At 40.9% G+C, this 230686-nt stretch carries 177 protein-coding genes and 1 pseudogene (2 of these 178 only partly in view); 28 read left to right on the plus strand and 150 right to left on the minus strand.

Annotated elements, in window-relative coordinates; translation table 11 throughout:
- The 10 genes from B1K71_RS15695 to B1K71_RS15745 form a co-directional block, all read right to left on the minus strand.
- Window positions 1-663, minus strand: the start of a protein-coding gene (locus tag B1K71_RS15695) for an NPCBM/NEW2 domain-containing protein (RefSeq protein WP_139343342.1). It extends 1248 nt beyond the left edge of the window; only the first 663 of its 1911 coding nucleotides appear in the window; it begins with the start codon at window positions 661-663; the stop codon falls past the left edge of the window.
- A gap of 111 nt (window positions 664-774) precedes the next feature.
- Window positions 775-4854: an endo-alpha-N-acetylgalactosaminidase family protein gene (locus tag B1K71_RS15700; protein ID WP_245799314.1), complete on the minus strand. Its 4080-nt coding sequence runs from the start codon at window positions 4852-4854 to the stop codon at window positions 775-777.
- A 373-nt stretch (window positions 4855-5227) separates the two neighbouring features.
- Window positions 5228-5701 carry a hypothetical protein gene (locus B1K71_RS15710; RefSeq protein WP_077328696.1) on the minus strand — a complete coding sequence of 158 codons (474 nt, stop codon included), beginning with the start codon at window positions 5699-5701 and terminating at the stop codon, window positions 5228-5230.
- A gap of 190 nt (window positions 5702-5891) precedes the next feature.
- Entirely contained in the window at window positions 5892-8105 is a 2214-nt protein-coding gene (locus B1K71_RS15715) for a hypothetical protein (protein ID WP_077328698.1), read from the minus strand.
- Between the two features lie 292 nt (window positions 8106-8397).
- Window positions 8398-9345 carry a class II fructose-bisphosphatase gene (gene glpX, locus B1K71_RS15720; RefSeq protein ID WP_139343343.1) on the minus strand — a complete coding sequence of 316 codons (948 nt, stop codon included), beginning with the start codon at window positions 9343-9345 and terminating at the stop codon, window positions 8398-8400.
- A 17-nt stretch (window positions 9346-9362) separates the two neighbouring features.
- Window positions 9363-9845, minus strand: a complete 483-nt coding sequence (gene rpiB / locus B1K71_RS15725) for a ribose 5-phosphate isomerase B (RefSeq protein ID WP_077328700.1) — start codon at window positions 9843-9845, stop codon at window positions 9363-9365.
- A 186-nt stretch (window positions 9846-10031) separates the two neighbouring features.
- On the minus strand, window positions 10032-10694 hold the full coding sequence (gene dhaL, locus B1K71_RS15730; RefSeq protein WP_077328702.1) for a dihydroxyacetone kinase subunit DhaL: 663 nt from the start codon (window positions 10692-10694) through the stop codon (window positions 10032-10034).
- A 12-nt stretch (window positions 10695-10706) separates the two neighbouring features.
- Window positions 10707-11711, minus strand: coding sequence for a dihydroxyacetone kinase subunit DhaK (locus B1K71_RS15735; protein WP_077328704.1), 1005 nt, complete (start codon window positions 11709-11711; stop codon window positions 10707-10709).
- A gap of 91 nt (window positions 11712-11802) precedes the next feature.
- The gene (locus B1K71_RS15740; protein WP_077328706.1) at window positions 11803-13095 is read right to left on the minus strand and encodes an MFS transporter; all 1293 of its coding nucleotides are present in this window, start codon (window positions 13093-13095) and stop codon (window positions 11803-11805) included.
- A gap of 28 nt (window positions 13096-13123) precedes the next feature.
- On the minus strand, window positions 13124-14233 hold the full coding sequence (locus B1K71_RS15745; RefSeq protein WP_077328708.1) for an MDR/zinc-dependent alcohol dehydrogenase-like family protein: 1110 nt from the start codon (window positions 14231-14233) through the stop codon (window positions 13124-13126).
- A gap of 406 nt (window positions 14234-14639) precedes the next feature.
- Between B1K71_RS15745 and B1K71_RS15750 the strand changes: the two genes are divergently transcribed.
- Window positions 14640-15413: a DeoR/GlpR family DNA-binding transcription regulator gene (locus tag B1K71_RS15750; protein ID WP_077328710.1), complete on the plus strand. Its 774-nt coding sequence runs from the start codon at window positions 14640-14642 to the stop codon at window positions 15411-15413.
- A gap of 108 nt (window positions 15414-15521) precedes the next feature.
- On the opposite strand, the gene B1K71_RS15755 is transcribed toward B1K71_RS15750, so the two are convergent.
- The gene (locus B1K71_RS15755) at window positions 15522-16628 is read right to left on the minus strand and encodes a M24 family metallopeptidase (RefSeq protein ID WP_077328712.1); all 1107 of its coding nucleotides are present in this window, start codon (window positions 16626-16628) and stop codon (window positions 15522-15524) included.
- A 288-nt stretch (window positions 16629-16916) separates the two neighbouring features.
- Here B1K71_RS15755 and B1K71_RS15760 point away from each other — a divergent pair, with 288 nt between their 5' ends.
- Window positions 16917-18158 carry a helix-turn-helix domain-containing protein gene (locus B1K71_RS15760; RefSeq protein WP_077328714.1) on the plus strand — a complete coding sequence of 414 codons (1242 nt, stop codon included), beginning with the start codon at window positions 16917-16919 and terminating at the stop codon, window positions 18156-18158.
- A 52-nt stretch (window positions 18159-18210) separates the two neighbouring features.
- Here B1K71_RS15760 and B1K71_RS15765 read toward each other — a convergent pair whose 3' ends face one another.
- Both B1K71_RS15765 and sipW read right to left on the minus strand, forming a co-directional pair.
- Window positions 18211-18813, minus strand: a complete 603-nt coding sequence (locus tag B1K71_RS15765; protein WP_077328716.1) for a TasA family protein — start codon at window positions 18811-18813, stop codon at window positions 18211-18213.
- 65 nt (window positions 18814-18878) lie between these two features.
- Window positions 18879-19433: a signal peptidase I SipW gene (gene sipW / locus B1K71_RS15770; RefSeq protein ID WP_077328718.1), complete on the minus strand. Its 555-nt coding sequence runs from the start codon at window positions 19431-19433 to the stop codon at window positions 18879-18881.
- Window positions 19434-19663: 230 nt separating this feature from the next.
- Between sipW and B1K71_RS15775 the strand changes: the two genes are divergently transcribed.
- Window positions 19664-21457, plus strand: coding sequence for a M4 family metallopeptidase (locus B1K71_RS15775; RefSeq protein WP_077328720.1), 1794 nt, complete (start codon window positions 19664-19666; stop codon window positions 21455-21457).
- Between the two features lie 135 nt (window positions 21458-21592).
- Here the strand turns inward: B1K71_RS15775 and B1K71_RS15780 are convergent, their stop codons facing one another.
- Window positions 21593-22117, minus strand: coding sequence for a LysM peptidoglycan-binding domain-containing protein (locus B1K71_RS15780; protein ID WP_077328722.1), 525 nt, complete (start codon window positions 22115-22117; stop codon window positions 21593-21595).
- 543 nt (window positions 22118-22660) lie between these two features.
- Between B1K71_RS15780 and B1K71_RS15785 the strand changes: the two genes are divergently transcribed.
- The 3 genes from B1K71_RS15785 (at window position 22661) to B1K71_RS15795 (ending at window position 26541) form a co-directional block, all read left to right on the plus strand.
- Entirely contained in the window at window positions 22661-24412 is a 1752-nt protein-coding gene (locus tag B1K71_RS15785; RefSeq protein ID WP_077328724.1) for an alkaline phosphatase D family protein, read from the plus strand.
- A gap of 33 nt (window positions 24413-24445) precedes the next feature.
- The gene (locus tag B1K71_RS15790) at window positions 24446-24637 is read left to right on the plus strand and encodes a twin-arginine translocase TatA/TatE family subunit (RefSeq protein ID WP_077328725.1); all 192 of its coding nucleotides are present in this window, start codon (window positions 24446-24448) and stop codon (window positions 24635-24637) included.
- A gap of 605 nt (window positions 24638-25242) precedes the next feature.
- A complete protein-coding gene (locus B1K71_RS15795) occupies window positions 25243-26541 on the plus strand; it encodes a hypothetical protein (protein WP_077328727.1) in 1299 nt (432 codons plus the stop codon).
- Window positions 26542-26817: 276 nt separating this feature from the next.
- On the opposite strand, the gene B1K71_RS15800 is transcribed toward B1K71_RS15795, so the two are convergent.
- From B1K71_RS15800 to B1K71_RS19995, 16 genes and pseudogenes are all read right to left on the minus strand, one after another.
- The gene (locus B1K71_RS15800; protein ID WP_077328729.1) at window positions 26818-27672 is read right to left on the minus strand and encodes an alpha/beta fold hydrolase; all 855 of its coding nucleotides are present in this window, start codon (window positions 27670-27672) and stop codon (window positions 26818-26820) included.
- A 5-nt stretch (window positions 27673-27677) separates the two neighbouring features.
- Window positions 27678-29474 carry a S9 family peptidase gene (locus B1K71_RS15805; RefSeq protein ID WP_139343345.1) on the minus strand — a complete coding sequence of 599 codons (1797 nt, stop codon included), beginning with the start codon at window positions 29472-29474 and terminating at the stop codon, window positions 27678-27680.
- A 14-nt stretch (window positions 29475-29488) separates the two neighbouring features.
- On the minus strand, window positions 29489-29872 hold the full coding sequence (locus B1K71_RS15810; protein WP_175631930.1) for a DUF3899 domain-containing protein: 384 nt from the start codon (window positions 29870-29872) through the stop codon (window positions 29489-29491).
- A gap of 75 nt (window positions 29873-29947) precedes the next feature.
- On the minus strand, window positions 29948-31579 hold the full coding sequence (locus B1K71_RS15815) for a peptide ABC transporter substrate-binding protein (RefSeq protein ID WP_077328734.1): 1632 nt from the start codon (window positions 31577-31579) through the stop codon (window positions 29948-29950).
- Window positions 31580-31633: 54 nt separating this feature from the next.
- On the minus strand, window positions 31634-32584 hold the full coding sequence (locus tag B1K71_RS15820; protein ID WP_077328735.1) for an ABC transporter ATP-binding protein: 951 nt from the start codon (window positions 32582-32584) through the stop codon (window positions 31634-31636).
- Entirely contained in the window at window positions 32581-33600 is a 1020-nt protein-coding gene (locus B1K71_RS15825) for an ABC transporter ATP-binding protein (protein WP_077328737.1), read from the minus strand. The genes B1K71_RS15820 and B1K71_RS15825 overlap by 4 nt, the downstream gene beginning before the upstream one ends.
- Before the next feature lie 12 nt (window positions 33601-33612).
- Entirely contained in the window at window positions 33613-34551 is a 939-nt protein-coding gene (locus B1K71_RS15830) for an ABC transporter permease (protein ID WP_077328739.1), read from the minus strand.
- Between the two features lie 3 nt (window positions 34552-34554).
- Window positions 34555-35481: an ABC transporter permease gene (locus B1K71_RS15835; protein ID WP_077328740.1), complete on the minus strand. Its 927-nt coding sequence runs from the start codon at window positions 35479-35481 to the stop codon at window positions 34555-34557.
- Window positions 35482-35956: 475 nt separating this feature from the next.
- Window positions 35957-38005, minus strand: a complete 2049-nt coding sequence (locus tag B1K71_RS15840; protein WP_077328742.1) for a CocE/NonD family hydrolase — start codon at window positions 38003-38005, stop codon at window positions 35957-35959.
- Between the two features lie 36 nt (window positions 38006-38041).
- Window positions 38042-38743, minus strand: a complete 702-nt coding sequence (locus B1K71_RS15845) for a TetR/AcrR family transcriptional regulator (protein WP_077328744.1) — start codon at window positions 38741-38743, stop codon at window positions 38042-38044.
- The gene (locus tag B1K71_RS15850) at window positions 38740-40290 is read right to left on the minus strand and encodes a BCCT family transporter (protein WP_077328746.1); all 1551 of its coding nucleotides are present in this window, start codon (window positions 40288-40290) and stop codon (window positions 38740-38742) included. The genes B1K71_RS15845 and B1K71_RS15850 overlap by 4 nt, the downstream gene beginning before the upstream one ends.
- 340 nt (window positions 40291-40630) lie before the next feature.
- Window positions 40631-42091: a CoA-acylating methylmalonate-semialdehyde dehydrogenase gene (locus B1K71_RS15855; RefSeq protein WP_077328748.1), complete on the minus strand. Its 1461-nt coding sequence runs from the start codon at window positions 42089-42091 to the stop codon at window positions 40631-40633.
- Between the two features lie 25 nt (window positions 42092-42116).
- Complete coding sequence (locus B1K71_RS15860) at window positions 42117-43460, minus strand: aspartate aminotransferase family protein (protein ID WP_077328750.1); 1344 nt, start codon at window positions 43458-43460, stop codon at window positions 42117-42119.
- A gap of 143 nt (window positions 43461-43603) precedes the next feature.
- Window positions 43604-44095 carry a hypothetical protein gene (locus tag B1K71_RS15865; protein WP_077328752.1) on the minus strand — a complete coding sequence of 164 codons (492 nt, stop codon included), beginning with the start codon at window positions 44093-44095 and terminating at the stop codon, window positions 43604-43606.
- Window positions 44096-44100: 5 nt separating this feature from the next.
- A pseudogene (locus B1K71_RS15870) lies at window positions 44101-45662 on the minus strand (sodium/proline symporter).
- The gene (locus tag B1K71_RS19995) at window positions 45662-45814 is read right to left on the minus strand and encodes a hypothetical protein (RefSeq protein WP_175631931.1); all 153 of its coding nucleotides are present in this window, start codon (window positions 45812-45814) and stop codon (window positions 45662-45664) included. Before B1K71_RS19995 ends, B1K71_RS15870 begins: the two are co-directional and overlap by 1 nt.
- Window positions 45815-46019: 205 nt before the next feature.
- On the opposite strand from B1K71_RS19995, the gene B1K71_RS15875 reads away from it, so the two are divergent.
- Entirely contained in the window at window positions 46020-47612 is a 1593-nt protein-coding gene (locus tag B1K71_RS15875; protein ID WP_175631932.1) for a PucR family transcriptional regulator, read from the plus strand.
- A gap of 124 nt (window positions 47613-47736) precedes the next feature.
- Here the strand turns inward: B1K71_RS15875 and B1K71_RS15880 are convergent, their stop codons facing one another.
- The 17 genes from B1K71_RS15880 to B1K71_RS15955 form a co-directional block, all read right to left on the minus strand.
- Entirely contained in the window at window positions 47737-48969 is a 1233-nt protein-coding gene (locus B1K71_RS15880) for a Zn-dependent hydrolase (protein WP_077330313.1), read from the minus strand.
- 39 nt (window positions 48970-49008) lie between these two features.
- Window positions 49009-49218 carry a hypothetical protein gene (locus tag B1K71_RS15885; RefSeq protein ID WP_077328755.1) on the minus strand — a complete coding sequence of 70 codons (210 nt, stop codon included), beginning with the start codon at window positions 49216-49218 and terminating at the stop codon, window positions 49009-49011.
- Window positions 49219-49236: 18 nt separating this feature from the next.
- Window positions 49237-50706 (minus strand): NCS1 family transporter, encoded by a 1470-nt coding sequence (locus B1K71_RS15890; protein ID WP_077328757.1) that lies wholly within the window; start codon window positions 50704-50706, stop codon window positions 49237-49239.
- Between the two features lie 114 nt (window positions 50707-50820).
- The gene (gene preA, locus B1K71_RS15895) at window positions 50821-52089 is read right to left on the minus strand and encodes an NAD-dependent dihydropyrimidine dehydrogenase subunit PreA (RefSeq protein WP_077328759.1); all 1269 of its coding nucleotides are present in this window, start codon (window positions 52087-52089) and stop codon (window positions 50821-50823) included.
- 24 nt (window positions 52090-52113) lie between these two features.
- Window positions 52114-53484, minus strand: coding sequence for an NAD(P)-dependent oxidoreductase (locus tag B1K71_RS15900; protein ID WP_077328761.1), 1371 nt, complete (start codon window positions 53482-53484; stop codon window positions 52114-52116).
- A 369-nt stretch (window positions 53485-53853) separates the two neighbouring features.
- On the minus strand, window positions 53854-55272 hold the full coding sequence (gene hydA, locus B1K71_RS15905; RefSeq protein ID WP_077328763.1) for a dihydropyrimidinase: 1419 nt from the start codon (window positions 55270-55272) through the stop codon (window positions 53854-53856).
- Window positions 55273-55303: 31 nt separating this feature from the next.
- Window positions 55304-55477, minus strand: a complete 174-nt coding sequence (locus tag B1K71_RS20000; protein ID WP_175631933.1) for a hypothetical protein — start codon at window positions 55475-55477, stop codon at window positions 55304-55306.
- Window positions 55478-55836: 359 nt separating this feature from the next.
- The gene (locus B1K71_RS15910) at window positions 55837-56697 is read right to left on the minus strand and encodes an MBL fold metallo-hydrolase (RefSeq protein WP_077328764.1); all 861 of its coding nucleotides are present in this window, start codon (window positions 56695-56697) and stop codon (window positions 55837-55839) included.
- A 1-nt stretch (window position 56698) separates the two neighbouring features.
- The gene (gene nhaC / locus B1K71_RS15915; RefSeq protein ID WP_077328766.1) at window positions 56699-58117 is read right to left on the minus strand and encodes a Na+/H+ antiporter NhaC; all 1419 of its coding nucleotides are present in this window, start codon (window positions 58115-58117) and stop codon (window positions 56699-56701) included.
- Window positions 58118-58309: 192 nt separating this feature from the next.
- On the minus strand, window positions 58310-59335 hold the full coding sequence (locus B1K71_RS15920; protein ID WP_077328768.1) for an asparaginase: 1026 nt from the start codon (window positions 59333-59335) through the stop codon (window positions 58310-58312).
- A gap of 29 nt (window positions 59336-59364) precedes the next feature.
- On the minus strand, window positions 59365-60330 hold the full coding sequence (locus B1K71_RS15925; RefSeq protein WP_077328770.1) for an ABC transporter ATP-binding protein: 966 nt from the start codon (window positions 60328-60330) through the stop codon (window positions 59365-59367).
- A complete protein-coding gene (locus tag B1K71_RS15930; RefSeq protein WP_077328771.1) occupies window positions 60311-61324 on the minus strand; it encodes an ABC transporter ATP-binding protein in 1014 nt (337 codons plus the stop codon). The genes B1K71_RS15925 and B1K71_RS15930 overlap by 20 nt, the downstream gene beginning before the upstream one ends.
- Window positions 61325-61343: 19 nt before the next feature.
- Window positions 61344-62231, minus strand: coding sequence for an ABC transporter permease subunit (locus tag B1K71_RS15935; RefSeq protein ID WP_077330315.1), 888 nt, complete (start codon window positions 62229-62231; stop codon window positions 61344-61346).
- Window positions 62232-62263: 32 nt separating this feature from the next.
- Entirely contained in the window at window positions 62264-63184 is a 921-nt protein-coding gene (gene nikB / locus B1K71_RS15940) for a nickel ABC transporter permease (protein WP_077330317.1), read from the minus strand.
- A gap of 56 nt (window positions 63185-63240) precedes the next feature.
- Window positions 63241-64833, minus strand: a complete 1593-nt coding sequence (locus B1K71_RS15945) for a glutathione ABC transporter substrate-binding protein (RefSeq protein WP_077328773.1) — start codon at window positions 64831-64833, stop codon at window positions 63241-63243.
- Window positions 64834-65317: 484 nt separating this feature from the next.
- Window positions 65318-67390, minus strand: coding sequence for a sigma-54 interaction domain-containing protein (locus tag B1K71_RS15950; protein ID WP_077328775.1), 2073 nt, complete (start codon window positions 67388-67390; stop codon window positions 65318-65320).
- A 135-nt stretch (window positions 67391-67525) separates the two neighbouring features.
- Entirely contained in the window at window positions 67526-69961 is a 2436-nt protein-coding gene (locus tag B1K71_RS15955; protein WP_077328777.1) for a M14 family zinc carboxypeptidase, read from the minus strand.
- A gap of 546 nt (window positions 69962-70507) precedes the next feature.
- Here B1K71_RS15955 and B1K71_RS15960 point away from each other — a divergent pair.
- Window positions 70508-71614, plus strand: coding sequence for a DUF1646 family protein (locus tag B1K71_RS15960; protein ID WP_077328779.1), 1107 nt, complete (start codon window positions 70508-70510; stop codon window positions 71612-71614).
- A 120-nt stretch (window positions 71615-71734) separates the two neighbouring features.
- On the opposite strand, the gene pdxA is transcribed toward B1K71_RS15960, so the two are convergent.
- The 4 genes from pdxA to B1K71_RS15980 form a co-directional block, all read right to left on the minus strand.
- Window positions 71735-72730 (minus strand): 4-hydroxythreonine-4-phosphate dehydrogenase PdxA, encoded by a 996-nt coding sequence (gene pdxA, locus B1K71_RS15965; protein ID WP_077328781.1) that lies wholly within the window; start codon window positions 72728-72730, stop codon window positions 71735-71737.
- Entirely contained in the window at window positions 72723-74021 is a 1299-nt protein-coding gene (locus tag B1K71_RS15970; RefSeq protein ID WP_077328783.1) for a four-carbon acid sugar kinase family protein, read from the minus strand. The genes pdxA and B1K71_RS15970 overlap by 8 nt, the downstream gene beginning before the upstream one ends.
- Before the next feature lie 45 nt (window positions 74022-74066).
- Window positions 74067-75050 carry a 2-keto-3-deoxygluconate permease gene (locus tag B1K71_RS15975; protein WP_077328785.1) on the minus strand — a complete coding sequence of 328 codons (984 nt, stop codon included), beginning with the start codon at window positions 75048-75050 and terminating at the stop codon, window positions 74067-74069.
- Window positions 75051-75250: 200 nt separating this feature from the next.
- Complete coding sequence (locus B1K71_RS15980) at window positions 75251-76996, minus strand: PrpR N-terminal domain-containing protein (RefSeq protein ID WP_175631935.1); 1746 nt, start codon at window positions 76994-76996, stop codon at window positions 75251-75253.
- Between the two features lie 452 nt (window positions 76997-77448).
- On the opposite strand from B1K71_RS15980, the gene putP reads away from it, so the two are divergent.
- Window positions 77449-78921: a sodium/proline symporter PutP gene (putP, locus tag B1K71_RS15985; RefSeq protein WP_077328789.1), complete on the plus strand. Its 1473-nt coding sequence runs from the start codon at window positions 77449-77451 to the stop codon at window positions 78919-78921.
- 261 nt (window positions 78922-79182) lie between these two features.
- Here the strand turns inward: putP and B1K71_RS15990 are convergent, their stop codons facing one another.
- Entirely contained in the window at window positions 79183-79734 is a 552-nt protein-coding gene (locus tag B1K71_RS15990; RefSeq protein ID WP_077328791.1) for a sigma-70 family RNA polymerase sigma factor, read from the minus strand.
- A 525-nt stretch (window positions 79735-80259) separates the two neighbouring features.
- On the opposite strand from B1K71_RS15990, the gene B1K71_RS15995 reads away from it, so the two are divergent.
- The 5 genes from B1K71_RS15995 to B1K71_RS16015 all read left to right on the plus strand — a co-directional run bounded on the left by B1K71_RS15995 (window position 80260) and on the right by B1K71_RS16015 (window position 84626).
- Window positions 80260-80835, plus strand: a complete 576-nt coding sequence (locus B1K71_RS15995) for a biotin transporter BioY (protein WP_077328793.1) — start codon at window positions 80260-80262, stop codon at window positions 80833-80835.
- Window positions 80836-82296, plus strand: a complete 1461-nt coding sequence (locus B1K71_RS16000) for an AMP-binding protein (RefSeq protein WP_077328795.1) — start codon at window positions 80836-80838, stop codon at window positions 82294-82296. It begins immediately after the preceding gene.
- Window positions 82296-83435, plus strand: coding sequence for a thiolase family protein (locus tag B1K71_RS16005; protein ID WP_077328797.1), 1140 nt, complete (start codon window positions 82296-82298; stop codon window positions 83433-83435). Before B1K71_RS16000 ends, B1K71_RS16005 begins: the two co-directional genes overlap by 1 nt.
- A 4-nt stretch (window positions 83436-83439) precedes the next feature.
- On the plus strand, window positions 83440-83859 hold the full coding sequence (locus tag B1K71_RS16010) for an FAS1-like dehydratase domain-containing protein (protein ID WP_077328799.1): 420 nt from the start codon (window positions 83440-83442) through the stop codon (window positions 83857-83859).
- 377 nt (window positions 83860-84236) lie between these two features.
- Window positions 84237-84626: a MaoC family dehydratase gene (locus tag B1K71_RS16015; RefSeq protein ID WP_217697241.1), complete on the plus strand. Its 390-nt coding sequence runs from the start codon at window positions 84237-84239 to the stop codon at window positions 84624-84626.
- Window positions 84627-84706: 80 nt separating this feature from the next.
- Here the strand turns inward: B1K71_RS16015 and B1K71_RS16020 are convergent, their stop codons facing one another.
- The 10 genes from B1K71_RS16020 to B1K71_RS16065 all read right to left on the minus strand — a co-directional run bounded on the left by B1K71_RS16020 (window position 84707) and on the right by B1K71_RS16065 (window position 93719).
- A complete protein-coding gene (locus B1K71_RS16020; RefSeq protein WP_077328803.1) occupies window positions 84707-85642 on the minus strand; it encodes an LCP family glycopolymer transferase in 936 nt (311 codons plus the stop codon).
- 148 nt (window positions 85643-85790) lie between these two features.
- The gene (locus B1K71_RS16025; protein WP_077328804.1) at window positions 85791-86783 is read right to left on the minus strand and encodes a tagatose 1,6-diphosphate aldolase; all 993 of its coding nucleotides are present in this window, start codon (window positions 86781-86783) and stop codon (window positions 85791-85793) included.
- 169 nt (window positions 86784-86952) lie between these two features.
- On the minus strand, window positions 86953-87882 hold the full coding sequence (locus tag B1K71_RS16030) for a hexose kinase (RefSeq protein ID WP_077330319.1): 930 nt from the start codon (window positions 87880-87882) through the stop codon (window positions 86953-86955).
- A gap of 17 nt (window positions 87883-87899) precedes the next feature.
- A complete protein-coding gene (gene nagA / locus B1K71_RS16035) occupies window positions 87900-89048 on the minus strand; it encodes an N-acetylglucosamine-6-phosphate deacetylase (protein WP_077328806.1) in 1149 nt (382 codons plus the stop codon).
- Between the two features lie 18 nt (window positions 89049-89066).
- Window positions 89067-89483 (minus strand): PTS sugar transporter subunit IIA, encoded by a 417-nt coding sequence (locus B1K71_RS16040; RefSeq protein ID WP_077328808.1) that lies wholly within the window; start codon window positions 89481-89483, stop codon window positions 89067-89069.
- A 76-nt stretch (window positions 89484-89559) separates the two neighbouring features.
- On the minus strand, window positions 89560-90375 hold the full coding sequence (locus tag B1K71_RS16045; protein WP_077328809.1) for a PTS system mannose/fructose/sorbose family transporter subunit IID: 816 nt from the start codon (window positions 90373-90375) through the stop codon (window positions 89560-89562).
- On the minus strand, window positions 90365-91141 hold the full coding sequence (gene agaW / locus B1K71_RS16050; protein WP_077328811.1) for a PTS N-acetylgalactosamine transporter subunit IIC: 777 nt from the start codon (window positions 91139-91141) through the stop codon (window positions 90365-90367). The genes B1K71_RS16045 and agaW overlap by 11 nt, the downstream gene beginning before the upstream one ends.
- A gap of 41 nt (window positions 91142-91182) precedes the next feature.
- A complete protein-coding gene (gene agaV, locus B1K71_RS16055; RefSeq protein WP_077328812.1) occupies window positions 91183-91662 on the minus strand; it encodes a PTS N-acetylgalactosamine transporter subunit IIB in 480 nt (159 codons plus the stop codon).
- A 44-nt stretch (window positions 91663-91706) separates the two neighbouring features.
- Window positions 91707-92870 (minus strand): SIS domain-containing protein, encoded by a 1164-nt coding sequence (locus tag B1K71_RS16060; protein ID WP_077328814.1) that lies wholly within the window; start codon window positions 92868-92870, stop codon window positions 91707-91709.
- A gap of 132 nt (window positions 92871-93002) precedes the next feature.
- Complete coding sequence (locus B1K71_RS16065; RefSeq protein WP_245799317.1) at window positions 93003-93719, minus strand: GntR family transcriptional regulator; 717 nt, start codon at window positions 93717-93719, stop codon at window positions 93003-93005.
- A gap of 272 nt (window positions 93720-93991) precedes the next feature.
- Between B1K71_RS16065 and B1K71_RS16070 the strand changes: the two genes are divergently transcribed.
- The gene (locus tag B1K71_RS16070; protein ID WP_077328816.1) at window positions 93992-95446 is read left to right on the plus strand and encodes an NADP-dependent glyceraldehyde-3-phosphate dehydrogenase; all 1455 of its coding nucleotides are present in this window, start codon (window positions 93992-93994) and stop codon (window positions 95444-95446) included.
- A gap of 194 nt (window positions 95447-95640) precedes the next feature.
- Here the strand turns inward: B1K71_RS16070 and B1K71_RS16075 are convergent, their stop codons facing one another.
- The 3 genes from B1K71_RS16075 to B1K71_RS16085 form a co-directional block, all read right to left on the minus strand.
- Window positions 95641-98967 (minus strand): NPCBM/NEW2 domain-containing protein, encoded by a 3327-nt coding sequence (locus B1K71_RS16075; RefSeq protein ID WP_175631936.1) that lies wholly within the window; start codon window positions 98965-98967, stop codon window positions 95641-95643.
- 68 nt (window positions 98968-99035) lie between these two features.
- Entirely contained in the window at window positions 99036-102068 is a 3033-nt protein-coding gene (locus tag B1K71_RS16080; protein WP_077328820.1) for an NPCBM/NEW2 domain-containing protein, read from the minus strand.
- 414 nt (window positions 102069-102482) lie between these two features.
- Window positions 102483-103214 (minus strand): GntR family transcriptional regulator, encoded by a 732-nt coding sequence (locus B1K71_RS16085; protein ID WP_077328822.1) that lies wholly within the window; start codon window positions 103212-103214, stop codon window positions 102483-102485.
- A gap of 432 nt (window positions 103215-103646) precedes the next feature.
- Between B1K71_RS16085 and B1K71_RS16090 the strand changes: the two genes are divergently transcribed.
- Window positions 103647-104309: a YrrS family protein gene (locus tag B1K71_RS16090; RefSeq protein ID WP_175631937.1), complete on the plus strand. Its 663-nt coding sequence runs from the start codon at window positions 103647-103649 to the stop codon at window positions 104307-104309.
- A gap of 79 nt (window positions 104310-104388) precedes the next feature.
- On the opposite strand, the gene B1K71_RS16095 is transcribed toward B1K71_RS16090, so the two are convergent.
- The 9 genes from B1K71_RS16095 to B1K71_RS16135 form a co-directional block, all read right to left on the minus strand.
- Window positions 104389-106056, minus strand: a complete 1668-nt coding sequence (locus tag B1K71_RS16095) for an aryl-sulfate sulfotransferase (RefSeq protein WP_139343346.1) — start codon at window positions 106054-106056, stop codon at window positions 104389-104391.
- Window positions 106057-106256: 200 nt separating this feature from the next.
- Entirely contained in the window at window positions 106257-107054 is a 798-nt protein-coding gene (locus B1K71_RS16100; protein ID WP_077328825.1) for a Cof-type HAD-IIB family hydrolase, read from the minus strand.
- Between the two features lie 118 nt (window positions 107055-107172).
- Complete coding sequence (locus tag B1K71_RS16105) at window positions 107173-108102, minus strand: 3-hydroxyacyl-CoA dehydrogenase family protein (protein WP_175631938.1); 930 nt, start codon at window positions 108100-108102, stop codon at window positions 107173-107175.
- 172 nt (window positions 108103-108274) lie between these two features.
- The gene (gene rbsB / locus B1K71_RS16110) at window positions 108275-109216 is read right to left on the minus strand and encodes a ribose ABC transporter substrate-binding protein RbsB (RefSeq protein WP_077328829.1); all 942 of its coding nucleotides are present in this window, start codon (window positions 109214-109216) and stop codon (window positions 108275-108277) included.
- Between the two features lie 18 nt (window positions 109217-109234).
- Window positions 109235-110170: an ABC transporter permease subunit gene (locus B1K71_RS16115; protein ID WP_281250354.1), complete on the minus strand. Its 936-nt coding sequence runs from the start codon at window positions 110168-110170 to the stop codon at window positions 109235-109237.
- 1 nt (window position 110171) lies between these two features.
- Window positions 110172-111671 carry a sugar ABC transporter ATP-binding protein gene (locus B1K71_RS16120; protein WP_428848863.1) on the minus strand — a complete coding sequence of 500 codons (1500 nt, stop codon included), beginning with the start codon at window positions 111669-111671 and terminating at the stop codon, window positions 110172-110174.
- Window positions 111672-111689: 18 nt separating this feature from the next.
- On the minus strand, window positions 111690-112085 hold the full coding sequence (gene rbsD / locus B1K71_RS16125; RefSeq protein ID WP_077328832.1) for a D-ribose pyranase: 396 nt from the start codon (window positions 112083-112085) through the stop codon (window positions 111690-111692).
- Window positions 112082-112975 (minus strand): ribokinase, encoded by an 894-nt coding sequence (gene rbsK / locus B1K71_RS16130; protein WP_077328834.1) that lies wholly within the window; start codon window positions 112973-112975, stop codon window positions 112082-112084. The genes rbsD and rbsK overlap by 4 nt, the downstream gene beginning before the upstream one ends.
- Entirely contained in the window at window positions 112965-113966 is a 1002-nt protein-coding gene (locus tag B1K71_RS16135; RefSeq protein ID WP_077328835.1) for a LacI family DNA-binding transcriptional regulator, read from the minus strand. The genes rbsK and B1K71_RS16135 overlap by 11 nt, the downstream gene beginning before the upstream one ends.
- A gap of 500 nt (window positions 113967-114466) precedes the next feature.
- Between B1K71_RS16135 and B1K71_RS20005 the strand changes: the two genes are divergently transcribed.
- From B1K71_RS20005 to B1K71_RS16145, 3 genes are all read left to right on the plus strand, one after another.
- On the plus strand, window positions 114467-114616 hold the full coding sequence (locus B1K71_RS20005) for a hypothetical protein (protein WP_175631939.1): 150 nt from the start codon (window positions 114467-114469) through the stop codon (window positions 114614-114616).
- Between the two features lie 102 nt (window positions 114617-114718).
- Window positions 114719-116650, plus strand: a complete 1932-nt coding sequence (locus B1K71_RS16140; protein WP_077328837.1) for a BglG family transcription antiterminator — start codon at window positions 114719-114721, stop codon at window positions 116648-116650.
- 95 nt (window positions 116651-116745) lie between these two features.
- Window positions 116746-118713 carry a PTS fructose transporter subunit IIABC gene (locus tag B1K71_RS16145; protein WP_077328838.1) on the plus strand — a complete coding sequence of 656 codons (1968 nt, stop codon included), beginning with the start codon at window positions 116746-116748 and terminating at the stop codon, window positions 118711-118713.
- A 115-nt stretch (window positions 118714-118828) separates the two neighbouring features.
- Here the strand turns inward: B1K71_RS16145 and B1K71_RS16150 are convergent, their stop codons facing one another.
- The 23 genes from B1K71_RS16150 to B1K71_RS16260 all read right to left on the minus strand — a co-directional run bounded on the left by B1K71_RS16150 (window position 118829) and on the right by B1K71_RS16260 (window position 146390).
- Window positions 118829-119752 (minus strand): DMT family transporter, encoded by a 924-nt coding sequence (locus B1K71_RS16150; protein ID WP_245799399.1) that lies wholly within the window; start codon window positions 119750-119752, stop codon window positions 118829-118831.
- Between the two features lie 149 nt (window positions 119753-119901).
- Window positions 119902-120321, minus strand: coding sequence for a MarR family winged helix-turn-helix transcriptional regulator (locus tag B1K71_RS16155; RefSeq protein ID WP_077328842.1), 420 nt, complete (start codon window positions 120319-120321; stop codon window positions 119902-119904).
- Window positions 120322-120389: 68 nt separating this feature from the next.
- Window positions 120390-121124, minus strand: coding sequence for an SDR family NAD(P)-dependent oxidoreductase (locus B1K71_RS16160; protein WP_077328843.1), 735 nt, complete (start codon window positions 121122-121124; stop codon window positions 120390-120392).
- A 12-nt stretch (window positions 121125-121136) separates the two neighbouring features.
- Window positions 121137-121886 (minus strand): SDR family NAD(P)-dependent oxidoreductase, encoded by a 750-nt coding sequence (locus tag B1K71_RS16165; protein WP_077328845.1) that lies wholly within the window; start codon window positions 121884-121886, stop codon window positions 121137-121139.
- Between the two features lie 120 nt (window positions 121887-122006).
- Window positions 122007-123281 carry an MFS transporter gene (locus B1K71_RS16170; protein ID WP_077328847.1) on the minus strand — a complete coding sequence of 425 codons (1275 nt, stop codon included), beginning with the start codon at window positions 123279-123281 and terminating at the stop codon, window positions 122007-122009.
- Window positions 123282-123587: 306 nt separating this feature from the next.
- A complete protein-coding gene (locus B1K71_RS16175) occupies window positions 123588-124004 on the minus strand; it encodes a hypothetical protein (RefSeq protein WP_077328849.1) in 417 nt (138 codons plus the stop codon).
- Window positions 124005-124011: 7 nt separating this feature from the next.
- On the minus strand, window positions 124012-125550 hold the full coding sequence (locus tag B1K71_RS16180) for an arylsulfatase (protein ID WP_077328851.1): 1539 nt from the start codon (window positions 125548-125550) through the stop codon (window positions 124012-124014).
- A gap of 24 nt (window positions 125551-125574) precedes the next feature.
- On the minus strand, window positions 125575-128052 hold the full coding sequence (locus tag B1K71_RS16185) for a family 43 glycosylhydrolase (protein WP_077328853.1): 2478 nt from the start codon (window positions 128050-128052) through the stop codon (window positions 125575-125577).
- A gap of 22 nt (window positions 128053-128074) precedes the next feature.
- Window positions 128075-128716: a YesL family protein gene (locus tag B1K71_RS16190; RefSeq protein ID WP_077328855.1), complete on the minus strand. Its 642-nt coding sequence runs from the start codon at window positions 128714-128716 to the stop codon at window positions 128075-128077.
- Between the two features lie 176 nt (window positions 128717-128892).
- Window positions 128893-130656, minus strand: a complete 1764-nt coding sequence (locus tag B1K71_RS16195; RefSeq protein ID WP_077328856.1) for a glycoside hydrolase family 2 — start codon at window positions 130654-130656, stop codon at window positions 128893-128895.
- Between the two features lie 41 nt (window positions 130657-130697).
- Window positions 130698-131612, minus strand: coding sequence for a carbohydrate ABC transporter permease (locus tag B1K71_RS16200; protein WP_077328858.1), 915 nt, complete (start codon window positions 131610-131612; stop codon window positions 130698-130700).
- A 2-nt stretch (window positions 131613-131614) separates the two neighbouring features.
- Entirely contained in the window at window positions 131615-132496 is an 882-nt protein-coding gene (locus B1K71_RS16205) for a carbohydrate ABC transporter permease (RefSeq protein WP_077328860.1), read from the minus strand.
- Between the two features lie 24 nt (window positions 132497-132520).
- Window positions 132521-133816, minus strand: a complete 1296-nt coding sequence (locus tag B1K71_RS16210) for an ABC transporter substrate-binding protein (protein WP_077328862.1) — start codon at window positions 133814-133816, stop codon at window positions 132521-132523.
- Window positions 133817-134110: 294 nt separating this feature from the next.
- Window positions 134111-135031: an ArsR/SmtB family transcription factor gene (locus B1K71_RS16215; protein ID WP_077328863.1), complete on the minus strand. Its 921-nt coding sequence runs from the start codon at window positions 135029-135031 to the stop codon at window positions 134111-134113.
- Window positions 135032-135222: 191 nt separating this feature from the next.
- Window positions 135223-136593 carry a YjiH family protein gene (locus B1K71_RS16220; RefSeq protein WP_077328865.1) on the minus strand — a complete coding sequence of 457 codons (1371 nt, stop codon included), beginning with the start codon at window positions 136591-136593 and terminating at the stop codon, window positions 135223-135225.
- Window positions 136594-136909: 316 nt separating this feature from the next.
- Window positions 136910-137866 (minus strand): acetamidase/formamidase family protein, encoded by a 957-nt coding sequence (locus B1K71_RS16225; protein ID WP_077328867.1) that lies wholly within the window; start codon window positions 137864-137866, stop codon window positions 136910-136912.
- Window positions 137867-137891: 25 nt separating this feature from the next.
- Window positions 137892-139250, minus strand: coding sequence for an APC family permease (locus tag B1K71_RS16230; protein ID WP_077328869.1), 1359 nt, complete (start codon window positions 139248-139250; stop codon window positions 137892-137894).
- Window positions 139251-139315: 65 nt separating this feature from the next.
- Window positions 139316-140617, minus strand: coding sequence for an Nramp family divalent metal transporter (locus tag B1K71_RS16235; protein WP_245799321.1), 1302 nt, complete (start codon window positions 140615-140617; stop codon window positions 139316-139318).
- Between the two features lie 266 nt (window positions 140618-140883).
- Window positions 140884-141864, minus strand: coding sequence for an ABC transporter ATP-binding protein (locus B1K71_RS16240; protein ID WP_077328873.1), 981 nt, complete (start codon window positions 141862-141864; stop codon window positions 140884-140886).
- On the minus strand, window positions 141824-142855 hold the full coding sequence (locus tag B1K71_RS16245; protein ID WP_077328875.1) for an ABC transporter ATP-binding protein: 1032 nt from the start codon (window positions 142853-142855) through the stop codon (window positions 141824-141826). Before B1K71_RS16245 ends, B1K71_RS16240 begins: the two co-directional genes overlap by 41 nt.
- A 55-nt stretch (window positions 142856-142910) precedes the next feature.
- On the minus strand, window positions 142911-143804 hold the full coding sequence (locus B1K71_RS16250; RefSeq protein WP_077328877.1) for an ABC transporter permease: 894 nt from the start codon (window positions 143802-143804) through the stop codon (window positions 142911-142913).
- Window positions 143804-144760 (minus strand): nickel ABC transporter permease, encoded by a 957-nt coding sequence (gene nikB / locus B1K71_RS16255; RefSeq protein ID WP_175631940.1) that lies wholly within the window; start codon window positions 144758-144760, stop codon window positions 143804-143806. Before nikB (B1K71_RS16255) ends, B1K71_RS16250 begins: the two co-directional genes overlap by 1 nt.
- Before the next feature lie 73 nt (window positions 144761-144833).
- Entirely contained in the window at window positions 144834-146390 is a 1557-nt protein-coding gene (locus B1K71_RS16260) for an ABC transporter substrate-binding protein (protein WP_077328878.1), read from the minus strand.
- A 271-nt stretch (window positions 146391-146661) separates the two neighbouring features.
- Between B1K71_RS16260 and B1K71_RS16265 the strand changes: the two genes are divergently transcribed.
- Together B1K71_RS16265 and B1K71_RS16270 are read left to right on the plus strand one after the other, a co-directional pair.
- Window positions 146662-147111, plus strand: coding sequence for an Lrp/AsnC family transcriptional regulator (locus B1K71_RS16265; RefSeq protein WP_077328880.1), 450 nt, complete (start codon window positions 146662-146664; stop codon window positions 147109-147111).
- A gap of 243 nt (window positions 147112-147354) precedes the next feature.
- On the plus strand, window positions 147355-147792 hold the full coding sequence (locus tag B1K71_RS16270) for a DUF2663 family protein (protein WP_077328882.1): 438 nt from the start codon (window positions 147355-147357) through the stop codon (window positions 147790-147792).
- 172 nt (window positions 147793-147964) lie between these two features.
- Here B1K71_RS16270 and B1K71_RS16275 read toward each other — a convergent pair whose 3' ends face one another.
- Entirely contained in the window at window positions 147965-149146 is a 1182-nt protein-coding gene (locus B1K71_RS16275) for a NupC/NupG family nucleoside CNT transporter (RefSeq protein ID WP_077328884.1), read from the minus strand.
- 930 nt (window positions 149147-150076) lie between these two features.
- Here B1K71_RS16275 and B1K71_RS16280 point away from each other — a divergent pair.
- From B1K71_RS16280 to B1K71_RS16295, 4 genes are all read left to right on the plus strand, one after another.
- Complete coding sequence (locus B1K71_RS16280) at window positions 150077-152251, plus strand: M6 family metalloprotease domain-containing protein (RefSeq protein WP_077328885.1); 2175 nt, start codon at window positions 150077-150079, stop codon at window positions 152249-152251.
- A 92-nt stretch (window positions 152252-152343) separates the two neighbouring features.
- Window positions 152344-154464, plus strand: coding sequence for a Xaa-Pro dipeptidyl-peptidase (locus B1K71_RS16285; protein ID WP_077328887.1), 2121 nt, complete (start codon window positions 152344-152346; stop codon window positions 154462-154464).
- Window positions 154465-154532: 68 nt separating this feature from the next.
- On the plus strand, window positions 154533-156674 hold the full coding sequence (locus B1K71_RS16290) for a Xaa-Pro dipeptidyl-peptidase (protein ID WP_139343391.1): 2142 nt from the start codon (window positions 154533-154535) through the stop codon (window positions 156672-156674).
- Between the two features lie 40 nt (window positions 156675-156714).
- A complete protein-coding gene (locus B1K71_RS16295) occupies window positions 156715-157302 on the plus strand; it encodes a CalY family protein (RefSeq protein ID WP_077328891.1) in 588 nt (195 codons plus the stop codon).
- A 121-nt stretch (window positions 157303-157423) separates the two neighbouring features.
- Here the strand turns inward: B1K71_RS16295 and B1K71_RS16300 are convergent, their stop codons facing one another.
- The 26 genes from B1K71_RS16300 to xylE all read right to left on the minus strand — a co-directional run bounded on the left by B1K71_RS16300 (window position 157424) and on the right by xylE (window position 191806).
- Complete coding sequence (locus B1K71_RS16300; RefSeq protein WP_077328892.1) at window positions 157424-157948, minus strand: GNAT family N-acetyltransferase; 525 nt, start codon at window positions 157946-157948, stop codon at window positions 157424-157426.
- 87 nt (window positions 157949-158035) lie between these two features.
- On the minus strand, window positions 158036-159679 hold the full coding sequence (locus tag B1K71_RS16305; RefSeq protein WP_175631941.1) for an alpha-L-fucosidase: 1644 nt from the start codon (window positions 159677-159679) through the stop codon (window positions 158036-158038).
- Between the two features lie 68 nt (window positions 159680-159747).
- Complete coding sequence (locus B1K71_RS16310) at window positions 159748-161214, minus strand: M81 family metallopeptidase (protein WP_077328896.1); 1467 nt, start codon at window positions 161212-161214, stop codon at window positions 159748-159750.
- A 47-nt stretch (window positions 161215-161261) separates the two neighbouring features.
- Window positions 161262-162230 (minus strand): ABC transporter ATP-binding protein, encoded by a 969-nt coding sequence (locus B1K71_RS16315; protein WP_245799323.1) that lies wholly within the window; start codon window positions 162228-162230, stop codon window positions 161262-161264.
- Entirely contained in the window at window positions 162220-163218 is a 999-nt protein-coding gene (locus B1K71_RS16320; RefSeq protein ID WP_077328899.1) for an ABC transporter ATP-binding protein, read from the minus strand. Before B1K71_RS16320 ends, B1K71_RS16315 begins: the two co-directional genes overlap by 11 nt.
- 15 nt (window positions 163219-163233) lie before the next feature.
- On the minus strand, window positions 163234-164127 hold the full coding sequence (locus B1K71_RS16325) for an ABC transporter permease (protein WP_077328901.1): 894 nt from the start codon (window positions 164125-164127) through the stop codon (window positions 163234-163236).
- Between the two features lie 58 nt (window positions 164128-164185).
- Entirely contained in the window at window positions 164186-165106 is a 921-nt protein-coding gene (locus tag B1K71_RS16330; protein ID WP_077328903.1) for an ABC transporter permease, read from the minus strand.
- Window positions 165107-165467: 361 nt separating this feature from the next.
- Window positions 165468-167030: an ABC transporter substrate-binding protein gene (locus B1K71_RS16335; protein WP_077328905.1), complete on the minus strand. Its 1563-nt coding sequence runs from the start codon at window positions 167028-167030 to the stop codon at window positions 165468-165470.
- A 106-nt stretch (window positions 167031-167136) separates the two neighbouring features.
- On the minus strand, window positions 167137-168309 hold the full coding sequence (locus B1K71_RS16340; protein ID WP_175631942.1) for an ROK family transcriptional regulator: 1173 nt from the start codon (window positions 168307-168309) through the stop codon (window positions 167137-167139).
- A 313-nt stretch (window positions 168310-168622) separates the two neighbouring features.
- The gene (locus B1K71_RS16345) at window positions 168623-169852 is read right to left on the minus strand and encodes a threonine synthase (RefSeq protein ID WP_077328909.1); all 1230 of its coding nucleotides are present in this window, start codon (window positions 169850-169852) and stop codon (window positions 168623-168625) included.
- 45 nt (window positions 169853-169897) lie between these two features.
- Complete coding sequence (locus B1K71_RS16350; RefSeq protein ID WP_077328911.1) at window positions 169898-171106, minus strand: Gfo/Idh/MocA family protein; 1209 nt, start codon at window positions 171104-171106, stop codon at window positions 169898-169900.
- 20 nt (window positions 171107-171126) lie between these two features.
- Window positions 171127-171852, minus strand: coding sequence for a GntR family transcriptional regulator (locus B1K71_RS20295; RefSeq protein ID WP_077328912.1), 726 nt, complete (start codon window positions 171850-171852; stop codon window positions 171127-171129).
- Entirely contained in the window at window positions 171849-173003 is a 1155-nt protein-coding gene (locus tag B1K71_RS16360; RefSeq protein WP_077328914.1) for a diphosphate--fructose-6-phosphate 1-phosphotransferase, read from the minus strand. Before B1K71_RS16360 ends, B1K71_RS20295 begins: the two co-directional genes overlap by 4 nt.
- A gap of 18 nt (window positions 173004-173021) precedes the next feature.
- Window positions 173022-174362 (minus strand): sulfoquinovose isomerase, encoded by a 1341-nt coding sequence (gene sftI, locus B1K71_RS16365; protein ID WP_077328916.1) that lies wholly within the window; start codon window positions 174360-174362, stop codon window positions 173022-173024.
- Window positions 174363-174394: 32 nt separating this feature from the next.
- Window positions 174395-175204 carry a carbohydrate ABC transporter permease gene (locus B1K71_RS16370; protein WP_077328918.1) on the minus strand — a complete coding sequence of 270 codons (810 nt, stop codon included), beginning with the start codon at window positions 175202-175204 and terminating at the stop codon, window positions 174395-174397.
- A gap of 16 nt (window positions 175205-175220) precedes the next feature.
- The gene (locus B1K71_RS16375) at window positions 175221-176096 is read right to left on the minus strand and encodes a carbohydrate ABC transporter permease (protein WP_077328920.1); all 876 of its coding nucleotides are present in this window, start codon (window positions 176094-176096) and stop codon (window positions 175221-175223) included.
- Between the two features lie 49 nt (window positions 176097-176145).
- Window positions 176146-177423, minus strand: coding sequence for an ABC transporter substrate-binding protein (locus tag B1K71_RS16380; protein ID WP_077328922.1), 1278 nt, complete (start codon window positions 177421-177423; stop codon window positions 176146-176148).
- A gap of 370 nt (window positions 177424-177793) precedes the next feature.
- Entirely contained in the window at window positions 177794-179455 is a 1662-nt protein-coding gene (locus tag B1K71_RS16385) for an amidohydrolase (protein WP_077328924.1), read from the minus strand.
- A 33-nt stretch (window positions 179456-179488) separates the two neighbouring features.
- Window positions 179489-180943 carry a sodium:solute symporter family protein gene (locus tag B1K71_RS16390; protein WP_077328925.1) on the minus strand — a complete coding sequence of 485 codons (1455 nt, stop codon included), beginning with the start codon at window positions 180941-180943 and terminating at the stop codon, window positions 179489-179491.
- Between the two features lie 58 nt (window positions 180944-181001).
- Window positions 181002-182324, minus strand: a complete 1323-nt coding sequence (locus B1K71_RS16395) for an MFS transporter (RefSeq protein WP_245799324.1) — start codon at window positions 182322-182324, stop codon at window positions 181002-181004.
- Window positions 182325-182751: 427 nt separating this feature from the next.
- The gene (gene xsc, locus B1K71_RS16400; RefSeq protein ID WP_077328929.1) at window positions 182752-184527 is read right to left on the minus strand and encodes a sulfoacetaldehyde acetyltransferase; all 1776 of its coding nucleotides are present in this window, start codon (window positions 184525-184527) and stop codon (window positions 182752-182754) included.
- A 21-nt stretch (window positions 184528-184548) separates the two neighbouring features.
- The gene (locus B1K71_RS16405; RefSeq protein ID WP_077328932.1) at window positions 184549-185733 is read right to left on the minus strand and encodes an iron-containing alcohol dehydrogenase; all 1185 of its coding nucleotides are present in this window, start codon (window positions 185731-185733) and stop codon (window positions 184549-184551) included.
- 195 nt (window positions 185734-185928) lie between these two features.
- Window positions 185929-186651: a GntR family transcriptional regulator gene (locus tag B1K71_RS16410; RefSeq protein WP_077328934.1), complete on the minus strand. Its 723-nt coding sequence runs from the start codon at window positions 186649-186651 to the stop codon at window positions 185929-185931.
- A gap of 277 nt (window positions 186652-186928) precedes the next feature.
- The gene (xylB, locus tag B1K71_RS16415) at window positions 186929-188428 is read right to left on the minus strand and encodes a xylulokinase (RefSeq protein WP_077328936.1); all 1500 of its coding nucleotides are present in this window, start codon (window positions 188426-188428) and stop codon (window positions 186929-186931) included.
- Between the two features lie 4 nt (window positions 188429-188432).
- A complete protein-coding gene (gene xylA, locus B1K71_RS16420; RefSeq protein ID WP_077328937.1) occupies window positions 188433-189758 on the minus strand; it encodes a xylose isomerase in 1326 nt (441 codons plus the stop codon).
- A gap of 617 nt (window positions 189759-190375) precedes the next feature.
- Window positions 190376-191806, minus strand: coding sequence for a D-xylose transporter XylE (gene xylE, locus B1K71_RS16425; RefSeq protein WP_077330329.1), 1431 nt, complete (start codon window positions 191804-191806; stop codon window positions 190376-190378).
- A 656-nt stretch (window positions 191807-192462) separates the two neighbouring features.
- Between xylE and gtfA the strand changes: the two genes are divergently transcribed.
- Window positions 192463-193932, plus strand: a complete 1470-nt coding sequence (gene gtfA, locus B1K71_RS16430; RefSeq protein WP_077328939.1) for a sucrose phosphorylase — start codon at window positions 192463-192465, stop codon at window positions 193930-193932.
- A 48-nt stretch (window positions 193933-193980) separates the two neighbouring features.
- Here the strand turns inward: gtfA and B1K71_RS16435 are convergent, their stop codons facing one another.
- From B1K71_RS16435 to B1K71_RS16545, 23 genes are all read right to left on the minus strand, one after another.
- A complete protein-coding gene (locus B1K71_RS16435; RefSeq protein ID WP_077328941.1) occupies window positions 193981-195864 on the minus strand; it encodes a beta-N-acetylhexosaminidase in 1884 nt (627 codons plus the stop codon).
- A gap of 28 nt (window positions 195865-195892) precedes the next feature.
- A complete protein-coding gene (locus B1K71_RS16440) occupies window positions 195893-196657 on the minus strand; it encodes a carbon-nitrogen hydrolase family protein (RefSeq protein WP_077328943.1) in 765 nt (254 codons plus the stop codon).
- A gap of 210 nt (window positions 196658-196867) precedes the next feature.
- Window positions 196868-198331 (minus strand): choline-sulfatase, encoded by a 1464-nt coding sequence (gene betC / locus B1K71_RS16445; protein WP_175631943.1) that lies wholly within the window; start codon window positions 198329-198331, stop codon window positions 196868-196870.
- Between the two features lie 44 nt (window positions 198332-198375).
- Entirely contained in the window at window positions 198376-198990 is a 615-nt protein-coding gene (locus tag B1K71_RS16450; protein ID WP_077328947.1) for a YesL family protein, read from the minus strand.
- A gap of 29 nt (window positions 198991-199019) precedes the next feature.
- Window positions 199020-199850: a sugar phosphate isomerase/epimerase family protein gene (locus B1K71_RS16455; RefSeq protein WP_077328949.1), complete on the minus strand. Its 831-nt coding sequence runs from the start codon at window positions 199848-199850 to the stop codon at window positions 199020-199022.
- 22 nt (window positions 199851-199872) lie between these two features.
- Complete coding sequence (locus B1K71_RS16460; protein WP_077328951.1) at window positions 199873-202011, minus strand: Sip1-related alpha-galactosidase; 2139 nt, start codon at window positions 202009-202011, stop codon at window positions 199873-199875.
- The gene (locus B1K71_RS16465; protein ID WP_139343348.1) at window positions 202004-203299 is read right to left on the minus strand and encodes an amidohydrolase family protein; all 1296 of its coding nucleotides are present in this window, start codon (window positions 203297-203299) and stop codon (window positions 202004-202006) included. The genes B1K71_RS16460 and B1K71_RS16465 overlap by 8 nt, the downstream gene beginning before the upstream one ends.
- 55 nt (window positions 203300-203354) lie before the next feature.
- The gene (locus B1K71_RS16470) at window positions 203355-204656 is read right to left on the minus strand and encodes an ABC transporter substrate-binding protein (protein WP_077328955.1); all 1302 of its coding nucleotides are present in this window, start codon (window positions 204654-204656) and stop codon (window positions 203355-203357) included.
- A gap of 89 nt (window positions 204657-204745) precedes the next feature.
- Window positions 204746-205633, minus strand: a complete 888-nt coding sequence (locus tag B1K71_RS16475) for a carbohydrate ABC transporter permease (protein ID WP_245799326.1) — start codon at window positions 205631-205633, stop codon at window positions 204746-204748.
- 3 nt (window positions 205634-205636) lie between these two features.
- A complete protein-coding gene (locus B1K71_RS16480; protein WP_077328957.1) occupies window positions 205637-206524 on the minus strand; it encodes a carbohydrate ABC transporter permease in 888 nt (295 codons plus the stop codon).
- A 21-nt stretch (window positions 206525-206545) separates the two neighbouring features.
- A complete protein-coding gene (locus B1K71_RS16485; RefSeq protein ID WP_077328959.1) occupies window positions 206546-207550 on the minus strand; it encodes a LacI family DNA-binding transcriptional regulator in 1005 nt (334 codons plus the stop codon).
- Between the two features lie 379 nt (window positions 207551-207929).
- Entirely contained in the window at window positions 207930-210353 is a 2424-nt protein-coding gene (locus tag B1K71_RS16490; RefSeq protein ID WP_077328961.1) for an alpha-mannosidase, read from the minus strand.
- Between the two features lie 23 nt (window positions 210354-210376).
- Window positions 210377-213526 (minus strand): FAD-dependent oxidoreductase, encoded by a 3150-nt coding sequence (locus B1K71_RS16495; protein ID WP_175631944.1) that lies wholly within the window; start codon window positions 213524-213526, stop codon window positions 210377-210379.
- A gap of 33 nt (window positions 213527-213559) precedes the next feature.
- Window positions 213560-214312 carry a sugar phosphate isomerase/epimerase family protein gene (locus B1K71_RS16500; RefSeq protein WP_077328965.1) on the minus strand — a complete coding sequence of 251 codons (753 nt, stop codon included), beginning with the start codon at window positions 214310-214312 and terminating at the stop codon, window positions 213560-213562.
- A 15-nt stretch (window positions 214313-214327) separates the two neighbouring features.
- Window positions 214328-215401, minus strand: a complete 1074-nt coding sequence (locus B1K71_RS16505) for a Gfo/Idh/MocA family protein (RefSeq protein ID WP_077328967.1) — start codon at window positions 215399-215401, stop codon at window positions 214328-214330.
- Window positions 215402-215422: 21 nt separating this feature from the next.
- On the minus strand, window positions 215423-216583 hold the full coding sequence (locus B1K71_RS16510) for a Gfo/Idh/MocA family protein (protein ID WP_077328969.1): 1161 nt from the start codon (window positions 216581-216583) through the stop codon (window positions 215423-215425).
- 23 nt (window positions 216584-216606) lie between these two features.
- Window positions 216607-217599: an ROK family protein gene (locus B1K71_RS16515; protein ID WP_077328971.1), complete on the minus strand. Its 993-nt coding sequence runs from the start codon at window positions 217597-217599 to the stop codon at window positions 216607-216609.
- Complete coding sequence (locus tag B1K71_RS16520; RefSeq protein WP_077328973.1) at window positions 217596-218231, minus strand: D-sedoheptulose-7-phosphate isomerase; 636 nt, start codon at window positions 218229-218231, stop codon at window positions 217596-217598. Before B1K71_RS16520 ends, B1K71_RS16515 begins: the two co-directional genes overlap by 4 nt.
- On the minus strand, window positions 218215-219570 hold the full coding sequence (locus B1K71_RS16525) for a four-carbon acid sugar kinase family protein (RefSeq protein ID WP_077328975.1): 1356 nt from the start codon (window positions 219568-219570) through the stop codon (window positions 218215-218217). The genes B1K71_RS16520 and B1K71_RS16525 overlap by 17 nt, the downstream gene beginning before the upstream one ends.
- Complete coding sequence (locus B1K71_RS16530) at window positions 219567-220229, minus strand: class II aldolase/adducin family protein (protein ID WP_077328977.1); 663 nt, start codon at window positions 220227-220229, stop codon at window positions 219567-219569. Before B1K71_RS16530 ends, B1K71_RS16525 begins: the two co-directional genes overlap by 4 nt.
- A 58-nt stretch (window positions 220230-220287) precedes the next feature.
- On the minus strand, window positions 220288-221205 hold the full coding sequence (locus tag B1K71_RS16535) for a class II fructose-bisphosphate aldolase (RefSeq protein WP_077328979.1): 918 nt from the start codon (window positions 221203-221205) through the stop codon (window positions 220288-220290).
- A gap of 40 nt (window positions 221206-221245) precedes the next feature.
- Entirely contained in the window at window positions 221246-222739 is a 1494-nt protein-coding gene (locus B1K71_RS16540) for an FGGY-family carbohydrate kinase (protein WP_077328981.1), read from the minus strand.
- The gene (locus B1K71_RS16545; protein WP_077328982.1) at window positions 222739-223410 is read right to left on the minus strand and encodes an aspartate/glutamate racemase family protein; all 672 of its coding nucleotides are present in this window, start codon (window positions 223408-223410) and stop codon (window positions 222739-222741) included. Before B1K71_RS16545 ends, B1K71_RS16540 begins: the two co-directional genes overlap by 1 nt.
- A 353-nt stretch (window positions 223411-223763) precedes the next feature.
- Between B1K71_RS16545 and B1K71_RS16550 the strand changes: the two genes are divergently transcribed.
- Window positions 223764-224567, plus strand: coding sequence for a DeoR/GlpR family DNA-binding transcription regulator (locus tag B1K71_RS16550; protein WP_077328984.1), 804 nt, complete (start codon window positions 223764-223766; stop codon window positions 224565-224567).
- Between the two features lie 96 nt (window positions 224568-224663).
- Here the strand turns inward: B1K71_RS16550 and B1K71_RS16555 are convergent, their stop codons facing one another.
- Entirely contained in the window at window positions 224664-225734 is a 1071-nt protein-coding gene (locus tag B1K71_RS16555) for a Gfo/Idh/MocA family protein (protein WP_077328986.1), read from the minus strand.
- A gap of 81 nt (window positions 225735-225815) precedes the next feature.
- A complete protein-coding gene (locus B1K71_RS16560) occupies window positions 225816-227990 on the minus strand; it encodes a glycoside hydrolase family 3 C-terminal domain-containing protein (RefSeq protein ID WP_077328988.1) in 2175 nt (724 codons plus the stop codon).
- A 166-nt stretch (window positions 227991-228156) separates the two neighbouring features.
- On the opposite strand from B1K71_RS16560, the gene B1K71_RS16565 reads away from it, so the two are divergent.
- On the plus strand, window positions 228157-228954 hold the full coding sequence (locus tag B1K71_RS16565) for a helix-turn-helix transcriptional regulator (RefSeq protein WP_077328989.1): 798 nt from the start codon (window positions 228157-228159) through the stop codon (window positions 228952-228954).
- An 861-nt stretch (window positions 228955-229815) separates the two neighbouring features.
- Here the strand turns inward: B1K71_RS16565 and B1K71_RS16570 are convergent.
- A protein-coding gene (locus tag B1K71_RS16570) for an aldehyde dehydrogenase family protein (RefSeq protein ID WP_077328991.1) crosses the window boundary here: on the minus strand, window positions 229816-230686 show its 3' portion. 572 nt of this gene lie beyond the right edge of the window; only the last 871 of its 1443 coding nucleotides appear in the window; its start codon lies off the right edge, out of view; the stop codon is at window positions 229816-229818.

Here is a 230686-nt window from a genome sequence, read left to right on the forward strand (position 1 = left end):
ACCGCCGTCTTTACTGTAGATATAGGAAACAGTACTTTTCGCCCATCCGGCAGTAGTTAAATAAATCGGCACAACCAGTGCTCCATTCGACATTTGAAATCCATGACCAGGCCCCATCCCTGCTCCTGCAAGATTCGGGAAATATTCGGGACTGTCCGGATTTGTATAGACATCCAGCACAGAAGTAATATTTCTTGTTTCACCCCATGTCGCACCATTGTCCGTACTTGTTCTGATAAAATATTCGCAATTCCCCCATTCCCAGCGACTCCACAATAAATGGACCGTGCTGCCGGTATCCTCTGCAAGAAGCATCGGATTCATCTCTGCATTTCCATTAGCTACACCAGGGGCAAGAATGACCTGTTCCGAAAACGTTTTTCCACCATCCGTACTTCTTCTTAAAACAAGGTCTGTCGGGGTTTGGTCACCACCGGTCCTTGCTTCCGCCACCGCAAGGATAGTGCCGTTGGCTGTAACAGAAATACTTGGAATACGGTATTGTACATATCCTTTACCATCGTTAATATTAAATAATTCTTTTTCTTTATAAAAACCATCTTTAACACCATTTCCCGAAGCATATGCAGTGTTGTCTAATCCCATACCGCTGATAATAACAAAAAGCCCAAGCAGCATACATAAAATTCCTTTGATTTTCAAATATATCACCCATTTCTGCTAAATATTCCAGCGGCAAATCAGGAATTTACCGCCGGTTTTTGAATTTACAATTTCTTATTTGCAATAACTTGTTTAATAAGTTTTATTGGATCACTGCTGCCATTCATTCATCAAGGTGCTTGTAGAATCCATAAGAGATTTATAGGCCAAATTGGTCATAAACCCCTCTTCTTTTTTCTGATTTAGAAGTTCCTTATATTTTTTTAAATGTTTCACTACCTTATCAGCTAGTTCATTTTTCTCCAATTGTTTAATTGGTCTTAAATGGACCTTCAGCGCATGAACTGTTTTGTCGTTATTGAATGCACCGTCCTTATCCAATTCATTGATTATGGATATGATGTCGGATACATCTGATACCCCTGTTTCTTCAATACGCAAATTATCCAAAATAAATGTACCTTTTCCGGTATGCATATTAACCTGTGTTCCATCATTAAAAATCCCGATATAGGTTTGGCCGTTTTCAGAACCGGTAATCATGAATGACGCTGTTTTTGTTTTCGTTGAAGATGACAGCAATTCATTCGATGTAAGGCCTTCCGCATTCTCGATTTGATGCACATCAATTGCCTGATCGCCGGAAATGAACCTGTATGAATCGGCTGTAGTCTGATAGTCAAAACTAACTTTGTAGGTCACACCCGGCTCAAAATGGAAATGCTGTGGTATAGTCCGGTACACCAAACCGTTTGCTCCGGTATTTACCTTCAACGACCAATTTCCATCGATAACGTCATCCACCAGTTTTCCTGCCCAGCCTTTTTGCGTATATGGTGCATGCAATTCCGATAGATGAATCCGGTTATCCTGCACACCTTCCGTATTTCCGATTACGAACGGATAAATGCCTTGGACAACCGTTTCGAAATCTTGCTGGAAAACATCTTCCGAGACATGATTATCAAGTGACTTTTGGACAATTCGAATGTCATCAAATTCCGTACTGCCTTCACCAGCTTCTCTGCTCAACGTCAGTTTCGCGTTTTTGCCTGTGGCTGTAAAACTTACCTGCATCCGCTGCATTTTACTGTTGTAACCATCATTTGTCGCATGTGAATCAGCCTTCACGTAATTTTTTTGCAGACTTCGCAAAGTAAAGTTGCTCACACGTTCTCTTCCGCTTTTAACGGAAATGGAAGCTTTTGCATCACTTTTATTCTCAACATATACTTCGGCAACATAATCTTTGCCATGCTCCAAATCAGTCAGTTTTCTAGTTACAGTCGTTTTCTCTGACGGGCTGTCAATATTCAAATAGTAGTCACCGCTGCTTAAATTGCGGGCATCACCGTTTTTACTGGTGCGCTTCACATCAACGGCTTCTTTATCCCCTTTAATATTTGTGAATCTGTCGTCCACTGTTCCGGTGTTAAACCCGGAATCATGAACATGGTTGCCTGTACTCCATTTATCAACCTCAGGACCGTCATTGCCTTCCTTTACTACAACATACGGTGTCTCAGCTTCAGCATTCAATGTAATTTGATTATTAACCACGTCAACTTCCTGCATATCTGTTCTGCCTTGATCAGTCAGTTTATACACCTTCAGACTGTCAACACCTTTATATTCATCAGGCAGTGTCCAAGTTGACTCTCCACCCGCTGCATTCCAATGGTATAACTTATTGGATTCAGGTGTCGGTGTTTCAAAATCCTGTTCTATCCATGGAATCAGGTATTTATGACCATCAAGTACAACATTGCCGTTCAACGTAATAATCCGCTCACGAGAATTGTCTTTTCTTGTAACAACTACTTTATCCCCATTGCTTGGATCTTTTAACGTAATCTGCTTCGAAAGGTTCGTTTCCGTTGGGTCACCTTCAACCTTTTCCCAATCGGTGATATAGTATTTTTGTAAAAACTTCGTCGGTAAATTAACGTTAAATGTCTTGCGGATGAAATGGTCATAATTTTTATCCGACTGCCAGCCTTCGAAGCCTGCAAGCTGGAATCCGCCAAGCAGCGGATGATCCGCAGTGCCGCCTGCTTCAGGCCAATTCAGTACCCAAGAATCTTTCTGATGGTTGCTGATAAACCGCAATACCGTTGAGTTAATTCCCTTGCTCGCCGGTCCGCCGTAATTTTTATCAACCGCCCAATGCTGCCATGTCGAATAATTTGGTATGGATGTGCCGAATTCCGTCGTTACTCTCCAGCCTCTTTCCATAATCTGTTCTGCTACCCGATTGGACTCCCATTGATCTTGATACCAAACATCAAGATAGATAAAATCAAGGCCTGGTGCAGCGGCTTTTAATTTATCCATTCGTTCAGCCCGTGAACCGGAAGCCAAATCCCAAATCTTATCAATCGTATATGCCTGATCCAGCCAGCCCCAGCCTTTTGCCTGCGGGCTGTTGATTAGTTTTTCACTGAACGCATCCGCTTCCGGATATGCTTCCTGCGCATTAATATGAACACCAATCGATGTATTAAAATTGTGTGCTTCCCGGATGAGCGTATTTAAATCTTCTTTACCTCCCATGCGCTCGCCGACATCGCCGTAATCGGGATGGGCACTGTCATGTCCCTCACTTGCATATCCTTTTAAAAGAACAGCTTGTCCCAATCCATCTGTCGAAAGTGCAACCTTTTTAATATTATCGAGGGTCTTTAAAAATGGTTGTTGTGCCTGCGAACCAAAATTCATCGCAATCCGGTAGCCGATAAGATTATTGACTTTTTCCCAGCCTTTTATATCCTGCATAATATCGCGATATTCAATGGCACTATCTTGCCAGTCAACCGTATTGTCATTGTTAATATCCTTGGCAATTGCAATCTTAACGACAGGTTTATTAGACGATGGCTTCGGCATAAATTCCCTGTGATAGAATAAAGAATTTGATCCAATTCCGATTGCTTTGTCACCATTTTCATTTGTATATCGGCTGGCAATCAATTTATGATAGCCATTCACCTCCGAACTTGACCATACACCTGCACTTAAACCATCCGTGGACAAAAAGGCAGTATAGTATCCTTTGGAAGAGCCGATGTTCTTCATGGATTCGTCTACTTTCACACTGACATCTCCCGGTTTGGTCACGTCACTGCTCAAATTCGTGAGTTTAGCCTTTGCACCGGACTGCGATGCATTAACAGATATAAAATTCATATCGGCGAATTGAATCTTCTCAATCACGGCATCGCCATTGTTTGTAATTTCATCGAAACTGTAAATAACATGGTTGCCGTCCACTTGTAACGAAAGCGTAAATTCAGCATCAAGACCGGCGAATTCATCTTTAACTTTTAATGTATATATCGCCTCCTGATCACTGACTTTTTCAAATTCAACTTCCGGGTAATACAGCATATTATTAACTTTCAAACCATACACAGGAGTCGTTTGTCCATTCATGACCCGGTTGCCGACTGTGTAGTTCATGACCCTTGGAAAAACTTCATCGATCGTGACATCCATATAGTCCGAGCTTAACGTACTTTTTACCGGATCTGTTTCAGGGGGTTCCGGCGGGGTGTATTCTGAGATGCTGACATTTGATATGGTAATATTTGCTGCTCCGCGGCTTTTCTCAAGTCCGATTAAGCCTGCCTCATCCACGCCCCCTGACTGCGACCAGGAACCCATCTTTTCATCATTAATGTACAGAGTTGCTGAATTATCGATAAAACGGACACGCAAATGGTATGTTTGACCAGCCTTCAATGGAGTTCCCTTTGTCATAGAAGTCCATTTATTATTCGGTCCAAAAATCTCATGGAAATACTGATTGTTCCTGTCTCCTGTTCCAACATAGGAATATGCGGAAGAATCTTGCACACGATAAATGACACCAAATCGATTCAAGTCCGTATCCGGTTTTATATCTGTCTCAAAGGTGCCATTCTTAATTTCATCTGTGTTCTGGTAAACAATTTTATTTTTGCCGGACGATGTAACGCCAAAAGTAACCGATCCATCATCATGATATGTGAGTGTTCCATCACCTTGAATAATTTTAAAATCGCCCTCTTCCAGATTATCGTCTGTAATTTTCTTCTGGTAACTTCCCTGCGTTTCCTTCCCAGTAGTAGTTTCTGTCTCATCATTGCCGGTTGCATGTGCTGAAGGAATAACGTTCGTAAACGAATAGGGTATCAATAACATACATGCCAGTAATACAATTGATGCTTTTCGCATAATTTTTTTAGCCACGCTCTTAAAACCTCCTTTTATTTATTAGCTTCGAATACAGGAAAGAACAGATTATGCTTATTTCACCTCCTGCTGGCCAAATAGCTCACAATTTTTTGTCTGATCTTGCTCTTTCCTGTTGTGATTACACACCAAGATTATCGTTTGCTGAAGCGTTTTCACAATATAGATATTGCTGATTTTTTTAGAATCATTGCTCATTGTTTGACTTTTCAATAAATTGGTTAATTTGTTCCGTTTCTTTAGACCCAAATAGCTGATTAATGATAGAACAAAAGGCCGGGGAATTATCCCCGGCCTTTTAAATCTTATAAAATATCCACCCGAACCCATCCACCCAACCAGTTCATCATTAATATAGGGCGAAAAACCGTTACAACAGATACTTTTTTCCCAACACAGTCTGTATGCAATCATCACAAATGTATTTCCCGTAAATCGATGTCATTGTTAAATCTGTACTTTCGCAAAAGGTACACACTTGTTTATTTCCTCGAAAACAAAAATATACGGAATTTGTGTACATCTCAATATAATCCTGATGTTCCCAATTCATGTTTCTTCGGAATTCCGCTGGTATACTTAATCTGCCTTGACCGTTGATTTCCCGCACCTGACCAGTTGAACCGGCAGTGTCGGATATTCGCAGATAAATCATAGCGTTTTTGTAAAATAATTTGACACGCTTGTCTTCCAGCCCATATTGTTTTCGAATATCTTTCGGAATCAGGACGCGCCCATCCGGAGATGTTTTAACAAAACCTAGAAGTTGCATCGCGATCACCATACCTTCGGGGTGCTCGCGTCCAGAATTCCAAATAGATTTGATTACTACCAAAAATCCCAAATGACAATGCTCTTACAATTAACGTTTTGAATGTATTGCCATATGTCATTTATCTCCCTCTCCTTCTTCATTTTTCGGTAACGGGAAGAAGGAAAATTTGATAAATGGTCATTTGCAATAACTCAAATAGAGTCATCATAAATGAAACGCCATTATTTTTCATGATTTTTCTCCCCTTCTTCCCAAATTATTATAAATGAGAAGAAGAAGGCTTTGGAGGATCTTCCAATGGTCTTTCTTTGACTTGATCTATTAGCAAATACGCTTCATTGAATGCTTCCATCATGAATCTCTGCACATCCCCGGTCCATTCCACCAATCCATTGATTGCACCGAAAGCCGATGAAGACCCCGCAGACCCTTGAGCACTTTGACTTGGGGAAGCATGGACCATCTTATACAATGTGTATTTCAAATCGTCCGTTTTTTTCGGTTTCGTTGTATTGCTTTGGACTAAAGCAGCATCCTTATCCGTTATTGCTGATGGCATCATCTGATTGCTATTTTTCTGTTCCAAATATTTTTCATGCACCTTTCCAACCGATTGATGCTTGCTGGCAATAAGAAAATGCGGTTCTTGAATAGCTGCTGATTTCCGGTTTCGGTTATCGGGACGGAACGACTGCTGCTCCACAATATTTATGGAAGCATCAGTGGAATCAACTGGTATATAATCATTGTTTTCCGAATCATCGGTATTGGTTTGATGGTCAGCCTGATAACCCGGATCATTAACCGCATAACCAATATCAGCGGTTACTTGTTTGGTAGTAGTTGTTATAGAATCAAGAATGGTGCTTCCTGTTTGTCCGGTTTTTTCAGCAATTGCACCAACGCTTTGATGCACATCGTCACTTGTGGCTTGGAGTCCGAAACCAATTTCATCGATAAGCTTTTGGGTGCTCTTTAACGTATCGTTTATCCCTTGTTCCAATCCCCCGGTTTCCACCAGACCCAACGTTAGGGAGTCCGCCAAATCAAATGTTTCTTGTGCAGATGCTTGAGCCGCGGTCACTACAGCGGAATATGTTCCAGACAATCCAGTCGTTACATGGTCAACTATCTCCGGAACAGGTGCAGTGAGATTTTTCACGATCATTCCGGTATGTTTCAATGTATTCTCCACAGGACTGGAAACAGCCTTAACCGCTTTTCCGGACTCCTTTATGATACGTCCCAATGTATCTCTCGAATGTTCCTCAATTTTTTCAGGCTGAACAATTTTACTTGTACGTTCACCTGATTTATTTGTGTTTGGATAAAATGCTGACTCCACCTGGGCAAGTGCCCCATTAACTGTATTGGTGGTTTCTTTAAGGATTGTCCCAATTAAACCTCCATGTTGATTTTTAGAAGGCATGTATGGAGAACCCTTTTGATCAGAGACGTCTTTATGCGTTTTTGAAGCGGACTGATTGTTTCCCGCCTTGCCAAACACCATTTGTCCAGCACTTTCCACGGTTTCCGAAACTGCATTAGTAGTTTGGCTCAGAACTTTGTTTTTTTGATGATCATTTTTATTGGAAGATGTTTTTGATGTACGCTTTAGTTTTACAGTCTTTTCCTGATCTGCAGTGTTTTTTTCATTCAAATCCCCCACATCGGCGTGCACCGAAATCAATTTACCAGCATCATGAACTGTTTCAGTAACTTTAGTTGCGGTTTCGTCGATGACTTTGCCGATAAGATTTTGATTATTATTGGATGATGCTGTCACATCCGCATCATTTTTTTCAGTTTTTGAAGATTTTGTATGATTGATTTTTTTCGGATGGACTTGAGCTGGTTCTCCATTTTTTGCTTGATCATTCGTTGTGGTGGAAATACTAAGACTTTTCTCTTCCGTGTGCCTGCCAATCTTTTTAGGGTTTTTTCCTGAAGAGAGTTGTGTGTGATCTCCTGAGGCTATCCATTTGGAGGTTTTATTGACATGCTGATTTTTCACAACAACAGTAGCCAACTTCTCCTTGTCTGCCGATTGTGACGTATTGGATGAAGTATTACTTTCTCGTTTCAAGTCTAGTTGCTGATGTCGCTTTTCGTTTTCTTTAGTATTACTTTTCACTCCATTTTTTGGGGAAAGCCTTTTTTCAGCCGAACCTTCACCTTTTTGAAGCGCTTGACCATTCTTATCTGTAACGTCAGTCCCTTCATTCGCTTTACCCTTTTCAGATTTTGAATCCTTTTGACTTTGTTTGAAGGAGCCGTCTCCGGACATACTTTTTGAATGAGAATCAAGCTTGTCAGATACTTTCTTTACATGCTTTGACGCTTTTTTCACCGTATCTTCCAGCGCATCAATCACATTATCATTCGCCGCCACTGTCGTCGGCATGATGTTAAAAAACAGAAAAATGATAACCAAAAGAAAAAGATTCCGATTAAAGTTCTTATCCTTTCTCATGTTCCACCTCCTTGTGTTTACCAGTATTTGACCTTTAACGTAGAGTGGAAGATTTTTCTGAATAATAACACAATCCTTAAGGCTCGTCAATTGACATACAGCACAATGACCGGATTTCTTTCAAAATTAAAAACAGAGGCTGGGACAAAAGTGTATGATCCAAAGAAGGCCCGAACTTTAAATGGGTAAATGGAGCATATAACCGCTCCGGAAATATACTTCGCTAGTTACCAGATTGTTCGTCTTTCGAATCACACTTTTTGATATTTCCCAGCCTTTTCATTTCACATCATCACACCGTCATTACCGATGGATGGTTACTTTCTATAAAGCTTAGTCTTTTCTCCATCCCATTTAACAAAATGGAATGTGTCCTGTATTTTCCGTCAGCCGATTTCATACCGTTTATTAATAAACTATCCGTCACCCCGGTTGCAGCAAAAATACATTCATCTGTACCTACCAATTGATTATGTCTTAATACTGTCTCCGGATTACTTAAACCCATCTCCAAACACCTGTTATGCTCAATATCATTTTGCGGAAGAAGTTTGGCTTGCATTTCTCCGCCTAGACATTTCACAGCTACAGAAGCCAGAACCCCTTCAGGTGCCCCGCCAATCCCGAAAAACATGTCGATATCCGGATTATTCATACAGGTTGCAGTTGCATAAATAACATCACCATCACGAAAAAGATGCACATTTGCTCCCGCTTTATTAATTATATTAACATATTTTCGGTGTCTCGGACGATCTTGAATAGCAACAGTCAGTTCTTCTATCCGTTTATTGTTTGCCTTGGCAACTGCTCTCAGATTATCCTCCAGTGGATCATCAATATCGATCGTTCCTTTTGCATTTGAATTAACAGCTATTTTTTTCATATACATGTCAGGGGCATGAAGCAGTGTTCCTTTTGGAGCAACAGCTATGACAGTAATAGCATTGTCTTGATTATTGGCAACCGGGGTTGTACCCTCGATTGGATCAACTGCAATATCAACAGATGGCCCATATTCCGTACCCAATTCCTCACCTATATAAAGCATTGGCGCCTCGTCAATTTCCCCTTCCCCGATAACAACGGTTCCAGACATGTTCATTTGGTTTAATTTTAAGCGCATTGCATTTGTGGCAGCTGAATCTGCAGCTATTTTATCCCTTTTGCCAATGTAAGGATATGACGCCATCGCTGCCGCTTCCGTTACTCCTAAAATATCTGGTATCAATGATTTCACCAGACCATTCCTCCCTATCAACTGCATTTAGGTGTTGACCCTGAAAAGTCAATCCCAGTAAACTCTTTTTCCTTTTCGGTAATTTTATCCACCTTGCGTTTAGAACCTTCCGCCCATGAAACGTTTAAATATGCTTCAACAACTTTTTTCCCAACTTCAACCCCAATAATTTGAGATCCCATTGCAATGATTTGGGCGTTATTACTTAACTGAGCCCTTTCTGCCGAATACGTATCATGACAAGTTGCTGCACGAATTCCAGGATATTTATTGGCTGCAATGGCAACACCTAAACCCGTTCCGCAAATCAGGATTCCCCGTTCCAGTTCCCCATCCGTTATTGCCTTCGAAACCTTGAACGCGACATCCGGATAATCAATTGTATCACACGAATGACATCCATAGTCCACGACTTCCTGATTCATTGTTTCTTGAATAAACTTTTTAATCTGTTCCTTTAATTCATAACCATTATGGTCCGCACCGATACCAATTTTCATGATGATAGCCTCCCATAAATACACTTTTATTTATTTTCACTTTGTCATAAATTTAATGACAGGTAATTTCACTTACTTTCACTTTGATTAGATCCCCGCTATTTTTATCAAAAAAAGAAATCAGAATTACAGGATTCTGACCCCTTCTTTTGCGATTTCATACATAAAAGTAAATAAAAATAGACCTTAAATAGTTGATTCGCTTATTTTTTTACTTTTCGATTCCACAAAGTCATAAAATGCTGCTAAAATTAAATATGCCGAAGTTGCCCCCGGATCCTGCACACCAATTGATCTGTCTCCGAGACGGCTGGAACGACCTTTTTTTGAGATGAGTTCTTTTGTGTGGTTCATACCTTCTTCTGCAGAAACAACCGCTTTTTGAAATACATGCAAAAAATCCTCTTCCCTTCCTGTTTCAAGTGCATCCACAAAAGGGACAAAGGTATCAACCATCGTTTTATCACCTTTTTTCGCCTGCCCACGTTCCTGAACACCTTTTCCAAAAGCAATCCAATAATCAATTAACGCCCGGTCATCCACAACAGTTTTTCCCTTTATTATTTTTGCTCCCCTCATAAATCCGGTTGCATATAATGGTCCAACAGATGAACCAACCGCATTTAAGAAAGTTTTCCCGACAATCATATTAATTTTCCCGCAATCTTCTTCGTTAACCAATTCGCCTTTCAGTTTTTCATCCACAGCTTGCCAGCCGATTGACATTGTAACGCCGTGATCCCCATCACCTAATTTTCGATCCAGTTCACATAGGTAATCCTTATTATCCTCCATTTTATCTGCCACGCTGTTAAAAAAATGTATGAATTCGCATGCTGAAAATTCCATATTAATCCTCCCCTATTTTTGAACAAACATTGGACAATCTACCGGATGATCGATTGTTTTCCTTAGTTCATCGTCCAGCTTCATTAACGTAACAGAACACCCGCTCATTTCGAGTGATGTAATATAGTCACCAACATATGAGCGGTAAATTTTAATACCACGTTCGGTTAATATTTCTTCCACTCTTCTGAATACAATATATAATTCCATTCTTGGGGTTGAGCCAAGTCCATTTACCAGAACAGCAACTTCATCATCCTTTTTCAGTTCGATATCAGCCTGAATATCATTGACGAGACGGTCTGCCACCTTATCCGCTGTTTCCAGAGGTCCCTTCTCAATACCTGGCTCACCGTGATGACCCAATCCAATCTCCATCTCACTTTCACCCAATTCAAAACTCGGTTCACCAGTTTGCGGCAATGAACAAGGGGAAAGACCGACGCCCATGGATCGAGTGTTTTCATTAGCCTTTTTTGCTACCCGGGTCACTTCCTCAAGATTATACCCGAAATCAGACGCAGCGCCTGCAGCCTTATATACAAAAAGTTCCCCGGCAATACCTCTGCGTTCCTCTTTCTTCTCTTTTGGAGCAGAAGCAACATCGTCTTTTGCAACGACAGATTCTATTTGGATATCCTCTTCCAAGTCTGCCATTTCAGCCGCCATCCCAAAATTCATAATATCCCCGGCATAGTTTCCATATAGATAGACCACTCCTGCCCCTTTGTCAATCGCCTTTGTAGTCTCCAAAATAGGATCCGGGGAAGGTGAAGCAAAAATGTTGCCGACCGCTGCCCCATCAGCCATGCCGTCGCCGACGTACCCCATGAAGGCTGGTTCATGACCGGAACCGCCGCCAATCAATATCCCTACCTTATTTTCCCTGGTTTTTCTGACCGTCACCAAAGACCTGTCATTTTCGTTCAGTTGTTTGATATATTCCGGATGTGCTTTGGCGTATCCATCAACCATTTCTTCAACTACATTTCTTGAGTCGTTTATTAATTTTTTCATTCCTAATCCCACTCCCTGTAATTACTGTAACCGCAAGCGAATATCATAAGAAAGAACAGCAGGCTTTATGCCATGCTGTTCTTTCCCAAATTCAAACAGATGGACTTGCCTTTTCTTTTATTTCTGTATTCACAATTTCTTCTTCCGGCATCTTTAAAACTCTTGTTAATATGGCGGCTACAAAATATAAACCTGCCAAAATCCATATCAACCCCTGTGTTCCGACAAAGCCATAGAACATCGTAACAATTGCCGGACCGACAAATACACATAATCCGGCACCGAGATTTAAAATGGACATTGCGGCACCCTTATCACCGTCACCCACCAGTGATGGCGTTAGGGCAGATAAAGGTACAAATCCTGCAAGACATGCTCCCCACAATATGCCGATGATACTGACAAGAACAACATTGCCTGTAAATACTGCCGGTGTATAGAACAACATAATGGTAAATACTCCACATCCTACAGATCCGAACCATGTTACCGTATTTCTCCAGCCGAATTTATCGCCGACATAACCAAATATCAGGTTGAATGCGATATTGGAAACAAAAATGGTTCCCCAAATGTTCAACCATACTGTTGTACTTATCCCCTGATCAGCCAGATAGATTGGCAGAAATAAAGGGAAAGCATATTGTGAAGCCTGATTGATAATGCGGACGATGCCTGCAATAGTCACTTTTGGTTCTCTTTTTAATATCGTTATCCCATTCAATAATTCCTTAAATTTGAATGCAGCTTTTGTTTTATCACGTTGTTCCTTAATTTCAAATTTATCACGATTCACCACAAGTGCGAAAAAGGCGCCAATTAACACCCATACAATAGCAAACCATAATGTCTGGATGTGACCGAAAAGTTGAATCGACCAACTGGAAAAATAGGAACCAAGAACACTTAACCCGCCCGTGAAAACAAACCAAAACCAGCCTACTGCCGTCCCCAGTTGATGCTTTGGAGTTCTGTATGTTATCCAAACCAAAAACGCATAGGCAAATAACGGATACCCAAACCCACGGAGCGCATAGGTTGGAATCATAAGCGCGTAATTCAGTTTAGGTATCGCCAATCCAACAAACAGACAATGTCCAATGATATACAAGACCAGCCCCATAAGCATTGTTTTTCTAGGACCGATTGCCTCCACTAATACACCTGAAAACCATGCTGCAATAGCAATTGTTACACCATAAGCGGTCGTAAGGAATGCAGCTTGTTGAACAGAAAGCCCCTGATCAACAAGATAAGGACTGATCCAGGCAAGTTCCAGCCCATCCCCCATCATAAAAATCAATACACCAAGATAACCCCATGCCAGGTGTGAAGGGATACCGATTTTATCCAAAAAGCTTCCACCATGTGCCAGATTTGTCATATAAATTTCCCCACCCTTTTTATACAAATTATGGCTTTAACACAATTTTCAACGACCGGTCACCTTTTTTCATAAGCTCAAATCCCTTTTCAAATTCCTCTAATTTCAATTGGTGTGTCACCACTCCTTCAGTCGGCAAATCTCCTTTTGAAATCCCATCAATGACCAGGTCATAGCAATACGGTCCTAAGTGTGAACCAAGCAGATCAAGTTCTTTCCGGTCACTAATTATACTCCAGTCCACTGTTACAGGGTCACCAAATACACTAAACTCTACAAACCGGCCCAATTTCCGGATCATGTGCAATCCCTGCTCTACTGATTTCGGATGTCCCGTCGCTTCAATATAAGTATCACACCCGTAGCCGTCCGTCATATCTTTAATTTTTTGAACAACATCAACTTCAGCGGGGTTCATGACAATATCGGCTCCAAACTTTTTGGCCAATTCCAGACGATCCTCTTTTAAATCAAGAACGATTAACTTTTGCGGTCCTGACTTTTTGATGGCGCCAACCATGCCAAGCCCAAGTGTGCCTGCACCTGATAACACCACAAAATCCCCCAATTGAACCTGTGCTCTCTGTACAGCGTGCATACTGCAGGCATATGGCTCGATTAAAATTGCTTTTTCAAGCGGAAGATCTTCCGGCACCTTGTAATTGATTGCCTCCTTCGTAAATTTCATGTATTCCGCCATACCACCGTTTACATTGTTTTGAAATCCGTAAAGATCATGTTTTTCACACATCCAATATTGACCTCTGTTACAAAAACGACAATCCCAGCACGGCACAATTTGTTCGGAAATAACCCGATCCCCCACTTCATAATCAGTTACTTCATCACCTTTTTGAACAATTCGTCCAATAAATTCATGCCCTGGAATCATCGGTGCCTTTATATAAGCGGGTTGCGTTTCATCCCCCCAAAAACTTGGCGCACCATCATATGCTTTAATATCGCCCGCACAAATTCCACAGCCTTCCACTTCAATAATAATTTCCTTGTCATTTTCCAGGTTTGGTGTTTGAACTTCTTCCAATCTATAATCCTGTGGTCCGTATGCGACAATGGCCCTCATTGTTTCAGGCACAACAGCTACCTTTTGGTCCTCTTTCTCAAATGTTTTATCCATTTTCCATTCTCCCTTTCCTAAATTTTTTTAATTAACAAATAATTCATGATGTATTTGCACCCATCATAATAGCGTAAGAATCTGCTAATCGCTGTAATCGCTTTCAAATATAATTATATTTTATCATTCATTTTCGTTATGTCAATATTATTTTCGAATTGTTTTTCATTTATTGTTATTATTATCAGATTGACATCGAAACAAAAGTTATCAATACATATTGATAACTATCGTGACAGATATACGTTTGATGTATGAAGCAAGGTACCAAGGCGCTTTCAGTTTACTTTCATTTTCAAGGACTTCAACCACAAATAATAAGAAACGATAAAAGGGCAAGTATTGATAATTACAAGTAAATGACTTATGATTATTGATAGCATAGTAAATATAAGGGTGAAAACACATGAAAATGTTCGCTACCGAAAGACGAAACAAAATCATAAATCTTTTATACAACCAAAAACGAATAACCGTGAAAGAATTAGCATCACAAATCGGAGTATCTGAGGCTACATTACGGACTGATTTAACAAAAATGGAAAATGACGGCCTGCTGACAAGAACACATGGCGGGGCAGTTCTGAATGAGGATGAAAACAACGATACAAGCTTTTCTGTACGGAAAAGAAAAAATAAAAAGGAAAAAATGCAAATAGCCATACAAGCTTATAAAGAAATTGAGGAAAAACAATGTATCATGCTGGATGCCAGTTCAACCGCACTGGAACTGGCCCGCTATTTGAAAAGTAAACCTATACGTTTAACCGTCCTGACCAGCGGAATCCAAACCGCACTGGAGCTGAGTGATAATCCGGATATAACAGTAATAATGATTGGTGGAGTAGTGACAAATAAGTCCACTTCGATTGAAGGGAAGCTAGGAATTGATATTTTAAACCATGTAAATATTGATATAATGTTTACCTCGGCGAACGGTTTTTCGCCTGAAAATGGACTGACTGACTTCAATTTGTATGAGGTGGAATTGAAAAAAGAGGTACTGCAACGATCAAAAAAAGTAATCGCCATCATTGATTCTTCCAAAATTGGCACAACATCCAGCGGAGTCTTTGCAAGGACGGAACAAATCAATACGTTAATTACCGATAAACCGGTTGAAAATAATATAACCGAGGAACTTGCAAAACGCGGCATTGAAATAATCTTTCCTGAATGAAATTGACTTGCTTCTTGTGTTACATAATACTACTCTCTATTTTCAACGGTTTTATTACTAGGCTAAGACCGATTTCCCCGGTCTTAGCCTAAAACATTCACTCCATTTTTACAAAACCTGCAATTCTCTCGGGAAAGTCGTTAATACTTCTGCTTCGCCATCTTCATTAATATACACTTCATCTTCAATCCGAACACCGCCAAACTGCGGGATATAGATTCCAGGTTCTATCGTGAAAAACAGCCCTTTTTCTGCCGATTGTTCATTATTCGAATGAACGGAAGGCTCTTCATGCACATCAATGCCAAGCCCGTGTCCGACACGATTATTAAAGTATTCTCCATAACCACTGTTTTCAATAACATTTCTTGCGGCCAGATCAAAGCTTTTTAACGGACTGCCTGCTTTTACAGCACGAATCCCTGCCTGGTTAGATTCCAACACAAAATTGTAGATTTCCTTTTGTTTTTCTGATGCTTCCCCAATCACAAATGTTCTCGTAATATCAGAGCAATAGCCGTTTTTCGTTTTTACGCCAAAATCAATTAAAAGAAAATCTCCCGTTTGCAATTTGCGGTCATTCGGTACACCATGCGGCAATGCCGCTTTTTCACCTGACAGTACAATTGTGGAGAATGATGGTCCGACAGCTCCGAACTTTTTCATCAAATACTCCAATTCAGCTGCCAGTTCCGCCTCTGTCATTCCTGCTTTTACCTTCTTCGTTCCTTCTTCAAGCACCTTCTCAATGATATCCACAGCTTCCTGAAGATACTCAATTTCACTTCTTGATTTTTTCAACCGCTGCTTATTGATTTCCGATTGAATGTCCGTGTAAGAAGCATCCGGGAACACTGTTTGTAACTGTTGGTGACGATACATGCTTACTTCTTTCATTTCCAGTCCTATTGCTGTAATACCATCACCCATTTCCCCTTGTAATACCTGAAAAGGATCCTCATCATCGGCTACCGGAATAATGGTTTTCACAATGGATGCATCATTCGCTATTTCCAGATCCAGTGCAGGAACAAATAACGTAAATTCATCTGTTTTTCCGTTCCAGGCCAGTGCCATAAACCTTTCATGCGGATCGGAATTAAATCCCGTGTAATAAAAGACATTGGACGGATTACTAATCAAGGCAAGAGAGAAATGGTTATCTTTGAACCCTTTTCGTAATTGATTCAATCTGTTCTGGTAATCCATTGACATATTTTAATCCTCCTAGTTAAATAAACAGCCGTACCCTGCATCAGATACTTCGCTGATAAGCTTCAATGCCTGTTATATTACCATCGACATACAGATTGTCAACCATGGTCCTTTCTGTTACTACATATAAATGCCCGAAACTTGTATGATGCAATCGATTTACCAATCGTATCGAATTCGGCTGTTTCTTGATTTCTTTTCATGTTTTACATAAGATTGGAAATATATCAGTCATCGCAAAGAATATTATCTCAACGTACGTCATCTTAACGGAGGGGAATGCGTGAAATGTTAGAAGGAGAGATTATTCGCTTTTATCGAAAAAAAGCTGGATTAACCCAGGAACAGCTTGGGGAGGGTATCTGTACGACCACACATGTCAGCAAAATTGAAAGAGGAAAAACACCTTATTCCTCAGATATTATTAACCTGTTCTCGGAACGTTTGGGTATTTGTTTACAACAGGAAATGGATGCGCTTCAAAATATCGAATCCAGACTTCGCCAATGGCATACTTCCATCATCAGGCAGCGAAAGAAAGAGATTGAAGAACAGAAAAGGGTCTTGGAAGATATCCCTTTTATACAAGATTCAAAACATGCGGCACATTACCAACTATTAAGAGCGCGATATCACCTCTTCAATTTGGATGATAAAAGAGCAAATCAGATCATTAAACAGCTGCAAAGGGATTTCCCAAGTCTCTCCCCCTATGAACATAATCTTTTATTACATGTAAAAGGAATTTATTATATTGGAAATAAATTAAACAATCCGGAACATCAACAGAAACCTTTCTATTATTTAAAGCAAGTTAATATGGATATCTATGGTAACAAGGAATATTATTATCATTTGGCAGTGGCTTATCACATGATTGGATCTAAGGTTATGGCATATTTTTATGGGGATAAAGCACTTCAACATTTCAAAGAAACAAACAATTATTTCCGATCTATCAATGCTGAATCCGTTATGCTTTTGCAAATAAGCGGGGATGACTGTTTTGATTTTCAAAAGCTGGTGGAACGATATGAAGATCTGATATACGACTGTGACCTATTAGGCCTTGATGATAAAAAGGGGCTGCTTTTAAATAACCTTGGCACAGAGTATTTCAACATGGGCGATTATGCTAAATCACTGGAATGCTTAAAACAGGCGCTCCCACTGGCGGACAAATCGTCATATATCCACCTTCAACGACTCCTGAATTATGTAGATGCGGGTTTAAACGGAAAACTATTAAGGAAAGCGATTCTTTTGAAAAGAATTAAAGAAGGAATCTCTTTGTCTAAAAGGTTAAACAGCGAGTTGTATTTAACATTATTTCTTCTTTTAAAGGTCCAAGCGGAGGAACAAATAGAAGAGTATTTTAGGTTGATTGAAAACAAGGCACTGCCACTCTTTATAACAAGTAGACATGTTTCACTAATCAAACGATATGGAAAGCTTTTATACGAATATTTTGTAGAAACAAACCAACATTATAAGGCACTTGAAACTTCCAAATTGTTAGTTAAGTTCTAGAAAAGAAGCTGACCCAAGATGTATTGTAATCTTTGGGTCAGCTTCCTCTAAACTACTCTTCGGTATCATTGTCGTTAAGCGTTCCTTCTGTCTGCGAAGCATTAAACTTCCAATTAACTTGTAAGGCATCTCCCTGAAATTCGTTTTGTTCCTCCCCATTGTCAACAAATTCGAACAGTGCAATTATTTTTTCCTGCTCACCCGGTTTGAGACCATCTGGCAGCTGATTGTCGAATTGATCAATCGCTGTCAGATCTGGAGTTTTCTCGGATAATTCTTTTAATGTTGTCTCCATAACTTCTACTGTTGCGTTAGCCTGATTGTATAGGATGGTAACTTTAATATGTTCACCGAAATCACCCGTATTATCACCCTTTGCATCGTCAACTGTATAGTTCGTTTCCAACAACACCTGATGAATATCCAATGTTCCGTTATTGCCAAGTTTAAATTCACGGGAAATTTGATCTCCAGGTTTAAGATTATCTACGTTTACGATAGTTTCCGGATCTACCGACAAATCTAGTGTACCTGCTGCAAACGTATTTGCTGTGGCCTCACTATCACTAAAGTAGGCATATGTACCTCCCCCCATTAACGAAAATCCGAGTGCAGCTGTTAACAGCCCCTTACTCACCTTTTTTGTGATACTCATCATTTTTCCTCCCTTTGTTTTCATATATGTTTTAAACCCTTGTCCCGTATTAGCAGACAAGAGAATCAACCAACTGAATGAACATTGTTTTTTTCCAGTTCCTTAACTGCCCGGAAAATAGAAAATGCCGATGACAAAACCAAGAGTAATCCCGGTATAAATAACAATAAGGCAGAACCTATTTTGGAAGTCGCATAGGATACGATATAGCCTGCTTTTGGTATAGTTATCCCTGTATATTTTCCAACAATATTATCCGGTTGGACATATCCGTTATCAGGGGCATTGTTGTGATCCCCTTTTGTCTTGTAAAGTTTTTTTCCATTTGCTTCATGAACACCTATAATTCGGTGCGTAATTAACCTTCCATCAGACTGAAATGTGATAATATCACCTTTTTGATATGCTTGGTGTTTCGATGGCAGTTCCGTTACAATAATAGAACCTGTATAAAAAACGGGCTCCATTGAACCGGATAACACCGTTTTGACCTGGTAACCGAATATTGTCGGTTCCCCTCCAGAGGCCTTTGAGGAAAGTACAATAAAAACCAGCATGCACAGAAGAACAATTCCGATAATGCTGCCCGCCTTCTGGATAACGCGAAATAATTGTTTCACTTTGTTTCGCCCCCTTCACTATTTCGCTTGCTATAAATCTATCTTATTCATTCTCACGAAAGTTGTAAATTGGGTTATTTTTCTGATGAAAATTGTCGAAATAAGTCTATTTATACCATCTTTTTACTAAGAATAGCCTGGGAACAACTTTCAAAATAACCCAATTGACTGTTACCGCCCGATTCAGAATAATTGAAGGTGAACAAAAAATTATCAGAGAGGTGATTTGATTGAAATCTAACAGACTACGAAAAAAAGCTCTTCCAGTAGTCCTTGCAACAACACTTGCCGTTTCCGGATTTGCATCATCCGCAAATTATGTTCTGGCTAGTGATCAGGCAAAGTTGAATCAGAAGATTGAGAGTCCCCCATATTTAATGAAAGCTTGGGATTCACCTGAGGGGTTAACAAAAAAAGAGGCTATGTATGCATTTCTGGAGTCTAAAGTTCTTCAGCCAAAAGCGAAATCTTTTTCATCTGCCAATGTGCAAAAGCAATTTAAAATCATAGAAAAAAAGGCTGACAAAAAAACAAATTCATATCATTTTAGAACTGTTCAACAAATCAATGACATTCCAGTCTACGGTTCTGAACAAACAATCACACTTGATGGAGCTAATGATGTTACTGCTTATTTTGGAAAAGTGACACAATCGCCTTCACGATCCACTGTCGATACAAAAGCAAAACTAACCAAAGATGATGCCGTTGAAATAGCAAAATCCAATATTGAAGAAAAGATTGGTAACGTAAAAAATTATGATGGGATTGAATCAAAACTCCTTTTATACCCAACGAATGGAGATTTAAAACTAGCTTATCTCATAAAAGCATCCACCTCAGTACCAGCACCAGGTTATTGGCATTACTTCATTGATGCGAAGTCCGGAAAAGTTATAAAGCACTTCAATAAAATGCATGAATTATCACCTGTAATGGAGACAACAGAAAACAGTTATACACCAACAAGTGATACAGAAGTCTCTCCTACAGAACTTCCAAATGAAGCCGAACCTGTGACTGCCAAAGGAATGGACATTTTCGGAAACATTAAAAAGTTTAATGCTGTTAAAGACATTGAAACCGGACAACGTTATTTATATGACGGTACTAGAGCAAAAGGGATTCATACATTTGAAGCAAAACGGATAGATGAATTTCTTTTCCTTGTATTCTCTGCACTTTTCGGATTTACCGGTTATGAAGTTACCAGCTCATCCAACTTTTTCTATGATCCGGCTGCAATATCTGCCCATATCAACGCCGGAAAAGTTTACGACTATTATAAAGAAACATTTAATCGGAATTCCCTTGATAACGATGGGATGAAGCTGATCTCAACCGTCCATATCGGAAGCAAGTGGAATAATGCAGGCTGGAACGGAGAACAAATGCTTTATGGAGATGGTGATGGTAATACAATGATTTCTCTTTCCGGATCCATGGATGTAATCGGCCACGAAATGACTCACGGTGTTATTACCAATACTGCAGACCTGGTATATGAAGGAGAATCAGGTGCCCTAAATGAATCAATTGCGGATATAATGGGTGCATTTATCGAAGACAAAAATGGTGAAGCACTTTGGACCCTTGGGGAAGATATTTATACACCAAATATCCCGGGTGACGGACTTCGCAATATGAAAGATCCTTCTTCCGTTTATATCGGTGAAGAATATACTGAATCAGGGTACTATCCGGACCATTATAGTGAACTTTATACCGGCGAACTGGATAATGGCGGTGTTCATGTCAACAGCAGCATTAACAACAAAGCAGCATATCTTATCACAGAAGGTGGAACACATTACGGGGTAACGGTCAGCGGTATTGGAAAAGACAAGGCAGAAAAAATCTACTATCGTGCTTTAACTTTATACCTTACTGCATCATCAGACTTTAGTGATATGCGACAAGCAGCAATACAGGCAGCCAGTGATCTGTACCCTGGTCAAAACGGTGAACCATCACCCGAAGTTCACTCCGTCATGGCAGCTTATGATGCTGTAGGCGTACATTAATATTAAAGGGCCATGAAATTATCGTTCCATGGCCCTTTTTATTCGGAATCTTGTATTCTACTAAAATCTTTCACCCATCAGCACTATAATTACTAATGCTTGCGTTATTTCCGATAATACAAGCTGGTGACTGCCTTAATCCCACACTTTAACCTGCAATTCCTGAACCCCAAACCGCAGTGCATCGTCTAAATCTCTCATATAAATATCCAGGTCACCATTTGTAATCGAACTTCCGCGGTCTTCGCAAACATATGTCTCATCCCACTTGATAATATGTATTTTCGTTCCAAAATCGAGCGCCTGTGGACATGCAATCGTGCGCCCTTCTTCAACCACTGTTCCAGAAGCAGTTATGCCGTAACCGGGATCCCCTGGATGTTTTCCGGTAGATTCATAGCCTGCTGTATACGCTGTAATCGTAAACGGCGAACCGTTTTCATCCGGTATCATAATTACTTGTCCGGGCTTAATATAATTCGGATTTGTAATAGCAGCATTTGCTGCTATTAATGTATCCGCATCAACTTGATAGCTTCGGGCTATGCTGTATATCGTATCACCTTTTTCCACTTTATAATTAATTTCAGCAAAAGCCGTTCCCGAAAAAAGCGTCATACCCAAGATACCTGCTACAACCCACATAACGTATTTTTTCATTACATTACCCCTTCCTGTTGTCAAATTGCCATTTATAATCACCTACTTACCCTATCCGCTCCAGCCTTCAAACTAGATTTATAATAATTCATACACAAGTCCTGCTTCCCAATTTTGTATTAATAGTTTTGCGCACGAAAAAAGACTCACCGATAATGCGGAAATGACAAAAGTGCGGGCGGAAGTTTAATGCACCAATCGACAGTTTTTAAACTAACACTCTTGAATCGGGATGAACTGCTAAATGTGAACTTTGGCGTTTGGACTCCCGGTCAACACTATCATTAAATTTTCGTAAATATCATGTAAAAAAATACGGTAACAAAAGAGCAGTAAAAAAGAATGAATCTATCATAAATCCCCCCTAATTTTTCAAAAATAACCGCAAAACTTGCATAACCCATTCTATTATCCTATTTACTTAATCCCCCTTGCTCCACCGTTGCATATTGTCCTCTTTACAATTTTTAACATGTAATTAATAATCACCTTTTATAATAGAAATTGAACAAGAACACAGTACAGGGAAAGGGGTAAGATAGTATGTCCTATGAAAGATCGCTGGATGAAATGATTCAAAAATTAAACGAGGAAACGCTGCAAAGAAATGTTGACAGACGGGGTTTTATTCAAGGCGCCGGAAAAATTGCCGGTATCTCATTAGGTATGCTGATTGCACAATCCATGACCGGAGTTAAGGTCGATGCCGAAACAAAATTCGCTGATTATCCGTTTTCACTTGGAGTTGCTTCAGGAGATCCGCTTCCTGACAGTGTCGTTCTATGGACCAGATTGGCTCCAAAACCGCTCGAGGGCGGAGGAGCACCCGCCCGCAATATTCCTGTGCATTGGGAGCTTGCAAGTGATGACGATTTTCACAATATTGTACAGCGTGGAACCGCAATAGCAAGACCGGAATTGGCGCATTCCGTACATGTGGAAGTTGGGCGTTTACAGCCTGATACCGTTTATTTCTATCGTTTTAAAGCAGGACATGAATACAGCCAGGCCGGAAGAACGAAAACAATTCCTACATACAGTTCAAGTGTGTCCAGTCTGACCTTCGCCTTTGCCTCATGCCAGCAATATGAACACGGCTACTATACAGCATACAAGCATATGGCCAATGAAGACCTTGACCTTGTTTTCCATCTTGGGGATTACATATACGAATATGGTCCGGATGAATATGTATCCGGCAGTGGGAATGTAAGAACCCACAGCGGACCGGAAATTATGACACTGGATGATTACCGTAACAGGCATGCTCAATATCGAACCGATGAAAATTTACAAGCCGCTCATGCCACCTTTCCCTGGGTAGTAACCTGGGATGACCATGAAGTGGAGAACAACTATGCGAATACTATTCCGGAAAAAGAGCAATCCGTTGAAGAATTTGTACAGCGGCGCATCGCTGCCTATCAGGCTTATTATGAACATATGCCACTTCGAAAATCGTCGATGCCCCACGGAACCGGCATGCAGTTATATCGCGATTTCGCTTATGGAAACCTGGCTAACTTCTTTGTACTTGATACACGTCAGTACCGTTCCGATCAGGCAAACGGGGATAAAAGCTCCCCGCAAACCCCGGAATCGATGGACCCATCCCGTACGCTGCTTGGCGAACAGCAAGAAGAATGGCTGCTTGATAACCTTAACTATTCACAATCACATTGGAATGTGCTGGCACAACAAATCTTTTTCTCAGAGCGGAACTATGGACCAAGTCCCGAGGAGCCATTATACAGCATGGATGCGTGGGACGGGTACACACCTGCCCGGCGGCGGATTACGAACTTTGCAGCGAATAAAGGCATGGATAACCTGATTGTCCTGACAGGTGATGTCCATGCCAGCTGGGCATCCAATCTGATGGCAGACTTTGATGATCAGCACTCCCGTATCCTGGGAGCTGAATTTGTCGGAACTTCGATTACATCAGGGGGAAACGGTGCAGATAAGCGTGCCGACACTGATCGAATTTTGGACCAGAATCAGCATATCAAATTTTTTAATGACTACCGCGGATATGTCCGGTGCCAGGTTACACCGGCACAATGGAAGACCGATTATCGCGTCCTTCCATTTGTAACAAGACCGGGAGCAAACATTTCCACAAGGGCATCGTATATATATGAAAAAAATCAAAATGGCTTGAAACCAATGTCAGCTACACTAGTTCCGCATGGTAAGCGACGATCCAATGAAGTGGAAATGGATCGTTATCATGCCCATGATCGCGCACATAACAAACAAATGAGGAATACGAGGGAAAAACAACCGGAATAAAACTACTAATTCAAATGGAAGGTGATGCAGCAAATGATCTCAAACATCGGCATTCCCGGATTGATATTGATACTCGTCATTGCGCTGATAATTTTTGGTCCGTCAAAGCTTCCGGAAATCGGCAAAGCATGTGGCAAAACACTGACGGAATTCAAGAATGCCTCGCATGATTTGATTTCCGGTGATAGTAGGGATGAAAAGAATACGAATGAAACAGACCAATAGGAATTTAGAAAACTTGGCTTATCTGTAAAAAAGCAGACGGGGTTTACTCGTCTGCTTTTTTTATTGTCAGGAAATTATAGATTTTTCACCTGTGTATAATTAATATTATCTGAATAGCCATGTCCAGCTCCAGCGCCCAGCAACTAGCAAACTTCACACCCCTTCACTACGATAAGTCAACATCGGTTCGCTTCCAGCTCACCGTGTTTCCTTTATCTCATTGCGGAGTGCTCCAGTTTGTACGTTGCTATACGGGCGCTTGCGCTTTTGTTCTAAGAACAGAGAAGCAAAGCGGCAAAAACAAATCTGCAAGACGCTTCCGAAACAACAGGTGACTGCTATTCTCAAACGCGATCAGTTTTGATCCAAACTGCCCATAAAACAACTATATTGCCGGATCAGACGGTCCTTTCGCGGCAGTTCAATTTCTCTATTTTTTGTAATACTGTGAGTATTCATTGTGCTAATAGTTTTCTATGTTTATCCTTATAATTAAATTTGATGTATGAGGAGGTGATATTGAAATAAATAGCACACCTGCCTCTTTTGGCAGATTCCATTTTCCAAGAATATTAGATTAAGAACAAAAAGAAGGAGATGTGTCCATGAATATGAACAAAAGAAGACTTTATATTAATCTTATGCTTGCTGTAATGGGAGCCATAGCTTTGTCCGCATTTGTTCTTTTACCTTCATCTGTTTTCGCAGATTCAAAGAATGCCTGTTTCGACCCGAATGCCAAGTTAACCCTTGAAGAACAGCGGATCACCGACTCACCATATCCGTATGCAAAACAAATTCTGCAACATAGCGGTTTTGACCGATCTGTTAAGAAATTTGAACAAATGTTATGCGCTTCGCCGAATTTGAAACATACCAGGAAAATGGTAAAAAGGCACGGAACTTCATTATGGAATAATGCTGTTGCCCGTGCACAAGGAAAAAACGTTGCCGGGGATCTTGATTCCTATGACGACAGACCCCTCTATTGGGCAAGATTGTCGATGACCAAGGCACTTCGCCAATGGGACCCTGATTTTAATATCAGTGATACAAACAGGCAAAAACTATTAAAATCCCTAATATATACATCCCGGGGCATTACCTCAATTGATTACCCAAGAGGAAAGGGAGTAAAGTTAATCCTTGTCAGTGGTTTTGATCCTTATGGATTTGGATCAGAATATGGCGCCCGACACAGTAATCCTTCCGGTGCAATTGCACTACAACTTGATGGATTACACTTTAAAACGAATGATGGGCAACCCGCCATTATCCAATCAGTAAATTTCCCTGTCCTCTGGAAGCCCTTTGAACAGGGGATTGTTGAAAATACCTTTGCACCTTATCTTAAACAGGGATTCCAACAGATTGATTTAATGATGACATTAAGTCAAGGTGGCCCTGGTAAATTTGATATTGAAGGGTACCATGGTCGTTGGCATGTCGGTACTGATAACAATGGAAAATGGCGTGAAAGCGTAATACCGCCAGTAACGGACTGGCCTATGCCTTTCCCCTTACCCGAATTTATCGAAACAACTTTACCAGCAAGTGTGATGATTAATGCGGAAACAGGTCCATTACCAGTTAATCGTGACAACCATGTTTGTGAATGGCTTCCGCCTGAATTCTCTAAAGTTGTCTGTCATGATAACGGTCCAACCCCTGGTTCTAAGGCGCGAAAAGGTGGCGGTGGAAGCTACCTTTCGAATGAAGTGGGCTATCGATCCAATCGTGTAAGACTTGGTCTTGGAGCGTATGATATTCCGGGTGGTCATGTCCATATTCCTGCATTAGACTATCCAAATGATCCTGCAAAGTATATTGACCCTGCGTTCAAGCACCAGCGTACTGTCATCGTTAATCAAGGGGTTGAATTGGTAAAGGCTGCAGCGAACTAAGGGATGGTAAAGTGCAATTACTTATATAAAAAAGAATACACGGCCTCTACCCTTGATTGGTACAGGCCGTGTTGTAATAACCCCGGTTTTACTTTACTATCAATAAAAACAATCTCATATTCAGGCTTGCATCGTCCTTCCTTTGTTTTAAAAAAATCAAACCTCCGCCTGTTTTTTTACAGTTGCATAGACACCTGCTGGCGGATTTTCCAAATACCGCCCCAGACATTAAACCTGATCCACCAGGATAATTACCATAGAAAATCATATTTATTGTTAACCCAACCCTCGAACAAACTCTACAATCGTTCGATTAAATTCCACTGTTTCGTCCCTTTGTATTCGATGACTGCTATTTTTAAAAATAACCAATTTACTATTAGGCAACTTTTCTGCTATTGTTTCATTTTCTTCTACAGGTGTAATCCAATCATGCTTTCCGGCTAACACCAAACTGGGTACATGGATATCCGGCAGATCTTCAATTAGATTATAGGTTCTCATAAATCCACCAAAGCCCTGATTAATCGCCTTATATGAATTATTTGTTTTTGGACGGGGTTCCGGATTTTCGGAAAAACTTCGGGAATACAGTGGAGCTGTTACTTCAAAATACTTTGCCAATTGTTCACTGGACTCAAAATTCCCTTCCCACAGTACTTCCGCCATTTCCTGCTGTTCTTTTGTACCATGCTTCGCAACATAATCCTTCGCTTTTTCAAGAAAACGAGAGCTTGGAGAGCTCGCGACCAGAATCATACCAGCCAAGTTACTTTGATACTTAATAGCATACTGCATTGCCGTCATACCGCCGTAAGAGTGACCAAGTAATAAAATTTTCTCCAAACCGAGATATTTACGTAATTCTTCGATATCCTCAACGTTATATTCAATTGTATATGTTGACTCAGGTGCAGTCCCCGAAAATCCACTGCCACGATTATCAATGTAAACTAGTTGCATTTCTTCCGTTAAAGCATCTAAGTATGGTTTGAAATTCACATGAGTACCGCCTGGCCCTCCATGCAAAACAAAGCAGGTTGGCTTTTCAAGCAGTTCACCTTTATTTACTCTATATTTAGCACCATCAACATCGAAAAACAGCTTAACTCCGTTAACGTTTGCAAACATATTCCTTATCTCCTCTCTAAATGTTTTTGGAAAAATTTAATGGTCTGGCTATTCATTTGGATATGATTCTTGAGTTTTTCGGTTTGATGACCTTCATCATCAAAAATCGTTAATTCCACCGATTTATTCTGTCTTTTCAAATCATCCGTCAGTTGTACTGCCTCCATCACCGGTACACGGGTATCATTCCTGCCGTGAAAAACCAGTAGTGGAGCTGAGATGTTTCCAGTCAAGTTTAATGGAGCTATTTCCTCAAAAAAATCTGCATGATCCTGTAAAGAACCATATTCAGCTTCCCTCAATTTTCGCCGCCACGGACCGGTATTTTCCAAAAACGTCCGAAAATGTGAAATACCGACTATATCAACAGCTGCTGCCCAAATATCAGGATAGTGTGTTAATGCTGCCAGAACCATAAATCCACCATAGCTGCGACCCATTATGCCGACTTTATCCGGATCAGCATGTTTCTGGTCGACAAGATGCTTCACAAGCCATTTCAAATCTGCTACTGCATTAAGCCGCTTCCGTTTATCATCGAGTTTTACATAGTTTCTGCCATACCCCATACTGCCGCGAACGTTCGGTGCAACAACAGCAAATCCATTTGCCGCAAGAAATTGTATAACCGGATTATATTCGGCTTTAATTTGTGACTCCGGTCCACCATGAACATAAACAACTACCGGTTGAAATTCACTTTGTTTACTATAGTAAAAGTAAGGAACCTCCACTCCATCAAATGAAGAAAAGCTGCACAATTCCGGTTCCATTAAAGGTTCGATACCTTTCACATCGCCAACATATGTTAACCGCTCCGCTATATCTTCTTCCAAGCTGACTTTCCAAATATCGCCGGGCAATACAGCGCTTTTTACGGATAGAATTAATTCATTATTGGTACTCCAGGAGAATGACTGATACACACCGGATGGCAATGAATTAATATAAAAATGTGTATGATTGGCAATATTGAATATACCCAGTCTGGATACGCCGCCTTCATTAATGGAAAAAGCGAGCTTGTCCTCTTCAGGGGACAATTTGATTTCTTCAACATCCCAATTTTCTGCTGTAAATAGGAATGCCATTTCGGATGGTTCCGAAAATAAAAAACGAACGATACCCAATGTATCCAGGCCGGAATCCGTCAAAAGATATCCCCCTTTACCATCCGCTGTAAGCTCAACCGATTGATACCTGGCATGTTCTTTCTTACTGCCTAACCTATTGATTGTTTTCGTATCTAAATCCAATACATATAATGATTGGTCTATATTTGTTTCCGGTATGCTTAGCAGTAGTTTTCCCCCATCTTTTGTCCAGCAAAGCGGAGTACAATTACCATCAATCTCATAAACTTTCTTCTCTGTTTTTGTTGCCAAATCAAAAATATATACATCGAAGTAACCAGGATGACGCCGATTGCTTGAGTAAGCAATTTTTGTTCCATCCGTTGACCAGCCACCAAACTCATGAAAATATTCCTTCGATACGACAAGCTCTTCTACTTTAGTATCACCTTCGCTTAATAAATAAAATTGTTGCTTTTCGTTTCCTTCATAATCCATTCCAACAATTGTTTGGGCACCTGTGGGCGAATGATGGACAGATAGAGTACGATCAGGAAAGTCAGTAAACTGTTTAACCTCAAGACTTGCCATATCACATTTCCAAACTTGCGGCATTCCACTCTTTTTTGTAATAAACGTTACCGCACTTTCATTTGGAATCACAGATGGCTGGTTGGCACTTTGTACTGTTAAATAGGTATGTAACGTCCGATCATTAACTGAATTCATCATATATAACTCCCCTAATTCTTATAATAATTAAGTAAACCAATAACTGTTAAACAAACCGATATGATCGCAACACTTAATGTAAGTTGAAACAGTCGAGCAGCTATTCCCGCCTTAAATTGTTGTAAATCCTCATCTTCAGCAATGCGTTTATTAGCCCGCTGCAATGATCTTGATTTTGCTGCGGGATTTAAAAATTGCCCCATGATTCGAAAACCATCGTTAAATAAATCCAAAAACCCGGTTTTCCAAATTCGAATGCAAACGGTGATGATGGCGGAACTTAAACCAACCAAAAAGGTGTAATTAATCCATTCCATCAATGACCAATCGAACAGGGCCATGCAGCACAACCATGCGATAATCATTAAACAATACAGCATACCAAGTTTCCACATACTATCGCCGCCTTTAAAAGAATAAGGCCCCCTTTTTGCCACATGGCAAACCATAGAGGGCCTATTCGGGTCCATTTAGTTTTCAGGTTCCATTTTTGCCCATTTAAATTGTGGCAAACGATTCACATAATATGCCACATCTTTCAAATTCGGATTAGTCATATACGTATTCCTATAAAAATAAACTGGCATAAACGGCATTTCATCCAGCAATATTTTCTCTGCTTCATGCAGTAACTGATATCGCTTCTTTGCATCCTGCTCTGCTTTTGCTTTTGCCATAAGTGAATCAAATTCCTTATTCACCCAACCAGTTCGGTTATTCGGACTATCACCCAGGTAATAATCAAGGTTTGCAACCGGATCTAGGAATATTCCGATCCAGCCCATACGCGCCATTTGGAAGTTATGTTGTTTTGTAGTGGCCAAATAGGTTCCCCATTCTTGATTTGCAAGTTTAATATTCACACCGAGATTGTCTTTAAGCATTTCCTGCACTGCCTCAGCAACCTTTTTATGGTTTTCCGATGTATTGTACATTAATGTAACTTCCGGCAGTTTATTCCAGCCTTCTTCCTTTTTCGCCTCTTCCAGCAATTGCTTCGCTTTTTTTACATTTTCCTCAAATTGCGGACCACCCACTTCACGGAAGTCCCCTTTTGGTGTTTCTGCTCCCGAAGGTACCATGCCGAATGCCGGTGTCTCTCCACCCAGGGTGACATTTTTAGTCAATGCCTCACGATTGATTGCCATCGCAAACGCCTTTCGAACCTTTTTATTCGTAAACGGTTCTTTATTTACATTAAACATATACATGTAAGTTCCGTAATATGGAACCGATTTAAAGGCGGGATTTTCACGTGCTTGCTTAATAACATCTGTTGGCAATGTTTGAATCAAGTCCAACTCGCCCGTTTTGAACATTTGATAATACGTTGTCGCTTCGTTAACCATTTCGAACGTAATTTTTTCAAGATTTACTACATCTTTATTGTAATAATGTTCATTTTTTTCAATAACAACATGACTGTCATGTTTCCACTTTGTCAATTTGAATGGACCATTACCAACTAATGTATCAGCCTTTGCAGACCAATTTTCATTCCCTTTCACAACCTCTTTGTTCACCGGATAAAATGTCCATAGTGTTAATAAACTATCAAAATACCCTAATGGTGTGTTTAATTTGACCTGAAACGTTTTCTTGTCAATTGCATTAATTCCCACATCTTCAACGGATCCATTGCCTTTATTATAGGCTTCTGCACCTTTAATATAGTAAAAATAAAACGCAAATGGACTACCTGTTTTAGGATTCAAAACCCTTTTCCAAGCATATTCAAAGTCTTCGGCAGTTACTGGTGAACCATCCGACCATTTCGCATCGTCACGTAAGGTAAATGTATAGGTTTTTCCATCTTTAGAAACCTTTACATCCTTTGCTGCGCCTAAAACCGGCTTTCCTTCTTTGTCACGCGTATACAGCCCTTCAAAAATATGATCCAAAATCCAGCCTGATGTCGTATCTGTTGCTAATGCGGGATCAATATCCGGCGGTTCTGTCATCGCATTAACGACAATTTCCTGCTTTACTTCACCACTCTGACCTGAATCAGAAGCACTGCCTTCACCTCCGCCGCCATAGCAGCCACTCAGTACAATAGAGATTACGAATATGAATACCAAAGCCGACAACCATTTTTTCATTACTGTCACTCCTTATATTTTTATAAAATTAAACATTATTTCGAGAGCTTTCCATTAATATAAATGACAAGCGGTCCAATGACCTCTTTCAACCTCCATCCACTTTGGCTCCTGCGTTGCACATATTCCCATTGCAAATGGACATCTCGTTCTAAACCTGCAGCCACTAGGAGGGTTCGTGGGACTGGGTGGATCACCCTCCAAGACAATCCGCTCACGTCCGGTTTTACGTGGATCAGGTTTTGGTATAGCGGATAATAGCGCCTGCGTATACGGGTGCAACGGATTTGAAAACATAGCATTGCTCTCAGACAGTTCCATCATTTTTCCTAAATACATGACACCAATTCGGTCACTAATATGCTTTACCATCCCAAGGTCATGGGCGATAAACAGATATGTTAATCCTTCCGTCCTTTTAAGATCCTCCATTAAATTAATTACCTGTGCTTGAATCGACACATCCAACGCTGAAATAGGTTCATCAGCAACGATGAAATTTGGCTCGACCGCCAGTGCCCTCGCAATACCAACCCGTTGTCTTTGGCCACCGCTGAACTCATGAGGGTATCGTTTTGCATGTTCTGAACTTAGGCCGACACGTTCCAGCAATTCGTAGATCCGATTCGTACGATCCTTTCCTTTAAAAAGTTTATACGCATCCAACCCTTCTGCAATAATATCCCCAATCCGCATTCTTGGATTTAGGGAGGCATGGGGATCCTGGAAGATGATCTGCATTTCCTTGTTCACTTTTTTCTTCATTTCCCCCGATAATTGTGTTACATTGTGTCCGTTATAAATAATGTTTCCGCCACTTGGATTTTGGAGGCCTACCAGTGTTTTACCCAAGGTTGACTTACCGCTTCCGCTTTCACCGACAAGCCCGAAAGTTTCACCCTTGTTAATCGAAAATGTGATATCATCAACAGACTTTACATTCAGGTTTTTCCTGACCCGGAAATATTTCTTTAATGATTGAAGTTCAACAAGTTGTTCCGTCACGCATTTCCGCCTCCCGCTGCAATGATTTCATCCATTTTTGGCGCGCGTGCGTCATTTAGCCAGCATTTTGCAAGATGCCCTTCATCAATTTCATACGATCCAGGCATCTCTTCCAGACAAACCTCCATTGCAAACTTACATCTTGGTGCAAATGGGCATCCTTTTGGGGGTGAAAAGAGATCCGGAGGTGATCCCTCGATTGGTTCCAGCTGTTTTTGCTCCTTTTCATCCGTGTTCGGCAGCGAATTTAATAAGCCCCATGTATACGGATGTTTCGGATTTTCGAACAGGTCCAAAATCGTCCCGCTTTCAACCATCATTCCGCCGTACATCACAATTACCCTTTGTGCCGTTTCCGCTACTACACCAAGATCATGCGTTATCAGGATAATCGATGTATTCATTTCCTTTTGCAGACCTTTCATCAGTTCCAGCACTTGTGCTTGAATCGTCACATCCAAAGCTGTAGTCGGTTCATCAGCAATTAATAAGTCCGGGCTGCATGCCAGCGCAATCGCAATCATGGCTCTTTGACGCATTCCCCCGCTAAATTCATGGGGATATTGTTTACTTCGCTCTTCCGGGTTGGGGATTCCCACGAGTTTTAACATCTCAATCGAGCGTTCCCGTGCTTCTTTCTTAGACAGATGCTGATGAATGATCAGCCCCTCTTCTATTTGTTTGCCAATTTTCATGGTAGGGTTAAGAGATGTCATCGGGTCCTGAAATATCATTCCAATGTTGGAACCTTTTATCTTTCGAAGTTCTTTTTTGGATAGATTCAACAACTCTTTTTCCTGAAATCGGATACTCCCCCCTTTAATTATGCCGGGCGGTGTTGGAATCAGCCCCATAATGGATTGCACTGTAACACTTTTTCCGCTTCCACTTTCGCCGACAATCGCCACAACTTCGCCCGTATCAACATGAAATGATACATCTCGTACTGCCTTAACTTCCCCACCATATGTTTTAAAGTTAATTTTTAAATTTTCCACCTCAAGTAAACGACTCAATTCACAAACCTCCTATTTCCGCGATTGTGGATCAAGAGAATCCTGTAATCCATCACCAAACACATTAAAAGCGAACATTGTTAATGAAATCATGAATGCCGGGAAGAATAGTCTCCACCACTGCCCGGTTAAAATAACGCCGAGTGAATCATTTGCCATTGTTCCCCAACTGGCATGCGGCGCCTGAACACCAAGACCAAGAAAACTTAAAAACGCTTCAGCAAAAATAGCTGTAGGAATAGTAAAAGTAAGGTTGACAATGATAATCCCTAATGTATTGGGCAGCAGATGTCTGTAAATTATTTTCCAGTGTGAAGTCCCCAGCTTTTGTGCCGCCATTACATATTCCTGTTCCTTTAATTGCAATACCTGTCCACGAACAATCCGCGCCATTCCAACCCATCCGGTAACAGATAACGCAATAATAATGGTTGTAATACCGGGATCCATAATAACCATCAAGAGAATCACTACCAGCAAATAGGGAATCCCATACAATATTTCAACCAATCTCATCAAAATACCATCAATTCTATCACCGGTTTTGCCTCTCCCGGCCATATAACCTGATACTCCACCGACAACCACACCAATAATGAGGTCTATAAATGCTGCAAAAAATCCAATTGTTAAAGAAACCCTCGCACCCTGCCACGTTCTAGCCCACATGTCACGGCCTAAATCATCTGTTCCAAACCAGTGTTCAGCGGACGGTGGCAAATTGGTTCCTACTAAGTCCTGCTCTGCAGCATTATAAGGAACCATCGCGGGACCAGCCACTGCAAAAAACATAATTACCAGGAGTAGTACGAAACCTAAAATTGCCAACTTATTTTTAAGTATATTGAGTAGTGTGTCTTTCCAAACACTCAGGCTTGGACGCTGAATGGAGTCCATATATTTTGACGAATCTACCGGACGAAACATAGATTCGGACTGCAGCTTTTCCATCAGTTAATCCTCCTTGCTTGTTAACTTTATCCTCGGATCAATAAACCGGTATGAAATATCTATTAAGAACAAAGTAAAAACTAAAACCGAACTAAAAAATATGGTTATACCCATAATTACCGGGTAATCACGATTAAAAATACTTTCAACAAAGTATTTCCCGATTCCTGGAACAGCGAATATTTTTTCGATAACAAACGTACCTGTAATCAACCCGACAAACAGTGGACCTATGAAAGAAACAACAGGCAATATTGCATTGCGGATTCCATGTTTCGTAACTATTTTTATAGACGATAAACCTTTTGCATCCGCCGTTTTTATATAATTTTGATTCATGACATCAAGCATACTCGACCGCATAAACCTCGCAATAATAGCTAATGGCATTGTCGCCAGTGCAAGCGTTGGTAAAATAGAATGCCAAAATGTTCCCCAGGATGCGACAGGAAGGATTCCGAGTTTTACCGCAAATATATCAATAAGTAATGGCGCTAATATAAAACTCGGTATGGATATTCCAAGAATTGCGAAAGCCATCGATGCATAATCTATTAATTTATTGTGGTATAACGCGGATAGAATCCCTAGTATTAATCCGAAAATAATAGCTATAACCATCGATTGTAGGCCAAGCGTTGCGGAAGCTGGAAATCCGGATACAATAATCTCATTAACGGTACGGCTTTCGGACTGAATAGATGGCCCCAAGTCCAGGAAAACCAGATTTTTCATATACAATATGTACTGGACAGGAATTGGCTCATCAAGATTATACTTCGCCCGCATATTTTCCAGGACCTCTTTTGGAAGAACATTCGTATCTGAAGCAAATGGATCACCTGGAATAAATTTCATAACGATAAATGTAAGTGACGCAATCACCCAAATCGTTAACAGCATTGTTATAAAGCGTTTGACAATATACAAGCTTTATACACCCCCGTCAAAATTAAATTTAAAGGAACGATAAAACATAAACTTACACAAACTAACATTTTTCTTATTCTGCTTATCTTTATTTTTCTTTTGAAATTAGTTCCCTAGGTGAGAAAATTAATATAATGAATAGACGATACCAGTAGTGAAAGTTGAAATTATACTTAATTATAGATACAATATTTACTCAACTCAATGAAGATTTGGAAAATTTATAAATTTAGTAACAAAGAAGCCAATCTATAGTCCTTATTTAGTTTCGCTTGAATTATTTCCTGGGAAATTTGTCTTAAAAGGTAGAAAAAAAGCGAATTGGAGGGAGAACTATCCGAATGTAACTTGCCTGGCACGCAAAATAGCCAGGAGACATAAGTCCCCTGGCTAGTATTTTTATAGATCAGAATATCACAACGTAATAGTAACTGTTCCATTGTTAATTTATATTAAACGCACCGATAATATGATATTACACAAAATCCCTAGGAATTTCTGTATTCCACGTTTTATGGAATATTTCCTCCCCATTTTCATAGGCAATCATAGTATTGGTCAGATAAAATGTTGTTTCATCACTGGTCATTTCACTATGACTTTTCAACTTTGTCTGCCAATCTTCTCGTCCAACTTTTACTTCCCATTTACATTCTGCGCGGGCGCTTAATGGATCATTTTCTTTTATGGTATACGTATTTTGGTTAATACTTCCATACTGCAAACCATTCGAAGGCTGAAAACGTTCGCCTTCATCCGAAAAGTCTTCAAGTTTCCAGGTGCCTGTAATCGTATCATGCGAAACATGCCTGGTTCGGCACTCTGTTCGAATTGTTTCTTTTTCCAATACTTCAGCTGTTTCCGGATTACGAAAGTTTTCAACCTTTTCATCTTCTTTTTGCGGAGTCCTTACCGGTAAAGTAAGATACGTATCTTTACCGGAAAACAGCGTTAATGTCACCGGTTTTGGTGAAGGCCAAGCTTGCGGCCAATACGTTGGAGACAATGCAACTTCCAATTTGTGACCCTTGGGTATCTGCTGTCCGAGTGCATCAAGTTTTACAGTTATATTATACCTTTTGTTGGGTTCCAATGGCTCTGGTTGTTCATGTGAGTTCCTGTGCGTCAGATTCAGCATACCCCAGCTGATTAAAGTGGATTCCCCGGTTGGAGCTTTATCGGAGAGTCGTACTGCCAACAAGGCATTTTTCTGGTTTGACGACAAAGAAGCATGAAAAACCGGATTTCCCAACAATTCTGTTGTTTCTTCAAAGGGGTCAGATGTAAACACAACCGATTTACCATTTTCCAGTCGTTGATCAGCTGGTAAATCACCAGGTTGACCAAAAGGACAGAAAACACCTGCATAGAATCCGTGTTCCTGTACACTTGGAATTGCCAATTCCGTAGAATCAGCTGGAATTTTGTTCAGTTTTCCTTCTTCCAGGTATAATGATTGTTCACTAACATTATTGGATGGCCAAGCAGTATCCGCTACCCATTTACCGGGACGCTCATCGTAGCTGACCGCTGGCAATTCACTGTCCTGTATCCAGGAAATCAGCTTCGGTTCATCCATAATACCGGTTTCCACGCCTTTAAGCCATTGATCCCACCAGCGAAGGCATTCCTGTAAAAATCCGATTGCCGGTTCAGGTGTAGCTACTTCCGGATATTCATGTGCCCATGGACCGATTAACCCCTTTGCGTTTGGCAAGTTTTCAATAAGACGAAAAACCGCGTTAGTATACCCATCCTGCCAGCCACTGACTGCAAAAACAGGTATTTGGATGTCTTCATAGTTTTCACACACAGAGCCATGTTTCCAATATGCATCTCTGCGCTGATGCCGCATCCATTCTTCAACAAACGGCGGTGTATTCTCCAATCGGTTCAACCAATTTTCACGCCAATTGTCACCTACAACCGCCGGATCCTGTGGTCGCGCATTATATACAAACATTGTCGATGCCCACCAAAGCATATCCGAACCTAATATGTTGCCGCCCCTATAATGGACATCGTCTGCATAACGGTCATCTGTAGAACATAATGTAATAATTGTTTTCAGTGCGGGATGTTTTCGGGCTGCAACTTGCAAACCATTAAAACCCCCCCATGATTTACCAATTATGCCGATGGAACCGGTCGACCATGTTTGTTTTTGAATCCAGTCCAATACTTCCAATGCGTCATCATGTTCTTGTTTTAAATATTCATCAAGCAAAATTCCATCCGAATCCCCGGCACCCCGAATATCCACACGAATGCTTGCATATCCATGTCCCGCAAAATACGGATGTCTTGCCGAGTCACGAATAGCAGTAAAGTCATTTTTTCGATATGGAATATATTCTAAAATAGCTGGTACTGGATTATCTTCTGCATCTTTTGGCAGCCAGATTGTCGTTGCCAGCTTTGATCCGTCTGATAAAGGTATCCATACATGGTCCAATTTCTTTATTTCTCTTGGATAGTCTGTTTTAATGGTACGTTTTTCGGAATCTTGTATATTAAATACCAATCTTTATGCCCTCCTGTTATCTCTAGTGATGTGCGATTAATAATTGTCAGGTTTAAAGTCAATTTGCATACGTTTATCCGGGTTGACCACGCGTATTACACTTTCATAAACATAATACAATGTGCGGTTAATTGCTTCTTCCTTTGTATACATTCGGCGGTGGTTCATCACGGTACTCATCATGCCCTTCCACAGCAACAGTGTCGTATCAGCAATCAACTCAATATCTTGTTGTTTGATATATCCTTCGTCAACAGTACTCTGAATATAGGAAGCACTACGTTTAGAAAAATTATGCTCCGTAATAATTGATTGAATTTGTTCAGGCAATCCAATCAGATCATTTTGGAAAACGTTATAATAATCATTCAACATTTCCTCTGCCACCAATCCTAAATTATCCATAAAAATGACAGAGTATATGTTTGGCTGATCAAAGGAATGTTTACAAAAACACTCCCAGGAGTAAAGCCATTTTTCCACTGTATTTGTTCCCTTTTTCATATATATTGGTAATTCTTCAATATACCCGGTTGTAAATCGCATGGCTGCAAAAAATTTCAAGTGGGATAAATCCTTGAAATAATTATATGCCGTTGAACTGGTGAACCCTGCCTTGTCTGCAATTTTCCGGATCGTTACATGATCAATTCCTTCTTCTTCAATAACTTCTGTTGCCGCATCTATGAAATAACGCCACATACGTGTTCGTTGTATTTCTTTCCTGCTTGATTTCATTTGTTCACTTCCTTGCTTTTTCTACCGCTATTTTCTACATAATGGTGCAGATGTTCGTTATTATTTAACCATTTAATTAATGAAATGGCCATTAGCAGATACATGATTAGTACAGGAACCGATACAAGAACAGAGGATGTTTGCACTACATCCAGCCCGCCTACAACCGTTAAGCTAATAGCCAGTGCTGACAATAGAATACCCCATAGCAGCCGATGCCAGCGAGCCGGCTCAGCAGTCATTCCTAATTCTTTTGTTGCCACACTTGCAATAACGTAACTGGCAGAATCGAGTGAAGTTGCCAGGAATACAAAACCGAGGATTACGAAAAACACGGAAACAATAACCGGTAATGGCAACGAGTTCAGTACAGCTACAATAGCAGCCTGTCCACTTTCTTCGGATAATATCTTCGTCAAATTCACTTCACCGCTTAATTGAAGATCCATTGCATACCCGCCGAACACCGCAAAATATAACCAGCTTCCGATTGAACCCCACATTAACACATTAAAAACCAATTCACGTATACTGCGGCCTTTAGAAATACGGGCTACAAATATACCTATAAATGGTGCTGTGGCTGCAAACCATGCCCAATAAAACACAGTCCACGCCTGCGGAAATCCACCTTGGGCTATTGGATCCGTATACAGACTCATCCTCATAAATTCATCCAGCATGATACCCATACTATTGGTGAAATACGACAAAATAAACAGTGTAGGACCAACGATAATGACAAACAGAGCTAGACCCAATGCCATATAAACATTCCAGTCACTTAATTTACGAATACCTTTATATAGGCCCATATAAGCACTTGAGCTGAAAATAAAGGTCCAAATTATAATAATAACAATATCCAACCATAATGAAGGCTCTAATCCAAATAAGTCTCCAATTACAGCTGAGACCATTGGAACACCAAGACCCAGTGAAGTACCGAGACCGCCGATCATACTCCAAATAACCAATACATCAATCGCCTTACCCAAAAATCCATCTGCATGTTTACCGAGTACCCCTCTGCAGGCGGCACTTATTTTTAAAGAATGATCTTTTCGCACAAAAAAACTGTACGCCATCACAACAGCCGGGAGTGCATATAGTGCCCATGCTGAAATCCCCCAGTGGAATAATCCGTAGCTAAGTGCATATTCAGCAGCACCTGTTGATTCCGGTTCGATACGGAAAGGAGGACCAGTATAATAATAGAGTGGTTCAACAATTGACCAGAACATAATGCTTGTTCCCATACTGGCGCAGAATAGCATTCCACCCCAACTGAATCGGCTGAATTCCGGCTTGTCGTCCGGACCGCCCAATTTAACTTTTCCATATTTTCCAACCATCAGCCAGATTAAAATTATAAATAGACCAATTGTCAAAAATTCAAACGCCCAGTCAAATCGGAAAGTAATTTCTGTCATCATATTTGATACAACCGGACCAGCTGTTTCTCTAAATATTACCAATAATATAGTTACGCCTACCACCAGGATGATTGATGGCCAAAAGATAGTTTTTTCTAATTTTGGATTCATATAATTGCTTGCATACCTCCAATATGTTGTATATTTCATGGTTGTTGATAAATCGAGAATGGTTTTTGTATCCATCCATTGTCTATTTATCTAATAATTTTCTGATACCTTGAACAAAATCTATACCTCTATTGATAAATCATGCCCTCCTGAACTGTTAAATCTTCCTCCTTCCCAAGTAAAATAAAAATACTTTATGAACACATTTTTCAAATGAACGTGTTCATGATAGCATAATATTACTATTTGTCAAAAAAATACGGGAAGCCACATTCATGGCCTCCCGCTTACATTACACGTTCATTACCTGATTATAGGTGTCACCCGTTTTTGTTTCTTCCTAAACCCATCGAGTAGTAATAGCCTTCTTACGCGTATAAAATTCTATACCATCTTTTCCGTTTACATGCAGATCGCCGTAGAAGGAATCTTTCCAGCCTGAAAACGGAAAGAAAGCCATTGGGGCCGGAACACCGATATTTACTCCCAGCATACCTGCATCAATCTTCTCTCTGAAGGTGCGTACCGATCCTCCATCATTAGTAAAGATACAAGATCCATTTGCAAATCTTGATTTATTTGTTAATTCAATTGCTTCTTCAAGATCCTTGACACGGATAACTGACAAAATAGGTGCGAACATTTCATCTTCCCAAATCTTCATTTCACTTGTCACATTATCAAAGATTGTAGGGCCGACAAAATAACCTTTTTGTTGAAGACCTTTATCCTCTCGCCCGTCACGGACTAGTTTTGCTCCTTCTTTTTCGCCGGTCTCAATATACTGTAATGTACGTTCTTTATGCTGATCTCGAATAACCGGTCCCAGAAAAACTCCCTCATCCAAACCATTCCCAATTTTTATTTCATTTGCCTTTTGAATTAATTGTTCAACAAATTCATCTGCTATCGATTCATGCACGGCTACAACTGAACAAGCCATACACCGTTCTCCTGCAGAGCCAAATGCTGCACTAATCACTTGGGTAGTTGCATTATCTAAATTGGCGTCACTTAATACAATGGAATGGTTTTTTGCCCCGGAAAGTGCCTGAACACGTTTAAGGTTTTCCGTGCCCCTTTTATATACATATTCAGCAACCGGTTGTGAACCTACGAAGGAAATAGCATCAATTTGTTGATGATCCAATAAACCATTTACCACATCGTGTGCCCCATGCACGATGTTAAATACTCCAGCTGGCAACCCCGCTTCTTCCAACAATTCACCAAGTCGATTGGCAAGTATTGGAGTGCGTTCAGATGGCTTCAGAACAAATGTATTTCCCGTTACAATAGCCATTGGGAACATCCAGGCGGGAACCATCATTGGAAAGTTAAATGGTGTAATCCCACCAATAACCCCGATAGGGTAACGATATACCCCTGATTCTAATCCTGCGGCAATTGATGGTAATTGGTCACCCATCATAAGTGATGGTGCCCCGGAAGCAAACTCCACACATTCAATACCTCGCAAGACTTCACCATATGCCTCTTTATAACTTTTTCCATTTTCAATAGTGACCAGTTCCGCAAGTTCTTCCCAATGTTCAACAAGTAATTGCTGATACTTAAATAGAATGCGCGCACGTTTTGGGACAGGAACTTCCTTCCAAGTCTCGAATGTTTCCGCAGCAACTTTTACGGCCTTATCCAAGTCTTCCTTGCTGGAAATTGGCACATGGGCTATCACTTCACCGGTTGCCGGATTAAATACTTTTTCGGTTTTGTCTGAAGTTGCATCAATCCATTCGCCATTTACATAGTTTTTTATTGTTTTTACTTCTGTTTCAATCATAAATTTTGCCTCCTAAATAGTGGTATCAACGTTTAGCAAATGCCTTTTTTATCGTGTTCACAATAATATCAAGTTGCTCATCATCGATAATGAGCGGTGGACAAAGTGCAATAACATTATTAAATCCGTCAACTGTGCTTCCATTTTTCCCGATAATTACCCCATCTTCCTTACACAGGGCTATGATTCTATCAACTTTTTCTGAGGATGCAGGGTCTTGTGTTAATTTGTTCTCTACCAATTCGATTCCTGCAAGCAGTCCTTTGCCACGAATATCCCCAACATTCGGATGTTCTTTTAGCTCACGCAGTTTTTCCAATAACTTTTTGCCCATCTTTTCAGAGCGTTCGACCAAATTTTCACGTTCCATAATTTCCATATTTTTCAATGCAACCGCACACGATGCCGGGTTACCTCCAAATGTGTTTACATGACGGAAGTGGTCATATTTTTCGGTCCCTTTAAACGCTTCATAAATATCTTTTCGAACCGCGGTTGCAGAAAGAGGAAGCGAACCATTCGTTATTCCTTTCGCCATTGTTACAATATCTGGTGTTACACCATAATTTTGAAAACCAAAGCGCTTACCTGTTCTGCCAAAGCCGCAGATTACTTCGTCAACTATCAACAAAACCCCATGCTTATCACAAATCTCCCTGACTCTCGGCAAATAACTTTCGTGGGGCATAATTACACCACCACCCGTAATAATCGGTTCCATTATCACGGCGGCAACGCTTTCATTCATTTCCCAGGTGATTACACGGTCAATTTCGTCCGCACACGCAAGACTGCGTTCTTCATCTGATCCCTTATATGGACACCTATATATATCCGGCGGTGTAACATGAAGAAAACCCTGGGCAAGCGGTTCATATCGATATTTCCTTTGCGCCTGACCGGTAGCTGCCAGCGCCCCCATTGAATTTCCATGGTATGCCCTGTATCTTGATATAAATTTATGACGGCCTGGTTCCCCATTTTGTTGGTGAAATTGACGGGCAATTTTAAACGCTGTCTCATTTGCTTCCGATCCACTGTTTGAGTAAAAGATTACATATTCATCTCCAAGCCATTCGTTTAATTTTTCCCCAAGTTCAATTGCCGGGACGTGACTATGAGACATTGGGAAATAGGAAAGTTCCTTCAACTGATCATACGCAGCCTGAGCTAGCTCCTCCCTGCCGTATCCAGCATTAACACACCAAAGTCCGGACATTGCATCAAGAAATTCCTTCCCGTTCGTATCTTTTACATAGGCACCTTTTGCTTCACTCATCACCATCGTGGCCTTTGGATTGTATGGACGCATGGCATGCCAAATGTACTTTTCGTCCTTGTCCTGTAACCCAATTGGTTTGGTTTCCATCAACACCACTCCTTTTTATTTACTTACTATGGAAAAATATGAATTTATACTATAAACATTACTATTGATTTACAAATCCTACATTAGACATTTAGTTAAATGATCACTTTAGTTATTTAACAATTAGGAATCAACCTATTTGACTAAAGTGGGTGGTACTTTCCTGTAACCGCATCGACTGTCAGCAAAAATCTATCAGAAGAGTGCTTGCGCCCTTCAGCAATCCAGTACGGTCTGTAGAATACCTCTTTCTTCGTTAAAGTAAGTTTCGGCATAGATAAAACCTTTAGTTTATAAGAAATGGAGTCGTATAAAAAGTCTTTGGAAATTTCACTTACCTCAAATGAGCCTAATTTCTTTTGAATGATATTTTGAGGATCTATTTGCTTTTTCTTAAACTTAGGAGATCCATCGATTAGAGAACCGATTCCATTAATACCGTCAACTGTACACCCAACCATTGCGCCAGTTGGACGCGGAAAACTTTTTCTCTCCAATGTATACTCAAAAAAGAAATAGGGATAATAGACAAGCTGGTCTACTATAAATGACCCTTTTGAATCCATTTTATCCAGATAATTTTTTATTTCATGATTATTAAATCCAACTTCTTCTGCATTAATTACCTCAATCATGTTTATCATCCCTCTACTGGTATTCTACGCTTAACAAACTCAGAGATTCCCTTTGCTTCAGGAGCAATATCCCGCGCAATATTCTTTTCTATATTCCCGGGCAGTTGACGCGGTCCTTTTGCTTCCTCGAATGCCTCCTGAATTGGTTTGGAAGGAGTAGATCCAAACCTGTTTCCAACTATCATACCTATAATAGATACAATCAGTCCTCCAAGAAAAGGATGAACTGCTGTAATACTTTGCCATTCGAAGGAAGTCCAAATAATGTTCGTTACCCCACCGCTGATCATCGCACATAATACCCCGACCTTATTAGCGTTTTTCCAGTAAACTGAACAAATATATGGGACAAGGAAACTGCACCCAAGTGTACCAAAGGCAAAAACTACTAGCGCAAAAACCGATGGAGGCTGATTAATTGCTACGACCACACCTAATACACCTGCAAAAAGTATGGCAAGTCGCGATACTAGAATCATTTTGTTTTGACTGGCTTTCTTATCAATAAATCTTTGATAGATATCCCGAGACAAAATAGTTCCGGCTTGCATCAAAATTGAATCCGATGTTGACATAATTGCCGCCATAATTGCTGATAGCAAAATTGCTGCAATAAAGCCGGGAAAGAACGTATATGCCAGTGTAGGTATCACCATTTCGGGGTCTGCCAGATTAGGAAGCAGAATAATTCCGATAAAACCAAGTAAGTATGGAGCATAGGAAAAAAGGCTATTATATATTGTGGTCCACAAAATGGCCGATTTTACTGTTTTTGTATTTTTTATTGACATGTGTCTTACAACTACGTGAGGGAGCCCCATGTATCCAATCGAGTATATCAATACTGCTCCAATAATAACTCCCCATTGACCATAGAAAACAAGATCTTTCCCCCATATACTCAGGTATGAAGAGTCAATTTGGCCAAGTGATTCATTTAAACCTGAAATCCCCCCGACTTGCGTTAGACCAATAAACAAAATGGCGATTGCTCCGACAACCATGAGTATTCCCTGAAAAAAGTCCGTCCAGACAACAGCTAAATATCCTCCAGTCGCTGTATAAGCAACAATGATACTTACCCCAACGATGAGGGCCCACTCAAATGGTATTCCCGTCAAAACTTCCAATGTCTTTCCCGCTGCAATAAACTGCGCAAAAACATAGGCAAAAGAAAAATAATAGAAATAATAGAACCAACAACTCTTATTGCGGGGCTTTCAAATCGCTTCTCCAAGTACTCTATTGGCGAAAGCGCCTTCAATATTTCAGACATTCGACGCATTCTTTTTCCTAACACAGATAGGTTAACAATACCCCCGCCTGCGTCACCTATCGCATACCATATAGCATACCATCCTTGTTGAAAAGCCAGTGCAGGAGCCCCTAGAAACATGAACCCACTCATTGAGGTACTTTGCATTGTTAGTGCAGTTACAGCAGGCCCTATATTTCTGTCTCCCAATAAATAACTGTCCACTGACTTAGATGCCTTTCTAGTGAAATATACACCTATCGCAAGTAAAACAAGCAAATAAATGATGAATACTATCGCATCACTTCCCATTATTTCATCCCCTTATCATTAAATTTCGAGTAGAATTCATCCTCCTTTTCATCCCCTTTTTTATGAACGAAATACATTACAATACCAAGTGTTATCCAAATAAATGGCCACGGTACAATCAACCAAAAGGTTTCTGCAGGAAAATTCAACACGTAAACACCCCCTTCAATTTATCTAATACATTACATAGACCGATTTTTATAAATCATGGAGTCGCAAGGTGATAGAATATTCCTAATATATGGTACACTCTTGACATTTCTTTAACATTAGACATAATGTTAAAGAAGGACAGCGCTTACATAAACACTTTGAAATATATCAATGCTAAAATTCATATGGGGGAGGTTGTTTTGTGTGGAACTGACTGTGCAGGATGCTCTTAATCGTCCGCTTTTTAAAAATGCTAAGGTAATAGCAGGGGAAAATGGATTAAATCGCAGGGTTAATTGGGTTCATATTGTTGAAATAAATAAATTTGGTCATTTATTAAATGGCCAGGAGATTATTTTAACAACCGGAGTTGAATGGACAAAAGATAAAACAAAAGGTTTACACTTTATGGAGCAACTTATCACACATAATTCATCAGCACTGTGCATTGAAACAGAGAAACAGAATGGAAATTTTTCAAAGGAAATGTTGTTATTGGCCGATAAAAACAATATACCCATTATTGTTTTTAATAAAGAGGTTAAATTTGTTGATATCACCAAAGACTTACATGAAGTTTTATTAGGTTATCGGGAAAATTCATGGTGGAGTCTGGAAAATTTATATAAAAGATTTAACGATACGCTTGTCTCAGGTGGTACAATTGGAGAATTTTTAAAAGTATTACATAAGAGTACAAAAAAGCAGATTGTACTGATCCATAATGATAACCAATTTCATTTTTTTCCTTCCCCGCCTGCCAAACAACAGAAAAAATGGGTAAAGCAAATCCAGGACTCTCCAAAAGATTTTTGTACCTATCCTGTAAATTTTTTGAATGAAACCGTGGCAAAACTTTATCTTCTGGAGGACAGGGATAAAGTTTCCTTCACACATGACTTATCTGCTAAAAGGTGCAGTGAATTTATCAGCCAATACTTCTGGAAGTACTACCAGCAAAGAGAAGTACATCAAATTAAAGAGAATGAGTGGTTGTTACAAATTTATAATGGAACGATGTCACATGAAAAAGCAACAGAATTATTTAAGCAAAATAATCCTGAAGTCGATTTTAAACAAGCTATTGTGGGGGTAATACCGGAAAGTGAAGGACATATATCCATTGAAAAAAATAATAGCGTAATAACCATGGGACTAATGCTTATTCGTTCGATTTTTCATAGTAAAGGTTTTAATGTTTTAACAGTTAAAGACGAATCTAAAAATTGTTATGTATTATTACTGATCAACAAACGGGAAGACAGTACATTTTTCCTTCGAATAACAGAAGCCACTCGTCACTTGTTCCAATCTAATATCGACGGATTCAGTAAGGAGGATATTCGCTTAATCAGTTTCGGAAAAGAAGTAAATAGTTTTAAAATGGTCCGGGAAAGCTATCAGACTTCACTCATCAGTTTAAACTTTCAGCAAAGTATTTCTCCTCTTCAACCACCTTTTTATAAAAACTTAGCAGTATACCGTCTTATAGATCAATCAAATGATGTATCCCACCTAAGAGAAATTATATACGATTATATTGGTCCAATTATTTCCTACGACCAGCAAAATGGTACAGAACTTTTGAAAACGTTGAAAGTCTATTTGAAAAATTTAGGATCGAAGAAAAGCACAGCTGATGAATTATATATTGTACGTCAAACGTTATATCATCGACTGAATCGTATAAAATTGTTAATTGGAGAAGATTTTATGGATCCCGAAAAGAGAATTATGATTGAAACTGCAATTTATTTTTTAATGTATTTTAAAAAAATGAGTCTGATTTCTGTGTAAACGAATGAAAACGGGTAATCGCCCGGTCTCGAACCATTCTACTTAACATACGATATTTCATATGTGAATTAAAATGGTTGAAAGAAATTAACCTAGATTTCTTTCAACCATTTTCCACTGAACCCTAGTTAACTAAATCCAAAACAGTTTGTAACATCACATTAACCCCACGTTCACAGTCTTCCCATGGTGTCAATTCATCTTCTGCATGACTCTTGCCATTTACACTTGGTACAAAAATCATTGCAGCGGGAATATAAGTTGCAATGAACTGGGCATCATGTCCAGCCCCGCTTACCATACGTTTGTGGGAATACCCAATATTTTTCGCTGAACGCTCCACTGCATTTACGATTTCCTCATCAAACCATACCGTTTTTCGATCCCATTGCTTCGTTGTTTTCACTTCACATTTTTCCTTCCCTGAGGATTCCGGGAGTCCTTCAATAATTTCTTCTACTTGCCTGATAGTGTTAGGATCCTTATGTCTTGCCTCAAGGGTAAACACAACCTTATTGGGAATGACGGTATGAATATTTGGACTTACATTCATCCTGCCAATCGTATAGACCAATTGATCATCCAGTTTATTCATTTTCTCACGTATTTCAGTAATTAAATTATTAGTTGCAAACAAGGCATCTTTACGAAGCGGCATCGGTGTGGTGCCTGCATGATTGGAATCGCCGCTAACCTCAATTTCATAGTTGACCATGCCAACCACACCTTCAACGATACCAACCTGCAGTGATTCACTTTCTAAAACAGGCCCTTGTTCAATGTGCAGCTCCAAAAATGCTGCTGCATCTGTCAGCCTATTTTCTTCCTTCCCGACAAAACCACTGTTACGAAGTGCCTCGCCAAAGGTGGTCCCTTCCGTATCTGTCGACTGCAGCATAGTCGATTTATCAAACCAGCCAGAGAGCACTCCGGAAGACATCATCGCAGGTTCAAACCGGGCACCCTCTTCATTGGTAATATTGGCAACTACAATGGGGACTCGGGGTTTAATACCATTTTCAACTATCGTTCGGACTACCTCTAATCCCGTTAATACACCCAATACACCGTCAAACCTGCCACCCTTTTTAACAGAATCCAGGTGTGAGCCGACAACCACCGGAAGCTGATCATTATCCAGTCCGGGTAATGTTGCGTACATATTGGCCATATCATCCCACACAACCGTCATCCCAAGTTTTTCACACTCAGATTGGAAATGGCTTCTAACTTTAAGGTCGATTTCGGATAATGCTAATCTTGTGACACCATTGTTCGCGGTCCCGCCAAAATCAGCGAACTCTTCTATCGTATTTTTTAGCCTTTCCCCATCAATTAGTACTTTTTGTTTTTCCATCATTCCTCTCCTTCCTTCTCTCTTTTTTCAATTAGCTATTTACGTTTGCTGTTTGATGTACAATGTGGCAAAATACTTTCGGCTGTCCGGGCTGGTCAAACGTATTGTTTTTTTATCGAATGTCATTTGATTCTCAAATTCGACCACATCTCCATCAAGCGTCCCTTTTGAACCTGTAATGGTATACCCACTTTTCAACAAATCATCCACTTCGCGTTTTTCAGATAAGAATGCATCATAGCTTGCCAATAATATATACCCCCTTTTTCAACCTACTACTTCATCCTGTTTATGTTCATCCTCATCAATCACCCAATCACGCCCAACAGTAATCCCAAGATATTTATCGTCACTTGGATCCTCTATTTCTGCCTGCGGAAACCTTTTAAAGTACCAATACTTCGTAAGCACATAGTAAATGGCCCCCGCTAAAACGAATCCTACAATGAACGAATAATCCATTAAGAGAATGGCTACAGCACCACCAATCACCCAGGCAATGAAACCGACAATGTTTACACCGCCATGAAACTTGAACTGTCCCTCATGCTGGAATAGTTCCTGCACATTTACCCTTCGCTTCCGCAGCACATAATAATCGACAACGAGAATCCCGCTTATTGCCGACAAAACGGCTCCAAAAAATAACAATGCTTGTGTCAGTATTTCGTAGACACTCCAAGGCTGTATAACCGTTCCCACAATCCCTACCACAAATACCGCAACCGCATTGGACACTCTTGGACCCAATACATTTGAAAAAATTGCTGCAGCCGGGACAATATTCGCGGCTGTATTTGTTGACCACTGTGTCAGAACAATCATAAGTAACAACATCGCCAACATCCAGCCGGAAGCAGTATCCTGCAAAGCAATAACAGGGTTTGAACTGCCCGCAACCATAAAGGCCGCCGCACCAATCATAATCATAAATGCTTCCGTCAATGGCATGGCAATCAGACTGCCGATTAAATTTGTTTTGTTTCGTTTAAACCAATTTCTTTCATACTTAGGTGCTTTAAAAAACCTTGATATCGTTGGTATATCACACCCTAATGTTGCCCAGAAGCCCATATTGGCAAAAATGACGATAATAAACGCAGAAACCGCGGCCCCACCTGTTACCGGACTTTGCGCCCACGCCCAAACATCTCCTCCCTGCTCAACAATATCTGATGTCAGGGTTTGATAGATGATTAAGGATAAAATAATAATGACCGGGGCAGCAAAATCAGCAAACCGCTCCACCCATTTAATACCAGAAGCGGTGTTGATCAACTGTACAAGCGCGAATATAATGTAGCATAACAGCCAGTTATCAAATGCCGGGTTGATGACATGGATGATGGAATTAATGGCGGTTGAACCGAAATAGGTGTTTAATCCAAACCAAAATGATGCTGTAACTGCCCGTGCTATTGATGGTATATGGGTTCCGACGATACCAAATGGCGCCCGCATATAAACCGGGAAAGATAATCCATGTTCAACCCCGATATCTCCAACAATCGAAATTAACGTACCAACTGCAATACAACCGACTAATGTTGCCAGTACTACCCAGGGCAAGGAAATGCTTTGTACTCCAGATGCGCCAATATCGAAAGTTGCCAAAAGGATGGCCATCCCAATCCACATTGCAAAAAATCCCATGATCCCTATCTTCCGCTCATGATAACCAGTTGGAAGTAAATCCGGTGACTTTAGGTACGAGTTCTTTTTATTGGTCTTTCCCATTATTCGTCCCCTTTGTTAATTTTTTGGGATGTGAAGCTGTCTGAATGGATTCATCAAACAGCTTAATCCCTGACTAATCACGTAACCTGGGAATCCCCCTCCCTAAAAATACCGTTACTTACTATTCAGCATTTGCAATGCGGTCTGCCGGTCATTCCAGGACATTGGCGGTTCAGTTGGTTCTAAATCTACCATGTCGATTGCTCCATCTACCGGGCAAACGATTGAACAAAGGTTACAGCCGACACAATCGTCCTCCCTAACCTTCAAATAATCATTTCCATTTTCATCGACAAGCATATCGATACACTGATGGGAAGTATCCTCACAGGCGATATGACATTTATTACAATTAATACAAACATCATTATTAATACGGGCAACCATACGATGATTCAAATCGAGATTACTCCAGTCTGTATATTTTTCAACTGATTTACCAATAAGTTCACTTACTGAAGCAATTCCTTTGTCATCCAAATAATTACTCAAACCTTCAGTCAAATCATCGATGATGCTGAATCCGTGATGCATGGCTGCTGTACATATCTGTACCCCGCCAGCCCCCATCAACATAAACTCAATCGCATCTTGCCATGTGGAAATACCACCTATTCCGGAAATCGGGATATTAAAATCCGGTTGCCTTGCACATTCTCCTACCATATTTAAGGCAATTGGTTTAACGGCTGGTCCACAATAACCGCCATGTGCTCCCTTTCCATTCACATTAGGTACGGGATTCCACGTATCGATGTCAACGCCTATTAAGCTATTGATAGTGTTGATCATACTTACTGCATCGGCACCACCGCGCTCAGCAGCTTTTGCCGTAGCCGTTATGTCTGTAATATTTGGTGTTAATTTAGTGATAACTGGTACTTCTGCAACTTCCTTTGCGTATAGTGTTGATTTTTCCACTAAGTCCGGATGCTGGCCAACTGCTGATCCCATCCCCCGTTCAGACATACCATGTGGACAACCGAGATTTAACTCGAAACCATCCACCCCTACATCTTGAACCCGCTTCACAATCTCGTGCCATTTGTCTCGCTTTGGCTCTACCATTAATGAAGCAATGATTGCCCGATCCGGGAAACGTTTCTTTGTTTCATAGATTTCTTTTAAATTCTCTTCAATGGGGCGATCCGAGACCAATTCAATATTGTTAAAACCCGCCACCCGCTGACCATTAAAATGGTGTGCACCAAAACGCGAGGTCACATTCAGCACCGGCTCACAGAGTGTTTTCCACACAGCACCACCCCATCCGGCCTCGAAAGCGCGCTGCACTTGATACCCTGTGTTCGTAGGTGGTGCAGATGCAAGCCAATAAGGATTAGGGGACTTAATACCTGCAAAATTGATACTTATATCAGCCATATTCATCCTCCCATCATTTTTAGTTCAAACCCGCTCTTTAGACGTTTCTAATTGCTGATGTATCGCATATGCTGTCTCTTTTCCCTGCTGTGCAGCGGACACAGCCATTGCTTCACCGACACCTTTTGCAAAGACGACATCACCCGCCGCATAGACGTTCGGATCAGATGTTTTGAAGGTTACAGGATCCACCTTAACCACACCACCTTGATGTTCGAGGCCTAACGCTTCGATTAGCTGATGATGCCGTGTTTGTCCAATTGCCTTGATGACGATATCCACATTCAGTAAAAATTCAGATCCCTCAATTGCTACTGGTCGTTTACGGCCATCTGATTCCGCGTCTTTTAATTCCATCCGAATGCATTCCATTTGTTTAACATGACCGTTCGCATCACCAATCAAGCGCTTCGGTGTAACTAACCATCTGAATTCAACGCCATCCTGTTTGGCAAAATCATATTCAAACTCATATGCCGACATTTCCGCTTCTGTTCGGCGATACAGAATTTTAACATTCTCCGCACCAAGTCTGACTGATGTTGTCGCTCCATCAATCGCCGTATTTCCTGCTCCAATCACGGCCACATGCTTGCCGGCAAAATCAGTCGGATAGTTTCCATTCTTTGTTTCTTCTACAAGATCAATGGCATCGTAAATACCGGTTAAATCTTCCCCTTCAATTCCCAGCATCGGTACATCCGCCATTCCCGAAGCGAGAATCACAGCATCATAATTATGTGCTAGGTTCTCCGCAGTAATATCCTTACCAACCTTCGTATTTGTGCGTATTTCAACTCCCAAGTTCTGCACCTGTTCAACTTCCCATAAAGAAATATCCTTTGGAAGCCGGAATGGAACAATACCATGCGTGTCCAGACCGCCAGCCTCACCTTTCGCTTCAAAAATCGTAACTGCATAACCGATCCTTGCAAGTTCACGGGCTGCCGATAATCCAGCCGGACCACTGCCAATTATCGCTATCTGCTTTCCGTTTTTCTTCCCAGCCTTAAATAATACTTGTTCATTCTTAATCGACCAGTCTGTTGCAAAGCGCTGCAAGTCCCCGATCATAATCGGCTTCGTGGAATTATTCAGTACACAGGCTCCCTCACACAATTCCTCTGTCGGACAAACACGTGCACAGCTTGCTCCAATCGGATTCGCTTCCATAATTGTTTTTGCTGAACCCTTTAAATTTCCGGATGCAATCTTTTTAATAAATCCCGGGATATCAATTCCAGTTGGACAAGCCTTAATGCAGGGAGCATCGTAACAGTACAAGCAGCGGTTCGCCTCATCTAATGCTTCCTGTGCATTATAACTTGGCTTCGATTCATCAAAATTCTTTGCAAGATCTTCCTCCGACAGCAAATTTTGCAGTAAATGCCCCAATGAAAAGCCTCCTTTTTCAGCGAATATCACTTAAAATCATATAATCATGAACCATGCTTCAGGTCTTTCTATGAATTAAATCATCACCCCCTGTAAAGAAACTTCAGCAAACAACTACATGGTTGGAATGCACGCTTACAGCATCCAACAGAATACAAGTACAGTTCCGTGCAACATTGTCTCTAGTTGCGATGCATATTGTTTTTTGATTGAGGTTGATTCATCTGGATGAATGATAATCCTGGTGGGGTTATTCTGCTGCATAGGCTAAGGTATACCGGGTAATCCCGGGATTCATACGGGATTACCCGGCAAGCCTTAAATTATTTATCTATTGGGAAGCAAAGATGATTAATATAAAACGCTGCTTCATACACGATTTATTTCCGTTGATTTTACTTCATCAAAACCAAGCGCAAATGGTTTTCCGGGGATAAATTTTCCGTCACCTTTCTTGCCGATATATTCACTGTCTTCAACAACAAGTTTGCCTCGAAGGAATACTTTATCTACCTTTCCTTCCTGTTTATACCCCTCAAATGTACTATAGTCCACACCATGTAAACTATTTTCGTTGGAAATGATGGATGATCCATCGGGGTCATAAATAACAATATCCGCATCCATACCAACACCAATATGCCCTTTATTATGGTGCAGTCCCATGTTTTTAGCCGGTGTAGTTGCAAACAGGTCAACAAACCGCTGTCTGGAAATCTTCCCGGTGTTCACACCATAGGTCCAAAGAACACCTAAACGATTTTCTACACCTGGTGCACCATTGGGGATATTGGTAAAATCGTCAATTCCCATATGCTTCTGTGATTCCCAGTTAAATCCACAATGATCCGTACTAACGGCATTCAGCCATCCATTATTTACAGCTTCCCATAAAGCTTCCTGGTCCCCTTTGGTCCGTAATGCCGGTGACATCACATATTTGGCACCTTCAAAGTTTGGTTTAGCTAAATCATCTTTATCAAGCATCAGATACTGGACACACGTTTCACCATAAACGGGTAATCCTTCGTTTTTAGCTGACCGAATGGCTTGCATAACACTTTTAGCAGTAACATGAACAATATAAACGGGAGCGCCTACCATAGCCGCCAGATTAATCACGCGTTGTGTTGCTTCCAGTTCTACCCGTGCAGGTCTCGATACAGCATGGTAATATGGATCGGTCTTACCTTCATAAATCAGTTTCTTTTGGAGATAATCTATCACATCAGCATTCTCACAGTGAACCATAACTGTGACACCCGCTTCCTTTGCTGCAATTAATGCTTTGTACAGGGCTTCATCGTCACTGTGAAACGGCATGCCTTTATAGGCCATAAATAATTTAACGGTAGAAATACCCCTGTTCGGCAAATCGGCGATCTCCTCAAATGTCGAATCAACTGGGTCACATACGACAGCATGATAGGAATAATCAGCCATGGCTTGATTAACAACTTCCTTCTTATCCATATCAAAAATGGTGTCAGCCATTCCTTTTCCTTGTTCCTGATTAACAAATTCCACAACCGTCGTGGTTCCGCCGGCTACAGCGGCATTGGAGGTTTCAAATCCTCGTACGCGTTCCCCTTTAAATTCAAAAGAGTAATGAACGTGTTGGTCTACCCCTCCCGGGAGGACATATTTTCCTTTGGCATCGACAACCTCAGCAGCCGATACATCCAATTGTTCTCCAACAGCAACAATTTTTTCTCCTTCAACTAATACATCACCAACAAATTCATCGATAGCGGTTACAATCGTTCCGTTTTTAATTAATGTACGCATCTATATCCTCCTCCGAAAATTTCTGAGTGCCTTACCTTGATGTATGATTTGAACTTTTTGTTTTTACAGCTAAGCGTTCTACCACATGAAGTAATAAATCACCCCCTGTTTTAATATCTTCCTCTCTAGTATATTCCTCAGGGCAGTGACTTTTTCCTCCTATACTTGGAATAAAAATCATTCCCACTTCGGCTGCATCTGTCATCATCGCCGCATGTTGTTCGAATACTCTTGTATGTCTAGAAAGTTCGGTGAATTTGAAAGCGCATTCAAAAAAGCGATGCTCAACAAACTTAATATTTTAAATTGGGAGACTATTTAATTCAATAATTCAACTATATATAATTCAAGGATTAATTTCACTTGGCATACTGTTAAAAAATAGTATTTGTGTTTTTACATACTGTAAATTACCCCGACCAAAAATCCTTCCATTGGTCTACCCATTGGAAGGATTTTATACATTGTGCTGTTACTAGTTTAATTTTGTTCCTTAAAATAACTTTTCCAGAACTTTCCCGTAGCGCCACTAGGAGATATCATTTTTTTGTTAAACAACATCTATTAATCAGATAAATTAAACTCATGTCCCTCTTCCAAAATAAAAAAGCCGTTTTTCTCAATTTCCCTCCTGTACTTTTCTTCCCCTCCAATCACGGGATTCGTGTGATTGAAATGGGTGAAATAAATTTGACATGTGTCTTTATACGGTTTAAATATTTCCATGGAATCAGATATTAGCGGGTGTGGAATGTCTTGATAGGATCGGCCAATCGATGCAAGTTCCTTTTCGGAATAAAACGTTCCATCAATGAAACAGTAATCGATGTCACGCATTACCTCTCCAAGATTCACATTCCATTGTTCCCATCGATCAATATCCGGGATATATAATAACCGTTTTTGTCTTCCATAAATGATAAAGCCAAATGTCTCCGAAAATTCATTTCGATGAGGAATTAATAATGGGGTAATTCCTGCCCCATCAGTCAACTGATAATCTTGTTTAAATTTTAGGGTTTCAAGCTTAATGTTTTTTAAATCAATCAATTGTTTCCAAGGATAGTGTGAAGAAAGAAACTCCCTCATATTTTCTCCGACGGCAACGGGCATTTGATTTGTTGAAACAGCTTCCTTCCCAAGGTACATCAGACCTGTGTAGTGACCAATATGGGCGTGTGTAATAAAGATACCATCCATCATCAATCTCCATTTTGTTTCCTTTTGAATACGATCCAGTTGGGTTTTAAAATCAGGTGATGGATCAATCAAAAACCATTTATTGCTTTCTTCAAAATGAATGGATAGCGATGCGGCAAGACGTTGATACCTTTTGTCACGTCTTGCCAGATTACAGTTAGGGCAGAAGCAATTGGAATGTGGTATTCCTGCATCTTGTGCGGTACCTAATACTTTTACATACATATCAATAGTTCCTCCTGTAGCTATTATTTTGAATCTTAACAGGTATACGTTTTATCGAAATTCCTGTATATCCATATGCGATATTTATAAGTGGTACAAGGTATGAAAAGAAGATAAACGGTATGAATTCAATTGCCGGAACGCCAAGTACTCCGGCCGCGAATACTGCCGGTACTCCCCATGGTACCAGGTTAATACCAACCGTCCCCGCTGCTTCAACAGCTCTTGATAGATTCAATGGTGATAAACCAAATTTTTTATACGATGCCAAGAAACCTCTTGCTGGTAAAATGATTGCCAAAAATTGCGAACCACTTGCAAAAGCTACCAAGAATGATGATAAAACAGTAGAAAGAATCAAAGAACCTGTCGAACGGATCTTGCTTACAATGGAAGTCACAATTACGTTAAATACCCCGGTAGATTCCAAAATGCCGCCCAGGGCTGTAGCAATAATAATCAGTCCGATCGTATTGAGCATGGAATTGATCCCGCCACTTGACAACAACGAATCGAGCACCTTTATCCCGCTATTTGCGTCATATCCGGATGTCATTACTTGAATCACGTCTGTAATCGAACTTCCCTGAACAATGATAGCGGTAATTCCTCCTAGTATCGCTATGAAAATAAGAGAAGGAATAGCAGGATATTGTTTCAGCATTAAAAACAACGAAAGTATTGGAACAATAAATAAAAATGGATGAATGACAAATAATCCTTCCAACCCATCCATAATAGCCGTAATTTCATTCGTACCGGCTGCTGAAGATGCGTAACGCAGGCCAATAATCCAGTAAAGCAGAATGGATATTACAAAAGCCGGCAACGTATCCCAAAACATATGGCGTACATGTGCGAACAGATTCTCCTCAACCATTGCCGGTGCTACATTGGTAGTGTCTGACAGCGGTGATAATTTATCACCAAAAAAAGCTCCGGAAATCACCGCACCCGCCACCATAGGAAGCGGAAATTCCAATCCTTGTCCGATTGCAATAAAAGCCAAACCAACTGTGGCAATCGATGTGAATGAACTGCCAAGCACCAGTGAAACTCCCCCTGTAATGAAACATACAAGTGGTAAAAATAGGTTTGGGTCGATGATCGCTAAACCATAATAAATTAATGTTGGAATAACACCACTAAGAATCCAAGTTCCAATGATGATACCAATAATAAACAATATAAAAACAGCTGGAAGTGCTTTTGAGACTCCCTCTGTTAAAGCATCTTGCAGGTAATTCCAAGTATATCCCATGATTTTGCCGATAATTGCAGCAGCAATAATACCGCTGATTAGCGGTACAAACATGCCTGCCTCCCAATATAGAATAGACATTGCAGCAGACGCTATCAAAATTAAGATTGGAATAATAGCGAGAAAAATACTTGGTTCTCTTCCCCCTGGTTTATTCATCTCTCTTCACTCCCTCGAACGAACGTATTGTTGCAAATTATATAACTATTTTGTGTATTTTTTCAAGAAGAATTTTTGTTTTTTGATATAAATCGACCGGATTGGATTCTTGGTTGTGCTCCATCAAACAATAAAACACGACCCTCCAATAAAGGTCGTGTTAAATCGTACAATCCAAATCCTACTGAAGAATTATGCAAACTCCTTATTCTCCAATTGAAATTCTGCCGTGATCTTACCTACCACATTTCCGGACATGTTTTTTACAGCAGGTTCTATGTACGACTGAAGCATATGATGTTCTTTTTCATCCCCAATATTCAATTCTTTTAAAACTTTCATAGCTGCTACACTGGCTGCTCTCCCATTGCCATCCTCAACCTTTATCGCAATGCCCAATCCTGAATCTGCCAGCCCAATGCACTGCACGCCTTCAGCCCCTGCTTTAGCAACAATTTCACCATCAAATGTTTTCATTAAATCTGTATCAAATCGATTGGTGCCTGCAACCATTTCCGGATACGCCATCATTGAATCTCTTATTTTCTTAAGCGATTGGACATAGATTTGATCCATCATTTTATCCGGCTGAGACAAGCGGGCAAACCCCATGGCTATATGGTTAAGCGGCAATTGATGTACTGGTACACCACACCCGTCAACACCAATCCCTATAGACTCCGGGTTAAAGTCACAAATCGTTGAAATTACATTCAAAATTCGTTGTTGATGCGGATGATCCAATTCCCTGTAGGTTTTTGCTTCCTCATTCAAATAAACACAGGTTGCCAGCATGCCGGTATGTTTCCCCGAACAATTACTGAATACCGGTGTTAAATCTTTACCATCACGTATCAAATTTTTATAACTATCCAGATCCCTCGGAATATGCGTGCCACATTGTAAAGAGGTTTCATCTTTTCCCACTGTTTCCAGCAATGATAGAACCCTGGATCGGTGAATGGCTTCTCCATTATGTGACGAACAAAACAATGCAATATCTGCTGCATCAAATGAAAAATATTTCGCTGCACCAGTTTCCAAGATAGGAACAGCTTGAAATGGCTTCATGGAAGACCTTGCAAATGTCGGGCGATTAGGATCACCATATGAAAATAGAATTTTTCCATTACAATCTACTACCGCAATATCAACCTCATGCACACTTTCCAAACAGCCTCCACGATAAACATGGACCGGTCTTTGTTGTTCACCCATTATTATCACCTCTACCATATATAATATTTCTAGTCATACAAATGACATGCTGCCATTTGGCCAACCGCCACCTCTTTTAACTTCGGTTTTTCGGACTTGCATATTTCCATAGCATGTGGACACCTTGTGTGGAACCGGCATCCACTTGGAGGATTCGCGGGACTTGGAATATCACCCTTAAGAATAATACGATCCCTTTTTACAGTAGGATCAGGAATCGGAATAGATGACAGCAAAGCCCGGGTATAAGGGTGCTTAGGATGGTCATATATAGTGTCTTTATCGGCCAATTCAACTATTTCCCCAAGATACATAACGCCAAGTCGGTCACTGATATGCTCCATCACACTCAAATCATGTGATATAAATAAGTATGTGAGTCCGAGATCCTCTTGAAGATCCTGTAAAAGATTAAGTATTTGTGATTGAATTGACACATCCAGAGCAGATACCGGCTCATCCGCAATAATAAGTTTTGGGTTTAATGCCAATGCTCGTGCTACCCCAATCCTTTGCCGTTGTCCACCACTGAATTCATGGGGATAGCGATTTGCATAATTTTTATTCAAACCAACAATATCCAGTAATTCATTTACTCTTTTGTCGATATAAACGTTATCATATTTATGAATGATTAAAGGTTCAGATATAAGTTCTTTCACTTTCATTCTGGGATTTAACGATGCATACGGGTCTTGAAACACCATTTGAAAATTTTTCCGCTGACTTCTTAATTGCGTATCACTTAAACCGCTTATTTCCTGTCCATCGAAATAGATACTTCCGCTTGATGGGGAAAGTAAATTCATTACCACACGTCCGGTAGTTGACTTGCCACATCCGCTTTCACCTACTAAGCCAAAGGTTTCACCCTTCCCGATAGTAAAAGAAACATCGTTAACTGCCTGTATTGCCGCTTTATTTTTTTCAAAAAGTCCCTTTTTAACAGGGAAATGCTTTTTCAAATTTCGAACTTCAACTAAAGGCTTTCCCATGCTCCCCCTCCTTTTTTGTTGAATCTTCCTGATATAACCAGCATCGGCACGAATGCTCATCATGGAGAAGTTCCAGTTCCGGGTCCTTAGAATGACAGATATCCATAACATGAGCACATCTGGGGGCAAACTTACAGCCCTTTGGCATATTACCCGGATCAGGTACATTACCCGGAATGGAGTCCAATCGATTCGTTCCTTGGCGAAGCTTTGGAACTGATTGAATTAAGCCTTTTGTGTATGGATGTTTCGGGTTTGCAAATAATTCGTACACATCGGCCTCCTCGACTACCTTCCCTGCATACATAACAACAACTCTGGAGCACATTTCAGCCACAACCCCCAGATCGTGTGTGATTAACAAAATGGAGGTGTTTTCTTCTTTTTGCAATTCCTTCATAAGCTCCAGAATCTGAGCCTGTATCGTTACATCCAAAGCTGTTGTAGGTTCATCGGCAATCAGGAATTTGGGGGTACAGGACATTGCCATTGCAATCATCACCCGTTGCCGCATACCTCCAGAAAGCTGATGTGGATATTCATGAATCACTTCATCCGCACGCGGGATCCCGACCAGTTTAAGCATATTTACGGTATGTTCCCGGGCCTTTTTTTTATTATATTTGAGGTGTAAAAGAACAGCTTCCTGAATTTGTTCACCAATCTTTTTAACTGGATTAAGAGAAGTCATTGGCTCCTGGAAAATCATAGCTATGTCATTCCCTCTTACTTTCCTCATCTGTCTCTCACTGTAGTTTAATAGTTCTTTTCCGCTGAATTTTACGGAGCCTTCCACTATTTCCCCTGAGGTATCACGAAGAAGCTGCATGATAGAAAGGGAAGTAACACTTTTACCGCTGCCTGATTCACCTACAATACCAAGGGTCTCTCCTTTTCGAACATGAAAGTCAACCCCATCAACTGCGGCAACCTTACCCTTATCTCCAAAAAAGTGGGTCTTTAATCCACTGACTTCCAATATGTTTTCATCCATCAGGAACACTCCCCTCTCGTTAATTTTTAATCTTGGGATCTAACGCATCCCGTAATCCATCACCAAGTAAATTAAATGCAAGCACGGTTAAAAAAATTGCCAAACCTGGGAAAAAAGTTATATGTGGTTCTGTACTGATGTAGTCCCTTCCCATGCTTAGCATTGCTCCCCACTCCGGAGTAGGCGGCTTTGCTCCTAAACCAAGAAATCCGAGACTTGCAGCAACCAAAATGGCATTTCCAATCCGCATCGTGAAATATACGATAATGCTTGAGACGGTTTCGGGAAAAATGTGTTTCCAAATCATTCGCTTGTTCGTAGCCCCGATAGATCTGGCAGCTTCCACAAAAACGGATTCTTTTGCAGACAAGGTGCCGCTCCGAACAATTCTTGCAAATGTAGGTACAGTAAAAATGGCGATTGCAATCACAACGTTGGTTAGTCCGGGCCCTAAAATCGCAATAATTCCAATGGCGAGCAGCATTCCGGGGAAAGAAAATAATACGTCACACCCCCGCATAATCAAACTATCCAGCCATCTTCCGTAGTAACCACTGATCAAACCAAGGATAGATCCAACAGCAGCACCGAGGAACACTGAACTGATACTGATAAGCAAAGAGATTCTGGAACCCACAATAATTCGGCTGAAGATATCCCTGCCATAGGCATCAGTCCCTGCCAGATGAGTGGCGGAAGGACCTTCAAGAATGCTGCTGTAATCAGGTTCCGCCGGTCCATAGGGTGCAATAAACGGACCAACAATCGCTATGATCAACAAAATTATGATAAATAACCCCGATACCAGGGCAGTCTTCTGCTTTTGAAATTTCCTCCAAAAATCAAACCATAATGTTGCTTTCCTTTTTTCAACGACATCATCATTGTATGCTGATTGTGCAGTCATTTTTGTTTCAGACATGATGACTCACCCTCCTTTTAATCAAGCTTAATTCTTGGGTTGAGGACGCCATATAACAGATCGACAACCAAATTTATTAACATAAACTCTAATGCAAATAATAAAAGTTCAGCCTGTATCACCGGATAATCCCTAAAGGAAATGGAATCGATAAGTAAACTTCCCAGTCCCGGCCAGCTAAACACTACTTCAACAACGATGGAACCGCCTAATAAAAATCCAAATTGAAGACCACTCATCGTAACGATTGGAATCATCGCATTTCTTAGGGCGTGCCCCCATACAACTTTGTTTTCGGACAACCCCTTTGCACGGCCTGTTCTGACAAAGTCATCTTTCAATGTGTCCATTAAGGAAGAACGCGTGAAACGGGCAATAACAGCTGCCACTGTAGTCCCCAATGTAAGGGAAGGTAATATGTAACTTAACCAGGAATCATTACCACCTACCGGAAACCATCCCAATTTCACTGCGAACAATTGAATAAGGAGCAGCCCAAGCCAAAACGAGGGCATGGATATTCCTGATACAGCCCCGAACATTCCTGAAAGATCCTGCCACTTATTACGGTTTTTCGCAGAGACAACACCAATTAATAATCCGATAACCAACGACCATGCCATACTCCAAATAGTTAACCAAAAGGTGGGCATAAACCTGGATGTTATTACTTCGAAAACAGGTATTCCTGTTTTCAGGGAAGTACCAAAATCCCCTTGAAATAAACCTTTCATATAGGAAAAATATTGTTTCCACAATGGTTCATTCAGACCAAGCTCTTCAGCCACCGATTGGACTTCTTGAAATGTAGCCTGTTTACCAGCTACAAGCCGGGCAGGATTTCCTGGTATTAAATGTACAAATAGGAAAACAAGAATAGAAATAACAAGAAGAATCGGAATAAGCTCAATGATTCTTTTGGAAATATAACGCAGTATCAAGTTTCTCCCCTCCCTGTTAAGGAACTGGGGGCTGTATCACCGCCCCCAGCTATTTATTTTACAATTTTCGCATCATGTGTACTTAACGATCCATCAGGCAGCAGATGCACACCTTCCAAATAGTTTTTCTTACCGCTGATCGTATAGTCGATTGTCAGGAATGCCCATGGCGCGTCGTTCCATATTAACTTTTGAATATCTTCATAGATCTTCTCTCTTTCATCCGGATTCGCCGTAAGAAGAGCATCGTTAATCAATTTCGTAACCTTGTCATTTGAATAATAAGCTGTATTATATGATTTTGGCGGGAATGCCGCTTTTCCGCCCAGCAGAGGACGAATCCCCCAATCCGCATCACCGGTAGAAGGAGACCAACCGCCATAATACATTTCAAGTTCGGTTTCCTTTGGCTTTGTGGACCAGATTTTTTCAGACATTGTCCCGGTTTCCATAGGAACAATTTCAACTTTAACGCCTATTTTTGCTAACTGTTGTTGAATAAATTGCATTCCTTTCATGGATGTGGAATTGTTACCGCCCCATAAAGTAGTCTTAAATCCATTTGGATACCCGGCTTCTTTTAATAACTGCTTGGCCTTTTCCGGATTATACGCATATACTTTTTGCTGCGAATAAAATGATGTTTTAGGTGCAATTACCGAATCCAGCGGTTTTCCGAAACCTCTTTTAACTACTTTGATGAAAGCTTCTTTATCAATACCATAATTTATTGCTTTCCGAACCTTTACATTGTTAAATGGTTCCTTCATGTTGTTCATAGCCATATATCGTACAACGATAGAAGGTTCGGCTTTTACCTCAATCCCATTCTTACCATCAATTTCCTTCGCTTGTTCTGGCGGAACAGGGAAAATAAAGTCTGCTTCACCCGTTTTAAGCTTTGCCACCCTGGATCCATTTTCAGGAGTTGGTTCAAAGGTGATTTGATCAACCTTTGGATAACCATCCTGCCAATATTGATCATACTTAACAACTGTTAAATGATCTCCCGGTACCCATTCTTTAAATTTAAACGGACCCGTACCTACCGGATTCCTGGCCACTTTATCCCCATACTTTTTAAGTGCTTTCGGGCTGATCATTCTGCCCGCTGGATGGGCTAAATTATTAATGAAAGCCCCAAAAGGTTTTTTAAGTTTTATTTTTACGGTATGCTCATCAACAGTCTTTGTCGTTTCTACCATGGCAAATAAACTATGGCGTTTTAAATTATTATCCGGATTGGCTAAACGATCAATATTAACCTTTACTGCCTTAGCGTTAAATGGCGCACCGTCATGAAATGTAATTCCCTTTTTCAATTGGAAAGTGTACACTAAACCATCATCACTGACTTTATAATCCTTTGCTAATACAGGAACAACCTCCATCCCTTTACTGAATCCAAACAACCCCTGAAACATCGTCCGTTGCACCGAACCTGACAATGTGTCATTGGTATCATGCGGATCCATACTAATAAGGTTCGCATCAACAGCAATGGTCAAATCATTTCCTTCTTTTTTAACAGTCCCTTGAGTTGCATCTTGCCCCTTTGATTCAGAACTGTTAGAACAACCGCTGAACAGCAGAACCAACATAACGAGCACGGCTGCAAATGCTAAAACTCCCTTTCGGCTAAACATCAAATTCCTCCCTTTGAATATAGTTGGATAATTCCGATCTTGCTTTTCATTTGCAAATTCCATGCCAAGTTATGAAAGCTCCCAATTCCGCTATTATTCAATAAATTACAATGATACGCAGCTTTATTTGGTTGGCCATTTCTGAATCTATACACCAAATTGGGTAACCAAAAAATAAGGCTGGGACAATATCAAAAATGTGTAATTCAAAAGACATGCAATTAGCTATTTAGCGGAGGAAATATGCGCAGACTCCTGCGGGAGAAGAGGCCTAGGTGAGACTCCGAAGTGCGCAAGCACGAGGAGACTCAGCAGCCGCCCGCGGTAAAGAAGACACTGCGAAACGATAGTTGAGCAGATGTCGCACTTATGCTCGAAAGTGAAAGCGGAGTATATTTCCGGAGCGGTTTTACGCTCCATTTTCTAATTAGTGGTCGGGATTTTCCTTTGGATAAAACACTTTTATCCCGGCCTCTAATTCTCACTATTTGTTACGCACATATTCTAATAAACCGCGGCCCATATTGGTAATCTCACTTCCTTTGCGGCCGCGGGATACATAAATCAAACCTTCCTTACGCATCAACTCCTGTCTGTATCTTATTTGCTGTTCAGACAGGTTAAATCCGTTTTCTTTAAGAAAAACCAACAGTTGATGTCTTCCTGAAGACGATACTGTTTTTCTTGAGAGAAACGTTAGCATTGCGATTATTTCATCTATAAATCCCCGTTCATGAAAAGAATCTAACAACTTATTATAATCCCGGTCTTTTTGTTCCTCTATGTTCAGAAAGCGGGAATTCGCGAAAAATGGCAATTGCTCCCGATAAACGGTTTCATCACAAATATGAGCAAGATATTCTATTGTGTTTTGCAATTCCCTTATATTCCCTGGCCAATGGTAATGCTTTAGCGCCTCTTGAGCATTCTGAGAAAAAGTAAACGGCTTTCGCCGCAGTTTCTTTGAGAACCTTTCAATAAAAATGTCGCTTAACCATTCTATGTCACATAACCTTTCCCTTAGCGGGGGAAGGCGAATTGGCAAAACGTTTAAGCGATAAAACAAGTCTTCACGGAAATCACCAGTCTCTATTAATGTATCCAAATCTTTGTTAGTTGCAGCTATAACTCTTAGATCAAGTGAAATCATCTGCTCACCCCCAACCCGCAGAATTTGTCTTTCCTGGAGGACACGCAGCAACCTGTTTTGTATTGTTGGGGAGGCATCTCCAATTTCGTCCAAGAAGATCGTTCCTTTATGTGCCTGCTCAAACAACCCACTGCGGCCATCCTTTTTTGCACCGGTAAATGAGCCGCCTTCATAACCAAACAATTCACTTTCAAGCAGGCTCTCAGATAATGAAGCAAAATTCACCCCGACAAAAGGGCAATACGATCTAAGAGATGCATTATGAATAGCCTGCGCTAAAATCTCCTTCCCTGTTCCCGTTTCTCCCAGGATCAATATGGTCGAATCGCTATTCGCAAGTTTTTTTGCTATTTTAATAGATTCCAGAATGGTTTGGTTCTTCGACACCATATCCCGGAATGTATACTGGGCTACATGGTTTTTACCCTTTATTTTATTCCGGTAATTGTATTCAATCTGCCGTATTTCATTTGTCCTTCGAAACATAAGCAACGTCCCAAACATTTCATTATCCACATAGATATTTTTTTTGCGCAGGTAATAGGCAATTCCGTTTATATCTTTAAAGGTATCCTCATTATCCTCTATTGATTGAATGCCTTGTATAAAGGTGGAAGGTATTACGGCTTGCACTTTTTTCCCTATCATATCCCGCCCTTGTCGATTCAGAAGATGCATCGCTTTTTGATTTATCATATTAATAATCCCGTCATTTGAATAAAGAAGGATTGCATCGTCGATATTATTTACAATCTGCTCCAAACTGTTTCGCAGCGACTTGGCGGTGAAAATCTCCTGGCTAAGTTCCTCCGTCAAATGAATTAGAGATTGAATATAACGGGCGGACAACCGATTTAATTCAAATTCTGAAATATTAAAGTGGTTAAAGATCTCAATAATTGTTGAAATGTCTACGAACCTGGATCCAATATCGATCACTTCCTCTACCGAAGAAGGAACGAGATGTGCATCTCCGGGCGTAATCGCAATTTTAATGGACTGGTCTAATTTCGCTCCAGGATAATAGGAATGGAAATTTAAATCGAGACCCGTTTCTTTTACAACTGAAATCGTTTCTTCTGCCGCTTCCTGCATGTCACTAACCAGAAGAACCCTTGCTCCTTTAGGGATTTCCAACATCCTCCTGATTTTCGCGAAGTTAATCATTCGCTTGGCTATAATGTATGAAGTATCTTCCGGAAAATAAGGTTTAACCAATTGCAATAAAATTTTACTGGAAAGAAGAACAAGTGAATCCTTCTTTATAGTTGAGTGGAACAGCTCATCCACAGTACGTGCCTGAATATCAAAGTAATCATTTAACTTGATTTCATGCAGTTGCTCAACAATCGTTTTTAATGTGTGCTTTTGATTTGTAACGACTATAATGGAACCGTAAGTATTCATGGAACTCCTCCAACCTTTGTAAAATAATCTGTAACAAGAAAAGTATCCCGTACCACCTGTTGGGTGATACGGGATTTTGTATACGCATTATCCAATTTTTTGAGGGGATAAGTCTTCCAAACAAACCCATTCCTCTTACTTCGCTGCCTGACTCATTTGCTTAACTTGTAGAACATACTCCGTGAAACCTTTCATAGCCTCTTTCTTATTCACATCAACTGTCTCTCCATAAATAGCATTCGAAAACAGCCTGTACAAATGATCCGGATAATTTCGGAATCCGGCACGAAGTCCCATCAACAGAACGTTCTTTCCATCTTCCCTTACAATGACAGGTTTTCCCTGAGCCTGTTCATGGTCTTTCCAGAAGCCGGCCTTGAAAAAGTCTTCCTCCGAAAACGAAGCCACTACTGTCTCGTCATCAATACCCGTATACCAGACAGGATTATAGACAAAGCCTGTGCCATTTTCTTCATAACCAGCTGTCAGCAGACTGTCTTCCTCGTACGCTACACGGACAATCGCATTGCTGTAGCCGCTATCCGATCCGTGAATATCAAGATCTGTTAATCCCAACTCTTTGGCGACTGCAGAGGCCCCTTTGCCCACTGCAATAAACTTTCCGCCGTCTGTTACGAATTGGTTTATCGTTTGTTTAAAACTGTCATAATCTCCCTTACTTCTCAGCCAGAAGGGTAACCGGTCTGACCCGCTGTATACGAGCACATCAACATCGGATAGCCCCTTTTTCGCCACTGCTTCAGGTTTCATTTTTTTCACATCAAAACCCAGCCGCTCCAGCGCAAGTTTTGTTCCGCCTTTCTCCAATACAGCAACATTCAAATCACCTAATGACATGACCTTCTCAGGCATTTCACCGGTTTTCACGTGCAAACCCGACTTCTTAACTGCTTGCCGTAAAACACTTCCTTTTTGACTTTCCACAAAGAAATTTCCTTCATCGCCCCTGTAAACCGCTATATCCTTTTTCAGCAATTCATTCACAAGCGCAATTGCCTGAACGGAACTATTTGGAATGATGTAAGGTCCCTTTCCTGACAACTCTCCCTGATGAGAAATATAGTTCACATTTCTGGTATTACGAATATCCTCATCCACTCCGATTGCTTCAAATCCCCATAAGTCCGGCAGGCCTGACACCGCGATATCGTACATCGATTCGGTAATGTCGCTTACATCTTCCCCTTTCCAAAGCATCATGTTCGCCATACCCGCTTTCGCCTGATTCATATCAACTACAAATGTTCCAGCATCATATTCCTCTCCATTAATGGTGAAATCTTTTTTCGCACGTTCGACTTCCACACCATTTTTCAACAGGTGCTTCACCGCTTTTATCGTGACGGTTGGATCAGTCCCATTGACCGGCAGCAGATAAGATTTCGGATACAAGTCCTCATCGTCACCGGGATGTATTCCATTTACGCCACGCTTGAAAATTTCAATCTGGTCATGCAGCATGCCAGTTTTATTTTCTGCTGCAAACTTTAGCGCACCCATCACTGCATTGACATGCCACGTCACGCCATCCTCCCTGTTGTCCGGGGCTTCGAGCGTATAGCTGTACGTTCCGTGATACATGTTATATTGTGTTGTGAAAATCGGCGGATACCCGTCCCAGCCGGATTCCATATCACGATAAGGAATCGTAACGGAATCCAGGTTTTGATAGTACGCTGTGTCATAGTCTTCGGAATTGGAAACCACTTCATTCTCCATCGCCCGGGCATGATCCATTGCCCATTTGATAAATAAATCAAATTCATAATTTGGGTTATATGGATGTGTCGTCGGTTCTATTAAATTGACATAACCATGGAGATCCAAAAAGACGGTCGGATTCCATTCCGTCATTAAATTTACCAATGCCTTCGTTTCCGGTTGTGTCTGTACAAGAAAATCCCTGTTCAGGTCTATTCCGTTGCTGTTGTATCTGGTTCCATTAATTCTGCCATCCGGATTCATCACAACATTAAAAACCAATATCGTATTGCTCAAAATATTTTTTGTTTCCGCATCATTCGCATATGCGAAATGCTCCACCAATCGCAACACAGCGTCCGTCCCAACGTACTCATCACCATGAATGGAACCGTTTACGAGAACAGGCACTTTAAAATCCGGATGTTTCTCAATCCATTTCTGTGCCTTAACAGGATTTTCAATCATTTTCTTCTTAATCATATTCCAGTTGCCATACTTGCCATTTCCCAAACTCGGTTCGGCAATTGTCACAGAGTATAGTTTATGCCCTCCCGCTGATTCACCAATCACTTCTACCGATACACGATTGCTGTTCTTTTCAATCTCATCCAAGATCCCGGGAATTTCGCTGTAAGGTGTATAGTCATAATCATAGTTGTTGAATAACCGGGGATTCGAACGAAGCAGCTGGCGAAATTTGTTAAACGGAACCCGGTCATAGTTCTGGGTGGTAGACGAAAGCGTTTCTCGTTTGGCAAAAACCTGATTTTCCATAGTAGTGGGGATTAAAAAAACAATAAAAGCAATAAGCAGAAAAAGCACACCAGCACGAAATACAGTACGCATCAAGATCTCCTCCTATAATAGTTTTATATATTAACAAGGGAAAACCCCTTGGGATGATCTTGCTTCTCTTTACTACCAGTGACTTATTTGCTGGACTTTTCTGTTCTTGTAACGGGTGCTCTTGTTGAGATGAATCTTAAAACGTTGGACTTGAAAGTGATTGAAAAACGGGGAAAACAGAATTTGTCGATGATGGATTTCTCCTGCTTGCAATTATCTGTTTTCATCTCGCAAATAAAACGTATATCGACATGATTCCTGTTTAAACGATGTACGGTCATTATAGGCACGTCATTAACAGATATCAATGGGAATTGCAGAACTTTCCAAATTTGATTAAAAAGGTACGCAGATATAGTCCCAGATCTATTAAAACTTGTTGTAGAACTTGGGGAATTTGTCTTAAAACCAGGAAAAACAAAGGTTACAAAATCCCATCATCCAAAAAAACTATGATATAATTATTTTTCGACTTTTAAGTAATTAACGTCAGAAATTAACCTTAATTATCTAAAGAGTCAGTTAATACATACAAGGGGATACACTATGATAACTGGATTAATGATAATATTGTTGCTTGTACTATTTTTACCTTTCACAAAAGTGGTTGAAAAGAATCTGGAAGTGTTTTTATTTATTATGGGTATTGCATCTGTACTGGTCAGTCAGGTGTTAGATTGGGAACTTACAAAAGAGGCGCTCGTACATCCGATTAATATTACGTTGGCTGTACTAATTGCGGGGCTGCTATTCCGCTGGTTCCAGGGGCCGATTGAAAAAGGAATTTTAGGGATAAGTAAGGCTATGCCATACCGTTTGTTTATTGCACTTTTTGTAATCATTCTGGGGCTTCTATCCAGTGTGATTACGGCAATTATCGCAGCAATCATTCTTGTTTCGGTAATCAGTGTGCTGCCTATTGACCGCAAATCAGAAATTCGTTTAGTTGTTTTGGCTTGTTTTGCGATAGGATTGGGTGCTGCACTTACTCCAATTGGCGAGCCGCTTTCGACAATTGTTGTAAGTAAACTGGACGAAAACTTCTTTTATTTACTTAAACTTGTTGGCAGATCTGTAATACCGGCAGTAATTATTTTTGGAATCCTTGCTGCATTCTTTGTTAAATCAAGAGAAGAATCAGAAGCAATTATGGCCGGCGGTGAGATGGCAGCGGGAAAAGAAATAGGTTCGAATAAGGCTGCCAACAGTGATGGGGAAGCAAAAACCATTGCGAAAACAGAATCAGAGCCACAGGTTGAGTCGTATGCGGAAATTATTTTTCGCAGTTTCAAAATATACTTATTTGTTGTGGCATTGACATTTCTCGGTGCAGGATTTGAGCCATTTATCGAAAAATATTTGCTCGGTCTCAGTCCGTTAGTGTTATATTGGATCAATATGATTTCAGCCGTACTGGACAATGCAACGCTTGCTGCCGCAGAAGTTAGTCCTGCAATGGATTCACAGACTATCAAGGCAATCCTGATGGGGTTAATGATCAGTGGTGGCATGCTAATTCCGGGAAATATACCGAATATCATTGCCGCTGGTAAACTCAAAATCACCAGTCTGGAGTATGCCAAATTCGCCTTCCCAATTGGCTTAATTGCTATGACAGGATATTTTGTCGTTGTTCTAGTGACAAATTTGTAGAAAGTAATTGAAATTATAATAGCAAACCGTTCTTTTGATGGTCATCTGCTAAATACAAATATAGTATGACAAGAAAGCCAGCCTGATCGGCTGGCTTTTGTCTAAAGTTTTAGGCAAGAACTACTTCTTCGGTGCTAGTTCAATTGCTTGTCTTAGTGCTTCTAACATGCTTCTTTCGTCAGCTTTGCCAGTACCTGCAATGTCAAATGCTGTTCCGTGATCTACGCTTGTTCGTATAATTGGAAGGCCAACCGTTATATTGACGCCGGCCTCGAGTCCCAAAACTTTTATTGGCCCATGTCCTTGATCGTGGTACATAGCCACTACAATATCAAAATCTCCACGTTGTGCTCGAAAAAATAATGTGTCGGCCGGAAGTGGTCCTACAACATTAACACCTTCTTCAACTGCGCGCCTAATAGCTGGGATGATTTTTTCTTCTTCTTCTCCGTAACCAAATAAGCCATTTTCTCCAGCATGTGGATTAATTCCGCATACACCTATTTTCGGCTTATAAACACCCGAGTTACTAAGTGTTTCATGTGCTAAATGAATTACTTTATAAACTCGTTCCGGATTAATCATATTTATGGCATCGATTAATCCCACATGAGTTGTAACATGAATCACCTTTAATTTAGGAGAAGAAAGCATCATAGAAAAATCTTTGGTATCTGTTAACTCAGCCAAAATTTCTGTATGTCCAGGATATACATGACCGCCTTTATGCAATGCTTCTTTATTTAAAGGGGCAGTACAAATTGCCTCAATACGATTATCATTAGCAAGTTCAATAGCGGTCTTTAAATATTCATATGCAGCATGCCCTGCTTCAGGAGATACATACCCAAACGGTAAATCTTCGGAAAGTAAGTTCAAGTCATAACAAGCTATTTCACCATATTCTGTTGTGAAATCAGAATCAGGGCCAATTTCCTTAACTTTTAAATCAATTCCCAAAACTTCGGCAGCACGCTTTAACATTTTTGCATCGCCAATTACAATCGGATGGGACTGTTCATATAGATACTTATTTTGTAAACTTTTCACAATGATCTCTGGACCTACTCCTGATGCATCTCCCATTGTAATACCCACGATCGGTTTTTTATTCATTTTCAAGAACTCCCTTCAATTCCCGCATGGCACGATAAATCGAACTTTCATCTCCAAACGCTCCTGCTTTTGTTACAACTGCATAATTCACATCCGTACCTATTAGCGTACCTAATGGAATCCCCGCTTCAACTTGTTTAATTAAATGGAACCCAATTCCGCCTAAATGGTGGGAAACATCTTTTGCCGTATCCCCACCTGTCAGTACCAAACCAGTCAAATCTTTATTTTTTTCGGCTATCGTTGCCACGATTTCACCAATAGAGCCAGAAATTCGCTCCCCTATTTGATAACCTGTTAAATTCAAATCTTTCCCGGCTTCCATAACGCTTTTCCTAACTTCTGGATTGGAGGGAACATATAAAATAATATCATTCCCATTTTGTAATCCCTCAAGCATTCGCGCAATAATATCTCGCCTATGTGTTTCCCAATCATTTACGAATATTTGCAAAGGATCCAGTTCAACGGCTGTTACATCGGGTTGTCTAATTGCATAACTTACCTGATTCTGGGTTACCTGTGACAAACTTCCACAAACTGTCATAACACGATTGGATATTGGAAAGGAACGTTTATCTATCTTTTGACTGATTCCCAGAACATATGGAAGCACTTCTGCCAAACCGGCAGATCCAGCCCAAATAATCCGCTCAGAGGCAGTAACCATTTTTTGTACTGCCTGTTGTAAATCTCTCTGACTTTCCGCATCACAAACAATATAGTTTATCTTATTTCTTTTAAATTCATTTATAGTTTCCCGAAAACTCTCTTCATCTTCAATATCCGCCTTTTTCAACAAGCCGACCGGTTGCCCGATTTCTTGTTCTAATAACTTGGGAATGGATGATTCCATAACAGGGTGCTTCGGATCTTTTGATATTTCCGTCTCTGCTATTTTTACTCCATTAACATAATGTATACCGTCTTTTGTAGTTCGGCCAAGCTGTGGAAAAGCCGGAGCTATAAAAACAAACTCCGGGGTAAATACATTATATAGAGCTTTCAATTCAATACCGATATGCCCGCGTAAAGTTGAATCCATTTTTTTATATATAGATTGATAGCCTGATTGTTTTAGAAAACTACCGGCCTTCGTGGTCAAGGAGACCGCTTCTTCTCCAGAAAGCGCACGTGAATTTGTATCAATTACTAAACCACTATCAAGGTTATCCTGGTTCCTTGGAATATCGAAAAGAACGGAAGTATTAATCCCCTTTTCAATAAGCTGAACACCACTATCATTTGCTCCAGTCAAATCATCGGCAATAATTCCTATAAGTTTTTTCATATTGATTCCTCATTTGTTAATAGATTTAAACTTAATGAACAAAGGTTACTCCATAATATAGTCATCCGGTACTGTTAAACCTTTTTTCTCAAGACGTTTCACAAGAAATCCTATATATATCGGAAGTAAAACTGCTGTTGTAACAGTAGATGCGGCAACTTGCACTGTAGCCAGATCGACATGTGATGCAAAGCTGGCACTGGCAGCTGCAATCGCAGCAGGTGTTGCTACTGCGTTACCTGCCGTTGAACCTTCAGACGCTCCAGCAATCGGATTCCATTTAAATGCTTTAAATATAAAATAACCCGCTGTACCAGTCAGGAATACTGTTGCCAAGCCAAGGATTACACCCGATAATCCACCTTCAATAATTGCGCCAAAATCAATCCCCATACCTAATGCGAAGGCAAAGAACGGAATTAACATTGCACTTCCTTTATCAAAGAACTCTCTCATTTCTTCATCTAAATTACCTAACACCATTCCAACTATAATTGGTAATAAAACTGCTATAAATGATACAAATGAAAAGAATCCGTTAACAAATCCCATAGCACCGAATATAGACAACGCTACCATCGTAAAGAAAGGGCCATCATTCAATGCAAGCAAGGAATATGCTGCACGATCCGTTTTGTCTCCATACTGACCAACGAGTGCCACATACAATCCACCATTACTATTGGTCATAGCGGCAATAATTGCAATAGGCGCTAAACCTAGCCAAAGCCCATTATCTCCAGCAAACATGTATGCTATTAAACCGACAGCTGCACCTACGAGCCACTTCGTTGTTAACAATGTTGCACCTTTACCAAGGCTTACACCGACATTTTTTAAATTAATTTGTGCTCCTGTACATAATAGAAATAGTGCGATAAGTGTGCTTGCCCCATCAACGAACAATGCCTGCGTGAAGTTACCTATTCTTAGTAAATCGGGTGCAAAAGTGTTTAGTATTGCAGCAAGCAACAATGGAACAACCATCATACCACCAGGAACTTTTTCAATTGACGCTTTAATTCTCATGTATATCCCCCTCGTATTTTATATCGTTCAATATTTAAACACACTTTAAAATTTTAAAGCGGTTTCATATATTATGTTAAAATATATTGATATAAAATGCAACACTTATTGTTTAATTTGGATTTATTTATACAAAAATCATTTTATAGTTGCATTTTTAAACAAAAAAAGAATCCCTAACCAGGATTCCCATGTCACATTTACTCTTTCAATTTTCGCCATAATGTAGATCGATTGATATCCAGTCGCTTAGCTGCATTAGATTGATTATTACCTTCCTCGTGCAATACCTGTTTAATTATCTTTTGTTCTATTTCTTTTAAAGTCCCATCTAGTGGCAAACGTTTATCGTCAATATCGGACATTTGCTCATATTTATCAAGAAGTTCTTTCACATGGGAAAGTTCAATGTAATTCAACGGGTTCATAATACTTAGTTCCCTAATCACATTTCTCAATTGGGAAAGGTTACCCGGCCATTCAAATTGCTTCAAATATTCCACGGCATCCTGCTTCATTCCAACAGTTTCATTACCATCTTCTTCATGAAACTGTGCCAAAAAATAATCAACAAAATCTCTGATATCTTCCTTCCTCTTCCGTAATGGAGGAAGGTGTAAAACGTATTTCGATATTTCGTTATAAAGATCCTTATTAAAAGAACGTTCATAAACAAGTTTTTCAAGCGATGCTTCAGCTAGTACAATAACTTTCACAGTATTCGGTAGATTATGCAGCAAACTGTAAAGGTTTTTTTGTATTTCATGCGGAACAGATTCAATATCTTTTATCAAAACCGTACCGAATTTAATAGTGGAAATTTTGGATTGCACCTCTTGTTTAAAAGGCTCTTCTGTTAAATAACCTCCCTCTATGACAATAATAGGGGAATCCTGTCCAAAACGTTTAAAATGCATTGCCTTTGCAACGCTATATTTCCCTATCCCGGATTCCCCTATAATACATACGGCACCATCTGAATTAGCATACTGTTGAATATTTTCCCTTAAGCTTTGAGACTGGTCACTTTCCCCTATAATAGGAATGTATACTGAATCTCCAATAATCCGAACTGCCTTGGTCTCTGTTTTTTCGAATGAGCTGTGAATGTTTATTCCTATAATGGCTTCTGACTTATTTACTAAAAAAGCTTGGATCTCGTAAATGCAATTTTCGCCTTCTATTTCCGCCCACTGGGTTGCTTCGTTTGCCAGAACCTGTTTCATAATGTTGTAAATGGTACCCGACGTTAAAATTTCATTGCTCCCTTTATATTGTCCAAATAATAAATTCTTCTCCATTATTTCACCATCACTGCGAAGTAAAACAGTCGGGAATGGCATCAAATTAAACGTCTCTTGAAAATAATAAAATTGATTATTTACGCGTCGGAAGAAATAATATACTCTTTTGCCTTCTTCCAGAGCAGCCGAGATTGCTTCTTTTCCTGAAGTGATTAACACACCACGCAACCCTACCTGTTCAGCAACCTGGACAGTGATTACGTCCCCAATTACTACAGTGTATCCCTGTTGTTTTAGCTTCTCCAAGTGTCCCCTCACTTCATTCCTTGATTGGATTGTAATCATCTTCACATCAAATTCCAATATACTGCAGATTGTAGCTGCGCCTTGAGAAATATTCGCATAACCAACTAATGCTACCCCAACCTTAATTCCACGAATAAGGGTGAATACGCGTAACATATCATATCCCGTTATTTCGATATACACAACCGGAATCGATACCACATCTTGAATCATCGAAGCGGTACCTCCACGACTGACAATTAAATCATACCCTTGCTTTTCCGCCAATTTTGCAACCCTAACCCCTTCTTCCAGATTGGCTACGGTTACATCCAATTCAATCTCATCAGGTACCTTCATCTTTTTAGCCGTCTCTGCCAATCCTTGATAAGGTGCAATCAATAGTGTTTTTATCATTCCTATTCCCTCACTTGTTGCATATTTCAACATATTCATTATCACATATAGAAAGGAGCGTGTCATGTATTAGGGAGACGAAGGTATAAATATAATGTTTCCACTTTTCAATTGATAACCTATTATTTTCTCCTTTTTCCAAGAATGTTTTTTACGCCAACGCATTAAAATTTAATTCAACCCCACCCAATCCAAAAATTACTATGATTAATTATTCGCAATCTTACTTCTTTTACGTTTTTTACAACCGCCTGCATGTACTGTTATGTTGGTGTATCAGCCCGGTTTCCACCCCCTTCCCGCTTTCTGTCTTCACTTGATTGTATCCGGGTTGAATGATAGCCTATATAACCGTGTCTGTTCGTGATTTATTTGTTTTTGCTTTTGTACCTTTCAAATGAACGGAGCAGGATTACACTAAAACAAACCATATCCCTATAAGGAGGAATTTGGTGGAAATCGGAATATTTATTTCTTTGGGCATTTATATGCTCGGAATGCTATTAATTGGTTATTGGTCTTATCGAAGAACAAAGAACCTTTCAGATTATATGTTAGGTGGACGTGATTTGGGTCCGGCAGTCACTGCGCTGTCTGCAGGGGCATCCGACATGAGTGGCTGGATGGTTATGGGACTGCCTGGGGCGATGTATGTAACGGGACTCGCAAGTGCTTGGCTTGCAATAGGTCTTACCATTGGGGCATATGTAAACTATTTAATATTGGCGCCCAGATTAAGGACATACACGGAAATCGCAAAAGACTCCATCACGATTCCCGACTATTTGGAAAATCGTTTTTTTGACACATCTAATATATTACGCCTGATTTCAGGTATCTTTATATTAATCTTTTTCATTTTATATGCATCGGCCGGCATGGTTGCAGGCGGTAAATTATTTGAAAGTGCATTTGGAATGGGATATCACGTCGGGCTGTTTCTAACAGTAGGTGTTGTCGTCGTCTATACGCTGTTTGGCGGTTTCCTTGCTGTAAGCATGACTGACTTTGTGCAAGGTATTATCATGTTTACGGCACTCGTATTGGTCCCTATCGTGGCGATTACGGATGTTGGGGGAACCCAGACATTACTTGATGATTTACAGCGGATAGATCCGTCACTATTGGACTTTTTTAAAGGGGCTTCATTTGTGACAATCATATCCTTCTTGGCATGGGGGCTTGGTTATTTTGGACAGCCTCACATCATTGTACGGTTTATGGCAATAAAATCAATGAAAGATTTAAGGGCAGCGCGTCGAATTGGAATTGGCTGGATGGCCATCTCTATCGTCGGTGCAATGCTGGTTGGCCTTGTGGGTGTTGCCTATTTCAATGGATTCGGGGTCATTAACGATCCGGAAACGGTGTTAATTCATTTTGCCGAAGTCTTATTTAACCCGTATATCACAGGTTTCATTTTAGCGGCAATTCTGGCGGCAATCATGAGTACAGTGTCTTCACAGCTGCTTGTGACATCAAGCGCCGTTACAGAAGACTTTTATCGAACTTTCATTAGACAGAATGCATCTGACAAAGAACTTGTCTTCGTCGGAAGGTTGGCAGTCCTGATTGTTGCGATTATTGCCCTGGTCCTTGCCTATTCACCAAATGATACGATTTTAGGTCTTGTAGGAAACGCATGGGCAGGATTTGGTGCCGCATTTGGCCCGGCAATACTACTCAGCCTGTACTGGAAACGCATGACGATATCCGGAGCAATTGCGGGTATGGTTGTCGGTGGACTGACAATTGTTGTTTGGCTGCTTGTTCCAAGCCTGGCTAACTCTGAACTATATGAATTAATTCCAGGGTTCTTCCTGAGTTTGATTGCTGTTGTTGTCGTTAGTTTAATGACGAAGAATCCGGAAAAACAGGTGCAAGATCAGTTTGAGGAAATGGAAGAGAAAATGAAGGAGTACTAAGGATCACAGCCTGCGTCAGCATGCGGGTTTATTTCCCGGGAAATTTGTCATATAAGGAAAGAAAAGATCGAATAAAATGGAAATGTATCAAAACCCCGCCAATGCTCCTCAGACAGGCGGGGGTTTGTTTAATCTAACAGGAGTGTGCAGGAGTGATTCCTAATCAAGTGCGCCACGATCACAATTCCTTAATGAATCAACCAGCAGGAACACATTACCGTCTCCTGCTGGCCCTTCAAACCAATATATTACACGTCCCTCTCACAATCCAATCTTCTTCCTAAACTCCGCATCACGCAGCTTCTTCCTCATCTCCCTCCCCCAGCCTTTCACAGCATCCTCAGTTGTATTTTCCATCGCGGCTATTTCCTTATACGACATACCCTCAATAATATAAAAACAAATCCATTTCCACTGTTTTACCGTCAAGTTTGCTTTTAATGCCTTCCAAAATTCAGGATCAATCAATGGTTGTACCTGATTAGCGGCAAGACGTTTTAAAACACCACCACCATTGTGATGATTGCCATCCGTATGCTGTATCAACTGGTATTCTTTCACCTTTTTAATCAAATTGTAATAAGCCTTGTCCTTCCGCATTCGATCAATCAGACGATTTCGAATGGAGTAGTTGAAGTATGTAGTCATTGGACCTTTATCCGGCTGGTATTTTTCATAGGCGTTCCACATGGCAATCAGGCCTTCCTGAAAAAACTCATTCTGCGGGTCATTGATGTTCAAATTGTGAATCTGATGGTAAATCCGTCTTTTGTTTTGTTCAAAAATCTCTTCAAAGGCCAATTTACTTTCCATTCACTGCTCCCCTTTATGGTTTAGTAGAAAAATATCCCCTTCATAAATATAATCGCAGCAACCTTTGATTGGGTGCCATAAAATAAAACGATTCCCGAAATCGGGATTTTTCATATTCTAACACCAGTTGGAATAACAAAACCTGCACTATCACGTACAGGTCTAAAACACGCAATCCATGTGACCATAGATTCACAACAGATTATGCCAGTACAAGTTTCGCATTGTCAGTAATTACGGTTCAATTGCTGATCACGAACAAATTGAATTATTTATTTTGCTGTTCGACCCCCACATTTTATAGTCTTTATTACCCAAAACAAATATACCATATTTTTCAAAATTTTGGCATCCTTTTATCGTTTTATCCAAAAGAATCGTTCGCCTTAATCCAACATATTTCGACAGAACCTCGGAAGAATGGGACGGTTCTTAATTGTAAACATATTATAAAATATGGTTGACAATATTCACTTGTTCCATTTATCATTTCTAGTAATCATACATAGAATTGAGGTTGCGGGAATGAAATTGCAAAATATGATGTACATTTCTTTATTTGCGGCAATGATTGGTGTTTTGGGGTTTTTTCCACCCATCACACTGCCACTGATACCGGTACCAATCACGTTGCAAACGTTAGGGGTAATGTTGGCGGGCGGAGTACTTGGTGCACGCCGCGGCGGGTTAAGTTTATTGCTGTTTATTTTACTTATCGTTATTGGCCTGCCACTTCTTTCAGGCGGGAGAGGCGGAATCGGTCCATTAATCGGTCCCAGTGGCGGTTACATCCTTAGCTGGCCGCTTGCTGCCTGGACAATTGGATACCTTATGGAAAAGAACTGGCATTCATTAAATCTTGGTAAAGTGGTCTTATTTAACATGATCGGCGGAATTTTCATCGTCTATTTCTTTGGTGTAACCTATTTGTCGTTTGTCGGTAATCTTTCATGGGGTGCTGCTGCCATTTCCTCCTTGATATTTTTACCCGGGGATCTGACAAAAGCCGTTGTTTCCGGCTTTATTGCAATAAAAATAAGTAAAACGTATCCATTAATAAGTAAGATTCACAATGAAAAACAACTGAAAAGAGTGGGATAAATGAGTATCGGAATAAATATAAGAGACATGGCAAGAAAACAACCGGATAAAACAGCCATCATGTATGAAGATCACACGATTAGCTATCAACGTTTCTACCGTACAATTTGTCAGTTAAGGCAGCAATTATACACTCTCCCGCATCAAAAGGAAACACAAAAGGTAGCTATTTTGATTGGAAATGAACCAGCCTTTCTGGAGTTGTTTTTTGCTGTCGTAACCCTTGGTTGGACAGCTATTCCGTTTGATCCCAAATGGAGCAAACGGGAGGCGGAAAGTATTATGAATAAGGCAAAACCCGATTTCGTCTTTACGAGCAAGCAATTTTCCGAAACAGCCGCTTATTCCTTTGAGGCGGCCTATGATATAGACAAACTGAAAGAAACACCAACAAACCGAAACGAAGATGTATGGAGACCCTATGAAGATAAACCTTTTTATCTCGGTTTCACATCCGGATCGACTGGTACACCTAAAGGCTATATTAGGAGCCACAAATCCTGGTTAGCCAGTTTTACGGCGGCAGAAAAAGCATTTCATTACGATCATAACGCCATGATCCTGGCACCCGGACCATTATGTCATTCATTATCATTATTTGGCGCGGTACATGCATTGCATATCGGTGCGACGTTTCACCTTACATCTAAATTTAAACCAGAAGCAACACGAAATATTTTACATAAAGCAGAAGGAGCAGTTATGTATGCCGTCCCAACCATGCTGTATGCACTTGCTGCCAAAAATAATGTTCAAAATATGAAGAAGCTTACTTTTCTCTCATCAGGTGCCAAACTGAATCCGGAAGTGAAAGGCCAGTTGCAGCATGTATACCCGAACAGTACTATTTTTGAATATTACGGTGCTTCCGAATTAAGTTTTGTTTCCTACACACCTGAAAAGGAATCGGAAAGTTTTTCAGCCGGTGTCGGAAAACCCTTTCCTGGCGTTCATATAACGATACGCGACAAGAAAGGACAATGCGTTCCAAATGGTGAAATCGGCAAAATCTTTATTGATAGTGATTTTCTATTCTCCGGCTATGTGAACAACCCCGCCGAAACGAACGAGGTGTTAACAAGATATGGAGCATCTGTGGGTGATTTAGGGTTTTTGAATGATAAAGGTACCCTGTCCATTATTGGCAGGGAGAAAAACATGCTGATTAGTGGCGGGTTAAATGTATACCCGGAAGAAGTGGAAAAAGTGATAAAAGAAGCGGATGCTATTCAGGAAGCAGTTGTTGTTGGGTGTAAAGATGACTATTGGGGTCAAAAGATCATTGCGCTTATTCAATGGAAGGAACATAACCAAGCATTTGATCTGACATTACACTGTAAATCCCATCTTGCTACATACAAAATTCCGAAAGAATTTCATCATGTTACCACATTTCCGTACACATCCAGCGGGAAAATTGATCGAAAAGAAGTCCAAAAATCTATTGTGAGGTTAAACTGATGAATACACCTGTTATTGTACAAGCAAAACGGACAGCTATCGGCAAAGTTGGCGGCATGTTTAAAAGCGTGGCACCAGAGAAGCTGGGGGCTTCTGTCCTTCAAACACTTGTAGCCGAAAGTAAGGTTGAGCCTGAGAAAATTGATGAAGTGATTCTCGGTAATGCTGTTGGACCTGGGGGAAATATAGCCAGGCTTACAACATTGACAGCGGGATTTCCGGTTGAAGTCCCCGCGGTCAGTGTTGATCGTCAATGCGGATCAGGACTGGAGACAATTAACATAGCATGCAGGCAAATTCAAGCGGGGGCCGGTGAGATTTATATTGCAGGCGGAATAGAAAGCAGCAGCCTTGCTCCATGGAAGCTGGAAAAACCCTCTTCCCTTTATAAAGCTCCGACACTTTTTACCCGGGCACGCTTTTCCCCTGAATCAATTGGTGATCCTGAAATGGGGCTGGCAGCCGAAAATGTTGCGGAGGCATACCATATTTCACGGGAAGAGCAAGATCAATTTGCATATAATAGTCATCAAAAAGCAATCACAGCAAGAGATGCGGATCGATTTTCAAATGAAATTGTCGTTGTTCAAGGAAAGGACCAGGACGAATGCCCCCGTCCAGGCTTAACGATGAAGACGCTCACGAAATTACCACCAATTTTTAAAAATAATGGAACCGTAACTGCCGGTAATGCATGTCCTGTAAATGATGCCGCTGCAGCAGTCCTAATTATGTCCGAAAAAAAGTGCTGGGAACTTGGCTTAAAACCGATATTGAAGTTTGTCGATGCTGCCAGTGCAGGTGTCGATCCGAATCTGCTTGGTATTGGTCCCATTCCCGCAGTAAGAAAACTATTAAAAAGAACACAATTAACCATGACTGATATTGACTTGGTGGAATTCAATGAGGCATTCGCTTCTCAGGTACTGGCTTCTATAAACGAACTTGAAATTCCTCCCGACCGGCTAAACATTGGCGGAGGTGCACTCGCTTTCGGCCATCCGTATGGAGCATCAGGTGCCATACTGGTGACACGTCTATTTACTGAACTACAGCGAATCAAGGAAAAGCGGGCCATCGCGACACTTGGAATTGGCGGTGGGCTTGGGTTAGCAACCCTCTTTGAAGGATGTGAATAAAGCCATGATTACGGAAGGGCTTGTAACAGAAAAAGTTGATATTATGATTACAAGGGAAATGATACGTACCTATTGTAATGCAATCGGGGAAACAAATGCTATATACCACAGCACTAAAGCTGCAAAAGCTGCTGGTTACACTGATTTAGTGATACCTCCAGCATATCCAACCTTGTTTTGGCAGGATATCAACATTCCGTGGCTCAGCAACCAATCATCCATAATCCAAAGCAGCCAAACCTTCGACTATCAGGAACCTTTAACAGCAAATATGACCTACACCTGCTTTATTAAGCTAACAAAAGTGCGTACATCCGGGAACAAACAATTTCTACAACACAAACTATACATTACATATAATCATACAACAGCAGCAACAAGTATTACAACACTGGTGAGGCCGGGACATATCAAAAACGTGTAATTCAAAAGACGAACAACAAGGAAATTAGCGAAGGAAATATACGCAGACTCCTTGAAAAAGGAAAGCACTTTTTCTTCGTGCGATGTAACGCTACCGAAGCTTTCCTTGTCCTGCGGGAAGATAGGCCTAGGTGAGACCCCGCAGTGCGACGAGCGGTACTTCCACCGAGTATGCTTCGAGTTGCGAGGAGTGCTGCTTCTCTGAAATCACTTGCAACACGACGAGCACCAAGCACGAGGAGGCTCATCAGCCGCCCGCGGAAAGCGAAGTATATTTCCGGAGCGGCTATACGCTCCACTTTCTAATTTATTGTTCGGGTTTTACTTTGGATAATCCACTTTTGTCCTAGCCTCCAAAAGAAAGGAGAAATGTTTCGAATGCAGCCATTGGTGGAGGAAATTTTTCCAAAAACAATTGAAACTACCTTAACAGCTGAAATGGTAGAACATTATGCAGTCGTTTCCGGTGATGATAATCCCATTCACCTTTCAAAACGTGCAGCATCACAGGCGGGATTTCCAAACAAAGTGGCTCATGGAATGCTGACAATGGCTATCAGCACACAGTTGGTCTCCCCTCTACTCGGGAAAACGTGGATGATTCAATCAGTTGCATCCACATTTTTATCCCCTGTCTATGTAAATGATCAATTAACTATTACGGGATTTGTATCGTATTATCGCGATGGTGTGCTGCGTATCAAAATACAAGCACAGAATCAAAATAGGAAAATGGTTATGAGAGGAAAAGTGACTTTGGAAGCATAGGGACGGTTCTCTTGCTTCCAATAAAGCACAGGAACCATCCCCACGCTTTGGAAGCACAAGACCGTCCCATTACTTCCCAATCACTCACCAAACCCCACAACCATTTCATGGGCTTTGGCAATTTCTTCTTCGGGCATGATCATATAATATATCCCGTCAATCTTCGTACCATTGCCGGCCATTTGATACGTACTTATATTTTTTCGGGCACTGCGGTAATTCATGGCCAAACTGCGCATATCTTCAAAATTCATATTGGTTGCCATGTTATCGCCAAGGACACTCATTATATCATCAATCTGATTGACGATATTCACCCCTGCGCCTTTATCAATAATGCCTTCAATAATCTGGCGCTGCCGCTGATTCCGTCCCAAGTCGCCTTTTGGATCCTGTTTGCGCATTCTGGAATATGCCAGTGCTGCCTTACCATCCAACTGAATCTGACCAGTCCCGAAAGTATAACCGCCCTGGGAGAATTCCTGGTCATTATTAACGGTAATACCGCCAACAGCATCGACCAGTTGCGCCAGACCTTCCATATTCATGCGGACATAATAGTCCAGATCGATATCCAAAAAGTTCTCAACCGTATCGACAGACATTTCACTGTTTCCAAATGCATACGCATGGTTGATTTTATCCTCAAATCCTTTCCCGATGATCTCCGTACGTGTATCGCGCGGAATACTTAAAAGCTGCATTTGATTTTGATCGGGATCCAGCGTCATGACAATCATCGTGTCAGAACGGCCTTTGTCATTTTTCCGTTCATCCACACCCAATAACAGTATATTTATCGGTTCCTTGTCCTCCACTTTCTTCTTGGAAACACCCACATCTATTCCTTCAACCGGCTTATGGAGTTCATTATCCACTGTGCTTTTAACATTTTGATAAATGGAATAAGCATATGCGCATCCGCCAATCACCAGCACGAACAGCACAATTAAGGGGATCCAAAGCCATTTTTTCTTTCCGCGTTTCGTTTGATTTTTTTCCTGTCGAGTTACCATACTGATACTTCCTTCTTAGTAAAATATTACTACTATTCTATTAAATCATGTTATGGTCTATTCGGCAATGTAAAAAATAAAAAATTTCCATTCAGCAAATAAGCAGAAAACCAAGCTCAAATCTGAACTTGGTTTTCATCCCATTATTTTATTCAACAAATTCCGTCCACGGTGTTGCCGTATCTTTAATCGCTTTTTTTACATTTTCCAGATTCTCCACCCCGGTTGTTTCGAGCCATTGATAATACGCTTCCTTGCCTTCTTTTGCGAATGGGTGAACGCCGTCTTTCCAGATGGCGCGTCCGCAAAGGCAACCGCTGAATTTGGCACCTGCTTCTTTGGCAAAATGCAGTGTTTCAATAAACTGTTCATTTGTTACGCCGCCACTTAAATAAATGAACGGCAGATGGCTTTTTTCGGAACATGTACGATAATACGTTACCGCTTCTTCCTTGCTGAACACAGGCTCATAATTATCATATTGCCCGTAACCTTCGATATTATAAATGGATACCGGCACTTCCACTTTCAATAAGTCGATACCATATTTCTCTTTGGAAAACTCCTCCATGAAGTATTCCACAATTTCCGGTTTCCGCCTGGCGAATGCAGCACTTTTTGATCCAAAACCTTCCGAACTGTAGGAAACAGGCTCCAATATGAACAATAGGTCATTTTGCCTGCATTCATCGCCAACCCGTTTTATGAATGCTTTTTTAATCGTATTATATTTTTCTTCTTCATTGTGATCGTAATAGATCAACAGCTTCAGCGCACTGACGCCTCTTTCAACTAAATCCCGGACAGCGTAATCGTCTACCAAATTCGGAAGACGTCCTTTTTCAGAAGCATCATATCCGGTTTTTTCATAAGCCATGATTAAACCGATATCATCCTTTAATTTACCGGCAGCGCTCCAGCCGTACTCGGGGTCAAGCAAAAGGGAAGAAGACTGATTCCCAAGCACTTCACTCACGCCTTCTTTAAACTGACTTAAACCCGCTTCATAGGAAATACTGTCATTATATGCGGTGATCATTTTTCCCAACGATCCCCGCTGATCCATCGCCGTTGCTAAAACAACATGCTCGTCATCCGAAATTAATTCCAAACCGCGTTTTTTTCCTGGTGTTAGTTTCATATAAATATCCTCCAATCTTCGAAAACCTGAACGTGCGAACTTCTCATCAAGTCGTGCGATCTCCCGCCGAATCGTGCGAACTTCTCATCAAGTCGTGCGATCTCCCACTGAATCGTGCGAAATCCTCGCCCAATTGTACCTACTCTCTTATGCCCTGCAGCCAACAACATCAAATTTTTTCCACACGAATCCGATCCATGCACCAGCTTATTTTTTCCGGATTGATGGAACCGGTTTTGGCTTCCATCGCATTCAGAACACCCATGGCCAGTCCATATTTAATAAATTCCACATCGACCAGCCCGCGTGAAAATCCCGAGGCAAAACCGGCTATTACCGCGTCACCTGAGCCAACCGGGTTTATGGCGTTAACTGTTGGGGTTGTCACCCGATAGGTTTCCTGATTGCGTTTCACAATCGCGCCTGATGCCCCTGTTGTCACAACAACCCAGGGAACGCTTGCAAATCGCTGCGATGACAGCGCATCAATGATTTGCGCTTCATCGTCTATTTTTTCACCAAGCAAATCAGCAAGTTCATCCTGATTTGGTTTCATTAAGAAGGGCTTGTTCTCACCCGCAATGGTATGCTTAAGCAGCTCACCCTTTGTATCAAGCAATACAGGTGTATTATGCCGGTTGGCAATTTCCACAAGCCGCAAATAATAATCTTTCTCCAGACCTTTAGGCAAACTTCCGGAAATGGTTACGATATCCACCTTTTTTACGTACTCCGAAAATTGATTTATAAATTTCAACGCTTCATCTTCGCTAATTACCGGACCAGCCTCCAAAATTTCGGTCTGTTGTCCTTCATGAAGCACTGCGATACAATTTCGTGTATCGCCATTTATGTTGACGAAAAAATCTTCTATACCAAGCCCGGAAATTTCCGTTCGGATAAACGCACCTAAGCTTCCACCCAGAAATCCCGAGGCCGCTACTTCTTCATCAAGCTGCTGCAATACCCGTGCAACGTTTAAACCCTTTCCGCCGGCAGTTTTCGAAACGTCAGCGACACGATTAACTGCATCAAGAGAAAATGTATCAAGTGTATAACTGATATCAACGGAGGGGTTTAAGGTTACGCTTAAAATCATATGATCACCCGCCACTTTCAATTATTACGGTATTTTATCTCCCCTGCGACGGCAACCGCCTGTATTGAGATATCCTCATCCATCACAACGTAATCAGCAAGTTTGCCGTCCGCAATACTGCCAAGCACATCTTCCCGGCCTAGACTTGCTGCCGGTGATAAGGAAGCACGGTGCCAGACTTCATATAACGGCTTGCCGCTCCATACATACAGGTTTTTGACACCATCAACCAATTTCAATGTGCTGCCTGCCAAGGAACCAGTTTCCGTTCGGGCAATACCATCCTTCATCACAACCGGAAATTCACCAAGCTGATAGTCACCATCAGGCATTAATCCGGCACGCATACAGTCCGTTATCAATGACAGCTTGTCCTCTTTTGTTCGTGCTGCAAGTGCTGCTACTTCCGGATGTACATGATGGCCATCACAAATCAGCTCAGCAAATGCACGCCCATCTATCAGTGCCGCCCCTGCAACACCTGGTTCGCGATGGTGCAGACCTGACATGCCATTAAACAAATGGACGAAATTCCGCGCTCCGGCATCGACTGCACGCCGACACGTATCAAAATCCGCATCTGTATGTGCCAGACTCGGCAATACTCCATCATCACCAACGGCACAGATGAATTCCAATGCGCCATCACGTTCCGGTGCAAGTGCAATTTTTACAATGGAACCTTCCGCAAGCTGCTGCCATTCCCGGAATTCCTCATAGTTCGGATCCCGAAAATAACCCGGATTCTGTGCACCTTTATGTTTTTCCGTAAAATAAGGACCTTCCAGAAAAATTCCTTCCGACTGCGCCCCGGCCAATCCTCGCTGAACGGCATTTCTCACTGCCGAGATTGCCGCATTCAAATCTTCTTTTGACGACGTTAAGGTAGTCGGTAAAAATCGTGTAACTCCAAGTGGCAAAATAGCCTTGGAAATCCCCTGAACCGCATCAACAGTGCCATCCATTATGTCATGGCCGTTGATGCCGTGAATATGCGTATCAAAAAGGCCGGGTGCAATTGTATAACCACTCCAGTCAACAACAGTCGCATCTTCCGGCACTGCATCAACAAACACACCGAACCGATTATCATTCACCTGTAAATATCCGTTTGTTTTTTCTTCATTTTCCAGTAAAAAACGATCTGCTTTTATGAAATGTGTCATGTTATACCTTCTTTTGATTTAGATTCCGTCCTCTTCTGATGCCGCTTGTTTTTGTTTCATTTCAAACTGCTTGATATTGTCTTTACCCTCTTTTAATACCGTCTCGACAAATGCATCAACAGCTGATTCACGCTGAAACATACCGCTTAACAGCATTGGTGAGTTCGTACCGCCTATTACCCTTACGTTCCTTTTGGCAGCTGCAATGCTTGAACATACATTAAATGGCGTTCCTCCTGCTAAATCTGCAAAGCAAACAACCCCGGAACCCGTATCGACATTTTCGATTGCTTGATTTATTTGTTTCTCAAGCTTGTCTTTATCCTCTTCAAACGGAACAACTTCAATCTGCCTCACTTTCCCGGTTATTAATTCAACAGATTCCAGCATCCCTTCAGGAAATGATCCATGACCGGTCAACACCATTCCTATCATCTTTCCCACCCTTTCTTATCGAACCGAACCTTGAAGGAAAGGCATTCCGGTATCCGGAAAACCTCCCCCTTCAAAATTATAATACGTTAAAATACGAACCTATTAATCCAACAACGACCGTTACACCAATCAACGCTAATGGAGATCGTCCCTTTTTTAGTAACCAATACATTAACAGTGTATATGCCAACGGAAGCATTGCCGGCATAATTTGGTCCAGTACGTCCTTCTGAATGTTTAATTTCGATTCACCTTGATCCCACACATAGTCAATTTCAAATGCTACATACGTTGCGATAAGCCCACCTACAACGGTTAACCCGACAATCGATGCGGCACGGGACACGTGTTTCGTTCCTTCTTTCAATTTCGCGATTGCCTTGACACCTGTGTTATATCCATATCGCATCAGTCCAAAGCGAACACCAAAGTGAATAATGTTAAACATAATCAGGAATACAATTGGACCAAGGAAATTTCCATCAACTGCAAGCGATGCACCAATACCGGCAGTAATCGGAAGCAATGTAAGGTAAAACAATGCATCGCCAATTCCACCAAGCGGTCCCATCGTTGCAATCTTAATACCACGAATTGCTTCCCTGTCCTCTTTCTTACCTTCCATCGCGAGAATAACACCCATGATGAATGTGACCAGGAATGGATGTGTATTGAAAAATTCCATATGATCTTTCATAGACTTACTTAAATCTTTTTTATCTTTATGAATGTGACGAAACCCCGGCAAAATTGAATAAAGCCACCCACAAGCTTGCATTCTCTCGTAGTTAAACGATGCCTGCAGCAGCAATGATCGCCATACTAAATGACGCAACTGTTTCGGCTGCAGATTCTCCGCTGGTGTCTGATCTTCATACAGATTAGATGCCATCCGTCAGTTCCTCCTCTCGAGGTGCTTGATTATCCGGACCCTGCTTGTTTTTATTCTGATAAAAGTCATATAACGCGATCGCTAAACCGATAAGCGCAACTGCCAGAATCGGCATTTCCAAATAGGCTGCCAAAACAAATCCGACAATAAAAAACATAACATATTCGACCTTCATCATAATTTTCAAGAGCATCGCAAAACCAATAGCCGGCATGATTCCTCCAGCAATCGACAACCCGTCAATAATCCATTGCGGAACCGTTTCCACAAAAGCAGCAGCTTCTTCAGCTCCAAAATATATCGGCAGGAATGCAATGAGCGCGTTAAATACAAATAAAATCATGACCCCTAAATAGTTTATCCTGTCAATCCCCCGATAATTGGCATCCAGTGCAAACTGATCGGCTTTATGCATCATCGGAGCAAATGCAGTAAAGAACAACGTAATCAGCCCCTGTACTGCCACAGCAAATGGAATTGCGATACCAACGGCTGCCTGTGGGTCCTCACCGGCTATAATACCGAACGCTGTACCAATCACACCACCGATTACAACGTTAGGCGGCTGTGCACCGGCGAGCGGGACCATCCCCATCCAGATAAGTTCCAATGTTCCCCCTACAATTAATCCGGTGGTAACATCCCCCAGGATAAGACCGACTACCAGCCCTGTAACGACCGGCCGGTGAATGTGCGTTAACCCGACATAAAGATCAATACCGATAATTCCGGCCCACAAAGCTATTAACAAAGCCTCCATTAACATGAACGTAACCCTCCCTTTGGATTCGTTGCTAGTTATCTATTTCAAAGTAAATCCAATATATTCTGTCCCCGCTCATCAGGGACCCGGCGCAAGTCCAACTCAACGCCCAGCTCCCCAAGACGCTTAAATGCCTTAATGTCTTGGTCATCTACGGACACAGTAGATGAAATCTGTTTTTTCCCCTCTTCATAATGCATGTTACCTATATTGAGATGGTCGATTGGAACACCACCTTCTTTCAGTGTCAATGCGTCATGCACATCTCGTACGACTAAAAAGATTTTTTGACGGGGTGCCGCCTTGTGAATGATGTCAATTGTCTTTTGCAATGTGAAAAAGCGTGTTTGAATCACATCAGGCAATACCATATCCATTAGATTTTGCTGTACCTCATCCTCTGCTACCTTGTCATTTGCAACAACTACCAGATTTGCACCGAGGTGATTCACCCAGGTAACCCCTACTTGTCCATGAATCAGCCGGTTATCAATTCGTGTCAGTAATAAATTTGGTCCAGACATATTTGTCATCCCCTCCGCTATTTTTTAAAAATAATGCTGAATACTTATTCAGCATAATCGTATAATGTTACACCCTGCACAACGCGATTCACACGGCCATCCGGGCTTGGATTGTCCGGTGTTATGCCAAGCTGCAGTGATTTATTTAGAGCAAGCGTCTGTGCAAATATCACATATAGTAAAGCAAGGTGGAAATCCCCGGATAACATTTCTTTTCCGGCCGCAACCGGAATCATCCAATCGGCCAGGGCTTCAACTTCGGAATCTGCTTTCTCCGTAAGTGCAATCACCTTCACGTCCGAATCATCACCGGCAATTTCCCGCAAAATATCCATATCGTATTTTCGTGTATACGGATTCTGTGACATAAACACGACAACCACCGATTGATTGTTTAAAATAGACTTCGGACCATGGCGGAAACCAAGAGATGATTCATGCACAGCAACCACTTTCCCCGCGCTTAATTCGAGCATCTTCAATGCCGCTTCATGAGATAATTGCCCCAGCATTCCCGAGCCCAAATAAACGATACGTTCAAAGTCAAAGTTAAGAATCTCATTAATATTGTCTGGCAGGAATTCTACCAGTTTTTCTGCATCAGAGATTACGTGATTATCAAAATTTTTCGGGGTAAACAGCGTGTAAGCAGTGATTAGCATACAGGTGAAGCTGCTCGTCATCGCAAACCCTTTATCATGCGCCTTATCCGGCGTCAGGATTGTTACTGCATTTTCATCCTGCTTCGCATTCTCGGCCAGCTGCCCATCCTTATTGCACGTGATGACCACTTGATAGAAATCATGAATAATCTGTTCACCAAGTGCCACGGTGGCTACGCTTTCCGGGCTGTTTCCGGATCGGGCAAACGACACCATAATTGTAGGGACATCTCTCTGCAGATATTCTTCAGGATTTGAAACAATATCTGTTGTCGGAACTGCATCGAATTGAATATTTCCGTTATTCTCCCTGCGCAACACCGGCACAAGCGTATCACCGATAAATGCAGATGTTCCCGCTCCCGTTAAAATCACCCTTACATGATTATGTTTTGAGTAAATTGAATCTAAAAAGTTATTCAATGCTTCCATTTGTTCAGCAAGTGATTCTGTAAGTTCCTTCCAAACCTCAGGCTGCTGGAAAATTTCTGTTGCAGTATGAATTGCCTGTTTAGAACGCAATTCTTCTTCAGTAAACCCTAACATGTTAATTCCTCCATCTAGCTATTATATTTTGTGGTTATGTTGTCATTACCAGTTTTCCTGTAAAAATAACTCTATTAAGTGTCATTATATACCGGAAAGCGAATCATACCACCACTTCTACTTAATAGAGTTTCAAGTTAGCTCCACGGTGTAATCGAACTTGTCACCACGGGCTACGCTAATAGTATATTCAATCAATTTTTCATTATGATAAGCAAAACGCTTAATCAGCATGGCAGGCTGATCTGCAGTCATGCCAAACTGCTCCGCTTCTTCCTTGCGTATACTGGTTGCGGAAAAACGCTCAATTGCTTTTGACACGCCTACCTGATAATCCTCGGTAAACACATCATACATCGGACGTTCCACCAGATCCTTTTCGGTCAAATGCGGAAACGTCTTCTTAGGAAGATAGGACGTTTCGTACATTAGGGGCTCGTCGTCAGCAAGCCGGAGCCTCACCACTTGAAAAGCCTCATCCAACGTGGCCATACCCATCTTACTTGCCAGCCTTTCATCCAACGCAATTTCACGGAATGAAAGAACTTGAGTTGCAGGTTTCTTACCAATTGCTTTCATCTCTTCCGTAAAACTGTACAGCTTGACCAAGTTCTGATTATAACTTTTCGGCGAAACGAACGTCCCCTTGCCATGAAGCTTATAAATATAACCCTCGCGCTCCAGTTCCTGCAGCGTTTGCCTTACTGTTATGCGACTGAGATCATAGACCTCACACAACTCACGCTCGGAAGGCAGCTTTTCCTCTACCTGATATTCTCCTGCATCAATTTTCTTTATTAAATCTTCCATTAGCTGTAAATACAGTGGAACCCTGTTTTTCTTATCCAATTCGTTACATCCCACCTCCTTGCAATGTGGTAACTGGTATTTTTGGTTATTATGTGGTTATAACCAGTTGAATTAAGTATAGTGTATCGTTTGAAAATTGTAAAGGATTTCATTTTAAGAAACCAATTCCTGGGTGATCACTAGGAATATTTAATCAAATTATTTATAAAATTCATTTCTTTTAAATTTTTCTGTTGATTTGGTAGCGCTTTCTAAAGTATGATAAAAAACATGCCTCTTAGACCAAAAAATAATAGGAAAGGAATGGTGTGATGAATAAAGTAGAATCTATCAAGGCATACCCATTTTTGCTGAACGGGGAGTGGAAAAGCAGCACTTCGGAAAGGACGATTGAGATGCAATCTCCATCCGGCGCTGGAATTCCAGGAAAAGTGCAGGCGATGACAGAAAGTGAAGTGAATACTGCTCTGACAGGTGCGAAGGATGCCCAAAAGGAATGGGGCCGGAAATCCTTCGATGAACGTGCCCGTTTGCTTTATTCCTGGGCGGATCAGTTGCTTCTGATGAAAGATGAGATTGCGGAGACAATCATGAAGGAAGTGGGAAAAGGGCTTGCTTCAGCGGAAAAAGAAGTCATTCGAACAGCTGATTTTATCAAATATACAGCCGAAGAAGGCAAAAGACTGCACGGTGAATTAATTAACGGCGGCAGCTTCAACTCCGGGAGTGCCAATAAGTTTGCACTCGTGAATCGGAATCCTGTCGGCGTTGTACTCGCGATTTCACCCTTTAATTATCCAGTCAATTTGGCAGCAGCGAAAATAGCACCTGCGCTGATCGCCGGAAATGCCGTTGTTTTCAAGCCTGCAACACAAGGGGCAATCAGTGGAACACGCATGATTGAAGCACTTGACAAGGCAGGACTTCCTTCAGGGCTTGTCAACCTTGTGACAGGCAAAGGATCAGAAATCGGCGACTACTTAATTACACACCCGCTTGTTGACCTCATTAATTTCACAGGTGGTTCTGACACCGGCAAATCAATTTCTGAAAAAGCTTCAATGGTTCCAGTAATTCTTGAACTCGGCGGCAAAGATCCGGCAATTGTTCTTGAAGATGCTGATCTTGACAAAGCGGCATCCGATATCGTCAGCGGCGGTTTCTCCTATTCCGGGCAACGCTGCACGGCGATTAAACGTGTCCTTGTCATCGATAACAAGGCGGATAAGCTAGTCGAGAATATAAAGGAAAAGATGGAAAGTTTGAAAGTTGGCGCTCCCGAAGACAATGCCGATGTCACTCCGCTGATCAACCGTAAAGCGACCGACTTTGTCACGGGATTAATAGAAGATGCAATTGAAAAAGGAGCCAGGGTTGTCAGTGGAAACCACCGCGAAGGAAACCTAATCTATCCAACGTTGCTTGATTGCGTGACAAAAAATATGGCGATTGCATGGGAAGAACCATTCGGACCGGTCATTCCGGTAATTCGCGTGGAAAGTGTCGATGAAGCAATCGACATTGCAAACGAATCGCAATACGGGCTTCAAGCGAGCATTTTTACAAAAAATATGGAACAGGCGATCCGGATCGGCAATGAATTGGAAGTCGGTTCCGTTCAAATTAACGGTAAAACCGAGCGCGGCCCTGATCATTTTCCATTCCTCGGCGTCAAAAGTTCAGGGGTCGGAGTGCAAGGCATTCGTAAGAGCATTGAATCGATGACCCGTGAAAAAGTAACTGTATTGAACATGAGCCAGGGGTAATTGGGAATCGGGCAAGACCATTGATGTTATCTCAAAATGGATAGCGCTTTTTATTTAAATTGATTGGGACTAATTTGTCCCTGCCAAGTCAAAATGCATCCCGGAAAAGGCTTAAAAAGGTCGTCCTGCCCAGTAGATATTGATATAAAGCAGAAGGAAACATGGGAACTGTCCCCATGTTTCCTCTTTGCTTCTCAGTCACTGTTATCGTTTTGCCCAACCATAATTTTGGCGTCCGCCCAATCGGCATGATCACTTCCGTTGCCGTTTCCGCTGTCGGTTACGACCAGCTTAAGAACATTTACGCCTTCAATATTAACGTCAACAGTTTTCGTTTCAGATGTTTCCGTCATCAATCCGCTATCAAAGAGTTTTTTACCATCACCCCAGACTTGGAAAATAACACTTGAAGGACTGCCATTCCGCATTTCATCATCAACGCCAATATCAGCGGTAAATCTGGAACTATGTCCACCTAGATAATAAGTTACTTCAGATTGTGCGTGCACACCCAATCCTTTTTCATATGTCTTGCCATTAAGGGTTATTGTACTACCATCACCTTCTGAATTTCTGCCGTTGCTGGTATCTAATTCAACCGGACCCCAACCGTTTTGAGGTTCATCCAAAAACGGCAGTTCACTGATGAATGTATCTTGTGTTGGTGGTGGAGGCGCAACTTGAAGCGACAATGGCGAACGGACACGAGAGCCTTTTCCTTTTCCGGGGGTACGGAATAACGCCTCTGAAAAGAAATCAACAGTACCCCTTTCAGCATCTTCAGGAACAACAACTTCCCAAGTCACCTGAACCTTTTCTCCCGGATCCAGGTGGGGAAACGATTTCTTGGAAACAGAATTCACTTCCCACCCCCTTCGCGTATATAATTCAACTTGAACATCACGGGCCCTTTTTCCCTCAACGTTTTTTAAAGTTGCGTTTATTTCAGCTTTGCTGCCTGGCTCAAACATTTCTTGGGAAGTATCAAGGGACAAAAGTATCCCCGATGACGAATCAGCTTTAAACACTTGAAATTCTTTTAACGAATAACCATAACCTGACGCCCTGTGGGTACCAAGCATCCTTACATACCGTGCTTTGACCGGATCAAAATGAATGTTGTCAATTTCACCGTCTCCAGTTGTCGTTGAATAAACGGTTGTCCAGTTTTCAGCATCATCAGACACCTGTAGCTTGTAACCACTGCCGTATGCTGCCTCCCAATTTAGTTGAACGCTGTCAATCATTTCGCTTCGCCCAAGATCAACATAAATCCACTCATTGTCGTTATATGCAGAAGCCCATCGCGAATGAGCATTTTCATCAACAGCATTTTCAGGAGTCAGCTGACTTGTTTCAGAAGAAGAGGCGACAACGTCTTTAAACGCAGCGACATTAACGTCCTTATACGAGGCATCGGCGAGTTTTTTAATTTCATTACGATTCAACGAGCGGTTGTAAACCCGGAAATCATCAAGCCTTCCTTTGAACGATTTTGTTTTGCTGCCAATCGTACTTAAAGGCAATACAAGCGTTCTGTTTGTTGTATCCCTTAACTCCCCATTGACATAGAGCGATGTTCCTTCCGGCGTCCCGGTTAATGCGAGATGCACCCATTGTCCGACAGGTAACGAATAATCAAATGAAAAATCATAACCTTCACGGGAGAACCCAATTCTGTGTGTTTCTTTCTGGCTGAGCTTTAGAGCCCCGTCCGCGGATTCGAGAATAACCTCTTCAGATTGTTTATCATCAAGTTTTACCCACATCGAGGTCGACCATGGGAACCCTTTGCTTAATAACTCTGTGCTTATACGATCGCTGGAACCATCAAATACAGCTGCTCTTCCATATCGGCCATCTTTTGACCTTTCGATTCCATTCGCTTCCCCGACATACCCGTTTCCGGAACTGTCTTTCACACGATCGCTTTTTCCTCTGTCAAAGGTGTAGTGAATAATTGAATCACCTTTTGACGGTATTTTTCGAAGTAAGTTTGTTCCCGGTGCTGCACCGATTTCTTTCGATAATTTTTCGAATTCCTCAAAGGATTGCTCCGTTTCTCCGCTCCACATTTTTTGCGCGAGCGTTGGCAGTGCATCTCTTACACGTTCATGTACGTCGAACCTTGTATAACCATACCCAATCTTGTCATTCCAAACGGCGAACATACCTCCAAGTAGATGAGGATTGTCCTCCGACAGATTTAAATCCGGATTGGATAGGCTGAAAATATTCGGTTCCCATTCTTCGTATAGCAATTTCGTATTTAAATAATCGTTGTAATAGCCTGCATACGGAACCATATATAGAAGTGCATCATTTGTATTGATCACATCAAACCCTGCGTTAACAGCATCCACAGGATTATGCCACCCGTTGTTCCAAATGTTTAGCACGATATCCTTGTCAACCGGAGTTTCACCGGGGAATTGTGATAAACTTCCCCACGCCCTTGTTTTTTTACCATTGTTTTTCATAAACTTATTTAACGTATTCATATATTCTCTGTAAATCTCCATCGTTTCCGGATTTCCTGTATAAAATTCATCTGCACCAATATGGACATATTCGCCCTCAAAAAAATCCAGGTATTCACCCCACACCGATTTTACAAAATCGACCGTTTCTTCTCGTGTAATATCAAGATGATCGACCGGTAAATCCGGATGGACAAGATCCGGCCTGATTTTGGTAAGCGCCAGTGCATGGCTTGGTGTATCGATCTCCGGTGTAATTGTCATGCCGTGTTTTTGTGCCAGATCCATTAACTCCTGAAACTCCTGCTTTGTGTAACTTCCATCTGTTGCTGTCAGTTTCGGGTACGTATCGTTTTGAAGGCGAAATGCCGAATATTCATCCCAATGTTCCCGGCTGTTATCTTTAAAAATTTCATTATCACTCAAATGAATTTGGAAGTCGTTCATCTTGTACCAGGACATGACCTTGACATATTGTTTTAAAAAACGCATCGGGAAAAACTTGCGGGCAACATCAAGCATAAAACCGCGCTCCTGGTATTTCGGCCAATCTCTTGCCGTCCCTTTCGGAATATGGCTTTTTTCAGAGTCCTGCACAAGAATCTGCAATGCTGTTCTCGTTCCGAAAAAAACGCCTGTATCCGTATTCGCGCGGATCGTTACGTAATCTTCCACTTCGAACAAATAACCTTCATCACCTATACCTGTATCCGAAGATTCCAATGTCAGATAAAAATCACCCTGTTGAGGTTGACCAGCCTCAACAGATAATTTTCTTCCCGTAATATCCAGCAAATCTTTTTGTAAAACTTCTGCTGTCTTATTTAATTTCTTAGTATACTGCGGGTCTACAACAATTTTTGACGTCTGAACAATGCTGAATGAACCAACCCCGCCTTGCCATTCACGCAAACCTGGGATAACCTGTGGCTTTGGATTCACTTCAGGCGTATCCGCTGCCGAAAAGGACGAGGGCAGAACCGTCAGTAACGACATGAACATAAGGCATACACAGAAGATTGTAACAAATTTCCTTTTCATCCTATTTACCTCCATTTAAATGACTTGACATTAAAACCGCGCTTCGTGCCAAAGCTGGATTCCCATTGTCATTCAAATAATATCTTAGCACCTGCCCAATCGGCGTGATCACCTGTTTTACCGTCTCCGGCGGTTTTTACAACAAGCTTCAATGTGTCCACACTTTCAATACTTACATCAACATGTTTCGTATCCGAAGTTCCAGTCATCACTCCGCTGTCATACAGCTTCTGACCGTCTCCAAACACCTGGAAAACGACACTTCCATAGTCCGGAATTTCATCATCAACCCCTATATCCGCAACAAATCTGGAGCTTTTATTTGTTAAACGATTCAAATCATAGGTAATCTCGGACAATGCGTGGGCGCCGAGCCCTTTGTCATACGTCACGCCGTCAAGCGTCAGGGGCTTGCCTCCATTACTACTGTCAATCTGCAACTGTCCCCATCCGTTCGTTACATCGGTCCAGTCCAGATCACTTACCCACACGCCATTTGACAAAAGGGTTTCGACCATTTTTGTGTCTGAAATAGACCATTCTTCTCCACGTAATTTATAATCAGCCTTAACGCTAATCGCATAGTCATCAGGTTGAGTGTCTTCTGGGACTTTTACGTCAAATACGGCAGCTGCTTGGCCTCCTTTGGGAACTTTCTTGAAGTCTTTTTTCTTCTCGGTTTCCCATCCTTCTGGTAAATCCAGTGTATAATTGATTCCATTCAACGTATAATCCGTATTATTCGTAAATTCCACCGTTAGTTCGGAAGCTTCACCAGGCATGAGTTTGTCCGGCGCCTGAAGCTCAGCCGACACGGCAGGTATGTCATCTTTTCCACCAACAGCGCTTGCGCCATGCATCGTGATCGTTAATGATTCACTGGTCGGTACAGGTTCAGTTTTGACATAGACGATACCACCTTGCTTATCATTATCATAATACCAGCCTTCAGAAGCCCTCTGATATGCTTCCTTTGTATTAAACTGTCTCAGCTTTTTATTACTTCTGAATACATTTCCGGGTTTTTTATCGGAATGTACAGTAAACTGATAACCTCTATCTTCCGGCATGTTATCAAATTCACCTTCATACGCTCCCACCGTTATTTTAATCGTTCCATTTGTTTTTTCAGGGGCAGAAACATCAAACGTTTGTTCTGCAAACTCACCCTGCTTGTATTCAGTCGTCACACCTTCATCCATATACAAAGTAAAGCTCGAATCACCTTTTGGATAGATATCCAAAGTTAATGGACGCTGCATCGCTTCGTGGTAATCATCCGTGTTTGGTGCCCACATCGGGATAATCGCGCCGGCTTTTACAAACAGCGGCAATTTACCGAGTGAAGCGGGATAATTATTAACTGTCTGCTTGCCTTCATAAACGTCACCATTCCAATAATCAATCCAAAGACCTTCTGGAAGATAAATATTATTACGCACATCAGTATCTTTATAAACTGGTGCCACCAGGAATGATTCCCCTGACAGGAACTCATATTTGACTGATTCCCCCCACGTCTTAGGATCATTTGGATATTCCAGAACCAGTGACCTTACAGGCGGAGTTCCATCACGGTGCGCCTCGGCGGCATATGTGTACGTATAAGGCAATAACCGCTCATGCAGCTTCAGATATTTTCGGTTAATCGATGTATACGGTTCCCCATATACCCATGGCTGCTTGTCCTTTGATGCCCAGCCGGACATAGCGATTGACATTGGAATAAATGCTTTCCATTGCAAGTCGCGGACATACGTTTCAGCGCTGCCTCCGAAAATGCCGTCAATATCGCTGGAGGCAAATGCCTGTCCGGATAACCCTGAACCGGCAATGGTCGGTATCGTGAAACGTATGTTATCCCATGAGCCATATTGGTCGCCGGTCCACATGGTACCGCATCGCTGAGCACCTGCCCAGCCCTCAACCATCCAGACAAATCCTCTGGCATTGCTGTTGTTCTCAATCCCGTTATAAGCCGTTTCGCAGGCATTTAAAGCAAATTCGTAACCTTTTCCGACCCATGCCACATCAAGTTTACGAACACGGACACCAGCTTCACCCACTTCCCACTTCTGATCAGGTAAACCATTCTCGGTCCACAGGCCAAGCTCAACGCCATGATTTCTCAGTTCGTTCCCCACTTGTTTCAGATTTTCGTATCCGCAGCCGTAGCCGTCATTTACAAGCATCCAGCCAACAGGCATGTCATGTTCAATGTAGCCTTCCGCTATGTTGACTGCATCCATTGTTGTTTCGCCTTCTTCGTTGTAGCAATCCGCATCACCGAGCTCCAGCCCGTAAATAGGCGGCATAAAAGGACGACCTGTCAACTCTGTGTAACCATCCAAAATTTGTTTAAGTCCCGGACCATAAAAATAAAAAGCGTCAAATCGTTTCTCATTATGCGTTGTTTTCACAGGTTCTTTAAACGAATACTGACCCGGTTCAAATGTATTGCGTAACACACCATAACCTGCCGTACTCATATAAAATGGTGCTGCGTTTGGATTTCCTCCGTCATTCCAATCATAGGATACCGAAATATCAATGGTGTCTCCACGATGTGTAAAACGTCCATTTTGCATACCGCCTCCAAAATATTGTTCCTGTTCACCACGCTTGAGTGTCTGAACAGTTTTCTTATCTGTCCAGGTCAGCCCTTTAGCTTCCTCCCAGATAATTGTTTTATTGTCGGCTTCATATAATGCAAATCGTAAAGGATCCTTATAAACACGCAATACGACGTCATCGGTGGATATTTTGTAATATTTGCCTGCATCAGATTCACTTGGCTGGATAGAAGGATAGTCCTTTTTCACGGTAATTTTACCATCTGTAGGATCCTTAAAATTTCCATCCGGGGCCATCCTGATTCGGAACATATCACTTTTATAAAAGTTCACTCTCACCTTGGCGTCATCCGCAGTGATTGTGTATAAGCTGCCGTCCGAAGTAATATCAGTAACGTTTCCAATAACTGTCGTGTTCTTATCAGTTTCAGCATCAACGGAAGCGGAAAAAACGCCCATAGCCAATAACAATACTGACGCAGCAAGAATTGTGATGACAAAAGGGAAATTTTTCAAATAGGATTTCAATAGTTAAACCTCCTTTTTAGTAAACTTCTGATTCGAAAGCGTTTTCAACAACCAGACAACGCTTCATAAAAATTGTATTCACCTCCTCTCAGTCCATATACTGTCAACGGGTTGTTGGTACAAGTTGATCTAAAAATAGAGACGGACAATTTCCTCGACACAGAATATTTCCAATTTTCATCCCCCTATCTTATTAGGATGACAAGCTCTGGTCATTACGTCAAGGGTATATAAAACCATTATAAAATAGTTATAAAGAACTAATACATAGAAATAAAAAAGGGCTTGAGATAAAAAATCCCAACTCCCTTATTCACCAAAACCCGCGTAATCTTACTATTCTGCCCCGGACTAACCCATGCACAAGTATTTGCTGTAGGGTTGTTGGGTCAAATATCATTGTAAAAAAATTCATCACATTAATTCCGTGTAAAACCTGCAACGATCCCCCCGTACAATGGAGCGGCAAAATTCAACGGGCAGACCTTCCTTATTGCGGGCAGTCCGGTCCAGCAACAGAGCCGGATATCCCTCTTGTACTTCCAGGTACTTACTCTCATAATCCCGGATAAGTACAGGCTCAAATATCTCTTTTGCCTTTGTGACAATAATACCGAATTCTTTCTCCATCAAATCATAGAGTGAATAGTTTTCCAACTGTTCTCGTGATAGCCCTGGAATAAGTTTTTTCGGAATATAAGAAGTTTCAAGGATAATCGGCTCATCATTCGCCTTACGTAAACGCCTTAATGCAATAACTTCCTCTTCTTCCCCGATTTGCAGCTGTTTCGCAATACTCCTTTTAGCCCTTGTCGTTTCTATACTAATAATCAGATCTTTCGGTTTCATGCCTCTTTTTTCCATAACCTTACTGAAACTATAAAAACCGGTAAGGGATTGTTCGAATTTCGGCTTTGAAACGAAAGTTCCTTTCCCCTTTATCCGTCTGAGGAACCCCTCCTGAACAAGATCATCCAAAGCCTTTTTCACCGTATTCCTGCTGATTTCATAATCATTTCGGAATTCATTTTCAGATGGAATTTTTTCACCGGGGGACCATTCACCCGACTCTATCTTTTCTTTCAAAATTTCCTTTAATTGATGATATAAAGGCACAAAACTGCCATGGTCTAATCTTTTCGCCATTTTAATCCCTCCCCTCTTATATTCTTTTTCATTAGTATAATGGATTGTGATTGTATTTGAAAGCGGAAGAGGGAGTTTAGTAATTAAGGTGACGGACACCGGCAAAAACAACCTCGCATAACAGCGATTATGTCTATTTGGACGGATATTGGTTTTGCTTGGATAATCAATCCTTCATGTAGCGGCTTCACCTTTTTGTTCAGCGAAGAGCGGCAGTTCTTTCGGCGGCTTTCGTGTTTTGTTCGGCGGTAACTGCTATTCCTTCGGCGGCTTCCACATTTTGTTCGGCGCGAGCGGCAATTTTTTCAGCGGGTTCCTCCTTTTGTTCAGCGGAGATCAACCCAAGTAACGTAAAAAATCACCGCCCGCTTGGTTTAAAAATCATGTATCTTGGGTATGGACACTTATAAAAATTTCACAGAGGAGATTAACATGAAATCAAGACATTCCATGCGCAAGAAGCAGCGAAATAAAAATATTGTAATTAATTCCCTTATTGCCATAGTCTTTGCGCTTATATTAATTATTGGGGGAAACTTGTTATTTAATGGCAGCAAAACAGCGGATGAAGGGGATTCTAATAGCAAGGACAATAACATTGAAACCAATGATGATAAAGACGAAAATGCTGATCAAAAGCAAGAAACAGGAAATAAAGATCCTGATCAGCAAGCAAAGGAACAGAAAAGCAAGCAGAATGAGGATGAACCCAACAAACAAGGGTCATCCGATGATAATAAAACAGAGCAGGATAAGCAAAATACAGATAAAAAAGAAAAAAACGCCAAAAAGGACAAAAATAAAACTGAACAAGGCGAAACTGGCAAGCCCATTGGCACTTCCCAAAGCGGCCCGCATACTTCCAGCTATGATAAAGGCACAGTTGACTGGAATGAAAAAGTCAAAGCCATTCAAACTGCAACTGGACTGGATGACGGCATGACCATTTGGCGAATGGAAAATGGCGGTGGGCCACAAAAGTCCATCGGGAAGGTTAGTCCAAATGGTGTATCAGACTGGATGTATATCGTGCAGCTGCAATGGGTTAACCAAAAAGGCTGGAAAGTGACAAGTGTAAATAAACAAAGCCGATAAAGCAACGGGACGGACGGTTCTTCTGCTTCCCTTATTCCTAATAGAAAAGGAAACATGGGAACCGTCCCCATGCTTCCCATCAGAATTGATATCGCTCTACCCATGATCCTGAGTATAAGGTGTGACGCTGTGCCCGATATACCCATGCACCTGTTGGAAAATCGGTGGCAATTGCTTCAAATACAACTTTTGGGTTTTCATCTTCTGTCACTTCGACTATGTGACTGCGCTTTCCGTCATTGACAAAACCGAAGTCGATCAACCGGTTTCCGCTTTTCTCAAGATATTTGGCGCTGCCGATGATTTCTGTGAATAACGTTTCTCCGCGTTCCTTGCCGTATGTCCAGATAATTTTCGCTTCCATCGTTTTTTCGTTAATACGATAATGTGTTCCTGCACTGTATTTCCCGGAAAGTTCATCATTTCCGCGTGTCTTGACTATATTGTTATCATAAATTAAAAGATCAATGGTGTCAGGGTTATTGTCGAAATCCGGCATAATCGTTGGATCGTGCTGTCCGGCCGGAAACTTAAAGTTTTTCCCTTTCCCCTCAACCAGATACGCATCATACTTGTCCTTCCAATCCTCAGGAGGTGCGAGTATCCAGATAATTTCTCCTGTCTCGTAATCGATTTTCATCACTGCATCTTGGTTCCGCCCCGAGATTACAAGGCTGCTGTCACTCTCGTCATAAACCACTGCATTCTGATGGAACCAGTCGATTGCATTATCTTCATTGTCATTTGTGTAATTTTCATAAACCCCTTCCGGAAACAACTTTTTCAAATCAAACCGTTTCACAACTTCACCGGTTTGCCGGTCGATTTCAATCATGGTGTCTTCAATATACGTTCCATCATCATCATTCACCGTCAGAATGAAGTTGCCATTCGGAAGTTCGGAGGCATCGTGATGGATCAATGTTTTTTCCAAGCCCTTTGCTTCGGAATGTGCAGGTTTTTGACTGATTTTAAATGCATTGTATATTCTACCCATTAGATTCATTTCGCGAAGGCGGTTATAAGCATCCCCGCTGTTGGAGTCCTTCCCAAGATAAAGGTAGTTTCCATTTTCGAGCTGCTTGAACACATGACTGTTATATGTTGAACTGTACCATCGAATATCTCCATTCAAATCGAATGCATACGGATATTTTGTACTTGGTATTGCAAAAGTTAAACTATTCTCAGGCATATCAATCAAGTCTCTTTTGACGGTTTTAATCGTGATATCCGGCAAATATTTTGGTAGCTTTCCGGTTTTGATATGAACGGTTTTTTTCTTTGTCTTGCCGGATACAGTTTTTGCTTTGATCACAACTTTGTTCTTATAATTCGGATAAAGTCCAAGTACAGGAAGCTGATGCTCCGTTTTTAAATGGTTCATTGTCTTGGTTATGTCTGCATCACCATGTTTACTTTTTACCTTAAACGTGACGGTTGATTTCTCTTTTGTTTCAAACATAATCAGTGCTGCAAGCGGAGCCCTGTTATATGGGTCAAGCTTGACATAGGGATCAGATAACGTACTTCCTTCACTTTCCTGAAGCATTTTCTGCTCCATTTTTTTCTGCTTTTTAATCACTGTATTGGTTGGCTTCGGAGGGTATTTGTATGCAGCACCTTCAGTTGAAAAATCATCTTCAACCCTTTCCGTTACATCATTACCGTCATTATACATAACAAACCATAATACACCGGCCACTGCTACTAATACAATTACGAAAGCGATTACTGTCTTTTTCAAGCTAGTTCCTCCTCGTATTTAACCAGAACTAAGTTAAATATATACTACTTCGTGTCAAGCGTAAAGCTGCTGCTTATAAAAAACCCATACAGCAACCTACTCACATGAGGATGAACAGCATTCGTACAGTAATAAACAAAAGAGCCATCCCTCAGAAACCGAGACACCTCTTTATTAAAAAGCAAACTTTATTATATGCTTTAAATCACATTGGCCTTATCATATGATTGAATCAGGTAGCTTTCGATAAACTCGGCTAACCCATCATGTTCATGATGCCCTGTAACAATATCAGCCGCTGCTTTGACTTCATCGCTGGCATTCGCCATTGCTGCACCAACTCCGGCACGTTGCAGCATTTTTATATCATTTGGTCCGTCCCCAATAGCTGCGACTTCACTTGGATTAATTTGAAATGCGCGCAGCAGGCTTTTTATACCGAACCATTTCGAAACATTCGGTGCCACCAGCTCAAACCCGTCCTTCCAATTGATGACTTCTGCTTCTTTATGAAACATAGCCGATAAATCAGGACATGACCCACCGGTTTTTACACTGTATTTGAAAACATCCTGATAATTTGCCTGTCTTAAATCGCCGATATAGCTCGGCGCTATTTTCCCAACTTTCGTCCAGTATTCGATTTCTTCGGTTATTTCCTTACAATACAGCCCATTCGCTGTATGGATCGTAACATTAGAATTTTCAGCAGTTAATCGGTGAAATTTTTCATCATCTAATTGAACAGTTCGCATTTGCATCACGCTTCCTGTTAATGCCTCATAAATAGCGGCACCATTCAAACAAATCATCGGAGTTCGCAAACCAATTTCTTTATGGAATGGAGCGGTTACTTCGTAGTGCCGACCGGTAGCCAGAAAAACCTTGATCCCACGGTTAGTCAGCCTATTTATAGCTTTCAAATTCCGATCGGAAATACGTTTCGATGCATTTAACAGCGTACCATCCATATCAATAAATATCGCACGAACACTCAATTATATGCCCCCTTATCCGTTTATACATTCATCCTAACATCCGAATATTAAGCCAACGTAAACTCTGTGTATAAATTAAATTAAGATTTTGGATAAGCGGTTTTTCTAAGACAAAAGCTTACTTCCGCTGCAACAATTTCAAAAGATCCAGAAAATGATCATCCCGTGTATGGATGGCTTGCTCACCGTTATCATCATATTTGTAGAATCCTTGGTTCGTTCGAATGCCTAGCTGGTCGTTTTCCACCATTTCCTTTAAAAAGGAAGGTACTTCTCTTGTATTTGACAGATCCTGCAAGATGTTTCCAACCATTGCCTTTGTTGTTTGCAGGCCTGCCAGATCCTGGCTTTCCATCGGTCCGCAAAAACCCCATTTGAAGCCCATGCTTCCTTTCATGGCGATATCGATATCCTCTGCGGTTGCTACCCCCTGTTCCATTAAGTTGAACGCCTCACGAAGCATTGCTACTTGGACACGGTTGACGATAAAACCTGTAATCTCTTTTTTAAGAACAACCGGTGACTTGCCGATTTCCTTCATTAAGTTGTACGTCGTTTTAACAATGTTCTCATCTGTATGTTCAACTTTTACAATTTCCACAATCGGAACAAGCTGTGGCGGGTTAAAGAAGTGCGTAATGATAAATCTCTCAGGGTGTTTCGCCTTTTGCGTTAATTCCTCTAATGGAAAAGTGGAGGTGTTGGACGTAATAATTGTTTTATCGGAGACATTGTTTTCAATAATTTCGTACGTATCTAGTTTTTTTTCAAGATCTTCCGGAATTGATTCAAAAACAAAGTCAGCATCCCGTATCGCTTCGTGCAAATCTGTTGTATATGTTATACGGGACAACGCTTCCTGCATATCATTTTCAGTCAACATTCCTTTATCAACCATAATTTTCAAACTATTCGTCATGAGCTCTTTTGCTTTTTCCAATGATGACTCGCGTCTTGCGCGAATACGCACATTTTTTCTTGCCTGGGCAAATAATTGTGCCGCACCATGCCCCATAACGCCTGCTCCAAGTACTGTGATATTTTGCATTTTAATGCTCCTTTTCATGCTCCCTAATTTTCAAGAACGCTTTCACTCATTTTAAGAAATATTTCGTTACATTTAAACATAATAATTCCGCTATGCGGGACAATATGAAAATTTTTATATAATATGCAATTAAAAGAGAACCACCCCATACCAGAGCAGTCCTCCATCACAACTATTTAATCATTTCCAGCTCAACAGGAATAAACTCTTCAACCGACTTGCCGTTCGCTACTTTCTTGGCAGCATCAATTGCTTTTTCACCAATTAGTGTTGGCTGCTGGGCAATGGTTGCGTCCATTCGGCCGTCTTTAACTGCTTTCCTTCCATCATCTGTGCCATCAAAGCCAACAACGATTACATCTTCCATTCCCTCTGCCTCCAGGGCTTGGACTGCTCCCAACGCCATTTCATCATTATGTGCGAAAACGGCATCGATTTGTTTGGTGCTTTGGATTATATTTTCCATTACATTTAATCCTTCTGTTCGGTCAAAATTTGCGGACTGGCTGGCAATGATTTTCAGACCATCCTTGCTGTCCACGATATTATGAAATCCTTTTCCACGTTCTCTTGTGGCGGATGCACCAGGGACTCCTTCCAGTTCGACGATTTTACCACTGTTCCCCAGCTTTTTCGCAATAAATTTACCGGCCATTTCGCCCCCTGCAACGTTGTCGGAAGCGATGTGTGTTACGACTTCTCCTCCATCGGCACTTCGGTCAACAGTGATCACTGGAACATCATTATTGTTTGCAATTTCTATTGCCGAAGTAACTGCTTCTGAATCGGTCGGATTGATTAATAATACATCAATATCCTGTTGCATTAAATCTTCCACACCACTTAATTGTTTAGAGGCATCATTTTGTGCATTTGTCACAACCAACTCCATGCCCGCCTCTTCAGCAGCTTTTTGCGCACCATCCCGTAATGTTACAAAGAAGGGATTGTTAAGTGTTGAAACGGAAAGACCCACTTTAATCGTATCATCGGAACCTCCTTCTGATCCCTTTGATTCCTCACTGTCCGATGATCCCGGCTTTTGCAAAGAACATGCACTAACCAATAACACTAAAACTGCCAATACACCAATTCGTTTCAACCATGTAACCATTGCAATTCCTCCCTAAATTTAGTTGGATTTCCTGTCTAATAACACTGCAAGTAAAATAACGCCGCCTTTAACAATTTGCTGATAAAAAGATGAGACATTCATCAAATTAAGGCCGTTATCAATAACTCCAATTATTAATGCACCTACAAGTGTTCCAAAAATCCTTCCGCGACCGCCCATCAGGCTTGTACCACCGATCACAACGGCAGCGATGGCATCCAACTCGTACATCATTCCGGCAGTCGGTTGGGCAGAGTTTAACCGGCTTGTCAAAATGATCCCTGCCAAAACGGATAACATACCAGTCAATGCATAAACCCATATTTTTACCCGATCCGCTTTAATACCGGATAAAATAGAAGCTTCCTCATTACCGCCGATTGCATAAACCTGGCGACCAAACACTGTTTTCTGCAAAATAAACATTAAAACCAGAAAGATAATGACCATCAGAATCACCGGAAACGGAATACCGAATACATACCCGCCGCCAATCATCTGAAATGCAAAGCTGTCAGACAAACCTGTTATTGGCCGCCCGTCCGTATAAACGAGTGTTGCTCCCCGAAATATAGTCATCGTTGCCAAGGTTGCAATAAATGGAGCTACTTTTCCTTTTGTAATGATGAGTCCGTTAATTGCCCCAAGGCCAAGCCCGATCAGCAGTCCCAGTAATACTGCCAGCATGGGATCCATTCCACTGGTAAGCATTCCGGCTGTCAATGCGCTTCCCAAAGCCAGAAGTGATCCGACAGACAGATCAATTCCGGCAGTCAGAATAACGAACGTCATACCGAAAGCAATCAGCGCATTAATTGAAATTTGTCTGAGCAAGTTGAAAATATTATCTAACGTTAAGAAATTATCACTCAGAAAACTAAGCACAATCATCATCAGAATTAAACCGATTAAAGGACCAAATTTTGAAAAGTCATTAAAAAATTTCGTCTTCACTTTACTCACCTCCTGTAGCAGCGGTCATTATTTTCTCCTGATCCGCCTCATTCCGATTGAATATTTTTTCGATATTACCTTCACGAATCACCATAATACGGTCACTGACCCCAAGAACTTCCGGAAGTTCAGACGACACCATGATGATTGCCACACCATTTTGGGACAGTTCATTCATAATCGAATAGATTTCTTTTTTGGCTCCAATATCAACTCCCCTTGTCGGTTCATCCAATATAAGCACCTTGGGCGCGATTCCCAGCCATTTCGCGATAACCACTTTTTGCTGATTTCCTCCGCTTAGTGACTTCGCTTGTTGCGAGGGACCGGTTGTTTTAACCTGTAATCTGTCTATCAATCTATTAATTAAATCTTGCTCTTTTTTCTTCAAAATAACGCCGTTGCGTGAAACCTCAGTCATATTGGGCAGCGAAATATTATCTCTTATGGAAAAATCAACAATGAGACCTTTTGCTTTACGATCTTCCGTAATAAATCCAATACCTGCTTTAATTGCATCGAAAGGGTGTTTAATGGTAATTTTTTTGCCGTCCAGCAATATTGTACCTTTTGTCTTCTTCGCATACCCGAAAATGGTTTCCATAATTTCCGAACGTCCTGCGCCCATAAGCCCGGCAACACCCAATATCTCACCTTTTTTAACATCAAAGTCGATATTGCTGAATAAACCTTTCCGATTAAAATTCCTGACTTCAAGGACTACATCGCCTGGTTTATTCTGTTTATCCGGAAACCGTTGTCCAAGTTCACGTCCCACCATCATTTTGACAACCTGCTCAAAACTCGTATCATTGATCGTTTCCGTGCCAATATACTGACCATCACGAAGAACAGTTATCCTGTCACAAATATGGAAAATTTCCTCCATGCGGTGGGAAATATAAACGATGGAAACTCCCTGTTCCCGCAGTGCATGAACGATCTGGAACAAACTATCAATCTCATGATCGGTCAGTGCCGCAGTAGGTTCATCCATCACAATCAATTCCGCATTCGCAGATAACCCCTTGGCAATCTCAATCATTTGCTGTTTACCGACAGACAGATCCCCTGCCGTATCATTGGGATGAATGTTCGTTACCCCTAATTTTTTCAAATTGGCCAAACATTGCTTCCGCATTTCTTTTGTATTCAGAACGCCTGTTTTTCCATACGTAATGTCTTTGCCGAGAAACATATTTTCCATGACAGTCAGGTGCGGAATAATATTTAATTCCTGGTGAATCGTGATAATTCCCTTTTCTTCCGCTTCTTTCGGATGTGAAAAATGAACTTCCTTACCGTTTAATTTAACGACTCCATCATCCCGTTTATGGATGCCGGTAAGAATTTTGATTAACGTCGATTTACCTGCACCATTTTCTCCCATTAACGCATGAACTTCGCCTTTACGGACGCTGAAATGAACGTCCTTTAACACGTGATTTCCGGAAAATGACTTGTTGATCCCTTCCATTTCGATAAAAGGTTCCGTCTTCAATTGGTTCACCTCATTTCTTTAAAATAGTACACCGGACTTTAAAATAACATTCGCGAATGGAGACGCTTCCCCTGTGCGAATCACTGCACGGGCATCCTTTATATTGCGTTTAAATTCCTTATGGGAAATGTACCGTATCGGCAATTCACGATAGGTTGATTGAATATTGTTATGAAGTGCCAGGTTGGATTGCCTGATTTCTTCCGCCAACACCATTTCTTCGATTACCATATCTTCAGCAACCGTCTCCAATACCTTTCGAAAACCCGGAACATTCAATTTCAGGGAAACATCAATACACAGCTTGTCTTTCGGAACCGGCAGTCCACAGTCCGCAATGACCAATGTATCGGTATGTCCCATCTGGCTTAATACGGAAGCAATATCGCGATTTAAAATACCTGCTTTTTTCATGCATGCTCACCCTCTTCCAGAAATGCTTCAACCTCGTTTCGGGTCGGCATTCCATGCTGTGCACCAATTTTCGTCACGGAAATAGCAGCAGCTGCATTAGCAACCAGGATTGCCTGATGAAGGTTTTCACCGCGGGCGATTTCCGTTGCCAGTGCTCCGTTAAATGTATCCCCGGCACCGGTTGTATCAACCGCTTCAACCTCATGTCCGGCAATCTGCTGCGGGGTACCGTTTTCAGTAAATGCTACTCCGTCATGCCCTTTGGTAGTAACAATTTTCCCGGCTAGCTGATCAACCAGGGAGCTATTTTGCAGTTCACGCGCCTCCAATTCATTAGGAGTCAGATAGGTAACACGATGCAAGACACTTTCGTTCAGCTGCTGGAACGGCGCCGGATTTAACATGACCGGAACCCCTGCTTCCCTCGCAATTTGTACCGTTGTTTCAATTGTATTGATCGGAATTTCCAGCTGAAGCAACACGATATCACTCTGCTCAATTAACGTTCGCTTGGATTCCACAAGCTCCGGTGTGACATGATTGTTTGCCCCGGAAACCACGATGATCCGGTTATCCCGTTCACTTAAAATAATATTTGCAATTCCGGTAGCAGTATCAGGGACAGATATGATTCCTTCTGTATCGATACCCTCATTTTTCAGATTATCGGTAACTGTTTTACCAAAAGGATCATCTCCCACAGCACCGATGAAATTCACCGCAGCTCCCATTCTTGCAGCTGCCACAGCCTGGTTTGCACCTTTGCCGCCCGGATTGGTGAAAAATTCATCGCCTAACGTTGTTTCACCTTTTACAGGCATTTTGCCGACAGAAACCGTTAAATCCATATTGATACTTCCTACAATACAAACAGTTGGTTTATCCTTCATACTCTCCCGCCCTTTCACCGGTTGATTGACGTTCGATTAATTGTACGTCTAATGTTTCATTTTTAATCGTTGGATTTTCACTGGAAATTTGCGTAATCAGCAGCTCAGCAGCCCTTGTGCCAATTTCATAGATCGGCTGTGCCATCGTCGTCAGTGCAGGAGTGATGATTTTGCTGATGGAAATTCCATCAAATCCAATCACCGCTAAATCGTCCGGTATGGAAATTCCCAGACTTGCTGCAGCATTTAATACACCAGCTCCCATCAAATCATTTCCCGCAAACAGACCGTCCACTTCAGGATTGCCAGTCAGCAGCTGAATCGCCGCCTTTTTGGCTGTGTCAAAATCATATTTCCCTTGCACGACGTATTCTGGCTTAAACCAATCTTCATCTCCCACTTCATCCAAATAGCCCTGGCGCCGTTCACCAGCACTGCTTATCTTTTCGGGCCCGGCAATGTGTGCAATTCGGTTACAGCCGAGCGACTTTAAATGTTGAACCGCTTTTCTTGCACCTTCCCGGTTATTAACAGTCACCGAGGAAACCTTGGTGCTGAATACCCGGTCAAGGGCCACAACAGGAGCGTTAATTCGCTGTAAATGATCTTCCGTAATCGAATTGGATACAATGATAAATCCATCGACAGACTTCTGCTTCAAGGCATTCAAATATACGATTTCCTTCTCCAAATCGTTATCAGTATTGCATAAGACAAAATTATATTGGTGGTGATTGGAATAATCCTCCACCGCCCTGGCCAATTCCGGGAAAAAGGGATTCGTAATATCAGGAACAAACAATGCAATCGTCCTGGACCTCCCCTTAAAAAGACTCCGGGCCACATCATTAGGCAAATAATTCAATTGTTTAATAGCTTCCTGAACCCGGGTTTCAGTTGCCTTATTGACATAACCATTCTTATTCAAAACCCGTGATACAGTAGCGGTCGAAACCTCCGCCAGTTTTGCTACATCTCGTATTGTTGCCATGTTCACATAACCACTTTCTCAGACTAAATATTTTCAATATGTAACCCGTTACATGTAACGGGTTACATATTATAATAAACCGTTTTCATATAGGTGTCAATTGGAAAAAAAAGGTGCGCAATCGCGGCAGCACCTTTTTTGTTTCGACAGGGAAAATGCCCTTTCCTGCTGTCATCATCTATATATTGAATAAAAGTAATTATCAACCTTCCAATCCGGAATTCAACCTTCAGCCTCGAATATCAACCAATATCAGCCGTTTTTCAACCAACGGCGGCAAGTTATCAACCTTCAACGTACATGTATCAACCTTTACACAGAATAAATCAACCATCGATTCAAAGCATCAACCTTCCACGGGCCGATAGTTATCAAGACTTAAGGTTGATTCCATATGATGAAGGTCGATTTCATATTCGGAATGGTTGATTCTTCCCCTGCAAAGGTTGATTGCCTGCCGTGGAAGGTTGATAATTTCTTTTAAAGGTTGATTCGGAGCCATGAAGGTTGAAAATATCGTTGGGAAGGTTGATTCTTTACGCGCAGATGCGCTGCTTCCGAAACTCCATCCACATTTCCGAAAAATACCCGAGGCATCACACCGTATGCAAGTACTAATGTTTACCTTTGTATTTCTGGCCGGAAGTTAGGGACGGTACTTCGGGCAAACACCCAAAGAAGCACGATAACCGCCCCAACGCTTGCCCATCCTCCCTTTCTCCGCTATCATATTAAACGGATGGTGGACTAACATGAATAAACGACAACAGGCTTTATTGCGATTATTGCTGGCAAGGACGGAGGAGCCGCTTCGAATTCAGGAATTGGCGGCTAAACTGGATTGTTCGGAAAAAACGGTGCGCAATGATTTGAAGCAATTAGACGGTTCCTTAAAACCTTTTCCATCTGCTGTAATCACCCGCAAACCCGGGAGTGGCATTCGCTTATCAATCGGCAGCGACGATTATGCGGAACTGATCAACCATATGTACCAGACCGAAAAAGCCGGCACATCTGAACACGAGCAGATCCTGATACTTGCTCATCAATTGCTGATAAGCGATAAGCCGAAAACCTTAACAGTGCTATCGGAAAAATTGTATACGAACAAAATGACTGTCCGGAATTACCTGCATATGATTGCCCACTGGCTTGAACAGTATGATCTGAAACTGATATCCAAACAGCGCATCGGCAACCATATTGAGGGCAGTGAATTGAATAAACGGAACGCACTGGCTCATCTTACAGATTTAATTTCCACGAAGGTCACGGAACCAAAACGAGATCATATGCTGCAGCTATTCCCGGCTCATGAAATTGGTACGGTTAGAAAAGCCTTGAAAGATCTGCAGCATACCTTTCCTGTACCTTTGACACAAGGGGAAACAGAGAGCCTGCTTATTCATGCGCTGATTATGGTGCAGCGGACCAGAAATCGTTCTCAGCTATCATTGGATTATCCAGAAATCAAGCAAGGGATAGACTCGGAGGCTTCCCGGATGACAGACTGGTTTTTAAATCGACTGCAGAATGCGCTTCGGATCTCCTTCCCTGACAGTGAACATATTTATTTCACCTGGCATTTGCAAAGCTGCCAACACCTGAATCAAAGCCTAAATACATCCGACAAGCAGCAAATCGAAGACATCGTCCAGCATCTGACAACGCAGATGCAAATTATGGCGATGACGGATTTCACGCAGGACAACATCTTGTCAAAAGGACTTTTCACGCATTTGGAGTCAACATTGAACCGGATCCGCCACGGGCTGGTTATTACCAATCCCATGCTGACAGACATCAAGCAAACATACCCGTACATGTTCAGCATGGTTGTCTTTTCACTGGAGGAAGTCAACAAATCCTATCAGTTAAATATCCCGGAAGATGAGGCGGCATACCTTGTCTTGCATTTCCAGGCGGCCATTGAACGAATGCGAAAAGATACAACCGCCATGAAGCGCGCAGTCATTGTCTGTGAACTTGGCATTGGCATGTCCCATCTGCTGCAGGCAAAACTTGAGCAGACCTATCAGAACATTGACATCCAGGCATGCCTGAATAAAGCCGAAACAAAAACTTACCTTGCCGAAAACAACGTTGATTTTGTCATCGCAACTACGGACTTACCGGACACCGGGATCCCGGTCATTCAAATTTCCCCGTTGTTGAAAGAAAAAGACAAAAGGCAGCTTAACAAGTTTTTGCAATCGATGGTGGCCGAAACAATTTCCGTTGAGCAGTCCCTTAAACATGTCGGCCAGCTACTGGATGAAAAAACAATTTATCTGGATGTCAATCTGGATCACCGATTTGAAATTGTCGAACTGCTTGCCGGCAACCTGTTTCAACAAGGCTATGTTAAAAAAACCTTCATTCACAGTTCGCTGGCGAGAGAAAAATCAGCATCGACTGAAATTGGCGGTGGTATCGCAATCCCCCACGCCAATCCGGATTCGGTCAAACGATCGGTTATTTCCATAGCCATCCTAAAAGACCCGATTGAATGGGGAGAACAGCTCGTGTCCGTTGTTTTTCTGCTTGCAGTGTCTGCGGCTGATCAAGACAAGGCGAGGCCACTTATGCAAACCATTGCCTCCATCAGTCAACAGCCGGACATCATCCAGCAGCTAAAACAGGCTGAAAACTCTTCTGATGTCGTGGCCATTTTCCGCAAATAATTCATTTTTACCAATCGTTCCGGTAAAAATGAATTATTTTTTTGCTGAAAAAGGAAGATATAATTAAAGCAAATCGACGAATGGAGGAAACAACAATGCGCATTTTAGCTGTAACCGCTTGCCCGGTCGGCATCGCCCATACGTACATGGCAGCAGAAAACCTGCAAAAAGCTGCTGATGAAATGGGCGTGGATATGAAAGTGGAAACGCAAGGCTCAATCGGTGCTGAAAACGAGCTGACTGAACAAGACATCGCTGAAGCGGACGGCATTATTATTGCCAGTGATAAAGATATAGCGAAAGATCGTTTTGCCGGCAAAAAACTGCTCGTTGTCGGAGTACAGGAAGGCATCCGAAACCCAAAAAAACTTATCGAGAAAGTCCAAAACGACGATGTTCCTGTTCACGGCGGTGACATGAAATCTGTCAGCCATGTAAAACAAGAACGCAAGAAAAAAGAGAATCAAATCTATCGCCACCTGATGAATGGTGTCTCCTACATGATTCCATTTATCGTTGTCGGCGGACTGTTAATCGCGATATCGCTTGCCCTTGGAGGCAACCAGACGGAAGGCGGCATCGTTATTCCGGACGACTCGTTCTGGAAACATATTGAAGCTATTGGAGCTGCTTCCTTCAGTTTCATGGTGCCAATCTTAGCCGGATTCATCGCCGTCAGTATCGCGGACCGTCCCGGATTGGTTCCCGGCATGGTCGGTGGTTATATTGCGGCGAACGGAAGTTTTTATGGAAGTGAAGCAGGTGCAGGTTTTATCGGCGGCATTATCGCCGGATTCCTGGCAGGCTATATCGCACTTGCGATTAAGAAAATCAACGTGCCAAAATCGGTACAGCCTGTTATGCCGATTATTTTCATTCCAATTATCGCTACCCTGATCGTCGGTGTACTTCTGATTTTTGTCATTGGTGCACCAGTTGCCAGTGTATTTGAAGGTCTGACAGGCTGGCTGGAAGGAATGCAGGGTGCAAGCTCGATTGTGCTGGCATTAATTCTGGGGGCCATGATTGCCGTTGATATGGGCGGACCATTCAACAAAGTGGCTTTCCTGTTCGGCGCAGCCATGATTGCGGAAGGAAACTATGAAATTATGGGGGCAATTGCCGCGGCCATCTGTATTCCGCCGCTCGGCATGGGTCTTGCCACCTTTATTAACAAACGGAAATTTAACCCGGCGGAAAAAGAAACCGGAAAAGCATCCTTTACGATGGGGCTGTTTGGTATCACGGAAGGTGCCATACCATTTGCCGCCCAAGATCCACTGCGTGTCATCCCGAGTATAATGGTCGGTTCCATGACAGGGGCCGTCATTGCCATGCTGGGCGGCGTCGGGGACCATGTTGCCCATGGCGGACCAATCGTTGCTGTGCTTGGCGCTGTTGACAATGTGCTGATGTTTTTTGTTGCAGCAGCTGTCGGTACTGTCGTTACAGCATTCCTTGTCAACTTCCTGAAAAAAGATGTCATGCCGGCTCCGGCTGCAGCAACCCCGGATGGCGGAAGTGTTGCGGTTAATGATGAAGGAAGTAATCCGATAGAAGAATCAATTGGCAATCAAGATGAAAGCGAGCAAAAAGAAATCACCATTACGAAACTGACCGACATCTTAACGAAAGATTTAATCAATACGTCGTTAACAAGCAATACGCAAGATGAAGCAATTGATGAATTAAGCGGAATGCTCGACGCACAAGGAATTATCTCATCCAGTGAAACGTTCAAACAGGCCATCTATGCACGTGAAAACGAAAGCACCACCGGTCTCGGCATGAGCATTGCCATTCCGCATGCCAAGTCAAAAGCCGTCAAAACCCCCGCCGTTGCATTTGGCATAAGCCAGGAAGGCATTGACTGGAACAGCATGGACGGCAGCAAAGCAAAACTCATTTTCATGATCGCTGCTCCGGAAGAACGAGCAGCAGACGACCACCTGAAAATACTGCAAATGCTGTCTCGGAAACTGATGGATGAGTCATATCGTGAAGAACTGCTGAATGTGACGTCAAAGGAAGAAGCTTATAAGCTGTTGGAGAGTGTGGAATAAAGCACAGTCACGATTTTCCACTTTCCAAATTGCTAATAATAAGCAAATCATAAGAAAAGCGGAAGGAGGCTCACTTATGCCTCCTTCCGCTTTTCTTCTATTAAATTACATTCCATCAATTTAATTGTCGTTTCCGTTTACCCGTATAATTCACAGCGATAATCCCAATCGCCACCAGCATTAGGGCACCTATTATTTTTAATGTCAATTCCTCGCCGGGAATAAATATTGCTGACAAAATAACGCCTGATACGGGTGTAATGAACTTGAACATACTGATTTCCCCAGCTTTATTGAACTTCAGGATAGAATACCATAAGGCGAACGCCGTTGTTGATAGAAGTGCTGCATAAATCAGCAGCCCCCAGCCAAGCGGCGTGAAAGTTATTGCATCAGAATCCAGTTGCGGAACCCCAATGATCAGCATAAGGCTCGCTCCTATCGTTAATTGCCACCCGGTCAGTGTAAAAGGATGAATCCCTACCGCAAGTTCTTTTGCCATAATGGTTCCAATTGAACTTGTGAGTGCGGCTAACAACATGAACCCCTCTGCAGTGAACCGAAAACTTAATTCAAAATCCTGCCCCCAGTTGGCTGCAACAATTCCTGCAAAGCCGGCAATTAATCCAAATGCTTTTTTAGTATTGATGCGATCATCACTGTAAAAAAAGTGAGCCAGCACAATGGTGAAAAACGTCCCGCTTGAAATTAGTATTGCTCCCTGCATTCCGGATACCTTTGCGAGCCCATTATAGAAAAAATAGTATTGCATCGCTGTTTGAATGATTCCAAAGATAATTAAAAACAAAAACTGTTTCCCCGAAACATGCAGTCTGTCCCTATTGAAAATAAACAAACCCACAAGAAGGATTAAACCTGCCAATAAAAATCGCATCCCGGCAAATACAATCTTGGCTATCGTGTCATCCTGAGCCATCTGCAATTCTTCGTAACTCACCTTTAATACCGGAAAGGCACTTCCCCATAAAATTGAACAAAACACAGCCGTACAAACGACGGCCCATTTTTTCCTGAACATATTCTCCAAACCGTGTCACTCCATGTTATCCATCTGTTTCTTTTTACTAGTAAATACTGTAACGGTACTGCCGGAAGATGTCCAGTGGGGTGCCTTTGTCTGTCCCGCCTTATTTCACCTACTTTCAGGCGACACATGAACTGGTCAGCTCATACCGAACGACCCAACTTCTCATAAATGGACAATAGCTGTTTTCTTTCCTCCTCGGTCAGTTTCTCAAACAAGTTTTTGCGCAGTTCCACTCCTTTTTGGTTTGCCCGTTGAACGGTTACAATCCCTTCATCGGTAATTCCCAGATTAACAATGCGGCGGTCAGTCTCATCTCTGATTCTCCGCGCCAGCTTTTTCCGTACAAGTTTTTCCGATAAATGGGTCAGGGTAGGAGGAGTCAGGCCCAACACCTTGGCAATATCTGAAGGCCGGCTATCTCCATGAACCATTAAATGACCGAGAACAAGAATATGGGAAACACCGAGATCTTCATCAAATACTTTATTCCATTGTACAATCAAGTTATTGGTTACTTTATCCATGCTATTAATAATTTGAAAAATAGTTGGTTCTTCCATTCAATTGATCCCTGCTTTCTATAAGTAAGAGCTCCCAACCATGTCGGGAGCTCTTTTTATCATACAAACTATTGTGCTGAAAATCCACCGTCAATGACCAATTCGGCACCGGTGATGAAAGCTGCATCATCTGACGCCAGGAACAATGCTGCCTTGGCAATGTCCTCAGGCTGGCCCAGCCGCTGCAATGGTGTTGCCTGAACAAGCTGGTCCAGCAAATCTTTAGACGTACTCAATAATTTTGTCATAGGTGTTTCAACAATTCCAGGGAACAATGCATTAACGCGGACGCCCTGGTTGCCAAAGTTCGTTGCAGCTGCTTTGGAAATCGCCCGTACTGCCCCTTTGGATGCGGAATAATGATTAAATCCCTGTCCGATTTGCGCTGTATAAGATGAAATGTTCACAATCGAACCTTTTTTCTGTTCCGCCATGTATGGCGCTATATGTTTCATCCCGGCAAATGGGCCGAATCCGTTTATGGTCAGCATTTTTTGCCAGTCATCAACATTAATTTCCGTGTATGGTTTTTCAGATGAGATACCGGCATTGTTGACAAGCACATCAATACTGCCAAAGCGGTCTTTCACATTTTTCGCGAAAGCTTTCCATTCCTCGTCCGACGCTACGTTTAATTTCATTCCATAAACGTTTTCTTTCTGACTTGCCGCTTTCAATGCTTCTTCATTAATATCAGCAGCAATGACGATTGCTCCTTCCCGGCTGAATAAATCAACCATATATTCACCGATACCGGAAGCTCCACCAGTGACCACAGCAACTTTATTATCTAATTTCCCCATCAAACTCACCCCTTAATGTAATTTAATTGTTCCACCATCAACCATAATTGTCTGACCAGTTATAAAATCAGAATCACTGCTTGCCAAAAATACGGCAGCCCGTCCAATATCCTGCTCCGGATCGCCAAGCCGGCGCAGTGGAATATTATTAACCATGGCATCATACATGTCAGGAGCACTTTCACTCCAAGCCTTCACGCCTTCTGTCAAAGCAATTGGGGAAATCAAATTGACATTAATACCATCTGGTCCCCATTCATTAGCAGTTACACGTGAGATTCCCCTAATTGCTTCTTTGGCAGCAGCGTAGGAAGTTTGTGTAGCCTGTCCGTCAATGCCTGCTCCGGATGCAAAGTTAATAACGTTACCTTGCGACTTCTTCAGCTCCTGATATGCTGCTTGCATAAAATGGAAGGTAGGATAGAAACCAGTATTAAACGATAAATCAAGCATATCCTCTGTTGTTTCAACAAAAGGTGCCTGTTTGGAGGCATGCGCGTTATTCACTAAAATATCCAGCCTGCCGAACTTTTCAACAACATCTGCAACAATTTCCTGCACATTTTCTTTAACGGAAATATCTTTTATGAAAAGCATTCCTTCTGTAAATTGATTGACCTCGGCAAGTGTTTCATTTCCTTTTTCCTCATTAATATCAACAATTGCAATATGGGCACCTTCCTTCGCCATTGCCAGCGCCATACCCCTGCCAATTCCTGAAGCACTTCCGGTTATAATGCCTACTTTGTTTTGCAACTTCATGTTTAAACATCCTTTCCAAATCAATTTTAAAATAAGCTATAGAGTGAACCTACATTTAGTAGAATTTTTTCTTTCCCCCATGGGTTCACCCGAAATCATGAAGCGGGAGTCTCATTGCCATTACACTTCATTGCTTGTCCAAAACCCTTTTTGCTGCAACTTGTTTTTGCCTTTAAACGCAGCAATCACACATGCAATATTACAAATGAACATAATAAGAATGGCATATAAAGCCGTCGTATAACTTCCGGTAAAGTCATAAATAAAACCATACGCAGGCAGCGCGACAATCGAGGAAATCGCCAGCCCCAAGGAAGCAGTCGAATATATTTGGCTGTACTCTTTATTTCCAAACAATGCTGTCGTGAGCGCTGGTCCCAGTGTCCCGATGGAAGCTGATACAACACCTAACAAGCCTACCGCCAACCCAATGGAGAAAAATCCATAGGTCAAAAACAGTAACATACAGATTGCCAGTATTCCGATAACCATCGTAAATAGTGCCGTATTCCTGGATCCGATTTTGTCAATCATCATACCAATAACCAGTGATCCAACAAGTACACCAGTCATAAACAGACCCATAACATTGCCGGCAAATGTAACGTCAAACCCTTTATTGATCAGATATGTTGGGATATGCATGGAAAAACTTGCAATCGATGTAACAAAGAAGAAAAAGACCACTAACAAGTAAAAGGCCGAAGATTTCTTCGCTGCTGCCATCGTTACACCCTGCTCACCGGATTCGTGCTTATCATTGCCGCCTTGTTCGGTTTCTTCCATTCCATAAGGCTGCAATCCCATTTCCTCTGGTGACTGTCTGACGATAAGGAATATGATTGGCACTGCAATAATCATAACTGCAAGCCCGACAATAAAATATGAGGTTCGCCATCCTTGACCAGCAATTAACCCCCCGACAACCGGCTGGGCGATTGCACCAACCGCCCCACCGGCAGCACTCAAAATCCCGAGCGCAAGTCCGTTTTTCTTTTTAAACCACTGGTTAATAAGAACCGGTCCCGCAATAACTGTGATAAACACGCCACCCACTGCAAGCGGAATGGCCATTAAATACCATCCCCACACAGATTGCATAACACCAAACAAGGCAAAAGCACCTGCCTGGAGAATAACTGCCACAATCAGAACGAGACGTGTATTAAATTTCGCCATCAGTTTACCGCCAATTGGCAGAAATACCATGGTAATCACTGCAGATACACTAAAATATAAGGTTAATTCCCCCATTCCGACCCCAAGATCTTCCGTTATGGGAGTCAGGAATAGACTGGCAACATTGTTTAAAGCTCCTTTCCCTAAGCCGACAAAAATACAAACACCTAATAAAACCCACCATGCATAATGGATTTTCTTATTACTTTCACTCATAATCTATCACCCTGATTACCTTTCAACTTCTCATTTGATATAAAAATAAATATCAGCAGTACTAGCGTTGTGCTGTAAATTTATTTAGATATCTAACTATTTCATGTGAAATTATATCAGACTCGTTTATGAATAACAATAAAGAATTAATTCATGTTTTTCGCCTTTTTTTGGACACGGCCAGCCAATTATCGCGCGAGACCGACATTTGGGGTTACGAATTTTAGGAAGGGATAAAAAAAGAAGGAAGATCAATTCTCCCTCCTCACTTTGCTATTCATCATACCTTGCTAATTCCTTCAATTCCTAAGGCATGTACCCGCTCCAATTAAACAAGATCAACTTATTTGCAAGTTCTTTCCTAAAATCATTCGCTGCCGCTGAACCCCCGCGAGCTTTAGGCGGGAAGCAAAAGAACCGTCCTTCCGTTTTGTTCGGCGCGTTTGCACGTTGGTTCAGCGGCTCGGGCGTTTTGTTCAGCGCTTTTGCACGTTGGTTCAGCGGCTCGTGTGTTTTGTTCAGCGCCTTTGCACGTTGGTTCAGCGGTTTGTGCGTTTTGTTCGGCGCGTTTGAACTTTGGTTCAGCGGCTCGGGCGTTTTATTCAGCGCGTTTGAACTTTGGTTCAGCGGTCCATGCGTTTTGTTCGGCGCGTTTGGGCTTTTGTTCAGCGGCTCGGGTGTTTTGATCAGCACCACCCAACCTTTGTTCAGCCAAACCCGCATTCGAACACTACTCCACATTCGTCCGCTTTGCCCATTCCTCCCAGTCATTCCTTAATTCATCAACTAATTCGGGATAGTCAGCGGCAATGTTGAACATCTCTGCCCGGTCGGTGTCAATGTTGTAAAGTTCCCAATCCCTTTCTTTTATTTTAACGAGTTTCCATTTTTCTTGCCGTATGGCGCAATGTCCTTCGTGTTCGAAGCATAATGTGCGTGATTGCGGTGGTTCACCTTGGAATGCGCTTCGCATACTTTTTCCTTCCATAGGGAGAATACTATTTCCTTGAAATTCCTCCGGGTAGGAAACACCGGCTACATCGACGAAGGTCGCCATAAAATCAATAAAGTGCCCGGGACGATGATCAATCTCTCCTTTTCTTTGCACCTTTTCCGGCCAGTGTACAATCAGGGGAGTACTGATTCCCCCTTCATGGCCGTAGTGCTTATACATTCGGAGCGGGGTGCTGCAGGCATTCGCCCATCCCGATCCGTAACTATGGTAAGAATCCGGTCCACCCATCCGATCAAGGTCTCCCTTGCGATGCAGAAAATTCGAGGTCGTAATCCAGTCATCAAATCCCCACGGGTCCCATTCCGCACAGGCACCGTTATCAGAACAAAACAGAATAAGGGTATTATCCAGTTCATCACGCTCCCGAAGATTTTCAATTACACGGCCGATGTTTTGGTCCATCCGGTCCACCATCGCCGCATAAATCGCCATCCGCCGCACCAAATCCTTTTGACGATCAGGGTCGATGGTTTCCCATGCGGGATTCGTCCCCTGAATGTCGCGATCGCGATCCCAGTATTCTGCCCGCGGAGAAAGCGGCATCTGTTCGTCCGCCAACTGCAGTTCCTTCATTCGGGCTAAGCGCTCTTCGCGAATTTGATCCCACCCTCTTTCATAGTACTTTTCATATTTGGCAATCTCCTCTTTCGGCGCCTGCAGCGGAAAATGCGGTGCATTATACGAAAGATACAGGAAATATGGGTTGTCATCGCCGCGTGATTCCTCAATAAAGTCTAACGCATGGTCTGTAATTGCATCCGTTGCGTAAAATTCGCCATCTGCATAGCTTCTTTTAGGACGATGTTTCGGCAAACAAACATAATTTTTTTCATCCCAAAAGCTCCCAAATCCGCCGAGCATTCCGTAAAAATCATCAAATCCGCGTTCAATCGGGCCACGTTTTCCTACGTGCCACTTGCCTGCTAAATACGTATGGTATCCCCCATTGCCCAGAACTTCCGCCAATGTGACGCATTCATCTTTCAAATAACCGCGATAACCGGGATGCTCCTTATCTTCCGTCATTTCCCCGACACCGGCTTGATGCGGATAAACACCCGTCAATAGGGAAGCACGGCTCGGGCAGCAACGTGCCGAATTATAAAATTGCGTAAACCGCAGCCCTTCTGTTCCGAGCTTGTCAAGATTCGGTGTCTTAATTTCACTTCCATAACAACCAAGGTCAGAAAATCCAAGATCATCTGCTAAAATCAAAATAATATTCGGCTTGTCAACTTTTTTATTAGGTGTCAAGTTTACAATCTCCTTTCCTGTCTTCTAATGAGAATAAATCTCAAAGTTATCAAAAACGGCTGTACCGTTACTTGTGCGGACCCCTGCTTTCCCATGTGTAAACGGAATGGAGCTATTGTCATCATAATCAATTAACGGACGATCCATATCATCCAAGTACACCTTAATATTCGTACCGTTTACAACCACTTTCAAATGGTATTTCTTGTTTAACTTAAGGGCTTCACTGGTAGCAACTCCTGTAAGGTATGTCCAACCATAATTTTCTTTACCAAGATATACACCGTTTGTTGTGATGTAGGCGAAATATCCCTGATTAAAATGTTTAAAATTACCGAGATGACTTCCGTCCGCCGGATTCGTCGACCGGACAAGTATGCCGCTCTTACCATCGGAATCTTTCATAACAACATCGGTCTCAATCGTATAATCAGACCAGCTGTCTTTACCGGTCAAAGCCTTGGCATAGTTGCCGCCAATAATGTATTTCCCATTCTCAACAGATATATCTCCTTCGTATCGCTTCCAGCCATCATCATTACCATCGTTAAAATCGTGCGTAATCGCCGGCACAGGGGAACCCTTTTTAAATGCCATCGATTTAAAATCATATTCGCCTTCCACAATTTCAACTTTAAGCTCCTGTACCCCCGCCTCAAGTGGAAGGTTTTTAATGGTGAAGGTTTCCCAATCATTCCAGCCCCCTGTGTTTGGGACATCCACAACGCCTGTTAAATCCTGTGTGCCGCTCCAAATTCGTATTTTGGCATCGTTAAATGTCGTCGCCACCCGCAGATCAACATCATATGTTCCGGTTTCTGCTACGTTAACCTTGTATTTCAACCATTCGCCCGTTTGATTCCACCCGACGTTGTAACCACCTTCATGGTTCAAGCGAATATCAACAGCACCATGACGGTACATTCCACCAATATTGTCATTGCTCTTATCATGATAGCCGACTCCTTCACCGCCCGACATGTAATGGACTGCATCTATTTCACCCGGAACAGGTTTCGGTGTGTCCCAGGCACCGCTGCCATTGACTTTATTACTAAATGCGATATATCCAAACGATGCATTGGTATTCCTGTCCATATAACCGATTTTGCCGCCGTCCAGGTCCGCGTTCCGGGTTTGTTTTAACATGCCGTCAATAAAAACTTTAAATTGATTGGCGTCTTTTTTGACCCGGATATTGTGAAGCACATTGTAATCATAATCATCAGGCAAAGGAGAATGCTCCCACCCTTGTTTTTCACCGTTAACAACAAATTGCGTTTGCAAACGATGATCATTCTTGTTGATTAGAGCAACTCCGTAATTCTCGTTATCCTGATATGCAAAAACAACACCATAACCAGGATTTCGTACTTTATCAGGCGGATGTCCTTTTTGATCAGTGGTTAGCTGCAATAAATTAAATTCCGCACTGAAGTTGTTCTCTGTTGTACTTTTCGATACCATGCCCTCCCATCGATTATGCGGATTACGGTTGTGTTTTTTTGTTGATGTCAGGTTAGAGATCTTGATACCGGACCATTTATTCTTGTACGGGTCAGAAAAGTCATCACGGAACGTCGGCATGTCCGGATCCGGCTGTTCGCTGGATGTCGGGCCGAGCACGTCCATTTGTTTACCGTTCCAGACCACCTTGTCCAGGTTAAAGTGTCTTCCGGGATCTGCCTGGCTGTGATAAACCATATAGTACGTGTCAAGATCGGGACCGATAATCATACTGTTATGTCCTGTCCCATGAACCGGTCCTTCCGTATTAATCAACGCCGGATTTTCAGAGGATGGAACAAAATTTGTAATCGGACTTCCGCTTGTTGAATAATTCACCCTGTATCCCCTGTTCCAGACGTGATTGCCGGTATAGGTCATATAGTACAACCCGTTCCGCTTGAGTAATGTAGCCCCCTCGGTCCAGCCGCCCATATAACTTCCAGTAGTTGTCCCCTTCCCGATCGTATACGGGTCTGTCATTGGATGGGAAACAATACCACTGTCACTTGCATTGTAAAAATACCACTGGCCATCATCATCAATAAATACATGTCCGTCAATCGTATGACCAAGATTTCCCGTCTTTACCTTAAACGGGCCGGTTGGGCTATCGCTTCTTAGTACATAATGGCCGTTTCCTCCTGGTGACGTATACATGTAAAAGTAGCCATTCCAATAAACAACTTCAGGTGCGTATGCAGCTTTTGTAACGGAATCAGTGGCACACAACCCTTCGTAAGTCCAATTCACCAGATTGTTCGAACTCCATACTTTAATACCGCTCTTGTCATCCACTGTACTGACATACAAATAATAAACACCATTATGTTTTAAGATATATGGATCACCAGAACCGTAATAAACGCCGGTGTCCCATTTCCATTCATTTGGCAGAATGATTGGATTTTCGTAGGCAAATGCCACCGATGAAAAACCGAGCGTACATGCAGCTACAATGAACACGAAACACAATCTTTTCAGAAAATAATTCATCTCAACCTCCTATTTTCTTAAATCAAGCTTCTATTTCTTCAACGTTCTTTGCACGGTCTATCTTCAAAAATACCCGATGTGCACTGTGGTAAAGGAAAAAACTGATCAAACTGGCACTGTAAAACAACAAACTCCCCGGCAAAAACTTAAATAGCAGAAATGAAAGGAAGATACCGCCAATCATCAAAAGGGTGGACGGTAATTGGGAAATCCCGATCAAAAACGCATTTTTGATACAACCTTTCAAACCGGGTGATTCAAAATGGACATAGACCGGGAAGAGGTAGACAGCCGTTAATAAATAGGCTGCACATACCGCTGCCACCATGATTAGCAGGACGATACTCCACATGCCTTCATAGTTTAGTACGAACCGAAAGTCAACGTATAAAACAAATCCAATCACGAAGAAAAGCAGACCAAGCATATTCGATTGAATAAAATCTTTCCGGTAATGCTGCCAGAATGTTTTAAAAATCGGAATATCCTTCTCACCCATTATCCATTTTCTAACGATAGAAAAAAGCGCTGCCGTCGCCGGGGCTGCCCCCAGAACAACAAGCCCGAGCAATGTAAAACCAAGCCATAACAAATTGGCTATTGCAAGTTTCATCACCCAGTCACAGGCAATATTTACACGCGACATCACTCCACCAAACTCCATCCCTCACACCTCCCTAAGCGTTATCAAGTCAAAGGGTAAAGGTGGGACATAGCAATGTAATTACAACTAATTAGAAATTGGAGCGTAAAACCGCTCCGGAAATATACCTCGCTAATTACCTAATTGTTCACCTTTTGAATCATCGTTATTGATATGTCCCAACCTCATACCCTACATCAACTATTAATCTTACGGATCTTTTCAAGACTTACTTTTGGTTGCCTGTTTTCCGTCAGCAATCCGTTAATTTCCTGTTGAACGTCTGTAATTTGCGTATAACAATAGCCCGAAACATACGCACAATCTTTAATCGCCTGTGTAATAGATTGATAGCGCTGCAGAAACTCCTCTTCCGTGGCGACTTGATTACCGTATCCCCAGCCTTTTTCTTCCTGAAAAGCGATACCTCCGTACTCGCTTATGATAATTGGCTGGCCTTGATATTGATAACCGCTGGCCATTGCGAACTTGTGGTGGTTGTGCGTTTTTTCATTATGAACAATCTTCTCTTTGTCGGCATATCTTTCAGCAAAAACGTCCCCAAGTTCTTCATAATCGTGAAGGGCAAGAATATCGGAAACCGTATGCTCCCAGCCATCGTTGACAATGACCGGGCGCATCGAATCAAGCGATTTCGTCAAGTAGTAAATCCCCTCGGTAAACCGCTGCTGTTTTTCATCCGTAAAAATATGTTTGACGCCCCATGACTCATTGAAAGGCACCCACGTAATGATTGACGGATGATTATAATTTTGCTGGACAATATCGATCCATTCTTTTGTAAAATTATCGACTGCTTCCCCGGAAAATTCATAGGTTGCCGCAGCTTCGGACCAAACGAGCAACCCTTTTCTATCACACCAATACAAGAAACGCGGATCCTCAATTTTCTGGTGCTTGCGAACGCCGTTAAAGCCCATCTCCATCGTTTTTTCGATATCATCTATTATCGCTTCATCCGACGGCGGCGTTAACATCGAATCCGGCCAATACCCCTGGTCAAGAATTAACTTCTGGTAGATTGGTGCATTATTCAGCAACACCTGTCCATTCTCAATCGACACTTTCCGCATTCCAAAATAAGATGTAACCCGGTCAACTACGGATTCACCTTCATAAAGGGTAAATGTAACATCATATAAATTCGGATGGTTCGGATGCCAGAGTTTCACTTTCCATTCATCGACACCGCTTGCGATATTCAGTTTCGTTTCCATTGATGAACGGTCAACGGTTTGACTGAATGATTTCACCGGTTTCCCGTCAAACTGAATATCTGTTTGGATACGAAGATTGCTGTAATTTGTGGAATCAGCAACTTTATATTCAAATAAAACAGAGCTTGTATCAACATCCGGCGTCATTTTCACGGATTCCAGATGATTTTCATGTACAAATTCCAGCCAAACGGTTTGCCATATACCGGTTGTTTGTACATACCAACAGCCAAAGTTCTCGGAAATCCAGCGCTGTTTGCCCCTGGGCTGGTAACAACTGTTGCTGTCTTCAACTTTTACGACGAGTTCATGCTGATCGGAATGTTTTAAGTAATCTGTCATATCGAAAGCAAACTTGGTATAACCGCCTTGATGGCTTCCGACAAATTGACCGTCAACCCATACTTTCGTCACATAATCAGACGCATTAAAGTGCAGAAGAATCCGTTTTCCGCTTTCCTCCTTTGGAATTTCAAAAGATCGGCGGTACCAAACGTAAGGATGAAATGCTTCCTCGCCAATTCCGCTCGCTTTTGTTTCATAGGTAAACGGCACGATAATTTCCCTGTTAAACGTATGTTTTTTATACCATTGCTCCTGTTCACCAACATTAGCATCGTCAAAATGAAAATCCCATTTACCATTGAGATTTATCCAATCTTTCCTTTCAAATTGCGGCCTCGGATAATGTGTAGGTATGTTTTGTTTTGTTTGCACGATCATTACTCCTTTATTCATGTATTTTTCAATGTGTTTGTAAGATGTTATCCTTTAATCCCTGTAAAACTGATTCCTTTAACAATCTGTTTCTCAAAGAAAAAGAAGGCAATAATCACAGGGATGGACGCTACCGCATTCACTGTCATCGGTAAGACGTAATCCTGCGAGTAATTCGAATTAAATGTCGGGATTCCAATCGGCAGTGTATACAACTCTTCTGAGAAAATAGCCAGATAAGGCCACAAAAAGTTATTCCACGAGCCGATAAACGTGAAAATCGCAATCGCCGCCATTGCCGGTTTTGCCAGCGGCAGCACGATATTATAATAAATCCTGAACAAGGAACAACCGTCAATTTTCGCGCTGTCAATGACCTCTTGCGGAACACCGTCAAAAAAGCTCTTAAGAATGACAACGCCAAGAGGTGATGCAATGCCCGGAAGAATTAAGCCAATATAGGAATCAAGCATGCTTAAATCTTTTACAATCTGGTACAACGGAATAATTGTTGCTTCACCCGGGACCATTAATCCTGCAAGAAAAAATACAAAGATAAACTTCTTGTAACCGAACTTAATTTGTGAAATGGCAAAAGCAGCCATTGACGTGACAATCAGTGTGATAATCGTTGTAATGACACCAACAACCAGACTGTTCACCAACCACCTGAGCACATCCGTATCCATCACAACATGCACATAGTTTTCAAATGTGTATGGCGGTGCAAACCATTCCAACACACCGCTGATGGCTGCCCCCTCTTCCTTAAGTGATACGAAAAACATCCATATCAGCGGAACAAGGAACAAGATTGCTGTGGTAAAAGGAATCACATTGCGTAAAGCTTTTCCCTTTTTCAATTTTGCCTTTTTCCGGGGCTGATTCTGACGAGGTTGATTCCTACGCGGCGGGATCTGACTAGGTTGAGTCTCCTGTTTCGGCAATGTATTCGTCTCCATCCTTATATCACCCCCTGATCATCGGACTGGCTTCTCAATTGAATTAAAGACAGGATCAGCAAGATGAAGAATAATGCGTATGACATTGTCGCCGCATAGCCGAGATTAAATTTCTCAAAACCTGCCTGATAAATATATTGAATTAGCGGTCTGGTGGTTGTACCAGGACCCCCTCCAGTGATCAACAGAATTTGGGCAAACACTTTGTAGGAAGCAAGTATTTGCAGCAACAAGATGACTCGGCCAATTGGGATTAGCTGCGGGAGCGTAATATACCGGAATTTTTGCCAGGCAGTCGCCCCATCAATATCAGCCGACTCATATAAAAAATCCGGGATATCCTGCAATGCTGCCAAAAACAGAATCATATTAAAGCCAACCGTCCACCATAATGTCACACCGACAATGGAAACCCAGGCAAGCGTCGGTTCTGCCAGCCAAAAAGGCTCATTTTGAATACCTAACAAATGAAGAAACGAGTTCAAAAACCCTGTATAAGGCTGCAGGAAAAAGATTGCAATATACGAAATGACCGATACCGACAATATGGAAGGAAGAAAATATGCTCCTCTGTAAAATCCCCGAAATTTCGATTTTGCATTGGCCATCAATGCAAGCGCCAGTGCCAATATAATCATTGTCGGTGTTGATAAAATCGTAAACAATGTTGTATTCCAAAGCGAATTCCAAAAGTCGGGATCCTGAAACATCTTGATATAGTTTTCTAATCCTACAAATTCCATTTTCTGAATAATAGACCAATCAAAAAAGCTCATTTGCAACCCTTTAAAGATTGGATAGATTGTAAACATCACATAAATAATAAAAAACGGGAGTAAAAAGGGAATCGCCTTGATATTCCCTGACATTGCTTTACCTTTCATCTGCCATCCACCTCCACCTTTACATTATTCATCCGGCGTCAACAAAGAGTTTTGCAGTAACTCTTCAATTTCCCGTTCCGCTTTTTTAAATGCCTTCTCAGCAGATTTGCTGCCGTTAAGGACTGTGTCTAAGTTTCGTGTAAGTATCGTTTCAATCGTACCATTGGCGACCGATGGTTTCTGAAAGGCAACATGGTCGGCAATTTGAACATAATCACTTCTATGCGGCAATTCTTTAAAGGCCTCTTTTTCATAGACAGTTTGTTTAGCTGGTATATGACCCGCCTTTGCCCAGATTTGTCCATTTTCGGCAACAAATCTAGCAAACGTAAGTGCTGCCTTTCGTTTTTCGGTATCTGCTTTTTCATGTTTCGGCAAAAACAACGTATGGGAATTGCCAAATACTGCCCTTTTGCCAAAAATTGCCGGAACCGGAATGACACCAAATTCCAGATCTTCTGTTCCTTCCCATATCCCTGTCGACCAAACACCTGTAATTAAAGACGCCGCATTCCCGCTTTGAAACGTGCGGTAAAAATCTGTAATGTGTAAAGGTATGACCTCATGCTTGTAATACAAATCTTTCATATACTTTGCGGCCTTTACCGCTTTTTGCAATTCTAAATCTGCTGAACTTAAATCATCAGATACTACGCCATCCGCACCAAGCTGATGATAATACGACCACCATAACCGGTATGGATCGATACCTGTTGTTGCAAATGACAAAGGTGCAATGTCTTCAGGCAGTTCTTTTTTTAATTTGATTAAAAAATTGACGAACCCCTCAGGTGTTTCCTCAATAATCGGTTTGCCCTGTTCATTCAACAAGCCCGCTTTTCTTAAATATTTTTTGTTGTAGTAAAAGGCAATCGGATGCGTATCAATTGGAACGGCATAGTGGTTACCATTCATAATAGATGCTTCTAAAATATTCTGATTGAACTTGTCCCATTGAATACCTTGTTTTTGTGCAGCAGTATTAAGGCTGCTGACAACCCCAAGTTCAACCAGCTGCGGCAGCCTGGAAATGTGTGATACTGCGACATCGGGCGCTTTCCCGGCTGCAATACCTGTTACCAATTTCGTATAGTAATCGTCAAACGGTAATTGAATATAATTCACCTTTATATCAGGATGAGTACTGTTAAACTTCTGAACAATTTCCTTCATGAATTCGGCATCACCACCACCGAACAACGTCCAATAGTCAAGTTCGATTTTGTCACTGTTTGACGAACCGACAGCAAGATTTGAACATCCGGATATAAAAACGACTAACAAAAACAAAAGCAACATCGTACATCCTTTTTTCTTCACCCGTTTCATTCCTCCTTTTCTATGAAAATACTTCCATTCAACCCAGTTATTCTACAAATTTTGCATTACAGACCCATACAGAACCCTCCCTCTAACTCAGCATGATTTACATTCATTTCAATATTTTTGTATAAAACATAAAAGTTGTATTAAATATAAGATAACGCTTTCATTCATCCGCGTCAATGATTTTTTTGAAAAAAATAAATGTTCCAAAATGGAGTAAAATAAAAGCTCATTCAATGCACACTTTCTGCATTGAATGAGCTCTAGGACTTTTTCGATTGCCCATAATCACGAGTAAATAAGTCTCATTAGGATATCCTGATCATGATCACCGAAGCCTTTACCAAATAAGTTAACACCGCCAATGTTAGCAGCATCCGGCGTTACACCAATTTTGAATAAAACGGACTTGCTTCCACCAATGTTAATGTCATTTAACGTCACATCCGACACTTTTACATCATCAAGAAAACTCCCCTTATCATTTACCTTCCACGTCTTTAACAACCCGTATTGCGTATGATTATCGGGTAGCCACGGCGGATTTAATTTTCCTCTTCTGTCTCCAAAATCACCCGGACATGTCCATGTGCAGACTTCATACCCATTAATCCAGATAGTAATATCCGATGGCCAATTATGGTCATAGTTCGGGGCTTCCGAACAGAGTTCCAATGAAAATTGAATAGACTCAAGTTTTGCACCAGCCGGAACTTGCAAAGGAAAACGATATTCAACAAAACCCTTTCTAAACCAGACCAATTGTGCAGACATGCGGTCGGGATGATAGAAAAGGGAAGGCTCATCTTCAGGTTTAATGATACCGTGCGGATTAATCAGTCCGCATGTCGGATAAATATCAGAATCTATGTAATGTCCGACAGGCATTTCGATTTGATAGGAATTCTTGGGATTATTATGTCCAGTAGCTAAATTCAATTGCATATGAATATCATCAAAGTTTCTGGTACAAACCTTCATCGTTCCCCGCTTTGCCGGCTGCAATTCGGTGGAAATAATCCCCGACTTTTCTAGCACCTTTATGTTAGAAGCAATAGTCGAAACAGGCAACCCAAGCTTTTCCGACAATTCCAGAATGTTCATTTTTTTATAGTTTAACAACTTCAGGATATTTATCCGAACCTCAGAAGACAAAGCATGCGCAACCTTTTTTAATACATCCGACTCCTCAATCGACAACTCCAACATGACATGACCCCCAATGAAAACAATTTTACATCATTATACCCCCTTTGGATTTTGCTTACAATTTTGGGAAGCGTAGGGATGGTTCTTTCGCTTCCAAAACCTCAAAAAAATGAGACATAAAAAATCAGGAGAAGGCACTGCCTCACCTCTCCCGATTTTTACCCCTTGTACGAAGCCTTTATCCATTCCCACTAAAAAATAATATGTGCCATCAACACAATAATCGGCAGGGAAATAATCGTACGTTCCATAAAAATCAAAAACAGCCGACCAACGCCCAATGGTATCTTGGAAATAATGATTAACGTTCCCATTTCCGTTAAATAAATAATTTGCACCAATGATAACGCGGCAATGATGAATCTGGTAATCTCAGCTTCAATACCGCTGGCCAGTACAGCTGGAATGAACATGTCAATGAATCCAATGATCGTTGCCGGTGCTGCCTCCACAGCCTCCGGAATTTGCATCAGCTGCAATAATGGAACCATTGGCTTGGAGATAATATCGAAAATTGGTGTGAACTCGGCCACAATAAGGGCAATCGTTCCAATAGCCATTACTTGCGGCAATAATACGAAAATGATTCCCAAAAATATTTCCGTACCTTGCTTGAGCTGATCCGTGAATGAACCTGCTTCCTTTGCCCGGTCAATGGCTTTCAGCAGTCCCCATTTTGCCTTTGATGCACCCTCGGGGATGTCCTCTTTATACGTATTCTCCTTAAGAAATGTATCCGGAATTCTGGAGAGTGGTGGTATTCTCGGCAGTATGACAGCACTTACCACCCCTGCAATACAAATCGTCAAGTATAAAACCGGAAACATATAATCAATGTTCAGCATTCCGGCAATAACCAGACAAAATGGCAGTGAAACGGACGAAAAGCATGTTGCTATTGCCGCCGCTTCTCTTCCTGTATAAAAACCATCTGCATGCTGTTCGCGTGTAATCACAACACCAACATTCACATTTCCAACCCAGGAGGCCAGTAAGTCAATTGCCGAACGCCCTGGCAAGGTAAAAAGCGGGCGTGTCACACTTCTTAACAGCGTTCCACAAAACTCCATCGCACCAAAATTTATCAAATAAGGCATCAGATAGGAGGCAACGAAAAACCATACAATTAATGATGTAAGCAGACCGAACATTACTTGGCCGGTCGCTTCAGAGCTGATAACATCCCAGCCAGTATGATAAAGTGTCATAAATGCAAAAACCATTCCCAGAACCCTTGTCACCGTCCATAAAGCCGAAACATTAAAAAAAGAATTCAGCATGTCATGTTGTATTATTTTGTCCGGCTTCATAATAACCGTTACCAGCGTCATCAGCGTTGAAAGTGAAATAACAGTGGTCACAATGGCTGGCAGGAAACTTGTTAATAGATTAATGAGATATTCGGTTATAATCCCCAGCGGAATATTAAACGAACTATTGTCATATACCGGGAAAAGAAAAATAAATACACCAAATAAAGACGGAAGCAGAAATTTCAGCAGCCCATTTCGATCAATTTTTTTATAATATTCCGTGTTTTTTGCAGAAGCGTTTTGATTCATCGGTAATTACCTCCTTGTTGTAGATCATTCATTTAACAGCAGCTAAAGATAGACTCCTTTCCGGCAGATTTGTAATTCGGAATTGAACAACTATTTTGACTAGTATAACGTGGATAGTACCATCAGACAAGCTGATTATTACTGAAGAAGCATGGGGACGCTTCTGCTGCTTCCCCGAAACCTATAAAAAGCAATTAAAAATCGGGAAAAAAGCAATTCTCTGCAACTCCCGATTTTTACAACAAATTATTCAATTTCGAACCCAATTATCCACTCAAAGGAAGCAAGAGAACCGTCCCTGCGCTTCCCACTCGCTTCATTTAAAAATTGAATTTGGCAGAAATGCCGAGACAAGCCAATTAGGTGCATCAACAATTTCATTTATTTTCAAATCAACAGCAACACTGCAAAGCATATATGCCTCTTGGTCACTGAGCCCATAAGTTTCCACTAAATGTTCAATCATGTAGCCTATTGCCTTTTTTGATGCCTCAAATAAATCTGGACCATTTCCGGTGGTCACAAAATATCCCTGACTATCAGCTTCCGGTGTTGGCGGTCCAGGAATTTCGTATCGAGGTTCGGCAATTGATTTTCCTTTATGAAGTTTAAAGCGCACCGTTGTCTCCATGGATGCTTCAATCGCAGTTCCGCAAACTTCTCCATCACCCTGTGCTGCATGTGTATCACCAATAGAAAACAGTGCACCTTCGACCCAAACGGGCAAGTAAAGCTTCGTCCCTTTGGTCAGATGTCTTATATCCATATTTCCCCCATTTTTTCTTGGAGGTACAACACTAAAATTTCCTTCTTCAGGCAGTGCCACACCAATTGTTCCCGGGAATGGTTTCAAAAATAAATCAATTCCGGGTAAAAATTCGGTTTTGTTGCGCTTTGTAAGATCATAAGTTTTTATTGCAGGTTCACTAAACGTGTCAGCCAGAAGGCCAAATCCGGGAATAATCGCTGTCCATCCCCAATCCAATTGTCTAAAATCCAACATTTCAATCTCCAGCGTATCCCCTGGTTGGGCACCCTTGACATATATCGGTCCTGCTACAGGATTCACTTTTTCAAAATCCATATTCCTTACATGTTCAGCATTTGAATTCCTGGAAAATTGCCCGCCGGAAGACTCGGTAATTTCATAAGATATCGTTTGACCCGATTCAACTTCGGCAATTGGATTTAAACTCTTATCCCACCCATAGTGCATGTGGGATTTAAAATCGTGAATTGTTTTATGAGTATGATTATGACTGTGGATTGACATAACTGGTAACACTCCTTTTTATAGATTAGATATCTAACGTAGTATCCTTCTTTTTAACTGCAAAATAGATTGCAATAATAATACCTACCAATAACCAACTTAAGCCAAGAATTTTAGCTTGTGCAGCTAAACTAATCCAAACATATCCGATAATGATAAAACCAATTAATGGAAAAACTAAGTGATTCCAAAAATCACCGCTCTTTTCTTTTCTTAAGTAATGGTTGACTACACTTACATGAAGAAACAAAAAGGCGGTTAGGGCACCAAAGTTAATAAATGACGTCAAAATCCCGATGTCTCCCATAAAGAATAGACCTACAACTAATGAAATCACTGCAATAAAAAGAATACTGACATATGGGGTTTTATATTTTGGATGCACCTTGGCAAGGAAATGTGGTAACTTACGATCCCTTCCCATACTAAAAAGCACCCGCGATATCGCAACCTGAGCAACAAGGGCATCTGCTATTCCCCATGCAAGTGCTGTCGCAATTGCAGTCAGAGCACCAAGCCATTCACCACCGGCAATTGTCGCAGTATCATAGAAAGCTGTTCCAATGTTTTCAAATCCTTTAAAATCCGGGTTAATCAAGGCTGCCACCCATGTTTGAACAATAAAAAGCACACCCACCGTCAGTAAAGAGTAAATGGTTGCCTTCCCAATAGCTTTTGGCCCTCCAGAGGACTCCTCTGAAAGGGTTGAAATGGCATCAAATCCTAAAAAGCTTAACACCGCAATTGATACAGCCCCCATCACAACGCTCATACTGAATGTATCAGGATTATAAAGCGGGTCAAAAGAAAAAGAAGCACCGTTTACGCCGGTTACAATTGCGGTTATGCCAATCACCAGAAATATTGCTAGAACAATTAATTCAAATACTAAAAATATCTTGTTCGTTCTTGCAGTAAATTCAATTCCAAAATAGTTAATTACGGTGTTAATTCCAATAAAAATAATTAACCAAACTGCTCCGGGAACTGCCGGCCACATTCCTGTTAAGGCCGTAGCACTAACGACATACAATAAAGCGGGAACAAGTATATAATCCAAAAGAATTGCCCAGCCGGCGATAAAGCCGGCATAATGATTAATTCCTTTTCCTGCATAAGCATATACAGATCCTGACATTGGAAAGGCTTCAGACATTCTGGCATAACTAAGAGCAGTAAAAATCATTCCAACCATACCTATCAAATAGGCAAGAGCAACCATTCCATTTGCTGCAAGCATGACTTCCCCATAAATTCCAAATGGCGCAATTGGAACCATAAAGATCAAACCATAAATAAGTAAATCCCAAAAAGACAATGAACGTTTCAATTCCTGCTTATAACCAAACTGTTCCAACCTTTTCTCAGCTTCCAAGTAACCCATCCCCCTTCTTATTTAAATATTACTTGCTAATTCCCCTCCATATGCTTAACTCTTTTCTACACAACCTAACCAAAAATAATTTGAAACAGCTCACTTCCTCCAAGATATACATACAGTAGAATAATAAGCCCAAAAATGGTGTTCTTGACCTTTCCGTTTCGATCAGCTTTATCAATTTGCTTAGAATTTAACAAAAATAATAGAACAGCCGCTAAAATTGGCATGAACACAGCTCCAAGAGCTCCATATATAAGTACAATTACCACCGGCTGCTTAAATAACAGAAGTAACATCGGCGGAAATGTTATCCAAAAAAGGTAGAATCGAAATGATGAATCCTTTTCGGTTATTTGTTTTTCTTTTTCTAAAGATTTCTTACCTTTATTCTTTACAATACGTACAAAGTCTGCAAATAAATAGGACATGCCATGCCAAGGACCGACTATAGATGTAAAAACGGCTCCCCATACACCAATAAGGAAAATCCAACGCGCTATATTTCCAAACCTCTCGCCATAGGCATCAGCCAAACCTACCAGCCCGTCATTTCCACTAATTGTTACTCCCGAACCAAATAATAATTCTGCGGCAATTATCATAACGCTTATTGCAAACATACCTGTTACAATATAAGCCACCGAAACATCAAGTTTCATAATTGACATCCAACGCCGGTCTCGCCATCCTTTTGCATAAATCCAATAAGCATAGGAAGTTAGGGTGATGGAAGCACCAACCCCACCCAATATGCCCAATATCTTAAAAAAAGAACCTTCTGGTATGGAAGGAACAATCCCATACTCAACATTACCTGCGTTTACTACAATAATTAGTGCAGAGCCAATTATGCTAATAAACATTATTCCGATTAAAATCTTCATGAAACTTTCAAGCATTTGATATCTACCAAACCAAACCAATAAGAAACCAGCCACTCCCGAGCTTATTGCCCAAAAGCTAAAGGAGGTATTTGGGAACATAGCAACCATTATCATTGCACTCGTTCCTGTTATTGCTGATCCATATACTAAACCCATCAAAACAAGGTATGCACCAAAATAAATTGTTGCCCACCACCCTGCCATATGCCATCCTTCTAAAATTGTTCTTCCGGAAGCCAGATGCCAACGACCTATTCCCTCGGTCAAAACGAATTTAATAAATGCCCCTACAATAATGACCCAAAGTAATGTCAATCCAAAGCCTGTTCCAGCAATAGAAGCCATAATGAAATCCCCTGCCCCTACACCAGTAGCTGCGACAACAAATCCAGGACCTATAAATTTCAGTTTTCCTCTTAAGCTATTCGGTGGTGCAGTGTTAGGCTTACCATTTAGTTCTAGCACTTCAATTTTCTCAGTTTCCAATTTCATTCCTCCTCAAATAATAAGTTCCATATCCTTTTACCATTTGAACAAAATCACGCATTAATGATAATGCTTACAATTCAAGGTGAACTACTTAACTTATTTTTCTATTTGGATAAAAGAAATAACATAACCATTGTTTTCGGAAACATTTAAACAATAACCTTCACCGTATTAGATGAAGGTTATTCCATTCTGCTAAAAGGTACGTATCCACTTTAATTAATTCAACTACATAACTTCTCCATAAAGCATTCTTTGAACACCTAAACTTCATGACATGCCACAAAATGTCCAGATTTTATTTCTCTCCATTCAGGAGCTACCTTAATGCAATGCTCAGTAGCTAACGGACATCGCGTATGAAACCTGCAGCCTTGTGGAATATTTAATGGGCTAGGGACATCCCCCTTTAGAATGATACGTTCCCTTTTTGCACCAGTATTGATTGTAGGGATAGCCGATAACAAAGCCTGTGTATAAGGGTGCAGTGGGTTTCTGTAAAGTTCATTTTTATCGGCCATTTCAACTATTTTACCTAAATACATAACTGCAACCTTATCACTGATATGTTTGACTACGGAAAGATCGTGTGAAATAAATAAATAGGTTAATTGGTAATCCTTTTTAAGTTTTTGCAAGAGATTTAATACTTGGGCCTGTACGGATACGTCGAGTGCCGATACAGCTTCATCACATATGATAAGTTTAGGCTTAACCGCTAAAGCACGGGCAATACTGATCCTTTGCCTTTGACCGCCACTGAATTCGTGCGGATACTTCCAATAGTGTTCTGGTTTTAAACCAACATCAATAAGTAGTTGCTGAATATAATCCTTTGTATCAGCCTGCGGAACAATTTTATGCGTTCGAACTACCTCATTCAACATCGCCCCAACCGTCATTCGCTGGTTTAATGAACCATACGGATCTTGAAATATCATTTGCATATCTTTCCGGACTTTTCGTAGTTTTCTTTTTTTTAAGTGCGTAATGTTTTCCCCATCAAAAATGGTTTCACCTTCAGTTGGGTCCTGTAAACGAAGTATATTCCTGCCCATTGTAGACTTTCCACAGCCTGATTCTCCCACAACCCCTACCGTTTCGCCATGGTTGATAAAAAGAGAGACGTCATCGACAGCTTTTACAAATTCTTTTTTATTAAAGGAACCACCTACGGGAAAATATTTTTTAAGCCCCTTGACTTCAAGTAGCTTCTGTTTTTGTCTTTGCTCTTGTACCGGCATTCCTATCTTCCTCCGTTTCCCCCCATTTGTCGGTGTACATCCAGCAGCTCACCTGATGATTAAGATCACCGATTAGAACAGGTGACTCATCAAAACAGTGTCCTTTTGCAAAAGGGCACCTATCAGCGAAACGGCATCCAGTCTGAAGTTCATCTGGATTGGGAACTGTCCCTTTAATAATAGGAAGTTCTTCCTGTTCCTCTTTAAGATTGGGAATTGCTTTTATTAACCCCTGTGTATAAGGGTGCTTAGGGTTTTTAAATAATTCGTCTGCGGTACTTTTTTCAACAACTTTCCCTGCATACATTACCAAAACATTATCAGCCATTTCCGAAACAACTCCCAGATCGTGGGTAATCATCATGATGGACATTTGCATTTCTTTTTTTAACTCATTCATTAGCTCAAGAATCTGCGCCTGTATTGTCACGTCTAAAGCAGTTGTCGGTTCATCCGCAATCAAAAGTTTTGGATTGCAAGAGAGTGCCATAGCTATCATAACCCTTTGCCTCATTCCTCCACTTAACTGATGGGGATAATCATAAACTCGCTTTTCCGGAGATGGAATTCCAACAAGTTTAAACATTTTCACTGCTCGTTCAAGAGAGTCTTTCTTATCTATTTTTTGGTGTATGCGCATTGCCTCTGCAACCTGTTTCCCCACTGTATGAACTGGATTAAGCGAGGTCATGGGTTCCTGGAAAATCATTGATATGTTATTACCACGGATTTTACTCATTTCCTTCATGTTTTTGTGAACTAAATTTTCGTTTTCAAACAATACCTCTCCCGCCGTAATTTCCCCGTTTTTTGGGAGAAGACCCATAATTGATAAAGAAGTTAAACTTTTACCACAACCCGACTCACCGACAATACAAAGCGTTTCACCCTTTTTTACGGTAAAACCAACGTTATCCAATATGGGAACAAACTTTTTCCCATTCCTAAAACCAGCGGAAAGATCCTTAACCTCTAGTTGAAATTTACTCATTTCGTTCACCTCTTCCAGAATACTGATATACCATGATATTTTATATAAACGTACACTACTTCCCTTTTGGGTTTAGCATATCTTGTAAACCATCGCCAAAGAGATTAATCGACATCACCGCCAGAAAGATAAATAGTCCTGGAAAGAAAACAAGCCATGGTGCCTCACTCAAATATCCTTGCCCTTCCGCCAGCATGGCACCCCAGCTCGGTGTTGGCGGTTGTGTCCCTAAACCGAGGAAGCTAAGCGAAGCTTCAGCTATAATAGCTCCAGCAATATTCAAAGTAGCAAGTACTATAATTGGCCCTAATGAATTTGGTAAAATATGAAATAACATTATTCTCCAATCTGTAAGTCCCGAAGATTTAGCAGCCTCGACATATTCATTTTCACGCTTTGCCAAGACTTCTCCCCTCATTAAGCGAATATAATTTGGTGTAAAAACCAATCCAATCGCAATCATGGCATTTTCCAACCCTGCTCCAAGAATAGCAGCGAGTGTTAATGCTAAAACAAGGGGCGGGAAAGCCAGCATAGCATCCGTAAATCGCATAATAATTAAATCATCCCAAAAACCACGGTAATACCCTGAAAATAAACCAATGGGCAACCCTATAGCCAATGCAATTCCAACAGAAATCAGACCCGCCTTTAACGAAACTTGAGCTCCATAAATAATTCTGCTGAAAATATCTCTTCCCAGATTATCTGTACCGAACCAATGTGATACACTTGGGGCCTCTAACACCTTACTATAATTTTGTCCCGCCGGATCATATGGCGCCAAAAAATTAGCAAAAACCGCCATTATAATCAATAAAAACATGAACAAACCCCCAGCCACGGATAATTTGTTCTGCCAAAGCCGTCCTAGCATTTTCTTCAACAACTGTATTTTTGGATTTTGATCAGGCACTACATGTTCGCTTATTTCTTGTGTCCCTTTCATTATTTAGCACCCCCAGTTAATTTGATTCGAGGGTCAAGTATTGAATAAAGGATATCAATAAGGAAATTTATCGCTACAACGGATAGAGCCATAAATAATACAACACCTTGTACAACTGGGTAATCCCTAGTTAAAATAGAATCCAAAATCAGCCGGCCCAGACCTGGAACAGCAAAAATGGTTTCAACAATCACCGTACCCCCGAACAAAGTTGTTAACTGTAATCCGCTTACCGTTAACACGGGAATTAACGCATTTTTCAGTGCATGGCCAAACACAACAGATTTCTCTATTAACCCCTTGGAATAGCCTGTCCGAATATAATCGGATTCCATAACCTCGAGAAGACTTGAACGCACCATTCTCATCAATTCTGCCGCCATTCTTGTTCCTAATGTTATTGCAGGAAGCAGCATGAGCATTAAACTTTTCCATATATTTTCACTTAAAGGTACATACCCCGATGGAGGAAACCATCCCAATATAATTGCAAACACATATATAAGAAGTATACCTAACCAAAAAGAAGGTACTGACACTCCTGTCAAAGCAAGTGTTGTAGAAGTATAATCCAGTGCAGTACCTTTTCTAATTGCACTTATAATACCAATAGGTAATGCAATAATTATAGCGATTATAAAAGCTAGTGCTGTTAGTTCAAGAGTAACTGGAATTTTACTCAGTAGAATTTTCATAACTGGTGAATGATCCTGAATGGAATAGCCAAGATCTCCTTGTAGGACACCAGCTACCCAGTCGAAATACCTTACATATAAAGGATCATTCAACCCCATCTCTTCGCGCAATGCCTCTAACGATTCCGGTGTAGCTTCAATCCCCAGCATCAACATTGCCGGGTCTCCAGGCAAGATATTTACTAGGCTAAATACGATAATACTTACCAAAAATAAAACGATTACCATTAAACTTAGCCTGCGAAGCAAGAAGAATAACAATTAAATTCCCTCCCCTTCATATAGAACTTTATCCAGGGTACCGCGGATAACGCGATACCCTGTAACTTTAGGATTATTTAAAACTTATCGTTTCGGTACGAATCATTCCATCCGGTACATGGTTGTAACCTTCAACATAATTTTTCATAGGTTTAATATTTTTTTCATGGAAGATAAAAACATATGGGACCTCCTCCCAAAGAATATGAGAAACTTTAGAATACAATTCTTTACGTTTTTCACGGTCAGATGTAGCACGTGCTTTGATTAATAATTCATCCACTTGAGAGTTTGAATAGCTCATCTCGTTGAGAGACCCATCCGTTGAGAACCAAGTAAACGTATTCCCATCAGGATCCACACGGCCGCTCCAACCTATTCTAAGTGCATCGTACTCATGATTCCGCATTTCTTCAAGCAGTGTTCCGAACTCGACCATTTCAATTTCAACTTTTATACCAATTTGACCTAGCATTGATTGCAACATCTGTCCGATTTGCTTTTCTTCAGGTTTTGGAGTGATTTTCAAAGTAAAATTAACGTTATTCAAACCAGACTCTGCAATCAGTTTTTTAGCTTCCCCAATATTAGCCTCGGGAACTTCCATGTCTTCAGGGTGCGCCCAGCTTGATGGCGGGAAAGGGCTGACGGCTGGTGTAACCCCATCATGGTACACAACCTCAGCAATTGCTTTCCGGTCAATGGCAATATTAATTGCCTGTCGTACTTTCTTATTGCTGAAAGGTTTTTTATCTGTATTCAACATTAAACCTTGGAACCCAAGTCCATCTTTAACAGATATGTTAAGATTTGAAGAATTTTTGACTTTATCCAGGTCCTTGAACGGAATCTGATTAACGATGTCAAGGTTTCCCGAAATCAAGTTCGTTACACGGGTATTTCCGTCGGGGTATGGCTTGTACACCACATTTTTAATTGCAGGTTTTTCTCTCCAATAATCATCAAAGAGTGCTAATTTAATATGATCCTGCTGAACCCGTTCAACAAACTTGTATGGGCCAGTTCCAACCGGATTATTAGAGAAACCTTTCCCTTTTTCCTTAACGGCAGTTGGTGAAACCATCATACCGGCACGATCGGTCAGGACTGATAAAAATGGTGCATACGGCTTCCTTAATTTAACCTTTACCGTATATTCATCAACAGCAATAACTTCTGTCACCAGGTTTATTTCAGATTTTCGAGGGGATGCAAGTTCAGGATTCAACATTCTTTCAAAGTTAAATTTAACGGCTTTGGCATTAAATGGCGTTCCATCATGAAATGTTACGCCTTTCTGTAATTTAAACGTATACGTTTTACTGTCTTCTGATACCTGCCACTTGTTTGCCAATTCGGGTACAATCTCTAAATCCTCATTTAAATCAACAAGTGTATTATAAAGACTTTGGAACACCTGCCTGTCAACAGCTGCGGAAGAACGGTGGGGGTCAAGTTGTGGTGGATCATCATCTAGGCCTATAGCCAATGTATCCTGATTTTTATTCTTTGATACAGGTTTTTCTGCATTAGTGCTACTTTCTGAACCTCCGTTACTTGAACTGCATCCAGCCAAAACAATAATTAGGACAAGAATATAAAAAAGGGAATACTTCCATAGTTTTCTCAAGATAAATCTACCTCCTTTTTTGAATGTGCTATAAATTATTAACAGTAATTTCTAGAACGCCTCCTTATAATTTTCAAATAATTGTTTAAGTTAGCAATTATAATATAAGATAAAAAAAAAGCTGTCAACAGCTTACTTACAAAAAGTGTGTTAAAATAGTAAATAAGTTTCATTTAAATTTAAAAAAATCAATATAACTTTACTATTGAAAGTCATTTAGCTTTTTTGCTATTTAGCTTTGAATTCACGAAATACAGATAAGGAGAATTGGATGGATTATGATAAGATAGACAAAAAAATCATCGAGGAACTAGTCGAAGATGGTAGAATTTCCTATGTGGAATTAGCTGGCAAAGTAGGATTATCACGTGTGGCAGTCAAAGACAGAATTAAAAGCCTTGTAGATAAGGGAATCATTGAAAAATTTACTGTATCCGTTAATTCAGAAAAAATTGGCAAGAAGGTATCTGCCTTTTTTGAAGTGGATGTAGAACCAAAACAATTGCAGGAGGTTGCACAAAACCTGGCGGACAATCTGCAAGTTGCAAGCATCTACCAAATGACCGGCCCAAGCACTCTACATATGCATGTTTTGGTAGAGGATTTTAAAAAGCTGGAAACTTTTATAAATAATGAACTTTACTCTGTTAAGGGCATCACAAGGGTGGAAAGTTCTGTTCTCCTAAAACGATTCAAAAGCAGAACAGGCTACAAATTGTAGTAGATTTAAAAGAAATTTAAAGTGTTGCTATAAGAGCCTAGCATTAACCCAAATATTACTAGTGGCATGGGCTAAATAACCCTGGCCATTTAGCCTAGGGTTTTTAATCCCCCTACATACAACATTAAACAATTAATTTCTTATAAAAACTGCATCCTTTTTACAATCTGTTTACGTAATAAATTGATCAAGCATGTCTATTTCTTTATAAAAACGCATAGAAATTTATATGAGGTGATCAATATGAAATCATGGGAAGATTATGTAACCAATGACACGTTAAACATGATCTGTAAACTTAAAGAAATCAATGAGAAAATCAATGAAAAACGTAATAAAATTACGCATTATTCAAAAATAGCTATGTGCTCAATAAGTGCCTTTTGTATTTATGCCCTTACCTATGTGTATTTTCAAGACAATATTTTGTTTGGAACCGCAAATTTTCTTTCCAATTTTTATCACCTTACCTGGATTGCATTCACAATACTTATATTCCTTAAGCTAAATAATGCCAATTCCGAGATAAGCAAATTAGAAAAAAAGCTTGAAAACTTGAGACAAGAGACTATAGATCATTTAAAAAACACTTGGTATATAAGTGAACACACAGATATTAGGGATCAAATTTCTGACTATATGAAAAATCAAGGTATAAACTTGAACTATAAAAGCCGTTGAAGTTATTGTGATTTAATATATTGGCAAAACATAGTTCCACTTACCCTTTTCTTAAAAAACAGTCTTAAATAAAATAGGAGAAGGCAATTCTTCACCTCTCCCGATTTTACAGCAAATATACAAATTCTTAACAAACAACACCCAAAAAGAAACAAGGCCCCCCTTGCTTCCCCTATATCATCACGCCCATAATCGTTCCGGAGATGATGGAAGCCAATGTTGCACCAAGTAATAATTTTAAAGCAAATGTTGCAACATGACCGCCTTGTTTTTCGCTGATGGATTTAATTGACCCTGAAACAATCCCTACTGTACCAAAGTTTGCGAAACTGACTAAGTACACAGAAACAATGGCGACTGTTTTATCTGATAGATTCGATGCTATCTCGCCGAAATTCAGCATGGCTACAAATTCATTCGTTACAAGCTTTGTGGCCATAATCCCCCCAGCTTGTACAGCCTCTGACCACGGAATTCCCATTAGAAAAGCAATCGGTGAAAAGATATAACCGAGCACTGTTTCAAAGGAAATACTAAACAAGCCCTGGAAAATGACATTAATACATTCCATCAACGAAATAAATCCTAGTAACATAGCCGCAACGGTTATTGCAATCTTAAAACCATCCATCACACTATCCCCGACCATTTGAAAGAAGGGAACCCTGGCTTTTTCCTCCATTTGGACCAGATCCTCTTTGTCATCTAAATCATAAGGGTTAATAATGTTGGCAACAATCAACGCACTAAAAATATTTAAAACGACAGCGGTTACAACATACATAGGCTCCAGCATGGTCATATAAGCGCCAATCATTGCTGCACTTACCGCACTCATTGCCGATGTACAAATCGTATAAAGTCTCTTTGGTGATAAAAATGGAATCTGTTTCTTAATAGTCAAGAATACTTCAGGTTGACCCAAAACAGCTGTAGATACTGCAAAATAACTTTCTAATTTTCCCATTTGGGTTATTTTACTTAAAATCAATCCAAGATATTTAATGATAATTGGTAATGCTTTTATATAATTCAGGATACCGATTAAAACGGAAATAAACACAAGCGGCATTAGCGCATTAAAGAAAAACACCGATGCACCTTCATTTACCATACCGCCAAATACAAAATCAATACCGGATTGCGCAATCTTCATCAATCTTTCGAAAAATTCACCTATACTTGTGATGACTGATAATCCGACACTCGTATTCATCATGAAGAAAACTAAAACGAGCTGTATACCCAACATTATAAAAATACGTTTATATTTAATATGTTTTCGGTCATTACTCACTAGAAATGCAATAAAAAAAGCCAACAATATCCCCGTTACCAAAAAAATGATATTCATCTGCTGCTCACCTCTTATGCTGATTGATTCATAGTTTTCCATCCGTTGTTCATTCCGTGCGTTACCGTTTTCATTTATGGTTGAAAGTTTTGAAACAAATGTTTATAATTCAAACACTTGTAATTATGCGCTTTCATCTTTTTCTTGTCAAGATGTGCGGGGACGGTTCTGCTTCCCCCGAATTCCTGCAACCGACTAGTAAAGCGGAAAAAGACAAATATACGCTTTCTATGGTATTAAACATGTCTTTTATATGCCGCTTTTGTTTAAAAAGTTCTTTCATAAATCAAAGTAATCATATAGCAATGGACTATTTTTACGTTTAAATACTATATGTAAAAAACCAAATTAGAGCAAAACTCCTATATAACACCAAATTCTGTGCAAACACCCTCCTTTTTTCCCCTTTTTACATAAAAATGCAAAAATAGGTTGAATTTGTCAAAAGGTATGATAAGGTTTTATTAATTTCAGATATTTTGTAGAAATCTATCGGACCGTCAAAAGATCAACAACAAGAAACACATTAAAATTGTTTTCCTGAATCGCATATTTCACATCACGCCAAGAGCTTAGAATCTGCGTCATTTGGTTGGATTACGACAGAACAAAAATGAATGAACGTGGACAAGCAGAAATAACCCCCTATGTTTCAACAACCAAATCCATCATTTGTGTATCCCACATCGAGACCTTACTGTAGTTAATATTCATCACACCTAATGTTTAAAAAACTAAATCCTGTACTGGAGGGAGGTCTGTTATATGTAAATTTCCGCCCAACACAGAGAATAACACCCCTGTCAAAGTAGTATGAATTCCTGCAAATACGGAAGATGGGTCTATTATTCTACCTAATTTTATTAATTCACCTTAGAATTACAATTTACGGAAAGCAACTAAAATTGTATTCATTAAGGAGGAATAGATTTGAAACCAGGAAAAAAGACGCTTATTTTTATCATTGCTTTATTAATGCTGAGCCTGCCTACAACTGTTTTGGCAGATCAATCAGGTCAGCCTGGGCTGCCTTCATTCCCGGAGCCATTGGACCCTCAATCATGGGAGCTGCCAGAGCATATGACTTGGAACGACTACCAGCCTATCCCCGGAATTGACTGGGAAAATGTTGATATTGAACCTGAAAGAAAACTTAAGGGTGCATTAATTCTTGTGGACTTCCCGGATCAACAATTTGTCTCAAGTCAGCCAAAGGGATCAGATTTAGCGGGTAACCCAACAACAGTTGGAGATATTCCACGGGATGAACTTGCGGAGTTTTGGGAGAAATATTTAAACAAACCGCAATCTATGAATCACAATCAAACGATTAATAGTTTCTGGAAGGAAAATTCGTACGGTCAGTGGGAAATAGAACTTGACGCCTACGGACCCTATCGAGTGGATCATAATGAATTCCAATACGGTCTTAACGAGTTCGGTCAGCGGGAAAATATGCCCCCGGGATTGAGTGGTAAAAGGCTGACTCCGGAAGCATTGGCTGCAGCCGAGGATGACCTCGGAGCATCCGGGGAGGAGTACGATTTCAAATTCATCTTACATGCCGGTTATGATGAGTCAGGAGTATGGCAAGAATTCGGTGAAATGAAATTCCTCAATCCTGAGGCGGTAACCGATCCATTTGGCCCACCTGTTGAAGGTATACCGAATTCCGCTACAACCCGATACGTACCATGGACGTCATGGTGGGCTGCCAGCAGCATTTGGTCACACGCCGGCGGTGGAGCCTCCGTTCAAGGGGAAAATGACGGTATGGGAACGTTCGCCCACGAATTTGGCCATTTAAAAGGGCTAGGAGACAACTATAATAACCCTTATGGCACCCCTGTCAAACGCAGCTATACCGGTCCTTGGGAAACCATGAGCCGCGGCAGCTTTAATGGTCCAGGCGGGCCGCATACACGCTGGATGATCCCAGCAAGTTTGGGTAGTTCTGTTCCAGCACACCACATGTTACGGAATAAAATTAAACAGGGCTTTATCACAGAAGACCAGTACCTGAAAGTGGATTCCGACGAGCTGGCTGAGACTGGTCCTATATTTGCCAACATTATTGCAAGGGAAGTACCGATAGGCGACGAATTTGGACGTACCGGATTATACGGTATCAGTGTAGGTATCGATGATGACCATTACAGTAACTATACGGTTGAGGTGGTTGACCGGGTAGGGGCTGATTCCTTCATCCCGGATTCGGGTGTACTCCTGGCAAAAACAAGAATGGAAGATGATAGACCGCCGTACATCTATGCAGTCGATTCTCATCCTAAAGATATTAATCAGGTAGACTTCACAAGACCTGATGGTACAAAAGCTATGTATTCTAAAGGAGATTACCGGCAATTATCAGATGCATTATTCCATGCCGGTACCGGGGACGGGGTTGTCAATGAATATAAGGACGAAGATCATGGTCTTCACTTCTATATCTTGGAGGAAAATCGTAATGATGAAGGTATTCTCTCCTATCGTATGGCTGTACGCAGCTTAAATGGTTCGGGGTCATTTAAGCGTGGTGTGGACGTGTCTGGCAGCAAAGTCGAAAGAGCTGCACCAGGACGTGTTGCTGCCTATGATTTCAGTGTCACCAACACCGGCGAAAAAACAGACCTAATCCGAATTCAAGCTAAAACAAAAGCTGGCTGGGAAACCCAAACAATGCATAACGTTATCGAAGTAAAGGCTGGTGAAACGAAGAAGGTCCCTGTGTATGTGGAAATTCCGGAAAACAAACAATCACCAACAAAGCTAACGTTTACAGCGACATCGGAAACAAATCCCGATAAAAAGGCTGCCGCAACAAATGTCTTACTTAACAATATTAGTGCAAAGGGCATGAAACAACTGGTTAACATATTCCACGAAGACAAAGAATTTAGCAGCGACAAAGCTGCCCGTGCACTAAAGATTCACTTAACTGCAGTAGAACAATTTGAAAAACAAGAAGCCGCCGAAAAAGTTGTCAAACATATGCAGGGATTCAACCTTTTACTGGAACATCAGACAGAGAATGAATTGATTTCTGATAAGGCAGCAAATGCTCTGCAATTCTATGCTGATTATGTAATAAGTCAGTGGTCATAGTTTCAGAGACTTGATGGCTGAATAACCTCCTGTGACACGCACGCATCCCCATGTCACAGGAGGTTCACTAAAATTGAAAAGGAGGAAATCGTTTGAAAGAAAAACATTTAATGTTGGTTGTCACCCTTATCATGACATTTTTGATTTTAATGGGTTCGACAGTGTCAACAACTTCCGCAATGTCAAAAGACACAAAAGAGAAAGTGAAACTTAACGGGCTTATCCCTTCAACAGCATCAGATTCGGCAGAAATTAACGTTAAAAACGGTATGACCCAACCAATTTACTCCACTGATAATGCCATCATAGAAAATCTTCATGTTAAAACGCAGACGGACAGTGATCGTGATGGTGAAAATGACCTTGTCTCAATTAAGGTTATGCGCCCGAAAACAGATCCCGGAATTAAAGTCCCTGTCATATATCAAATGAGTCCGTACCGTTCGGGGTTAAAAAGTGTTCCCTACCATGATGTGGATGTTGAACTTACCCCTGCAGCTAAACAAAAGAAAGTTCCCATTGGATTGCCTTTTTCCTTAATGAAAGGAAAAACGGCAAACCTAGGCTATCTGGGAAATTATTATGTACCACGGGGTTACGCTGTAATTTTGGGTGAAAGTATTGGGACAGGAAAATCAGATGGTTGTCCAACTGTGGGCGATCGAAAGGAAATACTAGGCACAAAAGCAGTCATCGACTGGTTAAACGGACGTACGAAGGCCTTCACGGAAGATGGTCAAGGGGTAGCAGCAGATTGGTCGACAGGTAATGTCGGTATGGTCGGTGTTTCGTATAATGGCACATTGCCGAATGGTGTGGCAACAACTGGTGTTGAGGGGCTAAAGACCATTATACCCACTTCGGCAATCAGCAGTTGGTACGATTACTACCGGGCAAATGGTGCAGTTGTTGCTCCCGGCGGATATCAAGGAGAAGATGCGGACATTTTAGCTAAAGCCGTTTTAACACGGGAAAACCCTGAGGAATGTGAAGCGGTTATAGATGAAATAGAGCAGAATCAGGCTCGGAATACAGGTGATTACAATGATTTCTGGGATAAACGAAACTACGTAAAAGACGTTGAAAATATTAATGCAAGCGTTTTTGTTGTACACGGGCTTAATGATTGGAACGTTAAAACGAAGCAATTCGCACAATGGTGGAAAGCGCTGGTTGATAATGACGTACCAAGGAAAATGTGGCTGCATCAAGGTGGACACGGAGGAACCAGCGAAAATAATTACAAGAAAACGGAAAACAGGTGGTTTGATTACTGGTTGTATGGTATTGAGAATGGCATTATGGATGAGCCCAAGATTGACATTGAGCGTGAGAACGGTACATGGCATCAAGAGGTTAACTGGCCCAATAATGATGCAATCTCAGCCAAGTTTCATTTAAAACCTGGCTACAACAATCCAGCAGGAACACTTGGCCTGAATTCCACTCAAAACCATGACAACTATACTCAAAACTTGGTCGATGCTCCTCAGAAAAAAGCAAGCAAACTAATTTCGCAACCAATGGAACATAACCCGAACCGATTAGTCTATCTTACACCAAAACTGACAAAGAAAGTTCGGATTAGCGGGACACCAAAAATAAGTATACGAGCAAGTATTGATCATAAAGTCGCTAATCTAACCGCCCTGCTTGTGGACTACGGAGGAAAAGAGCCCAAAATCGTTACACGTGGTTGGATGGATCCGCAAAATTTGTTTTCAGACAAACATCCAATATCAATCGTCCCAGGCAAGCAATACAAATTTGAATGGGACATGCAGCCTGACGATTATGTATTTCAGCCGGGGCATCGACTGGGAATTGTACTAATTGCCAGTGACTATGATTATACAATTCGGCCGCCAGCGGGGACTGAAATCACCGTTAACCTTGATCAAAGCAGTATTTCATTACCAATAATTGACGGAAAAGAAGGATTAACATTTATAAATGCATCTGATATGAAAAAACATGTTAACAAGCTTATGAAAAACGGGGAATTCAAAAGTGATAAGGCTGCACATGCATTAAAAATTCATTTAACCATAGTACATCAATTCGAAAAGATGGAAGCAAAACGAAAAGTTGTTAAACACATGAAAGGTTTTAAGCTTTTACTTGAACATCAGCTGCAAAATGGTTTGATTTCTGGTGATGGCTATGAAACTTTGAAAGATGATGTTGATTCCCTGTTTAGAAAGTGGCGATAGTTTTATAGGCAATATGCTTATAATTTCTTAAATTAATTAAGCGTATGGAGGTTTTTCAGTTGAAAAGAATGTTTGTTGGATTGGCAATTTTTATGATGCTATTTTCTACGATCAATAGTTTCGAAGTGTCAGCTGAATCTTTGGATAAACAAAACAAACCAAGTAAACGCACATCCATTTCTCATATCCTTAGCGGAAAGACACAGCCGGTATATTCCTATAAAGATGCAATACGGGAAACTGTGTATGTCAAATCCTCACTCGATGCCGACCATGACGGAAAGTCGGACAAAATTGCAATTGATATCATCCGCCCCAAGGCAACTGCTTCAGGCCTTGATGTGCCGGTTATAATGGATGCAAGCCCTTACTATGAAAGAATAGGAAGAGGAAATGAATCTGAAATAAAAGACCCCAATCAAGACGGGAAAAACGAGAAATTCCCACTCTTTTATGACAACTATTTTGTCCCTAGGGGTTATGCCATTGTTCAAGTAGACATGGTTGGCACCAACAATTCCGACGGCTGTCCAACTACAGGTGGTTATGAAGAAATAACGAGCGTAAAAACGGTCATAGATTGGCTGAATGGCCGTACATCAGCCTGGGATTCAGAAGGAAACAATATCAGTGCTGATTGGACAAACGGAAAAGTTGGCATGATCGGTAAGTCGTACGATGGCACCCTTGCAAATGGAGTAGCTGCCACTGGCGTTGAGGGGCTGGAGACAATTGTTCCAATCGCTGCGATTAGCAGTTGGTATGACTATTATCGCTATGGCGGAATTCCCTACTATAAGGGAGGACCTGCAGGACTTGCCAATGCAGTGGTGGCATCTGACCATCGCTTTGAATGCAAACCAGTTCGTGAACAGCTTACCTTGGAATCCGATGACCAAACAGGGAATTATAATGATTTCTGGGAGGAACGCGACTATACGAAGGATGCAGAAAAGGTGTCCGCCAGTGTTTTTGTCATTCACGGTATAAATGACTACAACGTAAAAACAAACCATTTCGCCCAATGGTGGGAAGAACTCAAAAAACACAACGTTCCCCGAAAATTATGGCTGTCAAGAACCGGGCATGTTGATCCATTTGATTTTAGACGGGAAGAATGGGTAGATACCTTGCACCAATGGTTTGACTACTGGCTTATGGGAATTAACAACGGGATTATGGAGGAACCGATGGTAGATATCCAACGTTCCGCAAATGAATGGCAGACTCAATCATCATGGCCGGGTGAGGAAACAAATAAGGTAACTGTACGGCTGGCACCATCTGCCGGAAATGCCCCTGGCACACTTACGAAAGGCCCTGTGAAAGGACGGCATAGTCAATCCTTTGTTGATAATCCCGAACAGACAGAAAAACAAATGGTAACGAATCCATTGAGCGTCAAGGAAAACCGTCTCATCTATTTGTCACCAAAGCTGGAAGAATCCGTTCGCATTAGCGGTACTCCAAAGATTAATATTCGTGCAAAGGTAGGTGCAGAAGATACGAATCTTACCGCACTAATTGTTGATTATGGTTCAGCTGAACGGGTTAATTATGAGAACAATGGCGGCATTCGCACTTTAAATACAGAAAGCTGCTGGGGAAAAAGCATCCTTCTTGATGATGCATGCTATAAGCAGACAAAATTGCTAACTGCTACAAAGCCATATGAAATTGTCACCCGCAGTTGGTTCGACGCCCAAAACTGGAAATCACTTTATGAAGACAATCCCCTAAGACCCGGACAGAACTATTGGTTTCAATGGGAAGCATTGCCAGTAGACTATGTATTTGAACGTGGTCACCGAATTGGTATCGTTCTGGCCGGCAGTGATGATCAATGGACTATCCCCGAGAAAAACCGTGCTGAGATTGAAGTAGCCCTTGGTCAAAGTTCGATTGAACTGCCAATTGTCGGCGGGGATGCAGCATTGAAATTAATAAGTGCAAAAAATATGAAAAAAATTGTTAAACACCTTGTGGAAAAGGATGAAATCAACAGCAACCGTGCTCATGCATTAAACATTCATTTAACAACCGTGGAACGTTTTGAAACGCAAGAGGCTGATGAAAAAGTCGTCAAACACATGAAAGGGTTTAATCGATTACTTAAACACCAACTGCAAAGTGAGTTTATTTCCGAAAAAGCATATAACACCCTAAAAAATAAATCTAACGCCCTGATTAGGGAATGGCAAGATTCTTAACATCTGCATTACAGAAAATTATTATAGGGAGGAATTTTTAATGGGAATTAAAAAACAATTAGGCATTGGGGTTATATCTGCCGCAATTGGTTTATCTATGGTAGGGGGAGGCACGTATGCATATTTCAGTGACAGTGTAGTTACTACCAATACATTCGCAGCGGGTACATTGGATTTGACTGCTAACCCAACAGCACTTATCAATGTGGATAATATCCAACCGGGTGACCAAATGATCCGTACTTTTGAACTCCAAAACAATGGTTCTCTGGATATCCGTAAAGTACTGTTGGAAACAAATTATACGGTCATTGATGCCAAAGGTGATAACACGGAGGACTTTGGAAAGTATATCGAGGTAGAATTCCTGTATAACGCTGATAAGTTAGATGAAGTCATTTACAAAACGACATTGGCTGAACTGCAAGATATGGAACCTGAGGCAGTGAATAAACATATTTTCTATCCGCAATTCGGCGAAAAAGGATTAGCTGCTGGTTCAGTCGATGACTTAGCTGTTAAATTTAACTTTATCGACAATGGAGAAGAACAAAATCAATTTCAGGGAGACTCCTTGAATCTTCAATGGACTTTTAATGCCACACAGGAATCAGGTGCGGAAAAGTAACTAAGATTTAATAAGAGGAGAGACTGTCATGTCTCTCCCCTTTTAAGAATAATGGTTGGAATAAGTCCTGATTAGCACGACAACCATTTAATCATTTTAAGCAACAGTACCACTTAAACCTTTAACCCAAATGTTTCCAGATTTTCCGGTCTTTATCTGTTTTAATTACAGGATACCAACCTAGTTCCTTGTATAAGTGAATAGCCGCTTTACTGGATGCTTGTGTCTTAAGATAAGCAGACTGATGATTTTCTTTTAAAATGTCCATTGCCTTAATAATAAGTGGACGCCCTAATTTCCTGCCTTGATAATCAGGTATAATCTCAATCCAATGTAATCTTCCAATAGTGTTGTTAGTCCACTTCCCAAACCAAGCGGTTGCAGTTCCTACTGTATTTCCATCAACTGTTTCTATAAAAATAATCCTTCTTTTAGCTTCAGTTATATGTGGCAAAAGCTCTTTATTAAAGCGCTCTATTGCCCTTCGTTCACTTGAAAATTCCTTCGTTTCCGTCATAATCTTAGCCCACTTCTTGTCATCATCTTTATGACTGAACCGTCTAAAATGGTAGCCACTTGGAAGTATGGGGGTAAAATTGTAATCCAAATTATGCATCATATATAACGGTGTCGTTGTATTATTCATATCTTACCTCCATGTAGTTAAAAGAGGGGTTTCCTCATAACCATAAAATAACCCCAGATACTCCCAGGAATTATGCCACATCCACCATCACATCCCCACAACAATTTGTTCAACCTCAACACCCAAATCCTGATCACTATATACCGGGTCTGCCAAAGTGATGGACAATGGAACAATTTCAAATGCCGGAACAGTAAAATTTCCAACCATACCCCCCAGTAATTCCCTGCCTGTAACAATCTTCACTTGTTCACCGAGTTGAATGTGATATTGATACTCCAAGTTAGCAGTGCCCTGAAATTCAATGGATACTTCCTGTTCGTATTCAGCTGCTAAAAAAGCTGTTAGTTTAACAGTCGACAACTTCATGCTCGTATAATTACCTTCATCACAGTAGCTATGGGCAAAAGACACATTGTCAGGTGAAATTGTCCATATTCCTTCTTGAGGTGCAATCACATTATCTGGAATAATGCGGACCTCTTCACGAAGTTTTACGTTGAGAACAGGCACAATTGACTCCTGAAATTGTTTTGGCACGTATATAATTAAATCGTTGGAATTTCGCTCCCACTTCAATTCCTGGCTTGTGTTGTCTTCGGTTATTTCCAATACAGGTGATGCCAACCAGGGAAGCGTAATGGTACCTCCCGCGAATTTACCCGTTAAATATAGATATAACTCATTTTTACCGGCCATGACGTGTCCCCAGCTCTGAACAGGAAATTTAGTCGGCACATTCCCATTAATAATGCCTGGATGCCGCTTTATCCATGCGCCAATTGCACGCAGAATATCTTCCTCATATTCAACGATCGAGCCATCCCCGCGCGGACCAATATTAAGCAGGTAGTTGCCGCCTTTAGCACGCACTTTAACAAGATCTTGAATAAGCATGTTCAATTTAATTGAAAAAGCATCCCGTTGCTGCCAGCTGCGATACCCCCATGTTGAATGATTAATGGACGCAGGAGTTTGCCAAACCGTATCAATGTCCTCTGTCGGAATTTCGTTATCACTGAGTGTGCGGAAATCCCCTGCATTATTCCAAACTCTGCTGTTAATCATTATTTCCGGCTGATATTCATGAACCAGCGAGACCAAGGCATTACTTTGATCCAATGTTGGTGCTCCCATATCAAACCATAGTTCAACAATGGAACCGTAATTCGATAACAATTCCTTTAATTGTTCTTTAATAATAACCTCAAGTGATGCTGGAATAGAATTGCCATTATCTTTATCGAATTCATGCCCTTGATCCCAGTCCACCAGGGAATAGTAAAGACCCAGCTTCAAACCCTGTTTTTGACATTCATCGGCTAACAAAGACAACGCATCTTTACCGAATGGCGTTGCTTCGGCAATGTTATAGTTTGTCGTCTTTGTATCAAACATACAAAAACCATCATGATGTTTTGTTGTAAAAACAATATACTTCATGCCAGCATCCTTTGCCAGTTGACAAATAACTTGAGGATCAAACTTTTCCGCGGAAAATTGTTTTGCCACCCTTAAATAATCTTCCTTGGAAATACCCTGCCACATTTGGATTTGCTCACTGTATCCTTCTACTACAGGCTGATTATCCCATACGCCGCCAATCTTTGAATAAATTCCCCAATGAATAAATAACCCGTACGCAAGTTTCTGCCAATTAGCAACACGGTCATCTGATCTCCATCCATTTTTACCCGGAATACCCATCATGTCACTTTCTTTCTCACTCAACATAATATTACACCTCAAATCCTTTCCGGAAGCAGGAGAACCGTCCCCACGCTTTCCCTACGCTTCCCCTATTCCTCTACGCGATAATCCAATTCATCATACGGGAACATGGGTCGCATGATTCGTTTGTAAGAGCGGACTTGTTCCATTTCCTGATCTGTTGGTCCTTTCGTTAATGACATGATACAAAACGGTGAAATTGCTTTAAAGTCGGGTGAGATATATCCTTGTTTGACAACAAAAAGGTCATAATCATTAACATTCAGGTTGGAATCTTTGAATTGATGTACGTCTGTATAACTCAATGATTCGCCCTCTACCACGACACTGATCGGTTTTCCATCAATCTTTACGGTGATAGCTTCTGCCATATGCGAGTTAATTTCAAAGTGATTATTCACCATACCTCTGGCAACAATTTCTCCCGTCAAATGAATAGGCTTATTTAAATCATCCAGCCCCATGCCAAAATGAAAATCTACGCGGTCCCCTGTTTTTTTATCATAAAGTTTACGATAGCTATGTTTATCCACAATACCTGCAACCAGGATGTTTTTATCATGATAATCCGTTTTGTCCATTAGCTGCCTCAGAATATAGTTGCTATAGCCATCACCGCCGGCACCGCAATTATCACCTGAGTCTGTTATAAAAACAGGACTTCCATCATATCGAAGCGCACGATCTAAAGCCTCATCCGGATAATCAACGATTCCATGATAATGAAATTGGAATCGGCGAGCCAATATAAAATCATAAAGTTTGTCGGCCATTTCATTCGCATATGCGGCATATTTGTCATCATTAGGTACCACAATTACAGAGCAGCCGCATTTATCTCCATCATGTTCCAAATATCCGACATGAAATGAAGCAGACAATATACGGGGATCCGATTCGATATCATCCAAATATTGATTAATGGATGCCACTGGCTCATCTGTCGAAACGGATCTTTCGCCTCCAATCATGATGGGAACCTTGCGATACACCGGTGTCATCTTCCTTCTGTTTTGCAAAAGGTCAACCAGCATTCCCGCAACCCGTCGGCGTGTCTCGACTGTATCTGTATGTGGAGAATGACGATACGTTCGAATAATGGTCGCATGATCGGCAAAGTCTTGTGACAGATTGCCGTGAGGATCCATACAAATGGCAATCGGCATATATGGCCCCGTAATTTTGCGAATTTCGAACAAAATCTTGTGTTCTGCAGAATCACCCTCCAAATCCAATACTTTGCTTGCACCGTGTAAATATAAGTAAATACCATCAATTTCAGCAAGATGCTCTTTCACTTTTGTCGTAAACCGTTGCAGAATGAAATCAAACGCATCTTTTTTAATCAGCCCACCCGGATGTCCATTCGCATAAAGGCTTGGTACAACTTCCATACCTTGTTCTTCAAAAATATCGCGCACATTCATGACATCGATACATTCTTCACCATGCTTGAATACAAAGTTTTCATATGCCATATTCTGATAAGACCATTCATTAGATTCTGAATTAAAATGTCCAATAAGCACCTTCATAATAGTTCCTCCTACTCAACTTTTATTCTCAAAAACTATCTCAACATTTAATACAAATGACATGCCACCTGTGAACCATCCTTTAAGGTCTGCATTTCGGGTCGAACCGTTTTACAAATATCCATCGCCATCGGGCAGCGTGTATGGAACTTACAGCCGCTTGGCGGTTCCGCTGCATTGGGAATTTCGCCTTGAAGAACAATTCGCTCTCTTTGGTTATTTGGATCCGTCTGCGGGATAGATGAAAGCAATGCTTTTGTATAAGGATGCTTTGGATCGTGAAAAAGGGTTTGCTTATCCGCAATCTCCACAATATTTCCTAGATACATAACGGTGATCGTATCACTAATATGTTCCACTACACTTAAGTCGTGTGAGATAAACAGATATGTCAAATCAAAGTTTTCTTGCAACTCCCTCAACAAATTCAAAATTTGCGCCTGTACGGATACATCGAGTGCAGAAACTGCTTCATCTAAAATCATCAATTCAGGACGTAACACCAATGCACGTGCAATCCCGATACGCTGGCGTTGACCTCCGCTAAATTGATGGGGATGTTTGTTAAGATGATGACGGCCAATCCCGCATATATCTAATGTCTCTTCAACTAACCGAAGTCGTTCCTTCTTAGACATCGCCGGCTGGTGGACTTTTAATGGTTCAGCCACCAAATCTTTTACTTTAATTTTCGGACTGAGCGAAGCATAAGGATCCTGAAAAATCATCTGCATCGGTTGACGATAAGATCGCCACACGTTTTCATTCTCATGTGTAAGATCTTTATCTTTGAACACAATGGTCCCCTCATCCGCTTCAATCAATCCATTTACCAGCCTAGCTAAAGTGGATTTTCCGCAGCCTGATTCCCCCACGATACTTGCTGTTTCTCCTTTACGAATCGAAAAAGAAACGTCATCTATAGCTTTGATATAGGCCTTTTTGGCGAATAACCCTTTGGATATCGGAAAGTGCTTTTTTAAATTTTTGATTTCCAGTACCGTATCAGACGTCAATCTTCTCACCCTCCTTGCCTTCCCCTTGATACAGCCAGCACCTGTGTTGTCTGGAATCTGCATCTGTAATTAATGATGGTTCCTTTTCTTTACAGGCATTCATCACATATGGACAACGCGGAGCATACTTACACCCCTTTGGCATATCGGCAGGATCCGGCACTTGTCCGGGAATTGCATAAAGTTTTGATTGATGTTCACCAATTTTTGGGATAGATTGGATTAACCCTTCCGTATATGGATGTTTCGGATTATTGAATACTTTTTCAGTTTCTCCTTCTTCAATCACAGTACCAGCATACATCACAATCACACGGTCACAGATTTCCGAAACAACCCCCAGATCATGCGTAATCATTAAAATTGTCGTATCATTCTCATCACGCAACTGTTTCATTAATTCTAAAATCTGTGCTTGGATGGTGACATCAAGGGCTGTCGTCGGCTCATCTGCAATGAGTAAATCCGGCTTGCAAGACATTGCCATAGCAATCATAACCCTCTGACACATTCCACCTGACAGCTGATGTGGATATTCATTCATGATGCTTTCTGACCTGGGAATACCAACAGATTTCAACATCTCAATGGCATATTCTCTTGCTTTACTTTTACTATAGTTCAAGTGCAGTCTGATTCCCTGCGTCAACTGTTTTCCAATTTTTAAAACTGGATTGAGCGAAGTCATCGGATCTTGAAAAATCATAGACATTTTATTCCCTCGAATATCACGCATTTCTTTCTCTGTAAGTTCAAGCAAATTCCGATCTTGGAACCATATTTCACCTGCTTGGATATTTCCGGATGTGCCTTTTAAAAGGCGCATCGTTGAAAGTGAGGTAACACTTTTTCCACAACCGGATTCACCTACAATTCCTACAATCTCACCTTTGTTAACCTCAAAGCTCACCCCGCGAATAACCTGTGTCGTATGATTATCCGAAGTAAAGCCGACTTTGAGATTATTAACTTCCAATAAATTTGACATAGCTGTCTCCCCCCTTTAATCCCTTGTTTTCGGATCCAATGCATCACGTAACCCGTCCCCGAACAAGTTCAACGCCAACACGGTGATAAACACGGCAAACCCGGGGAAAAAGATAAGATGAAATGCTTCACCAATATAATCTCTTGATGTACTGATCATCGCACCCCATTCAGGAGAAGAAGCTGGTGCCCCCAATCCAAGAAAACTCAAACTCGCTGTTGAGATAATTGCACCGCCGACATTCATGGTAATATATACAATAATTGTAGAGATTGTCTGCGGGAACACGTGTTTAAACATGATAGTTCCCTTTTTCACACCGATAGACCGCTCAGCTTCCACAAATAACCGCTCTTTAATTTCCAATGTCTCACCGCGAACAATGCGCGTAAAAGAAGGCGTAGAGAAAAAGGCAATTGCAATAACCACATTTTTCAACCCGGAGCCTAAAATCGCAACCATACCAATTGCCAGAACCAGATCAGGAAAGGCAAACAGGATATCACATATTCGCATAATGATACGATCCACCCATTTCCCCATGAACCCGCTTATCAAGCCTAAAATCGTTCCGGCAAGCGCACCTAACAATACAGATGCCACACCGACCCCAAGCGAGATTCTTGCCCCATAAATCAACCTGCTCAAAACATCTTTTCCGAATTGGTCCGTCCCTGCTAAATGACTCCATGACGGCCCTTCCAGGATTTGATCATAATTCACAGCTTGTGGATTATAAGGTGCAATCCACGGACCAAAAATAACAACAAGCAACATAAAACATAGAAAGAAAAATGAATATAAAGCCAATTTATTTTTTTTAAATGAACGATAAATTTTCCAGAAACTTGAATCTTTTTTCTTATTCAGGTCTTGTGCATCGTCTAAAATCACTTCCGCTTTCGACATTATTATCCCCCATTTGTGCCTTAGATTTGTCTTTAAACACACAACAACGAAATTATCATTATTTGTAGCGAATTTTCGGGTTCAAAAAGCCATACAAAATATCAACCAGGAAATTAACAAGGATAAATTCCAAAGAGAAAATTAATAATAGCGATTGCACCACTGGATAATCCCGAAACTGTATCGAATCAATCAGCAATCTTCCCATACCAGGAAAACTAAAGACAGATTCTACAACAATAGATCCGCCTAACAGATATCCAAATTGAAGCCCTGCAATGGTAAGGACCGTAATCAATGAATTTTTGAGTGCATGACCCAATACAACTGTTTTTTCATCAAGTCCTCTTGAACGGGCTGTACGAATAAAATCATCTTGTAATGTTTGTACAAGCGATGACCGTGTAAACCGTGTAATCATTGCCATAATCCCCGCACCCAGCGCAAATGACGGTAAAATATAACTGGACAAAGATTCAATGCCGCCAGATGGCAGAACGCCAAATGTAACAGCAAATATCTGAATCATGACCAATCCCAGCCAAAAGTTCGGAACGGATATACCTGATATTGCCGTCATTGTGCCAATATAATCCGGCCATTTCCCCCGAAACACAGCAGAAATTACACCTATTAAAACTCCAAACACAACCGCCCAGCCTATACTCCATAAAGATAGAACCATAGAAGGGATAAACCGCTCACTGAATAATTCCGTAACAGGGACATCCGACCTTAATGAATAACCCAAATTACCGTGTAACAGATCGTTCATATACATCAAATATTGTTCAAAAAAAGGTTTATTGAGCCCGAGTTCCGCCCGAATTGCTTGAACCTCATGCACAGTTGCATCTTTTCCGGCCATTAGTCGGGCAGGATCACCCGGAATTAAGTGGACGAATAGAAATATCAAAAAGGAAACTGCAATAAGGAGAGGAATTAACCCAAACAACCTATTGATGATATATTTGCCCATATTTTTCTCCCCTTTTATGTTCGTATGATAAGACAACCACATTGCTTCTTCAGTTAAGAATTCATAAAATCGGGTGCCTGTGATTTCATAGATAAAGGATGCGCCTGGGACAAATCGATAACGTTGTAATTCGAAAGGCGAACAATTAGGAAATTAGCGGAGGAAATATACGCAGACTCCTGCGGGAGGGAAGGCCTAGATGAGACTCCGAAGTGCCTAAGCACGAGGAGGCTCAGCAGCCGCCCGCGGAAAGCGAAGTATATTTCCGGAGCGATTTTACGCTCCATTTTCTGTTTAGTTGTTCGGGTTTTTCTTTGAATAAAACACTTTCTGCCCCAGGCTCATCTTTAGTTCAAGATCATTACTTCCAAGCAGCATTTTTAATATACAAGTTACCGTCTGATGATCTCCATACACCTGTCAAATTTTCATTCATTGCAATTTGCTGTACATCAGTTGCTAAAAACAGCCATGGCGCATCATTCCAAATAATTTTTTGTACACTATCATATTTCTTTTGTCTTTCTTCCTCTGTTTTCGCATGAAGCGCACCATTAATCAGCTTATCGACCTTTGGATTACTGTAATATGCCGTATTAGCACCATTTGGCGGGAATGCACTTGTGCTGAAAAGCGGGCTTAATGCATTATTTGTATCCCTAGGCGTCGATGACCAGCCCACATACCACATATCCACTTCAGAATCCTCCGGTGTTTTCGGTTTATTGATCTTTTCGGATAACGTACCCCGTTCAAATTGTTTGACCGAGACATCAATATTGATTTGTTTCAGCTGTTGTTTTATAAACAGCATACCTTTTTTATCTTTACTGGAATTACTGCCCCAAATGGTTGTCGAAAAACCATCTGCATACCCTGCTTCTTTCATTAACTGTTTTGCTTTATCAAGGTTAAACGAATATGTTTCCTGAGCTGTATAATTCACATTGGTCTTCGGAAGCGGTGAATCAACTTTCTTGGCAAACCCATTCTTAACAACTTTAATATAGGCATCCTTATCAATTGCGTAATTCATCGCTTTTCGCACTTTTTTATTGCTGAATGGCTCTTTGCTAGTATTAATAGTTGTATAGTTTACATAGGTAGATTCAATTAAATCTACTTTGTTTCCGTCAGCATTTTGCAGATCTTTCACATCACTGACAGGGACGGGATAAATCACATCCAGTTCACCCGTTTTAAACATAGCCACACGGGAACCGTTTTCCGGAATAGGCTTGAAAGTAATATTATCAACTTTCGGATACCCATCTTTCCAATAATCCTCGTTCTTCACAACAACTACCGAATCGCCGTGGTTCCACTCTTTCAGCTTAAAAGGACCTGTTCCGGCGGATTCTTTGGCATAATTGGCACTATCAAGCGTTTTAGGACTTGCCATCGGTTTTGTACCAATTTGACTTATAAATTGACTATTCGCTCTTTTTAAGGTGATCTTAACCTTATAATCACCAGCTAACTCCACATTTTCAATTCCTTTTAAGTCCCGATAAGAATTCAGTGATCCATCGGAATCTAAAATGTGGTTGATATTCGCTTTTACAGCCTTTGCATTAAATGTCGTACCATCAGTGAACCTGATCCCTTTTTTAAGTTCAAACGTATAGGTCAAACCGTCATCACTAACTTGATATCCCTTTGCTAAAAGCGGTTCTAATTCACCCTCTTTATTCGGTGTAAGCAATGACTCATACATGGTATTTAAAACACTAATATCATTACCGGAACTCGAATCGTGCGGGTTCAACGTTTGGACATTTTCATGGAACCCCACTGTTACACCGTCATGATCCTGACTCCCTGTATCACTGCCATTGTCAGACGAACCACCTCCGCTCGTACAAGCAGAAAACAACATTATAATAAGAACACAAACCCCAAAACTTGTCATAAATTTTTTCATAGCGTGAACCCTCCTGTAATTGAATCATTTTTTGCGACCACACAAATTCCGTAATGACCATCCCTGTATCCGGTTACAAACGCTTTAAAATAAAAATTACTCCCCTTTAAATCAACTCCTTGTTTGTATTTAAATGATTGATATATTCCTTTTGCGAATACATACCAGCCCCCCAAATGACGCCTTTTTCCCCAAGTTGCGATATCTCAATGCTTGTTGAAGCGTTTAATGGAGACCATATTTTATCCCTTGATTCTTGCAAAATACGATTGCCTATATGTGGGAATTGTTCAATCATTTTGCCTGTCAAAATCACGCGGTCCGGATTATTCATGCAAACACAATTATTCACTGTTATGGAGGCATAGGTAATCGCACGGTTTAATATACGTTGCGCCCACTTATAGCCCTCTTCAGCGGCAGAACTAATGTCGTGTAAACTTTGTGCGTCGGATTTTTTGGACGCTTCTTGAACCAAAAACCTTTCCGCAATATAGGTTTGCAGACATCCGGAATTACCACACGTACATAACATCCCATTCGGATCAACAATTGTATGACCAATTTCTCCGGCAGAATTCAAATATCCACGGTAAATTTGATCACCTATCATTAACGCTGATCCAACACCACTTCCAAAGCCAATAACGACCGTGGAATGGCTTGTGTTATTTTTAATAAATAACTGTTCAGCATAAGCTTTAAGATTAAGCTCATTATCTATGTGAATAGGAAACGGTAATTGTTCTTCCAACATTTGAAGTAACGGAACATCTTCCCAAACCAACTGAGCGGATTTGATAACATTTCCATTTTTATGATTAACAAGACCCGGAAGCCCGACACAAACACCTGTAATTTTACTTCGGTCAATCTGATTTTCATGTATTAACCGCGTAATCACCTCATGCATCGTCTTCACCAAAGATTCAGGAGATTCGCCGATACCTTTCTCCGTTTCTTCTGTTACAATAGCTTCCCCCAAAAAATCAAAAACGCCATAGCGGACAAGGCTTTCATCCAGCTCCACGCCAATTGATATTAAGGAATCGGGATTCAGTGCAAGATAAGTTGCTTTCCTTCCCACACCAGTTGTATATTGATTGGTTTCCTTGATTAAGCCTTCTTCAATCAAAAAGGCCACAATACGCGAAACTGTTGTTGGACTCATATTTGCTAAACTGGCTAATTTAGGTCTTGTAATCAAATCATTATTTTGAATCAATTCCAAAATAAAATTTTGGTTTTCTCTTTTAATAAAATTCTGACTCTTCTTCATAAAAATTGACATACTCCTTATTTAATTTCATGACTGGATGAATAGACCGGGATAATCGGGGAAATCCGACGTGAACCCCCCTTTAAAGGACGATAATATGTATTAATTTCTCCACTGATGTTATTAATGAGTTTAAAAAAAATGTAGAATGATGTCAAGATGTTTATTGAAATAAGGTTAATTTTTTTCCGAACTGTCAGTATACTTCGTTATTTGCGCCTTGGATAATTCTGTATGTTTAATTAAGAAATCCCAGACCACGAATTGGGTGATCTGGGATTTCTCAAATTTATTGCCGGTACAGTTTTCAATCTTATTTATGGTTTTTAACCGCTTTGAAAATAGTATCTTCCTTTTCCAACATCTCCGGCCTCAATTGGACTGTATCAGGGTACTTTATTCCTGCCCCTGTATTCAAAGCAACGACCGTTTCATTTTGTCCAATCCATCCATCCTTTCTTAACTTGCGCGCTGCTGCAAAGACAGCTGCTCCCTCAGGACAGATAAAACTTCCTTCCATCTCAGCGACTTTCTTCTGTTCCTCAAGCATTAAATCATCATCAACGGCCACAGCACAACCATTCGTTCCATAAACAGCATCCAATACCAAAAAATCTCCCAATGCTTTCGGAACGTTTATACCGAAAGCGTTTGTCTTGGAGTTTGGCCAAAAGTCAGATTCAAGCTCTTTTTTCTCCCATGCCTTTACGATTGGCGCGCAACCTGTTGATTGAACAGCAACCAATCGAGGAAGCTTTCCTTCAACCCAGCCGAGAGTTCTTAGTTCTTTTAGAGCTTTATAGATTCCAATCAGACCAACACCACCTCCAGTAGGGTACAAAACAACATCAGGCATTTTCCAGTTTAACTGTTCAGCAATTTCCAGCCCCATGGTTTTCTTGCCCTCAATCCGATAAGGTTCCTTGAGTGTGGAAGCGTCATATAGATTGTAATCATTGACCGCTTTTCCAACAATTTTTCCGGCATCACTGATAAGACCATTTACCAAATAAAGATTGGCACCTGATAATGCAACTTCATTCCGGGTGATTTTTGGTGCATCATTCGGCATTACAATAGTTGCTTTAATGCCGGCTCTTGCAGCATAAAGCGCCCACGCTGCACCGGCATTTCCATTCGTCGGCATCGCCAGTTCTTCAACACCAACCTCTTTCGCCTTTGATACACCGACAGCTGCACCTCTCGCTTTAAAAGAACCTGTCGGGATTAATCCCTCATCCTTCATGTATAAGTTATCAAGTAACATGTCTTTCCCGACCTTATGCAGCGATACTAGCGGTGTCATCCCTTCTCCCACTGTTACTATATTTGATTCGTCTTCAACTGGCAGTAATTCATGATATCTCCATAAAGTAGGCTCCCTGGTTTTTATTTCATCACGTGTCAGGTTATTCTTCACTTTTTCCAAATCATATTCAACCAGCAATGGCGAGCCACATGTACACAATTGATGTTTTTTGCCAGTTTCATACGTGTTTCCACACTTCGGACAATACAGATTCGATACAAAGCTAAATTTCAAAAATACCCACTCCAAAATCAGTTTAGTAGCCGTTAATACCCGTAGCTAAGATTTAGAATAAATATCCTCTTCCAGCATGTTTCCCACATCAATTACCTCTCCGGTTTTTATGGAACGTTCAGCGGCTTCTCCCACAACTACCGACCAAAACCCCTCTTCCACTGTAGCTGTTGCTTTATGATCCCCCTCAATATTATCCACAAAATACTTATGCTCAAAATAAGTAGCACCATTATGACCGCTTTCCTGAATAATTTTCGGGTAACAAGGTGTTGCTGTTTTTGCTGTACCACTTTCACCGCATAACACTTCCATGTACATATTATCCCGTTTTAACGGCAAAAAATCTTCATTTTCGTACGCTTTCAATCTGCCTTGATCACCACAAATCATAATTTCTTCATAAAACATCGGTGCAAACATACATAAGTTAAACTGGGTTTTAACGCCATTTTCGTAAACTACCGTAACCATCGCGTGGTCAGTAATATCCGATTTGTTTCCTTTGTATTGAAAATCATTGTAATTGACTTCCAAGCCCCCTGTTGCATATACTTTTTCAGGTTTCGACTGTGCAAACAGATTCAACAAATCAAAATAATGACAGCATTTTTCAATAAGGGTACCACCCGAATATTCGGCGAACTTGTTCCACTGGTTCACCTTATCTAAAAACGGCACGCGATGTTCTACAATGCTTATTGTTCTTATATTACCTGCCGATTTTCTCTCCATTATTTCATGTACGGCTTCCGTATAAATAGGTTTATACCGGTATTGAAGGCCAATCTGAAAAATAGAATCATAATCTTTTGCCATCTCTTTGATCTCCCAGGCATCTTTCAAAGTTGTTGCCATTGGTTTTTCCAACAGAATATGTTTTCCCGATTTGATAGCCTCCCTAACAATATCGATATGTGTATAATTGGGTGTACAAATAATAAGACCATCAACTTCCGAATCATGGCAGGCATTTTCCAACGTATCATAGATTTTCAAACGATTACCTGGATATTGTTGTTGAAAAAATTGGGATGTATTCGCTATACTGTTCTCGTTAAGATCAAATATACCATTGATAGTTGCCCGCCCCTCCAGCATAGTTACCTTTATATGCTCCTGACCAATCATACCTGCACCAATTATATTAAACTTATACGCAGGGGTAGTTTTTGAGAATAAGTACTTATCTTTGTCTGATAAATGATCAGATTTAAAAAAGCTCGTGTAAAAATTGTTGTTGGCTTTGCCCATTCGGAACACCTCTCCTCCTTTTATCTGCTTAATTCGATATTATAATGGTACTGATCGCTGCGATATTTCGTTTTTGTATACTCAATCGGCAGACCGTCCATGCCAATACTTAACCGATGCATTTCCAGCATTGCTTCACCTGGTCTTATACCAAGTAAATCTCCCTCGAACTGGGTGGCATTAATCGCATAAATTTTTTCGCTTGCCTTAGTAAGATAAATATTATGTTCTTCCAAAATTTCATAGTAGTGTGCTTCATCCAAATCATACTGCATTAAAATCTTTCCTATTTTATCCGGCCAGCAGGTTCTTTCGAATGCAATCGGTATCTCATCAGCAAAACGAATTCTTTCTATTAACAGAACGGACGCATCTTCCTTGATATCCAACATTGCCTTTTCGGTGAACAGTTGATGATTAAACACCACCCTTAAAAGTTTGGATTTAGGGCATTGTCCCTTTTCAACTACTTCTTCAGCAAATCCTTTCAGACTGCCTAATTGTCCAACTAATTTCTGGGATTTAACGACTGTGCCCCTGCCTTGTGTTTTTTCCAGCAATCCGGTTTGTACAAGTATGGAAATCGCTTGTCTGATTGTTGTTCTGCTTACATCAAATTCCTTCATTAATTCACGTTCGGTAGGAATAAGCGAATGTTCGCCCCATACACCCTCCTGAATGCGTTTAACCAATATCTCCTTTATTTGAAGATATAAAGCTTTATTTGTATTGTGTTCCAATTTCATTGCTTCTCCCCTAGAACTGATGGTGGATAAGATACCAGGTCATATCCAATCAGCGGACGAAGCCATTCATTATAGGCAGCCTGATCATCCCAATATTGTTCGGGGAGCTTTCTTTCCCCTTGTTGAATAACAGACTTTAGTGACACAGGTTTACATACAGCTTCATACAGTGAATCTGCAGCGCGATATATGGACACCATAACTTCCGATGCTCCTTCCTTCAGCCAGCGGGCAGCTGTATAACCAACCTGCACCGCTTCTTTATAGTCAGTATCGGATACAGAAACAGAACAACTTCTTTGGTTCATTCCTAAAAGCTCAGAACGTACCACTACATTAAAATGTTCTTTCACCTCATGTTCTATCTCCTTTGAAATACCTCCTAATATGGAGCGGCCATTTACTCGGCCCTTCTCTATTTGAACTCCTTTACCCCAGTACACTCCCTCACCTGCAACAATGAATGCGACACCATAATCCTTGATTGCTTTATCAATGTGATGAAATAAATGCTCACGGTTTAACGGCTTTTCAGGTATTGCAATGAAATGGGGAGGATCATTATCATATTTTTTAAAAAACCCGGCAGCCGCTGCGAGCCATCCAACATTTCTTCCCATCGTTTCAATAATTCGTACTTGTTCAAAGTTATTCATGGACAAGAGATCACGTCCCATGTCCCTTGTTGCTTGGGCCACATATCTTGCGGAACTGCCAAAACCCGGTGAATGATCTGTTCCGGACAGGTCATTGTCCACCGTTTTGGGGATTCCTAATAGTTGCAGTTGATAATGCTGACGATGGGCTTCCTCTTTAATTTTTTCTAGTGCTTCCATCGTCCCGTTCCCCCCGATGAATACAAGGGCATCAATCCTAGAATCACGCAGTATATGCACAGAATCGATAATTTGCTGCTGATTCAAAGTATAGCGGCCGGAGCCCAATGATGCTCCCGGCACTTTTTCATGTGCCAAAATGATATCAATAACTTCATCATTGGCCTGCAGAAATTTTTTATTGGCTAATCCCTCATAGCCATTCATTATAAATGTAAGGGAGTGTTCTTTATACAAAGCACGGACAAAGGCTGCCAAGGTCGCATTTATTACTGTTGTCGGACCTCCAGCCATCCCGATGGCGATACGCTTCATATCGATTTTTTACTCCCTTCAATCCATAGTGTAAATCGAGACCGGCAACTGGAGCTGTTTACCCAGCGCAATCAAATCGTCGGCGACATCGGCATAGACCATTCCGTAATGCGGCTCAAACCCTTCTTCCATTAAGCCATACACGGTTTCAGACACATCCTTTTCCAATTCCACCTCAACCGAAGTGCCATTGAAACGCTGAGGTGTATCAAGTGCCCGTCCCCGCATCACAAGCAATCGGTATCCTTCTGGTGTATACCCGACACGGAACATCGTTACCTTTCCAGGCTTCAGCCCGAATTCCATCGTAAATCCCAGCTTTCGGTTTGGGTGAACACCGGGTTTGGCCCCTTGATCAGGATGTGCCAGTGAATAAGCACCTGCACCGCAATGCCAAAAAACTACTGAATTGTTTTCTTCATTAACATGCACCATATCACCAAGATACGGAGCCTCTCCCCCGGACAATTCCTGCAAAATAAACATTGTAAGGGCTCCATGAATATCCGATTCACATGAAGAAACAACCCCTTCCTCAGTGAATTGGGACAATGTCGAACAGGCGGCTGCACCCAGCTCGTTAAAAAACTCCGGCCAACATCGGATAGACAATGCTGAAATATTAAACCGACGAATCTCTTCCCTGACAAACGACGTAAATTGAGCAAATCGTTGAACTGTTTCATCATTCGTGTTTAACCCAATAACGTGTTCTTTCGCGCGACGAATCTCCTTTGCCCATTTTTCCTTGGGCATCTGTTTGCTCTTATCAAATGCCTCCTGCAAGTCCATGCGGATAATATCAATGCCAAATTTCTCTTTCAGCTGCCTCTCATTTGTTCCGGAAAAGTAAAATCCCGGCTGATGATCACCCAGAACACCGATATTAAAATGTTGCATGCGTTCAAGTACATTTTGTATGGCAAGCTGCTGTTTAATGCTGTGCTGAACCTTTATTTCTTCCGTGTTGCCGAACACAAACGCATACGGATGCTCAGCACTTTTCAGCACATGGCACGTGCTGTTCCCGCCTGTCAGCGAATTAAGCCGCAGCCTTTCCCCAACTGCCGGCTCCCGGATGGACCAGACAATAACTTTAGCGGAAATGTGATCCAGCAGCATCCGGATAAATTGACCATCGGCAAACGTGATACTTTGGTATACAACGGCTGAAACCTCTTCATTTTTAATATTATTCAGAAACCTTTGCAATGCACTTGGTGAGGAAATAATGCTGTCCGGTTCTATCAATTGGTCGGTCAATTCGTTTAAAAAAGCGGAACTCTTCTTACGTTCCTTTTCTCCAGTTTCCAAATCAAAAGTCTGTCTTCCGATTGGGAGGTATAAAATATTTCCCACCTGATCACTTCCTCTCTGTTTTGTGATATCTATCAGCCTTTAACCGTGCCGGAAGTCATTCCTGCAACAAAATATCGCTGTAAGAAAAGATACATGATAACCATTGGTATGGATGCAATCAAAACACCGGTGAACAACATTGGATAATTTGTGGCATACTGGCCTTGGAATTCCAGTAGTGCAAGCGGAAGGGTTTTATACGAATTATCCGTAATGAAAAGTAACGGATACAGCAAGTCATTCCAATGCATCACAAACAGAAAAATGGCCGTTGCCGAAAGTGATGGCAATGATAATGGAATAACCACTCTTGAAAAAATCCGCCAATTGCCGGCCCCATCAATTGTTGATGCCTCAAACAGTTCCTTTGGCAATGTCTTCATAAATCCAGTCAGAATAAAAACGGCTACGGGAATTGTCGAGGCTATATTAACCAAAATAAGACCTAGCAGGCTGTTGGTTAACCCTAGATTCAGCATGAGCGAATACAACGGAACCATATTCACCTGAGGCGGAACCATCATACCGATCGTAAAAACCATAAACAGGGCATTGCCTTTCCAGTTATTCAGCCGAGTGATTCCAAACGCAATCATAGCAGCAAAGAACAACGTAAACGTTACTGAAAAAAGTGTCACAACCGTGCTGTTAATAAAATAACCGGCCATTGTCTGTTCCTGAAAAATTTGGATGAAGTTTTCAAAATTGAGACCGTCAGCCGGAATTCCCAACGGATTATCAAACGTCTGTTCCAATGTCTTCATGGACGTTAGGATCACCATTGTAAGCGGCACGATAATCAGTGCGGCATATATAAATATCGCAAACTTTCTTATCAACATGCTGATTGCTCCTCCCCTAGTAGGTTACCCGGTTGGAACGCAAAACTTTGAACTGAATATACGTAATCAATGCAATAATACACATGAAAATAACAGAAATAGCGGATGCATACCCAAAATCATAATTTCGGAAGGCGACGGTATAGATGTACGTGGCAATGATTTCAGTCGAATAATTCGGTCCACCGCGCGTCAAGGCAAAAATCAAATCAAACGCCTGAAATGACTGTATTGTTGTATAGGCAATAACGATTGTTGCGGAAGGGGCGAGCAGCGGCCAGGTAATTTTTCTGAATGCTTGCCATTTGGATGCTCCTTCCATTTCAGCTGCCTCATATAAATCCCTTGGAATGGCATGCAAACCAGCAACAAAGATAATAAGCATCTGCCCCGCATGAAACCATACTTGTGTAATAGCTAACGAATAAATTGCGATATCACCATTCCCCAGCCAATTCTGTGTTAAGAACTCCAGTCCAAGCAATTGCAGTATTTGATTTAAAATCCCCAAATTCGGGTCGTATACAAAAGCCCAAATGAAAGCAACCGATACGGATGACAAAATGGTCGGAAAGAAAAACAAGGCCCGTAATCCATAATTAATTTTTGTGTTTTTTACCAGAAATATAGCAAACACCAAAGCTACCAACGTTTGAAAAATGGCTACGAAAAGCATAAACTCCAAACTATTTCCAACGGACTTCATGAATATACTGTCACCCGTTGCTGCACGTTGATAATTTTCAAGCCCGATAAAATTAAAATCGGCGCTTATCCCATCCCAATCAGTAAACGAATAGAATAAAGCGCTGAGGGTCGGGAACAGGAAAAAGATGGCGTATAGAATTAACCCGGGTACAAAGAACAGATACGTAGCTTTAGATATTTTCATCAAATCAATCCTTTTTGTAATTACTTTGAATACGAGCCGTTCGTATCATTTACTTAATGTTCTCTTCAACAATTTTCTGGGCCTGAGTTGCCGCTTTCTTAGGCGGGGTACCACCAAGTACATTTTCAATAGAGCTCAGAACGGCCTCTTCCACAGCAGCATTTGTAATCATGTATCTGGGCTGGAATCTTGTATTTTTGTCCGTGATCCAATGCGCTGTATTCTTCAAAGCATCTGACTTATAGTTCACATCTTTGACGGTCAAATGTTGTCCTGTCCCGTTTGCGTACTGGGACGCAATTTCCGGCTGACTTAAGAAATCAATAAACTTCTTTGCTTCTTCCTTCTTATCAGATTTTTTGTTAATGGCAAGCATAAATGTTGCGGTATGAATCCCTTCGTACTTAACTTCACTCTCCGGAACCGTAATTGGCGGAAGGAAACCGAGCTTAAGATCCGGATTCAACTGCTTTAATGTCGCCATATGATACGAGCCGGTAGCAAGCATTGCAGCCTCTTCATTCGCCACCATCTGCATGGCGGAATCCTGATTGGTTCCCAGTGCATTATCCTGGAAATACCCATGCTCATTGAAATACTGAAAATCTTCCAGTGTTTTGACCCACCATTCGTTCGTGAGAGACTCTTCTCCACTTTCAAGCTTCTGAAAAACCTCTTCATCTTTAGCATTATTCATCATCATACTGTTCATCGTTTGATTCGGACCGATATCAGCGCCCGGAAACGCAATCGGGACAATATCATTTTCGATTAGGGTTTCTGCCATTTTCTTATACTCCGACCAGCTTTTCGGAACCTCAATTCCCAATTCTTCAAACATTCCCTTGTTGTAAACAGGCATGTTGAATACCATTTGGTAAGGTATAGCCAGTTGTTTCCCATTTGCCTGACCAACATCAAGGGCACTTTGTGAAAAATTATCCACAAAATCTTCTCCCGTTAAATCCGTGAAGTAACCAGCATCCTGAATCGCATCGAATTGCGAACCCGGGAAAGATGTGAATACGTCCCCAATAGAGCCGTCACGCAGTAATTGCTGGGCATTTGACTGATATTGCTCGGAAGGATAAATATTCATCTGTACATCAATGTTTGGATATTTTTCTTCAAATTGCGCGATGATGTCTTCAAATACCTCCTTATCTTCCCCTCGCCAATGAATGAAACTAAGCTCAGTTACATCTCCATTTTTAGTTTTTGTTCCAGTTTCTCCATCTTCCTGCCCTCCTTGACTTGTGTCAGCAGCACAAGCAGAAACCAGCATTAGCCCCAAAAAAATCAGGAACAGGAACAGCCACTTTTTCATGAAACGTTAACCCCCTCCAAGTTTGTAGTAACAACTTTTTAAAGATACGTACCTTTATTGCCAAGGCACCTAACAAGTTTAAAAAAGCCTCAATTTACCCAACTCCCCCTTTATAATGTCGAAAAGATCAAATCACCCTATAAATTGTTTTTCGATACTATCAATTCTTTTTACTATGATACTCGTACACTCCCAAAAAAATGACCATTATAAATTAGAGGTAAACTTTTAGATGCCACAAAAATAGTGCTCCTGCTACTGAAGTGACCGCATTTGCACATAAATAAAAAACTCCCGTATCATGAATTCTTTGATACGGGAGTTTTTGTATTCATCCTCTATTGGTTTTTGCCACAGTCATCCTATCGATTTAACTAGTCACCAACATCTCCTGTCCATAAACAGGCTTACCATCAATAAATGTAGCTTTAACCTTAATATCTTTAATCTCCATCGGGGCAACTGTTGTCGGGTCCGATTCCAAGATGGTAAAATCAGCCTTTTTCATCAACTCGATGCTTCCGGTATTTTCCTCGTCAAAAATAAAATGAGCACCATATATGGTCATCGATTTAAGTGCTGTTTCCACATCAATTCGTTGTTCCGGTCCAAGTATTTCGCCCTCCCTTGTTTTCCTATTTACGGCAGCCCAGACTAAAAACAAAGGTGATATAGGGGTTATTGGACAATCGGAATGAAGTGTGAATAAAATATTATGCTCAATCGCATCTGCCAGTGGGCTAATCCTTTTTGCCCTTTCCGGTCCCAAAAATATTCTTTTATGCCTGTCTCCCCAATAGTAAACATGATTAATGAAAAAAGAACCTGCAATTCCCAATTGTCCCATCCTGGTTAGGTCTTCAGTCGTTGCGGTCTGTACATGTTCAATTCGATGTCTATGGTTCTTTTTAGGTAAGTTGGTTAAGGCATTTGAGTATGCATCCAGTATTGACCCAATTGCCCGATCACCATTGCCGTGCGTGGTAACGCGAAACCCTCTTTTGTGCAAATCCAGTACTTCTTCCTGAAAAGACTGTTCATCATGAATCAAGTCACCATATACATCAGGATTTTGGTGATAGGGTTTGCGTAAAGCTCCGGTTAATCCTTGAATCGACCCATCTTGAAACATTTTGGCACTATCAAGTTTTGCTTTTCCATTTGAACGTTCCCATAATTCATCATTAAGCATTTGCGGGGAATATTCACCAAACCTTTCACCTTTACGTAAATGTTGGTGCATAATCATAAGTTGGGTACGCATGGGGTTTATATTTTTTTCGGATGCCTTCAAATGCACATCCAATTCTTGTAACCCATCCGTTAAACCGACTGCAGCATCTGTGTTAGTCGTAATACCATGGGTTAAATATTCATTTGCAGCCTTGCCAATTGTTTTAACCATGTCCTCAACCGATTTTTTCGGTATCTGTTTTTGAACCATCTCCATAGCAGATGGCTCATAGATGACCCCGTTCAATTTCCCTCTATCGTCCCTTCCAAAGTGCCCTCCTTGGGGATCGGAAACTTGGTCATTTAAACCGGCACTTTGTAAAGCCAACGAGTTAACCGCCGCAACATGTCCGGATATATGTTTAACAATCACAGGGTTCTTTTGGGAAACTTTATCTAGGTCCCAGCGTGTTAAATGACGTTTTTCGTATAATAATGTATCATCATAACCGAAACCAACCACCCATGCACCATCAATGGTCTCCATTGTCTTTAGTCCAATAGCCTCAACTATATCTGCAATCGTTTTGTTCTTGGGGGAGCTGCAATCTACCTGCTCTTTCGTTTGGGAATACATTAAGATATGATTATGTGTATCTATGAAACCGGGTAGTAAAGTATCACCATGAAGATTTACTACTTTCATTTTTTCATTTATGTCAATCTCCCCTTTAGGAGGTTCCGGCTTTGTCCAAATTCCGGTTATCTTCCCGTTAGACACTGCAACTGAACCAGCCCGACTGTTCGCGCCATCCAGAGTTATTACATTAGCATTAATAAATAAAAGATTGGCATTCATACGGCAAGCTCCTTTCAAAAGTACAAGATTTCTTTACGCTTCCTTACTGCTATCTTCATAATCTACAGACGGGTCATTAACTCCTTTATAAAGAGAATAGTATGAAACAACTTCCTCATCCCTGGAGTGTTCCGTAAATAGACTGACAGCCACCAAAATTACAAATGATGCTATAAGTCCCGGAGCAATTTCATGAATTTCAAACGGGTTTCCGATTAAGCTCCATGTAAAGGAAACAATCATACTTCCTATAACACTTGATATAACCCCTTTTTTTGTTGCTCTTTTCCAAAACATGGCCGCGAGAACAGGCATAACCAATGTTACAGCAGTGAACGATAGCGCAATCTTATAGATAGCTATGATATCTGTAATGTATAATGCTATAAGTAATCCTAATATAGCCATTGCTGCAACAGAAAAACGTGCTGCCTTCAACACTTGAATATCTGATGCATCGGGCGTAATCCAACCTTGATAGATGTCTTTTGCAATATTAATTGCACCACTCAACAGAAATGAGGTAGCACCTGTTAATAGTGCTGCTAAAAGGGAAACTAAAAATAAACCGCCAATGGAAGAAGGGAAGACGCTCACCAAAAATTCAATATACACTAAGTCGGGGTCTGTAGTTGTCGGTAATAGTTGAAGAGCCATAATCCCGATTAATATACCCAATAATCCAATTAAACCCGAGATAATGAAACCTATGTTAACCGACCATACACCTACCTTGACTGATTTTGCAGCAGTCACCCGCTGCCACGTCGTTTGCCATACTATATAAAATGGCCCAAATACAAGAAACCAATTAAATAATTCTTTTCCTCCAATACTAAAAAAGTCAAACATATGTTCAGGCGTATTGTTTATTACAACATCAATACCACCTACATGATTTAATCCAAGGATAAACACTAAAATTACACCTGCAAGGATAACGACAGTCTGAATGGCATCCGTCCATGCCACACTAGGCATCCCACCAAGCAAAGTAAATGCGATTGCAACAAGAAAACCTAAAATAACACCCATGTCAACTGGAACATCCATGATCGTTGAAAGGATTGAACTCATCCCGACTAACTGCATTCCAAAGGTTGGGGTCATATAAAGAAAGGCGATAATTAAAGCTGGAATAAGGGCTGATGCTTTTCCAAACCGCCTGACAAATAAATCGGGGATTGTATATAATTTTAGTTTTCGTATCGTTGGACCAATTATAGTTACTGCTAAAACTGTAAATAAAACATAACTTATAACCGTTATAAAATAGGCAATCCCCATATCAAATCCTTTACCGGCACCACCGATAAGTGCTGCAGATCCCGTCACGGTTGCAATGACGGATCCGCATATTGGAAAAAAACCCAAACTGAAATTAGCCATCACGTAATCATCTGCAGTCTCAATTTTTCGTGAATAAATAATACTGACCGTGAAAATAAGTACTAGGAAAGCAATGATCCAAATTAACCACCAGTTCATAATTTCACCTCTAATTTAGTTACAATTTTTTCCCCAATGAACTTGAAACAATAATAACTCATATCGACATAGTTCCGTTCTTACCTTTCACCCCTGTTACCTGGTTCTGCTTGTTGTATATCCAACGGGCCGAAACAGCACTCACGATACCGGCAAATATTACATAAGCAACTAACAAGTATGGTGAACCTCCATTTAAAGCAATCAAGTATGTTGCAATCATAGGTGTAATCCCACTCGAGAAAATGCCGGAAAACTGATAAACGAACGACATTCCCGTATACCTCACTCTTGGTTCAAATAACTCTGCAAATAACGCAGCCTCCGGACCATAAACTGCTGCATAAAAAATGCCGAATGGAATGATAATAGACAACCAGATTAATAAAGTGTTCCCCCCGCTTACGGTCATGATCCAAAAAGCAGGCAATGCCGAAAAGCCTGTAATCAGACTTCCATACCAATAGGTCCGTGTCCTACCTACACGATCTGAAATATAGCCGAATATTGGAATGAAGAAACACATTACAAATGACGCTATCGATACACCAAGAAGGGCTACATCACGGGAAATATCGATGTTATTTACAAGGAATGTTATGGAAAACACACCCATAACATTGAAAAAAACTCCGTCAATATACCTTGCTCCCATACCTGCTAGAACATTTCCGACATTTCCTTTCCACATGTCCTTAAAAGGAACACTTGATTCCGTATTTTGTTTTTTAACCTTTTGGAATTCGGGTGTTTCCGATACTTTCAACCGGATATATAAACCTAAAAACACCAATACAACACTGACGCCGAAAGCAATACGCCAACCCCAAACCATAAACTGACTATTTGTCAATATGGTTGAGATCAAGCCTACAATACCGGACGAAAGCAGCAGCCCTATCGATAAACCAATCTGAGGCAAACTGGCAAAAAATCCCCGCTTGGAAGGATGGGCAAATTCAAAGGTCATCAACACGGCTCCTCCCCATTCTCCGCCAACTGCAAGTCCCTGCAGCATGCGTAAAACAAGAAGAATAATTGGTGCCCATATTCCGATTTGTTCATATGTCGGTAAAAAGGCAATCAATCCGGTGGCAATCCCCATAACGGTCAGGGTCAAAATCAACATACTTTTCCGGCCGATTTTATCACCAAAATGGCCGATAATTATACCACCTAATGGCCGCATCACAAATCCAATGGCGAAAGTCGCAAAGGCAAGTATTGTTGAAATGACAGGATCACCGGACGGGAAATACAAATGATTAAGTACGATACCTGCTAATACGCCGTAAAGAAAAAAATCATACCATTCAATCGTTGCACCAATCATGCTGGAAGCCACAACACGCCTAATCATCTTGCTATCGGGAGTACTCACAAATCGTTCACCTCTCTCCTTTTATTTCGAAAAAGATATGATTCCATAGAAAACAAATATTCAGTAAACAGAAAACGCTTTCAATTTATTAAAAATAGTTGAGGATGGGACATATTAAAAACGCGTAATTCAAAAGACGAACAATTATGAATTTAGCGTAGGAAATATACGCAGACTCCTGCGGGAGGAAAGGCCTAGGTGAGACTCCGAAGTGCGACAAGCGGTACTTCCACCGAATATGCTTCGAGTTGCGAGGAGTGCTGCTTCCCTGAAATCACTTGCAACACGACGAGCACCAAGCACAAGGAGGCTCAACAGCCGCCCGCGGAAAGCGAAGTATATTTCCGGAGCGGTTATACGCTCCATTTTCTAATTAGTTGTTCGGATATTCTTTGGATAAAACACATTTGTCCCAACCTCTATTATTTTATTTACCCCAAACGTCATAATCAAGATGTTTATATTTATCCAGCATACGTGTCGGCATTTTTAATGCATCTTTCCGGAATGGCGGCGCAAGTTGGGTACCGTCCACATAAATATTTAATACAGCAGGTTTCCGCTTCTGCAATGCCTCCTCAATTGCAGGTGCGATGTCCTCCGGTTTATCAATCGTAAAGCCTAATGTGCCCATCGATTGTGCCACTTCAGCAAACTCAGGTCCTTTAATATCAGATCCAACATAACGATCATCATAGTAATCCACCTGGTTTTTCTTTTCGGCTGCCCATGCTTGGTTGTTGAATACACATGCCACTACCGGAATATTTTGCTCCACTGCCGTACTAACCTCATGCAGACTCATTCCCCATGCACCATCCCCGATAATCGCAAAAACTGGGGCATCCGGGTCAGCAAGTTGTGCACCCAATGCCGCAGGATAAGCAAATCCGGTATTCCCAAATGTCAGTGCTGCTATATGACGGCGTGTCTGCGTAAATTTTAAGTATGCATTCGCCGTGGACGAAACATTACCAATATCCGACGAAACGATTGCATTCTCAGGTAATGCTTTGGTCATTTCCAGCAGTGCACGACGTGGATTAATAGGATTTCCGTCTTCCATCGCCAGCTCCACCAGTTCTTTATCCCAATCCTCTTTACGCTGCCTTATCTTCTGCATTTTCGCATCATCTTTTTCAGGTGAAGGAAGCGCCGATTGCAGCCTATGATAAATTTCATCACTAGCAGACTTGGCATCACCGATGATCCCTACTTCTACAGGATGTGTACGCCCAATTTGTCGCGGGTTGATATCGATTTGAATGATTTTGGCATCTTTCGGAAAATAATCAATATCATAGCAAGGTAATGTACCAAATTGCGATAATCTGGTGCCAATGGCGAGCACAACATCGGCTTCCTGTAATGAATACATGGCAGATTTTGCCCCCATATAGCCGATGGGGCCTACCGCAAGTGGATGATCTGCCGGAAACGCATCATTATGCATATAAGCACATGCAGCTGGTGCCGATAAATGCTCCGCTATTTTTACTACGGAATCCACACCGTTTGCATCAACGGAACCCCGACCGGAAATGATAACCGGATTGTTCGCGTCTTTCAGTAATTCAACCGCTTTTTCAATGGAATCAGGGTCACCGCTTCCACGTTTATCCGCACGATATTGTTCAGGCTGCAAGATATAGTCTTCCATTTCACCGTAAAAAAGATCACGCGGGATATCGTACAGTACCGGTCCCCGTTCAGCATAGGCAATCCGAAATGCAGTGCGCAGGCAATCTGCCACCCGGTTTTTGTTTGTTACCCGGACTGTTTCTTTCGTAATATCTTCAAAAACAGATACCTGATTAGCCTCCTGAAAGCCGTCCAGACCAACGGAAGCAGTTCCGGCAGATGGCGAAATAACGACCATCGGGCTATGTGCCTGGTTGGCTGCAGCAACCGATGTGACCATATTGGTTATCCCAGGACCGTTTTGGCCAACGATTACACCTGCTGTACCGGAAACGCGCTCATATGCATCTGCCATATGACCGGCACTCTGTTCGTGACGCACTGGAACGAACCGTATTCCCGCTGTTGGAAACAAGTCCAACATATCCATAAAAGCTGATCCAACAATTCCGTAAACTTCTTTCACATTTTCTGCCACAAGCGTCTCAACAATTGCTTCACTTGGTGTCATCTTCTGCTTCTTCTGTACTGCACGTTTGACATCTTCTTTTGGCTTTACCATAAATAAATTCCTCCTTTAGATTTAATGAACAACTTTTTCTCCAAACTTTTTTATAAGTGATTCATAGATATTCTCAATGTCCTGCTGTTTTGGTATTCTTCTGTTGGTTTGAATCCCATTCCCCGCTAATACATCCTCTATAAGCAAAGGCATGTCTTTCTTCAATGCAGCGGTATCTTTAATATACGTCTCACCCGCCTCCCAAATCTTAAAGTGCTGATTATAATCTTCTATTAAGTCCACTGCAGAAACAGCAGTATATCTTGAGTCAGAATGTTTTTTTGCTCCTAGTGCGACAGCAATATCAGCATACCGATCCACAGCACTTTCCAAGCCGAACCTTATTACAAAAGGCAGCAAAAGAGCGATGCTCAGTCCATGCGGGATATGAAAACGTGCACCCAAAGGCCGTGCAGCAGCATGAACCAGATTTGTCGATGAATTCGAAAATGCGATTCCTGCATAGCAGCTTGCCAAAAGCATATTTTCTCTTTCTTTAATATCTGAACCATCCTTATATACTAATGGAAGTGACTTTCCTATCATTTCTATTGCCGTTAAAGCATATAGATCTGTCATCTTGGATGCTTGATTCGAAACATAGGCTTCGATAGCATGCGTTAATGCATCCATTCCTGTGAATGCAGTAAAATTTTTCGGTAAACTGACCGTTAAATCGGGATCCAAAATAGCAGCATCCGGAATCAAATTGTGGTGACCGGGGTTCATTTTAAAATCAGTTTTTGTATCTGTTACAACCATTATTTTCGTTGCTTCCGATCCAGTTCCAGCAGTTGTTGGGAGCGCTATCAATGGAAGACGCTTTAAACGTGGAAAGCTTGTTATCTCGCTCCATGCTATTTCAGGATTCAGCCCAAACAATGAAACCGCTTTAGAAATATCGATGGCACTTCCACCACCAACTGCAATCACACAATCAGCATTAAAATCTGTCAAAACCTCTAAAGCTTCATGAACATGATCTGTTGTAGGTTCTCCGGCATAGTCGGAGAACACTGCAAAATCAATCTCTTCCTGCCTTAAAGCATCACCCACCTTTTCATTGATATGTAATGGGGGTTTTGTCAAAAATGAATCCATAACTACCAGTACTCGAGATGCACCATTTGATTTTACGGCATCCCCAATATTTTTTAGTGCCCCGCTGCCTATCTTTATTTGATGGGGTAATGATAAAGTTGACATTTCGTACCTCCTCGAAAGAAATTTGAACTCATCACCACTTGTTACTACCAGTTTAATTTAAATACATTATAAACATTCAGATAATTAACTGTCAATCAATTTAAATACTTTTTAATACTTAAATTGATTAGACACAAGCAAACTCCCCACCTGTTACCAGATGAGGAGTTTTATAAAAATTTCTAACCTATTAACTTACCTGCCCCTTTGAATTAATTCAATATTAAATGCATACATGTCCGATCTAAAAACGCTTTGCAAGAGTTCCACTGGCCGATCATTTGGGTCCCTAATCAACCGTTTACTTAATAACACACTTTCTGATGGATCAATACCCAAGTGCTCAGCGTCCTTCCCCGTTAACTTTCCACTCTTAATCATCTGTTGCGCTCTCCAAAGTTTAATTCCCAATGAAAACTGCAGCAAATCATATAAAACAGCTGAATTTAAATCAAACTCCTTCAGTTTATTACCGATTTCGATAGGATAATAGTGCTTCTCTATCGCAATTGGAACATCATCTGCAAATCGCAATCGCTCAATAGTGTAATATTCATCGGTATCAAGCTTACTTTTTATCGTTTCCGAAGACGATAAGATTCCCTGGCGAAGCAGACGGGTACCTGGTTCCATATTCATGCTCTTAATCGTCTCCGTAAAACTTCTGAACGAACCTAGCCAATCTTGTACAGGGATATCCGATGTAAATGTCCCTTTACCATGACTTTTCACTAAAATTCCTTCGTTAACCAAGTCAGCTAAAGCCATACGAATCGTGGTACGACTAACAGAATAAGCTTCCATCAATTCCCTTTCACTCGGAATTTTCCCTTTTAAATTTCCCTTTAACACTTCATTCCGTAGAAGATCCTCTAATTGTTTGTGCAGCGGCTCAGAACTTTCAAAGTCTATCGTCATTAGTTTACTCCTTGAACATTAGAATGTAAGTCGGTAACTTAGCCATAAATACAAAATAATCTTATGTTTTATTATATTGGTACATGTAAGCATATTCAACTATAGTGTAGTTCCCCTGTACCAGGGTAAATGTTGCTCTCTCTAATTAACATGCACTACTTTTCATTCTATATTTTGCATTATATAACCACTTACAAATCACCCCGATTGCAAACTTAACTGTGAAAAAAGCAGACAAGGTTTACTCGTCTGCTTTTTTATTATCTTTTGACACGTATTATTGACGGAATTCCAATAAATCCTCATTCAACTTTCTCGTATATTGATAAACCTGCTGATATACCCCGAATAACTTTGCATACTCCATCACTGTAACTGGATTAGGCGTGTAAGTTTTCTCCACTTTCAAAAACTGATCAGCGCATGCGCCAAGTGTAGCATACCATCCACATCCATATGCCGCCAGCATTGCAGCACCCATTCCCGGACCTTGCTCACTGGATAGTTTTACAATCGTGGCATTGAATATATCTGCCTGCATTTGTAGCCAGACATCGTTCTTTGCGCCACCTCCGATTGATACAATGGTGTCTATTTTTTTGCCGTTATTACGAAAAATATGAAGCGATTCGTTTAGCGAAAAAGTGATTCCCTCCATAATTGCCCGTACAATCTCTTTCCTTGTATGGGAACTATCCAGACCGATAAAACTTGCCCTGATAGATGCATCCGCATGTGGTGTTCTTTCCCCATTTAAATATGGTGTGAACAGCAATCCATTTGATCCAGCCGGTACTGAATCAACCTCTGATACCATCTCTTCAAATGATTCGCCAGCTGCAAATAATTCTTTGAACCAGCTCAGACTAAACCCGGCTGAAAGGGTAACACCCATTGTATAATAAGCATCTGGCGCACCATGATTGAAATAATGCACTTTACCCTCGAAATCTTTATCGTTACTATCCTCATAAGATAGAATGACTCCTGAAGTACCGATACTGCATAATGTTTTTCCATCGGCAAGAATCCCGGATCCAATTGCTCCACAGGCATTATCAGCACCTCCGGCAAACACCTTTGTTGATTGGGACAAACCGGTTTGTTCGGCAACTGCTTTGCATATATTACCGACCTCAGCATGTGAATCAACCAGCGGCGGACAGATGGCAGGATCAATATCTAGTATATTACAAAGCTTTTCACTCCAATTGTTGCTTTCAATATCCAGCAATAATGTTCCGGCAGCATCGGAATAATCCATATGCAACTGCCCACTCAGTCTGTAACGCAAGTAATCCTTCGGCAATAAAAATTTACCTGCACTTCCAAATAAATCAGGTTCATTCTGCTTCACCCATAACAACTTAGGTAGTGTAAATCCTTCCAATGCTGGATTTTTAGTTATTTGGAGGAGGCGGGATTCACCGACTTCATCATAAATGTACCGGCATTGCGGCGTTGTACGGGTATCATTCCATAGGATTGCATTCCTGAGTACCTTATTATTTTCATCAAGCAGAACCAGTCCATGCATTTGTCCTGCAAAGCTAATACCTTCAATCGCAGTTGGGGACCCCTCAAACCTTTTCAATAGTTCTGCAAGTCCTGCAACCGTCTGTTTTACCCACTGCTCCGGCTCTTGCTCACTGTAACCGGATTTTTTCTGGATAAGTGGATAATCCTTCGTTACTTCATCCTCTAAAACGCCATGTTGATTTACAAGTAACAGTTTAACCGAACTGGTTCCTAAATCTACACCAATAACATATCTCATCATACTACTCTCCAGCGTAAGCTTTAAGCAGATACTGATTTAGTATTGCTTTAATATTTTCAAGACGACCTGACTTATTTGTTATCTCGGTCAGACCTAGCGCATGTTCTTCGAGCTTATGAAAATCAGTTTTACCTTGTACAATATCAAGCCCTATTCCCTCAGTGTAACTGCTGTAGCGATCTTCCAGGACATTTTTCAGGACATTGTCATCAATCAATTTTTGTGCGACTTTTAAACCGATAGCAAAACTATCCATTCCTGCAATATGTGCGTGGAATAAATCTTCCGGTTTAAAAGATCCACGTCGTACCTTTGCATCAAAGTTTAATCCGCCTCGTCCCAATCCGCCATTTTTAATAATTTCATACATTGCTAAAGTTGCAGAATAAAGATCTGTTGGGAATTCATCCGTATCCCACCCCAGAAGCGGATGTCCCTGATTTGCATCGACTGATCCAAGCATATTGTGTATCCGTGCATAATGCAACTCATGTTCAAACGAATGTCCGGCAAGTGTTGCATGGTTTGCCTCGATGTTAAATTTAAAATGGTCCTGCAAGTCATAATTCTGCAAGAACGCATATCCGCTTGCCACGTCAAAATCATATTGGTGTGTTGTTGGTTCTTTCGGTTTAGGTTCAATCAGGAATTGTCCATCAAAGCCAATTTCCTTTGCATAATCAACTGCCATATGGAAGAAACGGCCAAGATTATCAAGCTCAAGTTTCATATCAGTATTCAAGAGTGTTTCATATCCTTCCCGGCCACCCCAAAATACATAGTTTTCAGCTCCGAGTTCTTTCCCAATTTCAAGCCCTTTTTTAATCTTAGCAGCAGCATATGCAAAAACATCTGCATTACTGGAGGATGCTGCCCCATGAATGAATCGTGGATGTGTAAAATTGTTGGCAGTATTCCATAAAAGCTTCGTCTCGCTGTCTTTCATGTAATCCTTCATTAGCCCAACAATCGTATCCAGATTTTTGTTCGTTTCCCTTAAGTTACTTCCCTCCGGAGCAATATCTACATCGTGAAAGCAAAAATAAGGAACATTTAGTTTCTCGAAAAATTCAAAGGCAGCTTCAAGACGGGCTTTTGCCAGGTCCATACCTTTCAAACGATTCCAGGAACGTTCCATCGTTCCGGCACCAAAAGGATCTGATCCGTCTCCGGTAAAAGTATGCCAATATGCAACTGCAAATCGGAGATGTTCCTCAGCTGTTTTGTCACCAATTTTCTCTTCCGGATTGTAAAATTTGAATGCAAACGGATTTGTTGATTGCAAACCCTCGTATTTGATGCTGCCAATTTCTTGAAAATACGCCATTCCCGTAACCTCCTGTTAATGTATATCTATCTTAAAAAATCTTCGCTTTTATATGCATGCAGGTTTACAAAGTGTAACTGCTTACATAAAAATTATAACAAGGTCATTATAGTTTGTCTAGCGGATGAACAAAGTTTATAATAGAAATGATATACTTATAATAGCAGTAGCCGAATCTGCTTTTTTTCACTGATATGGTTGGTTATAATAAACTAAAGAGGAACTGGTTATATAGAGATATTACTACATATCTTCTACTCGGCGGAAAAAGGAGATTTTTGTAAATATGGGAGTTAATAAAACGTGGAATCAATTTGTTGTGAAAAAAGAAAATAAATCACTTGTACTGCAAACAATCAAAACTCGTTCTTCACTTTCCCGTGCAGACACAGCTTACACACTCGACTGCACTTGGCGTAGCAGCTCTGGCAGTAGGAAAGTTTTTAAATGTTGAGGTTGAAAAGAAATTCACTGAAACTCAAGAATAAATAGATTTACGACATACACCTTGGAGGTTCAGTCCCTCCTATCTCAACCAAAATTCCCCCATTTTAAGATGGGGGATTTTGGTTTATTTATACTTCATTCATAACATTTAACAGAACTGGTTTTGTCTGTTATTGGTAATTCGATTTTACTGACTCCGTTTTATCGTTGTTCACCCATATACTTTCCAATTGTTCTAATGATTTTCCTTTCGTTTCAGGTACCATCTTCCAAACAAAAATTGCGGAAAGAACACTCATTAATCCATAAAATCCATATGTTAATCCACCACTAATATCAATCATTGGAGGATATGTCGATGAAATCAGGAAATTTGCTGCCCATTGTGCAGCAACAGCAATAGCCATGGCTTGTCCTCTAACTTTATTTGGAAATATCTCAGAGAGTAATACCCAACATATCGGCCCCCAGGACATCATAAAGGAAGCTGTATAGAATATAATAAAGACTAATGTCCAAATCCCGAAAATTTCATTATGAGCGAGAAGCGCAACTCCAAACATACCGATAGCCATTCCAATGGACCCCATCATCAAAAGTGGTTTTCTTCCCCATTTATCTACCGTTTGAATGGCTATAATGGTAAATAACACATTGACAATACCCATAATTACTGTCTGCAGCATCGATGAATTTTGACCTGTTCCCATACTTTCAAATATTCGTGGAGCATAATACAATGCTACATTTATACCAACAAATTGTTGGAAAACCGAAAGAAGAATACCTACAATTATCACCGTTTTTCCATATGAAAACAGTTTACCCGCTGATGGTTTAACTGTATTTAATGAATTTTCAATTTCAGATAAAATCTCTTTAGCTTTTTCCTTCGATCCATTTATTTTTGATAAAATACTGTATGCTTGATCTTCTTTGTTTTTTGATGCTAAATATCTAGGGGTTTCAGGTACATAGAATAATAAGATAAAGAACAATAATGCCGGTATAGCCTCTGAAGCAAACATGTATCTCCAGCCAATGTCATTAATCCATTCCGAAGACTGCCCGTTTGCAATACCCCAGTTGACAAAATAGACGGTCAATTGCCCGAATATAACAGCGAATTGATACCATGAAACCAGTCTGCCGCGAATATTCTGTGGTGCAATCTCTCCAATATAAGTTGGAGAAACAGCCGATGCCAAACCTACACCAATACCGCCAATTATTCTGTAAATATTAAAGACAATCAATAAACCAACAGTTGGTTCTCCAATTTCGAAAAATAAAAACTCGGGATATGCGGAACCTAATGCAGAAATAAAGAAAAGAACTGCGGCTAACCGTAAAGTAATTCTTCTCCCAAGATTATTCGAAATGAAGCCCGATATTATGCCGCCAATAACACAACCGATTAAGGCACTGGAAACCGTTAATCCATGTATAATAGAACCTAATCCCAAACTTTCAATCAAGTACACTTGCACAGATTGTTCAGCACCGGATATAACTGCTGTATCATAACCGAATAACAATCCCCCCAAGGTTGCAATCAAAGCAATAGAAATCACATATAAATTACTATTTGCATTTTTCATTACAGTTTGTAAGAACGAAAACAATCAACATTGCCGCGCTCTTACGCTCCCCTCCCCCATTGATAATTTTAAAGGATTTAAAATTAGTATTCTTGTAAACGCATCCAAAAGTAATTGACCTTTTTTGAAAAATCTGAAACAGTTCATACAAATTGAAATCCCTTACACGTTGACATACACAAAAGGCTTCACCTTTAAACTCCCTCACCTGCAGAAAAGATTTTCTGGATCAAATTACTTCAGAACACAAAACTTAGTATAACATTTAAACTAAGTTTAATACCTAATTGAAAATGTTGTCAACTCCTTTATGGGATTCGTAAGTTTAATCAATAATGCATTCAGGTTATTGTTCTTTTTTAAACAAACTCTTAATAAAACTCGTTAACTTTGTTTGACAGTTAAACAAACATTCAGGTGTATCTGATCCGACAATATCAATCATTGGAGGATCAATTATGGAAAATACTATCTATTTATTACGATTTAATTAAAACTGGGAAATTGGAGAATGAGAGCAATTATTTGCACTTTTTCTAAAACATTAATAGCATTAAAGTAAATATTCCGGACAACAACACCTGGCAACACAAAATGGCCCCCCGGCTTATACATGCCGGGATGCCAATTATTTTACGTGCAAGGGAGGAACTGAAATGACAGTAGAAAATCAGGTGCAGCTTATTACTTATCCTGACTCATTGGGAGGAGACTTAAAATCCCTGAATAGGGCATTATCATCTTTTTTTCCGGATATGTTTAAAGGGGGAATTCATATCTTACCACCATTTCCCTCATCGGGGGATCGGGGTTTTGCCCCTATAAATTATCTTGAAATAGAGCCTGCGTTCGGCACATGGAGCGACATAAAAGCTATTGGGGAAAAGCATAGTGTACTAGTTGATTTAATGGTTAACCATATTTCAATGCAATCGAAATACTTTCAGGATTTTTTAAAGCATGGACATAAATCCGAATATGCGGAGTTGTTTTTAACGCTTGATAAGTTCTGGAATAATGGAGAACCAGTAAAAAAGGATTTAGAAAAAATTTTCCTCAGACGTCCAAAACCCTATTCAACATTTACAATAGAGGATACTGGTGAAAAGAAACGGGTATGGACTACTTTCGGAAAGGAGGATCCTTCTGAACAAATCGATTTAAATGTCCATTCTGCAAAAACAAAACAGCTTTTAACAGCGTTCTTTAAAAACTTCAGCAATAACAATATAAAAATCGTTCGATTGGATGCTGTTGGATACATCATTAAAAAACCTGGTACAAGCTGCTTTTTCGTTGAGCCGGAAATCTATCAATTCCTCGATTGGATAAAAGAAATGGCAGATTCCATGAATATAGAATTACTTCCGGAAGTCCATACACACTACAAAACACAGTATAAATTAGCCAAACATGGCTATTACATCTATGACTTTATTTTGCCTTACACTATTTTGGAGACGCTATTTAGCCAGTCTAATAAAAGTCTTTATAAATACCTGAAGGACCGCCCTGAAAAACAATTTACAATGCTGGATTGTCATGATGGAATACCTGTCCTGCCTGATTTGGAGGATTTGATCAATACAACTGAAGCCATAAAGGTTTTGGATGTTTGCGAAGAAAGAGGTGCCAACATAAGTCGTATTCTGACCGATGAACATAAAGCAGAAGATGGATTTGATGTCCACCAGATTAACGGTACCTATTACTCCATGTTAGGCAACGATGATGATGCTTATTTGGCTGCAAGAGCCATTCAATTCTTTGTCCCCGGCATACCTCAAGTATACTATGTTGGTTTACTAGCCGGGGAAAATGACTACGAATCTGTTCATAAGTCCGGGGAGAAACGGGAGATTAATCGTCATAATTATACCTTTGAAGAAATCCGGACTTCTATGGAAACTGAAGTAGTTCAAAGACTTTTCGAACTCATTCGATTTAGAAATGAGCATCCTGCTTTTAATGGAGATTTTAAGGTGCTTGAATCAGAGGAAAACGAAATTCAACTAAATTGGACAAAGGATGAACAGTATTGCACACTATTTATTGATTTAAAGGAAAAGAAAACGGTTATCGATTATCTAGACAAAGATGGTGAAGATAATCGGTATACCGTTTAATATCCAAAAGCAAGGAAATGGACAATAGAATGTCCACTTCCTTGCTTTTTAATTGGAAAGTGCACTAGCTGTTACTATCCGGTGGTAAGTGTTTCGACCCAATGTTCCGCCGGGCATCACCCATGGTGCATCATGGTAAAGACGTTCAGTCTCAAGTTCTTCCAACGAATCCACTTTTCCGTCCAAGTAATCTGTTAGCCGGTCTTTTGCAGTATTTAATCGTGCTATTACACCGCCATAGCGGATATCTAGTACTTCCCATCCAAATGGTTTATTGGTCGTAAGCCAAAGTGAACGTTGTTTTATGCGCAAATTATCAACCATGTCACGTAAAGGCACAACCTGATTTCGAAGTTCCGCTAAGCTTTGTTTATCCTGTTCCTCATAAGCACATTTCAGTTTCAGACCAAACTCCGCTTTAACACTCAAAACTTTAGCAAGCTGACTATAATAAGAGAACATGACACTCCATCTGGAACTATCTTGTTTAGCATTCGTCAGTTTTTCAGCCAAATTGCTATAATGCTCGTTCATCGACAGACCTTTTATGTTTGCATCATACAGACCTGTTAACACATCCTGCCATAATAAAAACTTTGATGGATGTGATTCTTTCAAATTATCTTTTGCAACACCAGGGGTTTCGTCAAACTCATTCAGTGCCAGGAAAGAATCAATATCTCCCCCTACACAGAATGAGAACCGGTCAGCCAATTTGCGCCTGTCCACCTGCCTGGAATACCCATGTTCAGCGAACAATTGCATACCGGGAAAACCTGTCAAAGGGGTTGTCTCAGCACCATTATCCGCCCACATAGTGGCAAATACTTCTTTTACTCCTTTACGCTTACACGCTTCCAATGCCGCATCCGTTGTAGCAAACGTTTTCCCGTAGTTCGGTGCAATTCCGTTCCAAGTCCATATGCCGCCAGCAAATATGGGATTAGAACCAAATACTTTATGTTTATCGATAAACGTTTCATAAAAGTTTTGATCTGTATGATAGTAATCCCAATAGACAAGTTGAAGGTTTTCCGGGACCGAGTTCATGACATCATCTGGAATTTCCGAGTAAGGGTCATAATACCCTCCCGTTTTTGAACCCAACCTAAAATACATATCACTCCAAATCATCGGTTTCAATTGATATTTCTCTGTAATCGATACAACCTGCTGCAAGTGTTCATTCATCACTGAAAAACGTTCCCGGTATCCGTTTTTTTCTAAATAGGAGCCCAGTCCCAGTCTATGTGCCTCGTCCATCCCTATATGGATACGGTCTGATTTAAAAGAACGACTTACCGTCCTAATCATTTCTTCAATAAATTGATATGTTTCCTTTTCACCAACAAGGAGAATATCCTCTGTATCTCTGATTTTTCCAGCATAATTCCATTTCAATGCTTCAGTTAAATGAGCTAATGTTTGGATGCAAGGAATCATTTCAATTCCTAAATGATCCGCATACACATCACACTCTTTTAATTCATCCTCTTTATAACGCCCGCGCATATAACCAAAGTAAGGATATTTTTTCATTTCAAATGTATCTTCGGTATACATCATAACAACATCCAAGCCCATCAAGGCCATTTTCCGCAAGAAATTTTTTATGCCTTCTACCGTCATGACACCATTTCTGGATGCATCAATCATAATGCCATTCGTATCAAATTGGGGAACCTCAATAATCTGAAAATGATTATGCTTATTCAGCTGTTGTATGAATAAGCCAAGTGCGCGGAAAAAGTGAATTCGCTTTTCATATCGAATTTTGCCACCCTCGTTTGTACAGCTCACCTCAATTGTTCCCGCTTTTTTTTCGATTTGGACTGGGAATCCGGCCGGACTTTGTGTAATCCCAAGTTCTGTACATATAATTGAAAGACCATCATTAAGTTCAGGTAATATACCTTTTAAATGCAAATCCACGATAAAGTCCCTCCATGAAAAAAATCTATTATATCTCAACTACGAGTAATTGTTGTTCTGCTACACCATATCTACCCTTCTTAAAAATTCCTTTTGGACCAATGGCCATTGAAGAACCAATGCATTTACGACCTCTCCATGATCCTTCACTTATCCAGCCCACATTGCTCACTCCTATAACAGTAATGCCATACAATGCAGCTAGTTCCCGATAAGGAACTTCCCATACTTTACCGTATGGATTAGCATAATTGTCATGATTACGGTCAACTGCCCATGCAGACGGTGACAGAATAAATCTGGCCCCCATTCTTGCTAATGAGTGCCCCAGCATTAATGAATCAGCTAAATTATCCGCGCAAATGTTTATCCCTGCTTTTCCAAACGGGGTATCTGTAACAGTGAGACGATCGCCCACAGAATACATAGATTCAATCTCCAGCAAATTTATTTTCCTGTGCCTGGACAGAATATTGCCATCAGGGGATATCAATACAGCGGCATTATATAATTTGTAATCCTCTCTTTCTGTTAAACCAGCTACGACATAGATCTTGTTTAATTTTGCTGCTTGGCAAAGGAATTCACTGCACTTGCCCGGAATGGGCTCCGCCAGCTGGCTGGCATTGGGGTTTGCCCAACCAATATCAAGACATTCCGGTAATACAACAAACATACAGCCTTGATTCGCTGCCTGTTCAATCATTTGTCTTGCCCTTTCAAGATTTTCAAGTTGTTTTCCACTTTCGACTAACATTTGGCCCATACCAATTTTTACTGGTTTATATTTCATATCAACACCTGCTACTCTGAAGGTTACGAGTTTATTAGGAATTTCTTACACTGCTTTTGTGCATCTTAATTCTATATATTCTTACCATCTAAACAAATGAAGCTGGGACAAAAGTGATTTATCTAAAAAAACGCTCCGGAAATAATTTCGCTCTCGGCAAGGTGGCTGCTGAGCCCCCTCGTAAGCAAGCTTTTTCCGCACCAATATCGGTTAATAGTTAAATGTATGATCCCAGCTGCTCTTTTTTCCAATTTTTAATGACTCCGCGACCATGATTCGTTCTTGTTGACTGTTTATAATATCTTTTTTTATTTGTTCCATATCAAACTCTGAAACGATTCTCTTCTTAAATTGTTGTAGAATGGACTGGTATTCGCTTAACTCTGCAAGGTTATTACGTTCAAGCGGATCTTCTTCAAGATTAAATAACAGCGGCCTTTCCTCATGAACATATATATATTTATAATTGCCGGATCGTAACATGACCATCGGTTGAATTGGCCCTTCGCCGTAATATTCACTAATAACTTCATCTTTCCAATCATCGTCCTTGTCTGCTAATAAGGCCTCCAGGCTATCACCATCCATTTTATCAATCCATTCTTCACATGAAGGTACCTCGGCCAGTGTCATAAAGGTTGCAGCCAGATCGACGAGAGATACTACTTCTTTAATCCTTTTTCCAGAATGAAAGCGCTCCGGGGATGATATAATTAAAGGGACCTTTACAGCCGGATCATAAAAAGTTCGCTTAAACCACATGCCATGCTCCCCAAGCATTTCTCCATGATCACTGGTTACAACAATAATCGTATTTTCCAGAAGATCCAGCCTGTCCAACTCATCAACAATTTGTCCTGCTTTTCGATCAAAATAAGTTACCATTCCATAATATGCACGTCGATTTTTTCTGATTTCTTCCTTTGATAACCCGCAAGTATCCAACTCATGATGGGTTTGAATCCATTGGTTAAAGGGATGCATGTCGTCAATTTTTTCACCGGTAACCTTTGGCATTGGAATATCCGTATTTTTGTACAAATTCCAGTATTCTTCTGTAATATGAAAAGGATCATGAGGATGAAAAAAAGAAGCACACAAAAAGAATGGTCTGTTATCTTTTTGTTCTCTGCGTTTAAATGCCCGTATTTGCTCAAGGGTCCGATGCAGTACTTTTTCGTCATAATCCAGATTATTATTCAATTCCACTGCACCAGGATTTTTAAGACGCTTTACACCGGTTCCATGATTTTGATAAACTCCTTTAGTCCAGTCAGGTGTTAAATCAAATGCAGCCGTATGTATATCCTTTGTTAATCGATGTTCAAACCCGTGTAACTGATCAGGTCCAACAAAGTGCATCTTTCCGGATAATACGGTTTCATATCCTGCCCGCCTTAAATGATGCAAGAATGTCGGGGTCCCAGCTGAAAGTTCCGAGCCATTATCATATACCCCAATATTACTAATCAAATTGCCGGTAACGAAAGAAGCTCTTGAAGGTGCACAAATAGGTGAATTACAATAAGCATTTTCAAATGTTACCCCATCATGTACAAGTCGATCGATATTTGGTGTTTTCACAGCCGGATGTCCCAGAGCTCCAACAACATCAAAAGCCATTTGATCTGCCATAATCATCACAATGTTTGGTTGCTGTCTTTTTTGTGTCATTCGAAACCCTCCGTATTTCTCCGTTAACGATTGATCCATCTTGTTTAACTGCTCTTTTCCAGTTTGTTAAAAGTCGGTAACGCAATCATGAGCCAAATATAACTAATAAAACTGCCTAAAAAGAAGAACATCAGAATAGGCATTTTTGCCATTAAAAAGAAAATTCCATACCCAAGAATCAGCATTAAAATAGCTTGAAACGGAGCAGCAAAGATCATTAATGCTCCCATTTTGATATACTGGTACCATTTCATCTTAAAGTGGACATAAACAGGGAAGAAAAAGACCACAACCATTAAATACATGCCTGCTATAATATATAGAAGTAACTGGACAATTTGCATCGATAAGGAATTATCCAAATTTAGAACAAACAGGTCTATGTATAGGATATAACCAATAATCATCATCACAATACCGGCAATATTTGATGTTGCAAATTCTTGCCGGTAAATGCCCCAAAATGTTTTAAATACCGAATCATGCAATTTATTATTACGCCACTTTCTGACCACAGCAAACATTGCAACGGTTGCAGGCACGAAACCAAACAGGATAAGCCCCGCAAGTGTGAATCCTATCCATAACATATTGATATATGCTAAACGGGAAAACCATTCCGCAAACCGTTCCAACGCACTTTTCCATCCCTGTGACAATGCATCCACTCCCTTTCCATGAAACCAAACTATACCGTCAAGTCAAGCTTGTCCTCAACAAATTCCCGGCAAATTTTTAAACTATTATAGGGTGTACTTGTTGTCTTATCTATTTCAACTGTAACCCAACCGTCATAATTTACTTCCTTCAGGTAAGCAACTATGGACTTTAATTCATCATTTAATGTACCCAGGCCAAGTTCACAAAAGATTGGCAATGCCTCATTGCCGGATAAAATAGGAAACGTATCCGCGTCTGCCTCCTCAGGCGAGATATCCTTTAAGTGAACATAAGCAATTCGATCATGGTACCGTTTAATCACATCCAATGGGTCCATGCCTGCCTTTTTTAAATGGGCTGTATCCGGGCAAAAGAATACATGTTTCGGGTCTGTTAACTCCATGATTGTGTCCAGTTCGAATTCATTTTCAATTTCTGTGTTTATATGGGGGTGAAGACAAGCTTTAACCCCTAATTCATGACACCTTTTCGCTGCCTCATTTATAGTTTCAGCCGCGATTTCCAAATCTTTTCTGGTGGAGCCGCCTTCTTTCCTGGGACCACCAGGACCAAAGACAATACAATTACTTCGGTTTGCGGCAAGGAATTTAGCCACTTTTACATTCCGCTCAATGATATATTGTCGTTTTGATTCATCTGTAAAATTACCACCGCCATAGAGAGCAGAAAGTTCAAAATCATATTTGTCTAATAACATTTGAAATTCATCTATTTTATCTTCGTATTGCATTGCCAGATGTGTAAAAGTTTCACACGCGTGATAGCCTAATTCAGATGCTTCTTTAAAACCCTTCAGTAATTCTTCCCCCCAGGTAATTAAATGACAGGAAACTTTCAATGCGCACACTCCTTCAAATCTTTTATTCTTGTATTTCCAGCACCATCGTTTGATTATCCGTTGAAAAACATTCAACAGTGTAGACGGGTTCGCTTGCGTCTAACTGCTTCACGCTTACTTCTTCTCCGTTCATCTTTACTTGCTTAACTCCTGATTCGGCCAGAAAAACAAATGTGCCTTCTTCTTTCAAGTTGATAACAACCTTGTCACTGGTTACATACTGGGTTGTAAATGTAGCCGGTGAAACATACTTATCTTGTAATCCCAAAGGCTTTATCACATGATCTTTTGGAATAACAAAATACAAGGAATAGTGGTCCTTTTCAAGAGAAGTCTTTATTCTTTCGTCGTGATGAAGAACCTTAACTGATCGATTAAAATAATCATATACATAGTATTCCTTCGTATTAAACCCCTCAATATTTGCCGGAGAGACATCCCCGGATACACGTTCCTGTGAAACATTAAAAACCCCTAATAATCCGATACCATTACTAGTATTCCACATCTTTAACGGTTTCTTCTCCTCTACCGGGTTTGACATCAGCATATCGATTGTTGGCAAACCCTGTTGCTCGCAACGAATTATTTTTCCATCTTTATAAATTAGCGGCCACAATATGGAATCATCAGTCTGCCCCACAGGATCACTTGTATAGATCGGACCTCCACTAAGTGCTCTTAACAGTGCATGGCGTTTTGAATCTTTGTGCTTTGACCAAAACATATCCCAGTCACACCAATAGATTCCGCCTTGATAAAACGAATTATATACGTTTTGCAGTGCATGTTCCGCAAAACCATTCTCATCATCCGGAACAAAATCATCACTGCTTCTCGATACAGCCGAAATTGGACGATTCCATATATTTTCAGATGCCATTCCCATGCAATTAATTACACAATGATCAAAATTGATTCCGACAGAGGCTTCCAGTGCTTTATGGGATTCTGTCGAGGCTTGCCCTATGGACATCTGTTTCATCGTAAAATTATTTATAGCGCTTTGACTGTCTACTTTTAAAAAATCAATACCCTGATCAAATAAATAAGAATGCCACGCTTCCCAAAATACAAACCCCTTACCTTTATCAGGATATGGTATTAACTTCTCACTATTGGTCTTTAGCAAGTACGGAGCCATTTCATTAGCCAATGAACTGTTGAGATGAACACCACCCCAGTATCCGGCAAGTGTATGCCATACCCCTGCTGATTTAACCCCATAGTCTTCTTTAATTTTCCTGATAAATTTTTTAAACCCATTTGGAAATTTTGTTGCATCCGGGCCAAAGTCCACCAGGCGATCATCGGCTGTTTGCGACCATCCATCGTCAATCATGACCCATTTTACTGGAAGTTGTTTTGCCTTTAATTCTTCCAATTTATTTAAAATACCTTTTTCATTTACATCATGGTAGAATGCATCCCAACTGCACCATCCCAAATAATCCAAACGCTTAGGATAACGCCTTTCATCCAGTGTTCTGGTGTTTCCACTTAATTCAAGCAAACGGCTGGTTGTTTGCTTGGCAAGTTCAAATGGATTGTTTCCTTTACCTAAGACAAAAACAGGTGTCTGACATTTGTCACGTCCCCCATCGTGTGAAGAAACAGTCAGGCAAATGCCTTGTTCATCTCCTGCAATATCTGTTTTGTAAATTGAACCAACGACCGGCAACAGATAATAATAATGATTTTTATTTTTCCATAATAAAGATTGGGTCCTTGAGGGAAGTGTTGTAATATCTTGATCAAAATGCGGTCGTGTCCACCAGTCCTTATGGCGATAAGCGGCAAACAATCCTTCAACTTTACCTAAATCAGTGATGTTGATTACTACACCATTTTCTGCAGGAAAATAGTTGTTTTTACCAAATTGCCTCTCACTATGAACAACCACATCTGTATAAGCACGAACAAACTGATCATAGCAATTTAGAATAAAAGAAAACTCTACAATTCCTTTATTTTTATAGTTATATTTATATTGGGTATACTTTCCGGAAGCATCTTTCTCTTCACTCAATTCCACACCAGTAAATTCCAAATCCACCTTGCCGATTTGGTCTAATTGCACTTCCAAAGAGATATTATGCATGACTTTTTCCTGACCAAAAAAAAGCTGTAAAAGTGCATGGTCATTTTGCACTTTAAACATAGGAATCCTCCTCTTCCAAAGACACTGGATCTAAATCTAATTGATACAACTCTATTAAATTATTTCTTAATACCCGATTAGCAAAATCACACGCATCATTCTCAGTCATATCACCATTTGCTACTTTGGAATTCAACACCTCCGAAAGCACTTTTTTAGCCAATTTTAAATGAGCGTACGTTCCTTCAACTTGATTATAATCTCCCCCAAATCCAAGAATCTTTGACTGTGGCACCATTTCTATCATTTGTGATAACAACTGTTTTGTAGCTGTTGGCGAAAGAATATAACACCAAGTTAAATCCGCGTAAGCATTCGGGAAGTTTTTAATAACAGATAAATATTCGTTATAATAGGGATATCCACCATGTAACAAAACAAAATGAGCCTTCTTATATTCCAATAAAAGTGGAATAAGTTCAGTCACTTTTGAATTTGTCACGATGTTTCCATTAGAGGATACACTTGGCTCCTGATGACCTGTGTGAATTTGAATTGGAATATTAAATTCAATTGAGCGCTGGATGACCCGGTGGATAATATAATCCTGAATTGGTTTAGCTTCTTCCTGGGACACAGATTCACCCAGCTGACATGTTTTTATTCTATTAAATACTCTCGCAGCCTCATCGAATGTCGGCTTTTGAACTGCCAATGTACGCCAGTAAGCTATGCCGATTTTAGTCCCAACCATTCCTTCACGAACATACTGGTTAATAATGGAATCTACCGCACTCAGGTAATCATCGAATTGATATATATCCAAATCTGCTTCACTCTCAATGGATTCAATATCTTTTAAAGACCTGATTTTAATCATGTGATCAGTCCACATAACAGGTCTAAAAAATTCAAAATCCACTTTTGTAGTAAAAATGAGTGGAAAAGCCAAATCAATCTTGGACTTTTCTGTTAACACTTTTTTGTATAAATCGGGATCCTGTGAAGCTTTTCTGACACGTTGACTAAGATCACATATCCCATCGACTGTCCAATCGTCCATTCCATATAAGTCCTCAACCGCCCATCTCAGCATTTGGGCATATGTAGTGTTTTTTACCTTTCCCCAATATTCCAGGAATACGACTGCTTTCTCCCGGTCAGACATTTTATTTTTTTTTCGGTCAAAGAATGATGCATCCATTCCTGCATTTATAAGATCAGAGCTTAAATAATGCAATATATCAAAGAAATCGGCATTCATTTCTCTCCGCTCCTTTTGCGGAATTAAGTGTTCATGTCCGTCTATAACTCTTATATTATTTAAGTGCCTGTCAATTGTGTTCAATGTCCATTCTCCTTTAGAAGCAGACGACTGCTAAAATAAGCAGCCGTCCCAGGAATTATTCTACCTCGACTTCAGGGTATCCATTTTTAACAGATGCCTTAAAATCGCTTAACGCCTTCTTATAGTCTTCACCACTGTCAATAGCCTCGGACGTAGCATCGTACCATAACGATGAAATAGCTTTATTCTTACCAGTTGCTTTTTGTGGCGGGATTTCCATCACAAGGTCATAATACGTTTTTAAAATCTTTTGATTTCCAAACAATTCATGTGTGAAATTACCCAAATTCTTTTCATACACTGTTTTTAATGCTGGCATATTCCCGGTTTTTTTGAGGTTATATTGCTGCCATTCTTCACTAGCGATAAACTTAATAAATTCATATGCCAGTTTTTTGTTGTCAGATCCTTCATAGATTGAACGGTATGTTCCGCCTTGGTAATAACCGCTTGGGGTTTTTGCAAGACCATATTTACCTTTTGCTTTGCCATTTTCGTTATCAACCATAAATCCGGCCCATGATGGATTTGCAAACATAATGACTCCGCCTTCGTTTAAAGCATCACCCCAACCGGCTGAGAAATAACCAAGTTTCGCATCAATGCCTTCTCCTCTAATCGTCTTCATCTTGTTGAAAACGGTTTCCCATTGAGGATCAATATTCAATTTACCATCTTTTATCCACATTTCCTGATTGGATACTTCCACATTATACACATCACCAAAATGTGAAATTAAATGTACTTTTCCATTACTCTTCTTTTTTACTTTTTTACCTAATTCTATTATCTTGTCCCACGAACTTACCATTTTTGAAACTTTCTGCGGATCGTCTGTTCCAAGATACTTCTTCGCAAGATCTCTATGATACCAAAATGCACCGGGGGAAGAATGGTCAGATATTGCACGAATTGTGCCATCTTCCGCAATACCAAGTTCTCTGACATACGGAATGTAATCTTCCACTAATTTTTCAGCGCCCATTTCGGACAAATTAGCTACAAATGGTTGATTAATAAACTTGCCCATATACCCTCTTTCAAGATCAAAAATATCGGGTACATCTGTTTTTGTATTAATTGCATTCATTAATTTGGTCTGATACTGGTCTCCCGGGAAAACACTTACATTTACTTTTACATTTGGATACTTTTCTTCAAATTTAGCGGCCATTTCCTTTACCTGACCAAAGAATGTCCAAATTTCCAGTTCACCTTGAAAGTCTTCTGGAGCTTTTGCATCAGCATTTACATCGGATGCGGCGTCACTTTTATCACCGCCATTCGAACAAGCCGCCAATAACCCCAACACAAAAACTAATACAAGAAATAATTTAAAAAATTTTAAGCTTTTCATTAATAACTTCCCCTTCCCTTTATAATAAATTTAAATACGGTAAAGGCATTTTAAGGTGATTATAACCCCCCCTTTAGAACTTTTGCTGTCTATTCCTTAACTGCACCTGCCATAACGTTACCAATAATTTGCTTCGAAAAGATTGCAAATACAATTAGAATTGGAATGATCGAGATAACAATCCCGACATACTGTGCACCATAATCAACATTAAATTGACTTCTGACACTGGCAATCATAACCGGAAGCGTTTGCAGCTTATTATCAAATAGAATAATCATAGGCTGCAGAAATTCGTTCCACTTCCCAATAAAGAGAAAGATTCCTAATGTCGCGACTGATGGTCCCATCAACGGAAGGCCAACCCGATGGAATATAGTTATTTCACTGCTTCCATCAATCCTTGCCGCTTCTACCATCTCCTTTGGAACAGAGTTATCTGCAACTTGTTTAAAAAAGAACAAGGCAAATGCATTACTAATGGACGGTAAAATGAGTGGCCAATACGTATTAATTAACCCAACTTGATTCATTAATCGGAAGAAACCTATAATCCCCAATTGTCCTGGAACCATCATCGTGGCTAATACACAAGCAAACAAAAATGCATTTCCTTTAAATTTGTATTTGGAAAAACCGTAACCACTCATTGCTGAGAAATACAAACCCAAAATAGTGGAAATCACGGTAATAAATAAACTGTTAACAAAACCTCTCCAAATAGGCACAACATCAATTAGCCGCTTATAGTTATCGATAAATCGATCCCCTGGCAACAATAATAATTTTCTAGCAATCTCCGAGTTCGAATGTGTAGAAGTAATAATCATACTGTAAAAAGGAATCAAACAGATAGTCGCAGATATTATCAACATAATCCAAATAAGTATCTTTATAATCAGGCTTTTTCGTTTTTGTGCCTTTATTTCTTTCTCGGTTATGGTAGAGGGCGGTATTACATCTATTGCTTGTTTCAATATCTACGCCTCCTTTTTCTTTCTGACGCCGGGTATCAAAAATGTAAGAATCGTTGCAATGGCAATAACAACAAATACGCCATAAGCTATGGTGGCTCCATAACCATAGTCATATCGTACAAACGCTGCCTCATAAAGATTCATAATCATTGTAAGCGTTGAATGATCAGGACCACTCCCGAGCATTAAAGGAGCGTCAAATATTTGCAGTCCACCGATGACGGACGTAATTAATGTAAAGATTAATACCGGTCTAATCAATGGAATCGTAATCCTAATAGCTGTTTGAAATTTAGAAGCACCGTCAATTTCAGCCGCTTCATATAAATCTTTTGGTATCGCTTGCAAACCAGCAAGGAAAACCAGCATGTTAAAACCGAAATTTTGAAACATCATGGTAAGGGCTACAATCCCCCTTGCCGTCCAAACATTATTCATCCAATAAATCGGGTCTTCAATCAAACCAATGGAGAGCAGGAATTGATTGATACTTCCTGTTTGCCAGTCAAACATTAATGCGAACATAACACCTAATGTAATCGGTGTAATGATGTTCGGAAAATAAAAGATTGCATGGAACAGATGTCTTCCCCGAATAAACTTTTCATGCAGAACAAGAGCAAGCGTTAATGCTATCGTTAACTGAGGGATAATAGAAAAAATCCAAATTACAAATGTATTCCAAATTGATTTATAAAAAAGTGTGTCATGAATTAATCTCTCATAATTAGCCAAGCCAATAAACGTTGGTTCATTAAATCCTTCCCAATTTGTAAAGCTTAAGTAAAATGAATAAAGTATTGGCCCTAATCCGAATATGATAAAAGTGATAAAAAATGGAGCAATAAAATAGTATCCATGTGGATTTTTATTTATTTTGCTCTTAAACATAGAAGTCACCCTCCTTCAATTTCATAGGCTTCTGCACGATTGACGAACTACTAGATTAGGTTTAATGAGTACTCGTCCAGGTAAATTCTCCGTCTGTCCGCTCAATTTATCAATTAAACCAATTGCTGCCTTTTCACCAATTTCCAGTAAAGGTTGTTTAACCGAAGTTAATGGCGGATAGACCCATTTGGAGACAGGAATATCATCAAATCCAACAATGGAAATATCTGATGGGACCCTGTAGCCTAATTCATTCGCACAAAGCAATGCCCCGATAGCCATCTCATCATTTGAAGCGATAACAGCTGTAACTTCACCTAAATTAAGTAATTCTTTCATTGCCTTATGTCCGCCTGATTCAGACCAATCGGATGAAATCACCCATGATGGGCTTTGTTCAAGCCCAAGATCTTTCATAGCACCTTCGTAGCCTTCTCTGCGCCAGTATGTTGCCGAAAATTCCTCTGGCCCAGTTATGTAAGCTATCTTTTTATGTCCTATCCGATGAAGATAGTGGACAACATCCCTTATTCCAAGCTCATTATCAACATCTACAGAAAAATTGTTCATTTGTTTATTTGTATCTCCAATCAGTACCACCGGAGTTACCAGTTCTTCTATCTTTTTTAAAAGATCATCAGGGCTTTTTAAAAAGCTGATTAGAATAAGTCCATCAACTTGTCTTTCATGTGCAAGGTCCAAGAATCCATACTCACCCTGGTAATTCGATGTTCTACTGTAATATGTACACTGATATCCATACAGATTGGTGATTTTTTCGATACCCCTAAAAATATCTGCATAAAAATTATTTGCAATGTCATCAACCACAATACCGATACTCTGTGTATGATTCTTGATTAACCTTCTCGCATTAACATTAGGATGATAATTAAGGGTTTTAATCGCCGATTTAAGTGCAAGTTCTGTTTCCTTTTTCACGGTATAACCATTTAAAAATCGGGAAACTGTACTTTTAGAAGTGTTTGCGAATTTTGCAACATCTTTAATTGTTGGATTACCCATTTCCAACCTCCCCCATTAGAAAGCGCTTACCTATTTACTAAAATAAAATCGCTCCCATTTTATTTCACAAAGTTGAATCAATGATTTCCCGGTCTTTCCAGAATTCCCTTTGAACTTTCCCTCAAAATAGTAGGAACGTTCCCAAAACTTTTATTATGATTGTATTTTAACCTATTTAGTCTAATTAAGCAATACATTTTTTCACAAAATCCGTCAATAAAACAACAAAATAGTTATAATATGCTAATAAACCCACAAAAAAACTTTCCTGCTGGCAATAGAATACCAACTTTCACCTGTTGCATTACCAGCTTGTTGGTAGATATCTTTTAATATAAATTTGGTGCCAATAGCTGTTTTGGCACCAAATCAGTATTGCCTATTCTTCCCACTCCAGCAAATTGGTCTCTGTTACTGGTCTTGAATAGTCCTTTGGAATTCTAAATGTTTTAATTTCACATGGAGCAAAATTCGCTGTTATCTCGCGATTCAGCTTAGGAAGCCGGATTGTTGCTTCAGTTGCAACTTTGTTGACCTCATAGCAACGGATAATGATATCATCGTTATCCTCTGCCTGTTTCATAGCACTAATTATCACATTATCCTGTTCAACAAAACCATAAGAATCCTTTTGCGGTAATTCACCTTCATGATAAGTTTCAATCAACGCTATAGGACACTGGTTTAATTCGGCTGCATGTTTTATAGTTTGCGCTTCTTCCCAACTTTCTTCATGAGGAAGAAGGGAATATCGGAACTGTTGAATACCCTTGTCAACAAAAGAATAATGTCCATCCGAATCTGGGACTAACGGATCGTGATGTGCGTATATTGGACTTCTCAGCACAGTCAAACTTAACACATTTCCTTCGACATCGTAACTGTACTTTGCATCATTGGCAATACTTAAACCATAGCGGCCACCTGTTTCTTTTACAGTTCCGGATACATCAATCCAACTTTGTCCAACCTGTTCTTCGCCATTTGCTTCACGTATAATGTGACCATAAGGAATTTCATAAGTAGCTTTCCGATGCACGACATTTACCGGATATTTTAATTTGAGTACTTTAAACTTTTCTCTCCAATCAACCGTTACGTTAACATCGATGTGATTTAAAGTTTTGTACATTGTAAATTCCTGAATCAATTTTGATGAACCATATTCACTAATTACACGAATCACTGACTTGACAGGTCCATGTTCAATACGCTTAATACTTGTTGCCTTAAACTCTCCAACAATATCATCATAACGGACCACATCGTGTGACCATGTATCACTCATATCCTCGATGACTACCGGCTTAGCTGCGTCACCTGTGAATACTTCAAATTGTATTTGTTTATCGTAAAGACTGGTAATGAAGCCGTTTTCCGGATCAATTTCCAACCTGTACCGGCTATTTTCCAAAATATAGTCATTCGCCTTAATTGCTTCAAATTGTTTTGGTTTTGCATTAGATACTACCTTATACACCCGATAGCCCATGGCAGGGATTTCTGCATTAAAACTCAAACGATTACGGCCGTTAGCAGTTGCATGGGATTGTACTACTTGTAAAGGCACTTCTTTCCCAGTTTCATCCGTAAGCATCTGATCATCTTTCAAACGCTTAAACTCAACTTCAACATTTGATTTCACATCCCATGAATGAGGGTTAAAAACAACTATAGGAAGCATTGCTTCATCTTCTTCTATATGAATATTCCATGCCAGCGACTGTACAGCGTAATTAAGTCCACGCTCTGCAATAGTCATTGCTTCTCCATGCATGTTTCTTGCATCACGGTATGCTTCTTCAAGGCTCGTTCCGGCTAAAATATCATGAAATTGATTGAACATAACATTTTTCCATGCTTGTTTAAAGTCAGCCGGATACGGTTGACCGGTTGTTGTCTCCGCCAGAATAGACAGCTTCTCTGCTTTAGCCAGCATATTCTCCGCTTCCCTGTTCCACTTTTTGATACCGGAATGAGCAGAATAACAGCCTTTAGCATGGTTTTGCAAATCATGGTGGACTGTTGGAAGAGATACGTCTTTCTGTTTTACTTCCTCAAAAAATTGATTTGGCGAGCTCATCACAAGATTCGGTGTATCTTCCTTTTTATTTAAACGTTTAAGGCTTTCAATATTTTCAATTGTTGGTCCACCACCATGGTTGCCGACACCGTAAAAGCTCATCAATTCATTTACGGGGTCTTTTAATTCCTTCGAACACCGGCGAACATGTTGCTCCAAATCCCGCCCCCAAGTGGTATATTCAAATGGAATCTGGCAGGTCATCACTCGTGACCCATCATCAGATTCCCACCAGAATAAACGTCCCGGCAATCCTTTTTCATGCGGCCCTGGACGCATAAATACGTAGTGTTCCATCCCGCTTTTCCGCAGAATCTGTGGTAACATTCCCGAATGGCCGAAGCTATCGACGTTATAACCGACAGTAGCTGTCACTCCAAACTTTTCTTTAAAGTAATGCTGACCGTATAATCCTTGTCTGACAAACGATTCACCACTTGGGATGTTACAATCGGGCTGTAGCCACCAACCGCCACAAATAACCCACCTGCCTTGCCGGATTTTCTCCTTTATTTCCTCAAACATTTTCGGATCGTTGTTCTCAACCCATTCGTACATCACAGCGGAACTGGAAGTAAATACAAAATCATCATATTCATTCAGGCGATCCAGTGCCGAACGAAATGTTGCCTTAGTCTCTTGGAACCCTTCCTGCCACTGCCACAACCATACCGGGTCGATGTGGGCATTACCAATCATGTGCAATGTCTTGTCTTTCATTGCTTCTCCTCCTTGTCAACTTTTCATATATCTAATTTCATCGTCACAGGCTTTGGCTTAAGATTAACATTTAAATCTTCCAGATAAGAAATCCAGTCCTCTTGATTTTTCTTAAAGTCCTCATTTGTTATGCGAATTAGTTCCTTATGAGCATGCTCGGACAGTAATGATCTTGCATCTGCTAGGTAATCAACCAAAATTCTGTACCCGTGTTCACTTCCACATCTGGCAAGAGCTCGTGCGATACTTAATTCAAGCATTGCTTGCCTTTCTTTAAAGTAATCAGGTTCTACCCCCTCCACTCGAATCTGACTGCTTAAGTTGTCGTGTGAATAAAGGCTTTCCAATATAGGAGTACAATCCATGTCAGCTAATCTCTCAATTCCGTAGCATACAGCATCCACATAATAAAACGTACCTTTCAACATATCTTTCAGGTTGTCTTCGTTTGGATCAATCATATCCGCTATCTTTTCCCATATAGGAATACTTCTTCTGTCCCTTGTCATCCCCAGAGTGTATATTAAATACACAACGTCAGGCATCGCACCCTGGTCCGGAGGAAGCTGTGTATGACGGATTGCATTGTCTCTGATCGGTAACGCTGCACCTGATAGAGCCTTTTCAATTTCTCTGATTAGAACCGGAACACCGTATGAGGACTCATACATGGCAAGTGCCTGTGCAAGAACAATCTGTCGCTTTTTATCTTCTTTTTCCAGTTCCTGGTCCAGTGCCTTTTCGAGATAAGGAATGATACGCGGTCCAACTGTGCAAATTTCCACAATCGGAATTCTTTCGGTATAAACTTCATCCATTTCCATATCAGCATACATGTACAAAGGCTGTTCACCGCTTAAAGAGTCGACAAGCGTTTCCAATTCTTCGTCCTTGTATTCCCTATTTTCAATCTTACGGTCAAGCACATCTTCAGGCAGCAATCCTTTCTTGATTATTTTTTGCTGAAGCTTCATCACATCAATGTTCCTCGGAAGTTGTTGATTGCGGACGGACTCTGCGGATGCCAGGGCAGCCACACCCCCCAGATTTTCCAGATCAGATTGCATTCGAATGGCAGCAAAGCCATCATGGGTTGCCGAAATTGCTTTCCCAGCTATTAATATTCCTTCTAATCCTTTTGGCAACAACATTTCATATGGTATTTCAATTTCCAAATTGGGTGGAATTAATCCCAAGTGCATCCAATCAGCTCCATTTTTCCCTTTCATATCGTGGTTGCTGAAATGTATGTTAATGACACTTTTCCACTGGCGATATCGCAATTGATCAGTTAACGTCATTATTTCGTCACCTAAAATGTGACGGGTTTCCCTGGAAGCAACATAGATGCCATGATCATGGACGTCCCGCTTTCGCTTCCTTCTTCGGCCATCCATAATCGCTCTGGTATAGTCCTCTATATTCGAAACATCCACCATACTGGTAAAATTGTTTTGGGAACGGCCCGGTTTTGCAAATTGTGCCAGGGAATACCACATGACAATATGATCCCGCTCAGATCCATATACATAATCAGCACCGGCAAATGCCGCAATATCCCCATCACCTGTAGCATCAATTACGGTTTCAGCCAATACTGCAAACGTTCCAAATTTAGAAGCAACTACAACGCCGCATACACGATTGTCTTCCATTATCGTACCAATTGTTGTCGTATTGAAATACGTGTGCACACCAGCTTGTTCAGCTTCCATCAACAACGCATACATTTTTGCTTCTATATTCCACTTCGGACTATGGTGATGAAGACGTTTTTGCACATTTTTCACTTTTTCGGATATCCGTTCACTATAGCCTAATCTTCTTCCAAACCAATAGCTGTCTACAGCACCTAAAGTCGCCGTACCACCCAAACCTGGATTCATTTCCAGTAATGTTGTTTCCATTCCTTCATTTGCAGAAGTTATTGCTGCAGTTGCTCCACTTGTCCCTCCCCCGACAACTAACACATCGGTATGCTTGAATACTGGAATAGATTTTCCGGTTATTACTTCTCTATTGTAGACTTTTCCCGCTTGAGGCTGGTCCAGTTCCGCTACCACATAGGCTGTTGTTGACCGGTCTGGCTCTTTTCCCTTCACAATCCCCGCAAGATGTTTAATATTATCCCAATTATCAACTAATAGTTCTGCTGCCGTTTCACCTAACTGACTGGATGTTACGGGATTAGAAAACAATGTAACAGCATCATCCAAACGAGCAGATTCGTTTAGGCACCATAGACGAGGATCCGAAGTTGCATAATCCTGTAACTTCTCCGGTACTTCCTTATATGCTTCATTAACGCTAAGACGCGGAAACTCCAATGCTGTCAGTTCATAGGAAGAAGCCGCCAAATAAGCATTTTTAAAAGCTGGATGATGGTTTTTCATGTATTCCGCCAAATTTATCATCACATGCCTGGATTCCACTTCGAACTTCATCTGTTGATTGATTAAGTGCGTATTTGTACCTCTCATTGTCATTTGGAATTCAAGAAAAACATGCCCATTTTCCAAATATCCTTGATGAACCGATATAACATTTTCATCAATCCCCAAATGTTCAGGAACCTTTATCGTGCAGTCGGTAACTCCTGCTGTTCGATACATTTCAATCGTTTTCTTGAAACTATAAGTATGTTTATTCTCCGTTTCAAATTTCTCACCGGAAAGTCGTAAAACACTTGATGACTCTGTTGCATCCATCACAACGTCCGCCTTAACCACTTGTCTGCCTGATTTATTTCCAATGACCAGCAATTTTTTTTCGTCAGCAGCCGTGTGGATTTCTGTTGGATAGCTTGCATAAAGCAACATGACATTTTCTTTTAACAATAGATCTTCCAATGAAGTTTTAACATGGTCCATATAAAGAGCGATTTCACTACCTTTTTGAACTCCTCTTTCCGAAACACGTTCTATCACTTTTGTTGGAATATGCGCTGAAGCATCCAGCCAGGGACGGAGTGTTGCAGTAACTTCCCGTCCCAAATAGGTTCTTGATTCAATAATCGCAACACGCTTACCGCTTTGAGCAAGTTTTATCGCTGCAGAAACCCCAGCAAAAGAGCCTCCCACAATCACAAAATCCACGTCATATAATACCGGCAAATCCCGATTCCCGGTGCTTACAATTGACTTTTTTGCAACAGCATTATTACTAATATCCATCACGAACATCCTTTTCTGGGAACGCTCCCATTTTTAGACAAGTTGAGCTCTTAAATTTATTAAATTTGATTTTGCGACATCCATTGGATCACGTTTATAGTTTTCTTGTTCAATCAGAAACCATTTAACACCATGCTGTTTCCCGGCTTGTATATGCTGGTTTAAATCTAATACTCCTGATCCAATCTCAGTACTCTCTTTCCGTTTTCCTTCCACAGCCATATCCTTCAAGTGAAGGGAAATACAGCGGTCACTATATTTCTTTATAATATCAACTGGTTCAAACCCGGCATATTCCGCCCAGTAGCAATCCAATTCCATCTTTACTAGTTCGGGGTCAGTGTTTTCAAATAAAAGGTTAAAACCTGTATTCCCATCAAACTGATCAAATTCCCAGTAATGATTGTGATAACCGAAAGTAAACCCGGCATCTTTGCACGTTTGTCCAACCTTGTTTAATACCTCCGCAGTTCTCTTATAATCATCACCGGTTTCCCTCATTTCTCCAGGTAACAGCGGACAAATGAGCAAATCATTTCCTATTGTTTCGTTATACCTTAACGTTTGTTCGAGCCGTTCGTCCTGCAGTTGATGTAACCCCACATGGACGCCTGCAATCTTTACATTCTCTTCGTCCAATACTGATTTTAGTTTATCTGCAGGAGTTTGAAAGAAACCGGCAAATTGTAAACTGTCATACCCGTATCCGGCAAGTTGTCTAATCGTTCCTATTAAATCCTTTTCTGTTTTCTCTCTTACTGAAAAAAGCTGTAATCCTATTCCCATTTCCTTCACCCTTCCTTAAAATTTCTTCATCATTTCCAATAGTTTCTGACGTTGAACTTCACTTGTTAAATGATAATGTTTCCCATGCTCTGACGCGATGTGAAAACCATGCATGATTTCCAGTACGTGGTATGTCAGATCTACGTTTGCACGATGCTGCCGATTCTCCTGGATTGCTTCTGCCATATCTGCCAGTCCAATTCCTCGGCTATTCATTCGATAACTATGTGTTAATGGGACGTCCATGAATTCTATTTCTCCTTTTCTACGATATTTTACTGGTCCCCCAAACGTATTTGGATCCGGAATCCCTAATGTCCCATGCTCGCCGTAAACTTCAATTCTTGGTAAATTATTACCCCAGGAATCAAAACTTGTTACAAGTGTGCCTACAGCCCCGTTCTCAAAATCCAGTACCCCGGAAATATGCGTTGGTACTTCAACTGGAAATTTACGTCCTTCAGGCGTTTCACGCTCCGGAAATGAAATATTTGCCGAACCGGTTACCCTTTTTACCGATCCAATTAATGAAACCAGAGCGGTGATGTAGTATGGTCCCATGTCAAACATCGGTCCGCCGCCTGTTTGATAGAAAAAATCCGGATTCGGATGCCATTCTTCCACGCCATTGCTCATGAAAAAGGCGTTTGCCGCAATTGGTTTGCCAATCCAGCCATCCTGTATTAATTTAATACCGGTTTGTATTCCACCGCCTAAAAATGTATCTGGAGCACCACCAACTCGCAGACCTTTGGATTTAGCTGATTCCAACACTTCTTTACCTTCTTCAAGTGAAATAGCCAGTGGCTTTTCTGTATATACGTGTTTACCTGCCTCAAGTGCTTCTAAAGCCACTTGTCCATGTGCAGCAGGAACCGTTAAATTAATGATGATACTGATGGATGAATCTTCTAACATTTCCTCAACAGTATAAGCTTTAACATTGAATTCTTCTGCTTTAGCTTGAGCCCTTTCCATATCTAAATCAGCACAAGCAACAATATCTACCGATTGAAAATTCCGGCAGTTTTTGAAATAAATACTGCTTATATTTCCACAACCGATAATTCCTGCATTTAATTTTTCCATATGTATATTTCCCCTCCTAGGTCACTTTGGAATTTTAATCCATTGCCTTTTTTCTGTCGAATTTACTACAGCTTCCATTACACGCTGATTCATTAAGCCATCCTCAAAATTGGGCCTTGGAGCGACTCCTTTTGCCACTCCATCCATAAAGCAGGATAATAAATTAATGAAAGTGTGCTCATACCCGATTCCATGTCCCGCCGGCCAATATACTTCAGCATATGGATGATGTTCTTCGGTACAATGAATAGTCCTGAACCCTTGTAATCCCGGCTCATCATCATCAAAATAAACTTGAAGAAGATTCATTTTTTCCATATTCCAGCGAATTGAACCTTTGGAACCATTGATTTCAAAACGGTTTCCATTACGATTGCCGCCAGCATACCTGGTAGCTTCAAAAACCCCAAGTGCTCCATTTTCAAAATTTGCCAGAAATGCAGCAGTATCATCAACTTCCACGTCTCCCATATGTTCGCTCTCTACCTTGGCTGATAAACCGCCTTTCGTCTCACCTAAAGGACGCTTCTTCACAAAGGTTTTCATCGTCCCCATCACTTCATCAATTTCTCCAACTAAATACCTTGCTAGGTCAATACTGTGTGCCCCTATGTCGCCCAGCGTTCCTGTTCCTGTAATTTCTTTGCGAAGACGCCAGACAAGTGGGAAATTCGGGTCCATCATCCAATCCTGCAGGTATGTCGCACGGATGTGCCGAATCTGGCCAATACGACCATCCTCAATCAATTTTTTTGCGTACTGTACAGCGGGGGCAAATCGGTAATTGTGTGTAACCATATGGATTACCCTATTCTTTTTCACCGCCTGATACATTCTTTCCGCTTGTTCTGCAGTCAAGGCTAAAGGTTTTTCACAAAGAACATGTTTACCCGATTCTGCAGCAGCAATTGCCATCTCGGCATGGGTATTATTTGGAGTAACGATATCAATTAAATCAATATCCTCTCTTTCTATTAGCTTTTTCCAATCTGTTTCATAAGAAAGAAAGCCCAGTTTTTCAGCTTCTTTTTTAACCTTTTCCTCATTTCTTCCAGCAATTGCCTGCAAAACCGGCACAACTTCCTGCTCAAAATAAAATGGTAAATCGCGATAAGCATGGCTGTGAGCTTTCCCCATAAATTGATAACCAATCATTCCAACCCGAATTTTATGAGATCCCATACCAACACTCCTTTATCCTGATTTTATGGATCTATTTCATTACGTTGTGAATTTTCCAGCGCCAGCAGCGCAACCGAAAAACTTGCTAGATCCCCAATTTTTTCACCAAGTCCAGTCGGGCTTACCTCACAAACCGATAAGGATAAAGAAATCGCTTCGCTTGCCAGTTCTTTACGTACAATAGGTTCCAGGATTTCTTGCTGTCTTCCGTAAATACTGCCAATAATAATTTTTTCGGGATTTAATATATCCACCAAAAGCGAAAGCGCTCGTCCTAACCGAAAACCGACAATGGAAAACACTTTATGGGCGAGTTCATCGCCTCCTCGGGCGGCTTCTCCTACCTTTTTAGCCGTTATGTTTTCTAATTGATCCACGTTTTCGCAATAGCTTGGAGGGTTACTTTGTTCAATTGCTTCTTTTGCCATTTTAGTTGCAAGTTTGGCGATTCCTCCGCCACTGCAGAAACCTTCGAAAGATCCGGATTTACCGAAACCAACAGGACCGTCTTCCGCCAGACGAATATGACCTACTTCCCCAGCCAAATCATTTGTGCCGGAATATAATCGGCCATTTAAAATCAGGCCCGCTCCCATTCCGGTACCGAAAGTAAGGAAAATCATATTTTTCGTGCCTTTACCTGCTCCCCATCGCCATTCCGCCATTGCACCTGCATTAGCATCATTTTGAAGGGCGACAGGAATGTTATAGTATTCTTCCAATTGTTTAACAATCTCTATATTCTCCCATCCCGGCAGATTCGGTGGCGATAGAATCATACCTTTACCACTGTTCAATGGCCCCCCGCAGCTTATTCCAATTGCTGCAATATCGCTAATTTGATGCTTTTCCAGCAAACCGTCCAGTGTATCTGTCATTTTGCCGATTGCCTTTTCCGGTGTATCCGGAGTGGGAAATTGAATCCGTTCTATTGTTTCGATCTCTAAACCAGCTGATTTTCCCAGCAGCACGGCACACTTTGTCCCGCCAATATCCAATCCAGCTATAACCGTCATGACCTAAAAAACTCCTTTTCCAGCATAATACAGAGCGTATGATAGATTGGCAGATGCCTTTCCTGGATATCCAACGTTTTGCTCCATGGAACATTAATTGAAATGTCACATATCTCGCTCATTTTTCCTCCATTTTTTCCTGTAAAGCCAATTGTCTTCATTCCCAAAGCCTTCGCCACGTTACAAGCGTTGATGACATTTACTGAATTTCCTGATGTACTAAGACCAATCAGTATATCCTGTCTTTCCCCGTATCCATAAACCTGCTGTGCGTAAACCATTTCAGCTGCCACATCATTAGCAGTTGCAGTTATTAATGCTGATTGACTAACAAGAGAGATTGCTGGTAATGCCTGTTGCAGATGATCAGCAAGGAAATCCCCTTCAGATGGGTCAACAGCTTTTAATTTTTGTCTGAACTCTAAATCAACAGGTCTTTCCAATGTAAACCCTTTCATCAATTCCCCTACGATATGCTCGCAATCAGCAGCGCTCCCGCCATTGCCGCATAACAGAAGTTTACCATGATTACGATAACTTGACACCAATAGTTGAAAAGCCTGTTCGATTTCCCTGATGCATGAAGATAGCTCCGGGTGTTTTTCTACTAATTTCTCAATTTCCAGATCCATTGGGTAACCCTTCTTTCTTAACTTCCGAAATCAATCTATTATATTCATCGTCCATATGTTGTAAATGATCAAAAGCCTGTTCGATAAAAGTTTCGTCACCAAAGCTTCCGGATTTTAAGACAATTAAATACGGTTGCTCCGTATGGGACAGGCAAGAAGGCAGCCCGGGCTGAATTTCTTCCCACACACGCATCCCTTTTATACCCATTACCTTACATACTGTAGCAGATGTATCCCCTCCTGCCACGACAAATCGATGTTGTCCGGTTTGCGCAATCACCTTGGAAGTAATTTCAGCTATTGTTTCGGAAATATAGCGGGAAATTCTTGTATTGGACCATCCGCGCCTTGCCGCCTCTTCTTTGGTATCGATTACTTTATCTTTAGTATTGGAAGAATGCAGAACTACATTATGTCCAGCGTTAATCTTTTTTACAATAAACTTTACGAACGATTCAACTTGACTCGCAGAATCTTCCTGTAACAAGGAAACAGTATCCAGTTCCAGAACATAGCCTCCGCTTTGTTTCATATATTCTACTTGTTTAAACGTTTGCGGCATCAGACTGCCGGCTGCACAAAACAATCCTTTTTCAGATTCAAGCTTAGGAAGTTGAAGGTTATTTGCTTTTTTCTCCTGCTTATTTTGTACTTTAGGCAGTTCTTCTCCTAATGCAGAACTTCCACAAATAATTCGCTCTGATTTCACGGCTTTTGCAATTTCGAACAAATCTGATTGCTCTGTAACATCCAGGACGAGGTATTGCGCCTGTTTTTTTGCTTTAACCTTTTTGATCGCCGCTTGTATTTTTACGGCTCCCTGTTTAATAATATTCTGCTGTAGCCCCAATACTTTTCGCTTTGTTTGGGCTTGTAAAATATTCATAAGGTTTGATTCGGTCATCGGGTGAATCGGGTCATTTTTAAATTGAGAGTCTTCCAACTTTTCGCCGTATACGTAATGAATGGAATCCACAGTTGTTCTTCCATTTCTCGGGAACCCTAGTACAACAACAGCAAACTCTTCGTCCAATGCATCTAACATTGCATCGAATTCAGTACCAATGTTACCCCTGAATACCGAACAAGTCTTATTAAAAAATTGGTCAGCACCTGCTTTTTGAATATCTTTTGTCGCCCGATATACTTTTTGGTAAGCTTCAGTTGCATGATCCAGTCTTGAGTCAGTATCAAAAATCAGTACATCCGGTAATCCATCAGTAAGTTGATCCCTCACAGAGGAGTGATAACTGTATATGTCGGCAATATAACCGGAACTGCTGAACATGATGCCGATGTCATTTGAGCCGGTGATATCATCTGCGACAACACCTATCATGGTTTACCCCACCTTCTTCTAGGTTTGTATCCGGAATTATCCAGGAAATCAGTCACTGCCTCCCCGGATAAATGTTTCATGTTTACCGATGCACCCATAGCGGTTAACATCATCCTGCAAGTATATTCCAACGTTTCCAACGCCATTCGGGCTTCTTTAATACTTGTGTCGTAAACTAGGACCCCATGGTTTTCCAATAAAAGGATATTTGCTTCTGCAGCTTTTTCCCTGACAGCTTGACCTAGTCTGTTGGAGCCGGGATGATGGTAACCAACACGGTCGACTTTTTCCAAATAGTACATTGATTCAACAAACAAATCAGATGGTATTTCCAGGTCTGAACAAGCAACCAAGGTACTGAAAAAAGGGGAGGCATGAAGGACTGCTTGTATTTCCGGGCGCTCTTCGTACACTGCAGCATGCATAGGAACTTCTTTTGATGGCTTTTTGTCTGTCAGATTATTTCTTCCATCAGTGAAACAATTCACAAAATCATCTTCCGACAATTCCCCTATGGAGGTCCCGCTGGCTGTTATTAGAAATGCATCATCTGAAACCTTCGCGCTAATATTTCCGGCATTTCCCCAAACAAGCTGGTGATCCATCATATAGCTGCCAACATGACTTAATTGATTGACTATTTTATTGGACGTATCCATACCTGTACTCCTTCATAATATTTTTGGACGGTTAACCCCAAACCTTTGGCTATCCTTCTTAATACTGAAAATCATTTGCATGCTTTGCACTTTTCAAGAAATTTTCAATTTTATCTGTAACCGTTTTTTGCACTGCCTGTTGTCCCGCCATTTTCTTATCAGCTGGCAGAGCCTTGCATTCCTTATTCGTCATTCTTTCTTCTCTACTAAGCTCCTTCAATAAACTCAATTCCAGGTCTGTTGCAATATTAACTTTGCTGATTCCACCATTTGGCAGACTCATAGCTGCCTGAATCATATTTGCCGGAACCCCGGATCCGCCATGCAAAACCAGATGAACAGGAGTTAACGCGCGAATAGCTTTTAATCTTTCTAAATCAACAGTTGGTTCTTTCACTTTGTATACACCATGAGCAGTTCCGACTGATACCGCTAATGCATCTGCTTTTGTTTTCGTCACAAATTCAAGTGCTTCACCCGGATCCGTATAGAGCTCTTCATCCCGGTCTGATTCAATAAAATCTGTCGTTCCGATCATTCCGAGTTCTGCTTCAACTGACACTCCGGCACTATGTGCATATTCCGCAACCTCAGCACTAATCTCAATATTTTTATCCAGCGGGTGTTCGGATGCATCAATCATTACTGAAGTAAATCCTGCTTCTATTGCATCTTTAATAACTTGGAAATCCTTGGTATGATCCAGATGCAATACAGTCGGCACCGTAATGTTTTCATCCTTCATTGTTTTATAGAAGACTTCTCCCGCTTCAAATGGTGTGACGCCATATCTGTCTAATTCCTTCTGAGAAACCTGTACAATTAACGGGGAATTCGTTTGTTCCCCCGCCCGCAGTATAGGAAGAATCATATCTGTGTATCGAAAGGAAAAAGAGCCAGCTGCATAGCTTCCTTTTTCCGCTTGTTCCAAGGCTTTTTTTAAAGTTATGATATTGTTCTGTTTAACATCTGTCATCGTATTAACTCCCTTAGTGAATTTCATATACATTCTATGCCTACCAATCTTTTCGGAAAAAACCTCTTAAAGGTTTTTGAAGTGGTAAGTACCCTTTTTCAAAAAGCGTATTATATTTCGAATGATTCGCCTCATCCGGGATAAATTCATCCCGATAGTGATTGGCTATACAGCCCGCCATTTCTTCTTCATCTTTATAAACGCCGCATCCAAGACCAGCAATGAATGCTGCACCCGCCAATGTGGATTCTGTGATAGCGGGAATGGCTAACGGACAGTTTGAGACATCTGCTTTAATTTGCATCCAATGGCTGTTTTTAGTCCCGCCGCCAACTACTGCTATCGTGGACATTTTTGCTATTTGCATAGACTCAATAACACGCTTCATATGTTCAAATTCATATGCCGTCCCTTCTAAAACCGCCCGGATTAGATCCCCTTTTTGATGGCTGGATTTAATACCAATAAAAGCTCCTTTTGCCTTAGATTCTGCCTGTGGCGCCCCACTGCCGGCAAGATACGGGTAATACAAAATCCCAGTGGGAACCCCTGGTGTCAGATCTAATAGGGATGCTATTTCCTTGTATGATAATTGCTCATCAGAGAGCTGTTTTCTAATCCATTCTACAGATCCTCCAGACGATTGAATCGCCCCCATCCAAAAGAAACGCCCCGGCAGGACAAAGGAACCGAAGTTGAATCCTGATTGGTAGTCTCTTAGAGTTAAAGCCCTTTCATTAAAAGAACCAACCAACGTTTCTGCGGTACCGATTGAATCTGATACAACACCTGGTTTGGCTGCTCCTGCAGCTAAAGCTCCACAGACATGATCATGTCCTGATACCGCAACCGGTGTTCCTTTTTCCAGTCCAAGCTTCCTGAAATCATCTGAATCAATTACACCGACTGTCGCTCCGGAACATCTTGCCTCGGGGAACAGTGACTCATGAAGTCCAAAATGACGAATCCATGGAATATCCCACTCTTTTTGATCGATTCGGAATGCAAAGGTTCTGGCTGCCAGAGAATAGTCAGTACCCATTTCACCCGTAAGTTTGTATGCAATGAAATCTGATACGGACAACCATTTTGTATGTTGCAGTGCATCAGGGCTTTCCCGCTGCAACCACAACAATTTCGCTAATCCATGCTTGTAATTGTTGTGTAAGCCTGTTTTCTGGAAATGTTCAAATGGATTAAGTTCCTTGCATATCTTATCGGTAACGGACTCTGTTCTCCGGTCAAACCACGGTATAATGTTGGAAACGCAGCTTCCAGCAGTTGAATCAATCAGTAAACCACTCTCTGCCATACTGGTAATTCCTACAGAAGCAACCTTTTCTTCCTGTCCTTCTGTGACCCCCTGTATAGCCTTAGTCACCATAGTCCACACTTTATCAGGATTATAATAAAAATGACCTTTATCATGAAAACTTTGATTCGGATGGATGGCAAGACGAATCAACTTGCCGTCCTCTTTAAAAAGTCCGGCTTTTATATGCGTTGTACCAATATCAATGCCAAGTAAACTCATTACTTAGCAGTTCCTTCCAAGGTTTCCTTCACCCTTTCCACTCCTGATTCCGGACTGGATAAAAATTTATTTTGAAGTTCTTTTGGAAGTGTGGAGACCACTCGAGCCATCGAAGCTTGTGCTAAAACAACTACATCTGCCTCTTCTCCCATTTTAGTTAGAGCTTCTGCTATAATTTGATCGTGATCGTCTTTATCCCCCGCAATTAAACGTTGATATGCTTCCCCGGCTACCTTGGAGAATATCTCTACTTCCCGATTCAGTTCTGCACTTTTTGAATTGAGAAGTGTTATGGTTGGTTTTAAAGTAGTTTCCAGAGTAGCGATTACACCAATTTTTCTGCCACTTTTAATTGCGTTTTCAGCCATGGGTTCATCGATTCGTACAATTGGTACCCCAACCTGTTTTTGCCCCTCGGCAACAACTTCCCCTACGGAAGAACAGGCATTCAATACAATATTCGCTCCCACTTGTTCAGCGAACTTATAATATTGAATCAGGCGATTCTCTACCCGATTAACGTCTCCTCCATTCTGGATAAGTTCAGGCAAGATCGAATCATCTACAAAATTAACAATCTCGCTATTGGGAACGGTTTCATCAATTAATGCTTTTAACGAATCTACCGTCACAGGTGTAGTGTGTACGATAGCAATTTTTTTGTTACGCATAGCACCCTCTCCTTCACTATAGAAAAACGGATATTGGTATTTTGTGGCTTTTCGAACATTTATGTTGTTTTAATTCTAATTATGGATAAAAAATAGTAGTCCGTCAACCTAAATATGAAAACAAATTAAACTTGTTTAATTAATGAAAAGGCAATTTGAATTAGTCATAAACCCACAATAACCCCTCTAAATAATCTTAAATTCGAATGGAAATAATTCAAATGTTTAAGCCGATTTCTATTAAAATTGCTTGCTTTCGTGTATTATAGTGGTGTTAATTGGATTTTTAATTCAAAAATACAACCATCATACAATGAATACATGTAATATAAGGAAAAAGCGGGGTTTTATTCATGATTGCTGCGGAAAGAAGAAACACTATCAAGAACCAACTACTTAAAAATAATAGTGTAAAAGTATCCGATCTTGTAAACCAATTCAATGTTTCTGAAGAGACAATCCGAAGGGATTTAAATCAATTGGAAAAAGAAGGATTCCTTGAGAAAAATTACGGCGGCGCCATTTTAGTCAACAAACAAACACATAACCCAATTGTCCTGCCTCTCCAGGATAGACATCAGCAATTTTTCAAGGAGAAAGAACTAATTGGAAAAAAGGCCGCTGAACTAATCGAAGAAGACCAAACCATCATCCTTGATGCAGGGACAACCACATGGCACGTAACCACGGAATTAGCTGAAAAAGGAAATTTAACGATTATCACCAATGCAATGAACATTGCCGAAAAATGTACAAAGAATGAAATTGCCGACATTTATTTACTTGGTGGAAAATTAAGAAGAAATTCTTTAAGCACCGTAGGACCACAGGCTGAAGCGGAATTAAAAAAGTATAATGCAAATTATGTTTTCTTGGGCACCTCCGGCATTTCGTTCAGGCAAGGATTTACCAGTTCCGATTTATACGAAGCAGAAATGAAAAAGGCAATGGTATCAGCGGGTCATAAAAGAGTTGTGTTAGCTGACCATAGTAAACTACAAAAAGCAGGACTTACCTCATTTTGCACCTTTGAGGATATTGATATATTTATAACTAGTGATCTTGCCGACAAACAAATTCTGGATAATATTGCTAAAGCGGGTGTGGAAGTAATAGTTGTTTCGACAGACGAAGAAAGTTGGAACGAAAGTGAATAACCGAGACTTTAATATTTCTTCCTGTTCGTAAAGGAGGGGTTCTATTCACCATAATAGAACCCCTTCTTTTCTCTACCCTCGTCACTATACTCCAGCCTATTTCACGGTAATCATTCGTTGTCTGCTAGTTGCCGCAACATCATAAATTGTTGTTACACACCGGAAATTAGTCAGCGCTTTCTGATTGACAGTTGCATGAGAATCTTTCCCAGTTACTTTGTTATAAAAATGGACAAGGGGATTGTCAAAAATAGTAAATGGACTTCGAGGCCCAGTCTCCACCTTTTTAACACTTGGTTTACCGTCTTGGTCAAATCGCCAATAAACGGGTTTTTGGGAATCAAATGGCTGCCAGCTTAGTGATCCCTTTGTTCCTTCGATTTCAACCTTGATAATTCCCTCTCCATGCATACAGGATGATCTCTCATATTGTACCCGAATATCCTGCAACTGACTTTTGTAAGATAGTGTCGCACCCACATGTGTTTCCACATTAAATACCCTGTTGTTATGGTCAACTTCAGTGATCGGCTTTGCGGTCCAAGCAGCTTGAACATGGATTGCTTCCGGGCTGAGAATATCATTTAACGTTTCAAAGTCATAAGGCCCCCAGTCCATAAGAATACCACCGCCGCTTTTCGACGCATCAAGAAACCAAGCGCTTTCCGGTTGATACTCAATTCCCGCTCTGCTGCGCTCCACTTTATGGATAAATGAAACATGATAGATTTCTCCAAGCCTTCCGGAATGAATAATTTCCTTCACTTTTTCCATATGTGGCATTCCTTTATAACGTATACTGCAACATCCCAAAAACCGATTGTTTTCTTCCGCAACCTTCGTCATTTCTTCTGCTTCTTTAATATTTAAAGCAAACGGCTTTTCACACAGTACATGACGGCCGTTCTTCAGCGCCATTAAGGTTGGTTCCAAGTGAGCAAACGGCGGAGTAGCCACGACAACGATATCATTCTCCTTTGGCTTTTCTGAATTCAGCATTTGTTTTACATCGTTATAAACCGTTGCTTCCGGAAATTTCTTTTGAAATGTTTCCAGTGCGGAAGGGTCAACATCCGCCACCCTCAGTTGGACGGGTTCCGACAACTTTTCCGCAGCAATAGCATGGGTTTGGGCAATGACACCTGCACCTATTAAATATATTCTCACAATTACACCTCACATATATTAAAGTCATCTACATTTTAAAACTGCTTCTTACGAAAAATTACATAATGCACTCCATATCCATTAATATTCCAGTTCAAGTACCTTTCCCTTGACCTCAAATACATTCTTTACAACATCCGTTCCTGACAATTCTAAACTTCTTTGATCTGGCTGACTTCCTCCGATAAATACTTCGAACTTTCCCGGCTCAAGGACACGTTTTCCATCATCGTTTATGAGTGCCATATCCCTGGGCGTGAGAATCATGGTTACTTCCTTTTCCTCTCCAGCTTTAAGAGACATCTTTTTGAACCCTTTTAACTGCCATTTTGGAATAACTACTGATGATTCCACGTCTTTTACGTACATTTGTATGACTTCCTCTGAATTCTTTGGACCTGTGTTTTTCACATTGACTGTAAACGAAATCGATTCCCCTGATTTAATTTGTGAAGGGCTTTCACCTGAATTCTTATAAGAAAAAGTAGTGTAACTTAACCCATAACCAAATGGATATAAAGCTTCATGCTGCATGTAACGATAGGTCCTGTTTTTCATGGAATAGTCGCTGAAAGCCGGTAATTCTTCTGTACTCTTGTAAAATGTTATTGGAAGCTTTCCGGAGGGACTATACTCACCAAAGAGTAAAGAAGCAATAGCCCTTCCACCCTGAGCGCCTGGATACCAAGCCTGAATGATTGCTGCCACATGCTGATCAGCCCAGTTTAATGCCATTGCACTTCCGGAAAGTTGAACTAAAATGACAGGTTTTCCTGTTGCATAAATCGTTTCCAGTAATTCATGCTGAAGACCCGGCAGTTCCAAATTCTTTTTATCTCCACTGCCAAACGCATTTGATTCGTGCATTTCTTCCCCTTCAATGGTTGCGTCAAGACCTAAACAAACAACAACTATATCGGAATGCTCGGCTGCCGATATTGCTTCAGCAAATCTGTCTTTAGGATGGTCCAAAGCACTCTTTTTCTTGGTATAAAGCTCACATCCTTCAGCGTAATAAACTCTTGCCTTACCTTTTACAGCTTCTCGTATCCCTTCTAAAACGGTTACATATTCAGATGCGGTCCCTTCATAATTTCCTGCCAGTGCCGCTCTGCTGTCTGCATTTGGGCCAATCACAGCAATTTTCTTTATTCCCTCTTTATCCAATGGCAAAGTTTTTTCTTCATTTTTTAGCAGGACCATACTTTTCTTGGATACTTCCAACGCAACCCTATTATGCTCCGGACAGTCATTAACCTCATACGGAATAGATGTATAAGGAACAGTTTCCGGGTCATCAAACATCCCCAGTTTCATGCGGGTCATCATCAGTCTGGTTACAGCTTTGTCTATTGCCGCTTCGGAAATCAGGCCTTCATCATAAGCACTTATCAGATATTTGTACATGGAGCCACAATTGAGGTCACAGCCATTGTTAAGTGCGTAGGCTGCTGATTCCAGTTTCGAATTTGTCACACGATGTCTTTCATGGAAATCTACGACAGCCCAACAATCGGAAACAACGTGCCCTCGAAAACCCCATTCGTTTCTTAAAATCCGTTCCAATAATGTTTCACTGCCGCAACAAGGTTCACCATTCACACGATTGTATGAACCCATAACCGATTCAACCTGCCCATCTATGACACTATCCCGGAAAGCAGGAAGATATGTTTCATATAAATCTTTGTTATTCACCACTGCATTAAATTCATGTCTTGTCTCTTCCGGGCCGCTATGAACCGCATAGTGTTTGGCACAAGCAGCAACTTTCAGATATTTTGGGTCATCCCCTTGCAGACCTTTAATATAAGCAACACCAAGTTTGCCTGTTAAATATGGATCTTCACCATATGTTTCGTGTCCACGCCCCCACCTGGGATCTCTAAAAATATTAATATTAGGTGCCCAGAATGTCAGTCCCTTATATATACCACGATCATTTTTACGAGCAAATTCATGATATTTCGCTCTTCCTTCCGCAGCAATTATTCCTGCTGTCTTGTGAATTAATTGGTCATCAAATGTTGCCGCCATACCAATTGCCTGCGGGAACATCGTAGCTACGCCCGCACGTGCAACACCGTGAATACTTTCATTCCACCAATTATATGTAGGAATTCCCAGTCTTGGAATTGCACAAGACTTGTGAATCATTTGGGAAGCCTTTTCCCTCACAGTCATTTTGGAGACAAGATCATTTGCCCGTTCTTCAAAACTTAGGTTTTCATTTTTATATGCCGGTTGCTGTTCCATTGGGAAAACCTCTTTTCATAAAAATAATTTCCTTTCTTTTAGTTTAAGCAATTGGACTTCTCCTGAACATGAACGATTCTGTTGAAAATATGAACTATATCCTTTCATATACTTGGCTTGTACATTATAATAACCATATACAATTTTGCGAAAATCTGGTGATCACATGAAAAACGAATTAATCCTTTGTGAATACTCGTACCATACCGAAAAGAAACATTTTAACTGGAAAAATGGTCTGGAGAACTATTTAATTCGATTGCAGACAGAAGGGCACTGTTTTGTAAAAATAAATAATAATTCAACGTTTCTTTCACCAGGAGATTTGCTGTTATGCAAGCCAGGGGATTCCTGTGAATTAATTATTGATCCGAATGGATACCAAGAGGACGATTCGGGTATTCATAGCGGTGATTATTTCGTCATTTGCAGAGGGCCATGGATTGATAAATGGTGGGATAGAACCAATCGACCTTCTATTAATCAACTTCACTTTGCCGAGAAGCTCCTCTCTTTGTGGAAAGAAATCATTAAGGAAAAACGTCGTATTTATGATAAGAACGAAGAACTGTTGGATTATCTGCTTCGATCACTTTGTCTGTCAATTGACGGTTCTATAAAGGATTTTAATACAACCCAAACAAGATTGCCGCTTTCTGTAAGAAGTATGAAAAACTACATTGAAGAACATGCGAATCAGCCCTTTAAAGTGCAGGATGTAGCACTTCATGCCGGATTTAGTCCATCACATGCTTCACATCTTTTCAAGGAAAAATTCGGGAAAACAATTATCGGGTACGCAATGGAAATCCGTCTTAATACAGCTGTAAAACTAATAAAATATAGTGACATGTCGTTGGAAAGAATAGCCGAACTTTCCGGTTTTGGCAGCTATACGTATTTTCATAGGGTATTCAAAAAAAGTTATGGCACATCGCCGACTGAGTATTTTTCGGGGGAATAATCGTTGTTTATTTTTAGTCATGTACATTATGAATACAAGCTTAAATAATTTAAATATGTCGTTTCCCAAAATGTTTTAGGTTTTGGGTGGGGACCACTCACTAACCCTCTGGACGCCAAAATCATTTTTTGATTTCTGGTGGCACATTTCTAGTTGCCTTACTGCAGTTTATACGACAAATGGTGAAAGATTTGAACGACAGAAAATGAACCCCCACCCGTGACCAACAAATCACTTAAGGGTGAGGGTTCTTTTCTGCTTACCTAATCAGATAGTCCAGAAGGGTTTCCCCGTCTGAACTTCTTTACCATGCCCCGGGGATGTTCACGCATTCCCGGTTATTTTTATTTAATTAAATTTTACACAGTTTCTCTTATTTTGTCTAACTTTACTCAGTATTTTCCCAATACAAAACATCTTAAACATGTCGCGGCCGGCTACTCCCAAAAAGCTGCCAGTTTCACCAAACCCGCAGCTCTTATCAACGGAGTAACAGGCACCCAAAAGTTATGATTTTATAATATTTTGATTATAAACATCATTTTGTGGTATATTTAAAAAGGAGCGTCCAACTCAGGGGAGGTTTACTTATGTCGTTCAGACATAATAAACGCCACAAGCATTCCAAACGCAAACAACAACGTAAGCACTTGAAAGGTGGACATACGGACACCACCTCTTTCCCGTTGTGACATGACCGTGGCCAATCCAACGAGCGACAGGTGGGCCGCCTCCCCATGAAAAGTTAGTCTATTGATCTTTTTGTTTAATAGGTTACTTGAAACCTAAGTCATCCCCCAACCCCCGAGAGCTGACGAGATATCCTATCCTCCATATTATTACGAACTACCGCCAAATCCCTTAATCATACTTAATAGCAACATTTTTCACCTGCGTATAATTATACAAAGCAATCCATCCCTTTTCCCTGCCGAATCCGCTTTTCTTATATCCGCCAAATGGCATTTGGATCCCGCCGCCGGCACCGTAATTATTAACAAAAACCTGACCGGATTTAATTCGACTTGCTAGCAGATGTGCCTTGCTGATGTCCTGCGTCCAAATCCCTGTAACCAGGCCATACTCTGTACTGTTTGCCAGTTCCAAAGCGTCTTCAACACGATTAAATGAAAACACCGTCAGTACCGGACCAAAAATTTCTTCCTGAGCCAGTTTGCTGTCTGGAGCAACATGATCAATAATCGTTGGTTCCATGTAATAACCATTTTTACCGTTTTCCGGCGCAGCAGATTTTCCGCCTGCCACAATAGTGCCTTCTTCTTCAGCAATGTTTAAATAATGCATGACACGATTGTACTGTTTTTCATTTAAGATTGGACCGATATCCTTATCTTCCAGAGCTGGACCTATTGATAATTGCTTAAATCGGGTCACAAGCTTATCCAGAAATTCGTCCTTAAATGATTCCTCAACCAATAACCTGGACCCGGCAGAACAAGTTTGACCGGAATTTTGAATGATTGCTTTCATCACTCCATTCAAGGCCTTTTCACTGTCACAATCGGCAAAAACTATATTAGGCGACTTCCCCCCTAATTCCAACGTAACTGGGGTAACATTTGACGTGGCACGATTTGCGACAGCAGTTCCTGTCTCAACCGAACCGGTAAATGTCACATGGTCTATCAGTGGATGTGCGGCAAGACTGGCACCTGCTTCCTGACCATACCCTGTAACATGGTTAAAAACCCCTTTTGGAATGGTAATCTGA

Source organism: Virgibacillus siamensis, from assembly GCF_900162695.1.
Taxonomy (GTDB): Bacteria; Bacillota; Bacilli; order Bacillales; family Amphibacillaceae; genus Lentibacillus; species Lentibacillus siamensis_A.

What these genes read in the sequence shown, in the direction of transcription:
- B1K71_RS15715 (WP_077328698.1), bottom strand. Translation starts at nt 8,105, where the DNA reads ATGAGAAAGGATAAGAACTTTAATCGGAATCTTTTTCTTTTGGTTATC.
- rpiB (WP_077328700.1), bottom strand. Translation starts at nt 9,845, where the DNA reads ATGAAAATTGGTATCGGTGCGGACCATAATGGTTATGAATTAAAGGAA.
- dhaL (WP_077328702.1), bottom strand. Translation starts at nt 10,694, where the DNA reads ATGGAATTTTCAGCATGCGAATTCATACATTTTTTTAACAGCGTGGCA.
- B1K71_RS15735 (WP_077328704.1), bottom strand. Translation starts at nt 11,711, where the DNA reads ATGAAAAAATTAATAAACGACTCAAGAAATGTAGTTGAAGAAATGGTT.
- B1K71_RS15740 (WP_077328706.1), bottom strand. Translation starts at nt 13,095, where the DNA reads ATGACAAATCTGGCACATGGTGGAAGCTTTTTGGATAAAATCGGTATC.
- B1K71_RS15745 (WP_077328708.1), bottom strand. Translation starts at nt 14,233, where the DNA reads ATGGATAAAACATTTGAGAAAGAGGACCAAAAGGTAGCTGTTGTGCCT.
- B1K71_RS15750 (WP_077328710.1), top strand. Translation starts at nt 14,640, where the DNA reads ATGAAAATGTTCGCTACCGAAAGACGAAACAAAATCATAAATCTTTTA.
- B1K71_RS15755 (WP_077328712.1), bottom strand. Translation starts at nt 16,628, where the DNA reads ATGTCAATGGATTACCAGAACAGATTGAATCAATTACGAAAAGGGTTC.
- B1K71_RS15760 (WP_077328714.1), top strand. Translation starts at nt 16,917, where the DNA reads ATGTTAGAAGGAGAGATTATTCGCTTTTATCGAAAAAAAGCTGGATTA.
- B1K71_RS15765 (WP_077328716.1), bottom strand. Translation starts at nt 18,813, where the DNA reads ATGAGTATCACAAAAAAGGTGAGTAAGGGGCTGTTAACAGCTGCACTC.
- B1K71_RS15780 (WP_077328722.1), bottom strand. Translation starts at nt 22,117, where the DNA reads ATGAAAAAATACGTTATGTGGGTTGTAGCAGGTATCTTGGGTATGACG.
- B1K71_RS15785 (WP_077328724.1), top strand. Translation starts at nt 22,661, where the DNA reads ATGTCCTATGAAAGATCGCTGGATGAAATGATTCAAAAATTAAACGAG.
- B1K71_RS15790 (WP_077328725.1), top strand. Translation starts at nt 24,446, where the DNA reads ATGATCTCAAACATCGGCATTCCCGGATTGATATTGATACTCGTCATT.
- B1K71_RS15795 (WP_077328727.1), top strand. Translation starts at nt 25,243, where the DNA reads ATGAATATGAACAAAAGAAGACTTTATATTAATCTTATGCTTGCTGTA.
- B1K71_RS15800 (WP_077328729.1), bottom strand. Translation starts at nt 27,672, where the DNA reads ATGTTTGCAAACGTTAACGGAGTTAAGCTGTTTTTCGATGTTGATGGT.
- B1K71_RS15805 (WP_139343345.1), bottom strand. Translation starts at nt 29,474, where the DNA reads ATGAATTCAGTTAATGATCGGACGTTACATACCTATTTAACAGTACAA.
- B1K71_RS15810 (WP_175631930.1), bottom strand. Translation starts at nt 29,872, where the DNA reads ATGTGGAAACTTGGTATGCTGTATTGTTTAATGATTATCGCATGGTTG.
- B1K71_RS15815 (WP_077328734.1), bottom strand. Translation starts at nt 31,579, where the DNA reads ATGAAAAAATGGTTGTCGGCTTTGGTATTCATATTCGTAATCTCTATT.
- B1K71_RS15830 (WP_077328739.1), bottom strand. Translation starts at nt 34,551, where the DNA reads ATGGAAAAGCTGCAGTCCGAATCTATGTTTCGTCCGGTAGATTCGTCA.
- B1K71_RS15845 (WP_077328744.1), bottom strand. Translation starts at nt 38,743, where the DNA reads ATGAAATCAAGCAGGAAAGAAATACAACGAACACGTATGTGGCGTTAT.
- B1K71_RS15850 (WP_077328746.1), bottom strand. Translation starts at nt 40,290, where the DNA reads ATGAATCCAAAATTAGAAAAAACTATCTTTTGGCCATCAATCATCCTG.
- B1K71_RS15855 (WP_077328748.1), bottom strand. Translation starts at nt 42,091, where the DNA reads ATGATTGAAACAGAAGTAAAAACAATAAAAAACTATGTAAATGGCGAA.
- B1K71_RS15860 (WP_077328750.1), bottom strand. Translation starts at nt 43,460, where the DNA reads ATGGAAACCAAACCAATTGGGTTACAGGACAAGGACGAAAAGTACATT.
- B1K71_RS15865 (WP_077328752.1), bottom strand. Translation starts at nt 44,095, where the DNA reads ATGATTGAGGTAATTAATGCAGAAGAAGTTGGATTTAATAATCATGAA.
- B1K71_RS15880 (WP_077330313.1), bottom strand. Translation starts at nt 48,969, where the DNA reads ATGGAAAAACAAAAAGTACTAATTGATGGGGAAAGGCTAAAAAATACG.
- B1K71_RS15890 (WP_077328757.1), bottom strand. Translation starts at nt 50,706, where the DNA reads ATGGGAAAGACCAATAAAAAGAACTCGTACCTAAAGTCACCGGATTTA.
- preA (WP_077328759.1), bottom strand. Translation starts at nt 52,089, where the DNA reads ATGGCTGATATAAGTATCAATTTTGCAGGTATTAAGTCCCCTAATCCT.
- hydA (WP_077328763.1), bottom strand. Translation starts at nt 55,272, where the DNA reads ATGCGTACATTAATTAAAAACGGAACGATTGTAACCGCTATCGATGAA.
- B1K71_RS20000 (WP_175631933.1), bottom strand. Translation starts at nt 55,477, where the DNA reads ATGACAGATGCAGCCGAAGTGGGAATGATTTTTATTCCAAGTATAGGA.
- B1K71_RS15910 (WP_077328764.1), bottom strand. Translation starts at nt 56,697, where the DNA reads ATGTATGTAAAAGTATTAGGTACCGCACAAGATGCAGGAATACCACAT.
- nhaC (WP_077328766.1), bottom strand. Translation starts at nt 58,117, where the DNA reads ATGAATAAACCAGGGGGAAGAGAACCAAGTATTTTTCTCGCTATTATT.
- B1K71_RS15920 (WP_077328768.1), bottom strand. Translation starts at nt 59,335, where the DNA reads ATGGGTGAACAACAAAGACCGGTCCATGTTTATCGTGGAGGCTGTTTG.
- B1K71_RS15925 (WP_077328770.1), bottom strand. Translation starts at nt 60,330, where the DNA reads ATGGGAAAGCCTTTAGTTGAAGTTCGAAATTTGAAAAAGCATTTCCCT.
- B1K71_RS15930 (WP_077328771.1), bottom strand. Translation starts at nt 61,324, where the DNA reads ATGGATGAAAACATATTGGAAGTCAGTGGATTAAAGACCCACTTTTTT.
- B1K71_RS15935 (WP_077330315.1), bottom strand. Translation starts at nt 62,231, where the DNA reads ATGACTGCACAATCAGCATACAATGATGATGTCGTTGAAAAAAGGAAA.
- B1K71_RS15945 (WP_077328773.1), bottom strand. Translation starts at nt 64,833, where the DNA reads ATGTTTAGCCGAAAGGGAGTTTTAGCATTTGCAGCCGTGCTCGTTATG.
- B1K71_RS15950 (WP_077328775.1), bottom strand. Translation starts at nt 67,390, where the DNA reads ATGAATACTTACGGTTCCATTATAGTCGTTACAAATCAAAAGCACACA.
- B1K71_RS15955 (WP_077328777.1), bottom strand. Translation starts at nt 69,961, where the DNA reads ATGCGTACTGTATTTCGTGCTGGTGTGCTTTTTCTGCTTATTGCTTTT.
- B1K71_RS15960 (WP_077328779.1), top strand. Translation starts at nt 70,508, where the DNA reads ATGATAACTGGATTAATGATAATATTGTTGCTTGTACTATTTTTACCT.
- pdxA (WP_077328781.1), bottom strand. Translation starts at nt 72,730, where the DNA reads ATGAATAAAAAACCGATCGTGGGTATTACAATGGGAGATGCATCAGGA.
- B1K71_RS15970 (WP_077328783.1), bottom strand. Translation starts at nt 74,021, where the DNA reads ATGAAAAAACTTATAGGAATTATTGCCGATGATTTGACTGGAGCAAAT.
- B1K71_RS15975 (WP_077328785.1), bottom strand. Translation starts at nt 75,050, where the DNA reads ATGAGAATTAAAGCGTCAATTGAAAAAGTTCCTGGTGGTATGATGGTT.
- B1K71_RS15980 (WP_175631935.1), bottom strand. Translation starts at nt 76,996, where the DNA reads ATGATAAAAACACTATTGATTGCACCTTATCAAGGATTGGCAGAGACG.
- B1K71_RS15990 (WP_077328791.1), bottom strand. Translation starts at nt 79,734, where the DNA reads ATGGAAAGTAAATTGGCCTTTGAAGAGATTTTTGAACAAAACAAAAGA.
- B1K71_RS15995 (WP_077328793.1), top strand. Translation starts at nt 80,260, where the DNA reads ATGAAATTGCAAAATATGATGTACATTTCTTTATTTGCGGCAATGATT.
- B1K71_RS16000 (WP_077328795.1), top strand. Translation starts at nt 80,836, where the DNA reads ATGAGTATCGGAATAAATATAAGAGACATGGCAAGAAAACAACCGGAT.
- B1K71_RS16005 (WP_077328797.1), top strand. Translation starts at nt 82,296, where the DNA reads ATGAATACACCTGTTATTGTACAAGCAAAACGGACAGCTATCGGCAAA.
- B1K71_RS16010 (WP_077328799.1), top strand. Translation starts at nt 83,440, where the DNA reads ATGATTACGGAAGGGCTTGTAACAGAAAAAGTTGATATTATGATTACA.
- B1K71_RS16015 (WP_217697241.1), top strand. Translation starts at nt 84,237, where the DNA reads ATGCAGCCATTGGTGGAGGAAATTTTTCCAAAAACAATTGAAACTACC.
- B1K71_RS16020 (WP_077328803.1), bottom strand. Translation starts at nt 85,642, where the DNA reads ATGGTAACTCGACAGGAAAAAAATCAAACGAAACGCGGAAAGAAAAAA.
- B1K71_RS16025 (WP_077328804.1), bottom strand. Translation starts at nt 86,783, where the DNA reads ATGAAACTAACACCAGGAAAAAAACGCGGTTTGGAATTAATTTCGGAT.
- B1K71_RS16030 (WP_077330319.1), bottom strand. Translation starts at nt 87,882, where the DNA reads ATGATTTTAAGCGTAACCTTAAACCCCTCCGTTGATATCAGTTATACA.
- nagA (WP_077328806.1), bottom strand. Translation starts at nt 89,048, where the DNA reads ATGACACATTTCATAAAAGCAGATCGTTTTTTACTGGAAAATGAAGAA.
- B1K71_RS16040 (WP_077328808.1), bottom strand. Translation starts at nt 89,483, where the DNA reads ATGATAGGAATGGTGTTGACCGGTCATGGATCATTTCCTGAAGGGATG.
- B1K71_RS16045 (WP_077328809.1), bottom strand. Translation starts at nt 90,375, where the DNA reads ATGGCATCTAATCTGTATGAAGATCAGACACCAGCGGAGAATCTGCAG.
- agaW (WP_077328811.1), bottom strand. Translation starts at nt 91,141, where the DNA reads ATGTTAATGGAGGCTTTGTTAATAGCTTTGTGGGCCGGAATTATCGGT.
- agaV (WP_077328812.1), bottom strand. Translation starts at nt 91,662, where the DNA reads ATGTCTGGACCAAATTTATTACTGACACGAATTGATAACCGGCTGATT.
- B1K71_RS16060 (WP_077328814.1), bottom strand. Translation starts at nt 92,870, where the DNA reads ATGTTAGGGTTTACTGAAGAAGAATTGCGTTCTAAACAGGCAATTCAT.
- B1K71_RS16070 (WP_077328816.1), top strand. Translation starts at nt 93,992, where the DNA reads ATGAATAAAGTAGAATCTATCAAGGCATACCCATTTTTGCTGAACGGG.
- B1K71_RS16075 (WP_175631936.1), bottom strand. Translation starts at nt 98,967, where the DNA reads ATGAAAAGGAAATTTGTTACAATCTTCTGTGTATGCCTTATGTTCATG.
- B1K71_RS16085 (WP_077328822.1), bottom strand. Translation starts at nt 103,214, where the DNA reads ATGGCGAAAAGATTAGACCATGGCAGTTTTGTGCCTTTATATCATCAA.
- B1K71_RS16090 (WP_175631937.1), top strand. Translation starts at nt 103,647, where the DNA reads ATGAAATCAAGACATTCCATGCGCAAGAAGCAGCGAAATAAAAATATT.
- B1K71_RS16105 (WP_175631938.1), bottom strand. Translation starts at nt 108,102, where the DNA reads ATGCAAAATATCACAGTACTTGGAGCAGGCGTTATGGGGCATGGTGCG.
- rbsB (WP_077328829.1), bottom strand. Translation starts at nt 109,216, where the DNA reads ATGGTTACATGGTTGAAACGAATTGGTGTATTGGCAGTTTTAGTGTTA.
- rbsD (WP_077328832.1), bottom strand. Translation starts at nt 112,085, where the DNA reads ATGAAAAAAGCAGGTATTTTAAATCGCGATATTGCTTCCGTATTAAGC.
- rbsK (WP_077328834.1), bottom strand. Translation starts at nt 112,975, where the DNA reads ATGAAGGATAAACCAACTGTTTGTATTGTAGGAAGTATCAATATGGAT.
- B1K71_RS16135 (WP_077328835.1), bottom strand. Translation starts at nt 113,966, where the DNA reads ATGGCAACAATACGAGATGTAGCAAAACTGGCGGAGGTTTCGACCGCT.
- B1K71_RS20005 (WP_175631939.1), top strand. Translation starts at nt 114,467, where the DNA reads ATGAAGGTTGAAAATATCGTTGGGAAGGTTGATTCTTTACGCGCAGAT.
- B1K71_RS16140 (WP_077328837.1), top strand. Translation starts at nt 114,719, where the DNA reads ATGAATAAACGACAACAGGCTTTATTGCGATTATTGCTGGCAAGGACG.
- B1K71_RS16145 (WP_077328838.1), top strand. Translation starts at nt 116,746, where the DNA reads ATGCGCATTTTAGCTGTAACCGCTTGCCCGGTCGGCATCGCCCATACG.
- B1K71_RS16150 (WP_245799399.1), bottom strand. Translation starts at nt 119,752, where the DNA reads ATGTTCAGGAAAAAATGGGCCGTCGTTTGTACGGCTGTGTTTTGTTCA.
- B1K71_RS16155 (WP_077328842.1), bottom strand. Translation starts at nt 120,321, where the DNA reads ATGGAAGAACCAACTATTTTTCAAATTATTAATAGCATGGATAAAGTA.
- B1K71_RS16160 (WP_077328843.1), bottom strand. Translation starts at nt 121,124, where the DNA reads ATGGGGAAATTAGATAATAAAGTTGCTGTGGTCACTGGTGGAGCTTCC.
- B1K71_RS16165 (WP_077328845.1), bottom strand. Translation starts at nt 121,886, where the DNA reads ATGAAGTTGCAAAACAAAGTAGGCATTATAACCGGAAGTGCTTCAGGA.
- B1K71_RS16170 (WP_077328847.1), bottom strand. Translation starts at nt 123,281, where the DNA reads ATGAGTGAAAGTAATAAGAAAATCCATTATGCATGGTGGGTTTTATTA.
- B1K71_RS16175 (WP_077328849.1), bottom strand. Translation starts at nt 124,004, where the DNA reads ATGCGGGTTTGGCTGAACAAAGGTTGGGTGGTGCTGATCAAAACACCC.
- B1K71_RS16185 (WP_077328853.1), bottom strand. Translation starts at nt 128,052, where the DNA reads ATGAATTATTTTCTGAAAAGATTGTGTTTCGTGTTCATTGTAGCTGCA.
- B1K71_RS16190 (WP_077328855.1), bottom strand. Translation starts at nt 128,716, where the DNA reads ATGGAGTTTGGTGGAGTGATGTCGCGTGTAAATATTGCCTGTGACTGG.
- B1K71_RS16195 (WP_077328856.1), bottom strand. Translation starts at nt 130,656, where the DNA reads ATGATCGTGCAAACAAAACAAAACATACCTACACATTATCCGAGGCCG.
- B1K71_RS16200 (WP_077328858.1), bottom strand. Translation starts at nt 131,612, where the DNA reads ATGGAGACGAATACATTGCCGAAACAGGAGACTCAACCTAGTCAGATC.
- B1K71_RS16205 (WP_077328860.1), bottom strand. Translation starts at nt 132,496, where the DNA reads ATGAAAGGTAAAGCAATGTCAGGGAATATCAAGGCGATTCCCTTTTTA.
- B1K71_RS16215 (WP_077328863.1), bottom strand. Translation starts at nt 135,031, where the DNA reads ATGTTGGAGTTGTCGATTGAGGAGTCGGATGTATTAAAAAAGGTTGCG.
- B1K71_RS16220 (WP_077328865.1), bottom strand. Translation starts at nt 136,593, where the DNA reads ATGAATCAAAACGCTTCTGCAAAAAACACGGAATATTATAAAAAAATT.
- B1K71_RS16225 (WP_077328867.1), bottom strand. Translation starts at nt 137,866, where the DNA reads ATGTCAATCCACAGTCATAATCATACTCATAAAACAATTCACGATTTT.
- B1K71_RS16230 (WP_077328869.1), bottom strand. Translation starts at nt 139,250, where the DNA reads ATGGGTTACTTGGAAGCTGAGAAAAGGTTGGAACAGTTTGGTTATAAG.
- B1K71_RS16240 (WP_077328873.1), bottom strand. Translation starts at nt 141,864, where the DNA reads ATGCCGGTACAAGAGCAAAGACAAAAACAGAAGCTACTTGAAGTCAAG.
- B1K71_RS16245 (WP_077328875.1), bottom strand. Translation starts at nt 142,855, where the DNA reads ATGAGTAAATTTCAACTAGAGGTTAAGGATCTTTCCGCTGGTTTTAGG.
- B1K71_RS16250 (WP_077328877.1), bottom strand. Translation starts at nt 143,804, where the DNA reads ATGAAAGGGACACAAGAAATAAGCGAACATGTAGTGCCTGATCAAAAT.
- B1K71_RS16265 (WP_077328880.1), top strand. Translation starts at nt 146,662, where the DNA reads ATGGATTATGATAAGATAGACAAAAAAATCATCGAGGAACTAGTCGAA.
- B1K71_RS16270 (WP_077328882.1), top strand. Translation starts at nt 147,355, where the DNA reads ATGAAATCATGGGAAGATTATGTAACCAATGACACGTTAAACATGATC.
- B1K71_RS16275 (WP_077328884.1), bottom strand. Translation starts at nt 149,146, where the DNA reads ATGAATATCATTTTTTTGGTAACGGGGATATTGTTGGCTTTTTTTATT.
- B1K71_RS16290 (WP_139343391.1), top strand. Translation starts at nt 154,533, where the DNA reads ATGTTTGTTGGATTGGCAATTTTTATGATGCTATTTTCTACGATCAAT.
- B1K71_RS16295 (WP_077328891.1), top strand. Translation starts at nt 156,715, where the DNA reads ATGGGAATTAAAAAACAATTAGGCATTGGGGTTATATCTGCCGCAATT.
- B1K71_RS16300 (WP_077328892.1), bottom strand. Translation starts at nt 157,948, where the DNA reads ATGAATAATACAACGACACCGTTATATATGATGCATAATTTGGATTAC.
- B1K71_RS16310 (WP_077328896.1), bottom strand. Translation starts at nt 161,214, where the DNA reads ATGAAGGTGCTTATTGGACATTTTAATTCAGAATCTAATGAATGGTCT.
- B1K71_RS16320 (WP_077328899.1), bottom strand. Translation starts at nt 163,218, where the DNA reads ATGTCAAATTTATTGGAAGTTAATAATCTCAAAGTCGGCTTTACTTCG.
- B1K71_RS16325 (WP_077328901.1), bottom strand. Translation starts at nt 164,127, where the DNA reads ATGTCGAAAGCGGAAGTGATTTTAGACGATGCACAAGACCTGAATAAG.
- B1K71_RS16330 (WP_077328903.1), bottom strand. Translation starts at nt 165,106, where the DNA reads ATGGGCAAATATATCATCAATAGGTTGTTTGGGTTAATTCCTCTCCTT.
- B1K71_RS16335 (WP_077328905.1), bottom strand. Translation starts at nt 167,030, where the DNA reads ATGAAAAAATTTATGACAAGTTTTGGGGTTTGTGTTCTTATTATAATG.
- B1K71_RS16340 (WP_175631942.1), bottom strand. Translation starts at nt 168,309, where the DNA reads ATGAAGAAGAGTCAGAATTTTATTAAAAGAGAAAACCAAAATTTTATT.
- B1K71_RS16350 (WP_077328911.1), bottom strand. Translation starts at nt 171,106, where the DNA reads ATGGGCAAAGCCAACAACAATTTTTACACGAGCTTTTTTAAATCTGAT.
- B1K71_RS20295 (WP_077328912.1), bottom strand. Translation starts at nt 171,852, where the DNA reads ATGAAATTGGAACACAATACAAATAAAGCTTTATATCTTCAAATAAAG.
- B1K71_RS16360 (WP_077328914.1), bottom strand. Translation starts at nt 173,003, where the DNA reads ATGAAGCGTATCGCCATCGGGATGGCTGGAGGTCCGACAACAGTAATA.
- B1K71_RS16370 (WP_077328918.1), bottom strand. Translation starts at nt 175,204, where the DNA reads ATGTTGATAAGAAAGTTTGCGATATTTATATATGCCGCACTGATTATC.
- B1K71_RS16375 (WP_077328920.1), bottom strand. Translation starts at nt 176,096, where the DNA reads ATGAAAATATCTAAAGCTACGTATCTGTTCTTTGTACCCGGGTTAATT.
- B1K71_RS16380 (WP_077328922.1), bottom strand. Translation starts at nt 177,423, where the DNA reads ATGAAAAAGTGGCTGTTCCTGTTCCTGATTTTTTTGGGGCTAATGCTG.
- B1K71_RS16385 (WP_077328924.1), bottom strand. Translation starts at nt 179,455, where the DNA reads ATGAATGCCAATCTTTTATTTATTAATGCTAATGTAATAACTCTGGAT.
- B1K71_RS16390 (WP_077328925.1), bottom strand. Translation starts at nt 180,943, where the DNA reads ATGAACTGGTGGTTAATTTGGATCATTGCTTTCCTAGTACTTATTTTC.
- xsc (WP_077328929.1), bottom strand. Translation starts at nt 184,527, where the DNA reads ATGGTAAAGCCAAAAGAAGATGTCAAACGTGCAGTACAGAAGAAGCAG.
- B1K71_RS16405 (WP_077328932.1), bottom strand. Translation starts at nt 185,733, where the DNA reads ATGTCAACTTTATCATTACCCCATCAAATAAAGATAGGCAGCGGGGCA.
- B1K71_RS16410 (WP_077328934.1), bottom strand. Translation starts at nt 186,651, where the DNA reads ATGACGATAGACTTTGAAAGTTCTGAGCCGCTGCACAAACAATTAGAG.
- xylB (WP_077328936.1), bottom strand. Translation starts at nt 188,428, where the DNA reads ATGAGATATGTTATTGGTGTAGATTTAGGAACCAGTTCGGTTAAACTG.
- xylA (WP_077328937.1), bottom strand. Translation starts at nt 189,758, where the DNA reads ATGGCGTATTTTCAAGAAATTGGCAGCATCAAATACGAGGGTTTGCAA.
- xylE (WP_077330329.1), bottom strand. Translation starts at nt 191,806, where the DNA reads ATGAAAAATGCAAATAGTAATTTATATGTGATTTCTATTGCTTTGATT.
- gtfA (WP_077328939.1), top strand. Translation starts at nt 192,463, where the DNA reads ATGACAGTAGAAAATCAGGTGCAGCTTATTACTTATCCTGACTCATTG.
- B1K71_RS16440 (WP_077328943.1), bottom strand. Translation starts at nt 196,657, where the DNA reads ATGAAATATAAACCAGTAAAAATTGGTATGGGCCAAATGTTAGTCGAA.
- betC (WP_175631943.1), bottom strand. Translation starts at nt 198,331, where the DNA reads ATGACACAAAAAAGACAGCAACCAAACATTGTGATGATTATGGCAGAT.
- B1K71_RS16460 (WP_077328951.1), bottom strand. Translation starts at nt 202,011, where the DNA reads ATGTTTAAAGTGCAAAATGACCATGCACTTTTACAGCTTTTTTTTGGT.
- B1K71_RS16470 (WP_077328955.1), bottom strand. Translation starts at nt 204,656, where the DNA reads ATGAAAAGCTTAAAATTTTTTAAATTATTTCTTGTATTAGTTTTTGTG.
- B1K71_RS16480 (WP_077328957.1), bottom strand. Translation starts at nt 206,524, where the DNA reads ATGTTTAAGAGCAAAATAAATAAAAATCCACATGGATACTATTTTATT.
- B1K71_RS16485 (WP_077328959.1), bottom strand. Translation starts at nt 207,550, where the DNA reads ATGGGTAATCCAACAATTAAAGATGTTGCAAAATTCGCAAACACTTCT.
- B1K71_RS16490 (WP_077328961.1), bottom strand. Translation starts at nt 210,353, where the DNA reads ATGAAAGACAAGACATTGCACATGATTGGTAATGCCCACATCGACCCG.
- B1K71_RS16495 (WP_175631944.1), bottom strand. Translation starts at nt 213,526, where the DNA reads ATGGATATTAGTAATAATGCTGTTGCAAAAAAGTCAATTGTAAGCACC.
- B1K71_RS16500 (WP_077328965.1), bottom strand. Translation starts at nt 214,312, where the DNA reads ATGGGAATAGGATTACAGCTTTTTTCAGTAAGAGAGAAAACAGAAAAG.
- B1K71_RS16505 (WP_077328967.1), bottom strand. Translation starts at nt 215,401, where the DNA reads ATGGAAAAATTAAATGCAGGAATTATCGGTTGTGGAAATATAAGCAGT.
- B1K71_RS16510 (WP_077328969.1), bottom strand. Translation starts at nt 216,583, where the DNA reads ATGGGATCTCATAAAATTCGGGTTGGAATGATTGGTTATCAATTTATG.
- B1K71_RS16515 (WP_077328971.1), bottom strand. Translation starts at nt 217,599, where the DNA reads ATGACGGTTATAGCTGGATTGGATATTGGCGGGACAAAGTGTGCCGTG.
- B1K71_RS16520 (WP_077328973.1), bottom strand. Translation starts at nt 218,231, where the DNA reads ATGGATCTGGAAATTGAGAAATTAGTAGAAAAACACCCGGAGCTATCT.
- B1K71_RS16525 (WP_077328975.1), bottom strand. Translation starts at nt 219,570, where the DNA reads ATGATAGGTGTTGTCGCAGATGATATCACCGGCTCAAATGACATCGGC.
- B1K71_RS16530 (WP_077328977.1), bottom strand. Translation starts at nt 220,229, where the DNA reads ATGGATACGTCCAATAAAATAGTCAATCAATTAAGTCATGTTGGCAGC.
- B1K71_RS16535 (WP_077328979.1), bottom strand. Translation starts at nt 221,205, where the DNA reads ATGACAGATGTTAAACAGAACAATATCATAACTTTAAAAAAAGCCTTG.
- B1K71_RS16540 (WP_077328981.1), bottom strand. Translation starts at nt 222,739, where the DNA reads ATGAGTTTACTTGGCATTGATATTGGTACAACGCATATAAAAGCCGGA.
- B1K71_RS16545 (WP_077328982.1), bottom strand. Translation starts at nt 223,410, where the DNA reads ATGCGTAACAAAAAAATTGCTATCGTACACACTACACCTGTGACGGTA.
- B1K71_RS16550 (WP_077328984.1), top strand. Translation starts at nt 223,764, where the DNA reads ATGATTGCTGCGGAAAGAAGAAACACTATCAAGAACCAACTACTTAAA.
- B1K71_RS16560 (WP_077328988.1), bottom strand. Translation starts at nt 227,990, where the DNA reads ATGGAACAGCAACCGGCATATAAAAATGAAAACCTAAGTTTTGAAGAA.
- B1K71_RS16565 (WP_077328989.1), top strand. Translation starts at nt 228,157, where the DNA reads ATGAAAAACGAATTAATCCTTTGTGAATACTCGTACCATACCGAAAAG.